Annotated in this window: 229 protein-coding genes, 7 tRNA genes and 4 pseudogenes (1 of these 240 only partly in view); 124 read left to right on the forward strand and 116 right to left on the reverse strand. The window is 65.1% G+C overall.

Annotation, left to right across the window (positions count from 1 at the left end; translation table 11 throughout):
* Positions 1-1,025 precede the first annotated feature (1,025 nt).
* Complete coding sequence (locus FHT02_RS07935; RefSeq protein ID WP_184086330.1) at positions 1,026-1,664, reverse strand: carbonic anhydrase; 639 nt, start codon at positions 1,662-1,664, stop codon at positions 1,026-1,028.
* A gap of 229 nt (positions 1,665-1,893) precedes the next feature.
* Positions 1,894-2,769, reverse strand: a complete 876-nt coding sequence (gene serB, locus FHT02_RS07940; RefSeq protein ID WP_184087022.1) for a phosphoserine phosphatase SerB — start codon at positions 2,767-2,769, stop codon at positions 1,894-1,896.
* Positions 2,770-2,901: 132 nt separating this feature from the next.
* Here serB and miaA point away from each other — a divergent pair, with 132 nt between their 5' ends.
* The 10 genes and pseudogenes from miaA (at position 2,902) to FHT02_RS07985 (ending at position 10,935) form a co-directional block, all read left to right on the forward strand.
* Positions 2,902-3,822 carry a tRNA (adenosine(37)-N6)-dimethylallyltransferase MiaA gene (gene miaA / locus FHT02_RS07945; RefSeq protein ID WP_184086332.1) on the forward strand — a complete coding sequence of 307 codons (921 nt, stop codon included), beginning with the start codon at positions 2,902-2,904 and terminating at the stop codon, positions 3,820-3,822.
* 69 nt (positions 3,823-3,891) lie between these two features.
* Positions 3,892-5,646 (forward strand): annotated as a pseudogene (gene ilvB, locus FHT02_RS07950) (biosynthetic-type acetolactate synthase large subunit); the annotation flags it as partial.
* Between the two features lie 3 nt (positions 5,647-5,649).
* On the forward strand, positions 5,650-6,165 hold the full coding sequence (gene ilvN / locus FHT02_RS07955) for an acetolactate synthase small subunit (protein ID WP_184086342.1): 516 nt from the start codon (positions 5,650-5,652) through the stop codon (positions 6,163-6,165).
* Between the two features lie 33 nt (positions 6,166-6,198).
* Positions 6,199-7,218: a ketol-acid reductoisomerase gene (gene ilvC / locus FHT02_RS07960; protein ID WP_184086344.1), complete on the forward strand. Its 1,020-nt coding sequence runs from the start codon at positions 6,199-6,201 to the stop codon at positions 7,216-7,218.
* A gap of 128 nt (positions 7,219-7,346) precedes the next feature.
* Positions 7,347-8,006 (forward strand): YceI family protein, encoded by a 660-nt coding sequence (locus FHT02_RS07965; RefSeq protein ID WP_184086345.1) that lies wholly within the window; start codon positions 7,347-7,349, stop codon positions 8,004-8,006.
* Between the two features lie 136 nt (positions 8,007-8,142).
* Entirely contained in the window at positions 8,143-8,763 is a 621-nt protein-coding gene (gene folE / locus FHT02_RS07970; protein ID WP_184086347.1) for a GTP cyclohydrolase I FolE, read from the forward strand.
* Positions 8,763-9,527, forward strand: a complete 765-nt coding sequence (locus FHT02_RS07975) for an SDR family oxidoreductase (RefSeq protein ID WP_184086349.1) — start codon at positions 8,763-8,765, stop codon at positions 9,525-9,527. The genes folE and FHT02_RS07975 overlap by 1 nt, the downstream gene beginning before the upstream one ends.
* On the forward strand, positions 9,520-9,870 hold the full coding sequence (locus FHT02_RS07980) for a dihydroneopterin aldolase (RefSeq protein WP_184086351.1): 351 nt from the start codon (positions 9,520-9,522) through the stop codon (positions 9,868-9,870). The genes FHT02_RS07975 and FHT02_RS07980 overlap by 8 nt, the downstream gene beginning before the upstream one ends.
* Before the next feature lie 75 nt (positions 9,871-9,945).
* Positions 9,946-10,080 (forward strand): hypothetical protein, encoded by a 135-nt coding sequence (locus FHT02_RS22215; protein ID WP_281393078.1) that lies wholly within the window; start codon positions 9,946-9,948, stop codon positions 10,078-10,080.
* Between the two features lie 57 nt (positions 10,081-10,137).
* Complete coding sequence (locus FHT02_RS07985) at positions 10,138-10,935, forward strand: SDR family oxidoreductase (protein ID WP_221239373.1); 798 nt, start codon at positions 10,138-10,140, stop codon at positions 10,933-10,935.
* A 44-nt stretch (positions 10,936-10,979) separates the two neighbouring features.
* On the opposite strand, the gene leuA is transcribed toward FHT02_RS07985, so the two are convergent.
* The gene (gene leuA / locus FHT02_RS07990) at positions 10,980-12,638 is read right to left on the reverse strand and encodes a 2-isopropylmalate synthase (RefSeq protein ID WP_184086353.1); all 1,659 of its coding nucleotides are present in this window, start codon (positions 12,636-12,638) and stop codon (positions 10,980-10,982) included.
* Positions 12,639-12,896: 258 nt separating this feature from the next.
* On the opposite strand from leuA, the gene FHT02_RS07995 reads away from it, so the two are divergent.
* Positions 12,897-13,295, forward strand: coding sequence for a BLUF domain-containing protein (locus FHT02_RS07995; protein ID WP_184086355.1), 399 nt, complete (start codon positions 12,897-12,899; stop codon positions 13,293-13,295).
* Positions 13,296-13,314: 19 nt separating this feature from the next.
* Here FHT02_RS07995 and FHT02_RS08000 read toward each other — a convergent pair whose 3' ends face one another.
* Together FHT02_RS08000 and FHT02_RS08005 are read right to left on the reverse strand one after the other, a co-directional pair.
* Positions 13,315-14,298, reverse strand: a complete 984-nt coding sequence (locus tag FHT02_RS08000) for a Gfo/Idh/MocA family protein (RefSeq protein WP_184086357.1) — start codon at positions 14,296-14,298, stop codon at positions 13,315-13,317.
* Complete coding sequence (locus tag FHT02_RS08005; RefSeq protein ID WP_184087024.1) at positions 14,295-15,263, reverse strand: MDR/zinc-dependent alcohol dehydrogenase-like family protein; 969 nt, start codon at positions 15,261-15,263, stop codon at positions 14,295-14,297. The genes FHT02_RS08000 and FHT02_RS08005 overlap by 4 nt, the downstream gene beginning before the upstream one ends.
* Positions 15,264-15,379: 116 nt before the next feature.
* Between FHT02_RS08005 and FHT02_RS08010 the strand changes: the two genes are divergently transcribed.
* The 3 genes from FHT02_RS08010 to FHT02_RS08020 all read left to right on the forward strand — a co-directional run bounded on the left by FHT02_RS08010 (position 15,380) and on the right by FHT02_RS08020 (position 17,468).
* Positions 15,380-15,586 (forward strand): hypervirulence associated TUDOR domain-containing protein, encoded by a 207-nt coding sequence (locus tag FHT02_RS08010; RefSeq protein WP_184086359.1) that lies wholly within the window; start codon positions 15,380-15,382, stop codon positions 15,584-15,586.
* 32 nt (positions 15,587-15,618) lie between these two features.
* Entirely contained in the window at positions 15,619-15,888 is a 270-nt protein-coding gene (locus FHT02_RS08015; RefSeq protein WP_184086361.1) for an SWIB/MDM2 domain-containing protein, read from the forward strand.
* Between the two features lie 536 nt (positions 15,889-16,424).
* A complete protein-coding gene (locus tag FHT02_RS08020) occupies positions 16,425-17,468 on the forward strand; it encodes a rod shape-determining protein (RefSeq protein WP_184086363.1) in 1,044 nt (347 codons plus the stop codon).
* A 310-nt stretch (positions 17,469-17,778) separates the two neighbouring features.
* Here FHT02_RS08020 and FHT02_RS08025 read toward each other — a convergent pair whose 3' ends face one another.
* Genes FHT02_RS08025 through FHT02_RS08035 form a run of 3 tightly spaced genes read right to left on the reverse strand, consistent with a single transcriptional unit; the run spans position 17,779 to position 20,200 of the window.
* Positions 17,779-18,792, reverse strand: coding sequence for a glycosyl hydrolase (locus tag FHT02_RS08025; RefSeq protein ID WP_184086365.1), 1,014 nt, complete (start codon positions 18,790-18,792; stop codon positions 17,779-17,781).
* Positions 18,792-19,607 (reverse strand): TIGR04290 family methyltransferase, encoded by an 816-nt coding sequence (locus FHT02_RS08030; RefSeq protein ID WP_246352265.1) that lies wholly within the window; start codon positions 19,605-19,607, stop codon positions 18,792-18,794. Before FHT02_RS08030 ends, FHT02_RS08025 begins: the two co-directional genes overlap by 1 nt.
* The gene (locus FHT02_RS08035) at positions 19,604-20,200 is read right to left on the reverse strand and encodes a histidine phosphatase family protein (protein ID WP_184086367.1); all 597 of its coding nucleotides are present in this window, start codon (positions 20,198-20,200) and stop codon (positions 19,604-19,606) included. Before FHT02_RS08035 ends, FHT02_RS08030 begins: the two co-directional genes overlap by 4 nt.
* 262 nt (positions 20,201-20,462) lie before the next feature.
* Between FHT02_RS08035 and FHT02_RS08040 the strand changes: the two genes are divergently transcribed.
* The 10 genes from FHT02_RS08040 (at position 20,463) to FHT02_RS08085 (ending at position 30,925) form a co-directional block, all read left to right on the forward strand.
* Positions 20,463-21,581, forward strand: a complete 1,119-nt coding sequence (locus FHT02_RS08040) for an NAD-dependent epimerase/dehydratase family protein (RefSeq protein WP_184086369.1) — start codon at positions 20,463-20,465, stop codon at positions 21,579-21,581.
* Between the two features lie 8 nt (positions 21,582-21,589).
* Positions 21,590-22,654, forward strand: coding sequence for an NAD-dependent epimerase/dehydratase family protein (locus FHT02_RS08045; RefSeq protein ID WP_343056866.1), 1,065 nt, complete (start codon positions 21,590-21,592; stop codon positions 22,652-22,654).
* Positions 22,651-23,763, forward strand: coding sequence for a glycosyltransferase family 4 protein (locus tag FHT02_RS08050; protein WP_221239374.1), 1,113 nt, complete (start codon positions 22,651-22,653; stop codon positions 23,761-23,763). Before FHT02_RS08045 ends, FHT02_RS08050 begins: the two co-directional genes overlap by 4 nt.
* The gene (locus FHT02_RS08055; RefSeq protein WP_184086373.1) at positions 23,760-24,902 is read left to right on the forward strand and encodes a CgeB family protein; all 1,143 of its coding nucleotides are present in this window, start codon (positions 23,760-23,762) and stop codon (positions 24,900-24,902) included. Before FHT02_RS08050 ends, FHT02_RS08055 begins: the two co-directional genes overlap by 4 nt.
* Positions 24,899-25,981, forward strand: a complete 1,083-nt coding sequence (locus tag FHT02_RS08060; RefSeq protein ID WP_184086375.1) for a glycosyltransferase family protein — start codon at positions 24,899-24,901, stop codon at positions 25,979-25,981. The genes FHT02_RS08055 and FHT02_RS08060 overlap by 4 nt, the downstream gene beginning before the upstream one ends.
* Positions 25,978-27,045: a CgeB family protein gene (locus FHT02_RS08065; RefSeq protein WP_184086377.1), complete on the forward strand. Its 1,068-nt coding sequence runs from the start codon at positions 25,978-25,980 to the stop codon at positions 27,043-27,045. The genes FHT02_RS08060 and FHT02_RS08065 overlap by 4 nt, the downstream gene beginning before the upstream one ends.
* A 52-nt stretch (positions 27,046-27,097) precedes the next feature.
* A complete protein-coding gene (locus FHT02_RS08070) occupies positions 27,098-27,277 on the forward strand; it encodes a hypothetical protein (protein ID WP_184086379.1) in 180 nt (59 codons plus the stop codon).
* 12 nt (positions 27,278-27,289) lie between these two features.
* Positions 27,290-28,450 (forward strand): BaiN/RdsA family NAD(P)/FAD-dependent oxidoreductase, encoded by a 1,161-nt coding sequence (locus FHT02_RS08075; protein ID WP_184086381.1) that lies wholly within the window; start codon positions 27,290-27,292, stop codon positions 28,448-28,450.
* Positions 28,451-28,589: 139 nt separating this feature from the next.
* A complete protein-coding gene (locus FHT02_RS08080) occupies positions 28,590-30,329 on the forward strand; it encodes a DEAD/DEAH box helicase (protein WP_184086383.1) in 1,740 nt (579 codons plus the stop codon).
* A 140-nt stretch (positions 30,330-30,469) separates the two neighbouring features.
* The gene (locus FHT02_RS08085; protein WP_184086385.1) at positions 30,470-30,925 is read left to right on the forward strand and encodes a YaiI/YqxD family protein; all 456 of its coding nucleotides are present in this window, start codon (positions 30,470-30,472) and stop codon (positions 30,923-30,925) included.
* A gap of 68 nt (positions 30,926-30,993) precedes the next feature.
* Here FHT02_RS08085 and arsH read toward each other — a convergent pair whose 3' ends face one another.
* From arsH to FHT02_RS08105, 4 genes are read right to left on the reverse strand one after another with little or no spacing between them, the layout of a single operon-like run.
* Positions 30,994-31,746, reverse strand: coding sequence for an arsenical resistance protein ArsH (gene arsH / locus FHT02_RS08090; protein ID WP_184086387.1), 753 nt, complete (start codon positions 31,744-31,746; stop codon positions 30,994-30,996).
* Positions 31,747-31,785: 39 nt separating this feature from the next.
* On the reverse strand, positions 31,786-33,072 hold the full coding sequence (locus FHT02_RS08095; RefSeq protein WP_184086389.1) for an arsenic transporter: 1,287 nt from the start codon (positions 33,070-33,072) through the stop codon (positions 31,786-31,788).
* Complete coding sequence (arsC, locus tag FHT02_RS08100) at positions 33,072-33,512, reverse strand: arsenate reductase (glutaredoxin) (protein ID WP_184086391.1); 441 nt, start codon at positions 33,510-33,512, stop codon at positions 33,072-33,074. The genes FHT02_RS08095 and arsC overlap by 1 nt, the downstream gene beginning before the upstream one ends.
* 10 nt (positions 33,513-33,522) lie before the next feature.
* Positions 33,523-33,855, reverse strand: a complete 333-nt coding sequence (locus FHT02_RS08105) for an ArsR/SmtB family transcription factor (RefSeq protein ID WP_184086393.1) — start codon at positions 33,853-33,855, stop codon at positions 33,523-33,525.
* A gap of 140 nt (positions 33,856-33,995) precedes the next feature.
* On the opposite strand from FHT02_RS08105, the gene FHT02_RS08110 reads away from it, so the two are divergent.
* The 4 genes from FHT02_RS08110 to FHT02_RS08125 all read left to right on the forward strand — a co-directional run bounded on the left by FHT02_RS08110 (position 33,996) and on the right by FHT02_RS08125 (position 39,522).
* Positions 33,996-35,345 carry a M28 family metallopeptidase gene (locus FHT02_RS08110; RefSeq protein ID WP_184086395.1) on the forward strand — a complete coding sequence of 450 codons (1,350 nt, stop codon included), beginning with the start codon at positions 33,996-33,998 and terminating at the stop codon, positions 35,343-35,345.
* Positions 35,346-35,573: 228 nt separating this feature from the next.
* Positions 35,574-36,323 (forward strand): trehalose-phosphatase, encoded by a 750-nt coding sequence (gene otsB / locus FHT02_RS08115; RefSeq protein ID WP_184086397.1) that lies wholly within the window; start codon positions 35,574-35,576, stop codon positions 36,321-36,323.
* Positions 36,320-38,116 carry a glycoside hydrolase family 15 protein gene (locus FHT02_RS08120; RefSeq protein WP_184086399.1) on the forward strand — a complete coding sequence of 599 codons (1,797 nt, stop codon included), beginning with the start codon at positions 36,320-36,322 and terminating at the stop codon, positions 38,114-38,116. Before otsB ends, FHT02_RS08120 begins: the two co-directional genes overlap by 4 nt.
* Entirely contained in the window at positions 38,113-39,522 is a 1,410-nt protein-coding gene (locus FHT02_RS08125; protein ID WP_184086400.1) for an alpha,alpha-trehalose-phosphate synthase (UDP-forming), read from the forward strand. Before FHT02_RS08120 ends, FHT02_RS08125 begins: the two co-directional genes overlap by 4 nt.
* A 133-nt stretch (positions 39,523-39,655) precedes the next feature.
* On the opposite strand, the gene FHT02_RS08130 is transcribed toward FHT02_RS08125, so the two are convergent.
* The 9 genes from FHT02_RS08130 to FHT02_RS08170 form a co-directional block, all read right to left on the reverse strand.
* Positions 39,656-39,967 carry a hypothetical protein gene (locus FHT02_RS08130; RefSeq protein ID WP_246352267.1) on the reverse strand — a complete coding sequence of 104 codons (312 nt, stop codon included), beginning with the start codon at positions 39,965-39,967 and terminating at the stop codon, positions 39,656-39,658.
* Between the two features lie 158 nt (positions 39,968-40,125).
* Entirely contained in the window at positions 40,126-40,398 is a 273-nt protein-coding gene (locus FHT02_RS08135; protein ID WP_221239375.1) for a hypothetical protein, read from the reverse strand.
* Between the two features lie 174 nt (positions 40,399-40,572).
* Positions 40,573-40,884 (reverse strand): hypothetical protein, encoded by a 312-nt coding sequence (locus FHT02_RS08140; RefSeq protein ID WP_184086402.1) that lies wholly within the window; start codon positions 40,882-40,884, stop codon positions 40,573-40,575.
* Positions 40,881-41,513 (reverse strand): hypothetical protein, encoded by a 633-nt coding sequence (locus FHT02_RS08145; RefSeq protein ID WP_184086405.1) that lies wholly within the window; start codon positions 41,511-41,513, stop codon positions 40,881-40,883. The genes FHT02_RS08140 and FHT02_RS08145 overlap by 4 nt, the downstream gene beginning before the upstream one ends.
* Before the next feature lie 555 nt (positions 41,514-42,068).
* Positions 42,069-42,145 (reverse strand) — tRNA-Arg (locus FHT02_RS08150).
* 34 nt (positions 42,146-42,179) lie between these two features.
* Positions 42,180-42,647, reverse strand: coding sequence for a DUF1178 family protein (locus FHT02_RS08155; RefSeq protein WP_184086407.1), 468 nt, complete (start codon positions 42,645-42,647; stop codon positions 42,180-42,182).
* The gene (locus tag FHT02_RS08160; RefSeq protein WP_184086409.1) at positions 42,644-43,465 is read right to left on the reverse strand and encodes a carbon-nitrogen hydrolase family protein; all 822 of its coding nucleotides are present in this window, start codon (positions 43,463-43,465) and stop codon (positions 42,644-42,646) included. The genes FHT02_RS08155 and FHT02_RS08160 overlap by 4 nt, the downstream gene beginning before the upstream one ends.
* A complete protein-coding gene (gene grxC / locus FHT02_RS08165; protein WP_184086411.1) occupies positions 43,462-43,719 on the reverse strand; it encodes a glutaredoxin 3 in 258 nt (85 codons plus the stop codon). Before grxC ends, FHT02_RS08160 begins: the two co-directional genes overlap by 4 nt.
* Positions 43,720-43,753: 34 nt before the next feature.
* Positions 43,754-44,485 (reverse strand): ComF family protein, encoded by a 732-nt coding sequence (locus FHT02_RS08170; protein ID WP_246352268.1) that lies wholly within the window; start codon positions 44,483-44,485, stop codon positions 43,754-43,756.
* Positions 44,486-44,528: 43 nt separating this feature from the next.
* Between FHT02_RS08170 and FHT02_RS08175 the strand changes: the two genes are divergently transcribed.
* Complete coding sequence (locus FHT02_RS08175) at positions 44,529-45,368, forward strand: class I SAM-dependent methyltransferase (protein ID WP_343056867.1); 840 nt, start codon at positions 44,529-44,531, stop codon at positions 45,366-45,368.
* Here FHT02_RS08175 and FHT02_RS08180 read toward each other — a convergent pair.
* Positions 45,365-45,757 (reverse strand): (deoxy)nucleoside triphosphate pyrophosphohydrolase, encoded by a 393-nt coding sequence (locus tag FHT02_RS08180; protein WP_425506430.1) that lies wholly within the window; start codon positions 45,755-45,757, stop codon positions 45,365-45,367. The genes FHT02_RS08175 and FHT02_RS08180 overlap by 4 nt on opposite strands.
* A 73-nt stretch (positions 45,758-45,830) precedes the next feature.
* Here FHT02_RS08180 and FHT02_RS08185 point away from each other — a divergent pair, with 73 nt between their 5' ends.
* Positions 45,831-46,013 carry a Flp family type IVb pilin gene (locus FHT02_RS08185; protein WP_184086415.1) on the forward strand — a complete coding sequence of 61 codons (183 nt, stop codon included), beginning with the start codon at positions 45,831-45,833 and terminating at the stop codon, positions 46,011-46,013.
* A gap of 130 nt (positions 46,014-46,143) precedes the next feature.
* Positions 46,144-46,326, forward strand: coding sequence for a Flp family type IVb pilin (locus FHT02_RS08190; RefSeq protein ID WP_184086417.1), 183 nt, complete (start codon positions 46,144-46,146; stop codon positions 46,324-46,326).
* A 108-nt stretch (positions 46,327-46,434) separates the two neighbouring features.
* On the opposite strand, the gene FHT02_RS08195 is transcribed toward FHT02_RS08190, so the two are convergent.
* From FHT02_RS08195 to FHT02_RS08210, 4 genes are all read right to left on the reverse strand, one after another.
* Entirely contained in the window at positions 46,435-47,382 is a 948-nt protein-coding gene (locus FHT02_RS08195) for an acetyl-CoA carboxylase carboxyltransferase subunit alpha (RefSeq protein ID WP_184086419.1), read from the reverse strand.
* Between the two features lie 102 nt (positions 47,383-47,484).
* Entirely contained in the window at positions 47,485-48,402 is a 918-nt protein-coding gene (locus tag FHT02_RS08200; protein WP_184086421.1) for a tyrosine-type recombinase/integrase, read from the reverse strand.
* Positions 48,399-50,207 (reverse strand): hypothetical protein, encoded by a 1,809-nt coding sequence (locus tag FHT02_RS08205; protein ID WP_246352270.1) that lies wholly within the window; start codon positions 50,205-50,207, stop codon positions 48,399-48,401. Before FHT02_RS08205 ends, FHT02_RS08200 begins: the two co-directional genes overlap by 4 nt.
* Positions 50,188-50,325, reverse strand: coding sequence for a hypothetical protein (locus FHT02_RS08210; protein ID WP_184086422.1), 138 nt, complete (start codon positions 50,323-50,325; stop codon positions 50,188-50,190). Before FHT02_RS08210 ends, FHT02_RS08205 begins: the two co-directional genes overlap by 20 nt.
* 76 nt (positions 50,326-50,401) lie before the next feature.
* Here FHT02_RS08210 and FHT02_RS08215 point away from each other — a divergent pair, with 76 nt between their 5' ends.
* Both FHT02_RS08215 and aroB read left to right on the forward strand, forming a co-directional pair.
* Entirely contained in the window at positions 50,402-50,941 is a 540-nt protein-coding gene (locus FHT02_RS08215) for a shikimate kinase (RefSeq protein ID WP_184086424.1), read from the forward strand.
* On the forward strand, positions 50,938-52,038 hold the full coding sequence (gene aroB, locus FHT02_RS08220; protein ID WP_184086426.1) for a 3-dehydroquinate synthase: 1,101 nt from the start codon (positions 50,938-50,940) through the stop codon (positions 52,036-52,038). The genes FHT02_RS08215 and aroB overlap by 4 nt, the downstream gene beginning before the upstream one ends.
* A gap of 29 nt (positions 52,039-52,067) precedes the next feature.
* Here aroB and FHT02_RS08225 read toward each other — a convergent pair whose 3' ends face one another.
* Positions 52,068-52,238, reverse strand: coding sequence for a hypothetical protein (locus FHT02_RS08225; RefSeq protein WP_184086428.1), 171 nt, complete (start codon positions 52,236-52,238; stop codon positions 52,068-52,070).
* 122 nt (positions 52,239-52,360) lie between these two features.
* On the opposite strand from FHT02_RS08225, the gene FHT02_RS08230 reads away from it, so the two are divergent.
* Positions 52,361-52,735: a hypothetical protein gene (locus FHT02_RS08230; protein ID WP_184086429.1), complete on the forward strand. Its 375-nt coding sequence runs from the start codon at positions 52,361-52,363 to the stop codon at positions 52,733-52,735.
* A 78-nt stretch (positions 52,736-52,813) separates the two neighbouring features.
* Complete coding sequence (locus FHT02_RS08235) at positions 52,814-54,694, forward strand: M1 family metallopeptidase (RefSeq protein WP_184086431.1); 1,881 nt, start codon at positions 52,814-52,816, stop codon at positions 54,692-54,694.
* A gap of 117 nt (positions 54,695-54,811) precedes the next feature.
* Here the strand turns inward: FHT02_RS08235 and FHT02_RS08240 are convergent, their stop codons facing one another.
* Positions 54,812-56,065 carry a sulfotransferase gene (locus tag FHT02_RS08240; protein WP_246352296.1) on the reverse strand — a complete coding sequence of 418 codons (1,254 nt, stop codon included), beginning with the start codon at positions 56,063-56,065 and terminating at the stop codon, positions 54,812-54,814.
* Positions 56,066-56,468: 403 nt separating this feature from the next.
* Here FHT02_RS08240 and FHT02_RS08245 point away from each other — a divergent pair, with 403 nt between their 5' ends.
* Together FHT02_RS08245 and FHT02_RS08250 are read left to right on the forward strand one after the other, a co-directional pair.
* The gene (locus tag FHT02_RS08245; protein ID WP_184086435.1) at positions 56,469-58,118 is read left to right on the forward strand and encodes a hypothetical protein; all 1,650 of its coding nucleotides are present in this window, start codon (positions 56,469-56,471) and stop codon (positions 58,116-58,118) included.
* A gap of 86 nt (positions 58,119-58,204) precedes the next feature.
* Positions 58,205-60,877 (forward strand): TonB-dependent receptor domain-containing protein, encoded by a 2,673-nt coding sequence (locus FHT02_RS08250; RefSeq protein ID WP_184086437.1) that lies wholly within the window; start codon positions 58,205-58,207, stop codon positions 60,875-60,877.
* 59 nt (positions 60,878-60,936) lie between these two features.
* Here FHT02_RS08250 and FHT02_RS08255 read toward each other — a convergent pair whose 3' ends face one another.
* Positions 60,937-61,611 (reverse strand): prolyl hydroxylase family protein, encoded by a 675-nt coding sequence (locus FHT02_RS08255; RefSeq protein WP_184087038.1) that lies wholly within the window; start codon positions 61,609-61,611, stop codon positions 60,937-60,939.
* A gap of 110 nt (positions 61,612-61,721) precedes the next feature.
* Between FHT02_RS08255 and FHT02_RS08260 the strand changes: the two genes are divergently transcribed.
* From FHT02_RS08260 to FHT02_RS08275, 4 genes are all read left to right on the forward strand, one after another.
* The gene (locus FHT02_RS08260; RefSeq protein ID WP_184086439.1) at positions 61,722-62,423 is read left to right on the forward strand and encodes an ATPase, T2SS/T4P/T4SS family; all 702 of its coding nucleotides are present in this window, start codon (positions 61,722-61,724) and stop codon (positions 62,421-62,423) included.
* A gap of 57 nt (positions 62,424-62,480) precedes the next feature.
* A tRNA-His gene (locus tag FHT02_RS08265) sits at positions 62,481-62,557 on the forward strand.
* Positions 62,558-62,584: 27 nt separating this feature from the next.
* On the forward strand, positions 62,585-63,637 hold the full coding sequence (locus FHT02_RS08270) for a Glu/Leu/Phe/Val dehydrogenase dimerization domain-containing protein (protein WP_184087040.1): 1,053 nt from the start codon (positions 62,585-62,587) through the stop codon (positions 63,635-63,637).
* Positions 63,638-63,725: 88 nt separating this feature from the next.
* Positions 63,726-64,127, forward strand: coding sequence for a hypothetical protein (locus FHT02_RS08275; RefSeq protein ID WP_184086441.1), 402 nt, complete (start codon positions 63,726-63,728; stop codon positions 64,125-64,127).
* A 172-nt stretch (positions 64,128-64,299) separates the two neighbouring features.
* On the opposite strand, the gene FHT02_RS08280 is transcribed toward FHT02_RS08275, so the two are convergent.
* From FHT02_RS08280 to FHT02_RS08315, 8 genes are all read right to left on the reverse strand, one after another.
* The gene (locus tag FHT02_RS08280) at positions 64,300-64,635 is read right to left on the reverse strand and encodes a DUF423 domain-containing protein (RefSeq protein WP_184086443.1); all 336 of its coding nucleotides are present in this window, start codon (positions 64,633-64,635) and stop codon (positions 64,300-64,302) included.
* The gene (locus FHT02_RS08285; protein ID WP_184086445.1) at positions 64,632-66,413 is read right to left on the reverse strand and encodes a cation:proton antiporter domain-containing protein; all 1,782 of its coding nucleotides are present in this window, start codon (positions 66,411-66,413) and stop codon (positions 64,632-64,634) included. Before FHT02_RS08285 ends, FHT02_RS08280 begins: the two co-directional genes overlap by 4 nt.
* 1 nt (position 66,414) lies before the next feature.
* Complete coding sequence (locus FHT02_RS08290; protein ID WP_184086447.1) at positions 66,415-66,840, reverse strand: iron-sulfur cluster assembly scaffold protein; 426 nt, start codon at positions 66,838-66,840, stop codon at positions 66,415-66,417.
* A gap of 54 nt (positions 66,841-66,894) precedes the next feature.
* Positions 66,895-67,458 carry a CvpA family protein gene (locus FHT02_RS08295; protein WP_184086448.1) on the reverse strand — a complete coding sequence of 188 codons (564 nt, stop codon included), beginning with the start codon at positions 67,456-67,458 and terminating at the stop codon, positions 66,895-66,897.
* Positions 67,459-67,944: 486 nt separating this feature from the next.
* Positions 67,945-68,145: a 30S ribosomal protein S21 gene (rpsU, locus tag FHT02_RS08300; protein WP_184086449.1), complete on the reverse strand. Its 201-nt coding sequence runs from the start codon at positions 68,143-68,145 to the stop codon at positions 67,945-67,947.
* Between the two features lie 188 nt (positions 68,146-68,333).
* Entirely contained in the window at positions 68,334-68,828 is a 495-nt protein-coding gene (locus FHT02_RS08305) for a GAF domain-containing protein (protein ID WP_184086450.1), read from the reverse strand.
* Positions 68,829-69,340: 512 nt separating this feature from the next.
* Positions 69,341-69,664, reverse strand: a complete 324-nt coding sequence (locus FHT02_RS08310) for a DUF2218 domain-containing protein (protein WP_184086451.1) — start codon at positions 69,662-69,664, stop codon at positions 69,341-69,343.
* A 68-nt stretch (positions 69,665-69,732) separates the two neighbouring features.
* On the reverse strand, positions 69,733-70,356 hold the full coding sequence (locus tag FHT02_RS08315) for a PadR family transcriptional regulator (protein ID WP_184086452.1): 624 nt from the start codon (positions 70,354-70,356) through the stop codon (positions 69,733-69,735).
* A gap of 114 nt (positions 70,357-70,470) precedes the next feature.
* Between FHT02_RS08315 and FHT02_RS08320 the strand changes: the two genes are divergently transcribed.
* The 3 genes from FHT02_RS08320 (at position 70,471) to FHT02_RS08330 (ending at position 72,858) form a co-directional block, all read left to right on the forward strand.
* A complete protein-coding gene (locus FHT02_RS08320) occupies positions 70,471-71,793 on the forward strand; it encodes a replication-associated recombination protein A (RefSeq protein ID WP_184086453.1) in 1,323 nt (440 codons plus the stop codon).
* Positions 71,794-71,850: 57 nt separating this feature from the next.
* A complete protein-coding gene (locus FHT02_RS08325) occupies positions 71,851-72,765 on the forward strand; it encodes a hypothetical protein (protein WP_184086455.1) in 915 nt (304 codons plus the stop codon).
* Between the two features lie 17 nt (positions 72,766-72,782).
* Positions 72,783-72,858: transfer RNA gene (locus tag FHT02_RS08330), tRNA-Thr, on the forward strand.
* Between the two features lie 3 nt (positions 72,859-72,861).
* Here FHT02_RS08330 and FHT02_RS08335 read toward each other — a convergent pair.
* Positions 72,862-74,844: a putative bifunctional diguanylate cyclase/phosphodiesterase gene (locus FHT02_RS08335; protein ID WP_184086457.1), complete on the reverse strand. Its 1,983-nt coding sequence runs from the start codon at positions 74,842-74,844 to the stop codon at positions 72,862-72,864.
* A 772-nt stretch (positions 74,845-75,616) separates the two neighbouring features.
* On the opposite strand from FHT02_RS08335, the gene FHT02_RS08340 reads away from it, so the two are divergent.
* Positions 75,617-76,336, forward strand: a complete 720-nt coding sequence (locus FHT02_RS08340; protein WP_221239378.1) for a S8 family peptidase — start codon at positions 75,617-75,619, stop codon at positions 76,334-76,336.
* A gap of 67 nt (positions 76,337-76,403) precedes the next feature.
* Here FHT02_RS08340 and FHT02_RS08345 read toward each other — a convergent pair whose 3' ends face one another.
* Complete coding sequence (locus FHT02_RS08345) at positions 76,404-76,598, reverse strand: hypothetical protein (protein ID WP_184086461.1); 195 nt, start codon at positions 76,596-76,598, stop codon at positions 76,404-76,406.
* A 292-nt stretch (positions 76,599-76,890) separates the two neighbouring features.
* On the opposite strand from FHT02_RS08345, the gene FHT02_RS08350 reads away from it, so the two are divergent.
* Both FHT02_RS08350 and map read left to right on the forward strand, forming a co-directional pair.
* The gene (locus FHT02_RS08350; protein ID WP_184086463.1) at positions 76,891-77,115 is read left to right on the forward strand and encodes a ParD-like family protein; all 225 of its coding nucleotides are present in this window, start codon (positions 76,891-76,893) and stop codon (positions 77,113-77,115) included.
* Positions 77,099-77,866 (forward strand): type I methionyl aminopeptidase, encoded by a 768-nt coding sequence (map, locus tag FHT02_RS08355; RefSeq protein WP_184086465.1) that lies wholly within the window; start codon positions 77,099-77,101, stop codon positions 77,864-77,866. The genes FHT02_RS08350 and map overlap by 17 nt, the downstream gene beginning before the upstream one ends.
* Before the next feature lie 180 nt (positions 77,867-78,046).
* On the opposite strand, the gene FHT02_RS08360 is transcribed toward map, so the two are convergent.
* Both FHT02_RS08360 and FHT02_RS08365 read right to left on the reverse strand, forming a co-directional pair.
* Positions 78,047-78,131 (reverse strand) — tRNA-Leu (locus FHT02_RS08360).
* Positions 78,132-78,185: 54 nt separating this feature from the next.
* Positions 78,186-79,694, reverse strand: a complete 1,509-nt coding sequence (locus tag FHT02_RS08365) for a YifB family Mg chelatase-like AAA ATPase (protein WP_184086467.1) — start codon at positions 79,692-79,694, stop codon at positions 78,186-78,188.
* Between the two features lie 282 nt (positions 79,695-79,976).
* Between FHT02_RS08365 and rpmH the strand changes: the two genes are divergently transcribed.
* The 7 genes and pseudogenes from rpmH (at position 79,977) to FHT02_RS08400 (ending at position 84,148) form a co-directional block, all read left to right on the forward strand.
* Complete coding sequence (gene rpmH / locus FHT02_RS08370; RefSeq protein ID WP_066813008.1) at positions 79,977-80,111, forward strand: 50S ribosomal protein L34; 135 nt, start codon at positions 79,977-79,979, stop codon at positions 80,109-80,111.
* Between the two features lie 26 nt (positions 80,112-80,137).
* A pseudogene (rnpA, locus tag FHT02_RS08375) lies at positions 80,138-80,449 on the forward strand (ribonuclease P protein component); the annotation flags it as partial.
* 47 nt (positions 80,450-80,496) lie between these two features.
* Positions 80,497-80,709 carry a membrane protein insertion efficiency factor YidD gene (gene yidD, locus FHT02_RS08380; RefSeq protein ID WP_343056901.1) on the forward strand — a complete coding sequence of 71 codons (213 nt, stop codon included), beginning with the start codon at positions 80,497-80,499 and terminating at the stop codon, positions 80,707-80,709.
* A 22-nt stretch (positions 80,710-80,731) separates the two neighbouring features.
* Complete coding sequence (gene yidC / locus FHT02_RS08385; RefSeq protein WP_184086469.1) at positions 80,732-82,450, forward strand: membrane protein insertase YidC; 1,719 nt, start codon at positions 80,732-80,734, stop codon at positions 82,448-82,450.
* Positions 82,447-83,100 (forward strand): ribosome biogenesis GTP-binding protein YihA/YsxC, encoded by a 654-nt coding sequence (gene yihA, locus FHT02_RS08390; RefSeq protein ID WP_184086471.1) that lies wholly within the window; start codon positions 82,447-82,449, stop codon positions 83,098-83,100. The genes yidC and yihA overlap by 4 nt, the downstream gene beginning before the upstream one ends.
* Positions 83,097-83,441, forward strand: coding sequence for a gamma-glutamylcyclotransferase (locus FHT02_RS08395; protein ID WP_184086473.1), 345 nt, complete (start codon positions 83,097-83,099; stop codon positions 83,439-83,441). The genes yihA and FHT02_RS08395 overlap by 4 nt, the downstream gene beginning before the upstream one ends.
* 41 nt (positions 83,442-83,482) lie before the next feature.
* The gene (locus FHT02_RS08400) at positions 83,483-84,148 is read left to right on the forward strand and encodes a glutathione S-transferase family protein (protein ID WP_184086475.1); all 666 of its coding nucleotides are present in this window, start codon (positions 83,483-83,485) and stop codon (positions 84,146-84,148) included.
* Between the two features lie 6 nt (positions 84,149-84,154).
* On the opposite strand, the gene FHT02_RS08405 is transcribed toward FHT02_RS08400, so the two are convergent.
* The gene (locus tag FHT02_RS08405; RefSeq protein WP_184086477.1) at positions 84,155-84,616 is read right to left on the reverse strand and encodes a cupin domain-containing protein; all 462 of its coding nucleotides are present in this window, start codon (positions 84,614-84,616) and stop codon (positions 84,155-84,157) included.
* On the opposite strand from FHT02_RS08405, the gene dapE reads away from it, so the two are divergent.
* Entirely contained in the window at positions 84,616-85,761 is a 1,146-nt protein-coding gene (gene dapE / locus FHT02_RS08410; RefSeq protein ID WP_425506422.1) for a succinyl-diaminopimelate desuccinylase, read from the forward strand. The two genes, FHT02_RS08405 and dapE, sit on opposite strands and share 1 nt — an antisense overlap.
* 43 nt (positions 85,762-85,804) lie before the next feature.
* Here dapE and FHT02_RS08415 read toward each other — a convergent pair whose 3' ends face one another.
* From FHT02_RS08415 to FHT02_RS08425, 3 genes are all read right to left on the reverse strand, one after another.
* Positions 85,805-86,353 (reverse strand): Smr/MutS family protein, encoded by a 549-nt coding sequence (locus FHT02_RS08415; protein ID WP_343056902.1) that lies wholly within the window; start codon positions 86,351-86,353, stop codon positions 85,805-85,807.
* 275 nt (positions 86,354-86,628) lie between these two features.
* Entirely contained in the window at positions 86,629-87,921 is a 1,293-nt protein-coding gene (gene mltA, locus FHT02_RS08420; RefSeq protein ID WP_184086479.1) for a murein transglycosylase A, read from the reverse strand.
* Between the two features lie 14 nt (positions 87,922-87,935).
* Complete coding sequence (locus tag FHT02_RS08425; RefSeq protein WP_221239379.1) at positions 87,936-88,610, reverse strand: Tim44/TimA family putative adaptor protein; 675 nt, start codon at positions 88,608-88,610, stop codon at positions 87,936-87,938.
* Positions 88,611-88,742: 132 nt separating this feature from the next.
* On the opposite strand from FHT02_RS08425, the gene secB reads away from it, so the two are divergent.
* From secB to FHT02_RS08445, 4 genes are all read left to right on the forward strand, one after another.
* On the forward strand, positions 88,743-89,252 hold the full coding sequence (gene secB / locus FHT02_RS08430; RefSeq protein ID WP_184086483.1) for a protein-export chaperone SecB: 510 nt from the start codon (positions 88,743-88,745) through the stop codon (positions 89,250-89,252).
* A gap of 184 nt (positions 89,253-89,436) precedes the next feature.
* Entirely contained in the window at positions 89,437-91,005 is a 1,569-nt protein-coding gene (murJ, locus tag FHT02_RS08435; protein WP_184086485.1) for a murein biosynthesis integral membrane protein MurJ, read from the forward strand.
* A 14-nt stretch (positions 91,006-91,019) separates the two neighbouring features.
* Positions 91,020-92,024 (forward strand): tryptophan--tRNA ligase, encoded by a 1,005-nt coding sequence (gene trpS, locus FHT02_RS08440; RefSeq protein ID WP_184086487.1) that lies wholly within the window; start codon positions 91,020-91,022, stop codon positions 92,022-92,024.
* A gap of 229 nt (positions 92,025-92,253) precedes the next feature.
* Positions 92,254-93,225 (forward strand): CAP domain-containing protein, encoded by a 972-nt coding sequence (locus tag FHT02_RS08445; RefSeq protein WP_184086489.1) that lies wholly within the window; start codon positions 92,254-92,256, stop codon positions 93,223-93,225.
* Positions 93,226-93,241: 16 nt separating this feature from the next.
* On the opposite strand, the gene dnaA is transcribed toward FHT02_RS08445, so the two are convergent.
* The 3 genes from dnaA to mutM form a co-directional block, all read right to left on the reverse strand.
* Positions 93,242-94,618, reverse strand: coding sequence for a chromosomal replication initiator protein DnaA (gene dnaA / locus FHT02_RS08450; RefSeq protein WP_343056869.1), 1,377 nt, complete (start codon positions 94,616-94,618; stop codon positions 93,242-93,244).
* A 426-nt stretch (positions 94,619-95,044) separates the two neighbouring features.
* Positions 95,045-95,308, reverse strand: a complete 264-nt coding sequence (gene rpsT, locus FHT02_RS08455; protein WP_184086493.1) for a 30S ribosomal protein S20 — start codon at positions 95,306-95,308, stop codon at positions 95,045-95,047.
* 203 nt (positions 95,309-95,511) lie between these two features.
* Positions 95,512-96,321: a bifunctional DNA-formamidopyrimidine glycosylase/DNA-(apurinic or apyrimidinic site) lyase gene (mutM, locus tag FHT02_RS08460; protein WP_184086495.1), complete on the reverse strand. Its 810-nt coding sequence runs from the start codon at positions 96,319-96,321 to the stop codon at positions 95,512-95,514.
* Positions 96,322-96,367: 46 nt separating this feature from the next.
* On the opposite strand from mutM, the gene FHT02_RS08465 reads away from it, so the two are divergent.
* The 3 genes from FHT02_RS08465 (at position 96,368) to FHT02_RS08475 (ending at position 101,139) form a co-directional block, all read left to right on the forward strand.
* The gene (locus tag FHT02_RS08465) at positions 96,368-97,111 is read left to right on the forward strand and encodes a class I SAM-dependent methyltransferase (RefSeq protein WP_184086496.1); all 744 of its coding nucleotides are present in this window, start codon (positions 96,368-96,370) and stop codon (positions 97,109-97,111) included.
* Positions 97,112-97,274: 163 nt separating this feature from the next.
* Positions 97,275-98,813 (forward strand): 2-polyprenylphenol 6-hydroxylase, encoded by a 1,539-nt coding sequence (gene ubiB / locus FHT02_RS08470; RefSeq protein WP_184086498.1) that lies wholly within the window; start codon positions 97,275-97,277, stop codon positions 98,811-98,813.
* A gap of 61 nt (positions 98,814-98,874) precedes the next feature.
* The gene (locus tag FHT02_RS08475; protein ID WP_184086500.1) at positions 98,875-101,139 is read left to right on the forward strand and encodes a CHASE domain-containing protein; all 2,265 of its coding nucleotides are present in this window, start codon (positions 98,875-98,877) and stop codon (positions 101,137-101,139) included.
* On the opposite strand, the gene FHT02_RS08480 is transcribed toward FHT02_RS08475, so the two are convergent.
* The 4 genes from FHT02_RS08480 to FHT02_RS08495 all read right to left on the reverse strand — a co-directional run bounded on the left by FHT02_RS08480 (position 101,039) and on the right by FHT02_RS08495 (position 106,035).
* Positions 101,039-102,346 (reverse strand): PepSY-associated TM helix domain-containing protein, encoded by a 1,308-nt coding sequence (locus tag FHT02_RS08480; RefSeq protein WP_184086502.1) that lies wholly within the window; start codon positions 102,344-102,346, stop codon positions 101,039-101,041. The two genes, FHT02_RS08475 and FHT02_RS08480, sit on opposite strands and share 101 nt — an antisense overlap.
* Positions 102,343-102,918 carry a hypothetical protein gene (locus tag FHT02_RS08485; RefSeq protein WP_184086504.1) on the reverse strand — a complete coding sequence of 192 codons (576 nt, stop codon included), beginning with the start codon at positions 102,916-102,918 and terminating at the stop codon, positions 102,343-102,345. Before FHT02_RS08485 ends, FHT02_RS08480 begins: the two co-directional genes overlap by 4 nt.
* The gene (locus FHT02_RS08490; protein WP_184086506.1) at positions 102,918-105,035 is read right to left on the reverse strand and encodes a TonB-dependent siderophore receptor; all 2,118 of its coding nucleotides are present in this window, start codon (positions 105,033-105,035) and stop codon (positions 102,918-102,920) included. The genes FHT02_RS08485 and FHT02_RS08490 overlap by 1 nt, the downstream gene beginning before the upstream one ends.
* A 226-nt stretch (positions 105,036-105,261) precedes the next feature.
* Positions 105,262-106,035, reverse strand: a complete 774-nt coding sequence (locus FHT02_RS08495; RefSeq protein WP_184086508.1) for a helix-turn-helix domain-containing protein — start codon at positions 106,033-106,035, stop codon at positions 105,262-105,264.
* Positions 106,036-106,221: 186 nt separating this feature from the next.
* Between FHT02_RS08495 and FHT02_RS08500 the strand changes: the two genes are divergently transcribed.
* From FHT02_RS08500 to FHT02_RS08540, 9 genes are all read left to right on the forward strand, one after another.
* A complete protein-coding gene (locus FHT02_RS08500; RefSeq protein ID WP_184086510.1) occupies positions 106,222-107,304 on the forward strand; it encodes an AI-2E family transporter in 1,083 nt (360 codons plus the stop codon).
* A 118-nt stretch (positions 107,305-107,422) separates the two neighbouring features.
* Complete coding sequence (locus FHT02_RS08505) at positions 107,423-108,562, forward strand: hypothetical protein (protein ID WP_184086512.1); 1,140 nt, start codon at positions 107,423-107,425, stop codon at positions 108,560-108,562.
* Positions 108,559-109,728, forward strand: a complete 1,170-nt coding sequence (gene coaBC / locus FHT02_RS08510; protein ID WP_184086514.1) for a bifunctional phosphopantothenoylcysteine decarboxylase/phosphopantothenate--cysteine ligase CoaBC — start codon at positions 108,559-108,561, stop codon at positions 109,726-109,728. Before FHT02_RS08505 ends, coaBC begins: the two co-directional genes overlap by 4 nt.
* Positions 109,718-110,491: an alpha/beta hydrolase family protein gene (locus FHT02_RS08515; protein WP_246352274.1), complete on the forward strand. Its 774-nt coding sequence runs from the start codon at positions 109,718-109,720 to the stop codon at positions 110,489-110,491. Before coaBC ends, FHT02_RS08515 begins: the two co-directional genes overlap by 11 nt.
* A 1-nt stretch (position 110,492) precedes the next feature.
* On the forward strand, positions 110,493-110,939 hold the full coding sequence (gene dut, locus FHT02_RS08520) for a dUTP diphosphatase (protein ID WP_184086516.1): 447 nt from the start codon (positions 110,493-110,495) through the stop codon (positions 110,937-110,939).
* Positions 110,936-111,301 carry a hypothetical protein gene (locus FHT02_RS08525; protein ID WP_184086518.1) on the forward strand — a complete coding sequence of 122 codons (366 nt, stop codon included), beginning with the start codon at positions 110,936-110,938 and terminating at the stop codon, positions 111,299-111,301. Before dut ends, FHT02_RS08525 begins: the two co-directional genes overlap by 4 nt.
* Positions 111,298-112,059 (forward strand): molybdopterin-synthase adenylyltransferase MoeB, encoded by a 762-nt coding sequence (locus FHT02_RS08530; RefSeq protein WP_184086520.1) that lies wholly within the window; start codon positions 111,298-111,300, stop codon positions 112,057-112,059. Before FHT02_RS08525 ends, FHT02_RS08530 begins: the two co-directional genes overlap by 4 nt.
* Positions 112,060-112,093: 34 nt before the next feature.
* Positions 112,094-113,104 (forward strand): NAD-dependent epimerase/dehydratase family protein, encoded by a 1,011-nt coding sequence (locus tag FHT02_RS08535; protein ID WP_184086522.1) that lies wholly within the window; start codon positions 112,094-112,096, stop codon positions 113,102-113,104.
* A gap of 57 nt (positions 113,105-113,161) precedes the next feature.
* Complete coding sequence (locus FHT02_RS08540; protein WP_184086524.1) at positions 113,162-114,508, forward strand: nucleotide sugar dehydrogenase; 1,347 nt, start codon at positions 113,162-113,164, stop codon at positions 114,506-114,508.
* Positions 114,509-114,536: 28 nt separating this feature from the next.
* On the opposite strand, the gene galU is transcribed toward FHT02_RS08540, so the two are convergent.
* Positions 114,537-115,400 (reverse strand): UTP--glucose-1-phosphate uridylyltransferase GalU, encoded by an 864-nt coding sequence (galU, locus tag FHT02_RS08545; RefSeq protein ID WP_184086526.1) that lies wholly within the window; start codon positions 115,398-115,400, stop codon positions 114,537-114,539.
* 167 nt (positions 115,401-115,567) lie between these two features.
* Between galU and FHT02_RS08550 the strand changes: the two genes are divergently transcribed.
* Genes FHT02_RS08550 through wecC form a run of 3 tightly spaced genes read left to right on the forward strand, consistent with a single transcriptional unit; the run spans position 115,568 to position 119,011 of the window.
* On the forward strand, positions 115,568-116,560 hold the full coding sequence (locus FHT02_RS08550; protein ID WP_184086528.1) for a UDP-glucuronic acid decarboxylase family protein: 993 nt from the start codon (positions 115,568-115,570) through the stop codon (positions 116,558-116,560).
* Between the two features lie 41 nt (positions 116,561-116,601).
* Positions 116,602-117,732 (forward strand): non-hydrolyzing UDP-N-acetylglucosamine 2-epimerase, encoded by a 1,131-nt coding sequence (gene wecB / locus FHT02_RS08555; protein ID WP_184086530.1) that lies wholly within the window; start codon positions 116,602-116,604, stop codon positions 117,730-117,732.
* Positions 117,716-119,011, forward strand: coding sequence for a UDP-N-acetyl-D-mannosamine dehydrogenase (wecC, locus tag FHT02_RS08560; protein WP_184086532.1), 1,296 nt, complete (start codon positions 117,716-117,718; stop codon positions 119,009-119,011). The genes wecB and wecC overlap by 17 nt, the downstream gene beginning before the upstream one ends.
* A 7-nt stretch (positions 119,012-119,018) precedes the next feature.
* On the opposite strand, the gene FHT02_RS08565 is transcribed toward wecC, so the two are convergent.
* On the reverse strand, positions 119,019-120,134 hold the full coding sequence (locus FHT02_RS08565; protein ID WP_184086534.1) for a M48 family metallopeptidase: 1,116 nt from the start codon (positions 120,132-120,134) through the stop codon (positions 119,019-119,021).
* 230 nt (positions 120,135-120,364) lie between these two features.
* Here FHT02_RS08565 and FHT02_RS08570 point away from each other — a divergent pair, with 230 nt between their 5' ends.
* Positions 120,365-120,586 (forward strand): hypothetical protein, encoded by a 222-nt coding sequence (locus FHT02_RS08570; protein WP_184086536.1) that lies wholly within the window; start codon positions 120,365-120,367, stop codon positions 120,584-120,586.
* Positions 120,587-120,707: 121 nt separating this feature from the next.
* The gene (locus FHT02_RS08575) at positions 120,708-121,484 is read left to right on the forward strand and encodes a metallophosphoesterase family protein (protein WP_184086538.1); all 777 of its coding nucleotides are present in this window, start codon (positions 120,708-120,710) and stop codon (positions 121,482-121,484) included.
* Between the two features lie 50 nt (positions 121,485-121,534).
* Here the strand turns inward: FHT02_RS08575 and FHT02_RS08580 are convergent, their stop codons facing one another.
* The 6 genes from FHT02_RS08580 to FHT02_RS08605 form a co-directional block, all read right to left on the reverse strand.
* Entirely contained in the window at positions 121,535-122,167 is a 633-nt protein-coding gene (locus FHT02_RS08580; RefSeq protein WP_184086540.1) for an FKBP-type peptidyl-prolyl cis-trans isomerase, read from the reverse strand.
* 88 nt (positions 122,168-122,255) lie between these two features.
* Positions 122,256-122,462 (reverse strand): 30S ribosomal protein S21, encoded by a 207-nt coding sequence (gene rpsU / locus FHT02_RS08585; RefSeq protein WP_184086543.1) that lies wholly within the window; start codon positions 122,460-122,462, stop codon positions 122,256-122,258.
* Between the two features lie 186 nt (positions 122,463-122,648).
* Complete coding sequence (locus FHT02_RS08590; protein WP_184086544.1) at positions 122,649-123,035, reverse strand: response regulator; 387 nt, start codon at positions 123,033-123,035, stop codon at positions 122,649-122,651.
* A gap of 72 nt (positions 123,036-123,107) precedes the next feature.
* Entirely contained in the window at positions 123,108-125,513 is a 2,406-nt protein-coding gene (locus tag FHT02_RS08595) for an ATP-binding response regulator (protein ID WP_246352302.1), read from the reverse strand.
* 26 nt (positions 125,514-125,539) lie between these two features.
* Positions 125,540-126,970: an EAL domain-containing protein gene (locus FHT02_RS08600; RefSeq protein ID WP_246352275.1), complete on the reverse strand. Its 1,431-nt coding sequence runs from the start codon at positions 126,968-126,970 to the stop codon at positions 125,540-125,542.
* Positions 126,971-127,037: 67 nt separating this feature from the next.
* Positions 127,038-127,265, reverse strand: coding sequence for a hypothetical protein (locus tag FHT02_RS08605; protein WP_184086548.1), 228 nt, complete (start codon positions 127,263-127,265; stop codon positions 127,038-127,040).
* Between the two features lie 143 nt (positions 127,266-127,408).
* On the opposite strand from FHT02_RS08605, the gene FHT02_RS08610 reads away from it, so the two are divergent.
* The 5 genes from FHT02_RS08610 (at position 127,409) to FHT02_RS08630 (ending at position 133,327) form a co-directional block, all read left to right on the forward strand.
* Positions 127,409-128,725 carry a UDP-glucose dehydrogenase family protein gene (locus tag FHT02_RS08610; RefSeq protein WP_184086550.1) on the forward strand — a complete coding sequence of 439 codons (1,317 nt, stop codon included), beginning with the start codon at positions 127,409-127,411 and terminating at the stop codon, positions 128,723-128,725.
* Positions 128,726-128,820: 95 nt separating this feature from the next.
* The gene (gene cysD, locus FHT02_RS08615) at positions 128,821-129,762 is read left to right on the forward strand and encodes a sulfate adenylyltransferase subunit CysD (protein ID WP_184086552.1); all 942 of its coding nucleotides are present in this window, start codon (positions 128,821-128,823) and stop codon (positions 129,760-129,762) included.
* Positions 129,762-131,675: a sulfate adenylyltransferase subunit CysN gene (gene cysN / locus FHT02_RS08620; protein WP_184086554.1), complete on the forward strand. Its 1,914-nt coding sequence runs from the start codon at positions 129,762-129,764 to the stop codon at positions 131,673-131,675. The genes cysD and cysN overlap by 1 nt, the downstream gene beginning before the upstream one ends.
* Positions 131,672-132,412, forward strand: a complete 741-nt coding sequence (locus FHT02_RS08625) for a 3'(2'),5'-bisphosphate nucleotidase CysQ (protein ID WP_281393096.1) — start codon at positions 131,672-131,674, stop codon at positions 132,410-132,412. The genes cysN and FHT02_RS08625 overlap by 4 nt, the downstream gene beginning before the upstream one ends.
* A 45-nt stretch (positions 132,413-132,457) precedes the next feature.
* The gene (locus tag FHT02_RS08630) at positions 132,458-133,327 is read left to right on the forward strand and encodes an HpcH/HpaI aldolase/citrate lyase family protein (protein WP_184086558.1); all 870 of its coding nucleotides are present in this window, start codon (positions 132,458-132,460) and stop codon (positions 133,325-133,327) included.
* Positions 133,328-133,482: 155 nt separating this feature from the next.
* Here FHT02_RS08630 and FHT02_RS08635 read toward each other — a convergent pair whose 3' ends face one another.
* A complete protein-coding gene (locus FHT02_RS08635) occupies positions 133,483-133,881 on the reverse strand; it encodes a RidA family protein (RefSeq protein ID WP_184086560.1) in 399 nt (132 codons plus the stop codon).
* 125 nt (positions 133,882-134,006) lie between these two features.
* On the opposite strand from FHT02_RS08635, the gene FHT02_RS08640 reads away from it, so the two are divergent.
* Positions 134,007-134,600 (forward strand): TetR/AcrR family transcriptional regulator, encoded by a 594-nt coding sequence (locus FHT02_RS08640; RefSeq protein ID WP_246352276.1) that lies wholly within the window; start codon positions 134,007-134,009, stop codon positions 134,598-134,600.
* Between the two features lie 330 nt (positions 134,601-134,930).
* Here FHT02_RS08640 and FHT02_RS08645 read toward each other — a convergent pair whose 3' ends face one another.
* The 4 genes and pseudogenes from FHT02_RS08645 to glmU all read right to left on the reverse strand — a co-directional run bounded on the left by FHT02_RS08645 (position 134,931) and on the right by glmU (position 138,824).
* The gene (locus FHT02_RS08645) at positions 134,931-135,167 is read right to left on the reverse strand and encodes a hypothetical protein (protein WP_184086562.1); all 237 of its coding nucleotides are present in this window, start codon (positions 135,165-135,167) and stop codon (positions 134,931-134,933) included.
* 111 nt (positions 135,168-135,278) lie between these two features.
* Positions 135,279-135,457, reverse strand: a pseudogene (locus FHT02_RS08650) (IS110 family transposase); the annotation flags it as partial.
* A gap of 189 nt (positions 135,458-135,646) precedes the next feature.
* Entirely contained in the window at positions 135,647-137,470 is a 1,824-nt protein-coding gene (gene glmS / locus FHT02_RS08655) for a glutamine--fructose-6-phosphate transaminase (isomerizing) (RefSeq protein WP_184086564.1), read from the reverse strand.
* A 1-nt stretch (position 137,471) separates the two neighbouring features.
* Positions 137,472-138,824, reverse strand: a complete 1,353-nt coding sequence (glmU, locus tag FHT02_RS08660) for a bifunctional UDP-N-acetylglucosamine diphosphorylase/glucosamine-1-phosphate N-acetyltransferase GlmU (RefSeq protein ID WP_184086566.1) — start codon at positions 138,822-138,824, stop codon at positions 137,472-137,474.
* A 74-nt stretch (positions 138,825-138,898) separates the two neighbouring features.
* On the opposite strand from glmU, the gene FHT02_RS08665 reads away from it, so the two are divergent.
* On the forward strand, positions 138,899-139,588 hold the full coding sequence (locus FHT02_RS08665) for an HAD-IA family hydrolase (protein ID WP_184086568.1): 690 nt from the start codon (positions 138,899-138,901) through the stop codon (positions 139,586-139,588).
* Positions 139,585-140,376 (forward strand): SDR family NAD(P)-dependent oxidoreductase, encoded by a 792-nt coding sequence (locus FHT02_RS08670; protein ID WP_184086570.1) that lies wholly within the window; start codon positions 139,585-139,587, stop codon positions 140,374-140,376. The genes FHT02_RS08665 and FHT02_RS08670 overlap by 4 nt, the downstream gene beginning before the upstream one ends.
* 3 nt (positions 140,377-140,379) lie before the next feature.
* Here the strand turns inward: FHT02_RS08670 and FHT02_RS08675 are convergent, their stop codons facing one another.
* The 4 genes from FHT02_RS08675 to FHT02_RS08690 all read right to left on the reverse strand — a co-directional run bounded on the left by FHT02_RS08675 (position 140,380) and on the right by FHT02_RS08690 (position 142,910).
* On the reverse strand, positions 140,380-141,399 hold the full coding sequence (locus tag FHT02_RS08675; RefSeq protein ID WP_184086572.1) for a nucleotidyltransferase domain-containing protein: 1,020 nt from the start codon (positions 141,397-141,399) through the stop codon (positions 140,380-140,382).
* Positions 141,384-142,244 (reverse strand): HprK-related kinase A, encoded by an 861-nt coding sequence (locus tag FHT02_RS08680; protein ID WP_184086574.1) that lies wholly within the window; start codon positions 142,242-142,244, stop codon positions 141,384-141,386. Before FHT02_RS08680 ends, FHT02_RS08675 begins: the two co-directional genes overlap by 16 nt.
* A complete protein-coding gene (locus FHT02_RS08685) occupies positions 142,232-142,453 on the reverse strand; it encodes an HPr-rel-A system PqqD family peptide chaperone (RefSeq protein WP_343056872.1) in 222 nt (73 codons plus the stop codon). The genes FHT02_RS08680 and FHT02_RS08685 overlap by 13 nt, the downstream gene beginning before the upstream one ends.
* Positions 142,454-142,520: 67 nt before the next feature.
* Positions 142,521-142,910, reverse strand: a complete 390-nt coding sequence (locus FHT02_RS08690) for a hypothetical protein (protein ID WP_184086576.1) — start codon at positions 142,908-142,910, stop codon at positions 142,521-142,523.
* A gap of 82 nt (positions 142,911-142,992) precedes the next feature.
* Here FHT02_RS08690 and FHT02_RS08695 point away from each other — a divergent pair, with 82 nt between their 5' ends.
* The 8 genes from FHT02_RS08695 to FHT02_RS08730 all read left to right on the forward strand — a co-directional run bounded on the left by FHT02_RS08695 (position 142,993) and on the right by FHT02_RS08730 (position 150,575).
* Positions 142,993-144,198 carry an ATP-binding protein gene (locus FHT02_RS08695; protein ID WP_184087054.1) on the forward strand — a complete coding sequence of 402 codons (1,206 nt, stop codon included), beginning with the start codon at positions 142,993-142,995 and terminating at the stop codon, positions 144,196-144,198.
* 52 nt (positions 144,199-144,250) lie between these two features.
* Entirely contained in the window at positions 144,251-145,303 is a 1,053-nt protein-coding gene (locus tag FHT02_RS08700) for a substrate-binding domain-containing protein (protein WP_425506423.1), read from the forward strand.
* A gap of 10 nt (positions 145,304-145,313) precedes the next feature.
* On the forward strand, positions 145,314-146,690 hold the full coding sequence (gene pstC / locus FHT02_RS08705; RefSeq protein WP_184086578.1) for a phosphate ABC transporter permease subunit PstC: 1,377 nt from the start codon (positions 145,314-145,316) through the stop codon (positions 146,688-146,690).
* Entirely contained in the window at positions 146,683-147,996 is a 1,314-nt protein-coding gene (pstA, locus tag FHT02_RS08710; RefSeq protein ID WP_246352277.1) for a phosphate ABC transporter permease PstA, read from the forward strand. Before pstC ends, pstA begins: the two co-directional genes overlap by 8 nt.
* A complete protein-coding gene (gene pstB / locus FHT02_RS08715; protein WP_184086580.1) occupies positions 147,996-148,763 on the forward strand; it encodes a phosphate ABC transporter ATP-binding protein PstB in 768 nt (255 codons plus the stop codon). Before pstA ends, pstB begins: the two co-directional genes overlap by 1 nt.
* Positions 148,763-149,452 (forward strand): phosphate signaling complex protein PhoU, encoded by a 690-nt coding sequence (phoU, locus tag FHT02_RS08720; RefSeq protein WP_184086582.1) that lies wholly within the window; start codon positions 148,763-148,765, stop codon positions 149,450-149,452. The genes pstB and phoU overlap by 1 nt, the downstream gene beginning before the upstream one ends.
* Positions 149,453-149,462: 10 nt before the next feature.
* Positions 149,463-150,155, forward strand: coding sequence for a phosphate regulon transcriptional regulator PhoB (gene phoB / locus FHT02_RS08725; protein WP_184086584.1), 693 nt, complete (start codon positions 149,463-149,465; stop codon positions 150,153-150,155).
* A 75-nt stretch (positions 150,156-150,230) separates the two neighbouring features.
* Entirely contained in the window at positions 150,231-150,575 is a 345-nt protein-coding gene (locus FHT02_RS08730; RefSeq protein WP_184086586.1) for a hypothetical protein, read from the forward strand.
* Between the two features lie 145 nt (positions 150,576-150,720).
* On the opposite strand, the gene FHT02_RS08735 is transcribed toward FHT02_RS08730, so the two are convergent.
* Together FHT02_RS08735 and epsC are read right to left on the reverse strand one after the other, a co-directional pair.
* Positions 150,721-151,056: a DUF2794 domain-containing protein gene (locus tag FHT02_RS08735; RefSeq protein ID WP_184087060.1), complete on the reverse strand. Its 336-nt coding sequence runs from the start codon at positions 151,054-151,056 to the stop codon at positions 150,721-150,723.
* A 38-nt stretch (positions 151,057-151,094) separates the two neighbouring features.
* On the reverse strand, positions 151,095-151,787 hold the full coding sequence (gene epsC / locus FHT02_RS08740; protein WP_184086588.1) for a serine O-acetyltransferase EpsC: 693 nt from the start codon (positions 151,785-151,787) through the stop codon (positions 151,095-151,097).
* A 152-nt stretch (positions 151,788-151,939) separates the two neighbouring features.
* Here epsC and FHT02_RS08745 point away from each other — a divergent pair, with 152 nt between their 5' ends.
* The 5 genes from FHT02_RS08745 (at position 151,940) to FHT02_RS08765 (ending at position 156,568) form a co-directional block, all read left to right on the forward strand.
* Positions 151,940-152,719 carry a sulfite exporter TauE/SafE family protein gene (locus FHT02_RS08745; RefSeq protein WP_184086591.1) on the forward strand — a complete coding sequence of 260 codons (780 nt, stop codon included), beginning with the start codon at positions 151,940-151,942 and terminating at the stop codon, positions 152,717-152,719.
* Positions 152,720-152,848: 129 nt separating this feature from the next.
* Positions 152,849-153,412, forward strand: coding sequence for an alkyl hydroperoxide reductase subunit C (gene ahpC / locus FHT02_RS08750; protein ID WP_184086593.1), 564 nt, complete (start codon positions 152,849-152,851; stop codon positions 153,410-153,412).
* A 142-nt stretch (positions 153,413-153,554) separates the two neighbouring features.
* Positions 153,555-155,132, forward strand: a complete 1,578-nt coding sequence (ahpF, locus tag FHT02_RS08755; RefSeq protein ID WP_184086595.1) for an alkyl hydroperoxide reductase subunit F — start codon at positions 153,555-153,557, stop codon at positions 155,130-155,132.
* A gap of 146 nt (positions 155,133-155,278) precedes the next feature.
* A complete protein-coding gene (locus FHT02_RS08760) occupies positions 155,279-155,596 on the forward strand; it encodes a hypothetical protein (protein WP_184086597.1) in 318 nt (105 codons plus the stop codon).
* 72 nt (positions 155,597-155,668) lie between these two features.
* Positions 155,669-156,568, forward strand: a complete 900-nt coding sequence (locus FHT02_RS08765; protein ID WP_184086598.1) for a LysR substrate-binding domain-containing protein — start codon at positions 155,669-155,671, stop codon at positions 156,566-156,568.
* A 3-nt stretch (positions 156,569-156,571) separates the two neighbouring features.
* On the opposite strand, the gene FHT02_RS08770 is transcribed toward FHT02_RS08765, so the two are convergent.
* The 3 genes from FHT02_RS08770 to pgsA are packed head-to-tail and all read right to left on the reverse strand — an operon-like array spanning position 156,572 to position 157,814.
* Positions 156,572-157,012, reverse strand: a complete 441-nt coding sequence (locus FHT02_RS08770) for a molybdenum cofactor biosynthesis protein MoaE (protein ID WP_184086599.1) — start codon at positions 157,010-157,012, stop codon at positions 156,572-156,574.
* Complete coding sequence (moaD, locus tag FHT02_RS08775; RefSeq protein WP_343056873.1) at positions 157,009-157,260, reverse strand: molybdopterin converting factor subunit 1; 252 nt, start codon at positions 157,258-157,260, stop codon at positions 157,009-157,011. Before moaD ends, FHT02_RS08770 begins: the two co-directional genes overlap by 4 nt.
* Positions 157,260-157,814 carry a CDP-diacylglycerol--glycerol-3-phosphate 3-phosphatidyltransferase gene (gene pgsA, locus FHT02_RS08780; RefSeq protein ID WP_184086601.1) on the reverse strand — a complete coding sequence of 185 codons (555 nt, stop codon included), beginning with the start codon at positions 157,812-157,814 and terminating at the stop codon, positions 157,260-157,262. The genes moaD and pgsA overlap by 1 nt, the downstream gene beginning before the upstream one ends.
* A gap of 116 nt (positions 157,815-157,930) precedes the next feature.
* Between pgsA and FHT02_RS08785 the strand changes: the two genes are divergently transcribed.
* Positions 157,931-159,223: an MFS transporter gene (locus FHT02_RS08785; protein ID WP_184086602.1), complete on the forward strand. Its 1,293-nt coding sequence runs from the start codon at positions 157,931-157,933 to the stop codon at positions 159,221-159,223.
* A gap of 13 nt (positions 159,224-159,236) precedes the next feature.
* Here FHT02_RS08785 and FHT02_RS08790 read toward each other — a convergent pair whose 3' ends face one another.
* The 5 genes from FHT02_RS08790 to FHT02_RS08810 all read right to left on the reverse strand — a co-directional run bounded on the left by FHT02_RS08790 (position 159,237) and on the right by FHT02_RS08810 (position 162,078).
* Positions 159,237-159,404: a hypothetical protein gene (locus FHT02_RS08790; RefSeq protein ID WP_184086603.1), complete on the reverse strand. Its 168-nt coding sequence runs from the start codon at positions 159,402-159,404 to the stop codon at positions 159,237-159,239.
* 679 nt (positions 159,405-160,083) lie between these two features.
* Positions 160,084-161,130 (reverse strand): LacI family DNA-binding transcriptional regulator, encoded by a 1,047-nt coding sequence (locus FHT02_RS08795; protein ID WP_343056874.1) that lies wholly within the window; start codon positions 161,128-161,130, stop codon positions 160,084-160,086.
* A 76-nt stretch (positions 161,131-161,206) separates the two neighbouring features.
* Complete coding sequence (locus FHT02_RS08800; protein ID WP_343056875.1) at positions 161,207-161,413, reverse strand: hypothetical protein; 207 nt, start codon at positions 161,411-161,413, stop codon at positions 161,207-161,209.
* Between the two features lie 180 nt (positions 161,414-161,593).
* A tRNA-Ala gene (locus FHT02_RS08805) sits at positions 161,594-161,669 on the reverse strand.
* 85 nt (positions 161,670-161,754) lie between these two features.
* Positions 161,755-162,078 carry a TIGR02300 family protein gene (locus FHT02_RS08810; RefSeq protein WP_184086606.1) on the reverse strand — a complete coding sequence of 108 codons (324 nt, stop codon included), beginning with the start codon at positions 162,076-162,078 and terminating at the stop codon, positions 161,755-161,757.
* Positions 162,079-162,179: 101 nt separating this feature from the next.
* Here FHT02_RS08810 and aroA point away from each other — a divergent pair, with 101 nt between their 5' ends.
* From aroA to FHT02_RS08835, 6 genes and pseudogenes are all read left to right on the forward strand, one after another.
* Entirely contained in the window at positions 162,180-163,514 is a 1,335-nt protein-coding gene (aroA, locus tag FHT02_RS08815) for a 3-phosphoshikimate 1-carboxyvinyltransferase (RefSeq protein ID WP_184086608.1), read from the forward strand.
* Positions 163,515-163,519: 5 nt separating this feature from the next.
* Positions 163,520-164,143: a (d)CMP kinase gene (gene cmk / locus FHT02_RS08820; protein ID WP_184087064.1), complete on the forward strand. Its 624-nt coding sequence runs from the start codon at positions 163,520-163,522 to the stop codon at positions 164,141-164,143.
* A 269-nt stretch (positions 164,144-164,412) separates the two neighbouring features.
* Entirely contained in the window at positions 164,413-166,125 is a 1,713-nt protein-coding gene (gene rpsA, locus FHT02_RS08825) for a 30S ribosomal protein S1 (RefSeq protein WP_184086610.1), read from the forward strand.
* Positions 166,126-166,280: 155 nt separating this feature from the next.
* Positions 166,281-166,562: an integration host factor subunit beta gene (gene ihfB, locus FHT02_RS08830; protein ID WP_184086611.1), complete on the forward strand. Its 282-nt coding sequence runs from the start codon at positions 166,281-166,283 to the stop codon at positions 166,560-166,562.
* Between the two features lie 571 nt (positions 166,563-167,133).
* A pseudogene (locus FHT02_RS22220) lies at positions 167,134-167,265 on the forward strand (IS110 family transposase); the annotation flags it as partial.
* Between the two features lie 186 nt (positions 167,266-167,451).
* A tRNA-Leu gene (locus FHT02_RS08835) sits at positions 167,452-167,537 on the forward strand.
* Positions 167,538-167,550: 13 nt separating this feature from the next.
* On the opposite strand, the gene FHT02_RS08840 is transcribed toward FHT02_RS08835, so the two are convergent.
* The gene (locus FHT02_RS08840; RefSeq protein ID WP_184086612.1) at positions 167,551-167,784 is read right to left on the reverse strand and encodes a hypothetical protein; all 234 of its coding nucleotides are present in this window, start codon (positions 167,782-167,784) and stop codon (positions 167,551-167,553) included.
* A gap of 264 nt (positions 167,785-168,048) precedes the next feature.
* Between FHT02_RS08840 and FHT02_RS08845 the strand changes: the two genes are divergently transcribed.
* On the forward strand, positions 168,049-169,419 hold the full coding sequence (locus FHT02_RS08845; RefSeq protein WP_343056876.1) for an ABC transporter substrate-binding protein: 1,371 nt from the start codon (positions 168,049-168,051) through the stop codon (positions 169,417-169,419).
* A gap of 1 nt (position 169,420) precedes the next feature.
* The gene (locus FHT02_RS08850) at positions 169,421-169,846 is read left to right on the forward strand and encodes a DUF4112 domain-containing protein (protein WP_425506424.1); all 426 of its coding nucleotides are present in this window, start codon (positions 169,421-169,423) and stop codon (positions 169,844-169,846) included.
* On the opposite strand, the gene nadC is transcribed toward FHT02_RS08850, so the two are convergent.
* The 10 genes from nadC to FHT02_RS08900 all read right to left on the reverse strand — a co-directional run bounded on the left by nadC (position 169,833) and on the right by FHT02_RS08900 (position 177,441).
* On the reverse strand, positions 169,833-170,678 hold the full coding sequence (gene nadC / locus FHT02_RS08855; RefSeq protein WP_184086613.1) for a carboxylating nicotinate-nucleotide diphosphorylase: 846 nt from the start codon (positions 170,676-170,678) through the stop codon (positions 169,833-169,835). The genes FHT02_RS08850 and nadC overlap by 14 nt on opposite strands.
* Positions 170,679-170,709: 31 nt before the next feature.
* A complete protein-coding gene (locus FHT02_RS08860) occupies positions 170,710-171,264 on the reverse strand; it encodes a DUF1003 domain-containing protein (protein WP_221239383.1) in 555 nt (184 codons plus the stop codon).
* A 68-nt stretch (positions 171,265-171,332) separates the two neighbouring features.
* A complete protein-coding gene (nadA, locus tag FHT02_RS08865) occupies positions 171,333-172,337 on the reverse strand; it encodes a quinolinate synthase NadA (RefSeq protein ID WP_184087070.1) in 1,005 nt (334 codons plus the stop codon).
* A gap of 70 nt (positions 172,338-172,407) precedes the next feature.
* Positions 172,408-173,082 (reverse strand): DUF4230 domain-containing protein, encoded by a 675-nt coding sequence (locus FHT02_RS08870; RefSeq protein ID WP_184086615.1) that lies wholly within the window; start codon positions 173,080-173,082, stop codon positions 172,408-172,410.
* Positions 173,083-173,096: 14 nt separating this feature from the next.
* On the reverse strand, positions 173,097-173,954 hold the full coding sequence (locus tag FHT02_RS08875; protein ID WP_184086616.1) for an MBL fold metallo-hydrolase: 858 nt from the start codon (positions 173,952-173,954) through the stop codon (positions 173,097-173,099).
* Between the two features lie 149 nt (positions 173,955-174,103).
* The gene (locus FHT02_RS08880; RefSeq protein ID WP_184086618.1) at positions 174,104-175,708 is read right to left on the reverse strand and encodes a M56 family metallopeptidase; all 1,605 of its coding nucleotides are present in this window, start codon (positions 175,706-175,708) and stop codon (positions 174,104-174,106) included.
* Positions 175,705-176,073: a BlaI/MecI/CopY family transcriptional regulator gene (locus FHT02_RS08885; RefSeq protein WP_184086620.1), complete on the reverse strand. Its 369-nt coding sequence runs from the start codon at positions 176,071-176,073 to the stop codon at positions 175,705-175,707. Before FHT02_RS08885 ends, FHT02_RS08880 begins: the two co-directional genes overlap by 4 nt.
* Positions 176,074-176,537: 464 nt before the next feature.
* Positions 176,538-176,870, reverse strand: coding sequence for a Grx4 family monothiol glutaredoxin (grxD, locus tag FHT02_RS08890; RefSeq protein ID WP_184086622.1), 333 nt, complete (start codon positions 176,868-176,870; stop codon positions 176,538-176,540).
* Positions 176,871-176,876: 6 nt separating this feature from the next.
* Positions 176,877-177,116 (reverse strand): BolA/IbaG family iron-sulfur metabolism protein, encoded by a 240-nt coding sequence (locus FHT02_RS08895; RefSeq protein WP_184086623.1) that lies wholly within the window; start codon positions 177,114-177,116, stop codon positions 176,877-176,879.
* A gap of 1 nt (position 177,117) precedes the next feature.
* A complete protein-coding gene (locus FHT02_RS08900; RefSeq protein WP_184086625.1) occupies positions 177,118-177,441 on the reverse strand; it encodes a DUF1476 domain-containing protein in 324 nt (107 codons plus the stop codon).
* Positions 177,442-177,615: 174 nt separating this feature from the next.
* On the opposite strand from FHT02_RS08900, the gene FHT02_RS08905 reads away from it, so the two are divergent.
* Positions 177,616-179,385, forward strand: a complete 1,770-nt coding sequence (locus tag FHT02_RS08905; RefSeq protein ID WP_184086628.1) for a putative bifunctional diguanylate cyclase/phosphodiesterase — start codon at positions 177,616-177,618, stop codon at positions 179,383-179,385.
* A 7-nt stretch (positions 179,386-179,392) separates the two neighbouring features.
* Here FHT02_RS08905 and FHT02_RS08910 read toward each other — a convergent pair whose 3' ends face one another.
* Positions 179,393-180,418: an oxidoreductase gene (locus FHT02_RS08910; protein ID WP_184086629.1), complete on the reverse strand. Its 1,026-nt coding sequence runs from the start codon at positions 180,416-180,418 to the stop codon at positions 179,393-179,395.
* Between the two features lie 167 nt (positions 180,419-180,585).
* Between FHT02_RS08910 and FHT02_RS08915 the strand changes: the two genes are divergently transcribed.
* Both FHT02_RS08915 and FHT02_RS08920 read left to right on the forward strand, forming a co-directional pair.
* Complete coding sequence (locus FHT02_RS08915; RefSeq protein WP_184086631.1) at positions 180,586-182,061, forward strand: L,D-transpeptidase family protein; 1,476 nt, start codon at positions 180,586-180,588, stop codon at positions 182,059-182,061.
* Between the two features lie 20 nt (positions 182,062-182,081).
* A complete protein-coding gene (locus FHT02_RS08920; RefSeq protein WP_184086633.1) occupies positions 182,082-182,420 on the forward strand; it encodes a hypothetical protein in 339 nt (112 codons plus the stop codon).
* Between the two features lie 208 nt (positions 182,421-182,628).
* Here FHT02_RS08920 and FHT02_RS08925 read toward each other — a convergent pair whose 3' ends face one another.
* Entirely contained in the window at positions 182,629-182,859 is a 231-nt protein-coding gene (locus tag FHT02_RS08925; protein ID WP_184086635.1) for a hypothetical protein, read from the reverse strand.
* A gap of 132 nt (positions 182,860-182,991) precedes the next feature.
* Between FHT02_RS08925 and FHT02_RS08930 the strand changes: the two genes are divergently transcribed.
* A complete protein-coding gene (locus FHT02_RS08930; RefSeq protein WP_184086637.1) occupies positions 182,992-184,149 on the forward strand; it encodes a GNAT family N-acetyltransferase in 1,158 nt (385 codons plus the stop codon).
* 80 nt (positions 184,150-184,229) lie between these two features.
* On the opposite strand, the gene FHT02_RS08935 is transcribed toward FHT02_RS08930, so the two are convergent.
* From FHT02_RS08935 to FHT02_RS08945, 3 genes are all read right to left on the reverse strand, one after another.
* Positions 184,230-187,076 (reverse strand): M16 family metallopeptidase, encoded by a 2,847-nt coding sequence (locus FHT02_RS08935; protein WP_184086638.1) that lies wholly within the window; start codon positions 187,074-187,076, stop codon positions 184,230-184,232.
* A gap of 67 nt (positions 187,077-187,143) precedes the next feature.
* The gene (locus FHT02_RS08940) at positions 187,144-187,656 is read right to left on the reverse strand and encodes a TspO/MBR family protein (RefSeq protein WP_184086640.1); all 513 of its coding nucleotides are present in this window, start codon (positions 187,654-187,656) and stop codon (positions 187,144-187,146) included.
* 70 nt (positions 187,657-187,726) lie between these two features.
* Positions 187,727-187,816 (reverse strand) — tRNA-Ser (locus tag FHT02_RS08945).
* 135 nt (positions 187,817-187,951) lie between these two features.
* Between FHT02_RS08945 and hspQ the strand changes: the two genes are divergently transcribed.
* A complete protein-coding gene (gene hspQ, locus FHT02_RS08950) occupies positions 187,952-188,332 on the forward strand; it encodes a heat shock protein HspQ (protein WP_246352279.1) in 381 nt (126 codons plus the stop codon).
* 65 nt (positions 188,333-188,397) lie between these two features.
* On the opposite strand, the gene FHT02_RS08955 is transcribed toward hspQ, so the two are convergent.
* Positions 188,398-188,670: a hypothetical protein gene (locus tag FHT02_RS08955; RefSeq protein WP_184086641.1), complete on the reverse strand. Its 273-nt coding sequence runs from the start codon at positions 188,668-188,670 to the stop codon at positions 188,398-188,400.
* A gap of 318 nt (positions 188,671-188,988) precedes the next feature.
* On the opposite strand from FHT02_RS08955, the gene rplU reads away from it, so the two are divergent.
* The 7 genes from rplU to FHT02_RS21330 all read left to right on the forward strand — a co-directional run bounded on the left by rplU (position 188,989) and on the right by FHT02_RS21330 (position 195,320).
* The gene (gene rplU / locus FHT02_RS08960; RefSeq protein ID WP_184086642.1) at positions 188,989-189,285 is read left to right on the forward strand and encodes a 50S ribosomal protein L21; all 297 of its coding nucleotides are present in this window, start codon (positions 188,989-188,991) and stop codon (positions 189,283-189,285) included.
* Between the two features lie 25 nt (positions 189,286-189,310).
* Positions 189,311-189,580, forward strand: coding sequence for a 50S ribosomal protein L27 (gene rpmA / locus FHT02_RS08965; RefSeq protein WP_184086643.1), 270 nt, complete (start codon positions 189,311-189,313; stop codon positions 189,578-189,580).
* Between the two features lie 178 nt (positions 189,581-189,758).
* The gene (locus FHT02_RS08970; RefSeq protein WP_184086644.1) at positions 189,759-190,322 is read left to right on the forward strand and encodes a GNAT family N-acetyltransferase; all 564 of its coding nucleotides are present in this window, start codon (positions 189,759-189,761) and stop codon (positions 190,320-190,322) included.
* A gap of 265 nt (positions 190,323-190,587) precedes the next feature.
* Positions 190,588-191,220, forward strand: coding sequence for a DUF1287 domain-containing protein (locus FHT02_RS08975; RefSeq protein WP_184086645.1), 633 nt, complete (start codon positions 190,588-190,590; stop codon positions 191,218-191,220).
* Between the two features lie 214 nt (positions 191,221-191,434).
* The gene (locus tag FHT02_RS08980) at positions 191,435-192,265 is read left to right on the forward strand and encodes a DUF2243 domain-containing protein (RefSeq protein ID WP_184086647.1); all 831 of its coding nucleotides are present in this window, start codon (positions 191,435-191,437) and stop codon (positions 192,263-192,265) included.
* Between the two features lie 111 nt (positions 192,266-192,376).
* The gene (locus FHT02_RS21325) at positions 192,377-193,954 is read left to right on the forward strand and encodes a DNA methyltransferase (RefSeq protein WP_221239384.1); all 1,578 of its coding nucleotides are present in this window, start codon (positions 192,377-192,379) and stop codon (positions 193,952-193,954) included.
* 61 nt (positions 193,955-194,015) lie between these two features.
* Positions 194,016-195,320 carry a type IIL restriction-modification enzyme MmeI gene (locus tag FHT02_RS21330; RefSeq protein WP_221239385.1) on the forward strand — a complete coding sequence of 435 codons (1,305 nt, stop codon included), beginning with the start codon at positions 194,016-194,018 and terminating at the stop codon, positions 195,318-195,320.
* Positions 195,321-195,344: 24 nt separating this feature from the next.
* Here the strand turns inward: FHT02_RS21330 and FHT02_RS08990 are convergent, their stop codons facing one another.
* Entirely contained in the window at positions 195,345-196,187 is an 843-nt protein-coding gene (locus tag FHT02_RS08990; RefSeq protein ID WP_184086649.1) for a metal-dependent hydrolase, read from the reverse strand.
* Positions 196,188-196,240: 53 nt separating this feature from the next.
* Between FHT02_RS08990 and FHT02_RS08995 the strand changes: the two genes are divergently transcribed.
* Positions 196,241-196,828: a TetR family transcriptional regulator gene (locus FHT02_RS08995; protein WP_184086651.1), complete on the forward strand. Its 588-nt coding sequence runs from the start codon at positions 196,241-196,243 to the stop codon at positions 196,826-196,828.
* Positions 196,829-196,867: 39 nt separating this feature from the next.
* Here the strand turns inward: FHT02_RS08995 and FHT02_RS09000 are convergent, their stop codons facing one another.
* The 7 genes from FHT02_RS09000 to obgE form a co-directional block, all read right to left on the reverse strand.
* Positions 196,868-198,832, reverse strand: coding sequence for an ATP-binding protein (locus FHT02_RS09000; protein WP_184086652.1), 1,965 nt, complete (start codon positions 198,830-198,832; stop codon positions 196,868-196,870).
* A 50-nt stretch (positions 198,833-198,882) separates the two neighbouring features.
* Positions 198,883-200,073, reverse strand: a complete 1,191-nt coding sequence (gene spt / locus FHT02_RS09005) for a serine palmitoyltransferase (RefSeq protein ID WP_246352307.1) — start codon at positions 200,071-200,073, stop codon at positions 198,883-198,885.
* Positions 200,074-200,152: 79 nt separating this feature from the next.
* Positions 200,153-200,395, reverse strand: a complete 243-nt coding sequence (locus FHT02_RS09010; RefSeq protein WP_184086656.1) for an acyl carrier protein — start codon at positions 200,393-200,395, stop codon at positions 200,153-200,155.
* A 199-nt stretch (positions 200,396-200,594) separates the two neighbouring features.
* Positions 200,595-201,500, reverse strand: coding sequence for an NAD-dependent epimerase/dehydratase family protein (locus tag FHT02_RS09015; protein ID WP_184086658.1), 906 nt, complete (start codon positions 201,498-201,500; stop codon positions 200,595-200,597).
* Between the two features lie 79 nt (positions 201,501-201,579).
* A complete protein-coding gene (proB, locus tag FHT02_RS09020; RefSeq protein WP_184086660.1) occupies positions 201,580-202,686 on the reverse strand; it encodes a glutamate 5-kinase in 1,107 nt (368 codons plus the stop codon).
* Positions 202,687-202,812: 126 nt separating this feature from the next.
* Positions 202,813-203,181 (reverse strand): Uma2 family endonuclease, encoded by a 369-nt coding sequence (locus FHT02_RS09025; protein ID WP_343056879.1) that lies wholly within the window; start codon positions 203,179-203,181, stop codon positions 202,813-202,815.
* Positions 203,166-204,215 (reverse strand): GTPase ObgE, encoded by a 1,050-nt coding sequence (obgE, locus tag FHT02_RS09030; RefSeq protein WP_184086662.1) that lies wholly within the window; start codon positions 204,213-204,215, stop codon positions 203,166-203,168. The genes FHT02_RS09025 and obgE overlap by 16 nt, the downstream gene beginning before the upstream one ends.
* A gap of 169 nt (positions 204,216-204,384) precedes the next feature.
* Here obgE and lptF point away from each other — a divergent pair, with 169 nt between their 5' ends.
* Both lptF and lptG read left to right on the forward strand, forming a co-directional pair.
* Positions 204,385-205,587, forward strand: coding sequence for an LPS export ABC transporter permease LptF (gene lptF, locus FHT02_RS09035; RefSeq protein ID WP_184086664.1), 1,203 nt, complete (start codon positions 204,385-204,387; stop codon positions 205,585-205,587).
* Positions 205,584-206,675 (forward strand): LPS export ABC transporter permease LptG, encoded by a 1,092-nt coding sequence (gene lptG, locus FHT02_RS09040; RefSeq protein WP_184086666.1) that lies wholly within the window; start codon positions 205,584-205,586, stop codon positions 206,673-206,675. The genes lptF and lptG overlap by 4 nt, the downstream gene beginning before the upstream one ends.
* Positions 206,676-206,786: 111 nt before the next feature.
* On the opposite strand, the gene FHT02_RS09045 is transcribed toward lptG, so the two are convergent.
* The 11 genes from FHT02_RS09045 to FHT02_RS09095 form a co-directional block, all read right to left on the reverse strand.
* Positions 206,787-207,884, reverse strand: coding sequence for a fatty acid desaturase family protein (locus FHT02_RS09045; RefSeq protein ID WP_184086669.1), 1,098 nt, complete (start codon positions 207,882-207,884; stop codon positions 206,787-206,789).
* 129 nt (positions 207,885-208,013) lie between these two features.
* Positions 208,014-208,289, reverse strand: a complete 276-nt coding sequence (locus FHT02_RS09050) for a hypothetical protein (protein ID WP_184086671.1) — start codon at positions 208,287-208,289, stop codon at positions 208,014-208,016.
* A gap of 186 nt (positions 208,290-208,475) precedes the next feature.
* Positions 208,476-209,249 (reverse strand): exodeoxyribonuclease III, encoded by a 774-nt coding sequence (gene xth / locus FHT02_RS09055; protein WP_184086673.1) that lies wholly within the window; start codon positions 209,247-209,249, stop codon positions 208,476-208,478.
* Between the two features lie 4 nt (positions 209,250-209,253).
* The gene (erpA, locus tag FHT02_RS09060) at positions 209,254-209,595 is read right to left on the reverse strand and encodes an iron-sulfur cluster insertion protein ErpA (protein WP_184086675.1); all 342 of its coding nucleotides are present in this window, start codon (positions 209,593-209,595) and stop codon (positions 209,254-209,256) included.
* A gap of 61 nt (positions 209,596-209,656) precedes the next feature.
* A complete protein-coding gene (locus FHT02_RS09065) occupies positions 209,657-210,424 on the reverse strand; it encodes a M23 family metallopeptidase (protein ID WP_343056880.1) in 768 nt (255 codons plus the stop codon).
* Positions 210,425-210,491: 67 nt separating this feature from the next.
* Entirely contained in the window at positions 210,492-211,286 is a 795-nt protein-coding gene (locus FHT02_RS09070; protein WP_343056903.1) for a ferritin-like domain-containing protein, read from the reverse strand.
* Positions 211,286-211,759, reverse strand: a complete 474-nt coding sequence (locus tag FHT02_RS09075; RefSeq protein ID WP_184086677.1) for a peroxiredoxin — start codon at positions 211,757-211,759, stop codon at positions 211,286-211,288. Before FHT02_RS09075 ends, FHT02_RS09070 begins: the two co-directional genes overlap by 1 nt.
* A complete protein-coding gene (locus FHT02_RS09080; RefSeq protein ID WP_184086679.1) occupies positions 211,740-214,454 on the reverse strand; it encodes a bifunctional [glutamine synthetase] adenylyltransferase/[glutamine synthetase]-adenylyl-L-tyrosine phosphorylase in 2,715 nt (904 codons plus the stop codon). The genes FHT02_RS09075 and FHT02_RS09080 overlap by 20 nt, the downstream gene beginning before the upstream one ends.
* 309 nt (positions 214,455-214,763) lie before the next feature.
* Positions 214,764-215,402, reverse strand: a complete 639-nt coding sequence (locus FHT02_RS09085) for a sigma-70 family RNA polymerase sigma factor (RefSeq protein WP_184086681.1) — start codon at positions 215,400-215,402, stop codon at positions 214,764-214,766.
* Between the two features lie 95 nt (positions 215,403-215,497).
* On the reverse strand, positions 215,498-215,635 hold the full coding sequence (locus FHT02_RS09090; RefSeq protein ID WP_184086683.1) for a hypothetical protein: 138 nt from the start codon (positions 215,633-215,635) through the stop codon (positions 215,498-215,500).
* 75 nt (positions 215,636-215,710) lie between these two features.
* A complete protein-coding gene (locus tag FHT02_RS09095) occupies positions 215,711-216,508 on the reverse strand; it encodes a response regulator (protein WP_184086685.1) in 798 nt (265 codons plus the stop codon).
* Positions 216,509-216,776: 268 nt separating this feature from the next.
* Here FHT02_RS09095 and FHT02_RS09100 point away from each other — a divergent pair, with 268 nt between their 5' ends.
* The 3 genes from FHT02_RS09100 (at position 216,777) to FHT02_RS09110 (ending at position 218,951) form a co-directional block, all read left to right on the forward strand.
* Positions 216,777-216,944 (forward strand): NepR family anti-sigma factor, encoded by a 168-nt coding sequence (locus tag FHT02_RS09100; protein ID WP_343056881.1) that lies wholly within the window; start codon positions 216,777-216,779, stop codon positions 216,942-216,944.
* Between the two features lie 58 nt (positions 216,945-217,002).
* Positions 217,003-218,523: a sensor histidine kinase gene (locus FHT02_RS09105; RefSeq protein WP_343056882.1), complete on the forward strand. Its 1,521-nt coding sequence runs from the start codon at positions 217,003-217,005 to the stop codon at positions 218,521-218,523.
* A gap of 293 nt (positions 218,524-218,816) precedes the next feature.
* Positions 218,817-218,951 (forward strand): entericidin A/B family lipoprotein, encoded by a 135-nt coding sequence (locus FHT02_RS09110; RefSeq protein ID WP_184086687.1) that lies wholly within the window; start codon positions 218,817-218,819, stop codon positions 218,949-218,951.
* Positions 218,952-218,988: 37 nt separating this feature from the next.
* On the opposite strand, the gene tatC is transcribed toward FHT02_RS09110, so the two are convergent.
* Positions 218,989-219,651: the 3' portion of a twin-arginine translocase subunit TatC gene (tatC, locus tag FHT02_RS09115; protein ID WP_184086689.1), read on the reverse strand. The gene runs 102 nt beyond the window's last position; only the last 663 of its 765 coding nucleotides appear in the window; its start codon lies off the right edge, out of view; it ends in the stop codon at positions 218,989-218,991.

Genomic DNA, 219,651 nt, shown 5'->3' on the forward strand with positions numbered 1-219,651 from the left:
CTAGACCTACGAAATGCGCCATCGCTCTCACTCCTTCCCTCGATGCACGAGGTCAGGTTCGACCCCGATCCAGGCATCGTACGTGAAGGGGCTGCCATTCCATCTGCTTTCGAAACGCAGCCGCCGCGATACACCATCTTTGGGCGGCTCCTGCCGGGCAGCTTTGATCCGCTGTCGGGCGGACAGCGGTTCAGCGGCCTTCAGCGTCAAAGTTCCGTTAGCGGTCTCTACCGATCCGCTTCGCAGAGTGTCTCAAGGACACGACGGCTAGAGATTTCATAGACGACATTTACCTGGTCACAGCCTGCCCAGAGGAGTTTAGGTAGGTCGTCAGCCTTATCAAACCATCGCCTAGTGCCTGCGGCGATTTGCTCAATAGGCTCGTCCTCTTCGGCACTGCATGCCCGAGAGGAGTTTCCGGGCATCACGACTGTACATGGTGCGGTCGGCGAATTGATAGGAATGGAATAGGAGCCGATGACTCGATCTTGCCCGGCAAAAGCGTAGCTCCGACCGTAAGCACTCAATGGCTGGGAGCCTTTCGGAAGCACAACAGACCCTTCGATGCTATCCATTAAAGCTTCGTGGTGGCGGTCATTCTCATCCGGCATCGTGCAAGCGGCGAGCGATAAAACAGCAAGTACCTTCGCAGGCCAGATCAATGATTTCACCCCTTCGAATTTGGACGCCAGGGCTGGTACCGTAGCACGTTCGTCTACCCAGATGAACAAATGTCCGCTTCCGGCGCCCACACATGCGGCGCTGAACGGCTAAAATTGGGGCGCTAGCTGCCACTGGTGCTGGGAGAGCGGTGGAAGCTCCACTGCCTCCTTCGAGGCCCCTCGCCGAGTCTTACCCACCGGCCCGGCTGAGAGAACCTCTTCCTTACCTGCTGAGCGGAACGACCGCAAACGGGGGCGGAAGCCGCGTCCACGAGCGACCGACTTTGGGGCGTTTCCAGACACGCCAACCGATGCCTCCCGCCAATGCGGGTCGGAGGGGCCCGCACGAAGCGGGCCCCTTGATCACAGCCAGCGAACCTTTCCGGTGGCCAGTTCATATACCGCACCCACGACCTTGAGTTCGCCGCGGCTTTGCGGTTCGAGCAGCATGGGCTCGGAATAGACTTGAAGCCGTTCGACCATCCGCCGGACATTCTCCTCAACCGCACGCTCGATCAGATCACCGCCGGCGCCCGCACGCTCGGCTGCGATCACAGCAGGCAGGATCGGCTCGATCATTCTGCCGATGCTGCCGGGAAAGCGCGCGTCCTTGGTGACGACGTCGGTGGCAGCGGCAACGGCGCCGCACTTCTCGTGGCCCAGCACGACGATCAGCGGGACGCTGAGGGCCATGACCGAATACTCGATCGATCCCATTCCGGCGGCGTCGACATTGTTGCCGGCGCTCCGGACGATGAACAGGTCGCCAAGGCCTACGCCGAAAAGCTGCTCCGGGCCGACCCGCGAATCCGAACATCCCACCAGCGTGGCAAAAGGCTGCTGCCCCTGTGCCAGCTCCAGGCGCCGCTGGCGCGAGATGTCCGGCTCGTGCGGGGCGTCGGCAACGAAGGCCGCATTACCGGCGATCAGCCGCTGCAAAGCCTCCTCTGGCGTGGGCTGACCTGCGGGCTGCGCAATGGGCTGGGCAGATTCAGCTGGCATGGTGATACTCCTTGGTTGATCAAAGGGTGCCGTTTGGAACGCGCTAGATGTTCGGGCGGCACTGCCGTGTAAACCGCCGGACCCGCTTTGACCCTGCTCAGCAACAAGTCATTACGTTTGGTTCACGCAGCCGGCCCTCAGCTGCCACTGGCCGGCACGGCAATGCGCTCGCATGCGCCTCTCTCCGCCGCATGTGGAGAGAAGCGAACGTCATCTGCCAATCTTCGCCTTACCGCACCCACGCTTCCATGGGCACGCCCTGCGCCCATAACAGCGCGTGCAGCGGCGCATGGTCCAGCCGCACGGCGGCTGCCGCCGCTACGATCGGCTTGGCCCGATATGCCACGCCCAGTCCCGCCCGGCGGATCATCGCCAGGTCGTTGGCGCCGTCGCCCACGGCCATCGTCGCCTCTGCCGCCAGCGTCCGCTCGGCCAACGCCGCCAGCAGCGTCGCCTCCTTGGTGCCGCTGTCGACGATCGGCTTGGTCACCGTCCCGGTCAACATCCCTCCGGCGATCTCCAGCCGGTTGGCGATCACCCGCTCAAAGCCCAACTGCTCGCCCACCGGCTCGGCGAAGCGGGTGAACCCGCCCGACACCAGCACCGTCAGCGCGCCGCGCGTGCGCATCGTCCGCACCAGCGTCATGGCACCTGGCGACAGGCGCACGCGCTCGGCCAGGCAGCGGTCGATCGCGCTTTCCTCCAGCCCCTTGAGCAGCGCCACCCGCGCGTCCAACGCCGCGGCGAAATCGAGTTCGCCGCGCATCGCCCGCTCGGTCACGTCGGCGACTTCGGCCTTGATTCCCGCGTAATCGGCCAGTTCATCGATGCACTCGACGGTGATCATCGTCGAATCCATGTCGGCGATCAGCAGCTCCTTTTCGCGCCCGGCCTCGGGCTGTACGATCACGTCGGTGGCGGCAAACGCCCCCTCAAGGGCCGCTCGCGCCGCCTCCGGATGCGACACGAACAACAGGTCGGCCGCCTGCCCCGCATCGATCCAGCGCCAGGCGCCGGGCGCGCAATCCACGCCCGCCAGCCGGTCGGCGGCTTCGGAAAGCTGCCCAGCGGATAGGCCGTCTGCTACAAGCGTCGCGATGTACAACTCAAACCCCTCAAACTGGCGGGACACATCCTCCCCGTTCGTGCTGAGCTTGTCGAAGCACCGTTCTTCTGCACCCGGGGGCCGAAGCGGAACGGCCCTTCGACAACCGCAGGGCGAACGGAGGCAAGGACAGTGACTGACCTTCCAACGGTCGCGCTCATCGCAGGGCCGACCGCGAGCGGCAAGTCCGCACTCGCGCTCGCGCTGGCGCGCACGCATCGCGGCAGCGTGATCAACGCCGATTCGATGCAGGTCTATGCCGATCTCCGCATCCTCACCGCGCGCCCCACTGCCGAGGAAGAAGCCAGCGTACCCCATCGCCTGTTCGGCCATGTCGACGGCGCCGACGCCTATTCCGCCGCGCGCTGGGCCGCCGAAGCCCGCGCCGCCATTGCCGAGGCGCATGGACTCGGCCGGCTGCCGATCCTAGTTGGCGGCACCGGCCTGTATGTGCGTACCCTGCTCGACGGCATCGCCCCTGTTCCCGAGATCGATGCCGCGCTGCGCGCCGAGGTTCGCGCGCTGCCGGTTGCCGATGCGCATGCGCAATTGCAGGCGCTCGACCCGCAGGCCGCCGCGCGCCTCAACCCTGCCGATACCCTTCGCGTCGCCCGCGCGCTCGAAGTCGTCCGCGGCACCGGCAAGCCGCTTGCCGCCTGGCAGGCCGACCGGCTCGGCGGCATCGCCGATCGGATCCGCCTCGCCCCTCTGATCCTGCTCCCGGACCGCGCCTGGCTGGGGGAGCGGATCGACCGCCGCTTCGCCATCATGGCCGGCACGGGCCGCGACGAAGCCGCCGCGCTGCTCGCCCGCACTGACTTGCCCGCCGACGCGCCGGTCCTCCGCGCCATCGGCGTGCCCGAAATGCGGGCGCTGCTTGCCGGCGAAATGGAAGCAGAGGCGGCGGTGGCCCAGGGTGCATTGGCCAGCCGCCAATATGCCAAGCGGCAATATACCTGGTTCCGGCGCCAGCCACCGGCCAGCTGGCTACGTACCGGAGAGACAGAAACAAACACGTTACAACGTACATTTGAAAGAATATTATATATATAGAGCTTGACGCGTAGTTTTTGTGCGGTTAGCAGGCCGCTTCCGCAGCCTTGCTGCACACGCGAACAACAGGAGGACGCCGTGACCGAGAAAAGCGGAGCAGACATTCTGATCGAGGCGCTGACCGACCTCGGCGTGGAGGTCGTGTTCGGCTATCCCGGCGGCGCAGTGCTTCCGATCTACGATGCGCTCTTTAAACAAGAGCGCATTCGCCACATCCTCGTCCGCCACGAACAGGCCGCGACGCATGCGGCAGAGGGCTATGCCCGCTCCACCGGCAAGCCCGGCGTCGTGCTGGTCACGTCCGGACCCGGCGCGACCAACGCCGTCACCGGCATCACCGACGCGCTGCTCGACTCGATCCCGATGGTCGTCATCACCGGACAGGTGCCGACGGCACTGATCGGCACCGACGCGTTCCAGGAAGCGGACACGGTCGGCATCACCCGCCACTGCACCAAGCATAATTATCTGGTGAAGGATCCGGCCAAGCTGGCCGATACGGTGCGCGAGGCCTTCTACATCGCGACCTCGGGCCGCCCCGGCCCGGTCGTGATCGACATTCCCAAGGACGTCCAGGTCGCCACCGCCGCCTATACGCAGGCCGGGCCGATCCAGCACAAGACCTATCGCCCGCAGACCGAGCCCGATCCCGCGTTGATCGAGCAGGTCGTCGACATGCTCGCCGCGGCCGAGCGTCCGGTGCTGTACACCGGCGGCGGCATCATCAATTCGGGTCCTGAGGCCTCGCAGCTGCTCCGTGAACTGGTCGCGCTGACCGGCGCGCCGGTCACCTCGACGCTGATGGGGCTGGGCGCCCTGCCCGCTTCCGCGCCGCAATGGCTGGGGATGCTGGGCATGCACGGCACCTACGAAGCCAATTGGGCGATGAACAAGGCCGATCTGATCATCGCGGTCGGCTCGCGCTTCGACGATCGCGTCACCGGGCGGCTCGACGCCTTCGCGCCGCATGCGCGCAAGGTCCATATCGATATCGACCGGTCCAGCGTGAACAAGAATGTCCGCGTCGATCTGCCGATCATTGCGGACGCCGGATCGGCGTTGCGCGCGATGGTGTCGCTTTGGAAGACGCGCGGCCATCCAAAGCCCGATCTGTCCGAATGGTGGCGCCGGATCGAGGGTTGGCGCGCGGCCGATTGTCTGGGGTTCGAGGATCGGGGCGAAGTCATCATGCCCCAGCGCGCGATCCGTGCACTGTACGAGGCGACGAAGCACCGCCAGCCGATCATCACCACCGAGGTCGGCCAGCATCAGATGTGGGCCGCGCAGCATTTCGGCTTCGAAGCGCCTAACAAGTGGCTCACCTCGGGCGGTCTGGGCACGATGGGCTATGGCTTGCCCGCCGCGATCGGCGCGCAACTGGGCAATCCAGACGCCTTGGTGATCGACATTGCCGGCGAAGCTTCGATTCAGATGAATATTCAGGAGCTGGCGACCGCGGCCCAATACCGGCTGCCGGTCAAAATCTTCATATTAAACAATGAGTATATGGGCATGGTGCGCCAGTGGCAGGAACTGACCTACCAGTCGCGCTACTCGCAGAGCTACAGTGAGTCGCTTCCAGATTTCGTAATGCTTGCAGAGGCTTACGGGTGGAAAGGCATACGCGTCGACCGCCTGTCGGACCTCGCTGTCAGCGTCGACCAGATGCTGGCCCATGATGGTCCTGTGCTAGTGGATTGCCGCGTCGCCAAACTCGCAAACTGCTTCCCCATGATCCCATCGGGTGCCGCCCATACCGACATGATTCTCCAGGCAAACGAAGTCTCCGGCGAGATGGACGACGAAGCCAAGGCACTGGTCTAAGGCATGCACATCAAGCAAGAAACGCGCGAACGGCACACCCTTGCCGTCATCGTCGACAACGAACCCGGCATTCTCGCACGGATCGCCGGCCTGTTCACCGCGCGCGGCTACAACATCGAAAGCCTCACGGTGACCGACATCACCGAAGACGAGGCAGTGTCGCGGATCACCATCGTCACCTCTGCCTCTGCGCATGTGATGGAACAGATCATCGCCCAGCTCGAAAGGCTGGTGCCGGTGCACAAGGTCACCGATCTGACCGCACTCGGGCCGCATGTCGAACGCGAGCTCGCCTTGGTGAAGGTCGCCGGGACCGGCGACCACCGCATCGAGGCGCTGCGCCTGGCCGAAGTCTACCGCGCCCGCGTGGTGGACGCGACCATCGCCAGCTTCGTCTTCGAAGTCACCGGCGGCTCGGACAAGATCGACAAGTTCGTCGAGCTGATGCGCGAGGTCGGCCTGGTCGAAGTCGCCCGCACCGGCATCGTCGCGATCTCGCGCGGCCGCGAACCCGCTTAACTTTTCACATCGTCCGAAGGGGACCGAACTACCATGCGTGTCTATTACGATCGCGACGCCGATCTGAACCTGATCTCGTCCAAGAACATCGCCATCCTCGGCTATGGCTCGCAGGGACACGCTCACGCCCAGAACCTGCGCGACAGCGGCGTCCAGAACGTCGCCATCGCGCTGCGTCCCGGCTCGCCCTCGGCCAAGAAGGCGCAAGACGCCGGCTTCAAGGTGATGAGCAACCAGGAAGCCGCCGGCTGGGCCGACATCCTGATGATCCTTGCCCCGGACGAACACCAAGCCGCGATCTACGAGGCCGATCTCAAGGGCAACCTGAAGCCCGGCGCCGCGCTCGCCTTCGCCCACGGCCTCAACGTCCATTTCGGCCTGATCGAGCCGCCTGCGGACATCGACGTCATCATGATCGCACCCAAGGGCCCGGGTCACACGGTGCGCAGCGAATATGTCCGCGGCGGCGGCGTGCCCTGCCTGATCGCGATTCACCAGGACGCGTCGGGCAACGCGCATGACGTCGCGCTTGCCTATGCCTCGGGCGTCGGCGGCGGCCGCTCGGGGATCATCGAGACCAACTTCCGCGAGGAATGCGAGACCGACCTGTTCGGCGAGCAGGCGGTGCTGTGCGGCGGCGCCACCGCGCTGGTACAGGCCGGCTTTGAGACGCTGGTCGAGGCCGGCTATGCCCCCGAAATGGCTTATTTCGAGTGCCTGCACGAGTTGAAGCTGATCGTCGACCTGATGTATGAAGGCGGCATCGCCAACATGCGCTACTCGATCTCGAACACCGCCGAGTACGGTGACATCAAGACCGGCCCGCGCATCATCACCGAAGAGACAAAAAAGGAAATGAAGCGCGTGCTCGCCGACATCCAGTCGGGCCGCTTCGTCAAGGACTTCGTGCTCGACAACCGCGCCGGCCAGCCCGAACTTAAGGCCAGCCGCATCGCCGCCAAGCGGCACCCGATCGAGCAGGTCGGCAGCGAACTGCGCGCGATGATGCCTTGGATCGGCGCCAACAAGCTGGTCGACAAGGACAAGAACTGAGCGGCAGGGGCCGTGGCGATTTCGCCACGGCCCCGGTTCGCACCTGCGGAAACTTATGGTTTCCAACTTCCCGTTTGACCTGCGCAACGTTTCCACAGACATTTCAGCCTCCCAACAGGAGGTTTCCCATGCGCGTCCGCTTGATCGCACTCGCCGCCACGCTCGCCATTGCCGCCCCGCTTGCCATTGCCGCCCCGCTTGTCGCCCAGCAGGCAATGCAGACCCCGGGCCAAAAGAACCCAGCGCTCGTCACCGCAGGCAGCTACACCGCCGATCCTGGCCACACCCTGGTCGAGTGGACCGTGGACCATCTCGGCTTCACCCCATATTTCGGCCTCTTCGGCGATGTTTCGGGCACGCTGACGCTCGACCCTAAGAACCTCTCTGCCGCCAAGGTGGACGTGACGATCCCGGTGTCGAAGGTCACCACCGCTAGTGCCGGTCTCACCGCACACCTACTGCACGCGCCCAAGGAAGCCGGGGGCAAGCCGGACTTCTTCGGTGCCAATCCCGCCGACGCGCGCTTCGTATCGACCCGCGTGGTGGCGACCGGCCAAACCGCAAAGGTGACCGGCAACCTCACGCTTAACGGCGTCACCAAGCCGGTGACGCTCGACGCCTCCTTCTACGGCGCGGGTAAGGCGCCGGAACAGATGGGCGGCAAGGAAGCGATCGGCTTCGAAGCCAAGGGCGTGATCAAGCGCAGCGACTTCGGCGTCGCTTATGGCATCCCGATGGTGTCGGACGAGGTCAAGCTCAAGATCGTCGCGGCGTTCAACAAGAACTGATAGCAGCTCCCCGTCCACAGGGTTCTCAGGCGCGGCCTGCCGTTTACCGGCGGGCCGCGCCTTTGCTTTTGGCGGTCGGGCAAACTAACGCTGACGCGATCGACGCCGTCACCGTGACGAGGCACGAGGAACACAGATGACGAACTTCAACGCGGATCCTGAGGATGGCGACATCATCGCGCCGCTGCCCAAGATCCCGGTGCCTGACGCAGTATCCGACGCCATCCGCACGCTGCTGCGCTGGGCGGGCGACGATCCCGAGCGCGAGGGACTGCGCGACACCCCGTTGCGGGTCGCCCGTGCGTGGAAAGAATATTGCGCCGGCTATGGCGAGGACCCAGCCCAGCATCTCGACCGCGTGTTCGAGGAAGTCGGCGGCTATGACGACATCGTGCTACTCACCGGCATCCCGTTCCAGTCGCATTGCGAGCATCACATGGCGCCGATCACTGGCAAGGCCTCGATCGCCTATCTACCCAAGGATCGCGTCGTCGGTATCTCCAAGCTGGCTCGCGTGCTCCACGGCTTCGCACGGAGGCTTCAGGTCCAGGAACGCCTCACCGCCCAGGTCGCAGACTGCATCTGGGAGCGGCTCCAGCCGCAGGGCGTCGCAGTGGTGATCGAGGCGCAGCATGGCTGCATGACCGCGCGCGGCGTGCGCACCCCCGGCGTCGGCATGGTCACCAGCCGGATGATGGGCGTTTTCCGCGAGGACGAGCGCAGCCGCCAGGAAGTGCTGAAGCTGATGGGCTATTGATGCGGGTTCTCGTCACCGGCGGCGCGAAGCGGATCGGCGCGGCGATCGCCCGCCGCCTCGCGCTGCGCGGCCATGCCGTGGCGATCCATCATCATCACGCCCCGGAAGACGCCGAGGCGCTGCGCGTCGCCATCGCTGCGGCGGGCGGCATCGCGTGCATCGTCTCGGGCGAGCTTGCCGATCCGTCGACGGCCTCCGCGCTGGTTGAGGCCGCCCGTGAGGGCCTCGGCGGCACGATCGACGGCCTGGTCAACAACGCCTCGCAATTCGCCTTTGACGCCGTTCCGCTCACCGACTTCAAGCTGCTCGATCAGCATATGCGGATCAATTGCGGCGCCCCCGTCATCCTCGCCTCGGCGCTCGCCCTTCAGGACGATCTCCATCACGGCGCAGTCGTGAACCTGCTCGATCAAAAACTCGCCAACCTCAACCCCGACTTCCTCACCTACACCCTCAGCAAGGCCGCGCTCGCTACGGCCACCGAGTTGCTCGCCCGCGCTCTCGCGCCGCGTATCCGCGTCAACGCCGTGTCGCCAGGCCTGACGCTGCCCAGCCTAGATCAGACGCCTGAGGAATTTGCAGAGCATGCCCGCCAGAACCTGCTGCAGCAGCCCGTCGCGCTCGACGATGTCGCAGCCGCCGTGGAGCATCTCCTTACCAGCCGCTCGATTACCGGGCAGAACCTGTTCGTTGATTGCGGCCAGCGCTTCCTGCCGCGCGACGGCGATGTGATGTTCTCCTCGCGCGAACGCGCCAATGGCTGACTACCGCATCCTGCTCGACGACCTCGAAGTCGCCATGGGCCTTGGCATCCATGCCGCCGAGCGTGCCGCTCCCCAGCGCGTCCAGGTCACCGTCGCGATGGACTGCCGCTACCTCGCAGTGCCCGAGGACCGCATCGACGCCGTGGTCGATTACGACTTCCTCCGCACCGGCATACTGGCGCTCGCCGCCTCCCGTCATTTCGAGCTGCAGGAGGTGTTCTGCGACGCGGTCGCCGCGCTCGCCTTGCGCGATCCGCGCGTCCACCGCGTCGAGGTCCGCTCCATGAAGCTCGACATCTATCCCGACGCCCGCATCGGCTGCGAGATCATTCGCACCCGCTAAAAGCCTGCGCAGGCGCAACTTCCCAACCGCTCTTCCGTTCGAGTCACGTCTGACGACGACTTCCAGGAGAGCATCATGGCGGAACAGGGAACGACGCGGCGCGGCGTGCTGGGCAGTGCGGCAGCGGGATTGGCAGCTGCTAGCGCAGCACCGGCACTCGCCCAGGCGGCTGCCGCGGGGGCGGCGCCGCTGCGCGACCCCCGGACTTAGTTCACCGCAGGCCCGTTCGCCGAGCAGCACCAGGAATGGCCGGGGCTGCAGAGCAAGATGACTCCCCGTCCAGATTGCGGCGAAACCAGCTATCGCGGCTCGGGCCGCCTCCTGGGCCGCAAGGCGCTGATAACCGGCGGCGACAGTGGCATCGGCCGCGCCGCCGCGATCGCTTATGGTCGCGAAGGTGCCGATGTCGCGATCAACTATTATCCGAGCGAGGAGCCCGACGCGCGCGAAGTGGTCGACCTGATCCAGCGCGCGGGCCGCAAAGCCGTGGCGATCCCAATGGATATCCGCACGCGCGCCAATTGCGAAAAGATCATCGCCCACGCGGTCAGTAGCTTGGGCGGGCTCGACATCCTCGTCAACAACGCCGCCTATCAGCAGAGCAAGGCCGACATCTCCGAAATCAGCGACGAGCAGATGGTTCGCACGTTCGAAACCAACATCTTCGCTACTTTCCGCCTCAGCAAGGCGGCGATCCCGCATCTGCGCCCGGGCGCGGTGATCATCAACACCGGCTCGGTGAACAGCTATGATCCCGGAGAGGAACTGCTCGACTATGCCTCAACCAAGGGAGCAATCCTGATCTTCACCAAGGGCCTCGCCAAGCAACTCGCGAAGAAGGGTATCCGCGTCACCATGGTCGCCCCCGGGCCGTTCTGGACCCCGCTCCAGGTCGCCGGCGGCCAGCTGCCCGGCAAGCTCGGCGAGTTCGGCAAGGACACCCCGCTCGGCCGCGCCGGTCAGCCGGTCGAACTGGCAGGCCACTATGTGCTACTCGCCTCTGACGAGTCCAGCTTCACCACTGGCGGCGCGGTTGGCGCCCATGGCGGGAAGGGCAACCCTTAAGCGCGCATGACAGCCTCCCCCGCCAAAGCGGGGGAGGCTTTGGATCAAATCCGATTCGCGGCGCTCAGCACTGCACGCACCGAGGCAGTCGCGACGTCAGCATCAATCCCTGCGCCGAACACGATCTCGCCATCGGCGGTGCGGCATTCCAGATACGCCGCGGCCTGCGCGTCCGATCCGTGCCCGATTGCGTGTTCGTTATAGTCGACCACGTCGAGCACCACCCCGCACGTTTCACGCAGCGCGTCGATCACCGACGAGATCAGCCCGTTGCCCCGCCCGCCTACCGATCGAACCGCCCCATCCACCGACAAGCTACCGGCGAACGTTCGCGCGCCCGCAGCACCGCTCTCGGCATAATCCACGAGTGCGAACCGGTCCCTTTCGCCCGGCAGATACACCGTCTCGAACAGTCCGGAGATGTCTGCGGCGTTCAGCTCGCGGCTAGTTTCGTCGGCCAGCGCCTGCACGTGGCGCGAGAAATCGGCCTGCATCCGCTTGGGCAGCTTCAACCCGCGATCCTGCTCGAGCACCCAGGCGACCCCGCCCTTACCCGATTGCGAATTGACGCGAATCACTGCCTCGTAATCGCGACCCAGGTCGCGCGGGTCGATCGGAAGATAGGGCACGTTCCAAAGCTGGTCGTTGCGCGCTTCCTGCGCCGCAAAGCCCTTCTTGATTGCGTCCTGGTGACTGCCCGAAAACGCCGTGAACACCAGGTCGCCAGCGTAGGGCGTACGCGGATGAACCGGCAGATTGGTGCAATAGTTCACCGTGTTGACGATCTCGTCGATGTCGGACAGGTCGAGCCCCGGATGCACCCCCTGCGTGTACAGGTTGAGCGCAACCGTCACGAGATCGCAGTTACCGGTGCGCTCGCCATTGCCGAGCAGGCAGCCCTCGACGCGGTCGGCGCCGGCCATCAGCCCCAGTTCCGCCGCTGCGACACCGGTGCCGCGGTCATTATGCGTGTGCAGGCTGATCACCACGCTGTCACGATTGCGGATGTTGCGCCCGAACCATTCGATCTGGTCGGCGTAGATGTTGGGCGTCGCCGCCTCCACGGTAGCCGGCAAGTTGAGGATCAACGGGCGTTCGGGAGTCGGGCGCAGGATCTCCATCACCGCTTCGCAGACCTCGACCGAGAAATCGAGCTCGGCGGTCGAGAAGGTTTCGGGGCTATACTCGAAACGCCATTCGGTGTCGGGCTGCTTGGCCGCTTCGTCGCGCAGGACCTTGGCGCCGGCGACTGCAATTTCGCGCACTTCGTCGCGGGTCATCCGGAACACCACTTCGCGCCACGCCGGCGATACCGCGTTGTACAGGTGGACGATCGCCTGGCGGGCACCCTTGACGCTTTGAAACGTCGTCTCGATGAGGTCGCGACGCGATTGGGTGAGTACCTGGACGAATACATCGTCCGGGATCTTTTCCTGCTGCACCAGCCCCGAAATGAAATCGAACTCGGTCGCGCCGGCACTGGGGAATCCGACTTCGATTTCCTTCAACCCCACCTTGCACAGCAATTCGAAGAAGCGCGTCTTCTTCTCGCTGTCCATTGGATCGATCAGCGCCTGGTTCCCGTCGCGCATGTCGGTGGAGAGCCAGCGCGGCGCCCGCGTGATGGTGCGGCTCGGCCATTGCCGGTCGGGCAGATCGACTTGTGGGAAGGGACGGTATTTGACGCTGGGATCACGCAACATGGGACTGGCCTCTGCAAGGATCGCGGCCGCGCACTAGCGCAGGCGCAGGGGTGCTGGGAGCGTTGACGATACCCTTAGAGGCGTGCGCGCGCGGCGGTTCGGCCCCTAAGGGCGGATAAGTCGGAGAGGGAGCGCGATGGGCATGGCCACTATCTGGTCGACGCGGAAAGCTTTGTCCACCGTGGCAAGCATTTGCTTACACTTTCCCGGTAACCCACGAAAACAGCAAGGGAACTTGCGAAAGAGGGAAGACTTGCCATGCTTCAGTTGGTATATGTGAGCAGCGTACGGCCCGGAGCCCAAGCCGTTGATCCCGCAACGATTTTGGCCACGTCGCGAGTGAACAACACGCGCGATTCCATTACCGGATTGCTGTATTCCGACGGAACACGCTTTCTCCAAGCCCTGGAAGGTCCGGCCGACAAGGTCCAAGCCGCCTATACCCGCATCAAGGCCGATCCTCGCCACCGCGCCGTGGTGATGCTGTCCGAGCGCGAGATCGAGACGCGCGAATTCGGCGAATGGGCCATGGCGCACAAGACGCCGGACAGCGACGGGACGGCATTCATCAATCAAGTGAACGCACTGTCGGCCAGCGCCTCGCCCGATGTGCGCGCGACTTTTGAAAGCTTCGCGCAGGTTCGCCGGGGCGCCTGACGTCCCGGACCGTACAACGCTACCGTGCGTAGATGCGGTCGATCACTTCAGCGACGCGCACCAGCCCCTGCGCCTCCGCGTCGAACCGCTCGCCCGCCGCAAGCCGGCACGCCCAGTCCGCCGCCGCGCGCCCGCCCCAAGGCTCGGGCGGCGTGGTCAGGGTTTCGCCGCCGGTCCCGGTGAAGTGCCGGCTTTCGAAGTCGTAGAACGACCCGCCGACATTGCGCTGGGAGGCACCGCCACCGGTGCCGTAGAAATCGGCGGCGATCACGGCCTCCTGACCTGCGTGCAGCTTCCACGAACAGGCGAGCCGCACCGCAGCGCCGCCAGCCAGTTCCAGCTGCGCGACTGCATAATCCTCGACCGTATCCGTCCCGGTCAGCGGCGCGCCACCCGCGAACAGCTGCGAATGCACCGCAGTGACTTCAGGAAAGCCGAGCACCCACAGCGCCAGATCGACCAAGTGCACGCCCAGATCCATGACGCAGCCACCGCCGGCGAACTTGGGATCATAGAACCACGGCTTGTCCGGGCCGTAGGCGTTGTGGAAAACCAGATCGGCGGCAAACACCCGCCCGAGCGAACCGTTGCGGGCAAGCTCGGCGACGCGCTGGGTCCCTTCCTGGTAGCGATAGGAAAAGTCGACGCAGAGCAGCCGGTCGGCGGCGCGGGCCGCCTCCACAACTGCGCGCGCCTCGTCGGCGGTGCGGCCGAGCGGTTTCTGGCAGAACACCGCCAGCCCGGCATTCAGCGCGGCGATCGACTGTTCGGCGTGCAGCGCGCTTGGCGTGGCGATCACCAGCCCGTCGAGGCCGAGCGCGAGCAGCCCGTCGAGCCCGTCGACCACCGGCGCTTCGGGCGCGAGCTTCTGCGCCTCGGCGACCATGTCGGCGGACGGATCGGCAATCCCGGCGACTTCGACGGCGCCCGTTTCGACGACCGCTTCCATGCGGTGCCGGCCGATCCAGCCGGTGCCGAGGAAACCTACCCGTGGCTTGCTCATGCGGGTTCCGCCTCGAAGGTCACCAGCGCCTTCACGAAGCCATCGGGCTTGTCGCGCGTGTCGTTAAGCGCGTCGCCGAGTCGGTCCAGCCCATAGCGATGCGTGTAGAGCGGTCGCGGGTCGAGCCGGCCGCTCGCCACGGCCTCCACCGCATCGCGGAGGCCGTGCATCTGCACCTCGGGATCGCGCTCATGCGCGCTGACGATGTCGATGCCCTTCCAGTTCCACATCTGCATGTTGACCTGGCGCGGACCATCCTGGTGATAACCCGCGATCACGAGCCTGCCGCCCTCGCACACCAGCTCGCCGGCCAAATCGAGCGGCCATTGCTTGCCGACCGCCTCGATCACGCGCTCGCAGCCCTTGCCTCCGGTCAGGGTGCGGACATCCTCCAGAATGCGCCAATGGTCGTCCATGACGATGACCTCGTCGGCGCCATAGCTGCGGGCCAATGCAAGCGAGCTTTCGCGCCGCGAGATTGCGACGACCCGCGCGCCGGCATCCTTGGCAAGGCGAGTGAGTACAGCGCCAAGGAAGCCGATGCCGATGATCGCCACGGTCTGACCCGGACGGATGTCGCTGCGCCGGAAGATGTTGAATGCGCAGCCGAGCGGCTCACCGGGGAATGGCTCGTTCTTCAGGCTCTCGGGAAGCTTCACCACTGCGTCGGCCTTGGCCAGATCAAACTCGGCGAAACTCTTGAACGAGAGCGCCGCGACGCGCTCGCCGACCGTCAGGTTCGCGACATCCGCGCCCACGGCGTCGATCACGCCCCAGCCTTCATGCCCCATGCCGCCGGGCTCGGTGGGGAACTGCATCCATTCAGGGCCTTCCCACGGCGTGATGTTCGAGGCACAAACCCCGCAGCCTTCCAGCCGAATGCGCACTTCGCCCGCCCCTGGTTCCGGCCGCTCCACCTGGTGGACGGCAAACGCACGGGGGCCGGTAAACACGGCCGCAAGCATCTTGTTCAAAGAAGAACCCCTTTCGGTGAGCCGAACGGCGCATGCGGCCAAGCGTTCCACGCACGCAACATTTTCGGAGCGCCGGGCGCTTTACCTGCGTCAGCAGGAGAATCCCGATGTCCGAAGACCTGAAAAAGGGCGACCATGTGAGCTGGAAATCGTACGGTGGCACCGCCCATGGCAAAGTCGTGACTAGACAGACGAGCGATACCAAGATCAAAGGGCATCAGGTCCGTGCCTCCAAGGACGACCCGCAGTTCATCGTGGAGAGCGAGAATGGCGGGAAAGCGGCGCACAAGCCGGGGGCATTGACCAAGGATTAGCCCGGGGGACGGGCGAAACAGGAGAAGAACACATGGCCGAGACTAAAGCAGCTGGCGGCGCCAAGGGTGGTATCGCGAAGCCCGTAACCCCTTCGGCGGAACTGGCCGCGATCGTCGGCAAGGACGATCTGCCCCGCAGCGAGATCGTCAGCAAGATGTGGGAATACATCAAGAAGCACAACCTCCAGAACCCTGAAAACAAGCGGGAAATCCTGGCGGATGACAAGCTTGAGAAGATCTTCGACGCCAAGAAGGTGACGATGTTCGAGATGAACAAGCACATCTCCAAGCACGTCAAGTAAGCGGCTGCCGGCCAGGTGCCGGCGTCGACTAAATCGAACGGGGCGGGTCTTCCACCGAAGGCCCGCCCCGAATGCGTTCGGAACGCATCGCGTCCGCACGGTGCGGGCGTGCGGCAACCCGCCTGGCCGGGCGGCGTGACATGGCGCTTCGGGTGGAGCCGCGATGAGCGAATCGGCGGGCAAGTCGGGTCGTACCGGGTGATTGGACGGTGGAACCCGGAACTTCGCGCGGTGCCGTGCCACCATTTCGCTTACTATCCGGCCTTGTGGCGGCCAAGGGGCAAGCACCGGGCTCGCGGCGTAAGCACCGCAGTCCAGCCCGAAACCGGGGGCCGACTTGCGCCCCAGATGTAGCCATTCGGTTTTATCGTTGCGATGCCTGAAACCTGCTGCCCGGCTCCATTCGCAGGCAGTGCGCGTCTTCGGCTGAATGTGCTTGACCAGCCTCTTGCACAGGCTCAACCGGACTTCTCCACGCGATCGATGGGTTACTCACTTGGTCGTGAGCCGACGGCGACGCCAACAGATCGAGCCTGATGCGCCTTCCCGGCCTGCTATCCCGCGCCCCTGATGATCTCGCGATTGACCTCGGCACCGTGAACACCGTCGTGTACCTGCGCGACAGAGGCGTGGTTCTTAACGAGCCTTCGATCGTCGCCTTGGAACGGGTCGGTGGAACCTTGCGCGTGCGGGCAGTTGGCGCGGAGGCGAAGCTTATGCTGGGCAAGACGCCCGAGAACATCAGCACGATCCGTCCGATGCGGGACGGCGTGATCGCCGACATCGACGTCGCGGAGCAGATGATCAAATACTTCATCGACAAAGCACGGGGCGGCGCAAGCAAGTTCGGCCGGCGGCCTGAGATCGTCATCAGCATTCCCAGCAGCGCGACGATGGTGGAACGGCGGGCGATCCAGCAGGCGGCGACCAGCGCGGGCGCCCGCAAGGTGAATCTGATCGAGGAATCCATGGCCGCGGCGATCGGCGCGGGATTGCCCGTGACCGAACCCCTGGGCGCGATGGTCGTCGACATAGGTGGCGGCACGACGGAGGTCGCGATCCTTTCGCTTCGCGGACTTGCGTACAGCGCGTCGGTTCGCGTGGGCGGCGACCGAATGGACGAGGCGATCGCTTCGGGAATTCGACGCAAGCATAACCTGATGATCGGCGAAGCCACAGCCGAGCGCATAAAGGTTCAAATCGGCGTCGCGCAGATGCCTGCGGACGGCGTCGGCAAGTCGATGAAAGTGCGTGGGCGCGATTTGGTTAAGGGCATGCCGAGCGAGGTCGAAGTGAACCAGGCGGAGATAGCCCAGTACCTCAGCGACCTGACGGCGCAGATCGTGGAGGCAACGCTCTCCGCGCTCGAAAAGACCGGGCCTGAGCTTTCTTCCGACATCTACGACCAAGGTATCGTCATGACGGGCGGAGGCAGCCTGCTCCGAGATCTGGACAAGGTTCTCTCCAAGGCCACCGGACTGCCGGTCATCGTTGCGGAAAACGCCCTGATGTGCGTGGCTGCGGGCGCTGGGCGTGCCTTGGAGGATCCGGTGTATCGCGGTGTGATGTCCGACGGCTAGGCTTCAGGTGCCCGCTACTGTCATCCATGCCGTCGAGAGTTAAGTCAGGCGTCCTTGTTTGAATGCCCGTCCTCGAGCACGCTGGCGGCCTGCTCAATGACAGCTAACGCGACCTGCGTTCCTGCCAGCCACCGATTTGCAACCATCCAAATCTCGCAGATGGCTGTTATGAGCCTGTGATCTAGAACCTATTGAGTCGACCCGCTTGCGCGGGGTGCCGCAAAATGCGGCGAATCGCGAGGCCCCCACCCCTCTTCCCGCTCCCCGGATGGGAGCGGGGCCTTAAGAGGGATGCGAACCCGCGCGGGCCTCAGGCGGCGCTGCGTTCGCCGGCGAGCCGCTCGTCGCGGTTGAAGTTCAGCGTCGCGAGCTCGGCGGCCTGCGCCTCAACCCCTTCGGGCAGCACGGGTGCGGCAACCGGCGGGCGCTCGACACGGCCTGGCGCATAGCGATCGATCATCCACGCGCAGAAATCCGCAAAACCCTGCGGATCGCGCGCCGGGCTGGTGTGATGCGGCGCGACGCCGAGATGCGCGGGGGTGAAGCAGAAGGTGACGGTGACGTCGAAATCCTCGAGCGCGCCCATCATCCGATCGAACCAGTCGATTGCATTCGGGCGGAAGCTGTCGGCCCAGCTGAGGCCGGTGCGCAGCCGCTTGGTGCCCAGCCGCTTCATCCAGGCGACGGCGTCGTCCAGGCGCGGGTCCTCGAAATGGAACCACTGCATCAAGCCGAGATCCTGCGCGTGCTTTGCGTACACCTCGAGCGCGGGCTTGGGCGTGCCGTCTTCGCGGATCAGCCCGAGGTAGAAGTGGCGGTAATAGGACGAACCTTCCGCCTCGCGGTGGCGGGTTTCGGCGCCCCAGCTCATCGGCAGGTCGTAGAGCGAGTACCAGAAGGCGCGCGGGGTGACGCCCTTCAAAAGTTCGGCGGTGCGCTCGAGGCCGAACGCTTGCACTTCCTCGGCGCCGAACGAGCTGACTCCGACTTCGGTGACCCAGACCGGCTTTTCGGTGACGGCCTTGATCTCGGCGATCTTGTCGGGCCAGGCGCTGAGCGGCCAGAGGTTCCAGTCGAGCGGAAAGCCGTGCACCGCAACCGCGTCCACCGCGCCCAGCGCGCCGTGCGCCTCGATTCGGCGCAGCCAGTGCGGATCGATCGGCGACATGCCGCCCAGCACGCGCGTCACCGCGGGGTTGATCGCGTGAATCGCGTTGCCGGCGAGCGTCACATGCTCGGCAAACATGCGCCAATCAGGGTCGATCTGGGGATCCCAATGCGATTTGTTGTTGGGCTCGTTCCATATCATCGCGGCTTCGATCATTACTTCCCCCTTGCCGGATAGACGGCCATGCCGTCGGCCCAGTCCGCATAGGGAATGGGTGCGACACGGCAAAGATAGACTTCGTGTTCGGGCTGCGCTTCGATCGTAAAGCCGGCGGCGCGCAGCATCGCCTGGCTCGCGGCCTTGTTGGGCGCCCACCAATTGGTCCAGTCATTGGCGAACCTGCGCTCGATGAAGTGCATTTTCGGGTAGGACGGGTCGTCGAAATAAGCAGGCGGATTGTTGGTGCCAGGGACGTGGAAGGGATGGTCCTCAGGGACCTCCAGCACGTCCTTGGATCCCTGCTGCATCGTCTGGAACAGCATCATGTCGCCCGTCACATGCTCGCGGATCAGGTCCAGCGCCAAGAGCGGATGCCGCAGATGGTAGAGCACGCCCATGAAGATCACGAGGTCGAACTTTTCGCCCAACGCGCCGACATCATAGACGTCGAGCTTGCGGAACTCGATGTCGTGGAAGCCGAGCGTTTGCGCGACGAAGGCGGCTTGGGCGAGATAATGGTCGTCGCTGTCTACCGCGACGACACGGGCGGCGCCGCGGCGCTTCATTTCCATCGAATAGAAGCCGGCGTTGCAGCCGATGTCGAGCACGGTCTTGCCGGTGAGGGCGGCGGGAATCGCATCGGCGAAACGAGCGAACTTGAAGCGGGGATAGTCGCCCAGGAAATGGTCAGGCGCGGTGGTGACGCCGTGGCCGAGGTCGATATTGTGGAACCAGGGACCCAGCGCCTCGACTTGCGCGCGCAGCTCGGCGGCGCGGTCTTCGCCGGGGTGGATCGGAGCCATGTCGTTCATCGGCAAACCTCGTTGATGCTCATAACACGTGCGCCCCAATCGCCCATCGCGATACGGCTGACCGAGGCGGGGTCCACGTCGAAGCGGTGCACGGCGTCGAGCGAGAGCCCCAGGACGTGCGCCAGCGCCGCGCGGATGATGTCGCAATGGGAAACCACCGCCACGCTTTCCCCGGCGTGGCGTTCGGCAATCGCTTGCAGAAATGCGATCACCCGCCGCTGCGCCGCGGCCATGCTCTCGCCCCCGGGAGCCGAGGCGATGGCGCGATTGGTGTTCCAGCGATGCCAGTCGGGATCGTCGGCGAGCGATTCGAAAGCACGGCCCGTCCAGGCGCCGAAATCGATCTCGTCCAGTGACTCGGCGATCTCCACGTCCAGGCCCCTGCCCTGCGCTACGGCGTCCGCCGTTTCGCGGGCACGCTGCACCGGACTCGACACTAGCGCCGCCAGTTCGTGGAGCCGCAGGTGATCCGCGAGCCGCTCGGCTTCGCCCATCCCAGCCGGCGAAAGGCCAATCCCGGCGAGCCGCCCGGACAGGATCTTCCCAAGATGCGCGTGCGACGCATGGCGAATGAGGAGTATCGTCGCCGTCACTACGCGCTGGGGCTCCCGCTTCCGGTACGGAAGCGCGGCTGCGCTCCCTTCCAAGCTTCTACAAACCTTTCGCCTCGACAAACGGTTCCGTTATCGGAACGATTGCGGCAGGCCGGTGGAACAAAGAAGAAGAAGAAGCATTGAGGGTTGCGAGGGCGAAACGGAAGTTTTGCCCGCTAGTGTTTGTAACCTAAATCGATTTGCTGGCAATCCCGTGCGACGCCGATCCGCACGCGCGCTGCAAGACTGAATGGGGGTATAGTTGTCCGAGACCATCCTGATCACCGGCGGCGCCGGCTTTATCGGCCGCTTCGTATCGCGCGAACTCCTCAATCGCGGCAACAAGGTCCGCGTACTCGACAGCCTGATCGAGCAGGTCCACGGGCCTGACGCGAAGCTGCCCGCCGACATCGCGGGCGACGTCGAGTTCATCCGCGCCGACGTTCGCGACGGCGACAAGGTCGCCCAGGCGCTGAAAGGTGCCGACAGCGTGATCAACCTGGCGGCCGAAGTCGGCGTCGGCCAGTCGATGTACGAAGTCGAGCGCTACACCAGCGCGAACGATGTCGGCACCGCCGTGCTGTTCGAGCGGCTGATCGACAATCCGGTGCGCCGCGTGGTCACCGCCTCCTCCATGTCGATCTATGGCGAGGGTCTGTACCGCGACGCCGACGGCAATCTGGTGGAGAATGCCGAGCGCGGCGTGGTCAAGGACGGCCAGACCAATTGGGAACCGACCGACGCGCAGGGTCGCCCCCTCACCCCGGTCGCCACGCCCGAGTGGAAGCGCCCGAGCCTGTCGTCGATCTACGCGCTCAACAAGTACGTGCAGGAGCGCACCACCCACATCATGGGCCGCCCGTATGGCATCGAGAGCGTCTGCCTGCGCCTGTTCAACGTCTATGGTCCGGGCCAGGCGCTGTCGAACCCCTATACCGGCGTGTTGGCGATCTTCGCCTCGCGGCTCCTGAACGGTCAGCAGCCGATGATCTTCGAGGATGGCGAGCAGCGCCGCGACTTCGTCCATGTCAGCGACGTCGCCCGCGCCTTTGCCGACGCGCTGGTCCATCCCGACGTGGTCGGCGAGACCTTCAACGTCGGGTCGGGCAATGACCGTTCGGTGACGCAGGTCGCGCAGGCGCTCGCGCAGGCGATGGGCAAGAACGACATCCAGCCTGAAATTGTCGGCAAGTCGCGCACCGGCGACATCCGCCATTGCTTCTGCGACACCGGTTTGGCCGCGGAGAAGTTCGGGTTCAAGGCGACCACCGACTTTGTCGAAGGGTTGGCCGAACTGGCCGGCTGGGTCGCCGAGCAGACCGCGGTCGACAATGTCGCCCAGGCACGCGCCGAGCTTGAAAAGCGGGGTCTGGTCGCGTGAACGGATCCGTGCAGGACGACCGCCCGATCCTGATCACGGGCGGGGCGGGCTTTATCGGATCGAACCTCGCCGACCGGCTGGCGGGCGAAGGCCATTCGGTCATCGTTTATGACGCGCTCAGCCGCCCGGGCGTCGAGAGCAACCTGCGCTGGCTCCAGCAGCGTCACCACAACCGCATCGAAGCCATCATCGGCGACATCCGCGACGAACCCGTGGTCGCGGAGACCGCACGGCGTGCCAAGGCGGTGTTCCACCTGGCCGCGCAGGTGGCGGTGACAACCAGCATGGTCGATCCGCGCGACGATTTCGAAATCAACATTCGCGGCACGCTCAACGTGCTCGACGCGCTGCGTGAGACCAAGACGCCGGTCATCTTCGCCTCGACCAACAAGGTCTATGGCGACCTGATCGACCTCGACTTCGCGCTGGAGGACGAGGCTTATGTGCCCACCGATCCGCGCATCCGCGACCATGGCATAGGAGAGGATCGGCCGCTCGACTTTCATACGCCCTATGGGTGTTCGAAGGGGGCGGCCGACCAATATGTGCTCGATTACGCGCGCAGCTTTGGCGTGCCCACCGCGGTGATCCGGATGAGCTGCATCTATGGCCATCGCCAGATGGGCACCGAGGATCAGGGCTGGGTCGCGCACTTCCTGATCCGCGCATTGGAAGGCAAGCCGATCACCCTGTATGGCGACGGCCACCAGGTCCGCGACATCCTGGACGTATCGAACGCAGTCGAGACGTACATCCATGCCTGGGAGCGGATCGAGCAAGTCTCCGGCCGCGCATTCAACCTGGGTGGCGGGCCGCAGAACGCAGTCAGTCTGCGCCAGCTGCTCGCGTATATCGGCGACCTGATCGGGCGCCCGGTCGAGATCGACTATTCGGACTGGCGCGCGGGCGACCAGCGCTATTTCGTCGCCGACACCCGCGCCGCGCAGGCCGCGCTCGACCTGAGCCCCAAGGTGCCATGGCGCGACGGCGTGGCGGCGCTGGCCAGCTGGCTCGCCGAGGAACGCGGCTTCACGCTCTCGCCCGCGCAAGAGCGCGAACGCCTGACTGCATGAGCGGAGCCGCTCCACTGAAGCTCTTGATGACGGCGGATGCGGTGGGCGGGGTCTGGCAATATGCGCTGGATCTCGCCGCCGCGCTCGCACCCCGTGGCGTGCGCACCACGCTCGCGGTGCTTGGCCCCTCGCCCAGCCCCGCGCAGCGCGCCGAGGCCAAGCGCATAAAGGGGCTGACGCTGGTCGACACACGGCTGCCGCTCGACTGGCTGTGCGATGCGCCCGAACCCGTGCTTGCCGCCGGAGAAGCGATCGCAGCACTGGCGCGCAAGACCGGCGCCGACCTCGTCCAGCTCAACATGCCGACATTGGGCGCGCGCGCGCGGTTCGACGTACCTGTGATTGCAGTGACGCATGGCTGTGTCGCCACCTGGTGGGATGCGGCGTTCGGCGGTGATCTTGCGCAGCAATATCGCTGGCACCGTCTTTTGATGCACGAAGGGCTGCATGCCGCCGATCAGGTGGTCGCGCCCAGCGCCGCCTATGCCGCGACGATCGCCCGACACTATGGCCTCGCCAAGACGCCGCACGCGATCCACAATGGGCGCAACCCGCTGGCACCCATGCCTGCTGCAGCGCCACAGGATTTCGCCTTCACCGCGGGCCGCCTGTGGGACCAGGTAAAGGGCATCCGCACGCTCGACCGTGCCGCCGCCTGGTTGTCGGTTCCCTTCTGCGCCGCGGGCGCCGTGCAGGGACCGCATGGCGAGACGATCGCGCTGCAGCACCTTCACGCGCTCGGCCATTTGTCGAGCGAAGCGCTGGCGCGCCGCCTGGCGGCACGACCGGTGTTCGTTTCCGCGGCAAGCTTCGAACCCTTTGGCCTGGCCGTGCTCGAGGCAGCGCATGCCGGCTGCCCGCTGGTGCTGTCGGACATCGACACCTTCCGCGAGCTTTGGGACGATGCCGCACTGTTCGTCGCGCCCGGCGACGAGGCGGGTTATGCCGACGCGGTCGAGGCGATCCTGGTTGATTCCGTGTTGCGCCACCGCCTGGGCGACGCCGCGCGTAGCCGCGCCGCGCGCTACACCCCGCAAGCCAAGGCCACCGCCATGGCCGCCCTGTTCACCGAACTCGCCGCCAAGGCGCCAGCGAAACGAGCCGCATGAAGATCGTCTATTTCACCCATTCGCTGTCGAGCTGCTGGAACCATGGCAACGCGCATTTCCTGCGCGGGGTGCTGCGTGAGCTGATCGCCCGCGGACACGACGTGTCGGTGTGGGAGCCCGAAGGCGCTTGGAGCCTCCAGAACCTGCTCGCCGATCACGGCGAGACCGGGCTGCACGCCTATCGCCAGGCCTATCCAGAGCTGAGCTCGCGCACTTACACCCCGCTCGCCCAGCTGGAGCGGCTGGTCGACGGTGCCGATCTGGTGATCGTTCATGAATGGAACGACCATCATCTGGTTGCCCGGCTTGGCAGCATCCGCCGTAACGGCGCGCCGTTTACCTTGCTGTTTCACGACACCCATCACCGCGCGGTGAGCGAGCCGGCATCGATGCAGGCGTACGACCTGGAGGATTATGACGGGGTGCTCGCATTCGGCGAGACACTTTCGGAGGTGTATCGCGGCTGGGGCTGGCAGGGCCGCGTCTGGACCTGGCATGAGGCCGCCGACACCCTCCACTTCCACCCACCCGCGCAGGAGCAAGACCGCGAAGGGCTGGTGTGGATCGGCAATTGGGGCGATGGCGAGCGCACCGCGGAACTGGAGGACTTCCTGTTCCGCCCCGCGCAGGAAACCGCGCTGCCGCTCGACATCTATGGCGTGCGATACCCAGACGAAGCCAAGGACATGCTCGCGCGCTACGGCGTGCGCTATCATGGCTGGGCGCCGAACGCGCGTGCGCCGGAGATCTTCGCGCGGCACCTGGCAACCGTGCATGTGCCGCGCCGCTTCTACAGCACGATCCTGCCCGGCATTCCCACCATCCGCGTGTTCGAGGCGCTGGCCTGCGGCATTCCGCTGGTCTCGGCGCCCTGGGAAGATGCCGAGCATCTCTTCCGTGCAGGTCAGGATTATCTGGTCGCCCGCAACGGCGCCGAAATGACCCGCCAGCTGCGCGAGATCCAGAATGACGCGGGTCTGCGCGAACATCTGGTCAATAGCGGACTGGAAACCATTCTCGACCGCCATACCTGCGCGCACCGCGTCGACGAACTGCTCGACATCGTCGCCACGCTGCGCCCGCAAACCGCCATTTCCACAAGCCATCTGAGGCCAAGCCATATGAGCATCGTCGCGTGAAGATCGCCTTTTACGGCTCCAGCCTGCTCTCTTCCTATTGGAACGGCGCGGCGACCTATTATCGCGGCATCCTGAAGGCGCTCGCCGCCCATGGCCACGAGATCACCTTCTACGAACCCGACGCGTTCGACCGGCAGCAGCATCGCGATATCGATCCGCCGTCCTATGCCAAGGTGGTGGTGTATCCGGCGACCAGCGACGCGCTCGCCAAGGTGCTAGAGGCCGGCGGTGACGCCGATGTGGTGGTGAAGGCCAGCGGCGTCGGTGTGTTCGATACCGAGCTGCTCCAGGGGATCCTGCGCCATCCCGATGCGATCCGCATCTTCTGGGACGTGGACGCCGCGGCGACGCTGGATGAGATGCGGCACGACGCCAACCACCCGATCCATTCGGCGCTCGGCGATCTCGACATGGTGCTGACCTATGGCGGCGGGCCGCCGGTGATCAACGCCTATCAAGGCTTTGGCGCCAAGCGCTGTATCCCGGTGTACAACGCGCTTGATCCCGAGACGCACCACCCGGCGCCGCGCAACGATCGCTTTGCCGCGGACCTGGGTCTGCTCGCCAACCGCCTGCCCGACCGTGAGGCGCGGATCGAGGAGTTCTTCCTGCGCGCCGCCGCGCTGCTGCCCGACCGGAAATTCATGCTGGGGGGCAATGGCTGGCACGACAAGCCGATGACGGAGAATGTCCGCGCAATCGGCCATGTCGGCACCGCCGATCACAACGCGTTCAACTGCACGCCCAACGCCGTGCTGAACGTCGCGCGGGATTCCATGGCGAATATCGGCTTCTCGCCGGCCACCCGCGTGTTCGAAGCCGCCGGCGCCGCTGCATGCCTGATCACCGATGCGTGGGAAGGTATCGAGCAGTTCCTGAAGCCCGACGAGGAAGTGCTGGTCGCGCGCGATGGCCAGGATGTCGCCGAGCATCTGAAGGCACTCACCCCCGAGCGTGCGCGCGCGATCGGTGACGCCGCGCTGGCGCGCGTGCTGGCCGAGCACACCTATGAACTGCGCGGGCATCAGGTTCACGCGATCCTGACCGAGCAGCGCGCGCGCATGAGCGTGCCGGCATGAAGCTGGTCGTTCTGGGGCTGTCGCTTTCCTCGTCCTGGGGAAATGGCCACGCCACCACGTTCCGCGCGCTGCTGAAGGCGTTCGCGGCGCGCGGGCACGACATCCTGTTCCTGGAGCGCGACGTCCCGTGGTACCGCAACAGCCGCGACATGCCGGAGCCGGGCTTTTGCCGGCTGGAATATTATAGCGACCTCGCCGATCTGGACCGGTTTGAGGCGGATATCGTCGCGGCGGACGCAGTGATGGTCGGCTCCTATGTGCCCGAAGGGGTGGCGGTCGCGCGCTATGTTCAGGATCGTGCGGAGGGGGTGACGAGCTTCTACGACATCGACACGCCCGTGACGCTCGCCAAGCTGGAACGCGGCGATTTCGAGTATCTCTCGCCCGAAGTGATACCGGGCTATGACGTCTATTTCTCGTTCACTGGCGGGCCGACGCTTGACCGTCTTGAGCAGCAATACGGGTCTCCTGCCGCGCGGCCGCTTTATTGCTCGGTCGATGCCACGGCCTATCGCCCGCTGGACGTACCGAAGAAGTGGGACCTTTCCTATCTCGGCACCTACAGCCCCGATCGCCAACCGACGCTCGAACGCCTGCTGATCGAACCGGCACGCGCGCGCCCCGACCTGCGCTTCGTCGTGGCGGGTCCGCAATATCCCGACGACATCGACTGGCCGGCCAATGTCGAGCGGATCGAGCATTGTCCGCCCGCCGACCATGCCGAATTCTACAGCGCGTCGCGTTTCACGCTGAACGTGACCCGCGCCGACATGATCGCCGCGGGCTGGTCGCCCTCGGTGCGCATTTTCGAGGCATGCGCGTGCGGCACGCCGATCATCTCCGACATCTGGAACGGCATCGAGACGGTGCTGGAGCCCGGCCGCGAGATCATCCTGGCGAAGACGGCCGATGATGTGCTGGCCGCGCTGGCGAGCGATGCCGATACGCTTGGACATGCGGCGCGCGAGCGGGTGCTGGCCGAACACACCGCCGAGCACCGCGCCGCCGAGTTGGAAGCGCATCTTCAGGAAGCGCTCACCGAACCGATGCTGGCTACCGCGTAGCGCCGGTGCTAGCGGGCAGGTGGCCGGATTGTCCGGCCACAGGAGTTCCCAAGTGTCCGAGCGTTTCGAGCGCCACCGCCAGCCCTGGCGGCCCGATGAAGTCCAGAAGCTGCACACGCTGGCAAAGAAAGGCATGGCGCTGAAGGCGATAGCCAAGGCGCTGACCCGCAGCGAAGAGTCAGTCAAGGAACGCGCCAAGCTCGACGGGCTGAACATCGCCAAGTTGCACTGAGCGCTTTCCCAAATGGCCGAATATGACGCGATCGTCTTGGGCGCCGGCGCCGCGGGGTTGATGTGCGCGGCCATCGCCGGCCAACGGGGCCGCCGTGTGCTGCTGATCGACCATGCCGACCGCGCGGGGAAGAAGATCCTCATCTCGGGCGGCGGGCGGTGCAACTTCACCAACCTGCACACCGCGCCCGACCGGTATTTGTCGCAGAACCCGCATTTCGCCAAGTCGGCGCTGCGCCGCTACACCGCGCAGGACTTTCTCGATCTGGTCGAGCGGCATCGCATCGCCTGGCATGAGAAGACGCTGGGCCAATTGTTCTGCGACGGCTCGGCGCGGCAGATCGTCGACATGCTGCTCGACGAATGCGACGCGGGCCAGGTGACGCTTCACACCGGCCGCCAGATCGGCGAAGTGGAACATGCCGATGGCCGCTATCGTGTTGGCCAGGACACCGCGCCTGCGCTGGTGATCGCCACCGGCGGGCCGTCGATCCCCAAGATGGGTGCGACCGGCTTCGCCTATGACCTCGCGCGCCGTTTCGGGCTCAAAGTGGTCGAGCCGCGCCCCGCGCTCGTTCCTCTCACCCTGCCCGCCGACCAGGCGCTGTTCCGCGATCTCGCGGGCGTTGCAGCGCCGGTGCGCGCGCGTGCCGGCAAGACCGGCTTCGACGAAGCGGCGCTGTTCACCCATCGGGGCCTCTCCGGCCCGGCGATCCTCCAGGTCAGCTCCTATTGGCGACACGGAGAGGACATCGCGATCGACTTCCTGCCCCACGCCGCCACCGGCTGGCTCGCCGCCGCCAAGCGCAGCCACCCGCGCACCACGCTGCGCAAGCTGCTGTCCGACACCCTGCCCGGCCGCCTTGCGGAAACGCTTGCAGAACAGCTCGCGCTCCCCGGCGAACTCGCCAACCTGGCCGACCGCAAGCTCGCCGAAGCCGAACAGCGCCTCGCCGCCTGGCCGTTCCTGCCGAACGGCACCGAAGGCTATGCCAAAGCCGAAGTCACCGTCGGCGGCATTTCCACCGCCGACCTTTCGTCGCAGACGATGGAAGCCCGCAAGGTGCCCGGCCTCTACGCCATCGGCGAGGCGGTGGACGTCACCGGCTGGCTCGGCGGGTACAATTTCCAATGGGCCTGGGCCAGCGGCTGGGCCGCGGCGCAGGCGCTCTGATGCGCGGGGGTTTGAAACCGCGCCTGTCGCAGCGTTGTCCGGCAATATTGCGCATCCCGCGCGCCAAAGCGCAGCCCGGTTCCGCTGCACTGCATATAAAGCTTGCCCCGAGCGCCTTGCGCCCCCATTTGGCGGGTTCATGCCATTCTCGACTCTCCCCCCGCTTCTCGCCGAAGCGCTTGCCGCGCGTGGTTACGCCGCGCCCACGCCCGTCCAGGCCGCCGTTCTCGAACCCGAGGCCAAGGGGCGCGACCTGATCGTGTCTGCCCAGACCGGGTCGGGCAAGACCGTCGCCTTCGGCATGGCCATGGCGCCCGACCTTCTGGGCGAAGACGGCCGCGTCATCCCCAGCCGCGAGCCGCACGCGCTGATCATCGCTCCCACCCGCGAGCTCGCGCTCCAGGTCAGCCGCGAGCTGATCTGGCTCTATGGCCCGACCGGTGCGCGCATCGCCACCTGCGTGGGCGGGATGGATGCCTCGAAGGAGCGCCGCCAGCTCAGCCACGGCGCGCACATCGTCGTCGGCACCCCGGGCCGCCTTCGCGATCACCTCGAACGTGGCGCGCTCGACCTGTCCGCGCTCAAGGCCGCCGTGCTCGACGAAGCCGACGAGATGCTCGACATGGGCTTTCGCGACGATCTCGAGCACATCCTCGACGCCAGCCCGAACGAGCGCCGCACGCTGCTGTTCTCCGCGACGATGCCCAAGCCCATCGTCCAGCTCGCCAAGCGATACCAGAAGGATGCGCTGCGCATCTCCACGGTGGGCGAGGATCGCGGCCATGGCGACATCGCCTATCAGGCGGTGACCGTCAGCCCGTCGGAGATCGAGCATGCGGTCATCAACCTGCTGCGCTTCCATGAGGCGGAGACGGCGATGCTGTTCTGCGCCACGCGCGACAATGTCCGCCACCTGCATGCCACGCTGACCGAGCGCGGCTTCTCCGCCGTCGCGCTGTCGGGCGAGCACAGCCAGAACGAGCGCAACGCCGCGCTTCAGGCGCTGCGCGACCGCCGCGCCCGCGTCTGCGTCGCCACCGACGTTGCCGCGCGCGGCATCGATCTCCCCACGCTCACGCTGGTCGTCCATGTCGAGCTGCCGCGCGACGCCGAGACGCTGCAGCACCGTTCGGGCCGCACCGGCCGCGCGGGCAAGAAGGGCACCGCCGTCCTCATCGTCCCCTATCCGCGCCGCCGCCGGGTCGAGATGATGCTGCGCGGCGCGCGCATCAACGCCGAGTGGATCGACGCCCCGACGCCCGAGGCGATCCGCGCCCAGGATCATGAGCGCCTGCTCGCCGCCCTGCTCGCCCCTGTCGAGACCGACGAGGAGGACGTAGCGCTTGCCGAGCGCCTGATGGCCGAGAAGTCGCCGCAGGAGATCGCCGCCGCGCTGGTCCACGCGCACCGCGCGTCGATGCCGCAGCCCGAGGAGCTCAACGACCGCTCGCAGGGTGGCGATCGCGACGAGCGCCAGCCCGCGCGTCGCGAAGGCTTTGACGACATCGTGTGGTTCCGCATGGACGTGGGCCGCAACCAGAATGCCGATCCGCGCTGGATCCTCCCGCTGATCTGCCGCCGCGGCCACATCACCAAGAACGAAGTCGGCGCGATCCGCATCGGCCCGAACGAGACCGCGTTCCAGGTGCCCCGCGCGCTCGCCGCCAAGTTCCAGGCGTCGGTCGCCCGCACCGCCAGCGAAGACGACGATGTCCGTTTCGAAGTCTCCGAAGGCCCTGTGCAGCAGGGTGGACGCGCTCCGCGCGGCGGTCCGAATCGTCCGGCCGGCGGCGCCAACCGCCCCACCGGCGGCGCACGCGGCACGCACTCGGCCAAGCCTTACGTGCGCAAGGGCCCGCCCCGCGGTCCGCGCGCCTGAGCGAGCCTGCACTGTTCCCCGGCGAAGGCCGGGCGCAGTCGCAATGCGGGTCGCAAGGATGTGCACCGTCACCTAAGCGCCGAAACTGGGCCCCAGCCTTCGCCGGGGAACAGCCCGCGTATGAACTGGAGTAACGACCAGTGACCCAGCCCCGCATCCTGGTCGACGCCGACGCCTGCCCGGTCAAGGACGAGATCTACAAGGTCGCCTGGCGCCACGAAGTGCCAGTGACGGTGGTCAGCAATCAGCATATCCGCGTGCCCCAGCACCCGCTGGTCAGCCGGATCGTGGTAAGCGACGCCTTCGACGCCGCCGATGATTGGATCGCGGAGCGTTCAGGCCCGGACGCAGTGGTGATCACCGCCGACATCCTGCTCGCCGATCGCGCGCTGAAGGCCGGCGCCCGCGTGCTCAGCCCCACCGGCAAGCCCTTCACCACCAGCTCGATCGGCAGCGCCATCGCCACCCGCGCCATCATGGCCGACCTGCGCGCCGGCGGCGACCAGATCGGCGGCCCCAAGCCGTTCGCAGCGGCGGACCGCTCGCGCTTCCTGCAAGCACTGGATGCGATGCTGGTGGCGTTGAAGCGCACGTAACAAGGGCCGCTTGCGCCCGAAGCTCAACGATTCAGGATGTTCAAGCAAACCTAGAAGCTGCCCTTTGTTCAGCTTGAGGACTGCGGCGCTGTTGCGATGCTCGAAAGGTCGGTTGTGGCGCCCATCGGCTCGCCGGCTTCCTTCCGTTCGGAGTATCGATCGACCAGCTGCGCAGCGTGGGGCCGCAGCAGGATGGTGAAGCGAACCAGCTCCTCCATCACATCGACGATCCGATCATAATAGCTGGATGGCCTCATCCGGCCAGCGTCATCGAACTCCGCGAACGCCTTGGCGACGCTCGACTGGTTCGGGATGGTGACCATCCGCATCCAGCGGCCGAGAACGCGCAGGGTGTTCACACTGTTGAACGACTGCGATCCTGCCGACACCTGCATGACCGCGAGCGTCCGGCCCTGCGTCGGCCGCATTCCACCCATCGAGAGCGGCAGGTGATCGATCTGCGTTTTCATGACGCCGGTGATTTGCCCATGGCGTTCGGGGCTGCACCACACCTGCCCCTCCGACCACATAAATAGTTCGCGCAGTTCGTGGATCGCCGGGTGATCGTCCCCGGGCACCTGGTCGGGGAGCGGCAGGGCCGAGGGATCGAAGATGCGCGTGTCCGCGCCGAAGAACCGCAGCAGGCGCGCCGCCTCCTCAACGCACAGCCGTGAATAGGATCGCTCTCGCAGCGAGCCATAGAGCAGCAGGATCCGCGGGGGTGGGTCTCCTGCGCCCAGCCCGAGGGCCGGTCGGTCGAACGCGAACCGCCGATCAAGCACGGGCAGGTGGTCGGGGTCGGAGAGGGTGCGCAGGGGCATCAGGCGGGTGTCCGGTTGAATTGTTGGAGGTCCACAGGGTCAAACGGCACCAAGCCGCAGCGCCAGCGCGGCGAGCGTTACCAGCAGCACCGGAACGGTCAGCGTCGCACCGACCCTGAAATAATAGCCCCAGCCGATGCGGATGCCCTTCTGCCCAAGCACGTGCAGCCACAACAGCGTCGCGAGCGAGCCGATCGGCGTGATCTTGGGGCCGAGGTCGCAGCCGATGACGTTGGCGTAGATCATCGCTTCCTTGACCGCGCCGGTGGCATGGGTGGCATCGATCGACAGCGCGCCGACGAGGACCGTAGGCATGTTGTTCATCACCGACGACAGCAAAGCGGCGATGATGCCGGTGCCGAACGCCGCGCCCCACACGCCCCCTTGGGCGGCGCGATCGAGGAGACCAGTGAGCTGGCCGGTCAACCCGGCATTCCGCAGGCCGTAGACGACCAGATACATGCCGAGCGAGAAGATCACGACCTGCCATGGCGCGCCGCGCAGCACCTTGCGGGTCTCGATAACGTGACCGCGCGCGGCGATGACGAGCAGCAGTACCGCGCCGGCAGCGGCGACGGCACTGACCGGCACGCCGATGGGTTCGAGGAGGAAGAATCCCGCCAGCAGGGCGGCGAGGACGGTCCAGCCGGCCCTGAACGTGGCGCGATCGCGGATCGCGTCGGCCGGTGCGCGGAGTTGCGTCAGGTCGTACGATGGCGGCACGTCGCGGCGGAAGAACAGCAGCAGCACCACGAGCGTCGCGGCGATGGACGCGAGGTCGACCGGTACCATCACGGACGCATAGTCGGCGAAGCCGATGCGGAAGAAGTCGGCCGACACGATATTGACCAGGTTGGAGACGATCAAAGGCAAGCTTGCCGTGTCGGCGACGAACCCCGCCGCCATGACGAACGCCAGCGTCGCCCTATCGCGATAGCCGAGCGCGCGCAGCATCGCGATCACGATCGGCGTCAGGATCAGCGCCGCGCCATCGTTGGCGAACAGCGCCGAAACCGCGGCGCCAAGCAGTACGATCAGGACGAACAGCCGTCGGCCATGCCCGCCGCCCCAGCGCGCGACGTGGAGCGCCGCCCATTCGAAGAACCCCGCCTCGTCCAACAGCAGGCTGACGATGATGATCGCGACGAAGGTCGCGGTCGCGTTCCAGACGATGCCCCACACGACCGGAATGTCGGAGAGCGAGACGATCCCGACGATCAGCGCCACTGCCGCGCCGCCCATCGCGCTCCACCCGATGCCCAGGCCGCGGGGCTGCCAGATGACGAGCGTGATCGTGACGATGAAGATGGCTAGGGCGAGGAGCATCAGGCGATGCGCTGCCCGGAGGCGTCCACCACCTGCTCCCCATCCTCCTTGACGAACGCGCCCTGCTGCGGCTCGGGCAGCAGATCGAGAACGGCCTCGGACGGACGGCAGAGCCGCACGCCGAGCGGCGAGACGACCAGCGGCCGATTGATGAGAACCGGGTGCGCCATCATGGCGTCGAGCAGCGCGTCGTCGCTCAGCGACGGGTCGCCCAGGCCCAGTTCGGCGTAGGGCGTGCCCTTCTCGCGCAGCAGATCGCGGGGGGTGACGCCGGCGCGGTCGATCAGGTCAGCCAGCAGCGCACGGGACGGCGGGGTCTTCAGATACTCGACGACGTGCGGCTCGATCCCCGCGTTGCGGATCATCGCCAGCGTGTTGCGCGACGTGCCGCAGTCGGGGTTGTGGTAGATCACGATGTCAGCGGCCGTGGGGTTGACCATGGGGCTTCCTTCAGCAGCAGGGGGTGAGTTCGGCGAGGAGCGGTGCGCAAAGCTCCGGCGAGCCGGCACAGCAGTCCTTGACCAGAAACAGCGTAAGCGCCCGCAGGCCGTCCAGGTCGGCACGGTAGATGATGGAGCGGCTGTGCCGCTCAGATCGCACGATGCCGGCGCGTGAGAGGATCCCAAGGTGAGCCGACATGGTGTTCTGTGGCACGTCGAGCTGCCTTGCGATCTCCCCCGCCGGCAGGCCATCCGGCTCATGCCGCACCAGCAGCCGGAACGCGTCCAGCCGCGTACCTTGCGCGAGCGCACCGAAAGCGGCGATAGCCGAATTACTTTCCATATATCCGGCATAAACGATATATGCGAAGTGCAGCTAGTAAATAAGTTGCTGGCCCGCTTTCGCCGATCCGCGCGTCCAGAGCCCCGTTGCCCTCAACCCCGCGCGTTCCTAAGCTCCCTTGAACGCAGATCGAGGCCACCATGCACAAGCTGAACACCTTACTCCTCGCCGCCGCCAGCGCGTCCATCCTCAGCATCCCTGCTCAGGCCCAAACCGTCAGTGAACCCTCCGTCCGCGGCCACGTCTCCTACCTCGCCGGCCCCGCCCTGCGCGGCCGCGGCAGCGCGACGCCGGACGAAGCCGCGGCGGCGGCGTATGTCGCGGCGATGTTCCGCGGCTATGGGCTCCAGCCCGCACCCGGGATGACCGGCTATACGCAAAGCGCCGACGTCACCGCGCTCAAGCTCGACGGCCCGGCACTGCTCACTGCCAATGGCGTGGCGGTCGATGCGCCTTTGCTGTTCTCCTCCACCGGCCGGCCCATCACGGGCACGCTGAGCGTATTCGCCGGCAACGATCCCAAGCAGATTGCCGGCGCTGTGGTGATCCTCTCCGGCACCGGCATCAATCCACTGCGTGTCGCCGGCGCGGTTGATCCTGCAAAGACCAGGCTCGTCATCGTCCGCGCCACCCCCGAAGTGCGTGACTATTATCAGAAGATCGGCGGCGCGCCGCGCCTGCCGCGCACCTTCAAGGGCGAGGCGCCTAGCCCGCGCCCCACCGTGGTCGCGCTGCCCGATGCCGCGTTCGACGCGCTCGCCGCACAGCCGGGCGCCGACATTGCGCTCACCCTGCCCGGGCTGGTCGAGCAGCAGCTGGTCACCACCAATGCGATCGGCTGGCTGCCGGGCACCGATCCCAGCGCTGGCATGCTGCTGGTCTCGGCGCATCTCGACCATCTCGGCGTCCGTCCTGACGGGCAGGTGATGTACGGCGCCAATGACGATGCATCGGGCACCGCGGCGGTGATCGAGTTGGCCAAGGCGCTGGCGCAGGGCAAGAAGCTGCGCCGGAGCGTGCTGTTCGTCGCCTATGGCAGCGAGGAAGCCGGCGGCTTCGGCGCGCGGAAGTTCATTGCGAACCCGCCGGTGCCGCTCGAAACGCTGGTCGCCAATCTGGAGATCGAGATGATCGGCGAGCAGGACCCCAAGCTGCCCGCCGGCACGATGATGATGACCGGCTATGACCGCTCGACCTTTGGCGAGACGCTGAAGGCGCATGGCGCGCTGGTGACCGCCGATCCCTACCCCGAGCAGAACTTCTTCCAGCGATCGGACAATTACGCGCTCGCGCAGAAGGGCATCGTCGCGCACACCGTGTCGGGCTGGGCCGTGGTGCCGACCTATCACACGCCCGAGGATACGGTGGAGCGGCTCGACCTCCCCTTCATGACCCGCGCGATCCAGTCGCTGGTGGCGCCGCTGCGCAGCCTGGCGAACAGCCGCGCCAAGCCTGAATGGAAGCCGGGCGGCAAGCCGGTGGCGGAGTGACGTTGAAAATCCTCTCCCGAAGGGGGAGGAATGACGCTTCCACTTTCCCGGCGAAGGCCGGGCCCAGCCGCCACCCAGGCTGAGATGGCGCCGCGCTTTTGCCAGTGCAACGCGACTGGGCCCCGGCCTCCGCCGGGGAACTGGTTCGGGATAGGGCTTCGTCCTTCAAACTATCGCCGGATTCCCACAGGGGTTCCCATCCGCGCCCCGGTGCGTCAGGAGGCCCGCATGCCCCACGCCACCCTGCCCCCGCCGCCGGCCGACCTTCTCGACGGCGCCAGCCTGTTCCTCGACTTCGACGGCACGCTGGTCGAACTCGCCGACCGCCCCGATGCGGTAGCCGTCGACGACCGCCTTCACGCCCTCATGCGGAGCCTCGCTGCCCGCCTCGATGGCCGTGTGGCCATCGTCAGCGGGCGTCCCGCCGAACAGATCCACGCGCTGTTCGGCAGCGAGGGGATGACCGTCGTCGGCAGCCACGGCATGGAGTTCCGCTGGAACGATGGCCGGGTCCGGGTCGCCGATCGCCCGGAGGGCATGGCGCAAGCGCTCGCCGCGATGCACGCGCTCGCCGACCGCACGCCCGGCATGCTGGTGGAGGACAAGCCGCTGGGCGCCGCGCTGCATTTCCGCATGGCGCCCGATGCGGAGGAAGCCGCCCAGGCACTGGCCAGCGAAATGGCCGCACGCCACAATCTCCACCTCCAGCCCGGCAAGATGATGGTCGAGGTTCGCGCGGGCGGCGGCGACAAGGGCGCGGCGATCCGGACGCTAATGGCGGAACCCGAACTCGCCTCCACGCGTCCCTTGTTCATGGGAGACGATCACACGGACGAGCCCGGCTTCGAAGCCGTCGCGGCTCTGGGTGGCGCCGGCATCCTTGTCGGGGCGTCCCGTCCAACCGACGCGACCTATCGTTTGAATGATGTCCAGGCGACGCTCGCCTGGCTTGAAGCCGCCTGTGGGAGTGCTGCATGACGACCAATCTCGACCTTTGGCCGATCGGCAATTGCCAGGTCAGCGCGCTGATCGACCGCGCCGGCCAGTTCGTGTGGGGCTGCGTGCCGCGCGTCGACGGCGATCCGATCTTCTCGGCATTGGTCGGCGGCCCCGATACCGCGGCTCCAGATGCCACGGGCCTATGGGCGATCGACCTGGAGGACTGCGCGTCCACTGAGCAGCATTACCTGCGCAACACGCCGGTCCTGGTCACCCGGCACACCGATTCCGCGGGAAACGCAATCGAGATCGTCGATTTCTGCCCGTATTTTCGCCGCTCCAACCGCACCTATCGCCCCACCGCCTATGCCCGGATCGTGCGGCCGGTGACCGGCAGTCCGCGCATCCGTGTCCGCCTGCGCCCCTCCTGTGGTTGGGGCGGCGCCTGCAACCAGCGGATCGGCGGATCAAACCATATTCGCTATACGATGGAAGCACTTACCATGCGCCTCACCACCACCGCGCCGGTGGGTCTGGTGCATGAGGAGCGCCTGTTCCGCCTCGAACGCCCCCTCCACTTCTTCCTCGGCCCCGACGAAAGCTTCAGCGGCGAACTCGCAAGCAGCGTCGACGAGATGCTGGCCAACACCACACATGAATGGCAGGAATGGGTCCGAGGATTAGCCATCCCGCTGGAATGGCAGGACGTCGTGATCCGCTCGGCAATCAGCCTGAAACTGTGCCAGCACGAGGAAACCGGCGCGATCGTCGCCGCGCTCACCACCTCCATCCCCGAACATGCCGGCTCCGAGCGGAACTGGGATTACCGCTATTGCTGGATTCGCGATGCCTATTACACCGTTCAGGCGCTCAACCGCCTCGGCGCGCTCGATGTGCTCGAAGGCTATCTGGTCTACCTCCGCAACATCGTCGACAGTGCCAAGGGCGGCCACATCCAGCCGCTCTACGGCGTGCTCGGTGAAGCGACGCTGGAGGAAGGCTTTGCCGAAAAGCTCCCCGGCTATCGCGGCATGGGCCCAGTCCGCGTCGGCAACCAGGCTTATGAGCAGATCCAGCACGACGCCTATGGCCAGATCGTCCTGTCCAACGTCCAGGCGTTCTTCGATCAGCGGCTGTTCCGCATGGCTGGCGTCGAGGACTTCGAGGCGCTGGAGCGTGTCGGCGAGCGCGCGTGGCAGAATTACGACCAGCCTGACGCCGGGCTGTGGGAGCTGCGCACCCGCCAGAGCGTCCACACCTATTCGTCAGCGATGTGTTGGGCCGCGTGCGACCGGCTTGCCAACGCCGCTGAAGTGCTCAAGCTTCAGGATCGCCGCGCCTTCTGGCAAGAGCGCGCCGACCACATCCGCGAGCATATCGAGCGCACGGCCTGGCGCGAGGACACCCGCCGCATGTCGGCCACCTTCTCGGGCGACGATCTCGACGCCAGCTTGATCCAGCTGCTCGACCTGCGCTTTCTCTCCCCGGACGATCAGCGCTTCAAGGACACGCTCACCGCGGTCGAGGCGGGCCTGCGCCGCGGCTCGCACATGCTGCGCTATGACACCGAGGACGATTTTGGCCTGCCCGAGACCGCCTTCAATGTCTGCACCTTCTGGCTGATCGAGGCGCTGCACTTCACCGGCCGCAGCGCCGACGCACGGGCTTTGTTCGAGGAGATGCTCGCCCGCCGCACCGCGGCCGGGCTGCTCTCAGAGGATATCGATCCGGTCACCTCCGAGCTTTGGGGCAATTACCCGCAGACCTATTCGCTGGTCGGTATGATCAACTGCGCGGTCCTGCTCAGCAAGCCCTGGAGTGCGATCCGTTGAGCCGTCTGATCGTCATTTCCAATCGTGTAAGTGCCCCGACCGGCTCGCACTCGGGCGCGCAGGGCGGCCTCGCCGTCGCACTCCAGGCTGCGCTCGCCGAAATGGGCGGCATCTGGTTTGGCTGGTCGGGTGAACAGACCGACGCCTTCACCGGCCAGGTCAACCTGCACCGCGGCGACGGCTACACCACCGCCACCGTCGACCTCGAAGAACAGGACATCGAGGAATATTATAACGGCTACGCCAACCGCACGTTGTGGCCGCTCTTCCACTACCGCATCGACCTGGCCGAATATGAGCGCGGCTTCGCGGGCGGGTACCAGCGCGCCAACGAACGCTTTGCCGAGACTGTCCGCCCGCTGGTCGAGGAAGAAGACGCGGTGTGGATCCAGGATTACCACATGATCCCGCTCGGCCAGGAGCTGCGCAACCGCGGCTGCGCCAACCGGATCGGCTTCTTCCTCCACACCCCTTGGCCGCCGCGCCGCCTGCTCGGCACGCTGCCGGAAGCCGCCGAGCTGGTCGAGACCATGTTCGCCTATGACCTGATCGGCTTCCACACCCAGGAATGGCTCGAATCCTTCTGCGACTTCGCTCAGCGCGACATGGGCGCCGAGATCGAGGACGGCGACGTGATCCGCTACCGCGGCCGCAGCGTGCGGGTGATCGTCTGCCCGATCGGCATCGACGCCGGCGAGTTCCGCACGCTGTCCGACAGCGAGACCGCCCGCGACACGTTCAGGCAAATGAAGCTGAGCGCCACCGGCCGCTCGATGATCGTCGGCGTCGACCGGCTCGATTACTCCAAGGGGCTCGAAGAGCGCTTCCTCGGCTACGAACGCTTTCTCCGCGAGCATCCCGAGACGCGCAAGGAAGTGTTCCTGCTCCAGATCGCGCCGCCCTCGCGCGCCGCGGTGGAAACCTATCAGCGCATTCGTAACGTATTGGAAACGCTATCGGGCAGGATCAACGGCGAGCATGCCGATCTCGACTGGGTACCGATCCGCTACGTTAACCAAGGCTACTCGCGCGACGTCCTCGCCGGCGTGTATCGCGCCAGCAAGATCGGGCTGGTCACGCCCTTGCGCGACGGCATGAACCTGGTCGCCAAAGAATATGTCGCCGCACAAGATCCGGAGGACCCGGGCGTCCTGATCCTCTCCCGCTTCGCTGGCGCCGCGGCGCAGATGGAAGAGGCCGTACTGGTGAACCCCTACAGCGCCGAGGAAATCTCCGACGCCATCCTCCAGGCGCTCCGCATGCCCCGCGCCGAGCGTATCCGCCGCTGGCGCGCAATGATGGACGGCATCGAGCGCGAGGACGTACTGTGGTGGCGCAAGCGCTTCACCGACGCGCTGCTGGAGGTGCCGCTAGCCGGTCCGAAAGCAGGGGCCACTACGATCTAGCTGCGTACGGCGCCTGCGATGCTATCGAGCACCAGACGCTTGCCCCCAACGCATTTGCTGTTGCGGTGCGTAGCTCTACCAATGCGCCGCAAGGCTGTGGTCTGCCACTATTATCGCATAGCCATCGTGGCCTTCAATGGCTTGCAATCGCGCAAGGCGTCCAGCTCCGCCGGTCTCGCCGATCGTCGGATGCGAGTACCTCTTCGAGATAGAAGCTGTGTGCAATGTTGCGTACCACCTCTTGCGCTCCGCCGCTGTACTCCTCAGCGATGACAGCAAAAACGTTGACCAACTCGCGAAGAAACCCCTTATCCAAGGCTTGAAGATCGTTCCCCAACTGCTCCAGCATCTCAACGGCATTGTCAGAATCCAGAATCTCGTCGTCGGTTAGCTCAAGAAATACCATGAAATCGGCAATTATGTGGGCGATCTGAATAGCTATCATGGCCGGACTCCCTTGACATCGACGTTGTCGCCTCTCCAGCAGCAGCTTCTGGGCGTTGAGAGGAAGCGGAGCTGCCCAATCTCTGACAGGCTGGTGCCGCGGCAATCACACTACCTGGGTAAGCAGTTACCCCTCCCCTGGGCTGCTGCGGTAGGCGCTCACTCCTCCTCCGCGTCGCGCACCGCTTCCAGTTCGGCCAGTTTCACCGGATCGTCGGCTGCCAGCGCCTCTTCGAGATAGAAGTCGTGAGCCAGGTTGCGCACCAGCCGCTGCGCCTCGCCGCTATACTCCGGAGCTATCACAGAGAACGCGTTGACAAGCTCGCGGAGAAAAGGCTTATCGAGCGCCTGAAGACCGCCCCCTAGCGCTTCAATCATTTGGACAGCCGTATCGGGATCGAGATTTTCGTCTTCCGTCAGATCAAGAAACAACGATAGGTTTGCGATAATACGCGCGACTTGGAGGGCAATCCTGGCTCTACTACCCTGACCTTGGTGTTGGTACCGCTCACCTTGTTGATCAGCGCTATAGCGCTTGAGCGTTTCTTAAAGTGTCACTGACCGGCGACCTAGACGCAGACCGCGCTCCCGGTATTGTCTCAGCCTTTAGGCTCGCGCATCGCGTAGAGCCTCCAACTCCGCCAGCCTCATCGGATCGTCGGCTGCCAGGACTTCTTCGAGATAGAAGCTGTGCGCGATGTTGCGCACGACCTCTTGTGCTTCGCCACTGTATTCCGGGGTGATCACTGCAAAAGCATCGATCAGCTCTCGAAGGAAGCCCTTGTCCAAGGCTTCCAGGTCGCTTCCTAGCTGCTCCATCATTTGGACGGCTGCATCCGGATCGAGAACGTCGTCATCTGTTAGATCAAGAAATATCATGTAATGCGCGATCATGCGCGCGATCTGTGTAGCAATCATGGCTTTACCACTCTCACATTTATGGTGGTAACTTTCATGTCTTTAAGCAGCTTTAAAGCTTTCGTCTTCTGAGCAGGGTTAGGAACTTCCCAAACCCCAATAAGACGCTTTTGCGCCAGCACCTCTGACTGCCGCAATAACCGGGCTCGCGCGCGTGGGGCAGTCACGACAACCATCTTTCGATCGATCACGTAGTCGCCCTGTACGCCATCGAACTTCACCGGCCGCTTCGATCCGTCCGGCATCGTTCGCATCAATGTCGGCGCTTGGCCGTGCCGCGCGCCCGCTGCAGCGTCGTTATATCGAGTTGCTGGACTAGCCTTGCCGAGGTTCTCTTTAACCCAGCCGATCTCGGGCGGATCAAAGGTTGGGCGGGGTGTCAGCTTTCCAAGACTACGCAACTTAGAAACCCTGGCAACGGCCACTCCCGGCGCGGCTGCCAGCGCGGCGTTGCCGGCGACTGACCCGGTGGCACGACCGATATCGCGCGCCGAGGCGTTGGCTACAGCGTCGGCTGCACGCGCGACCTGGACACGAGCCGGCGTGTCTTCGGCGGCTATCACCCGATCGATCGTCTCGCCGATGCCCCGGCGAGCGTTCCGAACGGTCGTGACCGAGTTCGTCGTCATTACGGAATACGCACCTGCGACCGCCTCTTTCGCAGCACCGTACAACCCTTCGCCCACCCCGCCGACGAACTCAGCGACCGGCTTTGGCTTGTTCCGGGGCCGACTTGGGAGTGGCCGTAGCCCTCCCTCAACCGCGTCGGCATCTGACTGCCCCTTGCTAAGTCTCGGCTTGCTGAGCATGCGACCCCTTCGCATTTGGCGATGTTGCCGCCCGCGGCTTCCGCTGGTCGCCACGCCCGACAGTGCTGGGGCGCGGCTGCTTGCGCCCCGGGCGGAGCCGGTCCCGCCCGCCCATGATACTGACCGATCCCGCAAAGGTGAACCGGCCATCTGCCGGATCGTGCCACGGATTGAACTTGAACTCGATTCCATCCGAATGTCGAGGCGGCAGCTCGCCTGTCCTCAGCCATGTCGAAAAAGCGCTCGCCTGCTCACGCTTCGCCATCTGGGTCATGCCGCCTCCCCCATTGCGTCGAGAACATTTGCGGAACGATTTTCTACAAGTCAAGCCGCGGCAATGCGTAGGGAGGATCGCGAACGGCTGTAAGCAAGTGATGGTGCCCCGAGAGAGACTCGAACTCCCGACCTTTGGTTTAGGAAACCACTGCTCTGTCCTGCTGAGCTATCGGGGCACGTTGCCGCTGGTAAAGAGCCCTGAGGCAGGAATCAATTGCAAGCCTCGGGAGGAACCACGGGCAGCGGCAGCGGCGCAACCGGGATGCCCTCCTCAATCAGTTCCTTCGCCTGCTCGGCAGTGGCTTGACCATGAATGGAGGCAGCTGGCGCGTCCCCCACGTGCATCGCACGCGCCTTATCGGTGAATGCAGACCCCACCCATTGCGACTTTTCGAGCAGCGTTGCCTGTGCTGCGGCCAACTTTGCGATGGCGGCCTTCACCGCTGCTGGAGACCGTGTCTGGTTAGGTGCACTCACACCGGGAGCCGGCATCCTTTCGGCGCGCTGATTGCTCTTGGCAGCGAGGTTTGGAGCCATCACCGCCTTCGTGACGTCCTTGTCACCGCAGATCGGGCATAGGATCAGGCCGGCGTCGCGCTGCTCCTCATAGGTCGTGCTGGATCCGAACCATGCTTCAAAAACATGCGATGCCGTGCACTTCAAGTCGAAGACGATCATGCCAGGGTGACCGCTGGTGTCACGCGGCGATGCTTCAGAACCGGTACGCGCTCACGTGCTTCTCGAACGCGCGCCGGATCGACCTGGACGAAACCCATCCCGGCTTGGTCGTGCATGTCGAGCAACACCTCGCCCCAGGGGCCGACCGCAAGGCTGTGTCCATAGGTGGCGCGGCCGTCTTCATGCTCGCCGGTCTGCGCCGCCGCCAGCACGAACGCGCCGGCTTCGATCGCGCGCGCACGTAGCAACACGTGCCAATGCGCCGCACCGGTGGAACGGGTGAACGCCGCAGGCACTGCGAACAAGGTCGCGCCGGCATCGCTCAGCGTCCGGAACAGATCGGGAAAGCGAAGATCATAGCAGATTGCCAGGCCTAGGATGCCGAGCGGCGTTTCGACCAGCACGGCGCCCTCGCCGGCGGCATAGCGGTCGGATTCACGCCATCGCTCGCCATCGGGCAGATCGACGTCGAACAAGTGCATCTTGTCATAGCGTGCCCGCACATCGCCGCGATCGTCGATGACGAAGCCGCGATTGGCCAGCTTACCGTCGGGTCGGACGACCGCAAGACTGCCAAGGTGCACCCAGATACCGTGGCGTGCCGCGGCTTCCCGCACGCTTGCCAGCACGCGATCATCCTCCTCGCTAGCCAGCGACCCTGCCGCTCGGTCGCGGTCTCTGTCCAGCAGCCCAGACATTTCCGGCGTGAACAGCATGGCCGCACCCTGCCCTGCGGCATGCGCGACTGCTTCAACAAGCGTACGCCCGTTGGCCGCGGGATCGATCCCGCTCGTCATCTGCAGCAAGGCAGCTTTCATGCGGCTAACAGGGGATCCAGTCCGCCTTGCCGATCGAGCGCCGCCAGATCGTCCGATCCGCCGATGTGGCGGTCGTCGATGAATATCTGCGGCACCGTGGTACGACCATTCGCCCGCTGGATCATCTCCTGGCGCTTGGAGCCGCCCATGCCGATATCGACCTCTTCAAAGGCTACGCCCTTGGATTGCAAAAGCCCCTTTGCGCGCGTGCAATAGGGGCAGAAAGTCTTGGTATAGATTTCGATTTTCGCCATGATCTTCCTGACCTGTGTTGCGTGCAGGCGCTTGTCAATCCGCCTCGGCGTCGTGGAGAACGCGCGCCCAGCACAGAAGGATCACCCGCGCCGCGCCGCCGCGCTTCAGCACGCGGGTACACGCGTTCGCCGTCGCGCCGCTGGTGTGCACATCGTCGATCAGCACGATGGTCTTGCCGCGGAGGATGGCCTGGGCATCTGGCGCCAGGGCGAACGCGCCGGAGACTGCCTTTGCGCGCCCTTTTGGACCAAGCCCGCGCAGGATCGGCGTTGCCTTCACCCGTCGCAGCAGCTCGACGTCGCTGGGCGTGCCGGACGCACGCGACAGTGATCGGGCGATCAGCGCCGCCTGATTAAAGCCACGGCTCCAGGTGCGCCAGCGATGCAGCGGCACCGGTATCAGCAGGTCCGCGTCACTGGGCATCAGCCGCATCATTGCGCGCGCCATCGTGTCCGCGCAGCCCAGCCGCCCGCCATATTTCAGCTTCAGCGCAACGCCGCGCGCTACGTCGCCATAGGCCACTGCCGCTCGCACGCCGTCATGCGCTGGCGGCGCTGCCATGCACCCGGCGCACAAGGCGCCCGGTCCTCGATCGAAGTCAAACGGCATGTGGCAGCCGGCGCACCATGGCGGCCCAAGAAAGGTAAGGCTCGACCAGCAGGAGACACAGAAACGATGGTCTTCCCGCGTCACCTCTCCACAGCCGGGACAGCGCGGTGGCAGCGCGATATCGACCAGCCGGAGAAGCGGAGCAAGTAGGGCCATCCAGCACTTGTCGCGAGCGACTGCCCGCTGCACAAGCGCGAGCGTGTCTGACTCGGAAATCTTCTCTCGCGGCGTCCGCCGGCTGCGCCGTGACCGGGCCGCACGGGGGTATGCGGATTTTGCCTTTGTGCGCGAACACATGCTGGGCGGCATTGTCGAGCGCCTAGAGGGGGTGAAGCGCAACTTCCGCGATGTGCTCGATCTGGGGAGCTTTGCCGGCGATCTCACGATCCCCGGCGCCCGCACCGCGCGCTTGGATGCCGGCTCGACCTTCGCCGCGATGGCCGGCGGTGTGCAGGGCGATGAGGATCGCCTGCCGTTCGCCGATGCGAGCTTCGATCTGGTGATATCGGCGGGGGTGCTCGATCAAGTCAACGATGTACCCGGCGCGCTTGCCCTGGCACGCCGGGTCCTGCGGCCCGATGGATTGTTCCTGGGCGCGTTCTTGGGTGCCGGCACGCTAGCCACGCTTCGCGCGACACTGCTGGCGGCAGAGACAGAGCGCCCCGCGGCACGCTTCCATCCGCAGATCGATGTCCGCTCCGCAGGCGATCTGTTGGGAAGAGCAGGCTTCACGCTTCCCGTCGCCGATGTCGAGACGCTGACCGTGCGATATGGCGGTGTCGCCAATCTGCTGCGCGATCTTCGCGGCATGGCCGCAACCAACCTGCTCCACGATATACAGCCGCTTAGCCGGACAACCTTGGGGCGCGCGGCAACCGCATTCGCCGAGCGCGCCGATCCCGACGGCCGCACCGCCGAGCGGTTCGAAATCGTGTACTTGACCGGTTGGGCACCCGATCCGTCCCAACCCAAGCCCGCGCGCCGGGGCAGCGCGACCACCTCGCTAGCCGATGCGCTCAAAGGGGCGCGTCAAAGCTAGACGAGCTTCTCCAACGCCGCGATCAAGGGCACATCGGCCGGCGGCATTTCCAGCGCGTGCAGTTCGCCAGGATACACCCATTGCAGTGCGTCTGCGTGCCGCGCGGCCGGTGTGCCGCTCCAGTTCCTCAGCGTGTACAGCAGCAGCAAGAGATGCTTGGTGCCGAGGGTCTCACTGGCAAAGGCGCAGGGCTTCACCAAGCCGGGATCCAGCGAGATCCCGAGTTCCTCTTCCAATTCTCGCGCCAACGCGAATTCAGGAAGTTCTCCGGCTTCAACCTTGCCGCCTGGAAACTCCCACAGCCCGGCCATGGGCTTACCGGCGGGCCTGCGCTGGACAAGCACGCGTCCATCGCCGTCGACCAGCGCGGCCGCTACCACCAACAATATATCCTGCCCGCTAAGCACTTCGTAACCCCGTTCTTCTAGTCGATGCACGCCCTCTGGAAGAAATTCGAACCCGATGCGAGCCTTGCTTCACACTCTTTCCCTTCTTGCCCGAAACACGAAAGCTGCGACCGCGATCGAATACGGCCTGATCATCGCGCTCGTCGTGATTGCCATGATGGCTGCGCTGGTGGCGTTGGGCACGGTTACGACCGACATTTGGAACAACGTCAGCAACAAGGTCCAGGCGGTCAGCTGATAACGGTTACGTATTCGCAACCTACTGTATTAGCTAAATCTTTACCGCACCCGGCTAGACAGGCTCCGTCGAACCGCGTTTCGCGGGGAGGCCGGGTATATGAAGCTTCTATTGAACGTTGGAGACCGGTATGCAGAAGATCCGCAACTTCGTTAAGAATTCCAAGGGCGCAACCGCAATCGAGTACGGCCTGATCGCCGCACTGATCGCCGTCGCCGCCATCACCGCTATGGGTAACCTTGGCAACAGCCTGACCACTACCTTCAGCAACGTGTCCGGCACGATGAACTCGAAGGTCAAGCAGGGCGCTTAACCTGCTCGAGAGGATCGTAGTATCCTTGCCTGCTGAAATAGAAGAGGCGGCGGACATTCCTGTCCACCGCCTTTTTCTTTGCTCAGTCAATCGTCAGTCAGCGTCTCTTCAAACCCGCCCCATTGCCAGGAACTTGGCACGTCGCGCCTGACGCAAGCCCTCGGGCGACACACCGTCTAGATCTTCCAGCGCCGCTTCGATCGCGTCGCCGAGCGCCATTACCGCCTCGCCTGGAGCGCGATGAGCGCCCCCAAGCGGCTCCGATACGATGTGGTCGATCACGCCCAAACCTTTCAGGTGCTGGGCAGTGATCTTCATCGCTTCCGCCGCATCGGCGGCCTTGTCAGCGGTTCGCCACAGGATCGACGCGCAACCTTCAGGCGAAATCACCGAATATACCGCGTGCTCCATCATCAGCACCTGGTTACCCGCCGCCAACGCCACCGCGCCGCCCGAGCCACCCTCGCCAAGGATCGCCGAGATCAACGGTACGCCCAGGTTCAGGCACTGCTCGGTCGACCGCGCGATCGCCTCAGCCTGGCCGCGCTCCTCGGCCTGCACGCCGGGGAACGCGCCCGACGTGTCCACCAGCGTCACCACCGGTAGCCGGAACTTGTCGGCCAGCCGCATCAGCCGGATCGCCTTGCGATAACCCTCTGGCTTCCCCATGCCGAAATTGTGCTTCAGCCGGGTGGCGGTGTCGTCGCCCTTTTCATGGCCAATGACCATCACGCGCCGCCCGCGAAAACGCCCCAGCCCCCCGATGATCGCATTGTCATCGGCAAAGGCGCGGTCGCCACCCAATGGCATGAAGTCGTCGATCAGCCCGGCGACATAATGCCTGAAATGCGGACGTTCCGGATGCCGCGCGACCTGCGTCTTCTGCCAGGGCGTCAGCGCGGCATAGGTATCTTGCAGCAGCCGATCGGACTTGGCCTGCAGCGGCGCGATCTCCGCGGCGATGTCGACATCGCCACCCTCGGCGGTCCGGCGCAGCTCGTCGATGCGGCTCTGCAGCTCTGCGATCGGTTTCTCGAAATCGAGGAAGGTTGCCATCAGGCGCGCAATTCCAAATTGTTGTGAAGGACCCTTAGCCGCTCGCCTCCGGATTGTCGAAGGGCGGCCGGCCGTTCTTGAGCGGAACAGCGTGGCCAGTCACTATGCCCGCTCTGGCTTTGCGTCAACGAGCGCTTCGCCCAGCGGATGCCGCGCATTCACCAGTTCGACCAGCTTGCGGCTGTCGACATGGGTGTAGATTTCGGTGGTCGCGATGTCGGCGTGGCCCAGCATCGCTTGAAGCGCGCGCAGGTCCGCGCCGCCTTCCAGCAGGTGCGTGGCAAAGGCATGCCGCAGCACGTGCGGGCTGACGCGGTCGGGCGGAATGCCCGCCACACCTGCCAGGGCACGCACGAGCTGAAACAGCCGCACGCGCGACAAATGTCCCTTGCCCGAAGGAAACAGCCACGCACTTGCGCTTGGCACATGCGCCCGCCACGTCGCCACGGCGGCACGAGCCCGATCGGAAATGGGCACCAACCGCTCGCGCCCCCCCTTGCCCTTCAGGATCAGATAGGGTCGGTCGGACGCCACCGCGTTGCGCGGCAAGGAGACGAGCTCGGACGCGCGCAGCCCCGATCCGTAAAGCAGCTCCACCAGCGCCGCGAGCCGAAGGTCCAGCGGGTCGGCAGGCACCCGCGCCATCCGCTCGGCGACTGCGTTGAACATACGGTCGATATCGGCGGTGCTCAGCACCTTGGGCAGCGGCCGCGTCGAACCCGGCCGCGGCAGCACGCGCCCGGGATCATCGGTGCGGAATCCTTCATCGGCCAGAAACGCAAAGAACCGCCGTAGCGCCGCCGACTTGCGGGCCACGGTGGACGACGCCAACGCCTGCCACTCCTCCGCCAACCGCTCGAGCTCGGCCGGACCCGCTACGCTCAGTCCGCCGCCCAGTACCTCCGACGCCAGCCGCAGGTCCGTGCCATATGCCGCTACCGTGTTGCCCGCGGCGCCGGCTTCGGCACGCAGCATCTCCAGGAACCGGTCGATCAGCGCGCGGTCATCCGAACCGCTCAAGCCCGGGTAACCGCCTCGACGGCGATCATCCGCGCATAATTGACCATACCCGCGGCCCGTAATGATGCGACAATATGGAACAGCGCCTCGGGCGTTACCCAGTCCCAGTTGGGCGATTGCATGCCGACCGCAGCCAGCAGCACCACCATGCCGGTATCGCCGCGCTGCCCCGCCTCGTCGATGGCACGCGTCCAGGCGTTGCTACCGCCGATCGCCACGTCCAACTCGGCGGCGGCGCTCTGCGCGTCGCCCGGGCGCATTCGCCCCAGCCCGGCCAGCCCGGCCAGCAGCATCTGCCCCTTGCGCCGCGAAGCCGTGTTGGCGAACCCTTCGACATCGCCCGCCGACACCGCGCCTACGCCGACAGGATCGGCCAGCGTCAGCAAGGCCCAGCCCTCGCCGCCCGGCGTCACTACCGACCGCCACTCCATCGCCGCGCCGTCAAGCCCGGCCGAAAGCATGGAGGCGACCAGCCGGTCAGCCTCGCCCAGCTTCGCGTCCGCCGGCACCCAGGCCGCGGCCCGGGCAGTCAGGATCAGGCGGGCGTAACGGGTGCGCGGCGTTTCCGCTTCGTCCCACAGCGCCCGCAGCGCCTTTACCCGTGCATTCGCGCTAGTGGCGGTATAGGCCACGCGCAGGTTGCGCGCGACGCCCGCGATCTCCTCCGCCCCGTCGCCGCCTTGCTCGATCTCGCTATACAGGTCGACCAGCCCGGCATTGGAGAACACGCCCGCCGTCGCCGCCAGTTCGGCCGCGGGCGCCCGCTGCGCCGCATCGATATTGGGAGCCAGTGCCTGCCAATATCGCACATTCGGCCCCGCACTGCGATACAGCCAGGCGGGCACTTCGACACGCGTTGCTGTCGCCAGACCCCAGCGCCATGCCGTCAGCTGCGGCACCCCGGCCCATTCGATCGTCACGGCCCGTCGCCCCTGCGCCCCGGTGCCGAGCACCTTTTCGGCGAGCAGCGAATCGATGTCGCCCTGGCTGGTGCCCCAGCGCGCCTGGCGCAGCAATTGCCCGGCCTCGGTCGGCTTGCCGGCAAGTCCCGCGCACATCGCCCGCGCCAACGCCCAGCCGCGCTGCGGAATCGCCGCCGCGCCCTTGTCGACCACCGGGCACAACGCCGCAGGATCACCATTGGCCATCGCCGCCTGCATCGCGATTTCGTACAGCGACGCGGTATAGTTGTCGGTATCGACGTCCTCGACCACGCTGCGTGCCGCCACCGCCTCACCCATGCGCAGCAGCACCCATGCCCGCTCCGCCGCGAAATCGGCGCCATTGACGCCGGCAGGCGTGTCAATCGGCGACATCAGCGCGCGCCGCAGCAGGATCGAGGCCCAACGAGAGGCGACCGGCGCGTCGAGCCGCCGCATCAGCGTTTGCAGATATTTGCCGCTGGCTTCGCCGAACGCATTCGCGGGGAACGCCTCGTTCCCTGCCGCGGTCGCACCGATGCGCGCCAGCGAATGCCTGGCGAAATCGGGCAATTCGTATCTGGACCAGTCGATGTCCGCCGCTTCGACCTCGGCAGCCGCGACATTGGCGATCGGCGATTCGCCGGAAGCCGCAGGCTCGGCCGGCAGGGGCTGAACGATTTCGGGCGCACGCGGAGCGCTTGGCGCCGCCGGCGCGGAACTCGGAGAGGGTGCTGGTGCGGGGGTTGGCACCGGCTCGTCGAATCCGGGCGGCAGCAGCGATTCCGGCCGGTCCTGCTGCCCCTGCGCCGGCACTGCCACGCCCGCGAGCAGCACCGCCGCCAGCGTCGCGGCGCGCGTCCGCTTACTTGGTGAGGTTTTCAAGCGGGACCACCTTCTCCATGCGGACCGGCTCCTTCTCGGCGGTACGCCCGGCCAGGAAGAACATGCCCCCGACCAGCACGACCAGGATGACGAGGAGGATGACGATCGAACGCGGCATGAAAACAGTCCGTGCTAGGAAGAATGTGCCGGGCCTTTTGCCCGAGACCCGCCCTCGCTGTATAGCCCCCGCCAGGATGTTACAAACGCAGGCACGAAACCTACCTTGGAAGGGCAAGCCGATCGTGCTGATCGGCCTGATGGGCGCGGGCAAGACGACGGTCGGCCGCCGGCTGGCGCAGCGCATGCGCCTGCCCTTTGTCGACGCCGATGTGGAGATCGAGACCGCGGCCGGCATGACCATCACCGATATCTTCGAGCGCTTCGGTGAACCGCATTTCCGCGACGGCGAACGCCGAGTTATCGCCCGGCTGATCGACGGCACGCCCAAGGTGATCGCCACTGGCGGCGGCGCGTTCCTCAATGAACAGACCCGCCGGCTCATCCTGGAACACGCGACCGCCATCTGGCTCGACGCCGATCCCGAGATACTGGCCGACCGAGTGAAGCGCCGCGACACCCGTCCGCTGCTGCGCGGCAAGGATCCCAAGGTCGTCCTCACCGAACTGGCGCGCGTGCGGAATCCTTTCTACGCGCTCGCGCCGATCCACATCCCCAGCATTGCCGCGCCGCACGAAGCCACCGTCGACGCTATTCTAAAGGCCATCGAATCTTGACCACGATCCCCGTGTCGCTCGGCGACCGCAGCTACGACGTTCGCATCGAAACCGGCTTGCTCGCCCGCGCCGGCGAGGTCCTAAGCCCGCTTGCCAAGGGTCGGCGCATGCCCATCGTCACCGATGCGAATGTCGGCGCGCACCTTCTCACGCTGCAATCGAGCCTGGAGGCTGCCGGCATCGCCAGCGAGGCGATCGTCCTTCCTCCGGGCGAAGCCACCAAGAGCTGGGCGCAGCTCGAGACGCTCACCGACCGCCTCCTCGAACTCGGTGTTGAGCGCAGCGACCATGTCATCGCCCTTGGCGGCGGCGTGATCGGCGACCTGGTCGGCTTCGCTACCGCGATCCTCAAGCGCGGCTGCCGCTTCGTCCAGATCCCCACCACCCTACTCGCCCAGGTTGATTCGTCGGTCGGCGGTAAGACCGCGATCAACAGCCGGGCCGGCAAGAACCTGATCGGAGCCTTCCACCAGCCCGCGCTGGTGCTGATCGACCCACACGTGCTCGACACGCTGCCCTTGCGCGAACTGCGCGCCGGCTATGCCGAGGTCGTGAAATACGGCTTGATCGACGACTTCGCCTTTTTCGAATGGTGCGAGCGGAGCGCCGCAGCGCTGCTCGCCGGCGATCCCCAGGCCCGCGCCTATGCCATAGCCCATTCGGTGACCGCCAAGGCGCGCATCGTCGCGGCCGACGAACGCGAACTGAGCGGCACCCGTGCGCTGCTCAACCTAGGTCATACCTTCGGCCACGCGCTCGAAGCTGAAACCGAGTTCTCGGCCAAGCTCCTCCACGGCGAAGGCGTTGCCGCAGGCACTGCATTGGCCTTCGCCTTCTCTGCTCGCCAGGGTCTCTGCTCGCCCGAGGACGCGCAGCGCGTCGCGGCCCATTTGCGCACGGTCGGCCTTCCCGACGGTCTCAAGGCGGCGGGCATCACCGCCAGCGGGGCGCAGTTGGTCGAACACATGCTCCACGATAAGAAGATGGCGGCCGGCACGCTGCCCTTCCTGCTCGCCTGCGGCATCGGTGAGGTGTTCCTCGACAAGACCGTCGACCTCAAGGACGTCGAAGCGTTCCTCGACGAACAGCCGCGCTAAAGATCCTCTCCTGCAAGGGAGGATCTAAGTCAAAGCGGCTCGGGCAACAGTCGCTCCACCGCGTCCAGCCGTGCACAAGTCAGTTCCGCGTGCACGCGCCGCAGCTGCGCCCGCATCGCCTCGATTTCCGCGGCAAGCTCGGCCAGGTCGAGCGACAATGCCGTCATCGCTGCAGCCCGTTGGGCGTCGGATTCGTTCATCGTGCCTGCCTCCTAGCCGCATCAACGCGCGTTGGGCAAAGTGGATGCCGCGCACCCGCCCTGTCCATCCACATCCGTGGTAAACGCGTGAACCGCCGCGCCACCGGAGCGTTGAACCTGCCATGTCCGAACCCCGCACCATCGGCTGGCTGCTCGACGATCTCGACCGTGCGACGCTGCTGATCCGCTTCCCGCCGATCTGGCCCGACATTGTCGCTCACCATGTGACGCTCGAGTCAAAGGTGACCGATCCGCTTCCCACGGCCGAGGCTGGGGAGGTCGTCGGCGAAGTCGATGACGGCGAAGGTCTCCAGGCGCTGGTGGTCGCCATCAACGGCACCACCGACCGCCCAGACGGCAGCACCTACCACATCACCTGGTCGCTAGACCGCGCCCGCGGCCGCCGCGCCGTTCAAAGCAATGACGTCCTGCGCAAATGCGGCTGGACCCGCATCGCCGATCCTATCCCCATCAAGCTGATTAAAAGCGAGCTCTAAATCCTTCCCAAAACGGGGAGGGTTCTCCTTTCCTCCACTCAGTTGCCGTTCACCCACGATCCGCTTAGGCAATCTGCCATGCGCATCCTCTTCCCCGTTTTCGCCGCCCTGCTGGCCACCACCGCCCCCGCCGCGTTCGCTCAGCAGGCTAGGCCGGCGCCGATCCTCACCACGCCCGAGGCTAAGGACGTCTGGACCCACGCCCAGCCTGAAGTCGCCCGCGTCACGCATGTCGCGCTCGACCTCACCGCCGACTTCACGAAGAAGACCATGCGAGGCACCGCTACGCTCGACATTCTCGCTGCAAAAAGCGCCAAGCAGATCGTCCTTGACGTCGACGATCTCGCTATCGCCGCGGTTACCAGCGCCGCCGGCAAGCCGCTTCCCTATACGGTCGGCCAGGACGATCCCGAACTCGGCCAAGCGCTCACCATCCAGCTGAACGGCGCCAGCCGCGTCGTCGTCCGCTATGAAACGAAGCCCGGCGCGAGCGCACTGCAATGGCTTCCGCCCCAGCTCACCGCCGGCAAGGACAAGCCGTACCTGTTCAGCCAAGGCCAGCCGATCAACAACCGCAGCTGGATCCCGACCCAGGACAGCCCGGGCGTCCGTCAGACCTGGGACGCGAAGATCACCGTTCCCACCGCCTTGGTCGCAGTCATGAGCGGCGAGCGACTGGACGGCGCCAAGGGCCAGCCTGCCGGCAAGGGGATGCACAGCTTCCGCTTCCGCATGGACAAGCCCGTGCCGCCCTATTTGATCGCAATGGCCGTGGGCGATCTCGCCTTCAAGGCCACCGGCCCCCGCTCGGGCGTGTGGACCGAACCGAGCCAGCTCGACGCCGCCGCGTACGAAGTCGGCGACGTCGAAAAGATGATCGACGCGGCCGAGGCGCTGTACGGTCCCTATCGCTGGGGCCGCTACGACATGCTCGTCCTGCCGCCCTCCTTCCCCTTCGGGGGCATGGAGAACCCCACCCTCACCTTCCTCACCCCCACGATCATCACCGGCGATCGCTCCAACACGGACGTCGTCGCCCACGAACTCGCGCACAGCTGGTCGGGCAACCTCGTCACCAACGCCACTTGGTCGGACAGCTGGCTCAACGAAGGCTTCACCACCTATTTCGAGAATCGCATCATGGAGGCGGTGTATGGCCAGGAGCGCGCGGCGATGTATGCCGATCTCGATTGGGACGGTCTCCAGAGCGACATCAAGGATGCCGGCGGAGCCCAAGCCCCTACTACCCGCCTGCACGGTGATCCCGGCGCGACCTTCGGCCAGCTCGATTATTTCAAGGGCTCGACCTTCCTGCGCACCGTCGAGCAGGCGGTCGGCCGTGCGCGCTTCGACGGGTATCTGCGCTCCTATTTCGATCGCCACGCCTTCCAGCCACAAACCACGGCCGGCTTCCTTGCCGATCTGCGCGCCAACCTCATCAAGGGCGACCAGGCGCTCGAGGCCCAGCTACAGCTCGACCGCTGGGCCTATCAGCCCGGGCTCCCCGAGAACGCCGTCCACGTCCAATCCGCCACGCTCGCCCAAGTCGACGCCAGGCTCGCCGCGGTGAAGGTCGGCGGTCCGATCTCCGCGGTCCAGCCCCAGGGCTGGAGCACGCAACAGTGGATGCGCTTCCTCAACGGCCTGCCACGGCAACAGACACCCGCGCGGCTCAAGGAACTTGACGAGAGCTTGGGGCTATCCAAGTTTAACAACGCCTATGTCCGCTCGGCCTGGGCCGAACTGGCCATCGCCAACCGCTACGATCCTGCGCTGCCTTCCATCCGCGCCTTCGTGAACAGCGTCGGCCGCGGCTTGCTCATCCGCCCGATCTACGAAGGGCTGATGAAGCAGGGAGATTGGGGCCAGCCGATCGCCCGCCGCTTCTTCGCCGAAGCGCGCGGCACGTACCACCCGGCCACCGCCGCCGGCGTAGAGAAGATCGTCGCAGGCAACTGACGCGGCCCGGCGCCCGGACGCCGACTCCCAGTCCTGGTCACCCCGGCCTTGTGCCGGGGTCCTTGCCCGCCATCCGAGGCGCAGGGCGCCCGACCACCTCAGCCAGCACAAGCGCCGCTACGCCATGCCCGTCCGTGCATGCGCCGGTTCGGGTGAACGCCCCTGCGGCGTGCCGGCGTCGCTTGCCACCAGCCGCAGACGCTCCGTCCCGCCGGCGCGCATCGCGGCGTCAACCTGCGCCTCGTCCAAGCCGAAATCCGCCAGCGCATAGCGATGCCGCGCCAGCTTGCGGTGCCCCCGCCGCGCGGCATAGCGCGCCATCCGCCGTTCCACGTCGGGCGTCAGAACCATGCCGAGCGCGTGGTACACGCGGTGCATCTCGCCCCGCCAATCCGCATTCATCGCGTCGAACGCGACATCCACCTGCGCCACGTCGGCGTGCGCCCGGGCCGCCGCCAGTCTTCGCTGGCGCAGCGCGATCTTGCGCAGCCACTCGCGCCCGATCCAGTGCCGGTCCACGCTGTCGGACTGCACGCGCATCTGGCTGTGCACCAGCGATGCGGACGAGGCGACCAGCGCCGCCGCCGGCCGGTCCAGGCACACCAGCCGCGCATCGGGGAAAATCTCCAGCACCGCGGCCAGGTCCTGCGTCAGTTGCGGCACCTTCAGGATCCAGGGCCGTTCCCCGCGCTCGCCACGCAACCACGCGATCGTCTGGAGCAATTGCTTGAACTCAGCATAGACCGGCCGCGTGTCCATCGCCTCTCCCGCGGCGGCAAAGCTCGGCACCCGCCACTGCGCCTCGAACGCCGACCCGAAGATCGACACATTGTGCAGCCCGATCTCCTCGTCCGGCTGGCGCGTCCCGGTGGGGTGGATGACGCTGAATTCCGGGTTCAGCCAGTGCGCGCATCGCAGGCCCATCCACCCCCGCAGGAGCCGATCGTCCAGCCGCCCCACCCGCATGCCCGGCAAGGGGTTCCAGCTTTCAAAGAACCGCGTGTGCGCCAGGCGCGGATCGCAAGCGAGCATCCGCTGCATCCGCGTGCTTCCCGACCGCATCTGCCCCAGAACGATCACCGGCGCGGGGACAGGCAGGTCGAGGATCTCGGGGTGGCGCTGCCACAAGGCATGCGCGCGTGCCCGGTTGGCCAGCGCCGACACCAGTTGCCCATAAGCGACGACTTGTCCGACCGGTGTCAGCGCCGCCTCCGCGTGCAACGCATCCACCAGCGATCCCAACCGGTCCCGCCAGCCGGATTCCTCGCCCATCGCCGCCAGCCCCGTCTTTCTGCGCGCCGCCGCGACCAGCCCCTCGGGCGCCAGTTCAGGCCGTGAAAGCCACCCTTTGGACCAGGCGTCTTCTAGCATCCCGTTCAAGCGCGGCGCGGTTGCAATGGGCTGTGTGGGTAAAACGATCTCCGGCATTGCACCCCTAACCCGCCAGATCCGCGATCGTGCCGCAATGCGCCATATCTCTGTGATCGACCTACTTCAGATCATTGCGTAGCGTTGCGAATTGGCAAGCGCAGGCCCGCCACTACGTTGCACCTGCGCCTGTTGAGCCCTTCGCCTGCGATCCTGCCACAGGCCATCGCTCCGTGGGTTTGTCACATATACGCAACGATAGTGTCTTCGAAGTTTCTCCAAAACCCAACCTGACCGTCATGGAAGCGGCCTAGCGCCGGCGTGCGGCCGACAGGGGGATAAGCCGAGTCGATCCCGCAACAGTTTCGAACCCGCGCAACCCGGCGTCCGCCGGAACGGAGAAAATATGGCCAGCTTCAAACGCCTCAGCCTCATCCTACTCACTAGCTGTGCTTCGCTCGGCCTCGCGGCATGCGACGGCGCCAGCAGCGTCGCATCGCCTGGCGAAGGCGGCTTCCCGGCCCCCGCTCCTGCTCCGGCTCCCGCGCCGGCTCCGACCCCGACGCCGACCCCGACCGCCGGCACCCCCGCAGCGGCTTGCCCGACCAACACCGGCCAGGCACTCACCGACACGGGCGTCATCGGCAACTACCGCGTTTGCCGCATCCCCACGCTCGTCAGCAACCTGACTCTGCCGGGCGCCGCGCAGGCACCGGGCGTCGCATATGAGATCAACGGCCGTGTCGACGTGGGCACCGACCGCGGCACACAGGGCCTGGCCGGCTCGGCTGGCTCGCTGACCATCGGCGCCGGCGCGCTGCTGTTCGCCAACACCACCAACACCGAAAACGACTTCCTGATCGTCAATCGCGGTTCGACGATCAACGCACAGGGCACCGCCACCGCACCCATCATTTTCACCGCGCAGGCGAACCTCACTGGCACGCTCCCGGCTGACGACGCGGGTCAGGGTCTGTGGGGCGGCGTGATCCTCGCCGGCCGTGCGCCGGTCGCCAACTGCACCACCGGCGTCAACGACGCGGCTGGCACCAGCACGACCTGCGAGAACGTGGTCGAGGGTACCGGTAACGCGCTGTACGGCGGCAACGCAGCGGGCGACAGCTCGGGCGTGTTCCAGTATGTCCAGATCCGCTACTCGGGCACCATCATCAGCCCGAACAACGAGCTTCAGGGCCTGACCCTCGCCGGCACCGGTTCGGGCACTACGATCAGCAACGTCCAGATCCACAACAGCTCGGACGACGGCATCGAGCTGTTCGGCGGCACTGCCAACCTGCGCAACGTCGTGATCACCGGCGCGGATGACGACAGCCTCGACTTCGATACTGGCTGGCGCGGCATGGTGCAGTTCCTGATCACGGCGCAGAAGCCGAACAATACGACTCCTGACAACTTCTCGATGGAGATCGACTCGAGCTTCAATCCGACCACGGGCGCAAACCCTGAAGACGCCCTGCCGCGCACCTTCGGCCGGATTTCCAACGCAACCTTTATCCACACCAATCCCAGCACCAGCAACCCGCTGGCGGCGATCCGCCTGCGCGGCGGTGCCGATCTGACGCTTGTCAATTCGATCCTGGTCACCCCCGGCGCCTGCCTGCTCACCGAAGCTGGCAACGCTGACCGCAGCACGGTCCGCGCCGCCGACGCAGCGCTGCAGGACCAGGGTCCGCCCCGCTTCAACTCGATATACTTCGCTTGCGGCACGCAGCTGGCGGCGCAGAACGGCGTGAATCAGGTCACCGTCACCACCGCCGAGCAGGCCGCGTTCTTCACGACGGCGCCGAGCACCGGCAACACGACCAACGGCACAGCAGTCGGCGCCGTGCAGAACGGATTCTACCCCACGGCGACCACGCTGGCGGTGGCACCATTCGCGGCAACGGGCCTGAACCCCGCCAATTCAGCGTTCTTCACCAACACCACCTATATCGGCGCGGTCAGCGGCCCGAACGATACTTGGTTCCAGGGTTGGACCTGCAACTCGAACCGGGCGACGTTCGGCACCACCAGCCGAGCCTGCTCCGCCCTCTAAGGCTGAGAATGGGGGCAACGGGGGCGGCGGCTTGGCTGCCGTCCCCGGCCTTTCTTGAAGCCACACCATAAACAGCGGATATCCCGATGAAGAACCAGCTCGCCTTTGCAAGTCTATTGGCCGTCACCTCTTGCCTGGTCGCACCGGCCGCGCTGGCGCAGACGACGGGTGGCGGCTCGCCGCAGGCGTCCAGCCCGCCGCCGGCTGCGCAGACTCCGCCCGAGCAGGCCCCTGATCAGGATGTCGAGATTTCGGCGCCCGGTGCCGGCGGAGACGATGTCGGCGAGATTGTCGTGGTCGGCCGCAACATTCCAAACGTGGTGCGCAGCACCCCGCAGGTCGTCTCGGTCCTGTCGGCCGAAGACATCGCCCGCACGGGCGAAGGCGACATTGCCGGCGCACTCCAGCGCGTCACTGGCCTCAGCGTTGTCGGCAACGGCTTCGTCTATGTCCGTGGCCTGGGCGACCGCTATTCGCTGTCGCTGCTGAACGGCCTGCCGCTGCCGAGCCCTGAGCCGCTGCGCCGCGTCGTGCCGCTCGACATCTTCCCGACCAGCGTGATCGGCTCCGGTCTAGTTCAGAAGACATTCTCCGCCAACTATCCTGGCGAGTTCGGCGGCGGTGTGATCAACCTGACCACCACGGCCGTTCCCAAGGAGTCGTTCTTCTCGATCGGCGCGTCGGCAGGCTTCGACACCGAGACGACCAGCGAGCTCGGCTATACCTATGACGGCGGCTCCCACGACTGGCTCGGCTTTGACTCGGGCGAGCGCAAGGTACCCAACTTCATTCTCGATGCCGGCAACAACCGCACCAACATTCCGACGGGCCAAGTCACGCAACTGACCAATGCCGAGACCACGGTGCTGTTCGAGAATTATCACATCCCGCCCAACTTCTCGGGTGAGATGAGCCTGGGCGGCGCCACCGACGTGGGTGGCGCGCGGCTGGGCATCATCGCCAGCGGCGGTATCAGCAACAGCTGGCGCACGCGCGACACAGTCAGCGGCGTGCGCAGCATCCCCAGCACCGAGTTCCGCCGCGTGGTCACAGACCATCGCGCGCTGGTCAACGGCCTGCTCGGCTTCGGCGCCGAGTTCGGCGAGCACCGTATCCGCTTCACCAATCTGTACATCCACGACACGCTCAAGCAGGGCCGTCTGGGTGCGGGCACCGGCGAAAACTATGAGTCGCCGATCAACGGCAATGCGCCGATCATGGTGCAGAACACCAACTGGTTCGAACGCCAGCTGTTCACCAGCCAGGGCGTGGGCGAGTTCGATTTCGGCGATCTCGACGTCGATGTCCGCGGTGCGTACGCCAACACCAAGCGCAAGTCGCCCTATGAGCGCGAGTTCCGCTATCTCTACGATACGTCGATCAACGATTACCGCAACACGCTAAACGGCGGCACGTATGCGACAATCGCGTTCAGTGAGCTAAACGAGGATTTGTGGTCGGGCGGCATCGACCTGGCCTATGACCTGAACCTTGGACGTCCGTTCAAGATCGAGGCCGGCTATGCCTATCAGGATACCGACCGCACCTCGTATCGCTACACCTTCGACTACATCCTGCCGGGCGGCGCCGCGTTGGCGGACCCGTATTCACAGCTGCGTCCCGACTATCTGCTATCCGACGCGAACATTCAGCTCAACGGCATCATCCTGCGTCCCTCGACCACGACCCAGGGCGCGCGTGCCTATGACGCCGAGCTGACGGTGCACGCCGGTTACGGGCAAGTCGAAGGCGAAATCGCAGACGGCATGCGCGTCACCGCGGGTGTCCGCTACGAAACCGCCGATCAGACCGTGCTGCCGACCGACGGCCAAGCCCTGACGACGCTCAGCAACGACTATTGGCTCCCGGCCGCGACGCTCACCTGGAACTTCGCGCCCGACATGCAGTGGCGCCTCAACGCGTCGAAGACGATCGCGCGTCCGCAGTTCCGCGAGCTCGCGCCGCAGCTGTATCTCGACTATGACTCGGACCGTGTATTCTACGGCAACCCGTTCCTCCAGGACAGCAAACTGACCAACCTGGAGGCCCGCTATGAGTGGTTCTTCGGACGCGATCAGCGCTTCACCGCAGCCGCCTTCTACAAGAAGATCGACAATCCGATCGAGACGGTGAGCTTCCAGGTCGCCGGCAGCAACAACACGCAGATCAACTTCGCCAATGCGCCCGAAGCCGAGCTGTACGGTGCCGAAGTCGAGGTGCAGAAATATGTGCCGCTGTCGTTCATCGACAGTGACCTGTTCGCCACGCGCCGCATGGTGCTCATCGCCAACTACACCTACACTCAGTCGGAAGTGTTCGCTGGCAACCAGCTGATCCGCGATCCGATCAACCCGGGCACGGTGCAGCGTCCCGCGAACGAGCTATTCGTGTCCGGCCAGCCTTTGGTCGGCCAGTCGGACCACCTCGTGAACCTGCAGGTCGGCTTCGAGGATACCGAGCGGCTCTCGCAGCTCACTTTCCTGTTCAATTATGCCAGCGACCGCATCGTCGCACGCGGCCTCCTCTCAAGCGGCGGCCTGCCGCCGATCGTCGAAAGACCCGGTGTTCGCTTCGATTTCGTGCTGCGCCAGGGCTTCCAGGTGCTGGGCGGCGATTGGGAACTCAAGTTCGAGGGCCGCAACCTGACCAAGACTCGGTTTGTCGAGTTCCAGGATTATGGCGGCACCACCGGCATCGCCGACACCAACACCTATGATCTGGGCCGCACATTCTCGCTGGGTCTCAGCACCCGCTTCTAAACCAGCGGTACACAATGAAAGCGGCTCCGGCGGAACACTCGCCGGAGCCGCTTTTCCTTTCACCACCCCCAAGGCCGCTCGCGGAACCACTGGGTGATGACGTACTTCGTCCCTGCCCGGACCTTCATCGCGTGGTGCAGCGTCGACGGATTGGGGGTGCCGTTCGGGCGTAGATTGTTCCAGGCAAGCAGCTTGCCGGCCTCGGGCTGGACGATTTTGTCGACTGCCTTGAACCGCGTCGCCCCGCCCGCTTCGACATCGTTCAGGTACAGCATCACCGTCCAGGTGCGCTGGCCCGACACCGTGCAAAAGCGCGCGAAGTCCTGTCCGCCGGGATCGAAATAATCGGTGTGCGCCTTGAACTCCTGCCCCACGGCATAGCGCTGGCCCTGCATCGGCTCGCCGTGCGCCGGGTCCAGCCCGGTCAGGGCGACGATGCGCTGCTTCAAATCGTCCGCCACCGGGTCCTCCGGCTCCAGATCGCATGTCTCGCTGGTGCGGAACGCGGTGTCGCCATTGGCATCGGCGATGGTCGATGGCCGCCGCTTGCTATCGATCTGCGCCATCAGCAGCTGGCACGTTTCGGGCGTGATGAAGTTCTTGACGATGAACATCGCCACCTTGGCACTCGGCACGCGCTGCACGCCGGAGTGTGCCAGGATGCGCGCGATGACCGGCTCGGAGGGGTGACCCGAACCGAGGTTCGGCGTGGCGGGCGATGCGCTGGTCTGCATCGCGCAACTTTGCCAAATCGCGAAGCGCGGCGCCAGCATTCGCCACGCGGTGCGCCTGCGTCACAAAACTGCAAGCGCTTGGTCACAATCGCGCGGCACCAACGTCACCCATGGCCAGCGTCACCGATCCTGCCACGATCAAGCCCGCGGCGGTGCAGGCCGCGCCGTGCGATCTGCCCGGCATGACCACGCTGCTGCGGCGCTCGCTGGACCGCACCTGCGCCAAACGCTTCGGGCTGATGGTGGTGACCGGCCCCGGGACCGAACGCACGCTCAGCGCGCTGGCCGAACGCGGCGCCGACACCTGGGGCCGCGTGGATAGCCGCGCTTCGCTCGATCAGGCGTTGGACGCTGCCGAACAGGCACTGATCGCCGCCCAGGCCGATGGAGAGGACGCAATCTCCACGCTGCTCACCTTGCGCCGGCTGGCAAGCGACCGTTTTGCCCTCGCCGCGATGCTGCGCCTGGTGCTGGCGCAGCGTACCGCGCCTCGGCTCTGCGCGGCGTGCCGCCACCCCGAACAAGCCTATGGCTCGTCCTCGGCGCTGCTCGGGCTGGATCCCGGCGCGATCCTCTGGTCGGCACCTGGATGCGAGACATGCGCCGGCACCGGCCAGCGCGACGAACTCGCCATTTTCGAAGGGGTGGAGGTCGACCCTGCGATGCGCCGGCTGCTCTATGACGGTGCCGACGCGCCGCTGCTGGCCCGCCACGCCTTCCTGACGCTGCCCAACCTTGCCGCTGCGGCGCGCGGGCTGGCGCGCGACGGCCTGATCGCACCCGAGCACGCGGTGCGGATTTCGCGCGGGTGAAATGCGGCAACTATCTTGCGTTCCCGCAAACGCACCGCTAAGCGGCCAACCTCCACGGCGACCGTAGTTCAATTGGTTAGAGCGCCGGCTTGTGATGCCGGAAGTTGCGGGTTCAAGTCCCGTCGGTCGCCCCACTCCCATCCATAGTCAGGATTATGCTTGTGCTGACCGATTGGGGCTTTCCCGACTTCGACGACCATGAGGGCGTGCACCTCTTCAGCGACCGCGAATCGGGCCTTAGCGCCATCATCGCGGTGCATTCCTCCAAGCTGGGCCCGGCTGCCGGCGGCGTGCGCTTCTGGCATTATGCCAGCTCGGACGCGGCGATCACCGACGCACTGCGCCTGTCGCGCGGCATGAGCTACAAGAACGCCATGGCCAACTTGCCGATGGGCGGTGGCAAGGGCGTCGTGCTGGCGGACAAGCCGGGCGCCGAGATCACCACTGCGCAGCTTGAGGCATTTGGCCGCGCCGTGGAGTCGCTTCAGGGCCGCTATGTCACTGCCGAGGATGTCGGCATGTCCGAAGCCCGCATGAAGGTCGTCGCGACGCAAACCAAGCATGTATCCGGCCTGCCGGTGGCGGCGGGCAGCGCGGGCGGCGATCCGGGTCCGGTCACCGCGCGCGGCGTCTATCTGGGCGTAAAGGCTGCGGCCAAGCGCGGTCTGGGCGCCGAGTCGATGGCGGGCGTGCGTGTCGCGATCCAGGGCGTCGGCTCGGTTGGCGGCGGCCTTGCCCGCCTGCTGGCGAAGGACGGCGCCAAGCTGGTGCTGGCCGATGTTCACGCCGATCGCGCCAAGGCGCTGGCGGCCGAACTGGGTGCGCAGGCCATTGCGGCCGACGATATCCTCGCGCTCGACACCGATGTGCTCAGCCCCTGCGCGCTGGGTGCGATCCTGACTGAACAGTCGATCGAAGCACTCAAGTGCAAGGTGGTCGCCGGCGGCGCGAACAACCAGCTGGCAACGCGCCAGGACGGGCATCGCCTGCACGGCCGCGGCATCCTCTACGCGCCGGATTACGTCATCAACGCCGGCGGCATCATCAATGTCGGCCTGGAATATCTCGGCCAGGGCGACCGGGCCGAGGTCGACGCCCGGGTGGAGAAGATCCCGGTGCGGCTTTCCGAGGTGTGGGACGAAAGCGAACGCACCGGCGACCCGGAAAGCGAAGTGGCCGACCGCATTGCGCAAAGGCTCATCGGCCGCGCCTGATCCCGGCATGTTCCGAAACCACATCCCTGACCCGCGGAGCTTCTGCGGGTCAGCGTGCGTTCAGGGTGCGTGTGGCAAAGGAAGCGTCATGCTGAACATTCTCAAGACCCTTGTGATCGGCGCTGCGGTGATCGCGGCACCCGCCATGGCCGTCGGCCGCGACAGCCCCGACGTTCAGATGCAGAAGCTGCTGGCGAACCGCACGGCCGGAAAGCCCGTCAGCTGCATCAGCCTGACGCGCGCGCGCTCCAGTGAGATCATCCCGGGACGCGCGATCGTGTACCGGGTCGGCGGCACGCTGTACGTCAACCAGCCGCGCTCGGGCGCCGAATCGCTCGACGACGATTCCATCCTCGTCACCAGGACGATCGGAACGCAGCTCTGCCGGGGTGAGGCCGTCAATCTGGTCGACCGCGGCTCGCGCTTCCAACGCGGCTTCGTGCTCCTTGATGATTTCGTGCCGTATACCAAGGCGAAGTCCGCCCGCTGAGGCGAACCATATCGGCCAAGTCTCGGGGTGACCCTCCACTGACCTGAAGGGCGGAGGTCGCCTCTCGACAAGATCACGGTCGGCGCCAACCTGCTTGCCGCCTGTTCCTCGATCATGTTCGACAAACCCGCCGAACAAATCCACTTCAGCCGCCGTTGAGGCGGCGCCGCGCCTAACCCGCCCGGACGGCCGTAAAGGCCAGCCACAGCCACCCCAGGATCAGGCAGCTGCCGCCGACCGGCGTCACCGCACCCAGCCAGCGCGGTTGCCCCAGCGCCATGGCATACAGCGTCCCGGCAAAGATCAGCCCGCCAGCCAGGAACAGCCAGGCCGGGGCCCGAGCCCCCATCTGCAACGCGATCAGCGCCGCCACCACATGCACCATCTGGTACTGCGCACCGGTCTTTAGCCATTCCACGGCCTGCCCCTGCGCGCCATGGGCGCCGAACGCACCCGCGGCCACCGCCAACGCGCCTGAGAGCGCCGCAACCAGGACGGTAATGTTCATTTGTGCTCCAAGTCCGTCTGCATGGCCGCCGCCTGGCCGGCCTGGCTGAACATCGAATCGCGCGCGGCATACAAGTCGCCGGTTTCGCGCTGTACCTTCAACCGCTCATAATCGCGGCGGCGATATTCGCCTTCGGTCTTTTCGATCTCGGCGCCGTCGACGCCGACCGCCTGCATCGCGCGCCGCGCCATCACGATCGCGCTTTCCAGCACCTCGCGTACCGCGCCCGCGATCGGCGCGCCCTTCATCTTCATCACCGATCGCCGGTCATAGGCGCGCACAAAGATCGTCGCTTCGGGGAAGGCATGGTGCAGTCCTTCCAGCTTTTCGGTATCCAGCCCGTCGCCGTCCTGGCAGAACAGCAGCAGCTCGGCATCGGCGGCGCCCGCCTGCCGCAACAGGTCGATGCGGGTTCCGTCGCCATAATAGACCTTCATGCCGAAATTTCCGGCGGTCTGGATCATCTCCACATCGGTATCGATGATGGTCACTGATATCCCCTGGCCGATCAGCATCTGGGCGACGGTCTGGCCGAACCGGCCATAGCCCACCACGACGGCGTTGCTGCCGTCCTGCCGCGGCGCGTCCAGCCCTTCCGAACTCGGCGCCGGCTCGGCGCGCAGCCGCTTGGTCGCCATCATCACGAACGGCGTCGTCGCCATCGACAGCGTGACGATCGCGCCAAACACGCTTGCCGCCTCCGGATCGACCAGCAGCGCGCGCTGCGCCTGGGCGAACAGCACGAAGCCGAACTCGCCGCCCTGGCTCAGCAGCACGCCCAGCGCGAAGGCCTGGCGTGTCTTCATGCCGAACACCATGCCCAGCACCATGATCAGCGCCGCCTTTGCCGCGATCAGCGCCAACGCCATGCCCATCACAAAGAATGGCCGCTCGGCAATGGCGTGGAGGTCCAGCGCCATCCCCACCGCGAGGAAGAACAGCCCCAGCAGGATCGCGCGGAACGGCTCGACGTCCGCTTCGAGTTCATGCCGATACGGCGAATCCGCCAGCATCACCCCGGCGATGAACGCACCCAGCGCGGCCGAAAGCCCCAGCGATTCCATCAGCGCCGCGCTGGCGATCACGGCAAACAGCCCGGCGAACACGAACATCTCGCGCTCACCCAGATTGCCGATCAGCCGGAACAGCGGCCGCAGCAGGAAGCGGCCCGCCAGCACCAGCCCAACGATCGCCGCCACCGTGTACAGCCCCAGCTGCCATCCCGGCGGCCCGCCCTGGTCGGCAGGGTTGCGCGACATCGCCGCGACGATCGTGATCAGCGGCACGATCGACAGGTCCTGGAACAACAGGATCGCAAAGGCGCGCTCGCCGAATTCGGTCCGCATGCGCCCGGCCGATTGCAGCAGCGGCAGCACCTGCGCGGTCGACGACAACGCCAGCGGCAGCCCTAGCGCCAGCGCCGCCCCGGGCGAAAAGCGCGTGGCGATCCAAACGATTCCCGCGAGCACCAGTCCGCACACGGTGACCTGCAACAGCCCCAGCCCAAAGATGTCGCGCCGCATCCGCCACAGCCGCGACGGGCTCAGTTCCAGCCCAACCAGGAACAGCAGCAGCGCGATGCCCAGTTCGGCGATGCCCATCTTGGCTTCGGCATCGCCGACCAGTCCCAGCACCTGCGGCCCCACCACGGCGCCCGCGACCAGGAAGCCGAGCGTGGCACCCAACCCCAGCCGGCGGAACAACAGCACAAACACCAGCGCGAAGCCGAGCAACGGCGCGCCGTCGTGCAGCAAAGACATGCCCCCATGTTCTTCCATGTCAGCGGCCCGCCTGTTCAGCGGCTTCCGCCGCGGCTTCGAACGCCAGGCGGATCGAGGCATGCCGCCCCCGATGCGGCAGCGCGGGTGCGAAGATCTCCATCCCCGGCCAGTCCGGCGGCGCATCCCGCTCGCCCGCCAGCCAAGCGGTTAGCTGGTCGCGCGCCTGCGCCAATTCGGCCGCACTCCGCCCCACGACGTGCGCGCCCATCAACGACGACGACGCCTGTCCCAGCGCGCACGCCCGAACCAGCATGCCCACCTCCGACACTTTCCCGGCCGCGTCGACCACAAGGTCGACCGTCACCCGGCTGCCGCACACCGGCGAACGTTTCTCCACGCTTGCGTCGGGCGCGCTCAGCCGTTCGCCGAACGGAATGGAAGCGGCAAGCCGCAGAATCTCGGTATTGTAGAGCGGCGCATTCATGCCCGCCGACTTAGGCAAGATGACGCGCAAGTGCGAGTGCTTTGCACCCCTGCCCTATTCGTGCGTCTGGCTCGCATTGCCCGCCCCGCCAGGCCCGTCTTCACCGAACACCGGCTCGCCCCGCCGGCGCCGGTCGACGATAACGGCGATGCCCGCGCTGGTGCGGTCGAGCAGCGGGTAGGTTGCCGAGCCGGTGATCCAGGCGGGCCGGCTCGACTTGCCGCCACCCACGGTGTCGAACACCAGCACCACCAGCAGGAACGCGACGCTCACCAGCACCAGCCCTTTCAGCGCGCCGAATCCAAAGCCAAGCGCCCGGTCGATAGCGCCCAGAAAGCTGTCGCGCGTCCGCGATCCGATCGCGCGCGCGATCAGCCGCCCGCCGAAATAGGTCGCGCCCCCCAGCAGCGCAAAGGCCAGCACCGCGCCGCCCTGTACCGTGCCCACCGTATCCGCCAGCACCTGCGAGAACGGCCCGTGGAACAGCTTGAGCGCCAGCACCACCAGCAGCCAGGCGAGCAGCGCCAGCACTTCGGTCACGAACCCGCGGATAAAGCCCAGCACCCCTGCCCCGCCGATGGCGAGCAGCACGATGATATCCAGTCCAGTCAGCGCCATGAAACCCTCCGCCGCGCGCCCTAGCGCAGGTCGCGCCCCGCGCGATAGCGCAGCTTATCCCCCGCGCGATAGCGGAGATCCTTTTGCGGCCCTGGCACGTTCTATGCTCGCAACAGCAAGGAGCGCCCCATGCCGAACGACAAGATCAGCAACGGCCCTAACGAACCCCCCGCGACGAGAACATCGCAGGCACCGCTCCCGGCATCCCCGACGAAGCTCTGGCTCCGGGCGGAGAACTGCCCACGCCACCCAGTGACGAGGAGGTCGCACGGATCGCAAGAAAGCTCGGCGCTCCGATCCCGTACGCGGAGCGATGATCGCCAATTCCGACCGGGAGAATCGCCGACGCCGGCGTCGCAAATCACGACACCGGCAACGGCAATAGCGCGCCATCACCACCGCGCCCCTGCCCGGGGACAGAAGCGGATGGCGAAGCGCGCCCAGATTCAGGGGATCAGCCTTGGCTCATCCCGCCGATTCAGGTGATCAACGGTCCCGTTCGGCCCGCTTACGGTCAGCCTTGCGAGCGCGGCTGATCGCCGCGGCATGCTCACGCGCACGCTTTTCCGACGGCTTCTCATAGTGCTTGCGGAGCTTCATCTCGCGATACACGCCTTCGCGCTGCAGCTTCTTCTTGAGTGCACGAAGCGCTTGATCAACATTGTTGTCGCGAACAATAACTTGCATTCGAACTCGGCCTTCGATTGTCGGGGGTGCTATTCGTATCGGTGCTCCCTATGCGCGTATGCGCGCAATGCCAAGGGCAGATCTTCGAAAATCGTCGTTTGCCCGTCGTTCATGGATGATCGGCGGCGATTGAAGGGGAGGCTCGACGGAGTCCGCGGTGGCGAACCGTGCAGCACCAGCCCCCCACCCTATAGCCGCCGCTGCTCGATCAACTGTACGGTCGTGTCGGCCAGTTCCATCAATCCTTCGCGCTGATCGGCGTTCAGTCCGCCCGGGCGCGGCTTGGTGTCGATCACGCATAGGCTGCCGAGTGCGATCCGCTCCCGCGTGATCAGCGGGAAACCGGCGTAGAAGCGGATGCGCGGCTCACCCACCACCAGCGACATGCGCGCGGTGCGCGGGTCCGCCGCCAGATCGTCGATCTGGAACAGATAGCCCTGCCGAATCGCGATTGCGCACACCGATGTTTCCAGCGCGGTTTCGCCATCATCGATGCCCGCCCGCGCCTTGAACCATTGCCGCTCCGAATCGATCAGGCTCACCAGCGCGATCGGGGTGTCGCAAAGCATGCGCGCCTGCTCGACGATCGCGTCGAATGGGCGCTCGGGCGGTGTATCGAGTATTCCATAGCTGTGAAGCGCCGCCAATCGAGCGGCTTGAACGTCGAATTGCTCCATCGTCATCTTACGCCTCGCACGATACGCTCTGCCGACACGATAGCAGGCGATACACTCGACCCATAAGTGGTTCATTTCATTTACTTGTGGTTACCGGATCGCCGGTTCCGCGAGCGATGGTCCTTCCATCCGTCATGACGCGTAACGACGGCGCCCCTTCGCGCCTGCGAAGGGTCAAGGCACGTGTTCACCGCTTTTCTGCCGGAGGCCGCATGCCCCTTTGATCCCCGCCCGGATCTGATCGGTCATGCAGATGTTCGAGCTTCTGGCATTGCTGTTGTTCGCCGCCGCGGTGCTGCTCGCCGGCTCAAGCCGGCCTGGGCGTGCCTATGCGAGGCCGCGCGAGGCCTAGCCTCCCCGCCCTGCGTGCAGGGAGGGGTCGGGGGTGGGTGCGCGCGCCTGCGCGCCAAAAAAAACTCCAAGCCGCAGACAAGAGCAGAAACCGGGCTTCCAGCCTAAGCGCTGTTCACCACCCTGCTTGCGGGGGTGAAGGATGACCGTCGATCTGCCCCTAGGCCTCACTTCCAGTCATATTGCAGCTCGCCCTGCCGGAAGGCGAAGCGGTCTAGATGGCGCTGAACCACGTCCTTCAGCCCCTCCAGCTGTTCGGGCGAGGATGCGTCGATGCGCAGGTCCAGCCCGTCTTCCACCGCGTTGAAGGTCACCACCGCGTCGCCGGGATAGTCGCTGCCGCGCGCATCCTTGGGGAAAATAACGGTGCCGTTCTCCGGCGTGAATTCGACCTGGAGGTTGTGTTGCCAATGCTTGCACAGCTGCTGAAGGTAGCGGCTGGCGTTCTCGGTCGGCACCAGCGCCGATGCCGTGGCGGTCGCGATGGTCATGGTTCTTATATTCTCCACGATGGCGGCGGGGCTGCCCCCACCGCCTGCGTTGCTGGACGCTGCGGCGTTCACAGCCGCTCGATCTTGCGCGCCGCCTCGTCCAGGATCGCGGCGACATCGTGCAGCATGTCGGGATCGAGTTCCTCGGCGGCAAGGCGCTCGCCCAGCACCGCGCGAAGATTGCCCATCGCCCGCCGCACCGGGCCGCCGCTGGCGCGCGCCGCCATCGATCCCAGTTCGGCCAGCCGGGCGAACAGTGCGTCCACTTCGGCCTGGCGCTCGGTCAGGTGCGCCCGGCCGCCGTCGGTGATGGCGAACTGCTTCTTGGCACCTTCGGCCTTGGCCTCTTCGATAAGCCCCATCTCGTCGAGCAGCGTCAGCGTGGGATAGATTACCCCCGGGCTGGGTGCGTAGGCGCCGCCCGAACGCTGCTCGATCTCGCGGATCAGATCGTATCCGTGGCGCGGCTGTTCCTCGATCAGCTTGAGCAGGATCAGCCGCAGCTCGCCCCCGTCGAACAACCGCCGCCGCCCGCGCCCACCGCTCCCGCCGCGCCCTTCATGCATGCCCCAGCCACCGCCAAAGCCGCGCGGCCCCATGCCGAACCGCGCATGGTGTCCATGGTGGGGATGGCCATGGCCGTGACGCCCATGCCCGTGGTGGCGCTCGCCACCTCCAAATCCAAATCGCATCTAAAATCCTTATCTAGCGAGTCGTGATACTGCTAAGATATATCTTGTCGGCGTCCACACAAGCCCCGCCGCGGCACTTTTGTAAACTTCCAAACAATTCCCTATCTGCACCCAATGGCCGATCTCTTCGCCAGCCAAGAACCACCACAGCCTGCGGCAGACACTCCACGATCGGGTCCGCTAGCCGATCGTCTGCGTCCCCAGCAGCTCGATCAGGTGGTGGGCCAGGAACATCTCACCGGTCCCGACGGCGCGATCGGCCACATGGTCGCCGCGGGACGATTGAGTTCGATCATCCTGTGGGGGCCGCCGGGTACCGGCAAAACCACGATCGCCCGCCTCCTCGCCGATGCAGTGGGGCTCCGCTTCGTCGCGATCTCGGCAGTGTTCTCAGGCGTCGCGGATCTGAAGAAAGTCTTCGCCGAAGCCCGCGAGCATGCTCGCATCGGTCGCAAAACGCTGTTGTTTGTGGACGAGATCCACCGCTTCAACCGCGCCCAGCAGGACGGCTTCCTGCCTTATGTCGAAGACGGCACCGTGACGCTGGTCGGCGCCACCACCGAGAACCCGTCCTTCGAACTGAACGCCGCACTTTTAAGCCGCGCCCAGGTCCTCATCCTCCGCCGGCTCGACCATCGCGCCTTGAGTCACCTGCTCGATCGCGGCGAAGCATTGGAGAGCCGTTCGCTCCCCTTGACCCCCGAAGCGCGCGACGCACTTGTGGCCAGCGCGGACGGCGACGGACGCTTCCTGCTGAACCAGGCGGAAACCTTGTTCTCGGTCGATTTTGCCGCTCCGCTCGACCCTGGGGCGCTCGGAGCGTTTCTGCAGCGCCGGGTCGCTGTCTATGACAAGGATCGCGAGGGACATTACAACCTCATCTCCGCGCTTCACAAATCGATCCGCGGTTCCGATCCCCAGGCTGCGCTCTACTATCTTGCCCGAATGCTCACGGCCGGCGAGGAGCCCCTGTATCTCCTGCGCCGCCTGACCCGCGCCGCAGTCGAGGATATCGGTCTGGCCGACCCGCAGGCGCTGGTGCAGTGCATCGCGGCCAAAGATACCTACGACTTTCTCGGCAGCCCCGAAGGCGAACTCGCCATCGCCCAGGCGTGCCTGTACCTCGCGACCGCTCCTAAATCGAATGCTGCGTACATGGCGCAGAAGGCCGCCTGGCGCACCGCGCGTGAGACCGGTTCGCTGATGCCGCCGCAGAATATCCTGAACGCCCCGACCAAGCTCATGAAGCAGATCGGCTATGGCGAAGGCTATCACTATGACCATGATGCGGAAGATGGTTTTTCGGGCGATAATTACTGGCCCGATGAAATGACGCCGCAGTCGTTCTACAAGCCGACGGACCGGGGCATGGAAAAGCGCATAGCTGAGCGCATGGCGTGGTGGGACGAAATGCGGGAGCAGCGCCGCAGTGAATGACTGGGGCGATACCTGCGCCTTTGCGCTCGCGCTTCCCGACGTGAAGATGGCGTCGTGGTGGGACCGGGCGAAGAAGGCGCAGCGGGTCGCCGGCAATATGGAAGAGCGTCCCTGAGCTTCACCGATTTCATCGCAATCGACTGGTCAGGACAGGCTGTCGAGCGGCCGAAAGGATTGGCCGTTGCCCATGCGCGCGTCGGCACCGCTGCGCCCGAACTGATCGACCGCCCCTGGTCTCGCCGCGACATACTGGAATGGCTCCGGCACCTGGCCGACCGCGGAGTGCGTGCGCTGATCGGGCTGGACCTTTCCCCCGCATTCCCGTTCCGGGATGAAGGCGCTTATTTCCCCGGGTGGAAGCGCTCGCCGCCCGACGGGCCCTCGCTGTGGCGCCTGGTCGACGAGCTTTCTTCCGCTGATCCACATCTGGCGGCGACCAGCTTCGTCTCGCATTCCGTCGCACGCAGGCATTTCCGCCAGCGTGGCGACTGCGGCGACCTCTTTCCCCCCGGCCGCGGACGTTTTCGCGTGTGCGAGCATGGACAGGAGTTGCTGCGGCTGTCGCCCTATAGCTGCTTCAACCTGGTAGGCGCGAGCCAGGTGGGAAAGTCCAGCCTGACGGGCATGCGCGTGCTGCACCAGCTGCGGGGAAAGCTGGGCCTATGGCCGTTCGACTCGGCCCCAGAACAAGGGCCGGTGTTGGTGGAAATCTACACGGCGCTTCCGGCACGCCTCGCCGGCATGCGCAAAGGCACGTCGAAGATTCGCGATCCCCAGGCGCTCGATGCGCTGCTCGACGCGTTCGATTCCAAACCGCATCTGCCGCTGTCACGCTACGACGATCATGCGACTGATGCGATACTCTCGGCAGCTTGGCTGCGGCATGCCGCCGACGATAAGGCTTTGTGGAACCCGCCGGCCCTCACGCCAGAGCTGGCTCGAACGGAGGGCTGGACCTTCGGCGTTCCGTGAGCCATGGAGCCACGAGCGCCGGATTAGCTCAGCTGGTAGAGCAGCGGTTTTGTAAACCGAAGGTCGCGGGTTCGATTCCTGCATCCGGCACCAAGGTCAGGCCGCCTTGGCGGAGACGATCTCTTCTTCCATAGCGAAATGGGCGGGTGCCGCGGTGCGTTCAGCCGCCGGCAGACTTGGAAGCGGTTCCGGCGCCGCACGACCGAAAAGGAATCCCTGCCCCTGATGGCAGCCAAGCTCCTTAAGCTGCTCGGCCTGCGCTTCGGTCTCGATCCCTTCGGCCACGACGATGTTCCCTAGGCCACGTCCCAGTCCGATTATCGCCCGCACGATTGCCAGAGTGCCGCCCCCGGTCTCATCCAGGCCGGCAATGAAAGATCGGTCGATCTTGATCCGATCGACCGGCATCTTGCGCAGATGCACGAGCGAAGCGAAGCCGGTGCCGAAATCGTCCAGCGCTATGCTCACCCCGGCTTTGTGCAGCGTGCGCAGCGTGGCGAGGATATTGTCCGCCGCGCGATCCAGCATCACTCCCTCGGTCACTTCGATGCACAAGGAAGACGGGGGAACGCCATGGTGAGTCAGCCGATCAAGCACGCGGCGCGCCGCCCTGGGGCCGGCGAGCTGTGCCGATGTGAAGTTGACGCTGAGCATCGGGATCTCATCCCTGCGCTCGCGCAGGATACCAAGTGCGAGCTCCAGCACATGCTCCTGGATCCGCATACCGATCTTCTCGGCCACCAGCACCTCGGCGAAACGGTCCGGGAGCATCAGGCCATGCTCAGGATGCTCCCAGCGCAGCAGCGCCTCGTAGCCGCAACAGGTACTCGAAGGCAGGGTGACGATCGGTTGAAGATACAGAGAGAATTCTTGGCGCTTCAGGGCAAGCTCCGCATCGGCGGTAAATTCAACCTGCATGTCACGCAATATGCGCAGCAGCGGATCGTAGCGGTAATGTCGCCCGCGCCCTAGCCGTTTGGCATTGTACAACGCCAGATCGGCGTTGTGGTACAACAGCTCCGGCTGGTTAGCATCCTCGGGAAAGCGCGCCGATCCGACACTTAGCGACAGAACCCGTCCTTGCCCCATGTAATTCCACGGCTCGCCCTGCATGTCGCCGATCTGTTCAACGACAGCGGTTTCCAGCACTTCATCGCTTGGGAAGAGCATGGCGAACTCGTCGCCCCCGATACGCGCCACCCGCGCCTCAGGTACGGATCGCGCGATCTCGGCGAGCCCGCTCGCGATACGCTGGAGCAGCGCATCCCCACCGGCATGTCCCAAACAATCGTTGGCGTCCTTCAGGTAATCGACGTCGATGAGCAGCAGGCTGAACGACGCGTTGAAGCTCACGCGCTCGCGGATCTGTTGCTGAAAACTGCTGCGGTTGCCCAGCCCCGTGAGAAAGTCAGTCTGCGCCGCAATCCGCAAGGCCTTTGCCTCGATCATGTCGATTGCGCGCCGCTGCTGCGCAACGTCGAGTTGCTGACGCACCATGCGAAACCGGTCGGCTATCGCCAGCGACAGGATCAGCGCCTCGAAAGCCAACGCAGCGAAGGTCGCCATGTCGACATTATCGCTCTGCGGCAACAGTCCCAGATTCCGTCCCAGCCGCGCCACGAAAACGCAAATTACCGGTCCCCAGCCGATCATGTAGAACCAGATGACTCTGCTGCCGCGCCGCATTGCCATGGCGCAGGAAAGCGCCACCCATACCGCAGTCGCTGCAACGGCATAGTTGAGCCAGCGGTCGGTGCGCACCGCCGGAAACAGGTCGTCGGCTGCGGCGACGAACCCCAACACCGCACCGGTACATGCGAGAAGATGTCCGCCCTGTATTAGACGGCGAGGCAGCAGCCCTTCTTCCAGCACCGCGAAGAAGAACATGTTGCCGGCCGCGATCATCAGCCCGACCAGCACGTAATCCAATCGGACCGCCTTTGGTCCGACAAGGTCCGGTACGGCGAACGCAGCCGTGTTCGTCCACACCATGCCGTAAGCGAAGGCGAGCAGAACCCATAGCAAGTACCAACGCTGGAACGCATAGCGGCGCCCGGCGTGGATAACGACATTGTACAACAGCGCGAGAGCAACGTCCCGGCGAACAGCCCCATTAGCATCAGCCAGTAGGAATCGGCGTTATTCTGCTGCGCTGCCGGGATCGCCCGCACCTTGCGCATCAGGGACAAATCATCGATTTTGCGAAATCCCAGATGCAAGCTGCGGATGTCTCGTCCCGCACGGCCCATTTCGAACTTCAGCATGCCCCCAGGCGCCCAATGACCCTTCAACTGGTCATAGGCCCTGGTAGTACGGATGAGACCATCTGGCCCCCCCACCACGATCGCGACCTCTTCGAAACGGGTCTGATCAACCAGCAGGTTCCACCCGGCGGGAAGATCGTGGACCCGCGCCGCGTCGAGCCGCAGCCAGATCCATCCCGGGCCGACGGTCGGCGCATGCTTTCCCGCAAATATAGGCGGCACCGGCCACGGCAGCATTGTTCGCGCCGTCCGGAAGTGCCGCGGAGCAAACCGAACGGTGCAGGTCGATCCCGGCCCCAAGCGCCTGCTTCGGCACTGTGCCCGCTGCGAACAGCAAGGCCAGCAGCCATATCACTCTACGTCCCACGCCCCACCCTTGCGGCTTCGCCCCGCCGGGTAGGTAGCCCGTGCTTTCCTAACAAATTGCACGGCTCCGCACGTTGTTACGGACTCGTACCGTTCCTTCGACGCTGTGCTGAAGCACGTCATCTTCCGCAATTCCCCTGATTGCGCGGGTCGCTTCCTTCGGCGTAGCTTCGCGTCATTGGTTTGGCCGGGGGGTCGGATTGTTGAAGCTCTTAAGCGCGGTGATCGCTGCCTTGTCCGCTGCGGTTGCGCCTGCCGATGAACAGCCGTTACGCCCGCGGGTCGCGATCATCGATAGTGGCGTTGCCAGAACGCCCGAGCTCGCTTCGGTGCTCGTGGCCGAATACGACATGGCGTCGAACCCTCCCCGCCCGGCTTTTAAGCCGCACTTTGATCACGGCACCATGGTGGCGACAATACTGGCACGCTCCGCTGGGTATCGCGTGGAGATCGTGTCGCTCCGGATCGACGATCCCGCCGGCTGCCCTGCGGGTTCAACCCCCCCTTGCCAGCCGTCCGGCGAGCCCGTCGCTCGAGCGATACGGCACGCGGCGGATCTAGGCGTGGATGCCATCAACATCTCGCTGGCTCTGGGCAACGATGCCGTGATCACTGACGCGGTGCGGTATGCCGGAGGCAAGGGTATCCCGGTCATCCTCGCGGCCGGCAATCAGGGTCTCAGTCACCCGGCCAACCTGGCGATGGCACGTGCCGCCTATCCCAGTGCCGTTCTCGTCGGAGCCATCGACGGCGCGGGATCTCCCTGGAGCGGCACGAACCGACCGGACGCCGAGCCGGAAGGCTACAACTACGTCTGGCACTTCGGTGTGAACGTACCCACCAGCGCCGCGGACGGCCGGCCGGTGACCGCGACCGGCACTTCCTTCGCCGCGCCGATCGAAACGGCGCGACTGCTCACCGCCCGCGCTTCGGTAGAGTGATATAACTGGCAGCAGACTGGTGGATCACACCTTCTTGATCTGAGCGCAAGGCCAGGTCGGGTTCGCTTCAGTCGTTCGAAGAAGCCTTTGGCACAGGCGAAATTCCGTCCGCGGACTCGTCGGGGCCGCCATAGAAGCGGTCAAGATAATGGCCAGCGAGAAGATAATGGGCGCGGACCGCCGCCGGATGCGCCGCGGTTTGCGCCATCTTCAGTTCGGCTTCTGCACGATCGTAGAAATAGTCGTCCTGTTGCGTTGCCATCGAGGTTCCCCGTTCGGACGATCCCTGTACAACATTCCGCGGCAAATGTCTTTCAACTATGTTGATCCTGCAGCCGCCGAGCCTGAATCCAGCGCCGTTTGCCGCGAGCTAGCGGAGCATCCCCTGCCAAGCTGCTTCCATCCACGCAGGGACCGCGGAGCCGGAAATGGCCCGCGGAGACCGAGCACGCCCCCTCGCCATTGGCGTCATCGCGGTGGAACGCTCCTGCGACGGCTTGTCCCGCTCCACAATTTATGTATGGACCATATATGAAACATATGAGGAAGCCGTGATGGGTATCGTGAATATCGATGATGATCTGCACGATCAGCTCAGACGCGCGAGCAAGGTTTCATGCCGCTCGATCAATGCGCAGGCGGCGTATTGGATCAAGATTGGGCAACTGAGCGAACGCAATCCGACGCTCACTTTTGCCGAGATCATCGAGCGCGAGCTTGCCGCCGCGGGAGTCTCGCCCCCTTTTCTCTGTGCGGTGGATCATGATCAAGCAGCCTGAAGAACTGGTGCTGATGGCCGAATCCGGGCGCCTTCTGGCGTCGGTGTTCACGATGCTAAATCGAACGCAGCTTCTCGGCATGTCGACGCTTGGGATCGACTCGCTGGTTGAGCGCTTCATCGTTGACGACCTTCAGGCACGGCCCGCCAGCAAAGGCCAATATGGCTACGGCTTCGTGCTGAATGCATCGGTGAACGACGTGGTGTGCCACGGTGTCCCGTCCCAATCGGACGTGCTTCGCGACGGTGACATCGTCAATCTCGACATCACGTTGGAAAAGAACGGTTACCTTGCCGACTCGAGCAAGACCTACCTGATCGGCGAAGTGCATCCCGCCGCCAAACGGCTGGTCCAGACCACCTATGATGCTTTATGGACGGGCATTCGCGCAGTCCGGCCCGGCGCTCGTCTCGGCGACATCGGATGGGCGGTCGAGCGGCATGCCAAACGCAGCGGCTATTCGGTGGTGCGGGAATATTGCGGCCATGGCATTGGGCGCGAAATGCACGAAGAGCCGCAGGTGCTGCATTTCGGCAAGCCAGGCACCGGCGCGCCATTGCGCGAAGGAATGACGTTCACGATCGAGCCGATGCTGAACCAGGGCCGCCGTACCGTCGAAACGCGGGACGATGGCTGGACCGTGGTGACGAAAGACGGATTGCTGTCCGCCCAGTTCGAACACACCGTCGCGGTCACAGCTACTGGCGTGTCGGTGTTGACGCTGCGCGCGGACGAAGCCAGCCGGGTCTGATAGCTCGTGAGCAGGCGCCCTAACCCGCTTGTCAACTAACCTACGCGCCTTTATGCAATGAGAACCGTTCGCAACCCATACTCCCATGACGCTATTGATACTCAATAGCGTCATGTGGCGCCGGTAGCCGGGATCCCGTGTCTCCACGAAACCTCTGCCAACCAACGATGTCGCGGAAGATGGTGCCCCTGGCCGGACTCGAACCAGCATGCCTTGCGGCAACCGATTTTGAGTCGGTCGCGTCTACCAATTTCGCCACAGGGGCAGCGAGGGCGTGTCGCTAGACCAAGCGAGCGTCCGCCGCAAGACGGCGATTGCATCAGTTGCTGGGCGGGCGCCGACGATAGCTCAGTGCCTCGGCGACGTGAATGCGCATTACCTGCTCGGCGCCGGCCAAATCGGCGATGGTTCTGCTGGTTCTGAGAACCCGGGTATAGCCGCGTGCCGATAAACGCATGGCTTCGGCCGCCTGCGCCAGCAACGCGCGCCCAGCGTCGTCCGGACTCGCCACCGCCATCAGCGGCTCGCCATCGGCCTCGGCATTGGTCCTGAACGCGGTATCGGCATAGCGCCTACCCTGCACCGCCCGCGCAGCCGCCACCCGCGCCGCCACTTCCGCCGATCCTTCGGCCGGCGGCGGCAACACCAGATCGGCTGCGGTGACCGGGAGCACCTCCACATGCAAGTCGATGCGGTCGAGCAGCGGCCCCGACACCTTGGCCTGATAATCCGCGGCGCATTTGGGCGCGCGTGCGCAGGCAAGCGCCGGATCGCCCAGATGTCCGCAGCGGCACGGGTTCATCGCCGCCATCAACTGCACGCGCGCCGGAAAGGTGACATGAGCATTGGCCCGCGCGACGCTCACCACGCCGCTTTCCAGCGGCTGCCGAAGGGAATCGAGAACGGCGCGCTGGAACTCGGGCAGTTCGTCGAGGAACAGGACCCCCAGATGCGCCAGGCTGACCTCGCCCGGCTTTACCTTCAGCCCGCCGCCCGTCAGCGCGGCCATCGACGCGGAATGGTGCGGGCTTCGAAAGGGCCGCGTCCGCGTCAGCCGTCCGCCCTGCAACGTTCGGGCCACCGAAGCCACCATCGAGACTTCCAGCGCTTCGGCGGCGTCAAGCGGCGGCAATATGCCCGGCAAGCAGGATGCGAGCAGCGACTTCCCCGCTCCTGGCGGACCGCACATCAGCATGTTGTGCCCACCGGCCGCCGCGATCTCCAGCGCGCGCTTGGCTGTCTCCTGACCCTTTACCTGAACAAGATCGGGTCCGCGCCCCGGCGGGTCCGCCTCCCCTGCAACGGGCATCGCCAGCAGCTGCTGGCCCTTGAAATGATTGAGCAGCCCGATCAGGTCGGGGGCCGCGACCACTTCCACTTGCCCGGCCCAAGCGGCCTCGGGTCCTTGCGCCACAGGACACACCAGACCTTTGCCGATTTCGGAAGCGTGGAGCGCCGCCAGCAGCACCCCCGCGCTCGGCGCGATTCGTCCATCGAGTGCCAGTTCGCCCACGACGACATAGCCGGCCAGCGTCTCTGCATCGACCACGCCCATCGCGCCCAGCAGCGCCAGCGCGATCGGCAGATCGAAATGCGATCCTTCCTTGGGCAGATCGGCGGGCGACAGATTCAGCACGATATGCTTGGGCGGCAGTGCCAGCCCGATCGCCGCCATGGCGGCGCGGACCCGCTCCCGGCTCTCCGCGACTGCCTTGTCAGGCAACCCTACGACGACGAACTTCGGCAGCCCGGCGACAAGGTTGCACTGCACCTCCACCGCTCGCGCCTCGAGTCCAAGATACGCAACCGTAGAAACGCTCGCGACCAAGCCGGCCTCCCCCAAATGCAGGCGGACCTTAGCGGCTTTTGCGCAATGTGGAATGCGACTCTGCCGAATGCCTGCGCGCGTCTTGCATCAACAAGACACCGACTCCACATCTTCCTCATGATTCGCGTGCAAACAATCGGGGCAGGCGTTCCGCTCGCCAGTTGCGGCCCTCGCACGGTGCAGGTCGGACGTTGACTCAAGGCGCCGCCACCCTTATGGGCACCCGACACGCGGCCGCCCCAGTGGCGGCCCTTTTACGTTCTAGATACTCGAGGATGAGCGATGAAGCGGACTTTTCAGCCGAGCAACCTGGTGCGTGCGCGCCGGCACGGCTTCCGCAGCCGCATGGCGACCGTGGGCGGCCGCAACGTGATCCGCGCCCGCCGCAACCGCGGCCGCAAGAAGCTGTCGGCGTAACTGCCGTAGCCGTTTCGCGGCTAACGCAGCGCAAGGACTATCTCGCCGCGAACGCGGGCAAGCGGGCGCCTATGCCCGGTTTCGTCCTTCTCGTGCGCGAACGGAACGATGCCGACCCGGCCATCCGGGTCGGCATTACCGTTTCCAAGAAGGTCGGTAATGCGGTGATCCGCAACCGCATGAAGCGTCGCTTTCGCGCGCTCGTAAGCGAAGTGATGCCCATTGCGGGCATCGCCGGTGCCGATCATGTCCTGATCGGCCGCAATAGCGGCATAGAGCGTGACTATGACGCACTGAAGGCTGAGCTTGCCAAGGCGCTCGCCAAGGTGAAGCGGTGAGCGAAAACCGCGAAAGTGAAGCGGTGAGCGATACCCGCAAAGAGGGCGTGGTCACTCGCCTCCTTATTCTTCTCGCCCGCGCCTGGCAGGTCGGGCCTTCCGCCATTCTACCGCCCAGCTGCCGCTATGCGCCTAGCTGTTCGGCCTATGCAATCGAGGCGCTTCGCCGCTATGGCGCTGCCAAGGGCAGCTGGCTTGCGTTGCGGCGTATCGGCCGCTGCCATCCATGGGGCGGGCACGGCTATGATCCCGTGCCATGACGGGTATTCCGGGGACTGATCGGTGAAAGACGACCACAAGAATTTCGTGATCTTTGCATTGCTGGCGGCGGTGATCCTGTTCGGATGGCCGACGATCCAGCACTGGATCTTCCCGCAACAGAACCCCGCGCCTACGGTAGTCGAAGGCGGCAAGACCAAGGTCGTGCCCCAGCCCGGCGCCGATCCGGCGGCCGATTCGCCCCAGGCTCTGCGCGACCGTCAGATCGTGCTCGCCGAAAGCCCGCGCGTTCAGATCGAGACGCCGGCGTTGCGCGGCTCGATCAACCTGAAGGGCGCGCGCCTCGACGATCTCGTGCTCACCAAATATGACGAGACTGTCGCGAAGAACTCGCCGCCGATCCGCCTGCTCTCGCCGGGCGGCGCGGCCGGTGGCTATTTCGCGCAGTTCGGCTGGCAGGGTGCCGGCGTTCAGGCGCCTGGACCTAACACCGTGTGGCAAGCGAGCGGCACCAAGCTGACGCCCACCACCCCGGTTACGCTCACCAGCACCAGCCAGACGGGCCAGATCTTCCGCATCGAGCTTTCGGTCGACCAGAACTATATGTTTGGCATCCGCCAGACGGTCGCCAATGTCGGCACCACGCCGGTGTCGGTGACGCCCTATGCGCTGCTTTCGCGTGCCAACCGCTCGACCGACGCCGATCAGTGGGCCGCGCATGTCGGCCCGGTAGCCGTGGCCAACCGCGCGGCGAACTACATCAACTGGAAGGATATCGAGAGCACGCCCGAGCAGCTCGCCACCACTGGTGGCTGGGTCGGTTATTCGGATCATTACTGGCTGACTGCGCTCGTTCCAGACCAGAAGGTGCCGGTGCAGCTCCAGCACCGCGGCACCGCCGCGCAGGCCTATCAGGCCGATTACCAGCTCGCGCAGCCGCTCAGCCTCGCGCCGGGCAAGAAGGTCACCTATTCCAGCCGCTTCTTTGCGGGCGCGAAGGAAGTGAAGCTGCTCGAGCATTATGAAGATGATGCCGGCATCGTCCAGTTCGATCGCGCGATCGACTGGGGCTGGTTCGGCGTGATCGAACAGCCGATCTTCTACTATCTCGACTGGCTGTTCCGCCTCGTCGGCAATTTTGGCGTCGCGATCATTCTGCTGACGCTCACCATCCGCGCGCTGCTGTTCCCGATCGCGCAGAAGCAGTTCGCATCGATGGCGAGCATGCGGGCGATCCAGCCCAAGATGAAGGCGCTGCAGGAACGTCACAAGGACGACAAGCAGCGCCAGCAGCAAGAAATCATGAAGCTCTACAAGCAGGAAAAGGTGAACCCGCTCGCGGGCTGCCTGCCCATGCTGCTTCAGATCCCGATCATGTTCGCGCTGTACAAGGTGCTGCTGCTGACGATCGAGATGCGGCACCAGCCGTTCGTCGCGTGGATCCGCGACTTGTCCGCGCCCGATCCGCTGACGCCGCTCAACCTGTTCGGCCTGCTGGACTTCGCCCCTCCGTCATTCCTGGCGATCGGCGTGGTGCCGATCCTGCTCGGTGTCTCGATGTTCTTCCAGATGCGCCTCAATCCCGCGCCGATGGACGAGATGCAGAAGCAGATCTTCTCGATCATGCCGTGGATGCTGATGTTCATGATGGCGCCGTTCGCGGTAGGCCTGCAGGTGTACTGGATCACCTCGAACGTCGTCACCATCCTGCAGCAGCAGTGGCTGTATTCAAAGCATCCCGCGCTCAAGGAGCCGGTGAAGAAAGAGGCAAAGGTCAAGTGAGCGAGGAACCCCTCGACACCTTCACGCCCGAACAGATCGAGGCCGCGCGAAAGATCTTCGCCGGCCCGGTCAGTTTCCTGAAGTCGGCACCCGAGCTCAAGCACCTGCCCGATCCGGTGGTGCCTGAGGTTGCGGTCGCGGGGCGCTCCAACGTCGGCAAGTCGTCGCTGCTCAACGCGCTGACCAACCGCAATGGCCTCGCGCGCACATCGAACACACCCGGCCGTACCCAGGAGCTCAACTTCTTCGACGTCGGTGAGCCGCTGCGCTTCCGCCTGGTCGACATGCCCGGTTACGGCTTCGCCAAGGCACCCAAGGACCTGCTGCGCAAGTGGCGCTATCTGGTAAACGACTTCCTGCGCGGCCGTCAGTCGCTCAAGCGCGCCATCGTGCTGATCGACTCGCGCCACGGCATCAAGGATGTCGATCGCGAGATTCTCGACATGCTCGACACCGCCGCAGTCAGCTACCGCATCGTCCTGACCAAGACCGACAAGATCAAGGCGACCGAACTCGCCGAGGTGCGCGCCCAGACCGAAGCCGAAGCCCGCAAGCGCCCCGCCGCGCACCCCGACATCATCGCCACGTCGAGCGAAAAGGGCATGGGCCTCCCCGAACTCCGCGCGGCGGTGTTCGAAGCCGTGACGTGAGCGACGTCCGTCCGGAACTGCTCTTCTCCTACGGCACGTTGCAGCTCGAAAGCGTGCAGCGCGCCACCTTCGGCCGGCTGCTCGACGGCACCGACGATGTACTTCTCGGCTACCGCGTTATCGAAATACGCATTCAGGATCCCGCGGTGCTCGCGGCCAGCGGCGTCGCCACGCACCGCGCGCTGGTGCCGGACGCCAGCGCGCCATCGATCTCCGGCAGGGTGTTCCGCCTCACCCCGAACGAACTCGCCACTGCGGACATTTATGAGAGCGAGAACTACCGCCGCGAACTAGCGCCGCTCGCCTCTGGCATCCACGCCTGGGTCTATGTGAAGGTCTGAGCGCTCGACTCGGCGGCAATGCCCCGGCTATGGCCGCCACCATGAAGCTCATCATCGGCAACAAGGCCTATTCCTCCTGGTCGCTGCGCGGCTGGCTCGCCTGCAAGCAATCGGGGCTTCCATTCGAGGAAGTCGTGGTGCCGCTCTACGACGAAAATTGGGACAAGACCCGCGAAGGCGCCGAGTTCGCGCCCTCTTCGGGCAAGGTGCCGATCCTGTGGGACGACGATGCCGTCGTCTGGGACAGCCTGGCGATCGTCGAATATCTCAACGACAAGACGGGCAACACGCTGTTCTGGCCCGAAGCGCCCTCGGCCCGCGCCATGGCCCGGTCAATGGCGGCGGAGATGCATTCCAGCTTCACCGCGCTGCGCCGCAAGCACAGCATGAACATTCGCCAGGTCTATCCCGCTAGCGCGCCGGACCAGGATGTGCTTCAGGACCTTGCCCGCATCATGGAACTTTGGGCTCAGGCCCGCGCCCGCTTCGGCGGCGAGGGCGAGTTCCTGTTCGGTACGTTCGGCGCCGTCGACATCATGTTCGCCCCGGTGGTCACGCGCCTGGTGACCTACTCGCTTCCCGCTCCGCGCTTCGCCCAGGCCTACATGCTGGCGGTGCTCCAGCATCCCTTCATGCAGGACTGGATCGCGGGCGCGCAGGCGGAGGATTGGGTAATCGAGCAGTTCGAATCGCCCATCACGGCCTAAGCCGGTTCAGCGCAGGCGCTGCGTCGCATAGGGCGCGCCGTCCTTGTGGAAGTACCCGGCGTCGCTAAAGCACATGTCGATGTCCGGGTAATCGCCCGAACCCCGCACTCCCGCGCTGATCGCCACGAACACGCAGTCCGCCTCGCTCCGGTTCTGCAGGTGATGCCCGTTCTCCACCCCCTTCGGGAACGCTGCGACATCGCCCGCGCGCAGCACCGTCTCGCCCCCTTCTTCGACCAGCACCGCTTCGCCAGCGAGCATCACGACCAATTCGTCCTCATCGGCATGCCAGTGCCGCTGCGACGACCATGCGCCGGGCTTAAGCACAACATGGCTCGCGCCCATCTCGCTCAGCCCGCTCGCGGGCGCCAGCCGCCGATACCAGCGCCCCTGCACCGCCGCGTCGAACGGCGCCGGATAGCCGGTCGCATTGGTTTGCGGGATTGTATCGAGATCGAGCTTGGGCAATGCCACCTCCCTTGAAGATGGAGCCCAGCTTGCACGACGTCGTCGAACTCACCAAGGCCTTGATCGCCGCTGAAAGCATCACCCCCGCGCGCGGCCCGGTGTTCGACGTGCTAGAAGCGGCGCTGGTGCCGCTCGGCTTCCACGTGACGCGCTTCGTGGAGGGCGAGGCCCCTGACGGCCCGGTCGAAAACCTGCTCGCCACCCGCGCCGGCACCGGCAGGCATTTGGCCTTTGCCGGCCATCTCGACGTGGTGCCGCCAGGCGAAGGCTGGACCGCAGGCGCCTTCGCGCCCGAGGTTCGTGGAGACTTGCTCTATGGCCGCGGCGCCGTCGACATGAAGGGCGCAGTCGCCGCGTTCGCCGCCGCCGCCGCGCGGGTGCCGGGCGCCACCGCCAGCCTCCTCATCACCGGCGACGAGGAAGGTCCCGCCACCTTCGGCACCCCGCGCCTGATCGAGCGCATGGCAGAGCGCGGGGTAAAGCCGGACCTGTGCCTGGTCGGCGAGCCCACCTCGGCGCACCGCCTTGGGGACACGATCAAGATCGGCCGCCGCGGCTCGGTGGTGATCAGGATCGAGGTTCCAGGCAAGCAGGGCCATGTCGCTTATCCGCACCTTGCCGACAATCCGATTCCCCGCTTCCTGCGCGCGCTCGCCGCGGTGGACGCCATCGAACTCGATCAGGGCAATGCCTGGTTCCAGCCGTCGAATCTCGAAATCATCGACGTGCACACCGGCAACACCGCCAGCAACGTCATCCCTGGCGCAGCCACCGCGCGCGTCAGCATCCGCTTCAACGACCTCCAGCGCGGCCCGGATCTGATCGACCGCGTCCGTGCCGCGGTGCACATGCATGCGCCAGAAGCGGTGGTCGAAGGCCGCGTCTTCGGCGACGCCTTCCTCACCCATCCGGGCCAGCTCTCCACGCTGGTCGCCGATGCCATCGAGGCGCGCCTCGGCATCCGCCCCGAACTTTCCACCAGCGGCGGCACCTCGGACGCCCGGTTCCTGGTGAAGCTCTGCCCCGTGGTCGAGTTCGGCCTACTCAACGCCACCATGCACAAGCTGGACGAGGCGGTCGCGGTCGCCGACCTGCACGCGCTCGCCGACATCTATGCCGGCGTGCTGGAGCGCGTCTCGGTATAAGCGGAGACACGCACCAGCAAAGACAGCAACTCCCCGGCGCAGGCTATGAACCAGCCTCCGCTCCTCGCGCCCGTCGCAGCACGATATACAACGCCCCCGCGCCGCCATGCCTGGGGTGCGCCCCGCGCACCGCGGCGATCTGGTCGGCGTGGCGCGAGGACGCCAGCCAATCGCCCACCGCAGCACGGATCGCGCCGCGCGCATGCGGCCGCTCCGATTCCGGCCGCGGCGGCTTACCCGTCACCAGCAGCAGCACCCGGTCGCCTCGCCGGATCGCCTGGTCGAGCCCGCGGTCGAGCCGGTCATAGGCCGACGCGAGGCTATGCCCGTGCAAGTCGATCGAGGTCTCGGGCGCAACCAGTCCCCGCGACAGCCGCCGGTCCCAGGACGCGTCGAGCGTGTTGGCGCGCGGCTGTTTAGCGGGTGATGGCGGCGGCAGAGCCGCACTGAGGGGCGCAGGCGCCCGCAGCGCCGGTTTCGGCGGCGCACTGACAGGCTGCTCGACTTCGACAGCCTTTGAAACGACCGGCCGCAACGGCGTCACCGAAGCCGCCACCTGCGCCCACAGCCCAGCATCATCGCCAGAAGCGATATCATGTCCCTTCCTGCTTGCAGGGAGGGGTTGGGAGTGGGTGCGCGCGTCTGCGCGCCCAAGAGACTCTTCAATGAAGGGCAGCGCGCGCTTCGCGACCGCCTTGCCAGCCAAAGCGTCGCCGCTCGCCTGACGGCTCGGGCCCACCGCCACTTCCCTCGGAGGAAGGGGAGCCTGAGCGACGGACACCCTGCTCCGCCCTCTCGCCATCGGCGCCACCGAAGCTATCACCCGCTCCCACAGCGCCGCTTCCTCAGACGAAAGCCGCCGCCGGCTCACTGCCCCGTTGCGCTTCCCTGCAACCGGCCAAGCACCCCGCGCGGCAGCAACAGCCAGGCCGTTCCGCGCGCCGACATGCCCCCGGCAATCGCTCGCGCGTCATCGCCCGCGCCCCAAAAGGTGTCGAAGCGGTTTGCGCCCTTGATCGCGCCCCCGGTATCCTGCGCCACCCACAGCCCGGTGGCGTCGGTGCGGTCCATCGACAGGAACGCCGGCGCACCCAGCGGCACGAATTTCGGGTCCACCGCCGCGCTGGTCCAACCGGTCACTGGCAGCCCCAAAGCCCCCAGGGGTCCGGCCCCGGTCAGTTCCTTGAAGAACACGAAGCTCTTATTCTCGCGCATGATCGCGCGGCCTTCTTCCGGGTTCGCGCGCAGATAGGCCATGATCCCCTGCATCGAGGTCTGGCCGGGCCCGAGCAGCCCACGGTCCTTCATCAGCTTGCCGATACCGGTATAATCGCGCCCGTTCTGCCCGGCATAGCCGATCCGCATCACCCCGCCATCGGGCAGCCGCAACCGGCCGGAGCCCTGCACCTGCAGGAAGAAAATCTCGACGGGATCTGCCGCCCAGGCGATCACATCGGCGCTGCGATCCAGCGCACCCTGCTCGATTTGGGTGCGGTCGAAATAAGGCACGAACTTCTGCCCATCGACGCGCCCGCGCACGCGCTTGCCCTTCAGGCTGTCGCTGAACAGGCCAAGATCGGCTTCGATCAGGTCACGCGGCACGCCATAGATCGGCACTTCATATCCCGGCCGCCGCTCGCGCGATCCGCGGATCTCGGGCTCATAATAGCCGGTGGCATAGGCGGCGCCCTCGCCGACCTGTACGGTCTCGAAATGGCGGACGAAGAAGTCGCGGGCGTCGCCTTGCGGCCAGCCCCGCACGGCCTGGCACGATGCGGCCCAATCCGTGCCGCGCGTCAGGCCCGAGCCATCGGTACGCCGCTGGAGCGATCCGCAGCTCAGGCGGAACGCGGCAAGTGCGCGTTCCGCGCTTTGCTGCGTGATCGGCAAGCTCTCGATCGGTGGCCCGGCGACGACGCCGGCAGCTGCCGCGGTAGTGGCGCCGGAAACTGCGCGCGACGGCATCGGCGGCAACGGCGTGGCGCCCACCGGCTGGCGTGCGGGCAAATGCGCCGGGGTTTCGGGCAGTTCGGACTCCCGCGCGGGCCGCTCGCGGAGTGGCGGCGGCGCAGCAGGACGGGTTCCGACCTCTGGCGGCACCAATCCGCCCGAACACGCGCTCAACATCACCGCAAGCGCGGCCGCGCCCCAAACCCGCATTCGTTCGCCCCTTCTCAGGCTTCGTCGGTCTCGACCAGCTTCCAGTTGGGATCGTCGCTGCGCAGACGGCGCGTAAAGGTCCAGACATCGTGCGTCACGACGGCGTCGGTCAGCGATCCCGCAACGACATTGCCTTCGGTGTCGCGGGTCACCGCTGCGATATCGGCGTCGAAACGCACTGCGATCCGCGCGACCTTGCCGTCGACCGATGCATCGACGATCGCCGCCTTTTCGATTGCGATCAGGCGATTTTCCAGAACATGTCCCGCTTCGCCGCGCATGGCGATCGCCTCGGCAAAGCCGCTGCGCACCTCGTCCTCGACCAGCCAGCCCAGCGTCTCCTCGTCGCCCTTCCAAAAGGCTTCCAGGACCATGCGGTAAGCCGACTTTGCGCCCTCCAGGAACTGGGCGACATCAAAGTTCTGATCGGCGGCGATCACGGCACGCAGGCCGTTCTCGGCCTTCGCATCCACCGCCCGGTTCGCGGTTTCGCGCACTTCGGGCTTCATGTCGATCGTGCGCGGCATGCTGGCCGCCGCCACACGCTCTTCGGCAGGCTTGGGCAGCGGCTGCTCATGCCCGGTGCGCTTGCCCAGCACCGAATACAATCGCAGCGCCAGGAAACCGGCAATCATCGCAAATAGGATTACGTAGAACACTGAGCCTCCGAGCCTCCAGGCCCTGTACATAGGGCCGAACGCCGCGGGATTCAAATAGCCGCGGGCGCCACGATTGAACTGCCGTCACGCCCCTGCTAGGCGCGCTCGCACTTTCAACGCGTCAGATACGTGAAACTTTCCGGAAAAAAGAGGAACCCTTCGATGGCCGAGAACGAGACCGGTGCCGACTTCGGCGAGACCCAGACCAATGGCGCCGACACCGCACCCGCTGCGCACGTCCTGTCGCAATATGTGAAGGACTTCTCGTTCGAGAATCCCAATGCGCCCGGCATCTACCAGTCGCAGACCGCGCCGGCGATCGACGTCCAGTTCAACATCGGGTCGGGCCAGGTCGGCGAAGACGTGTACGAAGTCGTCCTCAAGATCGACGTGCGCGCCCAGGCGGAAAGCCAGACCGCGTTCGTGGTCGACCTGTCTTATGGTGGTCTGTTCGCGCTCCGCAACATCCCGGCCGATCAGCTCGATGCCTTCCTTCTCGGCGAAGCGCCGCGCCTTCTGTTCCCCTTCGCCCGCCGCGTGCTGGCCGATGCGGTGCGCGACGGAGGCTTCCCGCCGCTGATGCTCGAACCGATCGATTTCGGCGGCATCTACCTGCAGCAGCGCGCCCAGCAGGACGCACTCGCCTCGACCCCGCAGGCCGGCAACGCCTGACGCGATTTCGGAGGGGTAAGCCGGTGACCTTCTTGATACCTCCCCGAGCTGCGCTCGGGGAGGGGGACCGCCGCAATGCGGTGGTGGGAGGGGCGCTGCAAAAGGCAGCGCAATGCGTCCGCCACCCCTCCACCAGTTCCCGGTTGGTCCCCCTCCCCGAACAAGTTCAGGGAGGCTCTGCCAGATGAAACTCGCCCGCGCCCTCGGCTCGATCGGCGGCCTCACCCTCGCCAGCCGCGTCCTCGCCCTCGTCCGCGACTCCCTCCAGGCGCGCTATGTCGGCGCGAACTTCGCCTCCGACGCGTTTCTGGTGGCGTTCCGCCTGCCCAACATGTTCCGCGCCTTCTTTGCAGAGGGCGCGTTCGCATCGGCGTTCATCCCGATGTTCAACCGCAAGCTCGGCGAACATGGCGATCGCGGTCCGGCCTTCGACTTCGCCGAACGGACGCTGGCGGTGTTGTTCACTTTCCTGGGTGTCATGACGGTGGTGCTGCTGCTCGCGGCATGGCCACTAACGGCATTGCTCTCGGGCGGCTTCGCTAAACAGCATCCGACACCAGACCAATTCGCCTACGCCGTGCATCTCAGCCGGATCACGATCCCGTATCTGATGCTGATCTGCCTGGCCTCACTGCTCGGCGGCATCCTCAATTCGCTCGATAAATTCTGGATCAACGCCGCCGCTCCGATCCTGCTCAATATCGCGATGGTGACCGCGCTGTTCGTCTTCCACGGGACGCCGGAGGAGACCGCGCGCGCTCAGGCGATCGCCGTGCCGCTGGGCGGCGTCCTCCAATTGCTTTGGTTGGCAGTCGCATGCCGCGCCTCGGGCGTGTCGCTGCGCCCGCGCCGCCCGAGGCTCGATCCCGAAGTGAAGCGCCTCCTCAAACTGATCTTGCCTGCCGCGCTCGGCGCCGGAGCGGTGCAGCTCAATCTGGTCATTTCCACTGCGCTCTCGGGCTATTTGCTTGGCGAAGGCTCGATCTCGTACATCTATTATGCCGACCGGCTGAACCAGCTGCCGCTCGGCATGATCGGCATTGGCCTGGGCACCATCCTGCTTCCCACCATCTCGCGCCTGCTCGGCAAGGGCGAAGAAGCGCGGGCGATGGAAACCCAGAACCGCGGCATGGAGCTCGCGCTGTTTCTTACACTGCCCGCCATGGTCGCGCTGATCGTCTCCGCCGAACCGATTGTGCGCGGGCTGTTCCAATATGGTCACTTCACGGCCGCCGATACGCGGGCCTGCGCGCTCGCGCTCGCCGGCTTCTCGATCGGCCTTCCCTCTTATGTGCTGGTAAAGGTCCTGGCTCCCGGGTTCTACGCTCGCCAGGACACGCGCACCCCGGTTCGGTACGCCACCATATCGGTTGCGGTGAACATCGCCGCCAATTTGGCTCTGATCCCGTTGATCGGCCATGTCGGCCCGCCGCTCGCCACTGCGCTCTCGTCCACGGTGAACGTCTTCCTGCTATACAGAATGCTGGCCAAGCGTCGGCATTTCGTCGTGGATGCCCAGCTCAAACGGCGCCTCCCGCGCCTGATGATCGCCGCGGCCCTAATGGGCCTGGCGCTGTTCGCCTCCAACCGGCTGCTCGACCCATGGCTCGGCGGCCCGATCGTCCAGCGCTATCTCGCGCTCGTGGTGCTGGTCGGCGCCGGCTGCGCGATCTATGGCGCGGCCTGTTTCCTAACTGGCGCCTTCCGCCTATCCGACCTCAAGGCGCTGATGCGGCGCCGCCGTACCTCGTGAACCAAGGACCCAAGATGCGCGTCATTTCCGGCATCCAGACCACCGGCAATCTTCACCTCGGCAATTATCTCGGGGCGATCAAGCAGTGGGTGGCGATGCAGGACGCGGCGGAGAAGGACGGCGGTGACTGCCTGTTCTTCCTCGCCGATCTCCACGCGTTGACCGGCAACATCACGCCCGCCGATCTCGCTAACGCCACGATCGAGATGGCCGCGACCCTGCTCGCTGCCGGCATCGACGACCGCTCGATCTTGTTCAACCAGGCCCGCGTCCCCGCGCATGCCGAACTGTGCTGGATCCTTCAGGGTACCGCCCGCATGGGGTGGCTCAACCGCATGACGCAGTGGAAGGACAAGGCCGGCAAGAACCGCGACAGCGCCAGCGTCGGCCTGTTCACCTACCCTGTGCTCCAGGCCGCCGACATCCTCGTTTACCAGGCGACGCACGTCCCTGTCGGCGAGGACCAGAAGCAGCATCTCGAACTCACCCGCGACATCGCCGCCAAGTTCAACACCGACTTCGGCGTCGAGCTGTTCCCGCTGCCCGAGCCGTTGATCTCCAAGGCCGCGCCGCGGATCATGTCCTTGCGCGACGGCACTGCCAAGATGTCCAAGTCCGATCCCTCGGACATGACTCGCATCAACCTGATCGACGATGACGACACGATCGCGCAGAAATTCCGCAAGGCGCGCACTGACGCCGAGCCGCTGCCGGACTCGTTCGACGCGCTCGCCGAGCGTGCCGAGGCCAAGAACCTGGTGACCATCTACGCCGCTTTGTCCGATCGTCCGCCTCAGGCGGTGGTCGAGGAATATGCCGGCCAAGGGTTCGGCGCGTTCAAACCCGCGCTGGCCGATCTCGCCGTGTCGGTGCTCTCTCCGATCCGCCAGCGCCTCACCGAGCTCCTGAACGACCGCGCCGAAGTCGGTGTGCAACTCGCCAAGGGTGCCGAGCGCGCCCAGGCCCTCGCCGCGCCGACGCTCAAGGCCGCCAAGGAAGCCGTCGGCCTCCAGGTCTGATTCCGGCGTCCCTCCCCGATGGCGGGAGGGGCTGGACAAGGATCGGCGCAACACCTGCCAAAGAAAGACCCGGTGACACTGCTTCGGGAATACTTAACCGTGATCTTCTGGGAACTTACTTCCATGCGCGCCGGTTGAGTCCGTCGCTATGCGGAACCTGGCGCCTCTCATCCTCCTCGCCCTCGTCCCGGCTTGCAGCGGAGGAGGAGGCTCCGACGGGGGCGGCACGGTGGTCGCGCCAACGCCCACCCCTACCCCGGCTCCCGGCACCATCGGGGATCCCACGCCAGCTCCAAGCCCCACGCCGGCGCCGACCAGCAACGAGCCCGCAACCGGCTCAGACTTCCTCAACTCCGTCGCGCAGCTTTACACCATCGCCCCTAACATCGCCGCCTGCCAAGCCGGTCAGTTGAAGCCGGAGGTAGGCGCGCGCGTGCTGACGACGCTGAACGATATCCGCGCCCAGCATAATCTACCGCCGGTCACCTATGCCTCCGGCGACGAAGCGGCCGCAATGCAGTCCTCGCTGATGATGGCCGCCAACGGGCAGCTCAGCCACACCCCGCCCACCAACTGGCTGTGCTACACCACTGCGGGCGCAACCGCCGCGGGACAGAGCAACATCTATCTCGGCTATGGCGGCGGGCTGCGCTACGCGCAGGATGCCGACATCATGATCGGCTGGCTGACCGATGTCGACAATCTGGTGGCCAACAATATCGGCCATCGCCGCTGGCTGCTCTACCCGTTCCTGTCGACGGTAGCCTATGGCCGGGTTGCCGGGCCGTATACGACGAACGCGCGCGCCGATGGCGCGACGATCAAGGTGATCAACACCACGCAGAACACGGCTGGCCCGCTGCCGGACTTCATCGCCTACCCGTTCGAGGACTATCCGGCGCGCTATTATGCCAATGGCGCGTTGCTGTCCTTCGGCGTGATCGCGGACAAGAACCGCAATTTCGGCACCAACGCGCAGGTCAGCTACGCCAATGCCACCGTCACCGTCCGCCAGCGCGACGGCGCGGCATTGAACGTGTCCAACATCGCCTTCGACAATGACGGCTATGGCTTGCCCAACAGCCTGCAATGGAACGTCGCCGGTCTGGCCGCCAACACCACCTATGACGTGACGATCGGCAATGTCAGCGTGGCGGGCGCCACCCGCAACTACAGCTATTATTTCCGCCTGACGCCCTGATGCGCGGCGGAGGGCGTCAGCCCTCCAGCGTGCGCATCAGCGCGCGCACCGCGCCGTCGATCTCGACATCCTTGGCGCGCAGGTCCTCGATGCGCCGCACGGCGTGGATCACCGTGGAGTGATCGCGTCCGCCGAACTTGCGGCCGATCTCAGGCAGCGACCGGGTGGTGAGACGCTTGGCCAGATACATGGCGATCTGGCGCGGGCGGGCGATCGCCACCGCGCGGCGTTCGGAGATGAGGTCGAGCTGCTTCAGCTCGAAATGGCTCGATACCGCCCGCTGGATCTCGTCGATGGTGATGCGCCGCTGGGCCGAGCGCAGCACTTCGCCCAGCGTGTTGACGGCGAAGTCGACGGTGATCGTCTCGTTCGACAGATTGGCATAGGCTACCAGCCGATTGAGCGCACCCTCCAGCTCGCGCACGTTCGCCGTGATCCGCGCCGCCAGCAGGTCGACGACCTCGGCCGGCATGTCCACCGCCGGCATGTCCTCCAGCTTGCGGGCGACGATCGCGCGGCGCAGCTCCAGCTCGGCCGGACGGATATCCGCCACCAATCCCGAGCCAAGCCGCCCGGCAAGCCGCGGCTCGAAGCCTTCCAGGGCCTGGGGCGCACGGTCGGCGGCGATCACCAGCCGCTTGCCGGCCGACATGAACTCGTTGACCGTGTGAAAGAACTCTTCCTGCGTCGCGTCCTTGCCGCCGATGAATTGCAGATCGTCGATCATCAGCAGGTCGACCGAGCGCAGCCGCGTTTTGAACGCGTGCGTGTCGCGGCTGCGCAGCGCCTGGACGAACTCGAACATGAACCGCTCGCCGGTGACGTAGATCGCCGTCGCGCCGGGATTGGCGGCCAGGAACGTCTGCCCGATCGCGTGCATCAGGTGCGTCTTGCCCTGGCCGGTGCCGGCATGGAGGTATAGCGGGCTGAACTGCGGCACGCCGGGCATCGCCATCGCCTTGGCGGCATTGAATGCGACTCGATTGGTGCTGTCGACCACGAAACGCTGAAAGCTGAAGCGCGGGTCGAAGGACGGACGTTCGGCCGATGCCGGCGGCGGCACCATCGCAGGCGCCTCCACCTCGGCCTTGAGCACGCGCTGCGGTTCGTCGCTCAACGTCTCGAGCGTGACGCTCACCACTTCGGGCAGCACCGCGCGGAATTCGAGCAGCAGCCGCTCGGAATAATGGTTCTTCACCCACTGGGTCATGAAAGACGACGGCAGGCCGAGGCGGACCGCGCTTTCGGTCGATCCATCAACCAGCACCACCGGCTTCAGCCACTGATCGAACAGGCGCTGGCCCGCCGAACGACGCAGATTGCCCCGGACATGCGTCCAGGCCTTCGCCACTGCGTCCGTTCCGGTCCGGTCCAAAGTCTGCACCTGAGTCACGCCGACGCACCTCTTCCTCGCGAAAAGCCACTGCTTTCCACGCGCTAATCCATCAAAACCAAGTGGCTCCCGCCAGCCGGACATTGCCCCCAGGCTGGCTCACCGAGCACTCACATCCCGGCCAACGAACGCAACCGGAAGTCTGTTTTAGGAACGGGTTCCTGAGTCGAGCAAGGCCTGCCCCCGCAAAGAATCTGAAATAGTTTTGTTGACTCGCCCTAGCCCGCGGAAAACCGTGGGTGCAGCGATTTATTGCAATTACTTCAATGCGTTAAGCAAATCTTCAGCGCATCTCGAGCCCCGAATCGTTGGTTTTCCGCGACTTATCCAGAACGCCTCAAACGAACGCTCCAGCGCCCGGAAAGCGCACGCGAAAAACCCCGCCGGACGAGGTCCGGCGGGGTCATCGTTACGAAAATGTGACGATTAAGCGAGCGCGGTCAGGCGCTTGGTCAGCCGTGCGAACTTCCGCGAAGCGGTGTTCTTGTGGAGCACGCCCTTCGCAACGCCACGCTGCAGCTCCGGCTGCGCTGCGGCGAGTGCGGCGGTAGCCGCTGCCTTGTCGCCGGTATCCAGCGCCGACTCGACCTTCTTGATGAAGGTACGGATGCGGCTCACGCGCACACCGTTGATTTCCGCACGGCGGTCGTTCCGCCGGATACGCTTCTTCGCCTGCGGCGTATTCGCCATGCCGTCTAGTTCCTAGCTCGAATTGAAAGGGCACGGAACATCACGTCCAAGCCCGGAAAGGCGAGCCCCTTACCGTCCCACGCGATTCGGGTCAACGCCTATCTCCCAAACCTCGCTCCCTCTCCCGTTCACGGGAGAGGGCGGGTGAGGGTTAAGCGCCACCACTATCCGTCGAAGCCCGGTAAAGCCCTGCGCCCTCCGGATCACTTCTGACAGCGCGGGCACCAAAAGGTAGACCGGCCACCATCCACCCGCCGCTCCACCAGCCCGCTGCACGAACAAGGCTGGCCCTCGCGCCCATAGACCCGCCACTGCTTGGCGAAGTACCCAAGCTCGCCACTAGGCCGCGCATAATCCTTCAGCGTCGATCCGCCCGCCGCGATCGCCGCCTCCAGCACTTCGCGCACAGCCACGACCAGCTTCGCCAGGCGCGGCTTGGTGACCGTACCCGCCGCCCGCGTTGGCGCGATACCCGACAGGAACAGCGCTTCGCAGACATAGATGTTGCCCAGCCCGGCCACCACGCGCTGGTCGAGCAACAGCGCCTTTACCGGCGCGGTCCGCTCCTTGAATGTCGCGAAAAGGTGCGCGGCGTCGAAATCGGGCCCCAGCGGCTCGGGCCCCAGCGCCGCAAACGCCGGCCAGGAATCCAGTTCCGCGGTCGGCACCATATCCAGCGACCCGAACCGCCGCGCATCGTTGAGCGCCAGTCGGTGCTTGGCGGTCTCCAGCACGAAATGGTCGTGCTTGCCCAGTTCCGCCGGATCGATCCGCCACCGCCCGGACATGCCCAGGTGAAAGATCAGCGTGTCGCCGCGGTCGGTGTCGATCAGCCCGTATTTGGCCCGCCGTCCCAGCCCGGTCACCCGCGCGCCGGTCAGATGCTGCCCCAGCCCTTCGGGAAACGGCCGCCGCAGATCACCGCGCCGCAGCGTCACGCGTTCCAGCACCTGCCCCTCCAGCACGGGCCGCAGGCCTCGCACGGTGGTCTCGACTTCAGGCAATTCAGGCATGCCGACCCCCTAGCCCCACTGCCCCTCGCCCGCTAGAGCAGCCTCCATGCCCGGATCCCCTACCGACACCGTCTCCTTCGGCTACGAAGACGTCGCCCCCGAGGAAAAGACTCGCCGCGTGGGCGAGGTCTTCTCCAATGTCGCCGCCAAATACGACCTGATGAACGACGCCATGTCGGGTGGACTCCACCGGCTCTGGAAGGACCTGTTCGTGCGCCGAGTAAAGCCGCGCGCGGGCGAGCAGATCCTCGACATGGCCGGGGGCACCGGCGACATCGCCTTCCGCATGGCGAAAACCGGGGCGTCGATCACCGTCGCCGACATCAACCCGCAGATGCTCGAAGTCGGCATCGAGCGCGCGACCGAGCGCGGCATTGACGGCCTGGTGTGGAGCGAGGCCAATGCCGAGACGCTGCAATGGCCCGACAAGTTCTTCGATGCTTATACCATCGCCTTCGGCATCCGGAACGTCACCGACATCCCCAAGGCGCTCCGCGAAGCGCACCGCGTGTTGAAGCGCGGCGGCCGCTTCTACGTGCTAGAATTCTCGACCACCCAGTGGCCCGGATTCGGGCAGGTCTATGACGCCTATTCACACCACCTGGTGCCCAAGCTCGGCAAGCTCCTCGCCAATGACGAAGAGAGCTATCGCTATCTGATCGAATCGATCCGCCGCTTTCCCGACATGGCGGCCTTTGAGCGCATGATCGCCGACGCCGGCTTCACCCAGACCAGGGTAGAACCCCTGCTCGGCGGCCTCGTCGCGATCCACAGCGGCTGGAAGATCTGATGGGTCCTCACGGTTTTCCCCTCCCTGCAAGGGAGGGGATCAAGGGGTGGGTTCAGCGGCGGACGGGGCTCGATGCCTCGTTCGGCGCTTCGCCCCGAGCGAGCCGCTGCGCGTCTCGCACCCACCCCGAGCTCCTCCCTTGCAGGAAGGGGAGCGAAATCGCATGACCGCACCCGCAGTCCATCTCTGGCGCCTCCTCAAATGGGGCCGCATCCTCGCGCGCCACGGCGCCTTGCGCGGCATTGAGCGCGACCCGAACACGCCCAAGCCCGTCCGCCGCATCGCTCGCCTCGCCCGCGTCGGCGCGCGCGTTCCAAAGGTGCCCCGCTACGCCGACGCCTTCCAGGCCATCGGCCCCGCCGCAATCAAGCTGGGCCAGACGCTCGCCACCCGCCCCGATCTGGTCGGCGACGAAGCCGCGAACGACTTGCTCCGGCTCCAGGACGCGCTCCCGCCACTACCCTTCGCGATCATCCGCGAGCGGATCGAATCGAGCTTTGGGCGCCCGCTCGAAACGCTGTTCGCCAGCATCGACGAAGTGTCCGTCGGCGCCGCCTCGATCGCTCAGGTCCACCGCGCCGTTACGCCGGATGGCCGCCAGGTCGCGGTCAAGGTGCTGCGTCCCGGCGTCGAGGCCGACTTCACGCGCGCCATCGACACCTATGAATGGGCCGCCGCTCAGGTCGAGGGCATGGGCGGGGAGGCCGCGCGCCTGCGCCCGCGCCTGATCATCGCCCATTTCAAGCGCTGGACCGCGCGTGAGCTCGACCTGCGTCGCGAAGCCGCCTCGGCCTCCGAGCTTGCCGAGGGCATGACCGCCGAGCCGGACTTCACCGTCCCCGCCATCGACTGGCAGCGCACCACCGGCAAGGTGCTGACGCTTGAATGGGTCGACGGCATCAAGCTCAGCAACCGCGACGCGCTGATCGCCGCCGGGCACGACACCACCATGCTCGCCGGCAAGCTGATCCGCGCCTTTCTGCGCCAGGCGATCGCCGAGGGCTTCTTCCACGCCGACATGCATCAGGGAAACCTGTTCGCGCTTGCCGATGGGCGCATCGCCGCCATCGACTTCGGCATCATGGGCCGCATCGATCGCCGCGCGCGTGTCTGGCTAGCCGAAATCCTCTACGGCCTGATCACCGGCAATTATAAGCGCGTTGCCGAGATTCACTTCGAAGCCGGTTATGTCCCCGCGCATCATAACGTCGCGGAGTTCGCCACCGCCCTGCGCGCCGTCGGCGAACCGATGCGCGGCATGCCCGTCAAGGACATGAGTGTCGGTGCGATGCTCGACGGGCTGTTCAACATCACCCGCGACTTCGACATGCAAACCCAGCCGCATCTGCTGCTGCTGCAAAAAACAATGGTGATGGTCGAGGGCGTCGCCCGCGGCCTCGATCCCGAGATCAACCTTTGGGAAACCTCCGCGCCGTTCGTCCGCGAATGGATCCGCACCGAGCTCGGTCCGGAAGCCGCGATCGCCGATCGGCTGATCACTGATCTGCGCACCTTCGCCCGCCTTCCCGAGTTGATCCGCAACATCGAGCTGCGCTACCCAACACCCGGTGGCGCGCCGCCTGCTCTGCCGCTGCGCGAGATCGAAGTTGTGCGCGTCGGCGGTGGATGGCGCTACGCGGCGGTAGCCGCTGGCGCGGCGGCAGCTGGCGTTGCGGGGACGCTGTTCCTCACCATAAGCTGAACAATAGGCGCGCCGGCGGGCGCATAGACGGAACTCGCGGCGCCCGGCTGCGTCCATAACGATGATGGGCTTCTTGATACGCCGTCTTCGCCGTGCCGCGCTCCCGCTGCTGATATTGCTGGGCGGCGTATTGGCATCGGTTTTTGTCGCAACGCAGATCGACCGCACGGAGGATGCCCGCACGCGCGCGCGCTTCGAAAGCATCGCCGCCTCCACGCTGCAGGATCTGGAAAACAAAAGCGCGACGCAGATCACCTTGCTGCGCGGGCTTGCCGGCTTCTTCAACGCGGCTGGCGACGTCGATCGTGACGCTTTCCGCACCTATGTCACGCGGCTGCGCCTTGCCCAGAACTATTCGGGGGTTCTCGGCCTCGGCTTCGCCGAAGCCGCCGAAGGTTCAGCCGGGATTGCCCGGATCGAAGCGCGCGGTCGCGCCGAACACGGCGCGGGGTTCCGGTTGTGGCCGGCCGGTACTCGCGACATCTATTCGGCCATTCTGTTCCTGGAGCCGCTGGGGCGCAGAAACCAGACCGCCTTGGGCTATGACATGGCTTCCGAACCAGTCCGTCACGCGGCGATGCTGCGCGCAAGGACCACAGGGCTCACGGCAATGAGCGGCAAGGTTCAGCTGGTGCAGGAGATAGGCACGGACAAGCAGCCGGGCTTCCTCCTGTACACGCCTTTGTATCGGGATCCCGTGGGCCGAACCGGGTTCTACGGTTGGGTGTACAGTCCGGTACGCGCCCATGACCTGTTCTCCTCGACGTTCCGCAGCGGCGCGGCGGACCATGTGAGCATTGCCGTTTATGATGGCGCGCCAAGCCCGGCCAACCTCCTGTACCAAAGCGCTCCGGACGCCGAACCGGACACCCTGCGCACCACCCGCGCCCTTCAACAGGCCGGCCGCACGCTGACGCTCACCGTCACCGCCACGCCGGATTTTGCCCGCCAATCGTTCCTCCTCTCGCCGCTCTATGTCGGCTTGGGGGGCGTCATCATGACGCTGCTCGTCGCGGCGCTTGCCTGGCAGCAGTCCCGCGCGGCGGGCCGCATCGAACACGAAGTGCGCGAGCGTACTGCCGAGCTTGCCCGCGCGAACCAGCAGCTGCGCGACGCGGCTGCCGCGCGCGAGCATGCCGAAACGCAGCTGCGCCACATGCAGCGGATCGAATCGCTCGGCCGCATGACCGGGGGCATCGCGCATGATTTCAACAACATGCTGGCGGTCATCATCGGCAGCCTTGATCTCGCTAGGCGCCGCATCGCCGATCAGGCGGCGGTCGCCCGGCTGATCGAACAGGCCTCCAGCGGCGCCAGCCGCGCGGCCGAGCTGACGCAGCGCCTCCTCGCCTTTTCGCGCCAGCAGTCGTTGGTGCCCCGCGTGCTCGATCCCAACCGGCTGGTTCAGGACATGACCGATCTGCTCGCCCGCACGCTGGGCGAAACCGTGACGCTGCGCACCAGCCTCGCGCCCGAGCCGCTGCGGCTTCACGCCGATGCCGCCCAGCTTGAAAGCGCGATCGTCAATCTGGCGGTCAATGCCCGCGATGCGATGCCTAGGGGCGGCACGCTGACGATCGGCACCGCCCGGCGCGCCGCGCCGCCGGCCACGCTGGACGTGCCGCCTGCACCGGCTGGTTGGGTGGAGATCTGTGTCACCGATACCGGCTCGGGCATGACCGCCGACGTGCTCGACCGTGCCTTCGACCCCTTCTTCACGACCAAGGGCGTCGGGCGCGGCACTGGCCTGGGGCTCAGCCAGGTGCTGGGCTATGCCCGCCAATCGGGCGGCGACGTGACGATCGACACGCGCGAGGGCGAAGGCACCACGATCTGCATCTTTCTGCCTGCTTATGCCGGCAGCGAGGGGCTGGCCGAAACGGCGGCACGCGGCGAGGTGCCGAGCGGGCGGCCCGAGGACATCCTGCTGGTGGTGGAGGATGACGACCAGGTCCGGATCATGACCGTGCAGCTGCTGCGTGACCTTGGCTATACCGCGCTGCACGCCTCGGGCGGCGCCGACGCGCTCGACATGCTCGATCGCCATCCGGGCGTGAAGCTGGTGTTCAGCGACGTGGTGATGCCCGACATGGACGGCCCCACCCTTGCCGCCGAGGTCCACCGCCGCTGGCCCGAGATCGGCGTGCTCTTCACCACCGGCTACGCGCCCGAGCGGCTGTTCGAAGGCCGGAGTCTCGGCGAGGTTGCGCTGCTGCGAAAGCCGTTCACCGAAGCCGATCTGGCCCATGCGATCCGCGAGGCGCTGGACGCCCCCGCACCACCGACACCAGGATCGCGCCCGCCAGAAAGCTCCAGAAGATCGTAGTGAACGGCGCGGCATTGCCGAGCGCGAACCGGGCGGCCAGCGTCACCAGCAACGCGGCCGGCGCGCCCCAGATCACGCCGTTCCACGCCGCGCGCAGTCGCGGTTCGGAGACGCCGCGCCGCTGCCGCTTGCCCAGCCAGATATACACCCCCGTCGCGCACACGACGGTCAGCGCCAGCCCGAACAGCGCATAGGCGATCTTCACCGGCAGCCCGCCGAAATTGCCGAAATGCAGCTTGTAGTTCGACGCCGCCGCCTGTTGGCCGATCGCGCCGTCCGCCAGTCCGGCACTGCCCTCGAACCGCCCCTCGGCGTCGAAATTGTAATATTCGCCAAAGATCAGCCGCCGCGGATGGTCGCCGGCGATCTGCACATGCTGCCCGGCGGTTCCGGGATCATGCAGCGTGGCATAGGTCACCGCCACCTGGGGATAGTGCGCCTGCATGTACCGCAACGCCGCCGCGACATCGGGCAGCGGCGCCTTGGCCGGGTCGGGCTTGGCCTCCTTGCCGAACACCGTCGCATACACTGCCGCAACGTCGCCGCCATAATAGCGGTCGGCGACCACATAGACGGTGACGCTGCCCAGCCCGATCACCGCGCCTGTCAGCCCGATCGCCAGCCCAAAGGGCAGCGTCCACACGCTCAGCCGGTTGTGCCAGTCCGACAGGCCGACGCCGCCACGGTGCCGCGCGCGCAACCGAAAGGCGTCGCGGAATATCTTGGGATGCGCGATCAGGCCCGACAGGCTCAGCGCCAGCATCAGCATGCCCAGCACCCCCACCACCGTCATCCCGTACAGCCCGGGCAGGTGCAGCGTATAATGGAGCGCATACAGGAACTCGGACCAGCCATTTTCCTCAGGGCTGGCGACATTGCCCGCGGCATCCAGATGCACCGCCTGGCTGTCGGTGGTGATCGTGGTGCGCGGCAGCTTGGCGACCGGCAGGTGGATATACAGATGCGTGGTCGCCGGCTTGCCGCGCTCGCTCGCCATCACTGCCTCGACGCCGCGCTGCACCGCGTCCGGGCTGATCTGCGCCATCTCGGGCGCGTCGCTTTGTTCGGCCCGCTGCCATTCCTGATAGAATACCAGCACCGTCCCGCTCAGGCAGACCAGGTAGAGCAGCGCCCCCGCCAGCAGCCCGATCGCCGCATGCGCGCCCAATGCGTTCTTCACCGTGCTGCTGCTCGGCACCAGTTTCATGCGCCCATTCCACCCACGATAAAGGGTGCCCCGGCCACGCCGCACACCAACAACGTGATTGCCTGGCCACGGCGCGCCTGCATCAGCAAGATGGTACACAGCACGCCCCAGGCGAGCGGCACGGCGAACAGCCCGCCGACATTGGCATTGGCCTCGCCCCAGCCCAGCGCCAAGCCGCTTCCCCGCACCGCCAGCGCGATCGCCAGCGCGGCGAGCAGCCCGCCGGGCATGACCAGCAGGAACGTCACCAGGCGCCGGCCGATGTGCGGCTCACCGGGCTCGGGCAGCATGCCCATCCGGCGGTTCGAGCCCGTGGCCTTGCCGGGCGGCGCGCGCCACCCCGCCACCGCCAGCACGGCGAACGCCGCCGCCATCGTGCACAATGCCGCGACCGACACGCCCCACGCCCCCGCGCTCCACCCGCCGCATAGCACGCACGCAGCCAGCGCCGCCCATCCCGCGCTGTTCCACGCCGCCGAACGGTGCGGCAGCGACCAGGCGAAACGCAGCACGCCGACCGCCGCCACGCCCAACCCACAGGCCAGCCAGAGCAAGGCGGCGCCGCCGTTCATCAGAAGCGCAGGCTCAGCGTGCCGTACACGTTGCGCTCGGCACCGATGAAGCAATCGCCGCGGGCCAGACAGGCCGAGTAGAACTTCTCGCCCAACAGGTTGGTCGCGTTGACCGAGAAGCTCCACTGCTTCCAGCGCAGCTCGGCGAACCCGTCGACCAGCGTATAGTCCGGCGTCACCAGCCCGTCGGTGAAGGCCAACCCATAGGACCGGTTCTCACCCGTATAGCGGACGCCCCCGCCCAAACGCAGGCTCATGTCGTTGCCCAGCGAAAAGCCGCGCAGCGCCCATAGCGACGCGTTGTGCTTCGACACATTGTCCAGCTGCTGGTTGGTGCCGTCGATCTCGGCTTCGTTATAGCTATAATTGGCGATCAGCTGCAGGTCGCCCGGCAGCACCGTGCGCGCCTCCAGCTCGACACCCTTGGAGGTTACCGATTCCGCCTGGATGAAGTCGCCCTGCTGCGGCGAGCCGGCGTCATCGATCGGGCGGTTCTGCTCCTTGATCCGATAGCCTGTAAGCGTGACCATCGTCGCCTGGCTGGGATGGAACTTGATCCCGGCCTCATATTGCGAACCGCGCTTGGGCACCAGCGGGTCCCCCGTGCGGGTGAAGCCAAGCACCGGCTCGAAGCTCTCGGTATAGCTGAAGAAGGGCGACACGCCGGTCACGACTTCGCCGATGATCCCGGCGCGAAAGGTCGTGGCGTTCCATTCGCTTTCCAGACCGTCCCGATGGTTCGTCGACGTCGCATGATCACGCCGCACGCCCAGCACCACCGAAACCCGGTCCCACAGCCGGATCTGGTCCTGCAGATAAAAGCCAAGCTGCTTCTGCTCGGTATCGTCGGACGGTGCGGCGCCTGCCGGTAACCCGCCACCGTGGCCGGAGATCGCGTCGTAATCGATGTCGTACAGGTCGATATATTCCAGCCCGAAGCTCGAAACCTTGCGCACCCGGTTCCAGCTGTAATCGATGCCGCCCAGCAGGACATGCTCGACCTGTGCGCCGGTGTTGAAGTTCAGCTGGACATTGTTGTCGGTGGTGAAGATCTCCATGCCAGCGATGCTGGCATCGGTGTACAGCCCGATGTGCCGCTGCTCGGGATCGGGCCGCTCGGTCTGGGTGACCGGGTCATAGATCACATAGGGGTTGGTCGGGTTGGAATAGCTGTTCGGGTAATGGCTGAAATAGGTCAGGTCGCTGTCGATGTAGCGCGCCTTCAGGCTGATCTTGGCGGCGTCGCTGAAGCGGTGGTTGAACAGCGCGGTGCCCTGGATCAGCCGCCCGTCATAGCGGTCCCAGCCCGGCTTGCCGACAAAGGTGTCGTTGGGCAGCTGTCCGGCGAGGGTGTTGGGCAGCAGCGTGCCGACCAGCGGCAGGAACTGCGACGTCGATCCGCTATCGTCCTCCTGGTACAGCCCCAACACCGTCAGGCTGGTGTCCATGCCCGGCGCCCAGGTCAGCGACGGTGCCACCATCACGCGGTCGTCGGGAACATGATCGACCTGCGTACCCGAATCGCGCACCCGGGCGACGATGCGCCCTGCCAAGCCGTCGGTGATCGTGCCCGTAAGATCGGCCAGCGCTTCCTTGCGATCGAACGAGCCATAGCGCAGCGACACCTCGCCACCGGCCTCGAACTGCGGCAGCTTCGAATTCAGATTGACGATCCCGCCCAGCGATCCCTGCCCGAACAGCACCGACGATGGCCCACGCAACACCTGGACGCTGTCGAAATTATACGGGTCGGAACGGATGCTGGCATAATAGCTGAACACGTCGCGCATGCCGTCGCGGAACTGCAACGCGCTGATCCCACGGATCGTCGCGCCATCGACGCGGCTGTCGGGACCATACGGGTTGGCCTGGACGCCCGCGACATAGTTCAGCGTGTCGGAAATCGACACCGCGCCCTGGGCCTCGAACGTGTCGGCGGAAATGATCGTCACCGGCTGCGGAACCTGCTCGGGCGGCGTATCGGTCTTGGTCGCCGCGCCGCTCGTGCGGTTCTGGCCGGTAACGATCACTTCGTCGGCTTGCGCTCCGCTCTGCGCGAGCGCGGGTGCGCTCGATAGCGCAGTGAAGGCGAGCAACAACGGCTTGGCGATTTTCATCATGGTCCCCTTATGCGGGCGCCCCATAATGATAGTCACTTGCATTAGCAAGGTTGACTGCATCGAAGCGCAGTCCTATGCCGCTTTCTTCGTCACACCCCGGCCTTGCCCGGGCGCCGCTTCTTCTGCCATTTCGATCGAGCGACACCCCGGCTCCAAGCCAACGCGACGAAACTCCAACAGCTTGGAGCCCCCCCAGTAAACTAGGGAAAGCGCCCCCACCCGCTCACCGAATAAAATAGCCGACCACTTTCCACGCCGCACCTTCCCGCGCGACGGTGACGGTCTCCACGGCGTTCGGCCTGGCTGCAAAGCTGGTGCGGAACTCGATCACTTGGTAGCTGCCATCTGCCACCCCGGGCAGCTTCGACGTATTGGTGACCGTCTGGAGCGCCCGGGACGATACCGCGCCCAGCGGCTCCCGAACCGGCCGCACCGCCGCGACCCAGCCGGCTTCGGTGAGCTGCGACGTGAACAGCTGCCCCGCCTGCCGCCAGCTTTCCGCCCAGCGTTGATCGTCGACAAGCCGGATCCAGGCCCGCGCAGCCTTGACGCCCTCGGTCTCGGCCACAGCCTGCGAGGCAGCCGGTGGCGGGGCGACGGCCCTGATCCCGCTGCCGGGGTGCAACAAGGCGGTAAGCGCAATCCCTGCGATGATAAGCGACATGATCAGCATTCCTCCACTGAGCCAGGCAACGGCATCCCTGGTGCGCCGCCGTCCCGGTCGCCCATCCTCTCGGTCTTCGGACGCGGCGTGGACCACCCCCAAATCCTCGTACCCATGCGAATTGGGTGCGGCTTGCTCCTGTTCCCCCAGCAATCTGGCTGCCTCGCGGCTGCTCGACACCCCCAATTTCTTGCGGGCGTCGCGCAGCCGTTCGTTGACCGTGTGGACCGACAGGCCAAGCGCGGCGGACGCGGATTTCGCATCATGCCCGGCCAGAAGTAGGCGCAGCGCTTCCTTTTCACGCGCGCTCAGTGCAGCGACACCATCGTTCATCCGATTGCCCAGCCCCTTGTCCCTGACGTTCAGCGTAAGCAGGGCTTCACGCGCTTTCCACCGATTCCGCGTCGTGCCACCCGCGGACTGCAACCCTCCGCTGGCAGCCCGCTCGATGCGAAACGCACTTTTCCTCGTTACGTGCGTTCAACGATCCGGATCTGCTTGGGAAGGGCATCTCGAACCATGGCCATACGCCGCGACCGTGTTGAAAATGGCGGTTTCATCCTCACGGTGGTGCTGCTCACCATCGGGCTGACGCTGATCGTTTCCAGCTTCATCGGCGCGTTGCTGTGGGCCGCCCTCGCCGCGCTGCTGTTCCAACCGATTTTCCAGCGCCTGCTCGCGCGCTGGCCGGATCACCGCAACCGTGCGGCGGCCGCGACACTGCTGATCATCACCGTTGCCGTGGTGATTCCGGCGGTGATCATCGCCAGCCTGGTGATCGATCAGGCGGCCGGCGTGTACACCCAGATCCGCAGCGGCCAGATCAACTTCGCCGTCTATTTCCAGCAGGTCCACGACGCGCTTCCCCTCCGGCTGCAACGGCTGGTGGACAGTTCGGGCTTCGGCAGCTTTGACCGGGCCCAGGCGCGTATCTCCGACGCGGTGGGCAGCAGCGCCAGCACGCTCGCGCGCCGCGCGGTATCGATCGGCGCCAACGCCGCGGCCTTCATGCTCGCCTTCGGCGTGGGGCTGTACGTCACTTTCTTCCTGCTGCGCGACGGCGACCGGATCGGTCCGGCGGTGGTGCGCGCGCTGCCCTTGCGCGCCGACGTGGCGAACCGCCTGGCGGAAAAGTTCGAAGCGGTTGTCCGCGCCACCGTGAAGGGTTCGGGCCTGGTCGCACTGGCGCAGGGTGCGCTTGGCGCGATCACGTTCTGGATCGTCGGACTTCCCGCCGCGTTGCTTTGGGGCATGCTGATGGTCATCGCCGCGTTACTCCCGGCAATCGGCCCGGCGATCATCTGGGGACCGGTCGCCATCTATCTGCTCGCCACCGGCGCGGCGTGGCAGGGGGTTGTGGTGATCGTCTCGGGCGTGGTGGTGATCGGCCTGGCCGACAACATCCTGCGCCCGATGCTGGTCGGCCGCGATACGGGCATTCCGGACTGGCTGGTGCTCGTCACGACGTTGGGCGGCATCGACCTGATCGGCCTCAGCGGCATCGTCGTTGGCCCGGTTCTCGCCGCGCTGTTCATCACCGCGTGGCAGATCCTGACGGAGGAGCGCACCGGGGCCAAAGCGGAGGCGGTGGCGGAGGGGTGAGTCCTTCGCTTCGTCGCGCGGCTGCACGGATCCGGTCCTAGGTTGGCGCGCCAGGCTGCCGCCGCGCGCGGGCCGCTCTCGACACTCGGTGCGCACCGCGTGTAGTTCCCCGCGTTACATGGCTCGCACTGCACCCCGTTGGCTCGCCGCACCCACGCGTTTCGCGGCGTTGGGGCGGGCGCGCGCGCGGATGGGCATAGCTGTGTTGGCGCTGCTGCTCCTTTTGTTGTGCCTTTCGGCCTCGTTAGCGGTGCAGCCGCCTTCGCTTGCCGCAAGCGCGGATATGGGTGCCGCCGCGGCGGCCCCGATGTCACGCGATGCCGACCTGCTCCTTTTCGAAAAGACCGTTGCCGGGATGCGAAGCGGCGCCGGCGACTATTACACCGTCGCGACCGACGCGATGCGTGCCGGCGGATATCCGCTACGACCCTTCTTCACCGTCCGCCTCCCCGCGCTGGCGACCGTCCAGGCGGCGCTTCCATCCTTGGGGCCGCCATTGCTGCTGCTGTTGCTTGCCGCGGTGACTGCCGCCGCATGGGGCTTGCGCCTGACCGAAGTTCTGACCCGCGCACTGCCGCGCCTTGTTGCCGGCATGCTCCTGCTCGGCTCGATGCTCGCCTTCCTCCGCGCTGGGCTCTGGCCATTGCATGAGCTCTGGGCCGGGCTGCTGGTCGCGCTGTCGCTTGCGTTGCGCCGCCCGGGCCGCTGGGTTGAGCCCGCTGCGCTTGCGCTCGCCGCGATGCTGATCCGCGAAACCGCGGCGCTGTACGCCATTGTCATGGCGGTCATGGCATGGCGTGAAGGGGCGCGTACCGAAGCGCGTGGCTGGGTGGCGGTGCTGCTGCTGTTCGTTGTCGCGCTCGGCGCCCATGCCCATGCCGTCACCGGCGCCACTGGACCGCTCGACGTGGCCGCGCCACGGGGTGGCGGCTGGCTTGGCATCGGCTTCTTCGTGCAGGCTGTCGCCTTGTCCACCGTGCTTCAGCTGCTGCCGCTCTGGGTCGGCGCGCTGCTGGCGGGTCTGGCGCTGTTCGGCTGGGCCAGCTGGGCCGATCCGCTCGCCACCCGCGCTCTCGCGCTGCTGCTGGGATATGGCGCCCTGATCGCGCTGTTCGCGCGTCCCGACCAATTCTATTGGGCATTGATGGTCGCGCCTTTGTTCTTCGTTGGGCTGGTGTTCGTGCCGGATGGGGCGCGCGATCTGGTCATCCGGGCGCTCGACAAACGGCGCATAACGGTGACAAGGGTGTCGCGATGAAGCGTATCCTGCTGATCGTCGGCGGCGGCATCGCGGCCTATAAGGCGTGCGAATTCGTGCGGCTGTGCCGAAAGGCCGGCATTTCGGTGAAATGCGTGCTGACGGAAGGCGCGCAGCATTTCGTCACGCCGATGACGCTGGCCGCTTTGTCCGAGAATCAGGTCTACACCACCTTGTGGGACCTGAAGGACGAAACCGAGATGGGCCATATTCAGCTCAGCCGAGAGGCCGATCTGGTGGTGGTCGCGCCCGCCACCGCCGACTTGCTCGCCAAGATGGCCGCCGGGCTTGCCGACGATCTCGCCACCACCTTGCTGCTCGCCACTGACAAGCCGGTGGTCGCGGCGCCGGCGATGAACGTGCGCATGTGGCAGCACGCGGCGACGCGGCGCAACGTCGCGCAGCTTCGTTCCGATGGCGTAACGGTTATGGATCCTGATGAAGGATCAATGGCTTGCGGCGAATACGGCCCCGGCCGGCTTCCCGAACCCGCCGCGATCCTCGACTTTGTCCAAACGCGTTTCCGCGTCGACCAGATGCTGGCCAACCGCCACATCCTCGTCACCGCCGGCCCCACGCATGAGCCGATCGATCCGGTCCGCTACATCGCCAACCGCTCCTCGGGCAAGCAAGGCTACGCGATCGCCGCCGCCCTCGCCGAAATGGGTGCCAAGGTCACGCTCGTCAGCGGCCCCGTCCTCGCGCAGACCCCGCCAGGCGTCACGCGCATCGACGTGGAGACCGCCCAGGAAATGGCCAACGCCGTCGCCACCGCTCTCCCCGCCGACGCTGCGGTGATGGTCGCCGCCGTCGGCGACTGGCGCGTGGAAACAGCGGATCAAAAACTGAAGAAAGGCGATACCTCCCCTACCCTTCAGTTGTCGGAAAACCCCGACATCCTCGCCCTCCTCGCCGCCAGCCCGCACCGGCCAAAGCTCGTGGTCGGCTTCGCGGCAGAGACCGAGCGCGTCATCGAACACGCCACGGCCAAGCGCCTGCGCAAGGGTGCAGACTGGATCGTCGCCAATGACGTTTCGGGCGACGTGATGGGCGGCGCAGACAATACCGTTCACCTGATCACCCCCGACGGTATCGAGGATTGGGCGCGGATGCCCAAGGATCAGGTCGCCCGAAAGCTGGCGGAACGGATTGCCCATGCGCTTTAGCCCCGCCTTTCTACCGCTGCTGCTGGCAGGCTGCGCGACCACATCCGCGCAACATCCCGCGACGCAGCTTCACGCCGAGACCTATGGTCCCAAACGGAGCGCCGATGTGCGCACCTTGGTCGTCGTGCTGCACGGTGACGACGGGCCGGATCATTACCGCTTTGCCAGCGCCGCCGCGCGCGCGATCCCCGATGCGGCAGCCGTCGCGATCCTTCGCCCCGGCTATGCCGGTCCAGCCAACCGCAGTTCACCCGGCGAGTCCGGCACGACCGGCGACAACTTCACCTCCGATCGTATCGCCGCAGTGGGTGACGCAATCGGAGCATTGCGCAGTCGCTACCCCAATGCGCAGATCATCGTGGTAGGGGACGCAGGCGGAGCGGCGATCGCCGCAAATCTCGCCGGAATTCGTCCTTCGCTGATAGACGGCATGGTGCTGGTGGGCTGCCCCTGCACCCTGGCCGACTGGCACGCCCGCGCGGCACAGCCGACAGGCTCAGCTTCAAGCACGCTTGCGGCAAGTTTCGACCCACTCAAGACGGCAGGCGGCATTCAGCCCAACCTTCGCGCTGCAGTGCTGGTCGGGGCCGATGATAAGATCACGCCGATCGCGTTTTCGCGTGCCTATGCCGAGGCGCTCGCGCTCCGCGGCGTCGCCACCGACTATCGCATTCTCCCCGGCCGCGGGCACCAATTGCTCGACGATCCGGAAGTGCTTGCGGCTACGCAGCGCCTAGCCGCTGCGCTGCCAAGGAAAGGCTGACATGCTCGCGCCCATCCAGATTGCGATCCGACGTCTGCCGCACGGCGAAGGACTACCGCTCCCGGCCTATGCGACCGCAGGCGCGGCCGGAATGGACGTGGTGGCCGCCGAGGATCTGGTGCTCGCGCCGGGCAGCCGCCAGGCAGTCGCAACCGGGTTCGCCATCGCGATTCCCGATGGGTATGAAGTTCAGGTCCGCCCCCGCTCCGGACTGGCGATCAAGCACGGAGTTACTTGCCTCAATACGCCTGGCACGATCGACAGTGATTACCGCGGCGAAGTGAAGATCATCCTGGCCAACCTCGGGAAGCACGACTTCGCAATCGCCCGTGGAGATCGCATCGCGCAACTGGTGCCGGCTCGGGTCCAGCGCGCACACCTGGTGGAAGCCGCGACGCTTGACGAGACTGCGCGCGGAGATGGCGGCTTCGGGTCGACGGGAATATGATCACAGCGCCGTTCATTCTCGCCGTGATGCAAGCGGCCGCGCTGCAGTGGGATGCGCTCGCGCCGCTTCCTTACAGGACCGCGCCCCAGATCACCCATGACATGAACAGCTTTGTCGAGCGGGAAGCGGTCGGACGCAAATGCCCACTGCCCTATGGCAACGCCATCACGGTCGACGTAGCGGTCCTGGTCAATGCCGTCGGCGGCATCCGCACCACCGTGCCCCGCGCCATCGGCTGCGCCACCGTGGAGCAATATGCAGCGGCGCTCGTAGCGGGGTTCGCGCGCAACAATCTCCTCCCACGCAATGGCGCCGACGGGCAATGGTACCGCACCAGGCTTACCTTTACTTGGCCGGCGTGACACTCACCGACGCAGACCTGACGCGCTATGCCCGCCACATCGTGCTTCGGGAAATCGGCGGCGCGGGCCAAACGAAGTTGCGAGACTCGCACGTCGTGGTGATCGGCGCCGGAGGCATCGGCTCACCGGCTATCCAGTACTTGGCCGCGGCGGGGGTCGGCACCTTGACGTTGGTGGACGATGATCGCGTCGACCTCTCCAATCTCCAGCGTCAGACGATTTTCGGGACCTCTGACATCGGTGCGGCAAAGGTCGATGCTGCTGCGAAAGCAGTCGCTGGATTGAACCCGACGGTGCAGGTTCGGGCACTGGATCAGCGGGTCGCCGGAGCGCAAGCGGCTGACATTATCGCCATCGCCGACGCAGTGCTCGACGGCTCGGACAATTTTGCAACGCGTTTGGCCGTAGCCGACGCGGCGCTGACGCGGCGCGTTCCTCTGGTGTCCGCTGCGGTTGCGGAATTCGAGGGTCAGCTGGGCGTATTCCGTGGCTGGGAGAGCGACAAGCCGTGCTATCGATGCTTCGTGGGCACCGACCCTGAGCGCGCAGAGGCAACCTGCGCCGAACAGGGCGTACTCGGGGCGCTGACCGGCGTGATGGGCAGCTTGGCCGCGCTTGAGGCAATTCGGGCCTGCTACCCCTTTGGTGAAGACAGCGCGGGAAAGCTCCTGCTGGTGGATGCGCTCGCGTTGCGCTTCCGCACCTTGAGCTTACCCAAAGATACAGGATGCCCCGCCTGCGGCATACGCCGACCCTAGACTTGGCTTTGCGGTTCAGCCACGAGAATAGGCCATGACTGTCTCCGCTCCGCGCATTCTGGTGACCGGCTCGGCCGGCTTCATCGGCTTTCACACCTGCTCTCGTCTGCTCGACCAGGGATCGACGGTGCTGGGGATCGACAACTTTAGCAGCTATTACGACGTCACGCTGAAGGAGAAGCGCACGGCGCTGCTTGCCGAGAAGTCAGGCTTTTCGCTGGCCCGCATTTCGATCGAGGATCAGGCAGCGCTGGAAAAAGCGTGGATCGACTTCAAGCCTGATGTCGTCATCCATCTCGCAGCACAGGCCGGCGTGCGATATTCCATCGAAGCCCCGCGCAGCTATGTCGGCGCAAACATCGTCGGCACCTTCAACTTGCTTGAGCTAGCGCGCCATCATCCCGTGCGCCACTTCTTGGCAGCCTCAACCAGCTCGGTTTACGGCGCGAACACGCACATGCCGTTCGAAGAGACGCAGCGGACGCAAACGCCGCTCAGCCTTTATGCGGCCACCAAGGGCGCAACCGAACTCATCGGGCATAGCTACAGCCATCTGTACGGCACGCCGATGACGTTTTTCCGCTTCTTCACGGTCTATGGCCCATGGGGGCGCCCCGATATGGCGCTCTTCAAGTTCACTCGTGCGATCCTCGCGGGCGAAGCTATCGACGTGTACAACAACGGTGCCATGGTCCGCGACTTCACGTACGTGGAGGATCTCGCCGATGCCATTGTCCGGTTGATTCAAGCAGTTCCTGGGAGAGTTGCGGTAGAAGGCGACAGCCTTTCGCCCGTAGCCCCCTTCCGCAGCGTCAATATCGGTGCCGGCACCCCAACTCAGCTGATGGATTATATCGGCGAACTCGAGCGGGCGCTGGACAAGACGGCAATCAAGAACTTCATGCCGATGCAACAGGGCGATGTGCCTGCGACCGAGGCGTCTTCCGCCCTGCTGAAGCATTTGACGGGAGCGGTTCCTGAAACGCCGCCAAGCGTCGGCGTGCCTGCGTTCGTCAAATGGTATCTGGATCATTATCGATCTTGAAACCCTGCTCGGATGAGAATGCAGCCTGCGCTGCGATTCACACCGACGGGGACTTAGATGAGCATCGAATTGCCGGCTCACGGGCTGAAGCTTCAAGCCCGGATCCAAACGGCATCGGCGAAGATCGGCATTATCGGCATGGGCTATGTCGGCCTGCCGCTCGCCGTTGCCTTTGGCGAAGCGGGTTGCCCAGTGCTGGCACTCGACTCCGATGCCGAGAAGGTCGAGGCGCTGAATGCGGGGCGCAGCTACATCAAGCATGTCCAGAACGACCGCATCGCACCGCTTGTGGAAGCAGGCCGGCTCGGCGCCACTGCGGATCTGGAGAGGCTGGCCGAAGCCGATGTCATCCTGATCTGCGTGCCGACACCGCTAACACGCCACCTTGAGCCCGACCTGGAATATGTGGAGGCGACGACCAAGGCGATCGCGAAAACATTGCGCAAAGGCCAGTTGGTCATTCTGGAGTCGACCACTTATCCGGGTACGACGCGTGAAGTGATGCAGCCGATTTTAGAATCGACCGGTCTGACAGCTGGATCGGACTTCTTCCTCGCCTACTCTCCGGAACGCGAAGATCCCGGCAATCCCAGCTTTTCGACCACTCAGATCCCCAAGGTGGTCGGCGCGGACGATCTCGTCTCAGCGGATCTGGCTCTGGCCGTGTACCGCCACATCGTGCCCCAGACGGTTGCCGTCTCCTCCGCCGCGACAGCGGAAGCCGTGAAGATCACCGAGAACGTTTTCCGCGCCGTCAACATCGCGCTCGTCAACGAGCTGAAGTTGATCTTCACTGCGATGGATATCGATGTCTGGGAGGTGATCGATGCGGCCAAATCGAAGCCGTTCGGCTTCATGCCCTTTTATCCTGGCCCAGGCTTAGGCGGCCACTGCATTCCGATCGATCCCTTCTACCTTACTTGGAAGGCGCGCGAGTATAATCAGCACACGCGCTTCATCGAGCTGGCTGGGCAGATCAACGCCGACATGCCCGCGCACGTCGTCCGAGTGCTCGCCGACACGCTCGACGCCCGTTCCGGGCGAGGCTTGCGCGGTGCGCGGGTGTTGATGATGGGCGTAGCTTACAAAAAGAATGTCGACGACATCCGCGAGAGTCCGGCGCTTCGCCTGATGGAGATGATCGAAGCGCGTGGAGCCACCGCCGACTTCTTCGATCCACACGTGACGCAGATCAACGGCACTCGCGAGCATCCGACGCTGAACTATCGCTCGACGGTTCCTTGGGAGGCCGTCAAGGACGGTCGGTATGATGCCGTCCTGATCGCCACCGACCATGACGGCATCGACTATGCAGAACTGGTCGCGTCGGCCGCACTGGTTGTCGATACCCGCAATGCCTGCGGGCGGGCGGGCGTGGTCAGCGACAAGATCGTACGGGCGTAGCGCCCGCTTCCGCGCGTTACGCGCGCGTTCAGCGGATCGTGGCGAGGAACGATCGGACTGCGGGAGCGATTTCCTCCCGCTCCAGCGCGACGGCGACATTCGCCTGGATGAACCCTGCCTTGTCCCCACAATCGAAGCGGGTCCCCTGGAAGGTCACGCCGTGGAAAGGTTGATCGCCGATCATCCGCGCCATCGCGTCGGTGAGCTGGATTTCCCCGCCCGCTCCGGCTTCCTGTCCCTCAAGCACGCGCATAACTTCGGGCTGAAGGATGTAGCGGCCAATCACCGACAGGTTGGAAGGGGCCGTTCCGGGCTTGGGTTTCTCAACCAGACCATTCACCCGGGCGAGCGCGCCATCCTGCGCGCCCGGCGTGATGATGCCATAGCGGTGCGTCTGGTCGTCGGGAACCACTTCCGCGCAAAGCAGATTGCCGCCAACCTTGTTGTACGCTTCCACCATCTGCTTGAGGCAGCCGGGCCGGCCCAACATGAAGTCGTCCGCCAGCAACACCGCAAAGGGTTCGTCGCCAACGATGTCGCGTGCGCACCAAACCGCATGGCCGAGCCCCATCGGCTCCTGCTGCCGGACATAAGCGATGGCGCCAGGCTTCAGCCGAGTCGCATCGAGCACCTCGAGCGACTTGCCGCGCTCGTTCATTGTCGCTTCCAATTCGAAAGCGATGTCGAAATGATCCTCGATCGCGTGCTTGCCGCGGCCCGTCACGAAGATCATCTGCTCGATCCCCGCCTCCATCGCCTCTTCCACTGCATATTGGATCAGCGGGCGGTCCACCAACGGCAACATCTCCTTCGGCATCGCCTTGGTCGCGGGAAGGAACCGGGTGCCCAGGCCGCCCACGGGGAACACGGCCTTACGCAAGGGCTTGATCATCGACGTCTCCGAAACTCGGGTTAACCCACTGATGTATGGGGACGCCTCAGCAAAGCGCCCCGTCATCAACGCGCGGGATCAGCTTCATCAGGAATGTAGAAGCCGATGGAGCAAATACGCATGTGTAACGTTACGGCTCCAACACATTGAAAAAAAGGGGGGTGGCCATGAGCCTGACGGAGCCTAACCGTATTCTAGTGACCGGCGGGGCCGGTTTCATCGGTTCGCACCTGTGCAGCCGATTGCTGATGCGCGGGTGCGAAGTGCTGTGCGTCGACAACTTCTACACTGGCCGACGCGAGAATATCGAGCATCTGCTGGGTTCGCCGAAATTCGAACTGCTGCGCCACGACGTCAACTTCCCGCTCTATGTGGAAGTAGACCGCATCTTCAATCTCGCCTGCCCTGCCTCGCCGGTCCATTATCAGGCCGATCCCGTGCAGACGACAAAGACCAGCGTGATGGGCGCGATCAACATGCTCGGCCTGGCGAAGCGCGTGAAGGCACCGATCCTCCAAGCATCGACCAGCGAAGTCTATGGCGACCCCGCCGTGCATCCCCAGCCCGAAAGCTATTGGGGCAACGTGAATCCGATCGGCCCGCGCTCCTGCTATGACGAAGGAAAGCGCTGCGCCGAAACCCTGTTCTTCGACTATAATCGGCAGCACAACCTGCAAACCAAGGTCATCCGGATCTTCAACACCTATGGCCCGCGCATGCACCCTGGCGACGGGCGCGTGGTGTCGAACTTCATCGTCCAGGCGCTCACGGGCGAGCCGATCACCATCTATGGCGACGGCAGCCAGACGCGCTCCTTCTGTTATGTGGACGATCTGGTAGACGGCATCATCGCCATGATGGACACGCCCGCGGATGTGATCGGGCCGGTCAATCTCGGCAATCCGGGCGAGTTCACCATGCTGGAACTGGCCGAGCTCGTCCGCGAACTCGTCGGCTCCAGCGTCGAGATCATCCACAAGCCGCTGCCCGCCGACGACCCCAAACAGCGTAAGCCGATCATCGACCAGGCCAAGCAACTGCTCGGCTGGGAACCGAAGGTCCAGCTTCGCGAAGGCCTGACCCGCACCATCGAATATTTCGACGGCACGTTGCAGACCCGATCGCTGAACTTCGCCCGCAATATGCGCATGGCCGGCTGAACTTCTTACCCCGTCTTAAGCTTGATCGGTTAGGACGGGGTATGGCTGAACCCAAGGTCCTTCTCGTCTTCGGCACGCGTCCTGAGGCGATCAAGCTGTTCCCTGTGGTCCGCGCGCTTCAAGCCCATGGCGGGATGGCGGTTCGGACCTGTGTCACCGCGCAACATCGCAGCCTGCTCGATCAGGTGCTCGCGGTCGCTGGACTGAAGCCGGACGTCGACTTGAACGTGATGACACCCGGGCAGTCGCTGGACCAACTCACGGCCCGGCTCCTGACCGGCATTGGCGACGTCCTTGACCGCGAAAAGCCCGACCGGGTGATCGTGCAAGGCGATACAGCCACGGCGATGACTGGCGCTCTGGCTGCCTATTACCGCAAGATTCCGGTCGGGCATGTCGAGGCGGGGCTGCGATCGGGCAACATCTACCAGCCCTGGCCCGAGGAAGTGAATCGGCGCATCGTTGCGCCGATCGCCGATCAACATTTCGCGCCGACGCAAACTGCTGCCGACGCGTTGCTGGCCGAGAACATCGCTCCCGGCACGGTGCATGTGACCGGCAATACCGTGATCGATGCCCTTCACCTTACGCGCAAACGGATCGAAGCGGACCCGTCTTTGGTAGCCGGTCTGGACCGCATCGCGGCGCGCTTCACCGGCAAGCGGATCATCCTGGTCACAACGCATCGGCGCGAGAACTTCGGTGGTGGCATGACCGACATCGCACGGGCGCTTCGTCGGATCGCGGAACGGCCCGACGTGGCAATTCTCTTTCCCGTCCATCCCAACCCCAATGTCGTCGCAGTGATGGACGAAGTGCTGGGGCATCCGGCCAACATCGCCCGCATTGATCCCTTGGATTACCCGCACTTCATCCGCGCGCTGGAACTGGCGCATTTGGTGCTGTCGGATTCGGGAGGAGTGCAGGAGGAAGCGCCTGCGCTCGGAAAGCCAGTGCTGGTGATGCGAGAAACCACCGAGCGGCCCGAGGGCGTGGCCGCGGGCACCGCCAGGCTGGTCGGCACCGATCCCGACCGCATTGTTACCGAAATCTCAACCCTCCTGGACGTACCCCAGCGTTATTCGGCCATGGCCCGCGCCCACAATCCCTTTGGCGACGGCCAGGCCGCTCAGCGGATCGCGGGGATCGTCGCACATGGTTTCGGACTCTGAACTAAAGGTCTGCGTTTTGGGACTGGGCTATATCGGCCTGCCCACTGCCGCAGTGATTGCCCGCACCGGTGCCAGGGTGGTGGGGGTCGATGTGCATCCGCACGTCGTCGACACGGTCAACTCCGGCAAGGTTCATATCGAAGAGATCGACCTCGACGGACTGGTCTCGGGCGTCGTCGCCCGCGGCAACCTTCGTGCTGCGCTCAATATCGAGCCAGCGGAAGTATTCGTCATCGCCGTGCCCACGCCGTTCGCCGGTGATCATGCGCCCGATATTGGTTACGTGCTGAAGGCCGCGGCCAGCGTGGCCATCGTGTTGAAGGCGGGTGACGTGGTCATTCTGGAATCGACCTCGCCAGTCGGCACTACAGAGAAGGTCGCCGAACTCCTTGCGGCCTTGCGGCCCGATCTCAAGATCCCGGGGCACTGCGTCGGCGGCGCGGACGTCGCAATCGCGTACTGCCCGGAACGCGTATTGCCCGGCCGCATCCTGGTGGAACTGATCGACAATGATCGCGTGATCGGCGGCGTCACGCCACGGTGCGCGCGCAAGGCGCTGCAATTCTACCGCCGCTTCGTGCGCGGCGCTTGCGTCACCACTACGGCCAAGGTCGCCGAGATGACCAAGCTCAGCGAAAACGCCTTTCGCGACGTCAACATCGCATTCGCCAACGAACTCTCGTTGGTGGCGGACAAGATGGGCGTTGACGTGTGGGAGGTTATCCGCCTGGCCAATCGTCACCCCCGTGTGAATATCCTTTCCCCTGGCCCAGGCGTGGGTGGCCACTGCATCGCTGTCGATCCGTGGTTCCTCGTCAGCGCTGCTCCAGACAAGACCCCGCTCATCCGCACAGCGCGGGAAGTGAACGACGGCAAGATCCAGCACGTCATCGACGCCGCCTCGCACCTGATCGCTGCGGATCCCACCGCTCGCGTCGGCTGTCTGGGTCTGGCGTTCAAGGCTAACATCGACGACTTCCGAGAAAGTCCGGCCCTGAAAGTCGCATCCGCATTGGCGCACCGCTACGCTGAGCGCATCGCGATCGTGGAGCCTTATGCACAAGCGCTGCCAGACGCCTTCGCGGGCACCGGAGCCAAATTGATCGACATCGACTCCGCGCTGGAAGCATGCAGCATCCTGATCGTGCTGGTCGATCACGACGTGTTCCGCTCAATCCCGGTCGACGAGCGCGCCGACAAGCAGGTCTATGACACGCGCGGTATTTGGCAGGATCAGCCGCGCATATCCTTTTCTGAACCACTACGGCTCGCGAGCTGATCCTGGATTAGTCCCGGATCAACAAGGACTGCCAATCGCCGTCGAGTGGCTGGTCCCGCTGCGCCACAAGCGCGGGGATGATAGGCCGCTCGGGACGTGCCGCGATCTTCCCGATTTCCGCATTCAACGTTGCAATCCGATCGCGCCAGTGCGGATGCGAGCGGGTACGGAAGATCCCGCCTGCCTTGCTGGGTCCGAAATGCTTCCAGAAGGCGATTGAAACTTGAGGATCATATCCCGCGTTCGCGAGCAGATAGGCAGAAAGCAGATCGGCCTGGATCTCGGTCTGGCGGAAATATTTCACATTCGCGCCGAATCCCGAAAGCAACCCGAACTCTACGCCCCGAGCTTCCAGGCGGTCACGGTGGCGCAGGATATTGTGCGAAAACTCATGCGCTACAACAGCAGCGACTTGCTGCTTTGGATAATTGTCCAAAAATGCCGAGCTGATCTGCACCATCGAACCATCGGCGGAAGCACGGAAATCGCTCGCCAGCCGAAGTTCGAACCGCGATTTGCAGACTGGCACCGGATGAACCGTGAAGTGGACCGGCACCCCTTTGCGAACTGCGTCAATCTCGATCGGTGCGTCCACCGGCAATGATGCGACCGCCAGCTGCGCAGCCACCAATCGGTCCGTACTGCCAGCACTTCCGCTCAGCTGATCCGGCCTGATCGCGCCTATCCGCAAGATCGAATCATCGGCCTGTATGCCCGCCCGCGCCGCCGGGCTTTCAGGGAGGACGCCCTCAACGGCGACCTCACTGGCAAAACCGAAGTGCAGCTTCGCCTGCTCCCGAACCTCCCCTTGAAACTGGTCGAGGCTGTGGAGTTGCAGCCCTGTACCGGCCTCTCGCCTTTCGCAGAGTGCGACATTGGCAATCGCCAGTCGCCAGCCGATGCCGGCAAGCTCCATGTCCGCTTTCCTGGCATCTTCCAGGGCTTCGGCGATCTGCTGCGTCGGAGCGGATTCACCAGTGGCGGCTTTCGATGCCGCCGGGTTGCCTGCTAGCGAAGCATAAAGGAGGAAGAAAAGCATGAAGGCCACTCTACTAGTGCGCCACCCCACTTTTGCTACGATAAACGTGGATCGGATCGGCAGCGGCGGGGGCGCCGACGACATCTTTCATCAACGGCCTTGGCGGTAATGCTGCACGGCGTTATGGACGTAACGCTCGCGGCACGGGTCAATGATTGTGAGCGTAGTGTTCGGGATCAACCGAACCGGTGTTGCGCCTAAGTCACGCAAGTAGAATCTTGTGGGGGCTGGGATTACGGGTGTTGTCGTACCGAAGGGTCTATGTCATAGGCGCTGCGAACGAGAGCACCGGAGCTCGAAGAGGGAGTAGATTTATGTTCACCAAGATTCTCGCGGCAGCCGCTGTCGCCACCCTGGCAACTGCACCTGTCATGGCAGCTCCGGCTGCTAAGCTTTCGCTTTCGCGCGCGTCGACCGCGGGTGAGAACGAGAGCGAAGTCGCTTCTGCGGCCATCATCGGCGTGATCGCCACTGTCGCTATCGTCGGCGGTGCGGTTGTTCTGGCTGACAACGACGACGACTCCGACAGCAACTAAGCTTTCGGACAACTTCCGAGTTGTGAGTGGCGGCCTAACGGCCGCCACTTTTCGTTTAAGCACCCTGCGCCCATCACTTAGATCGTCGTGACGCATCGGTAGATTGCGGTTCCTGTTTTAGATGCTCAAGAAACTGTTCTCGAAGCGGCCGCGCCCGGGCAAAACGCCCTCGGCATCTCTTCCTGAAGGTCAGCGCGTATACGCGATCGGCGACATCCATGGTCGGCTGGATCTGCTGAAACAGCTGGTCGTCACCATTGAGCAGGATGACGCGGCACGTCCCGCAACGCAGACCACCATCCTGTTTCTTGGAGATTTGGTCGACCGGGGCCCCGAGTCAGCGCAGGTCGTTTCCTATCTGATGGACCTTCAACGCCGAAGCCCGGTCGGGCGGGTGCGTCTTCTGCTAGGCAACCATGAAGAGGTGTTCCTCTCGGCAGCGACTGGCGATGAGAAGGCGCTCCGCTTTTTCACCAAAATCGGCGGCCGCGAGACGATCCTGAGCTATGGCATCTCCGAGGAGCGCTATGATGCGCTCGACTATGCCGAGCTTCTGACCGAGTTCCAGGCACGGGTTCCAGCCGAGCATACCGACTTCATTTCCTCCTTCGAGGACATGCTGGTGCTGGGCGACTATGTCTTCGTACATGCCGGCATCCGTCCGACCGAACCGCTTGCAGCACAGAAGCCGAAGGACCTGCGATGGATTCGCGAAGGCTTCCTCGACGTGACCACTCCCTTTGAGAAAGTCGTGGTGCACGGCCACACGATCGTTGCCGATGTCGAGGAGCTTCCCAATCGCATCGCGCTGGATACCGGGGCGTACCGCTCGGGCAAGTTGACCGCGATGGGCTTCGAGGCCGATCAGCGGTGGGTCCTGAGCGCAATCCAAAAATAAAGCCGCCGCTTTGCAGCGGCGGCTCTACAGGCCTTACTCTAATGGGAAGCTTACTCGGCCCCTGGGACGGCTCCCGCGCCAGGGGCCGCACCCGCGCCGGGAGCTGCTCCGCCAGGCGCGCGCTGCTGCTGCATCATCTGCTGCATCATCATTTGCTGGATGACGGCGGCCGGCACCAGATCGCTCATCTGGACATCGAAGATCAGGATCTTGTCGGCCAGCTCGCTGCCAGGACCCTGCGCGCCCGCTTCCGCGCCATAGCCGAGGCTTGGCGGCAACCAAAAGCGATAGTGCGATCCCTTGCGCATCAGCTTCACGCCCTCCGTGAATCCGGGGATCATCGGCTGACCGACTTGGAAGCGCATCGGTGCAGTCGGCTGGAACTCGCTGCCGTCGCGCAGATTGCCGCGGATAGTGAGCGAAACGCCGTCCTGATCGGCAGGCGTAGCTCCCGTGCCGGGCTTCAGCACCTGATACTGAAGGCCCGACGCGGTCGTGTGGACGCCGGCCTGCCCCTTGTTCCAGGCGAGGAACTGCTCATTGCTGCCCCGCGCCACGACTTGGGCGCGGGTTCCAACCCAAGCCAACCCGGCCGCGAGCAGGACGGCAGCGAGCACGCCGATCCACAACCAAACCTTGTAAGCACGCTTGACGGGCTGGAGCGGAACAGCGGTCACTGACATGAGTCATTTCCTCAACACGGCGTTCGCCGCTAAAAATTCTTACTATCCCGCTGACCCCATCTTGAGATCGCGAGAACGTGCAACGATTTTATCGGGCGCTGTCGCGCTCGACGCGCTTGCGCTCGAGCTTGCTGGCGCGGCGCACGGCTGCCGCGCGCTCACGTGCCCGCTTCTCGCTTGGCTTCTCATAATGACGGCGCAGCTTCATCTCGCGATAGACGCCCTCACGCTGCAGCTTCTTCTTGAGCGCCCGCAGCGCTTGGTCGACATTGTTGTCGCGAACAATGATTTGCATGTGGCCGTACAGCTCCAATCTTTTACCAATAGCAAGAGTCGCCGGAACCATGGTTACGGCGTCATGGCGCGGCAACTAACATTCTCGCCCTTTATTTTCAAGGTGGGAGTGCCGCGCCCAATCAAGCAGGAGAGCGGTCTGCTCGAAGCCGCAGGATGTAATCTATACCCCGAGAAGCCCAGGGTATCAGGCGATTACGCCGCCACCTCGGATCGCGAGCACACGCCCGATCGAGTCGAACAGCGCGTCCATTGCCACCGGCTTGAACAAGATATCGTCAGCGCCCAACGCAAGGCACCGCTCGCGCAGATCGAGCGCGGTATCGGCCGTGATGACGATGATCGGCAGTTCCGCCTTCGCATCCCGTCGTTTGCGGATGCGCCGGATTGTCTCGAAGCCGTCAATGCCCGGCATTCGCAGATCAACCAGCACCACATCATAAGTATCGGCATCGATCATCGCGAGCCCCTCTTCGGCCCAGCTCGCTTCGGCCATGGTCGCACCGGCCACGTCGAGCATGTCCTTCACCACGCGACGGTTCATGGAATCATCCTCGATGAAAAGGATGTTCATCTGGAGCAGGCGGCAGGTGAGGCGTTCAAGACGGCGACCTTATCGTTATTTATTTGGGCGAGCGCTATTGCGCTATGCCGCACGTGAGACAAGCGTACTCGCTCGATCGTTGCCGCTTCCGCCCCGGGTTTGCAATACCGGCAATAGATCGCTTGCGGAGAATGGTTTTTCAAGGACTTGAAACACCCCGCCCCCAAGCAGCGGATCTTGCTCCCGAGACCTATCTTTACGAGAAAGCACGATCACCCGCGCGTCTTTTGCCGCGGACACGAGACGCTCCAACGCACTAGCACCACCTTCAGCGGCCTTGTTCAGCGTCGCCTCGTCCAATAGCAGAGTGAGCACATCGCCTTCTTCTAATTTCGTCAACGCTTCCTTGGGGTCGGAAGCGAACTGCACCGTAATGCCGTGCGGCTGCAACAGGGCACGCACGGTGCTGCGCGCGATAGGGTTGCCCTCGACCAACAGGATCGAAGGCCCCGCCACCGGCCGCTCTTCCTCCGGCGCCTCCGCCAGGACCAGCGGCAGCGTCAGGGTGAAGGCGGTGCCCGTCCCTTCGCTGCTCTCAACGCGAATGCTTCCGGCAAGGGCGTGCGCAATGTTTCGGCAGATGGCGAGTCCAAGCCCGGTGCCGCCGAACCTGCGCGTTGTGCTCGCATCCACCTGGTGAAACGACTGAAAGATTTCCTCAAATTTGTCTTGCGGAATACCAATCCCGCTATCCGCCACGATCAGAGACAATTCCCGCTGCTCGTCGGTGCCCTGTTGAAGAGCGCGGACGGTGATCCCGCCGGCCAAAGTGAACTTCACGGCGTTGGACAAGAGGTTGAATACGATCTGACGCAGACGTCCCGCATCGCACACGATCCAGTCCGGGGCATGGGCAAGGTCGAGCCGGAAGGCCAGACCTTTCGCGTGCGCCTGCTCTTCCCACAATTTGGTGACCTCGCCAAGCATCGTGCGGAGATCCATCGGCTGCGGATCCACAGTAAGGTTGCCGGTCTCCATCTTGGCGAGATCGAGGATGTCGTCCACCAAACTGCGCATGGTCAAGCCCGCGCCATGAACCAATCCGATGCGTTCCCGAACATCCGCGTCCAACCGGTTGGCCGACAGCATGACCTGCGTCATGCCGAGGATGCCGTTCAGCGGCGTGCGAATCTCGTGGCTGGTGGTGGCGAGAAACTCGGTCTTGGCTGCAAGCGCCTTTTCCAGCGCGGTGTTGGTGTGATGGAGTACGATGTTCGCATCGCGCACTCGATTGCGGCTCCGTCTTATGGTGATGAGGCCCCAGCTGAGCATCGCGATCACCGCCAGGGTGGCCCCGCCGAGGCTGAAGAACAAGGTGCGCTGGAATTCGGCTGCTTTGCGCAGTTGCTCGCTCGTCAGCCGCGCAATGGTGAGCTGCTGTCCCTGGTAATCGAACTTGGCTCCCATCAGCGCTGCACTCGTCGTGGTGGCCACTTTAGCGGCTTCGTCGTTCAACCGCTTGAGCGCTTCTAGATGGACCAGGGCGAGCTTGGCCTCCCCGGTTTCGCCGTACACCTTATAGGCGATTCCATGGGCCCCGCTAAATTCCGCACCGGTAGCGCTTAGATCGAGCGCGTCGAACGCAAGGGCTACCAAACGTGTCGCGTTCGCCAGATCACCACGGTCAGCTGACAACCTCGCCGCAGTCGCAAGCAACTGACGGCGGGTCGTCGTGTTGTTGTCCGGCTTCAGAAGCGAAAATGCATGATCGAGTGTGGCTGCTGCCTCGTCGAATTTGCGTAGATCTATCTGTGCTCGAGCCAAGTTGCTCAGGATGCGGGCCTCTAGAGCCGGGTCTCGCATCGCGCGAGCAGAAGCGAGCGCACGACCGAACTGCACTTCGGCGTCGGCATACCGGTCTGCACGCAAGAACAGGCCACCAAGATTGTTCCTGAGCGATAATGACAACAGCACATCGCCCCCAAAGGTGTTAGCTGCCCGGACATAATAGCGCTCCGCCCGCTCCAGGTCGTTCGCCGCCGAATAGAGCATCGCGATGTTCTGAAGCGCGATCGCAGCACTGCGATCTTCGTCGGCACTGGAGAAGATTCGATGTGCCGCCTGGTAATTTGCCAATGCTTGCGCGGCCTTGCCAGTGGCAGCAAGAAAGGCTCCCTGGCTCATCAGCAGGTCGCCGCGCAACTTCGATGAAGCGTCAGCACCTTCCAGCAATCGGATTCCATCGGCCAGCAGCGGGCCGGCACGCTGGACTTCGTTCAGCCGGAGATCGGCTTCCCCCGCGAGCCAGCGCGCCGTGGCAAGCGCGGCTTTGCGCCTACGCGGATCGGGCAGTTTGCGGGCCAGAATGTCGATCCTACCGGCATAAACCAACGCCTGCTCGGGATCGGCAACCATGCTCGCCTTTGCAGCGGCGGCCGCCGCCGCAATGGCCGGCGCCGTCTCTGAGGCAGGTGCCGCATGCCCGGGCTGCGCAGCAAGCAGCATCATTGCCACAAAGGCCCAAGATGGGCGCTTCACGCCCGCTTCCAGATGCTCTCGGGCCGAACGAAAAGCGACTTGCCACCAAAGCCGCTGGTCAGATGGCCGTCGTCGCGCAGGAACGCGATCAGCGCGTCGACGGCGACAGGCCGCGAGATCAGAAATCCCTGCACCATGTCACAGCCCATGACGCTGAGCAGTGCGAGCGCGGACGGCGTCTCGACGCCTTCAGCGGTAACTTCCATCTCCAGGGCATGCGCCAGATCGATGGTCGATCGTACAATCAGCGGGTCGCGGTTGCTCGACGTCAGCTGCATGACAAACATCTTGTCGATTTTCAGCTCACGCGCCGGCAACTGCTTGAGATACGCCAGCGATGAAAGCCCGGCGCCGTAATCATCGATCGCAAGCTGAACCCCGATCGCCGCGAAGTTCTGCAAATGCCGGATGGCGCTTTGCGGATCACGGATCACGGCGGTTTCAGTGATCTCGAAACCCAGTTTCGCGTTGCTGTTCGACACAATGTCGCACGCCTCCGCGACGAACGCGGTATCGGCTAGCAGCATGCCCGAAATGTTGAGGAAAAGCGGGATATCGTACCCGGCTGCACGTAGCCGCTTCTGATCGTCGATGACGCGGCGCAGCGTCCAAAGCGTCAGCGCAGCAATCTCGCCGGCTTCTTCCGCAACGCTGATGAAATCTGCTGGCGCGATCAGCCCGTGAACGGGATGCTGCCAGCGGAGCAGAGCCTCGGCACTAGCGACCTGCTGCCGCCGGACATGCACCTTCGGCTGATACTGCACGAACATTTGTTCCCCCGCGATGGCGAGCGGCAGTTCGTGCATCATGTTCAGCCGATCGAAGCTCAGATCCGCATGTGTAAGGTCTCGCACGACGACGGGATCTTCGACGCGCGCTTCGTCGAGCGCTCCTTCCGCAGCCTCGATCAGACGCAATTCGTCGTAACAATGGGTGGGCACCACGGCGAAGCCGAAGCGAAATTTCAGCCGGGGCTCCACGCTGGCAGCCGCGCACGCGATGGCGGCGCGCATCGTTTCGATGGCATTCGGTACGGATACGGGCGCGTTCCGCTCCACGACGATTTCAGCCATCGCCCTTCCTGCGGGCCTGACCACGCCGTCGGACATCGTATCGCCGATGGCCGAGAAAGCGCTTTTAACAAGTTGTTCTGTTGCGGTCGGACCCAGCTGCCGACGAAGCGCGATGAAGTTCGCAACCTCGCACAGGCACAATACCCTGTAGTCCTGCGCGTCCGGATTATTTGGAGCGGCATGTCCCTGTTCGGGACAAACAGATGCGCGGCCCTGCGCCTCGGCCTCAGCCGCTTCCGTGCTGGCAGCAGACTGACGATCAGCGGAGTGCGGAACAACAGATTCAACAGCTTGGATCGCGATTGCTCGTCCCCGCTGTTCCAGATCTGACGTTGTGCGCGGCCCGCGAGACATGGTTCACCTCTAACGGCAAGCGTTGAAGGAAGCGTTAAACAACGCGTTGGGCACCCCTCCTCCGGACCTACCTACGCATTAACACTGATTGATATGCGGTTAATAATCCATTAACGATGTTGTTGCGCAACGTTTGGCGCTCGATGGGAGAAATTCGATGTTCGCTTTCCTTCTGTTTTTCCGTGACGGCATCGGCGGCGACGACATTCGTCCGTTCTGAAGCGAGGAATTTTGCAAGGGCCGGCAGCGTCAAGGCGCGCGACGTCGTCGCAAATGCCGGCCCTTTCTGATTCACGAAAAAGCGGCCGAAAGGCCGCTTTTTTGTTGCGCGGGTGAGACGAACCAGGATGTGGCAGGGTGCTTTTCGAGCACCTGCACTTGCTCTCGCGCGGGGCTTCGTTAAGGGCGCTGAGGTCCTTCACCCCAAGGGGAACTGCGTTGCGTATTGCGATGATCGGCACAGGCTATGTGGGTCTGGTTTCCGGCGCCTGCTTCTCCGACTTTGGCCACGAAGTTGTTTGCGTCGACAAGGACGCCCGCAAGATTGAGCTCCTGCACCAGAACATCATGCCGATCTATGAGCCCGGCTTGGCCGAGTTGGTGGCGAGCAACGTAAAGGCTAGGCGCCTGTCCTTTACCACCGATTTGGCCGCGGGCATCAAGGATGCCGACGCGATCTTCATCGCAGTCGGCACGCCCAGCCGGCGCGGCGATGGCCATGCCGACCTATCCTATGTCTTCGCAGCTGCGCGCGAGATCGCCGAGAACCTGACCGGCTCCAGCGTCATCGTCACCAAATCGACAGTGCCGGTCGGCACTGGCGACGAGGTCGAGCGTATTCTCGCCGAAGTTGCGCCGAACAGCGGCGCTAAGGTGGTATCCAATCCTGAATTCCTACGCGAAGGCGCGGCGATCGAGGACTTCAAGCGCCCTGACCGCGTCGTGGTCGGCACGAATGACGAAGGCGCGCGCGAGGTGATGCGCGCCATCTACCGCCCGCTCTCGCTCAATCAAAATGCCCCGGTGCTGTTCACGGGCCGCCGCACGTCCGAGCTGATCAAGTACGCGGCAAACGCCTTCCTTGCGGTGAAGATCACCTTTATCAACGAGATCGCCGATCTTTGCGAAGCCGTCGGCGCGGACGTGCAGGAAGTGTCGCGTGGCATTGGCATGGACAACCGCATCGGCGGCAAGTTCCTGCACGCCGGCCCGGGCTATGGTGGCTCGTGCTTCCCCAAGGATACGTTGGCGCTGCTTAAAACTGCGGCCGATCACGAGACCCCGCAGCGGATCGTCGAAGCCACGGTCCAGGTGAACGACACCCGCAAGCGCGCAATGGGCCGCAAGGTGATCAAGGCTATGGGTGGGGACGCGCATGGCAAGACGGTCGCGGTGCTTGGCCTGACCTTCAAGCCCAATACCGACGATATGCGCGATGCGCCCAGCCTATCGGTGATAGCCGCGCTTCAGGACGCAGGCGCGACGGTGCGCGCTTATGATCCCGAAGGCGTCGAACAAGCCAAGCCGATGCTGAGCGGCGTCGCGTTCTGCGACAGTCCCTATGTCGCCGCGCAAGATGCCGACGCGCTGGTGATCGTGACCGAGTGGGATGAGTTCCGTGCGCTGGATCTCAAGCGCATGGCGGCCACGCTCAAGACGCCGCTGCTCGTGGATCTGCGCAACATCTATCCACCCGCTGAGGCCAAGCGCGCCGGTCTGACTTTGGTGGGCGTGGGAAAGCCCAAGCACGATTAGGTGCTTGAAGCGCCGTGACCGGAACGGTCGGCGAGTATTGTGGGCTAAACATAAACTAGATCGCCGCCATTCGAAGCAGTTCCTAGATCGGCGACATGCTGCAATCTCCGGCCGTTCCAGCGCATAGCGCGTCTTCCCTACCCGCGCTCACCCATCTCGAGCGGCTTGAGGCCGAGAGTATTCATATCCTGCGCGAGGTGGTGGCCGAAGCCGAGCGCCCGGTGATGCTCTATTCGGTCGGCAAGGACAGCGCGGTCATGCTGCACCTGGCGCGCAAGGCCTTCTACCCCGCGCCGCCGCCCTTCCCGCTGCTCCACGTCGACACGACCTGGAAGTTTCAGGCGATGTACGCGCTACGCGACCGTGCCGCGCAGGCGGCAGGCATGGACCTGATCGTCCACCAGAACCCCGATGCGCTCGCTAAGGGGATCAACCCGTTCGATCACGGCGGCCTGCATACCGATCTGTGGAAGACCGAGGGGCTCAAGCAGGCGCTGGACCAATATGGCTTCGACGCGGCGTTCGGCGGCGCGCGGCGCGATGAGGAGAAGAGCCGCGCGAAGGAACGCGTTTTCTCGTTCCGCACCGCCAGCCACCGCTGGGACCCCAAGAACCAGCGCCCGGAGCTCTGGCGCGTCTACAACGCCCGAAAGAACAAGGGCGAGAGCATCCGCGTCTTCCCTTTGTCTAATTGGACCGAACTGGACATCTGGCAGTACATCCTGGCCGAGCAGATCGAGATCGTGCCGCTCTATTTCGCCGCCCCGCGCCCGACGGTGGAGCGCGACGGCATGCTGCTCATGGTCGACGACGCTCGCTTCCGCCTGCGCCCCGGAGAAGCCCCCGTGGAACGCTCGGTGCGCTTTCGCACGCTCGGCTGTTACCCGCTTACCGGCGCGGTGGAGAGCGAGGCCGCGACGCTGGAGCAGGTCATCCAGGAGATGCTGCTCACCACCACCTCCGAACGCCAGGGCCGCGCTATCGATCACGATCAGGCCGCCAGCATGGAAAAGAAGAAGCAGGAGGGCTATTTCTGATGACCTCCTACCGCCCCGACGCGCTGATCGCGTCCGACATTTCCAGCTACCTCCGCCAGCACCAGAACAAGTCGCTGCTGCGCTTCATCACCTGCGGGTCGGTGGACGACGGCAAGTCCACGCTGATCGGGCGGCTGCTGTACGATTCCAAGATGATCTTCGAGGATCAGCTCGCTAGCCTGGAGGCGGACAGCAGACGGCTCGGAACGCAGGGGCAGGAGATCGACTTCGCCCTCCTGGTCGACGGTCTCGCCGCCGAGCGCGAGCAAGGCATCACCATCGACGTCGCCTACCGCTTCTTCGCGACGGAAAAGCGCAAGTTCATCGTCGCCGACACGCCCGGCCACGAGCAGTACACCCGCAACATGGTCACCGGCGCGTCCACCGCCGATCTGGCGGTGATCCTGATCGACGCGCGTAAGGGCGTTCTCACGCAGACCCGCCGCCACTCCTATCTCTGCCACCTGCTCGGCATCCGCCACATCGTGCTGGCGGTGAACAAGATGGACCTGATCGGCTATGATCAGCAGGCCTATGCCAACATCGTCGCCGACTATGCCGCCTTCGCCCAGTCGATCGGCATCGCGGCGTTCACGCCCATCCCAATTTCGGGCTTCAAGGGCGACAACATCGCCGCGCGCTCGGGCGCCATGCCTTGGTTCGATGGCCCCGCGCTGCTTGATCATCTCGAAAGCGTCGAGGTTGAGGTGGAAGCCGCCCGCACGCAGCCCTTCCGCATGCCGGTGCAGTGGGTCAACCGCCCCGATCTCGACTTTCGCGGCTTTGCCGGCCTGATCGCCAGCGGCAGCGTGCGCCCCGGCGACGCCGTCCGCATTCTCCCCTCCGGCCGCACCACCCACGTCGCTCGCCTCGTCGCGCTCGGCGGCGACCGTGAGGCAGCCGGCGCGGGCGAGTCCGTAACCCTAACCCTCGTCGACGAAATTGATTGCTCGCGCGGCGACGTCATCGCCGCCGCCGACGCGCCGCCCCAGGCCGCCGACCAGTTCAAGGCGACGTTGGTGTGGATGGACGGTGAAGACCTCCTTCCTGGCCGCGCCTATTGGCTCAAGCTCGCTACCCAGACGGTCAGCGCCGTCGTCCGCGTCCCCGAACATGTCGTCGACATCAACACGTTGGCGAAGACCTCGGCCAAGACGCTCAGCCTCAATGACATCGGCGTCACGGAGATCGCAACCGACCGCCCGCTCGTCTTCGCACCCTATGCCGACAGCCAGGATCTCGGCGGCTTCATCCTGATCGACAAGGCCACCAACGCCACCGTTGCCGCCGGCATGCTCAGCTTCGCGCTCCGCCGCGCCCAGAACGTCCACTGGCAGGCGACCGAGATCACCCGTGAGGCTCATGCCGCGCAAAAAGGCCAGCAACCGCGCCTGCTCTGGTTCACCGGCCTGTCGGGATCGGGCAAGTCGACCATCGCCAACCTGGTCGAAAAGAAGCTGCACGCGCTTGGCAAGCATAGCTTCCTGCTCGACGGCGACAATGTCCGCCACGGCCTCAACCGCGATCTCGGCTTCACCGACGCCGACCGCATCGAGAATATCCGCCGCGTGGGTGAAGTCGCCAAGCTGATGACCGACGCCGGCCTCATCGTCCTCACTGCCTTCATCTCGCCCTTCCGGGCCGAGCGCGACCTCGCCCGCTCGATGGTGCCCAACGGCGAGTTCTTCGAGATCTTCATCGACACGCCGTTGGAGCAGGCCGAGTCGCGCGACGTCAAAGGCCTCTACAAAAAGGCCCGCGCCGGCGAGATCGCGCACTTCACCGGCATCTCCAGCCCCTATGAGCCGCCGCTGAACCCAGAGATCCGTATCGACACGACGCGCTGCACGCCCGAAGAAGCAGCGGAGCGGATCGTGGAGGAAATCATGGGCATATGGTCGCCGGTGCTATGACGGACCTGCACGACGACGCCGAACTCGCTACCGCGCTCGCCACCGAGGCCGGCAAGCTGCTGCTCGCCATCCAGGCTGACTGCGCGAGCGGCGACCGCGGCGACCGCGAGGCGAACCATTGCATCCTTGAGCAACTGCGTGCCGCCCGGCCCGACGACGCCATCCTCTCCGAAGAATCCGCGGACGATCCCGAGAGGCTCGGGCGCTCGCGCGTCTGGATCATCGACCCGCTCGACGGCACCAAGGAGTTCGCGGAGCGGCGCGGCGACTGGGCGGTGCACGTCGCCCTTGCGATCGACGGCGTGGCCATGGTCGGTGCAGTCGCGCTCCCCCGGCTCGGCATTACGCTGTCGAGCGCCAACCCGCCCGCGCTCCTGCCCGCGCACCAGCCGCCACGCATGCTCGTCAGCCGCAGCCGCGCCGTCCCGCTTTGCGTCGATGTCGGCCAGGCGATCGGCGCGCGATCCGTTCCGATGGGCTCGGCCGGCGCCAAGGCAATGGCGGTGGTGCGCGGCGAGGCTGAAATCTATCTCCACGCCGGCGGCCAGCATCAATGGGACAATTGCGCCCCGGCCGCAGTGGCACTTGCCGCGGGCCTGCACGTGTCGCGGATCGACGGATCGCCCATCGTCTATAACCAGGCGGACACCAGCATCCCTGACCTGCTGATCTGCCGCAGGGAATGGGCAGCGCCGGTTCTGGACGCCGTGCGCGCCTGCGGCGAAACGCAGGGGTAGCGGCGCACGGTTTACGCGCCCGCGCCCGCGCTTTACGTCTGGCGCATGACCCAGCCCCTGTCCGCCCGCTCGCTGCTGTTCGTCCCCGGCGACTCCGAACGCAAGCTGGTCCGCGCCGCCTCCAGCGCTGCCGACCTGCTGCTGCTCGACCTCGAAGACGCCGTCGCCTGGGAGAAAAAGGCCGAAGCGCGCGCGCTGGTCGCCGATCGGCTGGCCAATGCCGAACGGCCGCAGCCCTCGTGGGTCCGCATCAACCCGCTCGAGAGCGAACACGGCATCCATGATCTCGCCGCGATCGTGCAGGCCAGGCCCGACGGCATCATGCTGCCCAAGGCGACTCGCGCCGAAGCCGATCGGCTGCACCATTATCTGACCGCGCTTGAAGCCGCCGCCGGCCTGCCGCTCGGCGCCATCCCGACCATCGCCATCGCCACCGAAACCGCCCCGGCGTTGTTCGGCCTGGGCGACTATGCCGGCTGCCCTCGCCTGTCGGCGCTCACCTGGGGTGCCGAAGACAGCGCCGCCGCGCTCGGCGCCAGCGACAACCGCGATGAAGCGGGCGAATACGAGTTCCCCTACCAGTTGTTCCGCTCGCTCTGCCTGGCCGGCGCGGCGGCGGCACGCGTGACGGCCATCGAAACCATCCATGGCGACTTCCGCGATCTGGAGGGTCTGGAAAAGGTCGCCACCCGGGCCCGGCGCGCGGGTTTCAAAGGGATGATGGCGATCCACCCCGATCAGGTCCCGGTGATCAACCAGGCCTTCTCGCCGTCATCGGAGGAACTGGTGCATGCCGAGCGCATCGTCGCCGCCTTCGCCGCAAACCCCGGTGCCGGCACGATCGGCCTGGATGGCGCGATGCTCGACATGCCCCACCTCAAGCGCGCCCAGGCAGTGCTGGCGCTGCGCCGCTGACCCTCCATCGTCATCCAGGTCTCAAGCCGGGATCCCGCTTCTTCTACTTTTTGCAAGGCAGCGGGACCCAGCTCAAGGCAGGTCACGAAGGGATGGCGGCTTCCGGGAGGCAGATGACGATCCTTGCCGTCCCGAAAAATAGGAAAGGTGCCGGATCAAGCGGGTGTAGGGATTCGGGCAACCACCTTGATTTCAAAGTCGAAACCGGCAAGCCAGTTCACACCGACCGCAGTCCAGCTGGGGTACGGTGGTTCACCGAAAATCTCGGCCTTGACGGCCATCATTGTGCCGAATTGCTGTTCAGGATCGGTGTGGAAGGTCGTGACGTCAATCACGTCGTCCCAGCCACATCCACCCGCCTGCAGGACACTTTGAAGGTTCGCGAATGCGCGGCGGACCTGTGCCTCGAAGTCGGGTTCCGGCGAACCGTCGGCGCGGCTGCCGACCTGGCCTGACACGAACAATAGGGTGTCTGCCTTTACGGCAGCGGAATAGCCATGCGCCTCGTAAAGGGCGTGGCGGTCGGCGGGAAATACCACGTCACGTTGAGCCATCTTGATCTCTCCTTGCAACACGCTTCGCTGGACATGATCGACCACCGGGTGCACATTGCATACGGAGCGTATGTGAGCTGCTGGCAACACTGTCAATCCACATACGGCACGTATGTGGAACAGTTATGATGCCAAGAAAGAGCCGCGCCGAAACGATGGAAGCCAATCGGCAGAAGCTGATCTCGGCCGCTCGCGAAGCGTTCGCTACAGCCGGGTTTGCGTCCGCCTCGATGGACGAACTTACCGCAAGCGTCGGTCTGACCCGCGGCGCGCTGTACCATGGCTTTGGCGACAAAAAGGGGTTGCTCGCGGCTGTCATCGCGCAGGTCGATGGTGAAATGGCCACTCGTGCAAAGGAGGCGGGGGCGCAGGTCAACGACCCTTGGGAGAGCCTCCTGGCGGAGGCCACGGCCTATATCGAGATGGCGCTCGATCCACAGATACGCCGCATCGTTCTGCTCGATGGCCCTGCAATTCTGGGTGATCCATCCCAATGGCCCAGCCAGAACGCCTGCCTGGCCACCACCGAGCAAGCCGTAGCTGACCTGGTCGCGCGCGGCGTCATGAAGCCTGTTGACGTCGAGGCGGCATCGCGCCTGCTAAGCGGCGCGGCCTTTGACGCCGCTCTCTGGGTCGGCGCGAGCGACGCCCCAGACATTGCCCTTCCAAAGGCCGTGCACGCCTATCGTACCATGGCCGAAGGTTTTCTGGCGAAGTGACCAAGTTGGCCGGCATAGCTCCATGCCAGACTCGTGCGGGGGAAAGGGCGGCTGCCTAAGCGGCCGGTTTGAGGGCGCCACGTTGATCTATGGAATAACCGAGATTTAGGCGGAAGCCATCGTTGCCGGTCATGAGTGTACCACTGCTTTGGCGCCTGTTCCTCGAGCTTCCGAGCGGCCCGCCGCGAGGATGCCCTCGTTGGAGGAATTCGCATTGCTCAGGCCATCGCATGGTTGAGGAGTGGCGCGCAGTGCTGGAACCTCACTAGCAAGGAAAGGCCAGCGACGTCGCGAGACGCCGCTGGCCAGCCTGCTCTTTATAGGAAGCGCTTAGTTGCTATCGGGCTCATCGTCATCATCATCTGAAGCGACCACTATTGCCCCTCCGATGATAGCAGCGGCGCCGATCGCCATTATGATGACGCCTCCGTTCGCGGCTCCGCTGGAGGCCTCGCCGACGGCCGCCTCGCCTTGTAGCGACAGAAGGGATGCGGAGGCCTGGGCCGCGGGCACTGAAGTCACGCCAAGCAACATAGCAGATGCAGTCAAGAGCTTAAGATGGCGCATAGTCAATTCTCCTTGCAGATCCCGCTCGAACAAGAGCTTTCACCTGCAAGTAACATCGTCCAGCAGTGCGCGATCAAATGCCCTAATCGCGCGATCAGGTACGACCTTTCGATGCACACTCGCACACGCCTCCATCGTCACCACGCATCGCAGCAGTGGCGAGAAGAACGCCAAGACCTGATCTCGCCGCAGCTTCTTGCGGAAGATCACCGTGCCGCGCAGATGCGACCCATGAACCTGAAAAAAACCGACTTCGCCAGATCAATGCCGACTGTGCTAACCTCACCCACGGACGCCTCCTACAGTGGCGTTTCAACACCTCCACTCTGGCACATCCATGCCGTCAGGGGGGCGTCCACCCCACGCTTTCGGGTGTGCGGTTAGCCGAACTGAACGGCCGACTTTAGAACGAAAGCTGCCCGGCGGCTAATAAGTCTCCATCCTGGTAAGACCTTGCCGCCACCTGCCCGCGTAGCCCGCTATTCCACCGTGACCGACTTCGCCAGATTCCGCGGCTGATCCACATCCGTGCCCTTGGCCACCGCGACATGGTACGCCAGCAACTGCACCGGCACGGCGTACACCAGCGGCGCGATCAGCGGATGCACCTGCGGCATCTCGATCGTCGCAACGGCATCCTCGCCGGCCTGCGCCAGCCCTGCCGCATCGGAAATCAGCACCACCCGCGCGCCGCGCGCCTTGGCTTCCTGCATGTTCGACACCGTCTTGTCGAACAGTGGGCCGGAGGGCGCCAGCACGATCAGCGGCACCGAATCGTCGATAAGCGCGATCGGCCCATGCTTCATCTCGCCCGAGGCATAGCCTTCGGCGTGGATGTAGCTGATCTCCTTGAGCTTCAGCGCGCCTTCCAGCGCCAGCGGGTAATCCGGCCCGCGCCCCAGATACAGCACGTCGCGCGCCGCCGCGATGGTGTGCGCCATCGCCTCGATATCGGCGTCGTGCGTCAGCGCGGCATTGATCCCTGCCGGCGCCTCGATCAGGTGCCGCACGATCTCACGCTCCGCTTCCTCGCTCAGCTTGCCCTTCGCCCGGGCAAGGTTGACCGCCAGCGCGGCCATCACCGCCAGCTGGCAGGTGAACGCCTTGGTCGACGCGACGCCGATCTCCGGACCCGCATGCGTCGACAGCAACAGGTCGACTTCGCGCGCCATCGAGCTGGTCGGGACGTTGATGATGCCGGCGGTGGTGACGCCGTTGGCCTTCATGTGGCGCAGCGCGGCCAACGTGTCGGCGGTCTCGCCCGACTGGCTCACCACCACGCCCAGCGTATTGGGCAGCAGCACCGGATCGCGATAGCGGAACTCGGACGCGACATCGACTTCGACCGGCAACCGCGCGAACTGCTCGATCCAGTATTTGCCGATCATGCCGACATAGCTGGCGGTGCCACACGCCACGATGGCGACGCGCTCGATCTTGGACAGGTCGAAGCTCATGTCGGGCAGCGCGACCTTCTGCTCCACCGGGCGCAGATAGGATTGCAGCGTCTGGGCGACCACGACCGGCTGTTCGTAGATCTCCTTCTGCATGAAGTGACGGTGATTGCCCTTGTCGATCAGCGCCGCCGACGCGCCGGACTGGACCACCGGGCGCTCCACTGCGGCATTGCCCTTGTCGAAGATCTCGATCCGGTCGCGGGTCAGCACCGCCCAATCGCCTTCTTCCAGATAGACGATGCGCTGGGTGAGCGACGCGAGCGCGTGCGCGTCGGACCCAAGATAGTTCTCACCCTCACCATAGCCTACCGTCAGCGGGGCACCCAGGCGCGCGCAGATCAGCATGTCGGGTTCGTTCTTGAACAGGAACGCGACCGCGAAGGCTCCGTGCAACTGCGGCAGCACCGCCGCCACGGCTTCGCGCGGACTCTTGCCCCCTTCCAGTTCGCGGCTGACCAGATGCGCCACAACTTCGGTGTCGGTCTGGCTGCGGAAGGTCCGCCCTTCCGCCATCAACGCGTCGCGCAGCGGCTTGAAATTCTCGATGATGCCGTTGTGCACGATCGACACGTCGCCGACGATGTGCGGATGGGCATTGTCCTCGGTCGGCGCGCCATGCGTCGCCCACCGGGTATGGGCGATGCCGATCACGCCGGGCAGCGGCGCTTCCGCCAGCCGCTTGCCCAGATTGACCAGCTTGCCCTCCGCGCGGCGGCGATCGATCGCGCCATCATGGATGGTGGCAATACCTGCGGAGTCATAGCCGCGATATTCCAGCCGCTTCAGCCCGTCGAACAGGCGATCGGCGACGTCTTCCTTGCCCAGGATCCCGACGATTCCACACATGTTACTTTGCTGCCTTTCTGGCTTGCATCACTTCACGGAATTTCCTGGCCCAGCCGGGCTTGGCCGTTTGCGGCGCGCGCGTCAGGCTGAGCGCGTCGGCCTCGACATCCTGCGTCACCACGGTGCCCGCCGCGACGATGGCGCCGTCGCCGATCCGCACCGGCGCCACCAGCGCGCTGTTCGACCCGATGAACGCGCCTGCGCCGATCTCGGTGCGCTGCTTCAGGTACCCATTGTAATTGCAGGTGATCGTGCCTGCGCCAATGTTCGCCCGTGCGCCGATCCGCGCATCGCCCAGATAGGTCAGGTGATTGGCCTTGGCGCCTGCCTCCAGCACTGCATTCTTTGTCTCGACGAAATTGCCGACACGAGCGCCCTCCCCGATCACCGTGCCGGGACGCAGCCGGGCATAGGGACCGATATCGGCGCCGGTGGAAACCTTGGCACCCTGAAGATGGCTGAAGGCGTGGATGGTGACGCGGTCGCCCACTTCTACCTTCGGGCCGAACACCACGTTCGGCTCGATGGTCACGTCGCGGCCCAGCACCGTGTCATGCGCGAACCAGACGGTGTCCGGCGCGACCAGGCTGACGCCCTCCGCCATCGCGCGGGCACGCCGGGCGCGCTGCCACTCGGCCTCCAGTGCCGCCAGCTCGCCACGGCTGTTGACGCCGCTGACTTCTCCGGCGTCGGTTTCCACCACCGCCGACGTGCGGCCATCCTCAGCCGCCAGCTGAACGAGGTCGACCAGATAATATTCGCCCGCTGCATTGGTGTTAGTCACGCGCGCCAGCAGCCTGAACAGATCGGCGGAGCGCACCGCCATCAGCCCGGAATTGCACAGCGTCTCGGCGCGCTCCTGGGGTGTGGCGTCCTTGAACTCGACGATCCTGCGCAGGCTTCCATCCGCATCGACCATCAGCCTGCCATAGGCGCCAGGATCGGCGGGCCGGAAGCCCAGAACCACGGTCGCCGGCATGTCGGGCATGTGCAACCGGTCGAGCATCCGGCGCAGCGTTTCGGCGGTGACCAGTGGCACGTCGCCATAAAGGATCAGCACGTCACCGGTGAAATCGGCCAGCGCCGCCTCGGCCTGCAACACTGCGTGGCCGGTGCCCAACTGCTCGGCCTGTTCCACGGTCTCGGCACCAAGCGGCCGCACGGCCGCTTCGACCTGCTCGCGTCCGGCGCCCACCACCACCACGGTGCGCGCGGGATCGAGTGCGGCGACACTGTCGATCAGGTGCAGCAGCATCGGCCTGCCCGCGATCGGGTGCAGCACCTTGTGCGTGTCGGATTTCATCCGCGTGCCCTTGCCCGCGGCAAGAATGATGGCGGCGATCGGCGATGTCATTGGATACCCCTCCGGGCGCCCTCCTGCCACGCCGCGCTTGCCATTTCCATAGGGTAGCTGCCACGCCTGCCGCCATGGCAGCTTTCCCCCACGACATCGTCGGCTTCGATCTAGACGGCACCTTGTTCGACACCAGCGCGGACCTGGCGGCGGCGCTTAACCATGTCCTGCACGGGCTCGAACGGCCGCCGCTTTCGCGCGCGCAGGTGACTTCGATGGTCGGCGAAGGCACGCGGCGCATGCTTGCCAAGGGACTGGAAGCAAGCGGCGACTGCACCCCCGAGCTCGTCGACCGGAGCTATCCCCAGCTAATGGGCTTCTACGAAGCCCATCTCACGGCCGGTACCCGGCCCTATCCCGGGCTCGTGGCGGCGCTCGACGGCTTGGCAGAGGCGGGCGCGACGCTGGCGGTGGTCACCAACAAGGTCGAGCATCTCGCGGTCAGGCTGCTTGCGGACATGGGGCTGGCGGACCGCTTCGCCACCGTGATCGGCGGCGACACGGTGGGCGAAGGTAAGCCCTCCCCGCTGCCCATTCTCGAAATGATCCGCCGCTGCGGCGGCGGCCGGGCCGCGTTCGTCGGCGACTCCCGCTTCGACGTGGAGGCCGCGCGCAACGCCGGGGTGCCGGTGGTCGCCGTCAGCTTCGGTTTTCTGGGACACGGCGTACACGATCTGAACCCGGACGCAGTGATCGATCATTTCGTTGAGCTTGTGCCCGCGCTCACGCGTTTGGGCCAGCCGAACCACAGGAGCACCGCATGAGCAATGGACGTCCCCGCGCGCTGGTAACCGGCGCTTCCGCCGGCATCGGCAAGAGCTATGCCGAGCACCTTGCCCGCACCGGCCACGATCTGGTCCTCGTCGCCCGCCGCGCCGACCGCCTCGAGGCACTTGCCGCCGAGCTGCGCGACACCACCCAGGCGGAGGCCGAAGTTCTTGCCGCCGACCTTGGCGCCGACGCTGGGGTGGACATGGTCGTGGGGCGGATCGACAAAGGTGACATCGCCTTTCTCGTCAACAATGCCGGCTTCGCCGCCCGCGGAAAGGTCGCCGAACTCGACACGCAAGCCCTCGACGCGATGCTGCGTGTCAACATAATCGCGCTTTCCAGGCTTTCCGCCTCGGCGATGCGGTCCATGACAGCCCTCCGCCGCGGCACTATCGTCAACTTATGTTCGGGCACCGTCTTCATGCAAATGCCCGGCAATGCCGGTTACGGCGCTTCGAAAAACTACGTGATGGCCTTCACCCGCCACATGCAGGCCGAAGCTCAAGGAACCGGCGTCCGCGTGCAATTGCTGGTGCCGGGCGTGATCGCCACCGACTTTCACGAAATCGCCGGCAACGCGCTGGAAAACTTTCCTCCCGAACGCGTGATGCAACCCGACGACCTCGTCGTCGCCTCGCTTCGCGCGCTGGAAATGAACGAGCCTGTCTGCATCCCTTCGCTCCCTGACATTCGCAATTGGGACAATTACGTCGCCGCCGAGGCCCTGGTCGCGAAGGATGCCTCACGCGACAAGCCCGCACCACGCTATCACGGAGCGTAACCGTCAGCGCGGCACATGTCCCTTGCGCCACTTGGTCCACAAGTGGCGCAACAGCATCGTCGGCGGCATCCGGATTGCGTGGCTACGCACGTAAAATCCAAACCGCGTCAGCCGCCGCGTCGGTCTACCCCAGCCATCCCGCGCAGTCAGGCGGCGCAGGTACAGCGGGTCAGCCCCGCGAAGCCTTTGCCAACCTTCGGGCACCTGTGTTCCATACAGCGCGTGCGACAGCCGCGCCGCCCGCGCTACCGCGCTCCCAAGGCCATGCAGATCAGCGCGCGTCACAAGACCCTCACTTCCGAACTCGTCGAGCAGGCAGTGCATGTCCCACAGGTTGCGCAACCCACCCGCCAAGTCTCCATCGGCGAACAAGTGCGCGGCCGCGTGGCACATCACATCTTGCGGTGAAAGCATGCGCAACCCACTGCCAAATTCGACACTGTCAGCGATCAGCGCCGCCGCATTGGGCCTGACGCGCGCGGTCAGCGGCAAGATCGTGTGGTGGACATCAATCATGCGGTCACGCTCACGATGGATCAGAGGTGGGAGCTCGTGCATCCAGCGGCGGTAATAGACATCGTCATAGGCGTCGGATTTCACCCATTCCCATCCTGCCGCCAGTAGCGCCGCTTCTGCAGCATCGATCCGCTCGTGCGGAACCAGGATATCGAGATCACCGATCGACCTGCCGACTCCTGCAGCAAGGCCAGCTGCAACGAAGGCGGTGCCTTTCAGCAAGATCACCGGAATATCCGCCGCACCAAACGCCCGCCGAGTCATCTCGGCTTCCCACAACGCGGCGACGCGACACTGCTCGGCGGATCGGCGCGCGTCCTCCAATATCCTCGTCACGGGCACCGGCACCTCGACGCCATGCAGCCTCCAAGCCAAACTGCCGATCAGTTGCTCCGCACGCGCGATCGCGAGCAGCGCATTCCAATCCTTGCTGTCGAGGATGGTGGTGGACATCGGGTCCCGCAACGCGCCGGCGAGAAGCAGGCCGTCGCTCACAATGCGTCCCATAGCCGCTCAACCTGAGCTAGCGCAGTCGTGGTGTCCGGATAGTCGATCGCCTGCGCAGGCACGCTGCGTACCAAGTCTGTCAGTGCTGTGAAGCCATGCTCACCCATGGCGACGTAATTGGTCGAAGCTTGAGTCAATCGGACGAACACTTCACTTGGAAGCACCTTACGCTCATCGGCATCGAACCCAAAGCTGGGGAACAGCAAAAGCGCCGGGACGGCAGCTTCCCCCATTGCCGCAATGGATCGCGCGTCCGGCACCAGATGCCGTATCGTGCCCTTCGGCGTTCCCTTTAGAACGGGCCCAAACCGTGCCTTGGGCAGTGCACGCATGACTTCATCGATCGCGGCATTCTTTAGGCTAACCAATCTGGGAAAGCCGTGCACACGTCCGGTGGCGGGGTCGATCAGTGCAAATTCGTCGCCCATCAACCGCCAGCCGCGCGACATCATCAGCGCAGCGAGGGTGGACTTTCCCGCGCCCGAGAGCCCGGTCATGAGCACCGCCTTGCCGTCGCGCTCCACGGCAGAGGCATGAAGCAGCAGATACCGGCGCTGGCCCAGTGCCATTTGCAGGTTCATCGCCATTTCGGCAGCCAGCAATCCTTGCGACAGTGGCAAGGGCGCCGCATCCGGGATGACGAAGTCGCCGCCTATATGAACCGCGGGACGCAGAAAGCGCCGCCATGGACGCGCGGCGAACAGGTGGACGTTGAAGTCCGCGATTTGGTCATCAGGCGCAGGATAATCCCGGTACAAATCGCGGATGGACTCGATTGGCTCTTGCCAGTCGCTGCCGATCCGAAAACCGACCGGCCCGATCCGCAGCTCAGTCAGGTGCCGCATCGGCGATCAACCAACCCGCAGGCACCGAGTTCATCCAACCTGGCCTCAAGCGCGGAAAGGTCTGCATCGGGTATTGCGAAACGATCTGAAAGCCGCGCCAGCAGAACCACCGAGGTCAGCGCTTCGTCGCCCAGCATCTCGAGAATCTCGGGGACCGGCGAGTCAACCACGTGGGTGGCGCCCGACGTGCGATGATAGATAAGCGTCAAAGCATCGAGCGGGACGATTCGCAGCGTCGCACCGGGAGCCGCGCGGTAAGTAATAGGCTCCACGGCCTCAGCCGCGCGGCATCTGCAACGACGCAAAGCAGGTGAAGCCGCTAGTGCCCGATTGAAGCCGACGGATGTAGTTGGTGTAGGCGCGGCTGCTGTTGTAATCCGCACCCGGCAAGTTGCCACCGGCTAGCGCGCGACGAACATCTTCCGCTTTGAACGCGCCACTGGGCGGCGGAAACGCGCCTGGGGTACCCGTGGGAACTAGTGAGCCGTCCGCCGCGATATAGCTCCCGGCGCGGCTGGCATCGGGTACCGGAATCTCACAATTAGCGATCGAGGCGCTGGTCTGCGCCAGAGCTGGACGAATGGACACAATTGCTGATGCGCCGGCCGCACCCAGCATGAGCGCACGGCGTCGGGTCGCCTCGGGTCCTTGTTGATCGTCGGCCATAGATCCTTGTTCTGCAACAAGGCCTCTTTCGCAATCGTAAATCGGCCCTCGCTTGAGCGTTCAGTTACGGTAGAACATGGCCATGCCAGTGTTTCTCGGACTACGCACTCTGCTCGCTATTGCCCTAATCGCCGTCGGGACGCTCGCCAGCCTGTTGATCAACGGCGACGTTCAGACGGCGTTGATCGTGCTCGTATCGGGCGTGGCCGCGGTTCTGGTCGCGTCGGGCGGCGCCGAGGAGGTTCACCCAGCCTCGCCTGCGGCCGTTCCGGTTGGCCCGAAACTCGATTCGACAATCGCAGCGGTGATCGAGGCGATTGCCGAACCGTTGCTGGTCATTGCGGATAACCATGTCGAAGCGGCGAACCTCGGTGCGCGTGAGTTGCTCGGGCAGCATATCCTAGGCGAGGATGTGCGAGTCGCCATCCGGCACCCAGCTGCGGCCGAACGGCTGATGGACCCCCAGGACGGGATCGATGCCGGCCCAATCTATTTGGTTGGCCTGGGGACACGCGAGCAGCGGTGGGAGATGCGGATTCGCAATCTCGACGGAGGCCGGCGCGTCGTCCACCTGATCGACCGTACCGGAAACTATGCCGCGGAGCGCATGCGCGTCGATTTCGTCGCAAACGCCAGCCACGAACTCCGCACGCCGCTCGCGTCGCTGCTGGGCTATGTGGAGACACTGAGCGACGAGGCTGGGGAAGATCCCGATATCCGTGGACGCTTCCTGAAGATCATGTTCGGTGAGGCACGGCGGATGCAGCGCCTCATCGACGACCTGATCTCGCTGAGCCGGATCGAGGCGGAGAAGTATCGCGCGCCTAGCCAATCGGTGGCGTTGGGGGAACTGATCGGACAAGTGTGCCAAGAGCTCTCCGGCAGTCCGCGTGCCGCCGACCTGGTGACGCAAGTCGCCGACGTGCCGCCGGTTCGCGGCGACACGTCGCAATTGAGCCAGTTGCTCCACAACATCATCGGCAACGCGATGAAATATGGGCGTGAGCATACGCCGGTCACGATCAGCCTCGTACCCGAAGGCACCTCAATGGTGCGCCTCACCGTCTCGGACGAGGGCGAAGGCGTCCCACAGCAACACCTGCCACGGCTTACCGAGCGTTTCTATCGCGTCGATTCAGGCCGGAGCCGCTCTTTAGGGGGAACGGGCCTGGGTCTGGCGATCGTCAAACATGTCGTCGAGCGTCATCGCGGCCGGCTGGACATCTCCAGCGTGGTGGGCAAGGGCACGACCGTGAACATCCTCCTCCCGCTCCAGACCGTGTCATAAAGGCGTAACCGTGTTGCAAGACAGCGCCCCTCGCGTGCCGTTTGCACGACTCGTGCTGCGAAATGGGGGAACGGCAATTATTGGCAAGCTGGCACTGGTAGCGGGCGCGCTTGCGCTGACCGCTTGTGGCAGCAACACGGCGCGGGAAATCCGTGTCGTTGGCTCCTCGACCGTTTATCCCTTCACCACCGCTGTAGCCGAAGCCTTTGTAAACCAGGACGGCGGGCGCAAAGCGCCGGTCGTGGAGTCCATCGGCACCGGCGGGGGCATTGCCCGCTTCTGTGCTGGCGTGGGTTGGGAGTATCCCGACATCGCCAACGCATCGAGGCAGATGAAGAAATCCGAATATGCGCTGTGCCAGCGCAATGGCGTCGGCGAGATCCTGCAAGTGCAGATCGGTATCGACGGGGTGGCAATCGCCGAGGCGAAGAAGGGCCCTGGCCTCCACCTGTCAAAGCGCGATCTTTATCTGGCGCTCGCAGCCAGTCCATATGGGCGGCCCAACCGCGCCCGCATGTGGCGCGACGTGAACCCAGCCCTTCCAGCGCTTCCCATCCAAATCATGGGCCCACCCTCGACCAGCGGCACACGCGACGCGTTGGTCGAACTGATCCTGGCGCCGGGTTGCACAGCCGTGGACCCGGAGGCTAAGGCACTCAAGGCCCAGACCAGCCAGGCCGCGTTCGACGAACGCTGTAAGCGCATCCGCGACGACGGCGTTTATATCGACAAAGGCGAGAACGATAACCTGATCGTCCAAGGATTGTCCGCCAACCCGAACGCGCTGGGCGTGTTCGGCTATTCCTATCTGGAAGAGAATGCCGACCGGCTGGAGGGCGCGCCTATCGATGGCGTCGTACCCAGTGCGCAAACCATTGCATCGGGACAATATCCAGGCGCACGCCCGCTGTATCTTTACGTGAAGAAGCGGCACTTGCGAGCAGTCCCCGGCCTTGCAGATTTTCTTGCGCTCTACAGCACGATGTGGAGCCCCAATGGCAGGCTGGCTTCGCGCGGGCTGATTGCCGCGCCCGAGGATGTCCGTGCGCAGGCTGCCCAGGTGATCGCGCAGCGGCGGGCGCTGAAGCCCGCAGAATTGCATTGAGGCTGCTGTCGTGAACGCCTTCGCCCTCATGTTCCTGGTCGCTGGGCTCGGCCTGATTGGCTGGCTAACCGCACGCAGCCGCGCCGCACGTTTCGATCGTGGCGGCGCCAAGCGGCTCCATTCCCTGCCCGCTCAGCATGGCTTTTTCGTTGCCATGTGGGTCGTGCTTCCAGCGTTATTGTTCGTGGCGGCGTGGGGCGCCATATCGCCGGCGTTGGTGAAGCAAACTGTGCTGGAACACCCTGCCGCATCGCAATTGCCTCAATTCGACTTCGAGCGCGACGCGCTCCTCGCCGAAGCTAGCCGCGTGGCGGAGCAGCCGGGCGTCGCCGCCTTCGATCCCGTGGCGCAGCAGCTGGTCGCTCCCACCCGGGCCGCCAAGGTACGGTACGACTGGATCGGCACCGCCGGGGCCATTCTCCTCGCCTTTGCCGGCGGTGCCTACGCCTTCACTCGCATCCGTGCGAGCTTCCCCGCGCGCAGCAGCGTGGAGCGCGGCATGATGCTGATGCTGTTGGTGGCATCGCTGATCGCGATCCTGACGACGGTCGGCATTTTTCTCTCGCTCTTGTGGGAATCGGTCCGCTTCTTTGGACAGGTGTCGATCACCGACTTCCTGTTTGGTACGCATTGGAGCCCGCAAGTCATTGATCCCGCGCGTCCGGGCCGTTCTCTGGGGGCAGTGCCACTATTCTGGGGAACGTTCTTCATCGGCGCAGTGATCGCCATGATCGTCGCTATTCCTTTTGGGTTGATGAGCGCGATCTATCTCACGCAATATGCGGCGCCGCAGGTCCGGCGTTGGATGAAACCGATCCTGGAGATTCTCGCCGGCGTTCCAACCGTCGTTTATGGCTATTTCGCTGCGCTGACCGTCGCCCCCGCGGTTCGCGACCTGGCCGTGGCGTTCGGATACCCCTATGCAAGCTCGGAAAGCGCGCTCGCTGCCGGGCTGGTGATGGGCGTGATGATCATCCCGTTTGTATCGTCAATGGCGGATGACTCGATCGCAGCAGTGCCAACGGCGATGCGTGACGGCAGCTTGGCGATGGGTGCCACCAAAAGCGAAACGATTTCCCGCGTCTTGATCCCCGCCGCGCTTCCGGGGGTGGTCGCCGGCATTCTACTCGCAGTAAGCCGCGCGATCGGTGAGACGATGATCGTGGTGATGGCGGCCAGCGGCGCCGCGAACATCACGCTCAATCCTTTCGAAAGCGCGACCACGGTTACCAAACAGATCGTCGATCTGCTTACCGGCGAATCTGAATTCGACAGCCCCAAGACGCTCGCCGCGTTCGCGCTGGGCCTGACGCTGTTCGTCATCACGCTGCTGCTCAACATCGTCGCTTTGCGCGTCGTGAAACGGTACCGCGAAGCTTATGAATAACGCTCGCGCCACTCAGTCCACGCAGGCACAGGAGCGGGCACCGACCGATTGGAAGACGGTTGCGATGCAGCGCCGTATCCGCAAACGTTATCGGGCCGAGCGTCGCTTCCGCTTCTTCGGCATCGCCGCCGTCGTGCTTTCAGCCGCATTTCTCGCCTTTTTGCTCGTGACGATGGTGGCGCAGGGTTGGCGAGGCTTCACGCGTACCGAGATCATGCTGCCCATCGACTTCCCCGCGAGCGGGATGATGGTGGAACGCGCGCAACTTGACACCGCGGGAGCCGACCTCGCCCTTGCCGGCGCTGGGCTGGAAAACGCAGTGAAGTCTGCAGCCGCAGCGGCCTTCGGGCCGGGCGGCGAAAGCTATATCTCTGACAACGCTTGGGTAAGCGTTCGCAAGGCGATCAAGCACGACGCCTCGGTTCTGGACCGCAAGACGCAAATGCGCGTGCCGGCCTCTAGCGAGGTCGATCAAGCTATGGCTGGGCGCGGCACGTCGGAGATCCTCGCCGCTGTAGCCAAGCTTAAAAATGCGGGTTTGGTGTCGCGGCATCTAAATCTGGACTTCCTGAAGGTCTCGGACTCCACCGATCCGGTGGCGGTGGGCATCTGGGGCGCGCTTAAGGGGTCGCTGCTCACGATGTTCGTAACGTTCCTGATCGCCTTCCCCGTCGGCGTCCTGTCCGCGATCTACCTTGAGGAATATGCGCCGCGGAACCGCTGGACCGACCTGATCGAAGTGTCGATCAACAATCTGGCTGCGGTCCCCTCCATCATCTTCGGCTTGCTGGGACTTGCCGTGTTTCTCGGCAGCTGGTCGCTGTTTGGCTATCGCGTGGGCCCGCTCCTGCCGCGTTCGGCGGCGCTGGTGGGTGGCCTGACACTGGCGTTGATGATCATGCCGGTGATCGTGATTGCCAGCCGTAACGCGATCAAGGCGGTGCCACCTTCGATTCGCGACGCTGCGCTGGGAATCGGCGCCAGCCCGATTCAGGTCGTGTTCCACCACGTCCTTCCGCTCGCGATGCCCGGTATTCTGACCGGCACGATCATCGGCATGGCGCGCGCACTCGGCGAGACCGCACCGCTGCTGCTGATCGGCATGCGCGCCTTTATCGTCACGCCGCCCGGTGGCCTGACCGATCCTGCCACGGTGCTGCCGGTGCAGATCTTCCTGTGGTCCGACGAAGTCAGCCGCGGCTTTGTCGAGAAAACCAGCGCCGCGATTATCGTGCTCCTGGTGTTCCTGCTCGCCATGAACGGGCTCGCCATCTATCTTCGTAACAAGTTCGAGACCCGCTGGTGATGACCGACGCTCCGCACAAGATGACCGCACGAGACGTGAGCGTCTTCTACGGCGAAAAGCAGGCCGTGAAGAACGTTTCGATCGACATCGACATGGACCGGGTGACGGCGTTCATCGGGCCCTCGGGATGTGGCAAGTCGACGTTCCTGCGGACCCTCAACCGCATGAACGACACCATCGGCAACGCGCGAGTCGAAGGGCAGATTACGCTGGATGGTGAGGATATCTATTCCTCGGGGATGGATGTGGTGCAGCTGCGTGCGCGCGTCGGCATGGTGTTCCAGAAGCCGAACCCTTTTCCGAAGTCGATCTTCGAGAACGTCGCCTACGGCCCGCGAATCCACGGCCTGGCGAACTCCAAAGCCGACTTGGAGGAAATCGTCGCCCGGTCGCTGCGTCGCGCCGGGCTGTGGGAAGAAGTGAAGGACCGCCTCAACGACAGCGGCACGGCTCTGTCTGGCGGCCAGCAGCAGCGGCTTTGCATTGCGCGCGCCATCGCCGTCGATCCCGAGGTAATCCTGATGGACGAGCCGGCGTCGGCGCTAGACCCGATTGCCACCGCCAAGATCGAGGAACTGATTCACGAACTTCGCGGCCGCTACGCCATCGTGATCGTTACGCACAACATGCAGCAGGCGGCCCGCGTCAGCCAGCGCACCGCATTCTTCCACTTGGGTAATCTGGTGGAATATGGCGACACCGACAACATCTTCACCGCACCTCGCGAGGAACGGACGAAGGACTATATCACCGGAAGGTACGGCTAATGGCAACCGGCCACGAACACACCGTCAAGGCGTTCGATCAGGACATCAGCCAGCTTCGCGCCCTGATCTCCCAAATGGGCGGCCTCGCCGAGCAGGCGATCCACGACGCGATGAAAGCGCTGTCACGCGGTGATACTGCCCTCGCCAAGGAGGTCCGTAAAAAGGACAAGCAGATCGATGCGATCGAGGCGGAGCTGGAGAAGCTCATCGTGCGAGTGATCGCACTGCGTGCGCCGATGGCTGACGACCTGCGCGAAGTGATAGCCGCGCTGAAGATAGCTGCGGTGATTGAGCGTATCGGCGACTACGCCAAGAACATCGCCAAGCGCGTGCCGATGATCCATACCGAGGGTGAGGACCGCATCGAGGCAATCTCAATTCTGCCGGCCATGGCGCAGCTGGCCAGCGACATGGTGCACGATGTGCTGGACGCGTTTTCGGCGCGCGATGCGGAGGCCGCTGCCCGGATCTGCGAGCGCGACAATGCTCTGGATGATTTCTACGACTCGATCTTCCGCACGCTGGTCACCTTCATGGTCGAAAATCCGCGTACGGTGAGCCAGGTCGCGCATCTTTTGTTCGTCGCGAAGAACCTCGAGCGGATTGGCGACCACGCCACCAATGTCGCAGAAATGGTCTATTTCGCTGCAACCGGCCGCTATCTTGCGGACGAGACGGCTACAGGCTGAGGAGTTCGCAATGGCCCGAGTCAATATGCTGCTGGTCGAGGACGACGCAGCCATCGCCGAACTGGTCTCCTGGCACTTCAAACGCGAGGACTACGAAGTCAAGCACACGCCCGATGGTGAGGAGGCGCTGCTCCTCGCCAAGGAGGCGACACCCGACATTGTCCTGCTCGACTGGATGGTAGAGGGTCTTTCCGGGATCGAAGTATGCCGCCGCCTGCGCCGCATGCCCGAGACGGCGAACATTCCGATCATCATGCTTACTGCACGCGGCGAGGAAGAGGATCGGGTCCGCGGACTGGAGACCGGCGCCGACGATTACGTCACCAAGCCGTTCAGCCCGCGCGAACTCGTGGCACGGGTGGGCGCAGTCCTACGACGCGTCCGGCCCGCACTTGCCGGGGAGGCGCTGACCTATGCCGATATTGAAATGGACACGGTGGGCCACAAGGTGCGCCGCGGCGGCGAAGTCATATCGCTGGGCCCGACTGAATTCCGGCTGCTCAAGCATTTCTTGGAGCATCCCGGCTGGGTGTTTTCGCGGGAACGCTTGCTCGACGCCGTCTGGGGGCACGATTCGGATATCGAGTCGCGCACGGTTGACGTGCATATCCGCAGACTGCGCAAGGCGATCAACAATGGTGATCGTCCCGACATCATTCGCACCGTCCGGTCGGCAGGCTACTCCCTGGACGCGGGGAACTGAGGGAGCCATCTCGCTACTTCTGAGTTTCCTTCATGGGCGCGCAAGCGTTCCGACAACAAATTCAGGAGAAGCTTGATGAAGCTTATCGCACTCGCAGCTGCTCTTGCCATGGGTGGTGTGGCCGTTGCTCAGGAAGCGCCGCAGACTACCGCTACCACGGCAACACAGGGTCAGACCCCGCAGTCGACAACAACCGCGCCTGACACGGCCGTCACCCAGACTACCACCGGCGCTGGCACGGCAAGCGACGCTGCCACTTCGAGCGATGCGACTACTGCGCCTGCAACTGACCCAGCAGGAACGACGGCGGCGCCAACCATGGGCGCCACAGCGAGCACGCCAGCGCCTGCCGCACAGGCATCTTACCCGCTTTGCTCGCGCACCGTGACTGATCAGTGGCGTCAGCGCGGCGGCCGGTGATTGAGCGCACGCAATAGGGCGTTCACCGTCAATAGCTTAGGAGGCGCCCTACCATGTGGGGCGCCTCTTTTCGTTCCAGCTCCCAGCAAGCACGCAAGTTTGCGATAATCACGGCAGCGCTACACGCCAGCCAATCCAATCAAGCTCAGTCGACGAGTTTCATCAACCGGCGCTCAACGGGCGCCAGAACCGGGCCAAGCTCATGACCGCGCTTCAGGATGGCCCCCGCCTCGCCAATCAGCGCCCACATTCCCTGACGGTTGCGTAGCGCCGGCCGCTTCTCGATCCGAAACTCCGGACGCTCGGCTGCCCGGCGGAAAGCAGCGAAAATGGCGCTGTCGACGTCCAGCTGAATGGCATAATCCTTCCAATGCCCGGCTGCGACCATGCGGCCATAGAGATCGAGAATGCGGGTAAGTTCGATGCGGTCGAAGCCGACCTGCGACGGCCGGCCGAGTGGCAGCGGGGTGACAGTTCCCATGAGCATCAAAGTAGGAAGGCGCTAAGCGCCAAACAACCTTAGCCGATATTACGTCGACCGGCCGCGTCAGCTTCACCCGCTTCGATCATCGCGTCCAAGCGTTTGCGGAGCGTTTCAATCTCGCACCGCATCAATTCGAGCTTCTGCGTAGCCGGATCGAACACTTCGCTGCACGGCGTGCCATAGGGCACGAAGTCCTTCTGCCAGGCCGCTGCTTCTACCAAGGTGGGCTTGGCGGGAATGCCCACCATTACCGCGCCTTCAGCGACGTCTTTAGTAACCACGGCATTCGCGCCGATACGGGCGCGGGCCCCCACATCGATTGGCCCCAGCACCTGCGCGCCCGAACCGATGATCACGCCGTCGCGAAGCGTCGGGTGGCGCTTGCCTCCCACACCATTGTCAGGGCTGGTTCCACCCAAGGTGACACATTGATAGATCGTAACGTTATCCCCGATCTCGGCCGTTTCCCCAATCACGACGAAACCATGGTCGATAAAGAAGTTTCGGCCGATCCGCGCGCCTGGGTGGATGTCGATCGCCGTGGTCCAGCGCGACCAATGATTGACCAGCCGGGCAAGGAAAAACCGGCGCGCACGGAACAGGCGATGCGCAAGCCGGTGATAGCCGAGTGCCCACACGCCCGGATACAGTAGTATCTCGGCGCGGCTGCGCGGGGCCGGGTCACGCGCCCGGATCGAATCGATGTACGTCGCCAGACGCTGGAACATGGCCGGTCCCCTTTGGTTGCGGCTATCTAGTGGGTCCGGACGGCGAATTCCAGAAGCACCGATCCGGGGCTTGCATGCGCTAAACACTATCTGTCTTGTAGGAGATGGGGGCGCCGGCCATCCCAGGCGCCTGAACCATCGCGAGGCGCTGAATGTTTGCAGGCGTAACCATTTCCGAGCTTCTTCCCTATGTCGCCGCAGGCTTTGCCGCCCAGCTGGTCGACGGCGCGCTGGGCATGGCGTTCGGGGTGATCTCCAGCACCTTGCTGGTGAGCGTGCTGGGAGTGGCACCAGCCACTGCATCGGCAGGCGTGCATGTCGTGGAGACCTTCACCACCGGCGTTTCTGGAATCAGCCACGTGCTGCACCGCAACGTCAACTGGAAGCTGTTCGGGCGGCTGCTGATCCCCGGCATCATCGGCGGCGTGATCGGCGCCTATGTGCTGACCTCGCTCGATGCGTCGGTGACGCGCCCGTTCGTGATGGGCTATCTCGCCTGTATCGGGCTCTACCTGCTGTTTCGCGCCGCACGCTTTCCCCCGACGCAGCGCGAGCCCAAGATCGTCGAGCCGCTGGGGCTGGTCGGCGGATTCTTGGACGCAGCCGGCGGCGGCGGCTGGGGACCGGTGGTGACGAGCAACCTGCTGGTCCAGGGCGCGCAGCCGCGCACCACGATAGGCACGGTGAACACCACCGAATTCTTCCTGACGCTGACGATTTCAGCGACCTTCCTCTTCCATATCGGCACGCAGGGATTCACGCCGGAATTCTGGCACCCAGTGCTTGGGCTGCTGATCGGCGGCGTAATTGCAGCGCCGTTCGGTGCCTTCTTCGCTAAGCGGGTGCCGACGCGCGTCCTGCTGTTGTTGGTGGGCATCGTGCTGACGCTGACCAGCTTGTACAGTCTGACCCGGGCGATCGGCTGGATCTGACAACGCGCAACTCTGCCGATCATTGAGTGACAAAATCGATCAGTCCGAGCGGACCAATCGGTTTCGCATTGCAGCAAAGTCTGCCTATATCCTGCTTCGAACCAAACACCTGTCTCGGAGAATTATTGCATGGCGCTTATTGGAAGCACGCTGAAGCCCTTCACCACCACGGCATACAAGCAGGGCAAGTTCGTCGACGTCAGCGACGCGGACGTGCGCGGCAAATGGGCTGTCTTCTTCTTCTACCCCGCCGACTTCACCTTCGTGTGCCCGACCGAGCTGGAAGACCTGGCCGACATCTATCCGCAGCTGCAGAAGATGGGCGTGGAAGTGTATTCGGTGTCGACCGACACCCACTTCAGCCACAAGGCTTGGCACGACACCTCGCCGGCCATCGGCAAGATCGACTATTTCATGCTGGGCGACCAGAACCACGTCCTCGCCACCAACTTCGACGTTCTGCGTGAGGGCCAGGGCCTGGCCGATCGCGGCACCTTCGTCGTCGATCCCGAAGGCGTGATTCAGCTGGTCGAGATCACGTCGGAAGGCGTCGGCCGCAACGCGACCGAGTTGCTCCGCAAGATCAAGGCCGCACAGTACATCGCTGCGCATCCGGGCGAAGTCTGCCCCGCGAAGTGGGAAGAGGGTGAAGATACCCTGGCCCCGTCGCTGGACCTGGTCGGCAAGATCTAAGGCGCCCCTCCCCTCCCCCTTGTGGGGGCGCCCAATGGCGGGCCGGGGTGGAGAGTCCCTCCCACCCCGGCCCGTTTTTTTTCGAGTGGACCCCACCGGCGACGCCGGGCCTATTCGACTGAGTACACAGGAGTTTTCTCGCATGCTCGACGCAAATCTGACGCAGCAGCTCAAGGCCTATCTCGTGAACATCCGCGAGCCCATCAAGCTCGTCGCCAGCATCGGCGACGATGCAAAGTCGCGCGAGATGGAGAAGCTACTGAACGACATCGCCGCGCTGTCCGACAAGATCGCCGTCGTGACCGGCACCGACAAGCGCGTGCCCAGCTTCATGATCCGCCGGGCGGGCACCGACATCGGCGTGCGCTTTGCCGGGCTTCCGATGGGGCATGAGTTCACCTCGCTGGTGCTGGCACTGCTCCAGGTGGGCGGTCACCCGTCCAAGGCGGCGCAGGATGTCATCGACCAGGTCAAGAACCTGGATGGCGACTATGAGTTCGAGACCTATTTCTCGCTCAGCTGCCAGAACTGCCCGGACGTGGTGCAGGCGCTGAACCTGATGGCCGTGCTCAATCCGCGCATCCAGCACACCGCTATCGAGGGGTCGCTGTTCCAGCCCGAAATCGAGGCGCGGCAGATCATGTCGGTGCCAACGGTGTACCTGAACGGCGAGCCGTTCGCCTCTGGCCGGATGGAGCTGGAGCAGATCGTCGCCAAGATCGACACCGGCGCCACCGCGCGCGCGGCCGAGAAGATCAAGAACAAGGACCCCTTCGAGGTTCTGGTGATCGGCGGCGGCCCTGCCGGCGCGGCGGCCGCGATCTATTCGGCGCGCAAGGGCATCCGCACGGGCATCGCCGCCGAGCGTTTCGGCGGGCAGGTGCTCGACACCATGTCGATCGAGAACTTCATCTCCGTGCCGCACACCGAGGGTCCTAAGCTCGCGGCGCATCTGGAGCAGCACGTCAAGGACTACGATGTCGACATCATGAACCTGCAAGCGGCGGCCAAGCTGGTCCCCGCGAAGCGCGAAGGCGGGCTGCATGAAGTGGTGCTGGCCAACGGCGCGACCTTGAAGGCGCGCACCGTGATCCTGTCGACCGGCGCGCGCTGGCGCCAGATGAACGTGCCGGGGGAGGACGCGTATCGCAACAAGGGCGTGACCTATTGCCCGCATTGCGATGGCCCGTTGTTCAAGGGCAAGCGCGTTGCCGTGATCGGCGGCGGCAATTCGGGCGTCGAGGCGGCGATCGACCTCGCCGGGATCGTCGCGCATGTCACGCTGATCGAATATGATAGCCAGCTTCGCGCCGACGCGGTGCTTCAGCGCAAGCTGGGCTCGCTGCCCAACGTGAAGATCATCACTTCGGCGCTCACCACCGAAGTGAAGGGCGACGGATCGAAGCTGACCAGCCTGACCTACAAGGACCGCAATCATGGCACGAGCCACGAGGTCGAGCTGGAAGGCATCTTCGTCCAGATCGGACTGGTGCCGAACACCGAATGGCTGAAGGGCGCGATCGGCCTTACCCAGCGGGGCGAGATCGAAATCGACGATCGCGGCGAGACCTCGCAAAAGGGCGTCTTCGCGGCGGGCGACTGCACCACCGTGCCGTACAAGCAGATCGTTATCGCGATGGGTGCCGGCTCGACGGCGGCGTTGTCGGCGTTCGATTACCTGATACGGCTGCCGGCGGAGATCGAGGCAGAGGCAGCCTGACGCCTGGAAATACGGGAACAAACGGGCCGGGGAGGGATCTCCGGTCCGTTTTCGTTTGCGTTCTTGCGGCAAGATTCCGCTGCCGATCATCACCTATGCCCATCGTGCCTCTATGAAGAGGGGGTTAAGCAGGGGGATCGGTTAGCATGGGCATCAGCGATTTAGCCGGTATCGGCGCGAGGAAAGCCATTTCCGGCAAGTCCTTTATGTGTCGCAACCCGCATCCATCCAAGGCCGAGCAGGTGATCGCCGAGTTTCGCAAGGAGGCGAAGAAGACTCCGATGGAGCGACTGCGCGACAATATCCTCAAGCGTCACAATATGACGCAGGAACAGTTCGACGCGCTGTCGCCGGAGCTGAAGGCTCCAATCCAACGCGAGATAGAGGAAGCGATGCGGCGCGCCGTTAAAGGCGGACGGGACGGCAGCGCGCACGCCGGGACCAATGCCAACGTCCTCGCCTGAGATGCCCCGGCAAACCCTCGCCTAATCGCTCCAACCGTTCTATGTCGCACCTGCAATCGACAGGGGCGATCAGTGGCACAGACCTACCTACCAACGCTGAAGCAACTCCAATATCTGGTGGCGCTGCATGATTCGGGGCATTTTGGGCGCGCCGCAGAGGCTTCGTTCGTCACGCAATCGACGCTGTCGGCTGGCATCCGCGAACTCGAGACGCTGATCGGCGTGGTGCTGGTCGAACGCACGCGCCGCGTGGTGCGCTTCACGCCGCTGGGCGAGCAGATCGTCGACAAGGCCCGCCGCGTGCTGCGCGAGGCCGAGGAGCTGGGCGACCTCGCCCGGGCTGCCGGACGGCCGCTCTCGGGCGAGATGCGGATGAGCGTCATCCCAACCATCGCCCCCTTCCTCCTGCCTCGCATCCTCCCGCGGCTCCGCAAGGATTATCCTGAGCTGAAACTCTATCTTCGTGAGGAAACCAGCGGTCAGGCCTGCGAGCAGCTTCACCAGGGCCGCACCGACTGCGTGCTGCTCGCGCTGCCCTTCTCGTGTGGCGACGTGGAGGCGGCGCCCTTGTTCGACGACCGGTTGTTCGTCGCCTTTCATGAAGGCGAGATGGACCCCACTCCGGTGATCAAGCCCGCCGACATCGACGAGACTCGGCTGCTCATGCTCGAGGACGGACATTGCCTGAAGGACCATGCCCTGGCGGCATGTAACCGGCCCGAGCTACGCGCCGAGGCGACGATGCTTGGTACCTCGCTTCACACCATGGTGCAGATGGTCGACAATAGCCTCGGCGTGACGATGCTGCCCGAAATGGCGATCTCGGCGGGCATTCTCGAGCACACCTCGGTCACCGCACGCCCGCTAGAAGCGGAGAACGCCACGCGGCGTATCGCGCTGGTATGGCGCAAGGCTTCCCCGCGCGAGCGCGACTTCCGCCTGATGGCCGAAGTGCTGAAGCAGACGGCGTAAGGGTCAGGCGCCCCAGCGGCCCGCCGCTGCGTCGTCGGACACCTTCGCCTCTACCCACGCCGCATCCTCGCCGCGCCGTTCGCGCTTCCAGAAGGGCGCACCCGTCTTGAGACGGTCGATCAGGAACGCACACGCGTCGAGCGCCTCGCGCCGATGCAGCGCCGCCGTCGCGACGAACACGATGCGCTCACCCGGACGCATGCGCCCGACCCGGTGAATGATGGTGGCGCCGAGCAGCGACCACCGCTGCGTGGCGCTCTCGGCCAGCTCGGTGAGCGCCGCCTCGGTCATGCCCGGATAATGTTCGAGTTCGAGTTCGGTCACGCCATCGTCGGCGCGAACCAAGCCAGTGAAGCTGGCGATGCCCCCTGCCCCGCCCGCCTCGATCGCCGCGAGCTCGGCGGCCAGGTCGATCGGTTCGGGGGCTACGGCGATTCTAATCATCCGCCGGTAACCGGCGGAAAAAGCGCGACTTCACGAGCCCGGCCGAGCGGCGCATCAAGCGGCACGAACTTCTGGTCGATCGCGGCTCGGAGTCGCTCGGGTTCGGCGAACGCTGCAGCATGGCCCGAACTGCGGCCCGCCAGCCAGCCGATCAGATCGGCGACGGTTGTGATGCCGGCAGGCGGATCGACGTGCTCGTGCCCGGCTCCCACGCGTTCGCGCACCCAGGCGAAGTACAACACGTCCACTAGCTGTCCATGTGCTTCAGGCCGACGCGCAGATAGTCCCAGCCGGTGATCACCGTAAGGACGGCCGCCCCCCACAAGGCGAGCAGCGCGGCGGGTTCCACCCAGGTCCATTCGGGCACGGCGCTGGTAAAGATCAGCGCCCCCAGCGCGCCGAGCTGAAGCGCGGTCTTCCACTTAGCCAAACGCGAGACGGGGACCGACACTTGAATGCCGCCCAGAAACTCGCGCAGTCCCGACACTGCGATCTCACGCGCGAGGATGATCGTCGCGGCGATCACATGCCAATCGGCGATGATGCCCTTGGCCGCGAGCACCAGGATGACCGCGGCGACCATGATCTTGTCAGCGATCGGATCGAGGAACACGCCGAGCTTGGACACGGTGCCCTGCGCGCGGGCGAGATAGCCGTCGAAATAATCGGTCACCCCCATCGCGACATACAGCGCGAACGCGATGGCATAGCCCGCCGGCCAATCGGGCCACCACAGGAACGCCACCAGCAGCGGCAGTGCCAGGATGCGCGAAAGCGTGAGGATGTTGGGCAGCGTCCACATGGCGCTGCTCTAACACCGCCAGGCTCCAAGCGGAATAAGGCGTTGCTGCCGCGGCGCCCCCCCGGTATGCCACGGGCACATCGGGCGGAACACCGCCGCTGGGGAGCAGATACGGCATGATCGGTGCGCTCGGGTTGATGAAGGAGCGCCGTTTTCTCCCCCTATTCGTGACGCAGTTCCTGGGGGCGTTTAACGACAATCTATTCAAGAACGCGATGATCTTCTTCGCGACCTACCAAATCTTCAATTCAGTGGAGGAAGAAACGCGCTTCAGCGCGATCGCCACCGGCATCTTTATTCTTCCCTTCTTCTTGTTCTCCGCCCTCGCTGGACAGCTGGCCGACAGCTATGACAAGGCGAAGATCATGCGGATCATCAAGGCGGCCGAGGTCGGCATCATGCTGGTCGGTGCGGCAGGCATTTTCCTCAAGAGCTTGCCGCTGATGCTGGTCGCGCTGGTCGGCATGGGGATCCATTCGACCTTCTTCGGCCCTATCAAATACGCCGTGCTGCCCCAACACCTGAACGAAGGCGAAGTGCTCGGCGGCACCGGCATGGTCGAAGCCGGGACGTATATCGCCATCCTGTGCGGCACGATCGCAGGCGGCCTGATCAGCCCCGCCGTCGCGGCAATCGCAGTCGTTGGCGTGGCGATTGCTGGCTGGCTGACGTCGCTAAAGATCCCGCCAGCGCCGCCGCTCACGACACTCAAGCTCGACTTCAACATTTTCCGCTCGTCCTACCGGCTGATCGCCGCGACGATGCACATCCGCCGGCTGTATCTGGCGATCATCGCGATCAGCGTGTTCTGGACGATCGCCGCGGTGCTGGGCGTGCTGTTCCCGCCGCTCGTCAAGAACGTTTTCCACGCCCAAAAGGATGTGGCGAGCGTGTTCCTGGGAGTCTTCTCGGTGGGCATCGCGATCGGTTCGGTGATCATCAACCGGCTGCTAAAAGGCGAAGTGTCGGCGAAGTACGCAGTCGCGTCGGTACTGGCGATGGCGGTGTTCGTGGTCGACTTTCACTTCGCCGCGCGCTTCTGGCCAGTAAGCGAAGGCCCCCTGCTCAAGACCGCCGATTTCATCGCCCACCCGGCGGCGTGGCACGTCCTTGCCGATCTCGCGATGATCGCGATCACCGGCGGGATGTTCGTAGTGCCGCTCTACGCCTTCCTGACGACCACCGTCGAAAAGTCTCAGACCGCACGCACCGTGGCCGCAAACAACATCGTCAATTCGGGCGCGATGGTGATCGGCTCCGTCGGCATCTTTGGCATCACTAACGTCCCCGGTGTCAGCGTCGCAGACTGTATGTGGGTGGTGGTGGCGCTATGCCTGGCCTCGGCTTGGTGCGCGTGGCGGCTCCGCCAGGCAGAGCATGCCCCGCACGACCCGGATCTCATCCCTTGAAGCAGTAAGACCCTTACAGCAGGAATGTGTAGAAGCAGACGAAGAAGGCACTGAAGCTCAAGGCAAAGAGCTTCACATCGCTGTCGTCACGGGTTTGTCGATCCCGCACAATCGCCCGACGCACATGGCTGCGGAACGGGTGGCGGCGGGCATGGCTGTCGATAACGAGAGGGCGCTGCATGATCCGCAGTTAACGCATTGTTTACCAATTCGCCCAGCAAGAGATTACGGTGCTGCGTCCAGCTTCGAAACAGGTGCGCCGCGATGGAACGGGTGCCTGCTTGTGCCGGACGTGATCACCCTCAGACACCACCGCCTGCCGGTCGCCATTAGAAGCAAGGCGCGGCATACCCGAACGTCGGGCGAGCTTGGCAGGCAGCCTGCGCGATGCGCTGGCCGGGCGCGCCGACATGCTCCATCGGACAGTTCATCAGGCGCGGCTCTCAGTCCAGCCGATGAAGCAACGAGCACGCCTTATTGCCCATCGGCTTCCACCTGATCCATGACTAGGACTCGAAAGAGCCAACCTTCTGGTCATTAGACTGTCAGCGACTCACTGCGAAAATCAGTGCTGTCCCGAGGGAGGGCTGAAGCCAGCATAGTCGCAAGACAGGATCAGAGCGCTGCTCAGCGCGTAGCGTGCGGTTCGCCAAAGGCAGTCTTGCAACGCCAGCCGCCGAGCCTGTTCGGCCCGACGGCTGTCTGCGGAGACATCCTCCCGAACGTCCACATGTTTGGACTTGGACGAAGCGTTAAGCATGCCTCAGATAACCGTCAATGAGCCTCATTTTGTTGGATGGCTCACCGCAGCGCTTTGTTTTCCGCTGTGACCGCCACACTACAGACCAATAGCATACATTCTAGGTAATTGGTTTTACGCGCGCGGGTCCAGTGCTCATTCGAACTTTGAGTTCGTGGTTCAGAACCAGTTGGGAGCCGAGGGTATGTTCCCCCAGCATCAGATCCGCCGCCGCCCATGCAAGCTCGCGCACCGGCTGGCGCAGCGTCGTCAGCGGCGGCCAGACCGCCTTGGCCAGGTCGCTATCGTCGAAACCCGCAATAGAAAGCTGGTCGGGCACGGCGATGTCACGCTCGTGCGCCATAGCGAGCGCGCCGGCCGCCATGTCGTCATTGCCAGCGAAGATCGCCGTCGGTTTGGGGCTCCCGTCCAGCAGCTTGCGCGCAGCTTCTGAGCCTGACGTAAAACTGTAATCGCCCGCGACGATCAGCCCAGGATCGAAGGCGATCCCATGTCCCTCCAACTCTTCGCGATAGCCACGAAGACGATTAGCCGATGAGACGTGACTTTCTGGTCCGGGAATGAAGGCGATGGCGCGATGGCCAAGGCCGATCAGGTGGCGTGTCACTTCGCGCGCAGCGGCGACATCATCCATCGTCGTCGCCAACCCCGCTCCTGCGCGAATACCCGGGGCGATCCGCACGTAAGGCAACCCCCGCGCGTCCAGCGCATCGAGCAACGAAGCGATCTCCGTAACCGGCGGCGACAGAATCAATCCATCAAGATGCGCTTCGTCGACCAGCGCCATGACGTCGGCCACTAAACCTGCCGCCTGACTGTCTACCGGCTGAAGCAGCAAGCGATAGCCCAATTCGGTACAGCGCTGCTGCGCGCCCGCCTGAATATGATAGACGTAATAAGGGCTTGGATTGTCGTAGAGCAGCGCGACTTGAAACGAGCGCCTGCCGGCCAGCATACGCGCAGCCTGGCTCGGACGAAAGTTCAGCCGGGCGACTACCTCTTCCACGCGGCGACGGGTTTCTTCGCTGACATGCTTTTCGTTGTTGAGCACGCGCGACACGGTCTTGAATGAGACCCCCGCAATCTTCGAGACTTCCTTGATCGTGGGACGCCCGGTCATGTGTTCCCCTCCGCGGATCGCGTCCACCTTGGCACCGGCATATTGGAGTGGCAGGGGCAGGCGCAACCCCGCGCTCGACTGCCATCCGACTCGTCGCCTGACATCACGGCTGCGGCAACGCGGCATACCACTCGGCATAAGGTGTGTTGCGGGCGAAGCGGCGGTTATAATCGGGCGCACCGTCATGCCACCAGGGCGGTCCGCGCTCGCCCAGCGCGGTCTTTGCCCAATCGACCTCCGCGCGCGCTTGTGCTTCAGCGCTGGCGTCTTGCGCCCTCAACGCCAACCCGACATCGCGTCTGGCCTGCATCAGCGCTGCAACAAGACGTTCCCGGCGTTCGGAAGGTAGCGAAGGATCGGACATCCGCCACAATCGACCGCGAACGACAAAGTAGCGGCCATCCGGGGTGACTGGATGAAATGCGGTAGCCACCCCTCAGTGGCCTGCCACAGTGTTCGATTGGGTCGCGCAATTCTGCACGACAGGGGATGGTGGAGCCGAGGGGGATCGAACCCCTGACCTCTGCAATGCCATTGCAGCGCTCTCCCAGCTGAGCTACGGCCCCACACCCCGGGAAGGCGGCCCCTCTAAAAGGGGTGCGCCGGGTTGGCAAGGGCAGTTTTGCATTTTCTGCCCTTGCCGGAAAACTTTTACTGCTCGTCTTCATCCTTGACGGTCTCGACGCCCAGATCGTCGTCGCCGCCCAGATCGACGTCGTCGTCGGCCGAGGGCTCCTCGTCATCAGCGCCGATGCCCAGATCCTCATCGCCAAGATCGGAATCCTCTGCCTTGTTCTTGGCGGCATCCGACTTCGCAGCCTCGAATGGCAGCGGCTGCTTGGACTTCAGGATCGGCTCGGGCTCCCACGCGAAAGAGCAGTTAATGCAGGTGACGGGCTCGTCCTTCTGCAGATCGTAGAACCGCGTCCCGCATTTCGGGCACGCGCGCTTGGTGCCCCATTCCGGCTTCACCATGTGTTGCCTCTTGCCTTTCAAGATATCAGGATTTTCGGGTGTGACCCGGAAAAGTGGGGGGCGCCTTGCCACGGCGCAAGCCGACTGTCAAAGCCGCCGCGATGTCGCACGCCGCTCCCCGCCCCCTCTCCGTCTCTGCCCGTGGCCCACTTCGGGGCACGCTTACCGTTCCTGGCGACAAGTCGATCAGCCACCGCGCGCTGATGTTCTGCGCCTTGGCGGTAGGCGAAAGCCGCATCCGCGGGCTGCTGGAGGGTGAGGACGTAATGGCGACCGCAGCGGCGATGCGGGCGATGGGTGCCCGGATCGATCGCGACGCGGACGGCACCTGGCGCGTGCATGGCGTAGGCGTAGGCGGGCTGCTCCAGCCCGAACAGGCGCTCGACATGGGTAATTCGGGTACGTCCACGCGGCTGCTGATGGGGCTGGTCTCAAGCCACGCGATCACTGCGACCTTCACCGGCGACGCCTCGCTCTCGAAGCGGCCGATGGGCCGCGTGACCGAGCCGCTGTCGCAAATGGGTGCAGACGTCCGGTCTAGCCCAGGCGGAAGACTGCCGTTGATGGTGCGCGGGCTCTGCCCGGCGGTGCCGATCACCTACACGCTGCCGATTGCGTCGGCGCAGGTGAAGTCGGCGGTGCTGTTGGCCGGGTTGAACACGCCGGGGATCACGCGGGTGATCGAGCCGGTGCCCACGCGCGATCATAGCGAGCGGATGCTGCGCGGTTTCGGTGCGGAGGTGACGGTCGAGGACAGTCCCGAGGGCAAGATCATTTCGATCCATGGCGAGGCCGAGTTGAAGCCGCAGACGATCGAGGTTCCCGGCGACCCCTCGTCCGCAGGGTTCTGGATGGTCGCGGCCTCCATCGTGCCCGGGTCCGAAATCGTTATCCACAACGTCTGCATGAACCCGACACGCACCGGCCTCATCACTGCGCTCAAGCTGATGGGCGCCGACATCGTCGAGATCGACGCGCGCGAGGTCGGTGGCGAGCCGGTCGCGGACCTGCGCGTGCGCCACGCCCATCTCAAAGCTATTGAAGTACCCGCCGATCTCGCGCCGAGTATGATTGACGAATATCCGATCCTGTTCGTGGCCGCGGCGGTGGCGCAGGGTCGGACGGTCGCGCGCGGCGCGCACGAATTGCGCGTCAAGGAATCCGACAGGATCGCGGCGATGCGGGCGGCACTGGAAGCGGCAGGCGTACAGTGTGAGGAGTTCGAGGACGGCCTGGCGATTCAGGGCTCGGCCGGCGCGCCGCTGGCCGGCGGCGGCTCGGTCGCGAGCTTACTCGACCACCGCATTGCAATGAGCATGACAGTCGCCGGGCTCGCCGCAGCGGCACCGATCGCCATCGACGATGTCAGCCCGGTCGCGACCAGCTATCCCGATTTCTTCGAAACGCTCCACGCGCTGACCGGAGCCGCACAATGAGCGGCATGATCATCGCAGTCGACGGCCCCGCCGCGTCGGGCAAGGGCACCATCGCCCGCGCGCTCGCCCGTCATTACGGGCTGCCGCACCTCGACACGGGCCTGCTGTATCGCGCGGTGGCGGCAACGGTGCTGCGCGACGGGCTCGACCCGGCGGTAGAGGCCGATGCGGCTGCCGCATGCGCGTTCAACGATGGGCTGCTCGCGGATCCTTGGCTGCGCACCGACGATGTCGGCAAGATCGCCTCCGTGGTTTCGGCGCACCCCCAAGTACGCGCGGCGCTGCTTGAACGACAAAAGCGGTTCGCCGGCCAGCCCGGCGGCGCGGTGCTCGACGGGCGCGACATCGGGACGGTGATCGCGCCAGACGCCGACGCCAAGTTGTTCGTCCAGGCGACGCCGGAAGTCCGCGCCGAGCGCCGCCACCTGGAGCTGCAAAAGGCAGGGCTGACTGCGAGCCTCGAAAAAGTGCTGGCCGACATCCGCGCCCGGGACGAGCGCGACTCGCAGCGTGCCGATGCGCCGATGGTCGCCGCCGCCGACGCCGCTCTCCTGGACACGAGCGTCCTGTCGATCGAAGCGGCCGTGCAGAAGGCCATCGAACTGGTCGAGGCACGGCGCAACGCCTAAAGGCTGCGCCACATCCAGCCCGCTTTTTCTTGCGAGCGCCGCCCGATCGGAGTAAGGGCCGCGCGTCCAGCGAGTATATGCTCGCGGAGGAAGGCGCGGAGAGGTGACTCTCACGCGCCATTTTCGCATTAGACCTGCGTCTGTGTCCTCCGCTTGCAAGCGCCCGATGGATGCCGCGAACGGCATGAGGCTGCCGCGGCAATTCTGGCCTCCAAGACCGCCGGATACAACCGGCCGGCCGGAAAAACGTAAGACAGGAACTCTAATTCATGGCCACTGCGGCAAACCCAACCCGCGATGATTTCGCGGCAATGCTGGATGAGACCTTCGGTTCGGCGGACGGCTTTGAAGGCCGCGTCGTGATCGGTACGGTCACCGGCATCGAGAACGACCTCGCCGTCATTGACGTTGGTCTGAAGTCCGAAGGCCGCGTGCCGCTGCGCGAATTCGCAGCGCCGGGCCAGAAGGCAGAGCTGAAGGTCGGCGACGAAGTTGAAGTCTATGTCGACCGCGTCGAGAACGCGAACGGCGAAGCGATGCTCAGCCGTGACCGCGCGCGCCGCGAAGCCGCCTGGGACAAGCTTGAAACCGAGTTCGCCAGCACCGCCCGCGTCGAAGGCGTGATCTTCGGCCGCGTGAAGGGCGGCTTTACCGTCGATCTGTCGGGCGCCGTGGCGTTCCTGCCGGGTTCGCAGGTCGATATCCGTCCGGTGCGCGACGTCACCCCGCTGATGGACATCCCCCAGCCCTTCCAGATCCTGAAGATGGACCGCAAGCGCGGCAACATCGTCGTTTCGCGTCGCGCGATCCTGGAAGAAACCCGCGCCGAGCAGCGTTCGGGCCTGATCCAGTCGCTGGCCGAGGGCCAGGTGATCGACGGCGTCGTCAAGAACATCACCGATTACGGTGCGTTCGTTGATCTCGGCGGCATCGACGGCCTGCTGCACGTCACGGATCTCAGCTACAAGCGCGTCAACCATCCGAGCGAAGTGCTCGAGATCGGCCAGACGGTGAAGGTGCAGATCATCCGCATCAACCGCGACACGCAGCGCATCTCGCTCGGCATGAAGCAGCTCGAGAGCGATCCGTGGGAGGGCGCCGGCGCCAAGTATCCGGTGGGCGCACGCGTCTCGGGCCGCGTCACCAACATCACCGAATATGGTGCGTTCGTGGAACTGGAAGCCGGCATCGAAGGCCTGGTCCACGTTTCGGAAATGTCCTGGACAAAGAAGAACGTCCATCCCGGCAAGATCGTGTCGACGTCGCAGGAAGTGGACGTGGTCATCCTCGAGGTCGATCAGGAAAAGCGCCGCATCTCGCTCGGCCTCAAGCAGGCGCAGTCCAACCCGTGGGATGCCTTCGCAGCAGCCCATCCGGTCGGCTCGACTGTCGAAGGCGAAGTCAAGAACGCCACCGAGTTCGGCCTGTTCATCGGCCTGGACAACGACGTCGACGGCATGGTCCACATGTCCGACATCGCATGGGGCATCTCTGGCGAGGACGCGCTCAACCTGCACCGCAAGGGCGAGACCGTTCAGGCCGTCGTTCTGGCGATCGAAGCCGACAAGGAGCGCATCAGCCTTGGCATGAAGCAGCTGGAGCGCGGCGGTCCGTCGGCAGCCACCTCGGCGGGTGCTGGTGACCGTCTGAACAAGAACCAGGTCGTGACCGTGACCGTGCTCGAAGTCCGCGATGCGGGCCTTGAAGTTCAGGTCGGCGACGATGGCGCCACCGGCTTCATCAAGCGCACCGATCTCGGCCGCGACCGCGACGAGCAGCGTCCGGAGCGTTTCCAGGTCGCGCAGAAGTTCGACGCTATGGTTACCGGCTTCGACCGTTCGAAGAAGCCGACCTTCTCGGTCAAGGCGATGCAGATTGCCGAAGAGAAGCAGGCCGTTCAGCAATACGGTTCTTCCGACTCGGGCGCATCGCTGGGCGACATTCTCGGCGAGGCCCTCAAGGCCCGCAACGAGAAGGCGTAAGCTGTTGGGGGAGCGGTACGCCGCTCCCCTTTTCGCTTGAATATTCACGACTTCACACATGTTCGGGTTGCTGACGCAGCGCTGCTGGGTCTAAAAGCTAACCGGGGAATGTGTTGCGCAGGAAAGATTTCCGGCGCGCCATGGGAGGAATGCGGATGATCCGTTCGGAACTGGTCCGGATGCTTGTCGAAGAAAATCCTGGCCTCTCGGTCCGGGAAGTCGAGAAGGTCGTGACGGTGTTTTTCGATGAGATCGTGCGCCGCCTGAGCGAGGATGGCCGCGTAGAGCTTCGCGGCTTCGGCGCCTTCTCCACCCGCGCCCGCGACGCTCGCACCGGCCGAAATCCGCGCACTGGCGAATCGGTCGATGTCGACGCCAAGCGCGTACCCTATTTCAAGCCTGGCAAGGAAATGCGCGTTCGCCTGAACGTGTCGTAAGCGTCCTGCGTAAGCGGTCTCAAATATAAGCCCGGCAGGACATCCTGTCGGGCTTTGTTATGTGCGCTGCTGGGAACTGGGTGATGGGGCGCGCGCCCCAACGGCATCGATTCGTCACAGTGGAGGTGTTGAACTCCACTTGAGGAGGCTTCCATGTCGGCAGTTAGTGTTTCATGCCGGATGCGCGTGGGCGAGCGTTGTTCAGCGGCAAGATCAGCCGCACAAACTGCTTGAGCTCTTTGCCCAGCAGGCGCGGTGCACGGTGGTTCTAAAGGCTTGCCGAAGTGCCCATCACGGAGAGCACGAGCTCGCGCACCCTGGCTTTGACGTGAAGCTGACCACGCCTGCTTACGTGAAGCCATTCGTGAAGCGGCATAAGAATGACGCGGGGGATGCCGAGAGGATCTGGGAGGCAGTGCAGCGCCCAAACATGCGGGTCGTGGCGATCAGGAGCGAGCAGCAACTGGCCTCGACCATGAATAGGCAAGCGAACACTCCACCGTTCGCCGATCATCGGCAGCAGCGCTGTGGTGCTACGGGCGAGCAAGCTGGCGCTCCGGCAGGAGGATGACTTGAGCAAATGCTGGCCAGGAAGCCGCGCATGCTGGGCAGTGTAGCGCTCGCCAACAAGACGGTGCGGATCATCTGGGCGCTGCTCATGAGCAAAGAGGATTTCAGAGCTCCGGCCACGGCTATGGCGTAAGCCAACGCGGGCCAGGGTCGTTGGAAGACGTAGTCAAACGCATCCGCGCTTCTGAAGGCGCCCTCACCCGGTAGTCCCAAGTACCGGCACGCCTCGATACAAAAAGCCCGGCAAGGACGTCCTCGCCGGGCTTTCCTATTAACTGACTTGACGGCGGCCCCGCCATCCGCTTGTCCGTACGCGCGTGCGGACGTGGCGGAATGGTAGACGCCGGGGACTTAAAATCCCCTGCCCTTCGGGGCGTGCGGGTTCGAGTCCCGCCGTCCGTACCAGCCGAGCCGCAGCTTAGTTGCTGTCCGGCTCGTCGTCGTTCTCGGTCGCCACAACGACGACACCTGCCACGACGGCAGCAACGCCCAGAACGGCAATGATCGGAGCGCCTGCAACCAGGTCTTCCGACTCTTCCGACGAGGTCGAGCTGCGAAGCGACAGCTTCGAAGCGTTGCCGGCAGCGACGGCAGGCGCCGCGGCGAGCGTGAGTGCTGCAACAGCAGCGGCAGTCTTTGCAATCATACGCATGGGGTAACTCCCTAGGGCTTTGGCCATGGCGCACAACCGATTAGCCGAATAACAGTTCCGGCAAATTTGGTGCGCCGCAGTAATTATCGGCTGATTCACTAGCATTCGTCAACCTAGCTCAGGGGTTGGCATGCTAATCACAGCATCATAAACGGCCAAGGGTTAGCCGCCGGAGCGTACATCATCCGTAATCTCCTGATACTTTTGCTGGGGCTGTCGCTGGCGGGCTGCGGCGGACAGCCGCGGCGTCAGGGCAATGCGCCGGTGGTCGCGAGTGCAATCGGCGGAGCAGCGACAATCGCCGATCCGAGTGCCAGCAAGCTCGATTTTGCGCAGCGCGTGCTGGTCGGGGCCACCGCTCAGGGGCTGGTGCGATTCGACTCGGCTGGTGGCATTGAGCCCGGACTGGCCGAGCGCTGGATCGTGATTGACGATGGGCGCAGCTATATCTTCCGCTTGCGCGAGGCGCATTGGGGCGATGGCACGGAGGTTACCGCGGGTCAGGTCGTGCGCTCGATCCGCAGGAGCGCGGCCGAGCGCAGCCGCAACGCGCTGGCGCCCTATCTCGCCGTGATCGATCAGGTAGTGGAAATGACGCCGCAGATCATCGAGGTCCGGCTTAAGCAGCCCCGTCCCGATCTGTTGAAGCTGTTCGCGCAGCCCGAACTCGCCGTGCTGCGGCCTCGAGGACGTGATGGTAGCGGCCCATTTCGTGCGCAACCGTCGGGCGGCGGCGTCCTGCTGCATGCCGTAGACCAGACTTATGCAAGTGAAGATGCTTCGACACCTGCCTCGCGCAGCCTGCGCCTGTTCGGTGAACGCGCGGCGGTGGCGATCGCCCGCTTCCGCGCAGGCCAGTCAGACCTGATCCTCGGCGGCCGGTTCACCGACTGGCCGATCGCCACGAGCGTCGGGCTGAACCCCGCCAATCTTCGCATCGATCCGGCACAAGGCCTGTTCGGCCTCGCGGTCGTGCGGCGCGAGGGATTTCTGGCGGATGCGGGAAACCGCGCCGCCGTATCGATGGCGATCGACCGCGCCCGGCTCACGCAGGCGCTGATGCCCAATTGGACGCCCAGTGAGACCTTGCTGCCCGCGCAGCTCGATTCAGCAGTGCCGCCCGCGCTGTCGACCTGGAGCATCATGACGCAGGGTGACCGGCGCGCGGCGGCGCGCGCGCGCGTGGCGCTCTGGCGGCGGACGCATCCCGGCCCGATGGAGGTCCGCATCGCGCTGCCTACCGGCCCGGGCGCCACGCTGCTCTGGGGACATCTGGCCGAGGCCATGCTGCGGATCGGGCTGACGCCGGTCCGAGTCGCGATCGACGCCCCGGCGGAACTGCGGCTGCTCGACGAAGTGGCACCCTATGATAGCGGACGCTGGTATGTGAACACCGCCTGCGTCGCCTGTTCGCCGGAAGCGGCGGCACTGATCGCAGCAGGGCGCGAAGCCCCCAGTCTGACGGAACGGGCACAACGCATAGCCGAAGCCGACGCGGCACTGACCCGCGACGCAGCCTTTATCCCGCTTGCTCAGCCGCTGCGCTGGTCGGCGGTGGCACTGCGGCTTGACGCGTGGCAGCGGAACACGCGCGCATGGCACCCGTTGAACCATCTGCGTAACGACAGGGAGTAGCATGGTGGCAAAGACGACGCGGATGGGTTCGGGCGGCATGGGCCGCATGCCGATCGGCAAAGATCCCGCCGCCGTGCGTGCCCGCGTCGAAGCGATGGAAAAGGTGCTGGAGCGCGGCTTCACCATTCCCGGCACCAAGCAGACGTTCGGCTTGGACGTGATGCTCGACCTTATCCCCGGCATCGGCACTACCGTTGCCGCCGGTATGGGGCTCTACATGACTTGGGAAGCGCGCAACCTAGGCATGTCCAAGACCGCAATCGCGCGCATGGCTGGCAATGTTGGCGTCGACTGGGCGCTGGGGCTGATTCCCTGGGTCGGCGCGATCCCCGACTTCTTCTTCCGTTCGAACACGCGCAACCTGAAGATCATCAAGCGGCATCTCGACAAGCATCACCCCTCGACGGTGACAATCACCCCGCGCTGAAGTCCAGCCCGATATCGGCGGCCGGCGCCGACTGCGTTAGCCGGCCCACGCTGACATACGTCACGCCGCTCTCCGCGATAGCGCGGATCGTGTCGAGCCGAACGCCGCCCGAAGCCTCGGTCGGTACGCGTCCCGCGACCAGCGCCACGGCCTCCCGCAGCGTCGCCGGGTCCATATTGTCGAGCAGCAGATGCGTCGCGCCCGCGTCGAGCGCCGACGTAATCTGGTCGAGCCGGTCGACTTCGACGATGATGGAGGCGATCCCGGCTGATGCCGCGCGCCGCACCGCTTCTCCCACCGATCCGGCAACGGCGACATGGTTGTCCTTGATCATCGCCGCGTCCCACAGCCCCAGGCGGTGGTTCTTCGCCCCACCCATACGCGTGGCGTACTTCTCCAGCATCCGTAGTCCCGGCAACGTCTTGCGGGTATCCAGCAAAGTAGCGCCGGTGCCCGCGATCGCATCGACATAGCTGCGCGTCAGCGTCGCGATGCCCGAAAGGTGCTGCACAGTGTTGAGCGCCGACCGCTCGGCGGTCAGCATGGCCCGGGCGCGGCCGTGAAGGCGCAGCAACTCGGTTCCAGCCGGCACCTGAACGCCGTCCTCCACCAAACGCTCCAGACGCACCCCGGGATCGAGCATGCGGAAGAACGCCTCGGCGATCGGCAGCCCCGCCACGGTGATCGCGTCCCGGCTGTCCATCACGCCGGCGAACACCGCGTCGTGGGGGATTACGGCGACAGAGGTGATGTCGCCGACGTCCCCCAGATCCTCCGCCAGGGTGGCACGAAGAAAAGCGTCGAGATCGAAGCGGTCGAGCTGGAAGGTCATGGCGCCCTCCTAATCGGCGGACGTGCGATTGTCAGCCCGGCGGGGCCTCTTCCTTCCCGTCCATCACGTCGAGCACTGCCTCAGGCGCCACGTCACGTTCGATCTCGCGAACTTCGTGATCCTGCGCTTGGGCGACGTCGAGTTTCTCGGCGATGGCGCGGACCATGCCTGCAAGCTTGGTAACCTCATGCTCAGTCAGCAGGTTTATCTGGAGGTCGAGATCGGCTCGGCGGTCGGCGGCGGACATCATCCGGTTCTGGCTGATGAGCACAAAGGTGGAGAGAAAGATCGCCTCGACCGACGCCTCCATCGCGAGCACCACGAAGCTGGGATCCCATTGCGGCACCCCCGGTATCCAGCCGAGATTGGCCGTGATCCAAAAGCCGAAAGCCACGAGGTGCAGGTACACGAACGCCATCGATCCGGTGAAGCCGGTGATCTTGTCGGCGATCCGCTCTTGCAGCCCGGCCTGCGCCGCCTCGGCGTGGCGGCGCTCGGTCAGCACTTCGATGTTGCGCAGTAGCGCGCTGTTGAGCGTGCCAGACTCAAGGCGAGTCGGGCTGTATGGATCGTCTTCCTGCTGCAACCGCTTGTTCCTCAAGAATAAGCGGCAGCAACGCACGAGCAGGCCGGGTGTTCAGATCGTCATGATACTCAATCGCCGGTGACGCGCACCGGCCCCAGATCGCCATAGCCGACGCTCGAACTCGCCATCTCCAGCATGCGGTCGAGGCTCTTCTTGGCCTTCAGCCGCATGTCCTCCTCGATCTCGATGCGCGGGTTCAAGTCGCGCAGCGCGAGGTACAGCTTTTCCATGTCGTTCAGCGCCATGTACGGGCAGATGTTGCAGTTGCAGTTCCCGTCCGCGCCCGGCGCGCCGATAAAGGTCTTGCCCGGCAGCGCCTTTTCCATCTGGTGGATGATGTGCGGCTCGGTCGCGACGATCAGCGTGTCGCCCGGAAAGCTTTGCGCGAACTCCAGGATGCCGCGGGTCGACCCGACATAATCGGCATGGTCCAGGATGTGCGGCGGGCATTCGGGATGTGCCGCGATCGGCGCGCCGGGATGCTGCGCCTTGAGCTTGAGCAGTTCGGTCTCGCTGAACGCCTCGTGCACGATGCACACTCCCGGCCACAGCAGCATCTCGCGCTCAGTCACCCGGGTCAGATAGCCGCCCAGATTGCGGTCCGGGCCGAAGATGATCTTCTGCTCGGGCGGGATCTGCGCCAGGATGCGCTCGGCCGAGGAGCTGGTGACGATGATGTCGCTCAGCGCTTTCACTTCCACCGAACAGTTGATGTAGGTGAGCGCGATATGATCGGGATGCTGCGCGCGGAACGCGGCGAACTGCTCGGGCGGGCAGCTGTCCTCCAGGCTGCACCCGGCGTTCATGTCGGGCAGCACGACGATCTTGTCGGGCGACAGGATCTTGGCGGTCTCGGCCATGAAGCGCACGCCGCAAAAGGCGATCACCTCGGCATCGGTCTCTGCGGCCTTGCGGCTCAGGTCCAGGCTGTCGCCCACGAAGTCGGCCAGGTCCTGAAGCTCGGGCTTCTGGTAATAATGCGCCAGGATGACCGCGTTGCGCTCCTTGCGCAGCCGCTCGATCTCCGCGCGCAGGTCCAAGCCTGCCGTTCCCTGCCCCAGCCGTGCGTCCATGTTCTCGTTCAATCCCGTGATAGTCGCCGCCGACATGGCCCTGTCCATCGCGGCGATCAAGTATGGGTTGCTACCAGCGGTTCTCGATCACCTCGCGCGCGCTGCGCGACGCATCCCAGATCTCACGGCTGCCGCCCGGCCGCTCGTCGGGGAAATAGACCTGCACCGTCGCATTCAGGCCCGCTGCCTTGAGCGGCATCGCGAAGCTGCGCTCCACCGCCCGCCGCGTCGCATCCTTGGCCAGCTTCATCGGGGTCGCCTCGCGCGCCTGGCGCACCAGCTCGGCCTGTCCTGCCTTGCGGTTGGCCGCATCCAGCCGGTCCTCGACGTCGGTGAAGCGCATCAACAAGCCCCCTTCGTCATATTCGCGCATGGCGTTCAGGTCGATCTCGGGCCCGACGATCTCTACCGGGGGCAGCGTGACCGTCAGCCGCTTGGCGTTCGCGTCCCAGCTGACGTTCTTCTGCTGAAGCTTGGCCATGTCGACTTCGTAGCGGACCATGCCCGGCATGATCAGCGTCTTCTGCGCGCTCATCCCCAGCCGGCTCTGCTTGGACGTGACCACCGCGACATAACGCGCAGCAAAGGTCGACAGCCGGTTCTGCTCGCGCAGCCCCTGCAGGCTCGCCTGAGCGATCGTCACCGGATCGGGACCGGTGAACTGCTGCTTGACGCTCTGGCCGAGGAACCAGAACCCGGCACCCACGGTGAGCAACAGCGCCAGCAGCAGCGCGACGAACTTCACGCAGCCCCAGTTCCTTACGCTGCGCTCTTCCACTGACCGGCCTCCTCGTGCACGAGGCCGCGGCCCCGCAGGTCGATCAGATGCGCCAGCACCGACCCCGCCGCCGCGCGCGCCAGTCGGGGGTCGAGCCCAACATACATGCGCGCCACCATCGCCGGGATCGCCAGCGGGTCCGCGCGCAGCAGGCGCAGGATCTGGCCTTCGCGCTGCTTGCGGTGCCCCAGCATCCCGCGGACCAGCCGCTGCGGGTTCTCCACCGCATCCCCATGCCCCGGAAAGTAGATGCGGTCGTCGCGGCCTATCAGCTTTTCCAGACTCGCCATATACGCGCCCATATCGCCGTCCGGCGGCGCCACCACACTGGTCGACCAGCCCATTACATGGTCGCCGCTGAACAGCGCCCGCGCCTCGGGCAGCGCGAACGCCACGTGATTGGAGGTATGCCCCGGGGTCGCCACCGCCACCAGCGTCCACCCCTGCCCGGCCACGCTGTCGCCGTCCTGCAGGATCCGGTCGGGCGCATAATCGGGATCGAACGCCGCGTCGGCGCCCGGCCCGGCGCCGTTCACCCTCAGCGGAGCGCACCCCATCACCGGGGCACCGGTCGCAGCCTTGAGCGCCGCGGCGGCTGGGCTGTGATCGCGGTGCGTGTGTGTGCACAGGATGGCCACCACCGGCCGCCGGTCGATCGCATCGAGCAGCGCCTGGACATGGGCGGGATCGTCGGGCCCTGGGTCGATCACCGCCAGATCGGTGGTCCCGACCAGATAGCTTTGTGTGCCGGTGTGCGTGTAAGGCGATGGGTTCGGCGCCAGGACGCGCGTGACGAGCGGGTCGACCGCCATCGCGACCCCGGTGGTTGCGTCGTTCATTGCCGCGATGTGGCGGGCGGGCGCCGCGAACGCAAGGGCGGGCACTTGCGCAGGCAAAAGGGGCCGGCCGCGAAGGAGTAAGCGGCCGGCCCCAATGAAGGGCGATGCACGACGAACGCAGGCAAGCCGCGCACCGCCCCTCCCCCAACTCAATCGTCGTTGGCGAGCTCCGTGGCGATCTCGGCCATCGCTTCGTCGAGCTCCTTCAGGGCGTTGGCGCGGTCGGCTTCGCCGATGTTGCGGTCAGCCTGGATGGCGCGGCGGGCGGATTCGATGCCCATGCGCCCGGCTTCCAGGCCCATGCGCTTGCCGTGCATCGCCATGCGGGTGGCGTTCTCGGTCATGGCCTCGATGCGATCGGTGCAGATGATCATGACCTTCTTGTCACCATTCTGGCGGTGCATCACCGTTTCGCCGTTCGGGCCGGCCTTGCCGCACTTGCCGTCGCGAATCTCGGGGATGTTGACGTGGAGCGGTGGGATGTTCGGCACCACTGCGACATGCCGCGTGCCGTCCGCCTGCGTCACGACGACCTTCTCGATCCGCTTGCCATCCTTGTTGCTGCCATGGTGATAGACATCTCGGTGCGACGGCGCGGCGCCGGGTTCGGGCGCAAGGGGTGGCGTCGGCGGCTCGGGCGCCTCAGGCGCTTCCGGGGCGGAAGGGGGAGCCGGGGGCGTGGGTGGAGCCGGCATGTCCTGGTCTAGCGTAATGCCGGTCATCGAAGTCACCTCTTCGGTGATGCGCGTGGCGGCAGCCGTGCCCGACGCCGTCAGGCCAAGGGCACCAAGGCCGATCAGGGTCATGGCCGCAACGCCGCTCGCGATACGGCGGGAAGAATATTCGTTCGTCTTTGCAAGCATTCTGAGCCTCCCTTTGACTTCGTTGATCGTGTGCAAGTGACAAGCTGCCGAGACCGCGCCCCCATGCGCGGACTTGACGATCGCACGGCCATAGGCATGGCGCAGTGCCTGGGCACGGCCGGCGAGCACCAGCGCGTCACACGCCATTTCCTGGTCTGCGCGGAAGGCGCGAAAGGCCCTCCAGGCGACCGGATTGAACCAGTGGAGAGCAAGGACGACCAGCGCCACCCAATTGGCGAGCAGGTCGCCGCGGGCGTGGTGGCCAAGCTCATGGGCAAGCGCCAGGTCGCGCTCCTGCTCGTCATAGCGTTCGGCGAAGTCGCGCGGGAAGGCGACGTACTTACGGAACACGCCGAAGGCGAGCGGCCCGTGCGCGGCGTCGGTTTCGACGACGCGTACCGTGCCCTGCGCCACGGTACGGTCGACCCGCGCGCGGGCGAGTAGATGGCGGCAATAGCGGCGATGCGCGACCAAGTGATAGGCCAGGAAGGCCAAGGCGCCGAGCGCCCAAAGTCCCAGCAGCAGCAGAAGCGGGCTTGGCCCGCCTTCCACCATGGTGGGCGGCACGAGCGCCAGCGTAGCGTGATGGCTGCCCACCTCGATTGTCGCCCGCGTGACGTGCGAGACGAGCTCGGGAGGCAGCGTTTCCGGATTCATGATGCCAACCGTCACCCCCCGCGCCTCTTCGACCCGGTGCATGAGCGGCGCGAAAAGGCGGGTCAGCTGCCAATCGCCGGGCAGCGGCGGCAGCACCAGCCGCGCGACCGGCAGAGCCCACAAGGCGTAGGCCATGTGAGGTCCGAAATGCCGCCGCACGGGACCGCGCAGGCCAAGCACCAGCAGCATCAGCAGGGTCGTGGCGACGAACGTCTCAACTGCCCAGGCGATCATGACTTCAGCTCCTTCAACAGGGCTTCGATCTCGGCGATGTCTTCGTCGGTGATCTGGTCGCGCTCGGCCAGATGTGCGACCAGCGGCGTCAGCCTGCCTCCGAACAGGCGATCCATCAAGCGGCGCGATTCGCCGGCGACATAGTCGCCACGCGCGACGAGCGGGCGATAACGATAGCGACGGCCGTCTTCCTCATGCGCGATGATGCTCTTGGCAAGCAGCCGCCCGAGCAGGGTCTTGACCGTGTTGGCGCTCCAGCCCCGCGTTTCGGGCACCCGCTCGGCCACCTCCTGGGCAGTGAGCGGGGCCTCATCCCACAGCACCTCCATCACGGCATGTTCGGCTTCGCTGATACGCTCGGTCATGACTTCCTCTCCCGACTACGTATGTAATCGCTCACGATTACAGCTGTAGTCAAGGGGGATTTTACGTGTCCCTGTGCGGCAAGGTGTCGGGGCTGTTTACAGGCGCCACCCCCAGTAAGCAGTCGTTAACCGCTAGGCGGCTAGGAAATGCGTCAGTTGTGCAAGTTGGCACGGCGAGTGCAGAGCGAAAGGCACCCGAGCGTTCAACGCTTCATAAGGGTGGGTCGGCCAGCTCTCCGGTCTCGCGTCGACCCACCCGCCCCGGGTTTTACACCAGTAACAGGCGCGACTCGGCAGACAGGCAGCCGGATCCAGAGGCGCGCCACCCCACAAAAACACGTCACCCCGCGCTCGAGGCCGGGTCCATCCGTCCGCCCGCGAGAAGCTGATGGTTCAGCCACGGCCCGCCGGTGAAATGGACCCCGGCACGAGCCCGGGGTGACAGAAAACGATCGAAGAAGAGATCAGGCCTGCGCGGCTAACCCCTTCTCGGTCAGCAGCTGCTGAAGCTCGCCGCTTTCGTACATTTCCATCATGATGTCCGATCCGCCGACGAACTCGCCCTTCACATAAAGCTGGGGGATGGTCGGCCAGTCGGAGAACGCCTTGATCCCCTGCCGGACGCCCTGGTCCTGCAGCACGTCGACGCTCTCGAACTCGACGCCAATATGGTTGAGGATCGCGATTGCGCGGCTGGAAAAGCCGCATTGCGGAAACAGCGGGCTGCCCTTCATGAACAGCAGCACGTCGTTGCTGTCGACCAGCGTCTGCAGCCGGGCCTGAACGTCATCGGTCACTTGGTATCACTCCTCGACAGGCGCTTCGGTGGTCAATTGGAGCGCGTGCAGCACGCCGCCCATGCGCCCGCCTAGCGCCGCATAAACCGCCTGGTGCTGGCGCACCCGCGGCATCCCCTTGAACATGGGGGCGACGACCCGCGCTGCATAGTGGTCGCCGTCACCGGCAAGATCGGTGATCTCGACGCGCGCATCCGGAATGCCGGACTTGATCAGCGCCTCGATCTCGGCTGCGGCCATGCCCATCTTACTGCGCTTCCATCAGCTGGCGCCGCGCCTCGACCGCCTGCTCTTCCAGTGCGCGGCGAACTTCGGCCTCGTCCACATCCACCCCGGCGGCGAGCAGGTCGCTGATCAGCTTGCGGATCACGTCCTCATCGCCCGCCTCCTCGAAATCGGCCTGGACGACAGCCTTGGCATAGGCGTCGGTTTCTTCCGGGGTCAGCTTCATCTTGGCGGCGGCCCATTGGCCAATCAGCCGGTTGCGCCGGGCAATGACACGGAAAGCCATCTCCTCGTCGCGCGCGAACTTCGCCTCAAACGCGCGTTCGCGATCGTCGAAACTGGTCATGTGAGTGTCCTGGCCCTTTGCGGTTGTTTGGTTCGAGATAGGAGGGGTGCGAAGGCAAGGCAACTGGCCTTCGCCGGCCGCCTCGCCGGTGGCGCAGCCGACAGCCGGGCTGGAGCGCAGTTTAGGTTTTGGTCACTTCCAGCCGATAGGTACGGCGAACAAGGACAAGATCCCATGTCGCCTTTCAATGAAGAAGCGCGGTTAGACGCGCTGTACCGGTTGTCACTACTCGACACCTCGTCCAGCGAGAGTTTCGACCGTATCACGCGGATGGCGAGCCAGATCTTTGGCTTGCCCATCGCCGCGATCTCGCTGACCGACCGGGACCGTCAATGGTTCAAGTCGCGGGTCGGCATCGATCATCGGTCGATCCCGCGCGAAAAGGCGCCGTGCGGTGAGGTAGCCGAAACATCGAGCGTTCTCCTGATCCCCGATCTTCACGCATGCCCTAATTACGGCGACAGCCTGCTCGCGGAGCAGGGCGTCCGCTATTATGCCGGCGCGCCGCTCGTGACGCGCGAGGGACACAGCCTGGGTGCGCTATGCGTGCTCGGCACCGAGCCGCGCGAAACCTCCCACGAGGAGATCAGCGCCCTGACCGATCTTGCCCGCATGGTCATGGACCAGATCGAGCTGCAGCACGCCTTTGGCCGCATCGATCCGTTGAGCGGGCTGCCCAACCGCAACCAGTTTCTCGAGGATCTGAACGATTTGGGCCGGGACCATCCGGGCGAGCAACGCCTCGCAGTCCTGCTCGATCTCGCCCGCAATGACCAGCTGTCGAACGGCATGCGCGTGATGGGCTCGGGCTTTATGGACGATATCGTCCGGGACACGGCCTGCACCATCACCAAGGTGATCGGCCCGGGCCGCACCGCCTACCACGTCGCCGCCACCCAGTTCGCATTTCTCGCGCCGCCGGACGTGGAACAACCAAGCTATTGCGAACTTCTCGCCAACCTCCTGGCACATCACAGCGGCACCTCCCGCGCCCGCTTCGTGATGACCAGCACCATCGGCATTGCACCCTTTGTCGTTGGGCGTGCCAGCCCTTCGTCGGTGCTCCGCCGCGCGCACAGCGCTGCACAGGATGCGCGCCTCTCCTCCTCGCTCGTATCCGCCTATTCGCCCAACATGGACGAAACGCATCGCCGGCGCTTCCGGCTGCTCAACGATTTCGGAACGGCGCTAGACTCCGGCACGCAGCTGTCGCTGGAATACCAGCCTCGGATCAATCTCCGCTCGGGCGCGTGCGTCGGGGTCGAGGCGCTGCTGCGCTGGAACCACCCTGCGCTCGGCCCGATCTCCCCTGCCGAATTCATCCCGATCATCGAACAAACTGCCTTGGCCGGCCCCACCACCAGCTGGGTCCTGAACACCGCGCTCCACCAGCTTCACGCCTGGCACGCGGGGGGTATTGACATCCAGATGGCCGTCAACGTCTCCGCGCATAACCTGCAACAGGCCGATTTTGCCGCCCAGGTGCAGCGTCAGTTGCTCAAGCATCGCGTGCCCGCCTCCGCGTTGGAACTGGAAGTGACCGAAAGCGCGATGATGGACAATGTAGACGCCGCGCTGTCGCAAATTTCAATGCTGAACGCGGCCGGCATCGTCATTGCGATCGACGATTTCGGGACGGGATATAGCAGCCTGACCTATCTTCAGCGCCTTCCCGCGCGCGTTCTCAAGATTGACCGGTCGTTCGTTCAGGACATGTTGGCCAGCCCGCGCGAACGCGCGCTGGTCGCGTCGATGCTGTCGCTCGCGCATGACCTTGAATACCGCGTCGTCGCCGAAGGGATCGAAACCGAGGAAGTACGCCAGGCGCTCTCCGATTTGAATTGCGACGAGGGTCAGGGCTATCTGTTCGCCCGCCCGATGCGCGCCGACGCGTTCCTCGCCTGGCACCTCGCGCGGAACGGCGCGCTGTCACAGGCGGCCTAAGCCGGCCTCAGACCAGCGCGATCCGCCGGCCCTCGGCCGCGCTCTCCCGTGCGGCGTCGATGATGCGCAGCCCCAGGATCGCGTCGGATGCCGCCACCGGCGGCGGCGCGCCTCGCGCGATTGCCGAGACAATCCCGGCATAGAAGCACCGGTAGTCACCGCGCTGCGACGGGATCGTCTCGCGGCCTCCCTCCGGGAGCGTCAGCACGCCGTACAGGGAGGGATCTTCGGCCCCGTGGCTGGCATCCTCGACACTGGCACCGGCCCGCATCGCCGCTTCCTGCGGGTCCAACCCGAATTTCACGAAGCTGCCGGTCCGCCCGTAGATCCCGAAGCGCGGGCGCGGCGCCGCGATCATCCGCGAAGAGGCGAGCACCACCCGGCGCGCGCCATAATGAAGCGTCACGCTGAAATAATCGTCGATGACGCCCTGTGCCCGCTGCACGGCCAGGTCGCCGCTCACCGCTTCGGGGCCACCGAACAGCAACAGCGCCTGATCGATCAGGTGCGGTCCCAGGTCCAGGAGTTGCCCCGCGCCCGCTGCGGGCGTTTCCTTCCATTGCTGCGACGGCTCGGGCCGGAAACGGTCCCAATGCGCTTCGTACAACAGCACTTCGCCCAGCCGCCCCGCCTCGACCAGGCTGCGCACCGTCAGGAAGTCGCTGTCCCAGCGCCGATTGTGGAAGGGAACGGCAAGGCGCCCATTGGCGCGGGCCAGATCCACCAGCGCGCGCGCTTCTTCGGCGCAGCCGGCGAACGGCTTGTCGATCACCACATGCTTGCCCGCCTCCAGCGCCGCGCGGGCAAGCGGATAGTGCGTCGCATTGGGTGTGGAGATCACGACCAGGTCGATTGCGGGATCGGCGATGACATCGTCGGGCGTGGCGACCCGCGTCTGCGGATAGGCGGCATGGACCGCCTCTGCCCGTGATGTCGTCACCGCGGACAAGACCAACCCGTCCACCGCCGCAATCAGCGGCGCGTGAAATGCCGTTCCCCCCAGGCCGAAGCCGATAAGTCCCGTGCGGATCATCGCATTCTCTTCCCAGTCACGCCGCGGCCTGTAAACCGCCGGCACAGCGATGTCATCGCCGGCGAGTCGGAATGGCCGGCACGCATGCATTCCCCGCTCGCACTTGCGCGCCCAAGGCCCTATGTGGTCCTCAGTTCGGCCGGGTTAGCAACAGGAACCGCGCAGGAATGTATTCAGTATCTAAGCGTAACCACCTTTCTTCTCTCTTCCACCGCGGGGTTGCGGCTGCGGCAATCGCGGGCCTTGCGGCAGGACCCGGGCTCGCGCAGCAGCAGGCGCCCGCGCCTACGGTTCAGCCGGTTGTGCCGCCCGCGCCCGTGCAGCTTCCGGCCCTGTCGCCCAAGCAGAGCGCCGAACTCGCGCGGCTGCTGACCGATGCCGGCTATGAACAGGGGTTGCGCCACGACGGTGCTTCCGGCCCGCGCCTGGGCAGCGATGAAGCGCTGGTGCGCGCCACGCTCGATTATGCGCGCGCGGTACATTCCGGACGTTTGGACCAGAGCGACTTCCAGCAGGATTGGGGCTTGCGCCCGCAGCCGTTCGATCCGTTGCCCGGCTTTGCCGACGCCGTGAAGCGCGACCGCATCGCTGCCTGGTTGCGTTCGCTGCCCCCGCCTTATGCCGGCTATGACGGCTTGCAAAAGGGGCTCGCCAAGTATCGCGATATCGAGGCCAAGGGCGGCTGGGCCACTCTGCCGGCCGGCCCGGACCTGTCGGTCGGCGCCACCGGCGCCCGCGTCACGGCGCTGCGCAAGCGGCTGGCGGTCGAAGACAGCCAGGTCGCGGCGACCGGCGCCACCTTCGACGCCGCGCTGAAGGAAGCAGTGATCCGCGCCCAGCGCCGCTATGGCCTGCGCCCGACCGGCACCGTGTCCACCGGCACGCTCGGCGCGCTGAACGTGCCCGTGGGCGACCGTGTGCGCCAGATCATGGCGAACATGGAGCGCTGGCGCTGGCTGCCGGCGGAAATGCCCGCCAAGCGTATTCAGGTGAACATCGCCGCAGCCGTGCTCACCGTGTTCGAAGGCGATGAAGCCATTGCCTCGATGAAGGCGGTTACCGGGCGCCCGGGCAACGAAACGCCGATGCTCCAGTCGCGCATCCATTCGGTGGTGCTCAATCCGCCCTGGAACGTGCCCACCAGCATCGCCACGAAGGAGCTGTTCCCCAAGGGGGCGGCGTATCTCGCGCGCAACAATTACAAGGTGATCGGCACCGGCCCCAATCGCCGGCTCCAACAGCAGCCCGGCCCCAAGACCGCCCTCGGCCGCTACAAGTTCGACTTCCAGAATCCTTACGCCGTGTATCTGCACGACACGCCCGCCCAGGCGGCATTCTCGGGCTTCAGCCGGTTGGAAAGCCATGGCTGCGTCCGTCTGGAAAAGCCGGGTGAATTGGCCGAACTGCTGTTCCGCAACGATCAGAACTGGCAGCCCGAGCAGATCAATGCCGCCCTCGCCACGGAAAAAACTCAGCGCGTCCAGCTTCAGCCGCAGGACCAGGTGTCGGTCTATCTGCTCTACTGGACCGCGTTCGCGGGCGGCAACGGCATGAACTTCCGCGCCGACCCGTATAGCTGGGACAAGAAGCTGGCTTCGAAGATCGAAAATCGCTCGGCGGCCACCGCTGTGGCGTCACGCTAAGGAAAGAGGGGACCTTTCTCATGAAGACCAATCGCATCGCTCTCGCCACCGTCATCGCCGCCGGCCTGTCGCTCGCTGCCTGCAATGGCGGGGAGAATGGCTCGGATGACAGCACTGCCAACACCGAAATGACGACCGAGAACCTGTCGGTGCCGGAGCCCGAGAATCTGACCGAAGTGCAAGACGAAGCGCCTGCCGCGCCGCGCATCGACAACGCCAACACCGAAGCACAGCCCGACGCCGCACCGGCCCTGTCGGACGACCAGCAGACCCGCGACGATGCCGATGCCACCGGCATGACCGCCCGCATCTCGCGCGACGAAGGCGCCACCAACGAGAGCGCCGAAACCGAACAGTAAGCTCGGCCACCGCCCCCTCCCCTTCCTGCATGGGAGGGGGCGGGGGCGGGTGCCCGCGATCGCCAACGACGTGCTCCGGCATTTCGGCAACAAGCCCGGCACCATCGCGCCCCGATTGGCGGCCGACGCGCGCGGGGTGGGATAAACCCCGATCCTCCCCTGCAAGGGGTGGATCGCAGACAGCCACTATGCTCGATAAGGGCTAGCCTCAGCCTTCGCTTACAATCGGATGCTCTCCGCGCACCCGGTCCAGCAGCGCCTCGATCGCCGCCACTTCGGCAACGCTCCCCGACGGCGCGACCGACCAGTTGCAATGGGGGTGCGTCGCCGGGTCATAGACCCGCATCGCCCCCAGCACGGTTTTCCACCGCCGCCGGCTCCCGCCATATTGGCGCAGCAGCGTGGCGGTCAGCAGATCCTGTAGGTCGCTCGCGGTCATGCGCCTGCACCTAGGATCGCCGCGACGTTCCCGCAACGCTCCCCCCTCTTCCACCCCGCTTGTGCGCCGGATATGTAGCGCGTCGACCGCCGCTCCGCGCGGCCCGCATTCCCAAGCAAAGGATCGTCCGCCTTGGCCACCGCCGCCCCCACGGTTCGCCCCGTCCGCACCAAGCGCGATACCAAGGCGTTCATTGACCTAGCCTATCGCCTGAATGCGAACGACCCGCACTGGGTGCCGCCGCTCAAGCAGGAAGTCGCCGGCACGATCGATCCGAAGAAGAATGGCTGGTTCAGCCATGCCGAGGCGCAGCTGTTTCTCGCCGAACGCGGCGGTCAGGTCGTAGGCCGCATTTCCGCGCATATCGATCGCCTGGCGCTCGAACAGCCTGCCGAACAGGGCTTCGGCCCCGGTACCGGCTTTTGGGGCCTGTTCGAGGCCGAGGATGAAGGCGTCGCCAGCGTGCTGATCGCCCAGGCCGAGCAATGGCTTCGCGAGCAGGGCATGACTCGGGCGATCGGCCCGGTCAGCCTTTCGATCTGGGAAGATCCGGGCCTGCTGGTAAAGGGGCACGACCATTCTCCAACCGTGCTGATGGGCCACAATTCGCCCGCTTATCAGGGCTGGATCGAAGCACTCGGCTACACGCAGGCCAAAAAGCTGGTCACTTACGAAGTCGATATCACCCAGGACTTTCCACCTCTCATCCAGCGCATCGTGGCCAATGGTGAAAAGAACGGCCGCATCCGCATCCGCGGCGTCGACAAGTCGCGCTTCGATGAAGAAGCGGCGATCATCCTCGCGATTCTCAACGATGCCTGGGCGGAAAATTGGGGCTTTGTGCCCCTCACGCCGCCCGAAATCGCCGACGTGGGCAAGAAGTTGAAGCCGCTGGTGTTCGAAGATCTGATCATGATCGCCGAGCTTGATGATGAGCCTGTCGCCTTCATGGTCACCCTGCCCGACATGAACGAAGCCGTGAAGCCGCTGGGCGGCTCGCTGCTGCCGTTCGGCTGGGCCAAGCTGCTGCTGTGGCTCCGCAAGCCACGGGCACGCACGGTACGCGTGCCGCTAATGGGCGTGGTCAAGCGCCTTCAGGCGTCGCGCATGGCCAGCCAGCTCGCCTTCATGATGATCGAATATATCCGTCGCGCCTCGGTCGCCAATTACGGCGCCACCCGCGGGGAGATCGGCTGGATCCTCGACGACAATCAAGGAATGCTCGCCATCGCCGACGCGATCGAAAGCCGCATCAACCGCGAATATCTGATCTACCACAAGCCGCTTTGACGCCGGCGCCTTCTCCCTTGCGGGGAGAAGGTGGCGAGCGAAGCGAGGCAGGAGAGGGGCAAGCACCGCCCCTCTTCCCCTCACCGCCCCCGCAACTGCGGCGTATCCAGATCAAGCGCCGAAGCCGGAATCACCTCGGCCTGGGGATGCGTTTGCCGCAATTTCTCCACGAACAGCTTGGCGTCGCCCACCACGACGATCGTCGCCCCTTCCGGCGTAATCGTCCGCCGCGCGGCCGCGGCAGCTGCCTGCGGCGTCACTGCGCCGATCCGCGTGCGCAGCGTCGCCGCCTCGCTCGGCTCGACGCCCTGTAACATCAGGCTGGCGAGCGTGCGGGCAAAGCCCGCACTGGTCTCCGCCTGCCGCGCCACGCCGCCCTGCATGAACGCCACGCGCTGCCCAACCGTCTCAGCGTCGAGCGGCTCGCCGGCAAGCCGCTTCAGCTCCGTTTCGAAGATCCCGACCACGTCGGGCGCACTCTCGTTCTTGGTCTGCGCCACCGCGCTCATCAGGCCCTGCCCCGCCCGCGGGGAAAGCGCGCTGTAGGCGCCATAGGACAGCGCCCGCTTGACCCGCACTTCCTGGAACAGTCGCCCATTCGATCCGGCGCCCAGCACGGCGTTGGCGATCATCAGGTCGGGATAGGCCGGGTCGCCGCGTCCTGGGATGCGAAGCCCGGCCGCCACTGCGGCCTGGCCGGCGCCCGGCATGTCGACCACGATCACCCGCGGCTTGCCGGCTTGTCCTGCGCCCGTCACAGGAGCCGGCGTCACAGGCCCGCTTGCCCGCCAGTCCGCGAACAGGCGGTCGGCGATGCCGCGCACGTCTGCCGGCGTGATCCCGCCGGTCACGATCAAGGCTGCGTTGTCGGGCCGCCACCAGCGATCGCGCTGCGCCACGAGTTCATCGCGCCCGATCGCCGCCAGCGACCGCGGCGTCGGAACGCCTCCATAGGGCGCGGCGCCATACACCGCGCGCTGCATCACCATCCCCGCCAGCGGCCCAGGCGTCTTTAGCGCCACCTGCAACTGGTCGACGCTGCGGCGGCGCTCCTGCTCGAACTCGGCGGCCGGAAACGATGCATTGCGCGCGACATCGGCCAGCACCCGTCCCGCCGCCTCCAGCGCACTTACCGGCGCCGTAACGCTCAGTTCGGTGCCGTCGGGTCCTGCATCGGCGCGGATCGAAGCACCCAGCGCTTCCAGCTCGGCGGCGATCTGGTGCGCCGTCCGCGTCGGCGTTCCCTTGGTCGCAATCAGCGCCGCCATCTCGGCCACGCCCGCGCGGCCCTGCGGATCGGTCGCGCTTCCGCCCTTGAACACCAGCGACATCGTCGCGATCGGCACCTGGCCGGTGCGCGCCGTCACCAGCCGGATGCCATTGGCCAGCCGCGCCTCCGCGATCGCTGGATCGCTCACCGCCACCGCAGCGGAGGGCGCCGGCGGCTGCTCGCGCTCAGCTTCGGGCGCCAGTGTCAGCGGCGTACCCGTCGCCGCGGGCACAGTGGCCCAGCGCGGCATCGGCACCGGGTTCCGCCAATTGTCCTTTTCTCCCGCCGGACGCTTGCTCTCATCCAGATAGCGGAAATCCACGCGCGCCTCGGGCTTCAGGTACAGCCGCGCGACGCGCTGAACATCGGCCAGCGTCACGCGGTTGATCGCTGCCAGCCGCTTGTCGTCCGCCTTGGGGTCGCCGGTCCGCACCAATGCCTCGCCCAGTGCAAAGGCGCGGCCCGACGCCGTTTCGCGGGAGGCGAGTGCATCGGCCATCAACTCGTTGCGCGCTTCGGCCAGTTCCGCCGCGCTCACGGGCGCATCGCGCACCCGCGCGATCTCCGCGGCCAGCGCAGCCTCCGCCTGCTCCACGGCCGTCCCGCTGGCCAGCGTGACCATCGGCGCCAGGAAACCGTTGCCCTCGACATCGTTGAGGTTGGTCGCCGCATTGCTCGCGATCGGCCGGTCGAACACCAGCGCGCGCTTCAGCCTTGAATTGTCGCCAGTGGCAAGGATGGCGTCGAGTACTACCAGCGCGGGCAGGTCCGGATGCGCCGAACCTGGAATGCGCCAACTGCTGGCGATCATCGGGAGCGGTACATTGGGGGCATAGACCGTCACCGTTCGCGGCTGGGTGCGCGGCTTTTCGCTCGCGCGGATCGCCAGCGGCAGCGCCGACTTGCGCCGCGGCACCGCGCCGAAATAGCGGTCCACATGCCGCTCCAGCGTAGCCGGATCGAAATTGCCCGCGACGATCAGCGTCGCGGTGTCCGGCCCGTAATAGGCCTGGTGGAATGCCAGTGCATCCTCCAGCGTCGCCGCGTCCAGCTGCTCCAGGCTGCCGATGCCGGAGCGCCGCTCGGGCACGGTATCGTGGCTGTTCTCGTCCAGCGCGATCCGCAGCCGCCCATAAGCTGGCGCGAGCACGCGCTGGCGATACTCCTCCTTCACGACGTTGCGCTCGGTGTTGAACACTTCGGCGTCGATCACCGGCCGCGCCATGCGCTCGGCATGGGTCCACAGCATCGTTTCCAGATACTGCGCCGGCACCGTTTCATAATAATTGGTCCGGTCGAACCAAGTCGACGCATTGCGTACCCCGCCGACATTTTCGGTCAGGCGGTTGATCATGTTGTAGGGCATGTTGCGCGTCTTGCGCGACAGGATGTGCTCGAACAGGTGCGCGAAACCGGAGCGGCCTTCGGGGTCGTGCTTCGACCCGACATCATACCAGACCTGCACGCTCACTGTCGGCGTCGTGGTGTCGCGAATCGCGATCACGCGCAGCCCGTTGGGCAACGTGCGCTCGGTGAAGCCGATCGGCGGCACCGCGATACGCGGTGGCGGTGCCGCCTGCTGCGCCTGGGCGTAGCCCGATGCAACACCGGCCAGCAGGAGTGCCGCGATCAGGCGGCGGGCATGTACAGCGCGCAAGGACCATCCCCTTAAAAGCAAAGGGGAAGCTAATCCGAACCGCCGCCAAACCGCAATGCGCGTCTTGTCAGCGGTTACGCCGCCGCACGCCCTCTGCAAGCACCGTGGCGAAGACCAGCCACCCGGTCAGCGGCACGCCCGCCAGCGCAGCCGGGCGATCCACCCGCGCTGCGGTTGCGACATAGGCGGCGCTCGCCCCGGTCATGGCCGCAGCCGCGGCGCTGCTCGACGCCAGTTCGTGGCGGCGGAAGAACAGCTCGGTCCATCCACCGATCATCGCGCTGGTTCCCAGCCACAGCGCCAGCGCGACGTTGCGCTCGGGTGAAGGGGCGCTGCGCAGCAGCCGGTATCCGCCGGCCGCCATTCCCGTCTCCAGCACCGGCCATACGGCGCCGAACACCTTGTCGGGCGGCGTGAAGCCTGGCTTGTCGAGCCGGTGGTACCAGCGGTCGATGGCAGGGTGGCCGGGCTCCGGCGCGTTGCGCCGTCCGAGCAAGGCGCTCGCGCCCAGCACGCCGCCGATGATCGCCAGCGCGGCCCAGGGGCGCAAGCCCGATGGTGCTGAAGAAGAATGCTGCATGCCCGCTCAACCACCGGACAGGCGCGAAGGTCCCGCTGCGTAAGATGCTCGATGCTGCGGGGGAGCCCCATGGCGGAGAGGGAGGGATTCGAACCCTCGGAACCCTTGCGGGCTCAACGGTTTTCGAGACCGCCCCGATCGACCACTCCGGCACCTCTCCGCAAGGGGAAAGCGGCGTATCGGGCTCCCTGGGGAGCGACACACCGGTCGAATTGAGCGGCGGCCTCTAACGCAAGCTTTGCCGGTCCGCAAGCGGGTCCTTGTACAAACATGCCCAGCCATTAAATTGGGCGATATGCCGCGTACCCCCGTCTCCACGCTTTCTTCTCAATCCGCTGTTCCGATGCCTCCCGTCTCCTCCGCGCGCTTTGCGATCGGGGATGTGGTGCGGCACCGCCTGTTCGATTTCCGCGGCGTGATCTTCGACGTCGATCCGGTCTTCGCCAATTCCGAAGAATGGTACGATTCGATCCCCGAGGACGTTCGTCCGGCCAAGGACCAGCCCTTCTACCATCTGCTCGCGGAGAATTCCGACTCGAGCTACATCGCTTATGTCAGCCAGCAGAACCTGGTGACGGACGACAGTGACGAACCCGTCGACCATCCCGCCATTGCCGGCCTGTTCGATGGCCGAAGCCAAGGCAGGTACAATCTCAAGGCCGAGCACCGCCATTAAGCGTCGCGTGTAAGGCGAAGTGCGGACCGGGACCTCCCTGCCCGGCCCGCACCCAGCCAGCGGGCTCAGCGCGGCTTCTTGCGCTTCCGCTCCCGGCTGGAGGACGTGTCCGATTCGCCGGGCGCCAGTGCCGAGGCATCGGGCTGTGCCACAGGGTCGGCGCTGGCGTCGGTTTCGGACGTGGTGGTGGTGGTCGCGTCGGGCGCAGGCGCGGCGGGATCGGTGTCCGGGCTTGGATTCGCCGGCGCGGTCTCTGGAACCTGCGCCTGCGGAGTCGTCTGCTGCGGCGCGGTCTGCGCGGGAGCCGCCATCAGGGCGGCAAGGCTGATCAACAACATAAGGGTTATCCTTTGATCGGTTTGAACACCCCTGTTCGCCTCCGACCCTAGGCCTCTGCCCCGCCTTGAACAGGTTGCAGCGGCGAAACGACCCGCTGGCGAGGCGCAATTCCGCCCCTCCCGACGAGCCGAGCCGATCCGCCCGGCGAGCCGAGCAGCCTCCCTGCCGCGACTCGCAAAGCCCTCGCCACGCGCACGCCAAGCCATTAAATGGTCCCAACCCGGTTGACTTGGCGGGGGCGATCCCTTAGCTGCGCCGTTCCTCCTGCCGGGCTTTGCCATGGCGGGCACAAGCATTTGATGTAGAGAAGAGACCCGATGTTCGCTATCGTGCGCACGGGCGGCAAGCAGTATCGCGTTGCCGCAGGAGACAAGATCGTTGTCGAGAAGCTCGACGGCGAAGCCGGCTCGACCATCACGCTCGGGGATGTCCTCCTCGCCGGCGAGGGTGGCGACTTCAAGTCGACGGACGGCCTGACCGTCTCCGCAGAGATCGTCGCACAGGCGAAGGCCGAAAAGGTCATCGTCTTCAAGAAGCGTCGTCGCCACAATTATCGCCGCAAGAACGGCCATCGTCAGAATCACACGATTCTGAAGATCACGGCCATCGGCTGAGCGCAGGCACGAGGAGTTTTAGCAAATGGCACATAAGAAAGCAGGCGGCTCTTCGCGCAACGGTCGCGATTCGGCTGGCCGTCGTCTCGGCGTCAAGAAGTTCGGCAGCGAAGCCGTGATCGCGGGCAACATCATCGTGCGCCAGCGCGGCACCAAGATTTATCCGGGCGTGAACGTCGGCATGGGCAAGGATCACACCTTGTTTGCGCTGATCGACGGCCGCGTCTCGTTCAAGGAAGGCCGTCTCGGCCGTAAATTCTGTTCGGTAGACGCGATTGCGGAAGCAGCCGAATAACATCGGGTAACCAGCCGGGTTGCCCACCAGGGTGACCCGGGTCCGAGCAAGACGGACCAGCTGATAAAGGGAGACGGGTCGCCCCGGCTCCCTTTTTTCATGCTCCCTCGACAAAGCGGCTGCAAACGGCGTGTCACAGTGATGCGCCAGGGGCACCGCAGGACCGAGGAGTTTGGTCATGTTCGTGCGTACGCAAAGACTGACGCTGCGGCCCGGCTGGCCGGAGGATGCCCGCGATCTCGCCCAGGCGATCGGGCATGAAGCGGTGTGCCGCAATCTGCGCCGCGCGCCCTGGCCCTATGGCGAGGATGCCGCCGCGCGCTTCATGGCCGAATTCAGCGATCCGCTCAGCCCCAAATTCCTGGTCTTCGAGCATGTCGGGTCGGGCGTCCGCCTGATCGGTGCCGCCGCGGTGCAAAGCGTCGGCGAGGAGCCCCATGAACTCGGCTATTGGCTCACCCCGTCGGCATGGGGGCGCGGCTACGCGACCGAGGCCGCCGCCGCCGTCCTCGCCGCCGCTCGTGCCCGGGGCATCCGCCGCGTGACCTCGGGCCATTTCGTCGACAACCCCGCCTCGGGCAAGGTGCTCCGCAAGCTCGGCTTCAAGCCCAGCGGCCCGCTCGTCCAGCTCTACGCCCCGGCCCGGGGCGCCGAGGCCCCCTGCGCCCGCTATGCGCTGGATCTGGACGGCGGCGCCGGCGGAGACTGCGACGCCGACCCGGACGCGCGAATGGCCGCCTGACTGCCGCTCGCCGCCCCTGTCACGGCGCGGCGGCAGTCAGCTGGGGCGATTACGAGATTTGCCGGACGCGCTCGCTGATCCGTCCATCGGCGCCCCCGGACGGATGGACGCACTGCGCGCGCCCTTGCCAAGCATGCGGCGGCAGCGCGCCACCTGCGCTGAGCCCCACGTACGCGCCCTCGCGCGCGGCCCATGACAGCCGCGCCGCGCCCGTCTATCGTGCCGCCCGCCGGCGCACCCACGCGCCAGGCAGCGTGAGAAGCCCATGTCAGCACCCTCCGGCCCCCGCCCCGGCATTCCCGTCACGCGCCGCGCCGTGGTCGCCGGGCTCGCGGCCCTGTGCGCCGCGCCCGCCGCCGCCGATCCGGGCATCCGCCATGCCAGCAGCCTGATCGTGGCCGCGCGCTGCCAGGTCGGCCAGACGCTGCGCTACGACCCGGCCTATACCGCGCTGCCCTTTCCCGGCGGCGACGTGCCGCGCGGCAAGGGCGTGTGCACCGATGTCCTGATCCGCGCCTATCGCGACGCCTTCGGCCTCGATCTTCAGGCGCTGGTGAACGCCGACATGCGCCGCGCCTTCGCCGCTTATCCGCGCAACTGGGGCCTCAAGGGACCAGACCGCAACATCGATCATCGCCGCGTGCCCAATCTTCAGGCGTTCTTCCTGCGCCAGCATGCCCGCCTGCCGGTGCCGCGCGATCCCGCCGGCTGGCAGCCCGGAGACATCTTCACCAGCCTGATCGGCGGCCGACTTCCCCATACCGGCATCGTCTCGGACCGGGGCGGCGGCAGCCGCGCCGGCTATGTCATCCACAACATCGGCAACGGCACGCGCGAGGAAGCGGCGCTGTTCGATCACCCGCTGACCGGCCGCTATCGCTGGGCACTGAGCGGCTAGAGCCGCACCGGCGCCACGCGCGATCCGCCTCGCTCCCGCCCGGCACCCGAACCGCTCCCGCCAGCCGCGAGCCCCCGCCATCCAGCCGCCGCCCGCCCGCGCACCGGGCAGGCACCGCGGCACCCACACCCGCACTAACCAGCATCAACATCCGGAACCGCCGCGACCGCACCCGGTTACCCGCAGGGCCAGAGGCACCAGCGGAGCCGCGCCCATGACGAACGCCCCCAGCCCGACCAGCCCCAGCCGCGCCACCAACCCCACCAAAGCCGCCTTTGTGATCGGCCTGGCGCTCAGCGGCTTTTTCGACGGCATCCTGCTGCACCAGGTGCTGCAATGGCACCATTTCCTCAGTCTGGTCCCCGGCGAGCGCTTCCAGGACCTGCGTACTCAGGTTCTCGCCGACGGCCTGTTCCACGTCTTCGTCTACGCGCTGACCGCACTCGGCCTCTGGCTGCTCTGGCGCGCCCGCGCCGGGCTCGACCGCCCCGGCGCGGCGCGAAGGGTCGCCGGCGGCGTCCTGCTCGGCTTCGGCGTCTGGAACCTCCTCGATGTCGGCGTCTTCCACTGGGTGCTCGGCATCCACCGCATCCGCGTGAACGTGGAGAACCCGCTGCTCTACGATCTCGCCTGGTTCATCCTGCTCGGGCTCGTCGTCGCCGCGATCGGCTGGGCAGTCCTCCGCCGCGCGTCCGGCAACGGACCCGACAGCACCGCCACCGGCTCCACCAGCACCACCCCATCCGGCCGCACCGCAGCCCTCGCCGCCACCGCCGCCCTGCTGCTCAGCGCACCGCTGGCCAGCCTCCCCTCCGACACCGGCAGCACCCTGGTGGTCTTCCGCCCCGGCACCAGCACAGGCACCGCGATCAACACCGTCCTGGCTTCAGGAAGCAGCCTGGTGGCGCTGGACCCCAGCGGGCGGTTCGCGGTGGTCAAACTCCCCCAGCGCAGCGCCACCCTGGCGCTCTACCGCAGCGGCGCGCTCTTCGTGACAAGCTCGGCGGCGCTGGCGGGGTGCCTGGCGTTTGTGGAGCGGGGGTAAACGGACGAGTTTCGGAACGATCGCTCTCCGATTGCCACTCCTTCATAAGCGGCTACTATCTTCGCCCAGCGTCCGGCGACCGCCGCATCCGACGCTGTTCAAAGGCGCCTGATGACCCCACACGAATTCCTGACCAAATGGCGCGCCAGCGAACTGAAAGAGCGCTCAGCGTCCCAGAGCCACTTCAACGACCTGTGCGCATTGCTCGGCGTGGTAGATCCGGTCTCGGCCGATCCCACCGGCGACTGGTTCACCTTTGAAAAGGGCGCAAGCAAGACCAGCGGCGGCGAAGGCTGGGCAGACGTCTGGCGCAAGGGGCACTTCGCTTGGGAATATAAGGGCCGCCACGCCAATTTGGACAAAGCCAATGCCCAGCTGCTGCAATATGCCGTCGCGCTGGAAAATCCGCCGCTGCTGATCGTATCCGACATGGCCCGGATCGTGATCCGGACCAACTGGACCAACAGCGTGCAGGAAAAGCACGAATTCGTGCTGGACGACTTGGTCGACGGCGCGGTGCGCGACCGGATCAAGGCGGCCTTCACCAATCCCGAGGCGTTCCGCCCCAGCAAATCGCGGCAGGAGCTGACCGAGGAAACCGCCGCCGAATTCGCCGGGCTGGCCCAGCGGCTGCGCAATCGCGGCCACGAAGCGCATCAGGTGGCGCATTTCGTCAACCGGCTGGTGTTCTGCATGTTCGCCGAGGATGTCGGGCTACTGCCCGACCATCTATTCACCAAGATGCTCGACGTCAGCCGACGCAACCCGACCGAGTTCGCGGCAAATGCCGCCACACTGTTCGGCGCAATGGCGCGGCCCGGCGGCAAGGTGGGCTTCACTGCGATCGAATGGTTCAACGGCGGACTGTTCGAGGATGATCACGTCCTTCCGGTGGACGGCGACGACATCGACCAGTTGCTGCGCGCGGCGCGGCGCGATTGGGGCCAGATCGACCCCTCGATTCTGGGCACCCTGTTCGAACGCGGGCTGGATCCCGCCAAGCGCAGCCAGTTGGGCGCGCATTATACCGACCGGGACAAGATCATGATGATCGTGCGGCCGGTGATCATCGCACCGCTGGAGGCCGAATGGGCCGAAGCGCTGGCCCGCATGACCACGCTGGTGGAAAATGCGCCGGTCCAGACCAAGGAAAAGCTGCTGCGCGGCGCCGAGCTGGGCAAGCGCACCCGCGCGCTGGCCGAAGCCAACGCAATCCATGAGGCCTTCGTAGAGCGCCTCGCGAAGTTCCGGGTGCTCGATCCCGCCTGCGGATCGGGCAACTTCCTCTATGTCGCGCTGCGTTCGCTTAAGGACATCGAGCATCGCGCCAATCTGGATGCCGAGGCTTTGGGCCTGCCGCGCGGCTTCCCGCGGGTCGGGCCGGAAAGCGTTATGGGAATCGAGCTGAACCCCTATGCCGCCGAGCTGGCGAGGGTTTCGGTGTGGATCGGCGAGATCCAGTGGATGCGGCGCAACGGCTTCGACGCGGCGAAGAACCCGATCCTGCGACCGCTGAAGACGATCGAGTGCCGCAATGCGTTGGTTCAGTACGACGATACCCAACAGAAATGGCGAGAGGCAACATGGCCTGACGCGCACGTAGTGATCGGCAATCCGCCGTTTCTTGGCGGGAAAAGTATGAAGCGCGCCTTGGGTGAGGAGGATACCGAGATCCTACGGCGGGTCTAATGCAGGTCGCATCACGCCTTTCTCTGACCTCGTTTGTTATTGGTTCGAGAAATCGCGGGCGATGATTGCTGCAGGGCAGGCTCGGCGAAGTGGGTTCGTCTCAACGAAGGCGATTGCGAAGAACGTTAATCTTCCGGTCCTGCAAAGGCTTTCGGCTGATGCTCGTATATACAACGCTTGGCAGAACGAGCCGTGGGTTGTCGATGGCGCAGCCGTTCGAGTGTCCCTCGTGTGCTTCGCTGCTCCGGAGGAGCGGACAAATCGGCTGTGGCTGGACGGTCAGCCGGCCACGCAAATCAACCCGAACCTGACGTCCGGACAGGATACGAGCACTGTTGCTAAGCTTCGAGAAAATGCCAACTCAGTGTTCATCGGTGTTCAGCAGAGTGGACCATTATCGATACCTCGTGAATTAGCCATCGACTGGTTGTCCCTGCCGCTCAATCCAAATGGTCGATCGAACAAAGATGTGCTTTCGGCTTACGCTTCGACCGACAACATCGTGGGCCGACCGCCCGAGGAGTTCTTAATCGACTTCCCGCAAGGGCTGGATGAAAGCTCAGCCAGCGAATTCGAGGAACCATTCGAGTATCTCAACCGCGCGGTTTATGATCCCCATCGCGAGGGAACATCTGTACCCTTCCCCACCTATCGGAGGTCGACGGCCGGCCAAAATCCTAAGTGGTGGGAAGCCCATCGATGTCGGCCCAGTATGCGAGCCGCTCTGGAGCCCGTCGATAGCTATTTAGCTACAGGTGAGACCACTGAGCATCGAGTGTTCCGATTCCTTCCGTCGTACTTGATTCCAGACAAAAGCTTGTACGCCTTCCCCTACGCAGGGATGATTGGTTTTGGGGTTCTGCAAAGCACCCTTCACGAGGTGTGGTGTACCTACTTCGGCAACCGGATCGGCGCAGGAAACCAGCGGCGGTATAATGCGTCCTTTGTATACCTGACCTTTCCTTTTCCCGAAGGCCTGACCCCCGACATCCCCGCCGCGGACTATGCCGACGATCCGCGTGCGCAGGCGATCGCGACAGCGGCGGCGCGACTCAACGAATTGCGCGAGAACTGGCTCAACCCCGCCGACCTGGTGGTGCGCGTGCCCGAAGTAGTGCCCGGCTATCCCGATCGCATCCTGCCCAAGGACGAGGAGGCGGCGAAGGAGCTGAAAAAGCGGACGCTCACCAACCTATACAATGCCCGCCCGCAATGGCTCGCCAACGCCCATGCCGCGCTCGATGCCGCAGTGGCCGATGCCTATGGCTGGGGCGACGACTGGCGCGCCGGGCTACTGACCGACGACGAGATACTGGCGCGGCTGTTCCGCCTCAACCAGCAGCGCGCCGCCGGAAGCGCCGGCTGAGCGGGGCTCGAAAGCCGCCCGTTGTCACACCATCACGGCAGCCGCAAACTCGCTATCCGCCTTGTTGATCAGCGCGCGGTCGTCATGGTTCCACGGGTGGAAGCCCGGCAGGAAGAACGCGAACCAGTGCCCCATCACCTTGCGCACCAGCCCGGGATTGCCGAACGCGTACCAGATCAGCTTCGCCCACACGCGCGGGCCGGTCAGCCCGTCCTGGCGCAGCAGCTCCAATATGCCGCGGCGGCGGCCGTCATAGAATCGCCAGGTGGTGATCAGCATCACTGTCGATTTCACGCGCCAGCGCTGCCACCGGCTCCAGTCCTTCGTGGCGTGCATCCAGGTGTCGAACGCGACGCCCTTATGCTCGATCTCCTCGATCGCGTGCCAGCGCCACATCGCCGCCGCCTCGGGCTCGGCGCCGTCCAGGTTGCGCGGATCGGCCAGCAGCGCGTGCGCCAGGATCGCGGTGAAATGCTCCAGGCACAAAGTCGCGGCCAGGCTGCCGATCGGCGGGCGGTTCTTGGTCAGCGCCAGCTGCGCGTCCACGTCCGCCTCCAGCGTGCTGATATCATATCCCTGGTCGGTCACATGGCGGTTGAACGCCACATGCTCGCGGGTGTGGATCACTTCCTGCTTGATGAAGGCGTTGATCTCGGCCTGGAGCCGCGGCGGGGTGCCCTCGCGGAATTTCCGCACGCTGTCGATGAAGAAGCCCTCGCCCTTGGGAAAGGTGACCGACAGCGCGTTGTAGAACGCCGTGGCGATGGGGTCGCCGTTCAGCCACCAGCGCGCGCGGTCGACCCCGCGTCCGAAGCGCCGGTCGCGCGGGGTGATCGCCAGGTCCGCGGGAGTCTTTGCTTTCGGCACGGCTTTGCTCCAGAGACATGGGGGAAACAAACAAGATAGTTCTACTTACATCGATGTCAATAACTCCGCGCCGGCGGCTTTCTCCCGAAGAATCGCGCGACGCCGCGCTTGAGGCTGCCCGCGCGCTGTTGCTGGCCGCGGGTCCGCAGGCGGTGACGCTCAAGGCGGTGTCCGCGGCGATCGGGCGGACGCATGCCAATCTGCTTCACCATTTCGGCTCGGCCGCGGGGCTGCAAAAGTCGCTGGCGGCGTGCATTGCCGAGCGGGTTACCGCTAAAATCGGTGCCGCGGTGCTGCGCGCGCGCACCGAAACGCATGATCCGCGTGAGGTTGTGGACCTTACCTTCGATGCGTTCGACACCGAAGGCGCGGGCGCTTTGGCCAGTTGGATGATCCTGAATGGCAATCAGGACGCGCTCGATCCGATCCTTGAGGCGATCCACCGGCTGGTCGATCACATCGCCGAAGGTCCTGATTTGCAAGCGGTTTCCCTGCATGAAGAGACGTTGCAGCTGGTCCTGATGGCGTTGGGCGACGCGCTGCTCGGCGCGGCGATGGCGCGCGCGCTGGGGCTTGACCGCGATACTGCCCGCAAAATGGCTACGCGACGCCTAACCTATTCAATGCAAAAGAAAAGTTGATCGCTGGCCACATCGTTTTCCGCGTCGACCAGATAGTGGCTATTCCGCCGCCACTCGAGTCCCCCTACCCCCTTCCAGCTCCACCGCCTCATCCACCGCGCGGGCAAGTCCAGCCATCGTGAATGGCTTCCTAAGTACCGACCGCCCCGCGAAAATCTCCGCATCCACCTCTCCGGCAAATCCGGTAACGAACAGCACCGCCACCCCCTTGATCCGCTCGCCCAGCGCCGCGATCATCTCGGGTCCCGTCTGTGTCGGCATCAGCACGTCGGACAAGATCAGGTCCAGCGCAGCCATTCCATCCACCGCTTCAGGCGCCTGTAACGGATCCGGACACGCCGTCACTCGGTGCCCCAATTCCTCCAGCGCACCCACGGTCGCGTTCAGCACCCGCGGATCGTCCTCCACCACCAGAATGTCATAAGCCCGGTCGGACGTCGCCATCTGGCTGACCGCCACCTCCGGCGCCGCAGCCGCTACGCCGGCATGACGCGGCAGATAGAGCGTGACCGTGGTTCCCTCACCCTCGCGCGAGTCCAGCGAGATCTCGCCCCCGGATTGGCGCGCGAAGCCGAAGATCTGGCTAAGCCCCAGTCCAGTGCCCTTGCCCACGGGCTTGGTAGTGAAGAATGGTTCGAACACGCGCTCCATCACACCGGGCGCCATCCCGCAGCCGGTATCGCTCACCGCAAGCGTGACGAACTCTCCTGCCACCCGCTCGCCGCCCTGCCCGATGGCATGGTCAGCTTGGCCCGTCGCGATCGTCAGCCGCCCCCGCCCGTTCATTGCGTCGCGGGCGTTCACCGCCAAATTGAGAACTGCGTTCTCCAGTTGATGCTTGTCGACGAACACGCACCAGCCATGGCTGGTGTCCTGCGTCTCCACTGCGATGGTGTCGCCCAACGTGCGGTCGAGCAGGTCGGACATGCCGGCAATGAGCGAGGCGGCCTCCACCGCTTCGGGCAGCAACGGCTCGGACCGCGAAAAGGCCAGCAGGCGCCGAGTCAGCGCCGCCGCGCGCCCGGCTCCGTCCATGGCATTGTCGATATGGCGCCGCGCGTCGGAGGGAGAGGTGTTCAGCTGCCGCTTCGCCATCTCAAGCCCACCAAGCACCACGGCGAGCATGTTGTTGAAGTCGTGCGCGATGCCGCCGGTCAGCTGTCCCACGGCTTCCATCTTCTGGATCTGCCGTAGCTGCGCTTCGGCCTGCTCGCGCTCGCGCGCTTCCTCGCGCAGCTGCTTGGTCGCAGCGGATACCGCTTCCTGAAGCGCAATCGCACGCTCGCGCTCGGCATGCGCTTCGGCGTCAGCCGCTGCCTTCTCGCCTTGCGCCTGGATTGCCAGCCATCCCAGCAGGATGGCCCCCAGCACGATCAGCACGCCAAAGAGCGTCAGGATACGCGACGCATAGGTGGAACTTTGCAGCAGGTCTGCCGCCGCTTCGGTCCGGTCGCGCAGCAATAGGCGCTCGGAGTCGACCACCTGCGCCAGCAGCGCCTCCAGCCTGGTTCGTGCGGGGCTCTGGCGGACGCGGTAATAGCTGCCCCACGCATCGTTGTGGCGCTTGTACGTGGAATAGAGCGCGGTCTCGTCCAGTTCCTTGCCGCGCGCCGCGAACGCCGCCTGAAGCGCGCGGATGCGGCTCTGCTGGCCGCGATTGTCGCCAGTGAGCTGGCGCAGGCGGAGCAGCTGCTCGCCAGCCCTGGCCCAATAGCTCACATATTGCTGGCCTAGCCTCTTGTCCGCGCTAACCACATAGCGGCCCAACGCGGCCTCCGCCGAAGAAATCGCGCCGGACAGCTGGTTGGTCCGGATAATGACTTCGAAGGTATGCTGCTGAAGCCGGATTGCCTCGTCGCGTTGCGCTTCGGTGCGGTACTGGAGGAAGATCAGCGCGCCCAGCACGCCGATACCGAGCAACGCAAGCGCGCCCAGCAGCTTAAGCCGCCAGTTCGTATCCCTGAGCCTCTGCTCGGTATCCATGGCCACCGCAGTGTCCGTCATGGTAACAGCTTAGGCCAGCGTGCGCGGCGTGAAAAGCTTAGGGCCGTCCCTTACCTTATCACCCCGATCGCCTGCCCAGCGGCACGGAACATGCCGATCACCCGCTCGATCTGCTCGGGCGTATGTTCCGCGCAGAGCGAGCAGCGCAGCAGGAAGGTTCCTGCTGGCGTCGCGGGCGGACGCGCCATGTTCACGTAAAGGCCATTGTCGAGCAGCGCCTGCCACATCACCACCGCCTGCTCCTGATCCTCCAAAATCACCGCGACGATCGCGCTGTCCGGCTTCTCGGTGCCGAGGCGGAAGCCCATGGCCTTGAGGCCGCCATGCACGCGGCGCGCATTGTCCCACAGCCGTGCGCGCTTCTCATGCGCAGTCATCAGCTTGCGGATCGACGCCGTTGCGGTCGCGACCACCGACGGCGGCAGCGAGGCCGTGAAGATGTACGGGCGGCAGGCCAGCCGGATGGCCTCAAACTTGGGATGGCTGGAAATGCAGAAGCCGCCGACGGTGCCGACGGACTTGGAGAAGGTGCCGACCACGAAATCGACTTGATCCTCCAGCCCTTGATCCTCATACACGCCGCGCCCATTGGGCCCGAAAAACCCCATGGAATGCGCCTCATCGACCAGCACCATGCAGCCATGCTTCTTGGCTACCGCAACCATTTCCTTGAGCGGCGCGATGTCGCCGAGCATTGAGTACACGCCTTCGAGCACCACCAGCTTGCCGGCTTCGGCAGGCAAACGGCCCAGGCGCTTGTCGAGGTCGGTCACGTCGTTGTGGCGGAAGCGGACGATCTCGGCATTGCCCTGCTTGCAGCCATCATAGATCGACGCATGGCTGTCGGCGTCGAGGATGACATACTCGCCCTTGCCGGCAAGCGTGGAGATCATGCCAAGATTGGCCATATAGCCGGTCGAGAAAACGATAGCGCCAGACACCCCGTAGAAGTCGCGCAGCGCCTGTTCGACTTCGATGTGATCCTGGAAGGTGCCGTTCAGCATACGGCTGCCATTGGTGCCCGAACCGAACTGATCGAGCGCGGCATGGCCTGCGGCGATCACATCGGGATCGAAGGTCATGCCCATATAATTGTAGGTGCCGAGCAGGATCGTGTCGCGGCCCGCGATCACCGCCTCGGTGGGCGACTTCACCTGCTCCATGACAATCGCGAACGGATCGGTGACGCCACTGTCGAGCAGCGCCTGCCGCTCGGTAATGAGGCCGTCGAACTTACTCATCAAGTCGCGCCCGGGTGCGACGGGTGCGGGGTTCTCGGGCAGCTTCTCTGGCGTATCGATCGCGTCGGTCACGGCGTGCTCAGCCCTTCAGCTTCTGGACGGCGTCAACCAACTGGCCGACGGTCTCAATCTCGGCCTGCATGTTCATCGTGATGATGATGTCGAATTCATCTTCGATCGCGGCCACGAAGTCCATGACGGTGAGGCTGTCCCATTCGAGGTCGCCGGCGAAGGTGGTGCTGTCGGTCAGGCCGACACCCTTCTTGTTGAAGGGCTCGATCTGGGTTTTGACGGTCTCGAAGACGGAGGCGCGGTCGGTCATGGGCGGGTCCTTAAAGCGATGGCCTGCGCGTGCCAAGCGAATGCGGCGAACGCAGGGCGGCGCGGCGACAAGCCTGGTACCTATACCTGCCGCTGATGAAGTTGAGGAAGTTGCGGTCTGACATCCCTCTTGATCGGTCCCAGCTAGGCGGCAGCGCGTGCAACCGGACCGGAGCAGAGCAAATCCTATCTTGCAAGGCTCAGAGCAGGCCGCGCTCCCGGTACCAGGCAGCCGTCCTCGCTAACCCGGCGAACGTTTCCACGCGCGGTACCCACAAGCTGCTTGGCGGGCGGCGATCGGGGTCGCTGACCCAATCGGGATGAAAGAAATAGTCGACTCGGTCTGGAGTAAGCTTGGCGCCCTTGCCACGGGCGAGCTGGTCTAGCCACGCACCCGCGAGCAGCGCTGGGCGCGGCAGGTTAATGGCCACGATCCGCCTGCCGGTTGCGGCGCCGATCGCATGCGCGAACTCGCGGTGGGTCCAGCCGCCGTCCCGCCCGTCGTCGGGGTCGAGGATATGAGGGCACGTACCGGTCGTGGCGAGCGCCAGCAACAGGTGACCAAGATCACTCACTTCGATGAGCGAGATGCGCCCGTTGCCCGGCAGCAAGGCCAGTCCGCGATTGGCGAGCTTGAAGAGTTCGAGCATCTCCAGGTCGCCGGGGCCATAAATCGCCGGCGGCCGGACGATGGTCCAGTCGAGTCCGGAAGCCTGAACAAGCGCGTCGCCCTGCGCCTTCGACCAGCCATAGGCGGACAACTCCGGCTCGCGCGCAGCCAGCGAGGAGACATGGACAAAGCGCCGCCCGCCGACGTGCTTCGCAGCATCGAGCATGTTGCGGGTGCCTTCGATATTACCAGCAGCAAAGCCGGCGCGATCGGGCGCGTTTACCACCCCGGCAACGTGGATTACTGCGTCGGCGCCAGCACACAGTTCGGCCAGTGCTTGTGGGGTTTCCAAGTCGCCGCCGATCCAGGTTACGCCTTGCCGCGCCGGCTGCGCTCGCCGGGTGAGCGCTCGGACCTGATGGCCTGCGTACAAGGCGAGTTCAATCAGCCGCGTGCCGACAAAGCCGGTACCGCCGGTAATCGCGATCTTAGTCATCTGATGATCTCACGCGAAGGCGCAGAGGCGCGAAGAATGCACGAGAGAAGTGCACGCAAGGCGGCCGCCTCCCCTCGAATCACAGCAGGGCCATGTGATTGCGGTGAACGAGCGCCGAACGCGGCGCGTAGCCCAGCAGTTCGGCCTGCTCCTCGTTGCGGCGACCCAGGATATTCGCGGCATCCTCAGCCGCATACTCGCTCAAGCCGCGGGCAAGCGGCTTCCCGTCCGCACCAACGATCACGATCAAATCGCCGCGCGCGAAGCTGCCCTCGATCCGGGTGACGCCGGCGGCGAGCAGGCTTCGGCCTTGCCCCAATGCCGCCGCCGCACCGGCATCGACATGAAGCTTCCCACGCGCGGTAAGTCCGCCGGCCAGCCACGCTTTTCGCGCGGGCGCCGTACGCTCGGCCACGAACAAGCTGTGCCTTGCTTCGGCCGAGAGCGGTTGGTCGGCCGTGCCCGACGCGATGGCCAGGTGCGCGCCCGCGCCATTGGCAATACGCGCTGCGGCGATCTTCGACACCATCCCACCCGATCCCATGCCTGAAGCCGAACCACCATCCGCCATTGCCTCGATCGCGCCGTCGATCCGTTCGATCCGGGGGATATGCTGCGCGCCCGGCTGCGCCGGGTTGCGATCGTAAAGCCCATCGACATCGGAAAGCAGCACCACACCCTGCGCGCCCGCCGCCTGCGCCACGCGGGCGGCCAGACGGTCATTGTCGCCGAACCGGATTTCCTCGGTCGCGACGCTGTCATTCTCGTTGAGGATGGGGACCACGCGGAGGTTCAACAACCGGTCGAGAGTCGCGGCGGCGTTGAGATAGCGCCGGCGATCCTCAAGGTCGCCGAGCGTCACCAGCATCTGCGCAGCCGTGAGGCCTTGTGCATGCAGCACCTCTGCCCAGACTTGGCTGAGTGCGATCTGGCCGGTGGCGGCGGCAGCCTGCGCATCCTCAAGGCTGGCGCGCCCGCCCTTTGGAAGCTTCAGCCGCCGCGCCCCAAGCGCGATGGCGCCCGACGACACGATGGCGAGTTGCTGCCCTTCGGCATGGCGCCGCGCAATCGCGGCGGCGACTTGCTCCAGCCAGACGCGCCGCACCTGCCCGTCGGCATCGACGAGCAGCGCGGAGCCGATCTTCACAACCAGGCGCGAACAGGAAGCGGGCGGGAATAACGGCATGGGGCGGACTTAGCGCGCGCAGCCCGGCACGCCAACTCAGTCGCGCGCGAAGATCTCGTCATGCGGGACGGTTATCGCGAGGGACGGCAAAGAAAGGTCAAGGGGCTTGTCATGCGCCTGCGCGTTCTAGTCGCCAGGACCGGTCCTTTGCACGACCCGCAGTCTCTCTGAAGCGATGTCGACAAACACGATCGTGTCAACGCTCGCGAGCAGCTGGTACTCCGGCAGCTTCACACGAAGGTCGGTCCGAGCGGTGCCTGCGGACAGAATCTCGAACACCACGCGAGGATCGTCGAAAGCCTTCTGCTCATCGTCGGCTTCTCCGCGCCCACCATATACCGCGACGTCAGGATAGCGGATTGAACCGTCATGCGTCCGAACCGCGATGTCAGAATTGAACGGCGCGCACCCCGTGCCGCGAAGCCGCTGACGGAGCGCGAAGAAGATATTGCCCTGCACCTGGGCATAGGAAGTACTGCTTAAAGCGGCGACCACTCGATCGCGTCTTCGCCTTCATCGTCGGCACTGACTTTGGCGGCCTCCGGACCGATCGCCTCCAACAATTGGTCGAGCACCCAGTCCACGCCGACGCCGCTGGCGCCTGATATCGGGATCACGGGCGAGCCGCTGGCTTCTTCGAGTTCAGCCGACAGCGCGGCAATGAGTTCTTCGTCGAGTGTGTCGATCTTGTTCAGCGCGACGATGACCTTCTTGTCGAGCAACCCGCCGCCGTAATTCTCGAGCTCATCACGAACGACGCGGTAGCTTTCCGCGACATCGGCATCATTCGCGTCGACGAGATGGAGCAGGACCTGACACCGCTCGATATGCCCCAAGAACCGGTCGCCGATGCCGGCACCTTCCGCCGCGCCAGCGATCAAGCCCGGGATGTCGGCGACCACGAACTCGCGTTGCTTGTGCCGCACGACGCCCAGCTGCGGGCGCGTGGTGGTGAAGGCATATTCGCCGACCTTGGCCTGGGCGTTGGTTACCTGATTGATGAAGGTCGACTTGCCGGCGTTGGGCAGCCCGACCAGGCCGGCATCGGCGAGCAGCTTCAGGCGAAGCCACACCCAGGCTTCGTCGCTGGGCCAGCCGGTGCCGTGCTGCCGCGGGGCGCGGTTGGTCGATGTCTTGTAACTGGCATTGCCGCGGCCGCCATCGCCGCCGCGCAGGAACACGACGCGTTCGCCCACCTTTGTCAGATCGGCAAGCAACGTGCGCTCTTCGTCATCGGCCAGCACCTGGGTGCCTACCGGAACCTTGATCACCAGATCGTCGCCGCCCGCACCGGTGCGGTTCGACCCCGATCCTCCATGGCCGCGCGGTGCGCGGAAATGCTGCGTGTAGCGGAAATCGATGAGCGTGTTCAGGCCGGCGACTGCTTCGAAGATGATGTCCCCGCCCTTGCCACCATTGCCGCCATCGGGGCCGCCATATTCGATGAACTTTTCGCGCCGAAAGCTGACGGCGCCAGGGCCGCCCGAACCGGAGCGGACGAAGATCTTGGCCTGATCGAGAAAATGCATGGTGCGTCATATAGAGGCTGTCGCAAATCCGTCACCCCATGGCGTGGATCGCCCGCGTTTTGGGTGTTTTCTGGCTGGCGCGGCGTGGAACCACGGCTATAGGCTCTTGCATTAGTGAAGCAGGCGGCGCGCCGGCGCCGAAACCAGAAGCAAGGCAGCCGCGAACCGCATGAATTCGATCGATCGCTACATGGCGCGGCTGATCGCGATGCCGCTGATCGGGACCCTGCTCATCTCCGCGATGCTGTTGGTGCTCGACCGTATTCGCCGGCTGTTCGATTTCGTCGCGACCGAGGGTGGCCCGGTAAGCGTGGTGTGGCGGATGCTTGCCAACCTGCTCCCCGAATATCTCGGGCTCGGCATTCCCATTGGGCTGATGCTCGGCGTGCTGCTCGCCTTTCGCCGCCTGGCCACGTCGTCCGAACTCGACGTGCTCCGCGCAGTGGGTATCAGCTATACCCGGCTGCTGCGCGTCCCCTACATGTACGCCATCGCCCTGGCGCTGCTGAACCTGGCGATCGTCGGCTATGTCCAGCCCTGGGCGCGCTACAACTATGAGCAGCTTCGCTTCGAGCTGCGCTCGGGCGCCTTGGGCGCGTCGATCAAGGTGGGTGAGTTCACCAACTTTGGCGACAAGATGACCCTGCGCATCGAAAGCAGCCAGGAGGGAGGACGCGACCTTTCGGGTATCTTCGTGCAGATGACCACGCCCGATGGCCCGCTGGCAGTGACCGCCGAAAAAGGCCAGTTCTTCCGATCGGACGATCCCGACACGATCATCTTCGCGCTCACCAACGGCACGCTGGTCCATCGGGACAAGACCTCTCAAAAGCCTCGCGTGCTGACCTTCAGCACGCACAGCCTACCGATCCCGCTGCCCAAATACGAAGCGTTCCGTGCGCGTGGCGGCAAGAACCTGGAACAGACGCTGCCCGAGCTCGTGAGGATCGGCAAAGACCATGACCGGTCCGAGCAGGAGCGAGACACCAGCCGTGCGGCCTTTCACTTCCGCCTAGCCGAAGTCATATCGATGTTCCTGTTGCCGATGCTGGCGGCGGCGCTGGGAATCCCACCCAAGCGGTCGACATCGGCGCTCGGCGTTTTCCTGTCGATCGTCGCCATTGTGACCTATCACAAGGTCAACGAATATGGGCAGGCGATCGGCAGCCTGGGGCGGATCGATCCGATCATCGCATTGTGGGTGCCGTTCACGATCTTCGCTGGATTGACGATCTGGATGTATTACACCGTCGCCTATGTGCCCGGCGGCCAGCCCATCGGCGCGTTGGAGAAGGGGCTGTCCAAGGCTTGGGGTGCGCTTAAGCGGCGGCTGCCCGGCAGGCGGCGCAAGACGCTGGAGATCCCGGCATGAGCGGCTTTTTCCCGTCACGCACCATGTCGATCTACATGGGCCGCATGTTCCTGACGCGCACCTTTGCCATTCTGGCGGCGTTGGTGATCATCCTTCAGGCGCTCGACCTGTTGAGCGAATCGGGCAAGATCCTGGCGGTGCAGGGTAATGGCAGCGACCAGGTATGGCGCTATGTCGGGCTGCGCATTCCGCAGATCGTCTCGACCTTTCTTCCCTTTTCCGTGCTGCTCGGCACTATCCTGACGTTGATCACGATGAACGCAAACAGCGAAGTGGTCGCACTCAAGGCATCGGGGCTTTCGACACATCAGGTGCTGGCGCCGCTGATGGTCACCGCTCTGGGCGTGGCGATCGTATCCTTCGCCTTCAACGAACGCATCGTCGCGCGCGCCACCGGTACGCTGGAGCAGTGGAAGAAGGTCGAATATGGTCCGCTGCCGATCGACCGCGGCGACCGGTCGAACGTGTGGGTTCGCGACGGCGATAACCTGATGCAAGTCACGCAGGTCAGGGGCAAGGGCGACGCCGTCCAACTGCACGGTATCAAGATTTATGAGCGGACGGGGCGCCGGCTCCGCTCGGTCGTGATCGCTGATCATGGCGTTCGCGACGGCGAAGGCTGGCGCATCGGGAACGCCAGGCGCTTCGACGTGAACACCGGTCAAACCGCCACTGTCGGCAGCCTGCACGTCGCCAACGATATTCGCCCCGATCAGTTCACCCTGCAGCAGGTCGATGCGGAAAGCCTGCCCTTCACTCAATTGAAGGAAGCGATTGACGATCTGAAGCTGGCGGGCCGTCCGACCAAAGCGCTGGAAGGTTCGCTGTGGCACAAATTGTCGGGGCCTTTGTCGGCAATCCTGATGCCGCTGCTGGGTGCCGTTGCCGCGTTCGGCATTGCGCGCTCGGGCAAGCTGTTCGTGCGCGCAGTGATCGGCATGGCGCTGGGCTTTTTGTATTTCGTCGCCGATAATTTCGCGCTGTCGATGGGCAACCTGGGCGCCTATCCGCCCTTCCTTGCCGCCTGGGCGCCATTCCTGCTGTTCGCGATGATCGGCGAACTGGTGCTGCTACGTACCGAGGAGTGATGCAGTGCTGAGGCGCCGGCGCAGCTAACGGCCCAGCCTACTCGGCAAAGCGCAACAAAAAGGGCCGACCCATGAGGACCGGCCCTTTTTCTTCGCCGAGCGAGGAAAGGCTTAGCGCCGGATGCCCATGGTGCTCGCAGCTAGGCGGCTCACCAGCCCCGGCAAGCCCACATAGCTCGCCTTGTGATAGGGCGAGTTGGCCTCAAGAATCGCCGTCAGCCGCGCATGCGCCGCACCTAGATTGTGATACGGTACGCTCGGCAGCAGATGGTGCAAGGCGTGATAGCGAAGGCCCACGGGCGCCCATAGAGCGGGCAGCATCGCGGGGGGCGGCACGTTGACGCTGTCGAGATATTGCGCGGTGACGGTCATCGCCTCGCCCTCATTCTCCCACAGATGCGCGACCAGCGTGCGGATCTGGTTGATCAGCGTGATGCCCGCGACGACGCCAAGGTACACGGCAAAGGCGTGCAGCGGGATAATGCCGGTAGCCGCCATCGTCAGCAGCGCGATCGCCCAGGCGCTGGTCGCAGCCTCCTGGATCAGCATGTGCGTACGCGCATCGCCTTCGGGCGCGCGCCGTCGAAACGCCGGATTGATGACGAGGCCCGAATAGCGCTCGATAAGCACCGTGCGCAAACCAGGGACCAGGAAGGACAGCGGCGTCAACACTGCGTAACGCAGCAGCAATCCAACCGGCGCCAGCAGCGCAACCAGCACGAACAGCGGCAGCGTGTACGGCTTCATGAGCGCAAGCGGCAGATATTCGGGATCATCAACCGTGCCATAGCGGGTGCGCGCGTGGTGCAGGTTGTGCACGCCTTCATACATGAAGGACGGCACCATCAGCGGCACGCCGACGGCCATGTTCCAGCCCAGGCGGAAACCGGGCACCGACGAATGCTTCATGTGGCTGATTTCGTGAATGAACATCGCCGCGCGATAGAGCGCGAGCATCGACACCACGCCCGCGACGATCGCAAGACCGGTCCAGGACGACGTTGCCGCGACGGCCAGCGCGCCATAGCCGATCAGCGCGGACGCCAGCATGTCCGCCCAGAAGATCGTCGGGTTGGGCCGATGCAGGTCGCGCGCGACCTCCGCAGCGGCGCGCAACAGCGCCTTGTCGTCAGCTACCCGCTGCGATCCCGGGCGGGGCGCCGAAGCGGCCGCCGTGTCGCGCAGATTCAAAGCGATAGAACTGTTCATAGCCGTGTCCATTGCACGGAGATAGTGGCTAGATGTTGGCAGTTTAAGGGGTTGCTGAAGGCGCCGCTTTGCACGTCCTACCTGCCACGCGGCGCCTGCGTTGTGAGCAAGCGCCGCCGGAGGCCCAACTCACTTCTTGGCGGCGACCGGATCGATGCCGGTGAGTGCGATCCATTCGTCGCGGGTACGACAATCCTTGCGAGGGATCCGCGATCCGGTGGTAGCGTCGACGACGCAGTACTTCGTCTTGGTAGAAGCCTTGAACGGAGCGGCAGCAGCCGCGCTGCTCTTCGCCGCGCCCTTGCTGGGATCCTCAGGAGTGGCCAACGCCGCGGTAGCGCCGACGGTCAACGCTGCAGCAAAAAGAGCTGCGCCGCTGCGAACGATGATGTGCTTGCTGATCATGCCGACTTCCTCACTTAGCGATACCGGCAGGCGCCCTCGCCTGCCGGTATCGCTAGTGCATCAGGCGTGCCAAACACGTCGCCCGCATGATTTCAGACACTTAGTCAAACGGCACTGCAGCATTGGCGCCATGCCCCAGCAATACACGCCATTTGTTGGCGTGGTTCACGACCGCTTCTCGCGCTGCTAGCGCAGGGTCACCCATGTCGGTGCATGGTCGCTTGCCCGTTCACGCCCGCGATACGCCTTGTCGACCCCGGCCCCGGTGAGGCGGTCCGCCGCCTGCGGGCTCAGCAGCAAATGGTCGATGCGGAACCCGGCATCCCGCTGCCAGCAGCCCGCCTGATAGTCCCAAAAGGTCCACACGCCACCCCGCGGATTGCGGGTACGCAACGCGTCGGTCCACCCCTGCGCCAACAGCGCGCGATAGCGCTGCCGCGATTCCGGCTGCATCAACGCGTCGCTGGCCATCGCGGGTACCGAGAAGCTGTCATCGTCATTGGGAATGACGTTGTAGTCGCCGGCAAGCACCACCGGCCGCTCTTCTGCCAGCAGCGCGCGCGCACGGTCGGCGAGGCGGTCCATCCAGCGCAATTTATACTCGAATTTGGGCCCGGGCTGGGGATTGCCGTTGGGAAGGTAGATCGATGCGACGACCAGGTCGCCAACCTCGGCCTCCAGATAACGGCTGTGCGCGTCCTCAGGATCGCCGGCCAGGCCGCGCTGTCGCTCCACCGGCTGCGCATCGCGCGCGAGCACGGCGACGCCGTTGAACCCCTTCTGCCCATGCCACACCGCACCATAGCCAGCGGCTTCGATGTCCTTCACCGGCAGTGTTTCGTCGGCACCTTTCAGCTCTTGAAGGCAGACGATATCGGGCTTCTGCTCAACCAGATACTCGACCAGCCGTTCCAGGCGCGCCTTGATCCCGTTGACGTTGTAGGTGACGATCCTGGGCACGCAGTCAGACCGAGAAGCTGGTGCCGCAGCCGCAGCCCGACGCTGCGTTGGGATTGGTCACGGCAAAATGCGCGCCGCCAAGATTGTCGATGAAATCCACCTGCGCGCCGCGCACCAGATCTAGGCTGATCGAGTCCACCACCAGCTTTACGCCATCAGTTTCGGCGACCCTGTCGTCGCTTTCCACCGTATCGGCCAGCCCAAACCGGTACTGAAAGCCGGAACAACCGCCGCCTTCGACCGACAGTCGGAGGATCGCGGGCTTCGACTGCTTGCCGGCGATCGCCGCAACGCGCGCAGCGGCGGCGGCGGACAAGGAAACTTCAGGTTGAAGGAGCGTGGCCATGCAGCCGAGATAGGGAAGCGCGCCGGTACAGGCAATGGACCGCAGCGGAGCGCCGCAGCCGTTACTTGGCGGGACCGCCTACGCCGCCCAGCGGCTGAACCGCCGCAGCGACATATTCGCCGCTCTGGAGGAACGGTACCGGATTCAGCGCACGGCCGTCCATGCGGACCTCATAGTGCAGGTGGCTTCCGGTGGAACGGCCGGTGGAACCCATCAGCCCGATCAGCTGCCCGCGATGCACCTTCGTATTGTCGGCAACCAGGATCTTCGAAAGATGACCATAGCGGGTCTCGAGCCCGCGGCCGTGGTTGATCTGGATCAGATTGCCGTAACCGCCCTGACGGCCGGCATGCGACACCACGCCATCAGCGGTCGCATAGATCGGGGTGCCGATCGCACCGGGGATATCCACGCCGGCGTGCATCGTGGCGGTGCCGCGGAACGGATCGGAGCGGACGCCGAAGTGCGAAGTGAACACCACCTTGTCGACCGGCTGCATCGAAGGAACCGCGATCACCGTCGGCTCGCTGCCGTCCATCTTCTTCCAGCTGTCGAACAGGGTGCGGAACTGCGCGTCGGCGCCTTCGGCGCTGCTTGCTGCGTCAGCTGCGACCGCCGCGGCCGTCGTGGCGGGCACGTCAGCCGCTTCGGCGGCACCGGCGGCAGCGATCACAAAGCTTGCCGCGGCAATGCCGGCTAGTGCTCTCTGGCTGGTCTTGGAAAACAATGCACGGAACCGATTAGCGAGATCCGCATTGATGCTGTTCGACGCGTAAGCCATGAATCCCCGGTCGTCATAGAAACGCGCACCGATGTTGTCCGGCGTCACGCTTCAGCCAATCAGATGTCCTTGCAAACCCCTCCGCTCGGACGTTGAGTTTGATTGCGCAGAGGAGTCATTGATCGGCAAGAGGCGCGTAATAATCCCGCGTCAAACCGGCTGAGTCGCGCGCCGAAGCGTTAAACGGACCTTTGATCAGACCGCGAAAGTGCGTCCGCACAAGGTCTTGCCAGGTCGTTTCGGCGGCGAGCCCTTCTTCCCGACATGCTGATTCGAACCAAGTCGTGCCTGCGCGGACATGGCGGACTTCATCGTGCAGGATGCGCTGGAGAATGCGGCGCGTCGGCAGGTCGCCGGCGTCCGAAAACCGGTCGATCGTCGCTGGGGTAACGTCCAGGCCGCGTGCCTCCAGCACCATGGGCACTACCGCCAACCGGGCCTTGCGGTCGCGCGCCGTCGCAGCCGCGGCGTCCCACAACCCGTCATGCGCGGGCAGCGCTCCATAGTGGCTGCCAAGCTGACGCAGACGGCGGTCGAGCAGTGCGAAGTGCATCGCCTCGTCGGCACCCACCGCCATCCAATCGTCGGTAAAACCGCGCGGGAATTGCCTGCCGAACCGGCCCACTGCGTCGAACGCCAGATCAATCGCCGCAAATTCGATATGCGCCAGCGCATGGATCAGCGCGACCCGGCCGCGCTGCGAACCGCCCTTGCCGCGTTTGGGCATGCGATTGGGCGGCAGCAGTTCGGGCTGCGCCGGACGCCCCGGGCGATCGGGCATTTCCACATCGAAGTCGAAAGCGAGCCGACCCAGCCGCCAGTCGCGCGCCGCCTGCCGCGCGGCCATAACCTTTTCACGCGGGTCGCTGGCATTAAGCACCTGCCGCACCGCCCGGGCGACGCTGGTGATCACTGAGGCCCCAACGCCTTTACTGCCTCAAGCACCTGTTCGGCGTGACCCGGCACCTTCACCTTGCGCCAAGCACGGTGGAGCGTGCCGTCGGCAGCGAACAGAAAGGTGGAGCGGTCCACGCCCATGTACCGCCGGCCGTAGAGCTGCTTTTCGCCCCATATGCCGAACGCCTCCATCACCGCGCCTTCGGGATCGGTCGCCAGTGGCACCGATAGGCCGTGCTTCGCCGTGAACTTGCGGTGCTTCTCCGCGCTGTCGCGCGACACACCGAGCACGCGCGCGCCGGCGGCTTCGAACGCCGGCAACAACGCCGAGAAATCCTGCGCTTCACGCGTGCAGCCGGCAGTATCGTCCTTGGGATAGAAATACAGGACGAACGTGGCGCCCGCACAATCGGCAAGTGCGATGGTCCCACCGTCTGCGTCTTCCAGCGTCAAGGCCGGCAGCGGCTCACCCTGTTCGATTGCCATTATCGGCCTCCTTCGCCCCTGGGCGGACATACGCCCAGCAGGCGGCGACCTCCTGGCGCGTGCGTTCGAACGATTCAACCACTTCGTTCCAGTCCCGCAGGCCCAGCGCCCGGGCAATCAGCGCCTGCGTGGCGGAACCCGGGGGCTGCGCATCGGGCGCTACGAGGCGCAGGACCACCAGCAGCCGCGCGAGCAGGTCATAGGCCGCGAGCATCGTCGGAGGCAGCAATTCCGCGTCGATCAGCTGTTCGATGGCTGGGCGAAGCTGCGGCGCGAAAGCAGTGCGATGTTCGAGCTGAAGCACATGTACTGCGAACTCCAGGTCGACCAGACCGCCATCGAGAAGCTTGGCGTCCAGCGGCCCCGCGGGCCGCTTGTGCGCCGCCATGTCGGCGCGCATTTTCGTCGCGTCCTCGGCGATGGCGCGTCGCGGCCGGGCGCCACTCAACACCGCGTCGACGCTGGCCTGCACTGCTGCGCGGGCCGCATCCGATCCGAACACCGGCCGGGCGCGGGTAAGCGCCATATGCTCCCAGGTCCAGGCATCTTCGCGCTGATAGCGCGCAAAGCCATCGAGCGACACGGCAAGCGGACCCTGCGCGCCGGAAGGGCGGAGCCGGGTATCGACCTCGTAAAGTGGTCCGGCGGCGGTTGGTACCGAGAGCGCGGCGGTTACGCGCTGGGCCAACCGGTTGTAATACGTCACGGCACCCAGCGGCTTGGCGCCGTCGGACTCGGCGGCATGATCGCCGGTGAAGAGATAAATCAGATCGAGGTCGGAGGCGTGGGTGAGTGCCTGCCCACCCATTCGCCCCAGCGCCAGGATCACCAATTCGCTCCCAGGCACGCCGCCATGCGCACGGACGAACTCGTCAACGGCTGCGCGGGCCAGCACCTGGATCGCAGCCTCGGCGACGCGCGCATAGCCGCCGGATACCTCCAGTGGATCGCTGGCGCCCGCAATAATCTGCGCGCCGAGCGCGAAGCGCTTTTCGTTCACCAGCCGGCGCACATGCTCGAGTTGCCATTGGTAATCGGCGCCGCGCTCCCGCGCCGACATTTGCACGACCAGCGTCGGAATGTCGGGCATCGGCTCCAGCGCACTGGCGTCGATCAGCCCGTCGAGCAGTTCCGCGCGGCGGGCCAGTTGCTCGGCCAGCGTGGGGGCGTGACACAGGATGCTGCTGAGCAGCCGCGTCAGCGCCGGCTGCGCTTCGAGCAGGCGGAAAAAGTTGATCGCACTTGGCAACCGCGACAGCATCGCGTCGAAACGGGTGATCGCATGGATGCTGTCGGGCGCCTGGGCGAACGCGTCGAGCAGACCGGGGAGCAGCGCTTCCAACGCGTCGCGCGCCTGGCCGCTGCGCAGCGCAGGATAGGTGCCGGCGCGCCAACCTTCGATGAAGCGGGTGGCGCGCTCGGGCTGGTGGAAACCCGATTGAGTTAGCCAGCCGCCCAGTGTCTCGGCAGTGGTGGGAAGATGCGCCTCCTCCTCACCGGCAAGCGCGTCATAGATGCCGCCTACCCGCACGACCTGCGGATGCAGCAAGTCCAGCAGCGCGCCGCCGCTGCCAAGCCCGTGGAGCGCCGCGACATTGTCGAGTGCGGGTCCAGTGGCGGGCAATGCATGGGTCTGAAGATCATTCACCATCTGCAGCCGGTGCTCGATCGTGCGGAAGGTCACATAGGCTTGGTTGAGCAACATCGCCTCCTGCGCGTCGATGCGGCCCGCATCGGCAAGCGCCATCAACGCGTCGCGCGTCGCAGGCACCCGCAGTTTGGGTTCGCGGCCGCCATAGATGAGCTGATGGATCTGTGCGAAGAACTCGACCTCCCGGATGCCCCCGCGCCCACGCTTCAGGTCATATCCGGGCCCGAATGCCTGAGCCTGCGAATAATGGTCGCGGATGCGGCGAGAGATGTCGCGAATTTCGCGAATAGTCCCGTAGTCCAGCGCGCGCCGCCACACAAAGGGGCGGATCGCCTCGAGGAAACGGCCACCTAGCGCCAAGTCACCGGAACAGGCGCGTGCGCGGATGAACGCCGCGCGTTCCCAGGGCAGCGCCTGCGACTCATAGTAGGAAATTGCCGCATCGACCGGCAGCACGATCGGTGTGACTTCAGGCGAAGGGCGCAGTCGCAGGTCGACGCGGAGCACATAGCCATCGGCGTCTCGCGCTTGAAGGAGTTCCACCACGCGTCGGCCGATCCGCACCGCCGCTTCACCCGGCTCTTCGCGCGGTTTGCGCGGCAATGTCTCGGGATCGAACACCAGCAACGGATCGATATCCGACGAGTAATTGAGTTCGCGGCTCCCTTGCTTGCCCAGCGCGATCGCCGCGAAGCCGCACGGCGCCTGATCCGGCGTGCGTTCAAGTATGGCGAACCGGATGGCGCGATCGAGCGCTTGATCGGCAAAGGCGGTCAGATAGCCGGTAACCTGGGTTAGATCATAGCGCCCGCTGAGGTCACCGACCGCCACCAGCAGCGCCAGTCTACGTCGTTCGACCCGGAGCCGCCGCCGCTCGCCTGACACTTCGTCGAACTGCCGTGCCGCGCCCAGTGGATCGGCGAGTGCTTGCTCGACAGCCTCAGCAGTCCACGGCTCGCGATCGAGCAATGTGGCCAGAAATGGCGAATGCTGCCGGGCGCGAAAAAGAACCTGTGCGATATCGGAAGAAGTGCTCGGATGCATCGCAGGATGGCGATAGAAGTTTCCGAGGATGTCAAGAAACAAATTCGATCTGAAGATGTTTTATCGGAATGGTCACGCCGCCAAGCAATAACGCCTCGGACGCGCAAGGCACCGCCTATCGGGTTAGGCGCCCTCGCTTGAGCGATGCGGTAGGATCGGCGTTGAAGCGCGCCTATGCCGGCGACGTTGATCTACCTGACGACATGGTCCAGATTCTCCGGCGAATGGGCCGGCCCCGCAGGGCGCACCGACGTTGATCTCATGAAACCGCTTGGGTGAGCGCGCCAAATTTGAACGCGCAGTCGGGCCTCAGCGATCGCGGCTGAGGTCGTCCACTTCGCCCATGATGGTGTCGAGCGCGCTCTTGCCGTCGGGGTTCGCAAGCTGCTCGCGGCGCGAGGGCAGCTGACCTTCGCTCAGCAGCGATTCCAGCGCGACGCGGCCACGCGCAACCCGGCTCTTGATCGTGCCGACGGCCACGTTGCAGATCTCGGCGGCTTCTTCATACGCGAAGCCACCCGCGCCCACCAGGATCAGCGCCTCGCGCTGCGGCTGCGGCAAGTGAAGCAGTGCGCGCTGCATGTCCGACAGTTCCACATGCCGGTCTTGGCTAGCCGGCGCGGCCAGCAGCCGGTCGGCGACCAGATCGTCCCATTCCCCCTTGAAGCGCGCGCGGCGCATCTGGGACAGATACAGGTTGCGCAGGATAATGAAGGTCCAGGCCCGCATATTGGTTCCGGCCTGGAAGCGCTTGCGGGCCGCCCATGCCTTTAACAGTGTTTCCTGAACCAGGTCGTCCGCCAAGTCGCGACTGCCCGAAAGCGAGCGACCGAACGCGCGCAGATGCGGGATAACCGTGGCAAGCTGCTTCTTGAACTCGGGATCTGACAGGGACACGTGCTCCCGCGGCGCTTCCGCGTGATCACCGGAAAGTTCGGTCTGAGTCATTCGGTCCCGTTCAAGTACGCGGGCCGGGGATCGGCCTTCGATGGAGATAGGCTTCGTGTTTGCGATTGCCAGCATTTTCCGGCCGCCTCCGCCGGTCAGGACCAGATAATGACCGCGAACGCGGCGATTACCAGCACCAAGCCGATGCCCAGTACATAGCGCGTCATGTGGGGCGTGGACCCGGCGCGGGCCCGGTCGGTGGTCACATGGATGGGGTCTTCGTTCTCAGCCATGCCACATGAAACCACCGACAACCGTTTTGGGTCCGTATCATATGGAACCCAACTCGATTTTTCGAACCTGCCGGCTCAAGCCGGAACGGTCGCCTCGTCGAAGAACAGCGCCTGGCTGATCGTCGTCTTCACCGTCTCGCGCTGGAATGGCTTGGTGATGAGGAAGGTCGGTTCTGGGCGCTCGCCGGTAAGCAGGCGCTCGGGGAATGCAGTGATGAAGATCACCGGCACGTTGAACTCGCTCAGGATGTCCTTGACCGCGTCAATCCCCGAGCTGTCGTCGGCCAGTTGGATGTCCGCGAGCACGAGGCCCGGACGGTCCTCCATCGCCAACGCCACTGCCTCGTCGCGAGTGACAGCAACGCCGGTGACGTCATGGCCCAGATCGCGCACGATCTGCTCCAGATCCATGGCGATCAGCGGCTCGTCTTCGATGATCATCACGCGCGTGCGCGTCTGGCGCTCGATCTCGGCAACCGCCTCGGATACCAATTTCGATACTGCGTCGGCATCTTCTTCGATCAGATAGCCGGCGTCCTCGATGCTGAAGCCTTCGACGGTGGTCAGCAGCAGCGCCTGGCGCGACAACGGCGTCAGGCGGGCGAGCCGCTTGCGGGCAATCGCCTCGGCCTCGTTCGACTGGTCGTCGTACAATTCATCTTCTTCGAGGTGCGTCGACTGCCAGATCGCCTGAAAGGTGCGATACAGGCCCAGGCGCGGATGCACGTCACGCGGGAACTGATCGGGCGCGGCGACGATTGCTTCCAACGCGGCGCGGACGTACCGGTCGCCCTCCACCTGCGTTCCGGTCAGGGCGCGGGCATAGCGCCGCAACAGGGGAAGATGGGGCGCGAGTTGCTGTCCAAGCGACATAAGCGACGAATTCTCCTTCGAGTGCGCGGGGCTCACTCGTCCCCAAACGCAACTATTGCAACAGATACTGCAGTCCGAAGGAGCCCCTCCCCGGATTTCGCATCGGGTGTGGAACAATCGATCCGCTATTTAGTTTCATCGCCCAAGCCGGGTGGTGCTTAAACACCGCACGTGCGCTCGCGCCCTGCCTCCTTGGCTCAGCGGCGCTTGCGTTTTTGGTCAGTGGTTCATAGTCCGAGCCCGAATTCGGGCCCGCAGGGGGAAGTTGGTGCGTTCCGCGAAAGACGAAACGAAAATGGCGCCCGAGGGTACAGGCGGAACGGATAGCGGCAAACCCAGCCGTAACGTCGGCGACGCGTTGCGGCAGGCATATGATGATGCCGTGGGCGAAGCAGTGCCGGACGATCTTCTCGACCTGCTTAAAAAGCTCGATTAGTTAAACACCCATGGCAACAATGGATCAGGAGTCGCGACCCCGGGGCGTCGCGGCCGCGATGACGCGCATGCCTACCGGCGCCAAAGTCTTCCTGATTCTGCTCGGGGCGCTGTTTCCCCTTGCGCTGATCGCCGCACTCACCACGGTACAAACCACGCGCGACGCGGGCAGCGAGGCACGCCGCCGGCTGGAGGCGCTGGCGCAGGAAAGCTCGGGCGTCCTGGAAAACGTGCTGGCCAATCATGTGAGCCAGATGAGCCAGGCGCTCGCCGCGCTTGAGGAAAACCCGCAGGACGCGCCCAGCTGCATGCGGCTGGTCGGCACCTTCGCCTCGCAATCGGGCGCCCGCTTCAACATCGCCGGCAATCGCGGGCAAGTGCTCTGCGGACAGCGCCTCTCCGCGCCTGGCGGCGCTCCGCTCGCGCCGTTCGAAGTACGCGCATCCTTCACCGACAAGGGCCTGGTACTGCGCATCGGCGGCAGCGACGGGGCGTCGGCAACGGCGATCTATCCTGCCACGACGCTGGGCGGGCTGGTGCGCCCGTCCGGCTTCGTGCCCGAATATGGCGCATGGCTGATCCATGGCAAAGACCGGCTCGAATTGCGCAAGCTCGATTGGCGCGGCGCGCTGGGCCAGAGCAACAAAGTCGACACGTCATTGTCGGTCGACGAATTGGCGCTGGAAATGGCGACGCCGGCGGCACCGATCACGTGGCCGCTGATCCTTGCCACCGCGCTGGTGTTCGTGATGTGGGTCGCGGCCGCAGCCATCGCTTGGTTCGTCGTCGACCGTTTGCTCATCCGCCCCCTTAGGCGCTTGCGCACTGGCGTCGGCAACTACAAGCCCGGGGAGTCGATGGATACCAAGCGGCTGGGCAGCCTGCCGGCGCAGGAAATCCGCGAACTGAGCGAAACCTTCCGCCAGATCATCCAGACCGTCCAGGTGCACGAAGCCGATCTTGCCGAAGGGCTGGTGCGCCAGACCCGGCTCACCCGCGAAGTGCATCACCGAGTGAAGAACAACCTTCAGGTCATCGCCAGCCTGATAAATTTCCACGCGCGCGGCGCCAAAAGCGCCGAGGCCACCGAGGCCTATGCCTCGATCCAGCGGCGCGTGGATGCGCTGGCCGTCGTCCATCGGCATCATTATGCCGAAATGGAGGAAAATCGCGGGCTCGATCTGCGCGCAGTGGTCGGCGAGCTCGCCGCCAACATCCGCGCGACCGCGCCCGAACGCGCGATGAGCATGGGCATCACGCTCGATATCGAGCCGCTGCTGGTCAATCAGGATGTCGCGATCGCCGTCGCCTTCCTGATCACCGAACTGGTCGAACTGGCGATGAGCTGCAACCAGGCGGCCCAAATCAGGATCACGATGAAAGGCAATGACGCCGCCGACCGCGCCACCATGCGCGTCAGCTCTCCTGCGTTGGTGGAGAGCCCGGCTTTGGATAGCATGACCGAGGGGCGTTATGGCCGCATCATCGCCGGTCTCGCGCGGCAGCTGCGTACCAAGCTGCATCACGACCCGCTGATCGGCGCCTACGAGGCCGACATTGCGATCACGGGCCGCCCGTAGAAAAAGCGGGAAAAGTTGCAGCGGGTTCGGAACCCCTTGGCCTCAGCCTCGTTTCTACATTCGGATAGCGACCTTTGCCCCCCCGCTCTCGCTATCCAAGACATGGGCCCGGAAGCGTCAACCCTCCCCCCCCGGTGACGCTTCCGGGCCTAACACTTTCCCAAATGCATCGTTGATCCACACAGCCGCTGACAGCGGCTTTTCGTGCGTCCGCAGATCGTCTCCCATGCGGAACGATCTATGGCATCCGTGCATTTCTCCCCCGCCACTCTGGGCGAGTTTGGAGAATTCGAATGCGTAAGATCATTGCATGTGCAGCGCTTGCTGGCGCGATGCTGGTTTCGGCTTGCAACACCATCGAAGGTGCTGGCCGCGACGTATCGTCAGCCGGTGACGCCGTTGCCGGCGCTGCCGACAACAACAAGTAAGGCTTCGGCCCCTCTCCTCGCGGAGAGGGGCTTTTCTTTAGGATGCGGCAGTCTCGTTCCCTGCCCGCTCGCGCCGGGACCGCGTGAAGCGAATCGCCACCAGCGCGAGGAAGTACAGCAGCACCAGCGGCACCGCGAGCAGCAGTTGCGACCCCACATCCGGCGGGGTAAGCACCGCGGACAGGGCGAACGCCCCCACCACTGCATAGCGCCAGGCGCCCTTCAGCTGCTCGTAGGTGACGATGCCGGCATGCTCCAGCAGCATCAACAAGATCGGTAGCAGGAACGACAATCCGAAGCCGAAAATGAACTGCATCACGAACTTCAGGTAATCGTTCACATCGGGCAGCGACTGCTGCTGGACCCCGCCCAACTGGCCCTGAAAGCTCAGCAGGAATTTCAACGCGACCGGGATCGCCACGAAATATGCCATGCTCGCGCCGGCGATGAACAGCACCGGCGTAGCCAGGATAAAGGGCAGCAACGCTTGCTTTTCCTTGCGGTAAAGACCGGGCGCCACGAACTGCCACAACTGATTGGCGATCACCGGAAAGGCAATCATCATTGCCGCGAAGAACGCTATCTTGATCTCGACCAGAAATCCGCCGAACACCTGCGTGTTGATGATCGTCACCTGGCCCGCAGCTTTAAGCGGCGCGACCAGCAGCACAAAGATGGGCCGGGCGAAGTACAGGCAGCC

It is taken from the genome of Sphingomonas xinjiangensis, from assembly GCF_014199255.1.
Taxonomy (GTDB): domain Bacteria; phylum Pseudomonadota; class Alphaproteobacteria; order Sphingomonadales; family Sphingomonadaceae; genus Sphingomonas; species Sphingomonas xinjiangensis.

What these genes read in the sequence shown, in the direction of transcription:
- FHT02_RS08310 (WP_184086451.1), bottom strand. Translation starts at nt 69,664, where the DNA reads ATGACCATCGCGACCGCCACGGCATCGGCGCTGGTGCCGACCGAGAAC.
- pgsA (WP_184086601.1), bottom strand. Translation starts at nt 157,814, where the DNA reads ATGTGGACGCTGCCCAACATCCTCACGCTTTCGCGCATCCTGGCACTG.
- FHT02_RS08185 (WP_184086415.1), top strand. Translation starts at nt 45,831, where the DNA reads ATGCGAGCCTTGCTTCACACTCTTTCCCTTCTTGCCCGAAACACGAAA.
- galU (WP_184086526.1), bottom strand. Translation starts at nt 115,400, where the DNA reads ATGATCAAGCCCTTGCGTAAGGCCGTGTTCCCCGTGGGCGGCCTGGGC.
- FHT02_RS08630 (WP_184086558.1), top strand. Translation starts at nt 132,458, where the DNA reads ATGACCCAGCCCCTGTCCGCCCGCTCGCTGCTGTTCGTCCCCGGCGAC.
- FHT02_RS08940 (WP_184086640.1), bottom strand. Translation starts at nt 187,656, where the DNA reads ATGCAGCATTCTTCTTCAGCACCATCGGGCTTGCGCCCCTGGGCCGCG.
- FHT02_RS08000 (WP_184086357.1), bottom strand. Translation starts at nt 14,298, where the DNA reads ATGAGCAAGCCACGGGTAGGTTTCCTCGGCACCGGCTGGATCGGCCGG.
- ilvC (WP_184086344.1), top strand. Translation starts at nt 6,199, where the DNA reads ATGCGTGTCTATTACGATCGCGACGCCGATCTGAACCTGATCTCGTCC.
- FHT02_RS07980 (WP_184086351.1), top strand. Translation starts at nt 9,520, where the DNA reads ATGGCTGACTACCGCATCCTGCTCGACGACCTCGAAGTCGCCATGGGC.
- FHT02_RS07985 (WP_221239373.1), top strand. Translation starts at nt 10,138, where the DNA reads ATGACTCCCCGTCCAGATTGCGGCGAAACCAGCTATCGCGGCTCGGGC.
- FHT02_RS08315 (WP_184086452.1), bottom strand. Translation starts at nt 70,356, where the DNA reads ATGCGATTTGGATTTGGAGGTGGCGAGCGCCACCACGGGCATGGGCGT.
- FHT02_RS08670 (WP_184086570.1), top strand. Translation starts at nt 139,585, where the DNA reads ATGAGCAATGGACGTCCCCGCGCGCTGGTAACCGGCGCTTCCGCCGGC.
- FHT02_RS08015 (WP_184086361.1), top strand. Translation starts at nt 15,619, where the DNA reads ATGGCCGAGACTAAAGCAGCTGGCGGCGCCAAGGGTGGTATCGCGAAG.
- FHT02_RS08225 (WP_184086428.1), bottom strand. Translation starts at nt 52,238, where the DNA reads ATGAACGAATCCGACGCCCAACGGGCTGCAGCGATGACGGCATTGTCG.
- FHT02_RS08565 (WP_184086534.1), bottom strand. Translation starts at nt 120,134, where the DNA reads ATGTCGTCGGCGCCCCCGCCGCTGCCGATCCGATCCACGTTTATCGTA.
- FHT02_RS08500 (WP_184086510.1), top strand. Translation starts at nt 106,222, where the DNA reads ATGGCCATACGCCGCGACCGTGTTGAAAATGGCGGTTTCATCCTCACG.
- FHT02_RS08525 (WP_184086518.1), top strand. Translation starts at nt 110,936, where the DNA reads ATGATCACAGCGCCGTTCATTCTCGCCGTGATGCAAGCGGCCGCGCTG.
- FHT02_RS09010 (WP_184086656.1), bottom strand. Translation starts at nt 200,395, where the DNA reads ATGACCGACCGCGCCTCCGTCTTCGAGACCGTCAAAACCCAGATCGAG.
- dapE (WP_425506422.1), top strand. Translation starts at nt 84,616, where the DNA reads ATGCCACCTCCCTTGAAGATGGAGCCCAGCTTGCACGACGTCGTCGAA.
- rplU (WP_184086642.1), top strand. Translation starts at nt 188,989, where the DNA reads ATGTTCGCTATCGTGCGCACGGGCGGCAAGCAGTATCGCGTTGCCGCA.
- cysN (WP_184086554.1), top strand. Translation starts at nt 129,762, where the DNA reads ATGACCTCCTACCGCCCCGACGCGCTGATCGCGTCCGACATTTCCAGC.
- FHT02_RS09075 (WP_184086677.1), bottom strand. Translation starts at nt 211,759, where the DNA reads ATGGCAATCGAACAGGGTGAGCCGCTGCCGGCCTTGACGCTGGAAGAC.
- glmU (WP_184086566.1), bottom strand. Translation starts at nt 138,824, where the DNA reads ATGACATCGCCGATCGCCGCCATCATTCTTGCCGCGGGCAAGGGCACG.
- FHT02_RS08590 (WP_184086544.1), bottom strand. Translation starts at nt 123,035, where the DNA reads ATGAACATCCTTTTCATCGAGGATGATTCCATGAACCGTCGCGTGGTG.
- proB (WP_184086660.1), bottom strand. Translation starts at nt 202,686, where the DNA reads ATGCCGTTATTCCCGCCCGCTTCCTGTTCGCGCCTGGTTGTGAAGATC.
- rpmH (WP_066813008.1), top strand. Translation starts at nt 79,977, where the DNA reads ATGAAGCGGACTTTTCAGCCGAGCAACCTGGTGCGTGCGCGCCGGCAC.
- FHT02_RS08640 (WP_246352276.1), top strand. Translation starts at nt 134,007, where the DNA reads ATGATGCCAAGAAAGAGCCGCGCCGAAACGATGGAAGCCAATCGGCAG.
- FHT02_RS08280 (WP_184086443.1), bottom strand. Translation starts at nt 64,635, where the DNA reads ATGAACATTACCGTCCTGGTTGCGGCGCTCTCAGGCGCGTTGGCGGTG.
- phoU (WP_184086582.1), top strand. Translation starts at nt 148,763, where the DNA reads ATGGCAACCGGCCACGAACACACCGTCAAGGCGTTCGATCAGGACATC.
- FHT02_RS08915 (WP_184086631.1), top strand. Translation starts at nt 180,586, where the DNA reads ATGTATTCAGTATCTAAGCGTAACCACCTTTCTTCTCTCTTCCACCGC.
- glmS (WP_184086564.1), bottom strand. Translation starts at nt 137,470, where the DNA reads ATGTGTGGAATCGTCGGGATCCTGGGCAAGGAAGACGTCGCCGATCGC.
- FHT02_RS08140 (WP_184086402.1), bottom strand. Translation starts at nt 40,884, where the DNA reads ATGATTGCTACACAGATCGCGCGCATGATCGCGCATTACATGATATTT.
- FHT02_RS08495 (WP_184086508.1), bottom strand. Translation starts at nt 106,035, where the DNA reads ATGAACGATGGTGTCGCTGCACTGAGCGCGCGTGAAAAGGAAGCGCTG.
- FHT02_RS09095 (WP_184086685.1), bottom strand. Translation starts at nt 216,508, where the DNA reads ATGTCGCTTGGACAGCAACTCGCGCCCCATCTTCCCCTGTTGCGGCGC.
- FHT02_RS08305 (WP_184086450.1), bottom strand. Translation starts at nt 68,828, where the DNA reads ATGACGATGGAGCAATTCGACGTTCAAGCCGCTCGATTGGCGGCGCTT.
- FHT02_RS08255 (WP_184087038.1), bottom strand. Translation starts at nt 61,611, where the DNA reads ATGCAGACCAGCGCATCGCCCGCCACGCCGAACCTCGGTTCGGGTCAC.
- rpsA (WP_184086610.1), top strand. Translation starts at nt 164,413, where the DNA reads ATGGCCACTGCGGCAAACCCAACCCGCGATGATTTCGCGGCAATGCTG.
- epsC (WP_184086588.1), bottom strand. Translation starts at nt 151,787, where the DNA reads ATGTTCCAGCGTCTGGCGACGTACATCGATTCGATCCGGGCGCGTGAC.
- FHT02_RS08675 (WP_184086572.1), bottom strand. Translation starts at nt 141,399, where the DNA reads ATGGGACGCATTGTGAGCGACGGCCTGCTTCTCGCCGGCGCGTTGCGG.
- FHT02_RS08345 (WP_184086461.1), bottom strand. Translation starts at nt 76,598, where the DNA reads ATGGCAACGCAACAGGACGACTATTTCTACGATCGTGCAGAAGCCGAA.
- FHT02_RS08235 (WP_184086431.1), top strand. Translation starts at nt 52,814, where the DNA reads ATGCGCATCCTCTTCCCCGTTTTCGCCGCCCTGCTGGCCACCACCGCC.
- arsC (WP_184086391.1), bottom strand. Translation starts at nt 33,512, where the DNA reads ATGGTCAACCCCACGGCCGCTGACATCGTGATCTACCACAACCCCGAC.
- FHT02_RS09000 (WP_184086652.1), bottom strand. Translation starts at nt 198,832, where the DNA reads ATGACGGACACTGCGGTGGCCATGGATACCGAGCAGAGGCTCAGGGAT.
- ihfB (WP_184086611.1), top strand. Translation starts at nt 166,281, where the DNA reads ATGATCCGTTCGGAACTGGTCCGGATGCTTGTCGAAGAAAATCCTGGC.
- FHT02_RS08690 (WP_184086576.1), bottom strand. Translation starts at nt 142,910, where the DNA reads ATGGCCGACGATCAACAAGGACCCGAGGCGACCCGACGCCGTGCGCTC.
- FHT02_RS09090 (WP_184086683.1), bottom strand. Translation starts at nt 215,635, where the DNA reads ATGGCTGAGAACGAAGACCCCATCCATGTGACCACCGACCGGGCCCGC.
- FHT02_RS08475 (WP_184086500.1), top strand. Translation starts at nt 98,875, where the DNA reads ATGATGGGCTTCTTGATACGCCGTCTTCGCCGTGCCGCGCTCCCGCTG.
- FHT02_RS08695 (WP_184087054.1), top strand. Translation starts at nt 142,993, where the DNA reads ATGCCAGTGTTTCTCGGACTACGCACTCTGCTCGCTATTGCCCTAATC.
- FHT02_RS21325 (WP_221239384.1), top strand. Translation starts at nt 192,377, where the DNA reads ATGACCCCACACGAATTCCTGACCAAATGGCGCGCCAGCGAACTGAAA.
- map (WP_184086465.1), top strand. Translation starts at nt 77,099, where the DNA reads ATGATCAAGCAGCCTGAAGAACTGGTGCTGATGGCCGAATCCGGGCGC.
- rpsU (WP_184086543.1), bottom strand. Translation starts at nt 122,462, where the DNA reads ATGCAAATCATTGTTCGCGACAACAATGTCGACCAAGCGCTGCGGGCG.
- FHT02_RS08790 (WP_184086603.1), bottom strand. Translation starts at nt 159,404, where the DNA reads ATGCAGCGCCCTCTCGTTATCGACAGCCATGCCCGCCGCCACCCGTTC.
- wecB (WP_184086530.1), top strand. Translation starts at nt 116,602, where the DNA reads ATGGCTGAACCCAAGGTCCTTCTCGTCTTCGGCACGCGTCCTGAGGCG.
- FHT02_RS08995 (WP_184086651.1), top strand. Translation starts at nt 196,241, where the DNA reads ATGTCAATAACTCCGCGCCGGCGGCTTTCTCCCGAAGAATCGCGCGAC.
- pstA (WP_246352277.1), top strand. Translation starts at nt 146,683, where the DNA reads ATGAATAACGCTCGCGCCACTCAGTCCACGCAGGCACAGGAGCGGGCA.
- cmk (WP_184087064.1), top strand. Translation starts at nt 163,520, where the DNA reads ATGATCATCGCAGTCGACGGCCCCGCCGCGTCGGGCAAGGGCACCATC.
- FHT02_RS08425 (WP_221239379.1), bottom strand. Translation starts at nt 88,610, where the DNA reads ATGTACAGGGCCTGGAGGCTCGGAGGCTCAGTGTTCTACGTAATCCTA.
- FHT02_RS08230 (WP_184086429.1), top strand. Translation starts at nt 52,361, where the DNA reads ATGTCCGAACCCCGCACCATCGGCTGGCTGCTCGACGATCTCGACCGT.
- FHT02_RS08910 (WP_184086629.1), bottom strand. Translation starts at nt 180,418, where the DNA reads ATGATCCGCACGGGACTTATCGGCTTCGGCCTGGGGGGAACGGCATTT.
- FHT02_RS22215 (WP_281393078.1), top strand. Translation starts at nt 9,946, where the DNA reads ATGGCGGAACAGGGAACGACGCGGCGCGGCGTGCTGGGCAGTGCGGCA.
- FHT02_RS08030 (WP_246352265.1), bottom strand. Translation starts at nt 19,607, where the DNA reads ATGAACGACATGGCTCCGATCCACCCCGGCGAAGACCGCGCCGCCGAG.
- FHT02_RS08665 (WP_184086568.1), top strand. Translation starts at nt 138,899, where the DNA reads ATGGCAGCTTTCCCCCACGACATCGTCGGCTTCGATCTAGACGGCACC.
- FHT02_RS08680 (WP_184086574.1), bottom strand. Translation starts at nt 142,244, where the DNA reads ATGCGGCACCTGACTGAGCTGCGGATCGGGCCGGTCGGTTTTCGGATC.
- FHT02_RS08250 (WP_184086437.1), top strand. Translation starts at nt 58,205, where the DNA reads ATGAAGAACCAGCTCGCCTTTGCAAGTCTATTGGCCGTCACCTCTTGC.
- FHT02_RS09085 (WP_184086681.1), bottom strand. Translation starts at nt 215,402, where the DNA reads ATGACTCAGACCGAACTTTCCGGTGATCACGCGGAAGCGCCGCGGGAG.
- FHT02_RS09110 (WP_184086687.1), top strand. Translation starts at nt 218,817, where the DNA reads ATGCGTAAGATCATTGCATGTGCAGCGCTTGCTGGCGCGATGCTGGTT.
- lptG (WP_184086666.1), top strand. Translation starts at nt 205,584, where the DNA reads ATGAGCGGCTTTTTCCCGTCACGCACCATGTCGATCTACATGGGCCGC.
- murJ (WP_184086485.1), top strand. Translation starts at nt 89,437, where the DNA reads ATGAAACTCGCCCGCGCCCTCGGCTCGATCGGCGGCCTCACCCTCGCC.
- FHT02_RS08595 (WP_246352302.1), bottom strand. Translation starts at nt 125,513, where the DNA reads ATGATGCTGCTTGCTGCGCAGCCCGGGCATGCGGCACCTGCCTCAGAG.
- FHT02_RS08575 (WP_184086538.1), top strand. Translation starts at nt 120,708, where the DNA reads ATGCTCAAGAAACTGTTCTCGAAGCGGCCGCGCCCGGGCAAAACGCCC.
- FHT02_RS08025 (WP_184086365.1), bottom strand. Translation starts at nt 18,792, where the DNA reads ATGATCGAAGCCGCGATGATATGGAACGAGCCCAACAACAAATCGCAT.
- arsH (WP_184086387.1), bottom strand. Translation starts at nt 31,746, where the DNA reads ATGCCCCTGCGCACCCTCTCCGACCCCGACCACCTGCCCGTGCTTGAT.
- FHT02_RS08260 (WP_184086439.1), top strand. Translation starts at nt 61,722, where the DNA reads ATGGCCAGCGTCACCGATCCTGCCACGATCAAGCCCGCGGCGGTGCAG.
- FHT02_RS09045 (WP_184086669.1), bottom strand. Translation starts at nt 207,884, where the DNA reads ATGAACAGTTCTATCGCTTTGAATCTGCGCGACACGGCGGCCGCTTCG.
- FHT02_RS08050 (WP_221239374.1), top strand. Translation starts at nt 22,651, where the DNA reads ATGAGCGGAGCCGCTCCACTGAAGCTCTTGATGACGGCGGATGCGGTG.
- FHT02_RS08505 (WP_184086512.1), top strand. Translation starts at nt 107,423, where the DNA reads ATGGCTCGCACTGCACCCCGTTGGCTCGCCGCACCCACGCGTTTCGCG.
- aroA (WP_184086608.1), top strand. Translation starts at nt 162,180, where the DNA reads ATGTCGCACGCCGCTCCCCGCCCCCTCTCCGTCTCTGCCCGTGGCCCA.
- FHT02_RS08110 (WP_184086395.1), top strand. Translation starts at nt 33,996, where the DNA reads ATGCACAAGCTGAACACCTTACTCCTCGCCGCCGCCAGCGCGTCCATC.
- hspQ (WP_246352279.1), top strand. Translation starts at nt 187,952, where the DNA reads ATGCCGCGTACCCCCGTCTCCACGCTTTCTTCTCAATCCGCTGTTCCG.
- FHT02_RS08055 (WP_184086373.1), top strand. Translation starts at nt 23,760, where the DNA reads ATGAAGATCGTCTATTTCACCCATTCGCTGTCGAGCTGCTGGAACCAT.
- FHT02_RS08730 (WP_184086586.1), top strand. Translation starts at nt 150,231, where the DNA reads ATGAAGCTTATCGCACTCGCAGCTGCTCTTGCCATGGGTGGTGTGGCC.
- lptF (WP_184086664.1), top strand. Translation starts at nt 204,385, where the DNA reads ATGAATTCGATCGATCGCTACATGGCGCGGCTGATCGCGATGCCGCTG.
- FHT02_RS08515 (WP_246352274.1), top strand. Translation starts at nt 109,718, where the DNA reads ATGCGCTTTAGCCCCGCCTTTCTACCGCTGCTGCTGGCAGGCTGCGCG.
- FHT02_RS08210 (WP_184086422.1), bottom strand. Translation starts at nt 50,325, where the DNA reads ATGCCGCGTTCGATCGTCATCCTCCTCGTCATCCTGGTCGTGCTGGTC.
- FHT02_RS21330 (WP_221239385.1), top strand. Translation starts at nt 194,016, where the DNA reads ATGATTGCTGCAGGGCAGGCTCGGCGAAGTGGGTTCGTCTCAACGAAG.
- nadC (WP_184086613.1), bottom strand. Translation starts at nt 170,678, where the DNA reads ATGACCTTCCAGCTCGACCGCTTCGATCTCGACGCTTTTCTTCGTGCC.
- FHT02_RS07975 (WP_184086349.1), top strand. Translation starts at nt 8,763, where the DNA reads ATGCGGGTTCTCGTCACCGGCGGCGCGAAGCGGATCGGCGCGGCGATC.
- FHT02_RS08075 (WP_184086381.1), top strand. Translation starts at nt 27,290, where the DNA reads ATGGCCGAATATGACGCGATCGTCTTGGGCGCCGGCGCCGCGGGGTTG.
- FHT02_RS09105 (WP_343056882.1), top strand. Translation starts at nt 217,003, where the DNA reads ATGACGCGCATGCCTACCGGCGCCAAAGTCTTCCTGATTCTGCTCGGG.
- FHT02_RS08800 (WP_343056875.1), bottom strand. Translation starts at nt 161,413, where the DNA reads ATGCAGGCCAGACGCGATGTCGGGTTGGCGTTGAGGGCGCAAGACGCC.
- FHT02_RS08190 (WP_184086417.1), top strand. Translation starts at nt 46,144, where the DNA reads ATGCAGAAGATCCGCAACTTCGTTAAGAATTCCAAGGGCGCAACCGCA.
- FHT02_RS09080 (WP_184086679.1), bottom strand. Translation starts at nt 214,454, where the DNA reads ATGCATCCGAGCACTTCTTCCGATATCGCACAGGTTCTTTTTCGCGCC.
- coaBC (WP_184086514.1), top strand. Translation starts at nt 108,559, where the DNA reads ATGAAGCGTATCCTGCTGATCGTCGGCGGCGGCATCGCGGCCTATAAG.
- FHT02_RS08570 (WP_184086536.1), top strand. Translation starts at nt 120,365, where the DNA reads ATGTTCACCAAGATTCTCGCGGCAGCCGCTGTCGCCACCCTGGCAACT.
- FHT02_RS08465 (WP_184086496.1), top strand. Translation starts at nt 96,368, where the DNA reads ATGCCCGGATCCCCTACCGACACCGTCTCCTTCGGCTACGAAGACGTC.
- FHT02_RS08600 (WP_246352275.1), bottom strand. Translation starts at nt 126,970, where the DNA reads ATGTCTCGCGGGCCGCGCACAACGTCAGATCTGGAACAGCGGGGACGA.
- mltA (WP_184086479.1), bottom strand. Translation starts at nt 87,921, where the DNA reads ATGCGGGTTTGGGGCGCGGCCGCGCTTGCGGTGATGTTGAGCGCGTGT.
- FHT02_RS08295 (WP_184086448.1), bottom strand. Translation starts at nt 67,458, where the DNA reads ATGGCGCTGACTGGACTGGATATCATCGTGCTGCTCGCCATCGGCGGG.
- FHT02_RS08735 (WP_184087060.1), bottom strand. Translation starts at nt 151,056, where the DNA reads ATGGGAACTGTCACCCCGCTGCCACTCGGCCGGCCGTCGCAGGTCGGC.
- FHT02_RS08885 (WP_184086620.1), bottom strand. Translation starts at nt 176,073, where the DNA reads ATGACCGAGCGTATCAGCGAAGCCGAACATGCCGTGATGGAGGTGCTG.
- FHT02_RS08130 (WP_246352267.1), bottom strand. Translation starts at nt 39,967, where the DNA reads ATGATAGCTATTCAGATCGCCCACATAATTGCCGATTTCATGGTATTT.
- trpS (WP_184086487.1), top strand. Translation starts at nt 91,020, where the DNA reads ATGCGCGTCATTTCCGGCATCCAGACCACCGGCAATCTTCACCTCGGC.
- FHT02_RS08275 (WP_184086441.1), top strand. Translation starts at nt 63,726, where the DNA reads ATGCTGAACATTCTCAAGACCCTTGTGATCGGCGCTGCGGTGATCGCG.
- FHT02_RS08285 (WP_184086445.1), bottom strand. Translation starts at nt 66,413, where the DNA reads ATGGAAGAACATGGGGGCATGTCTTTGCTGCACGACGGCGCGCCGTTG.
- FHT02_RS08480 (WP_184086502.1), bottom strand. Translation starts at nt 102,346, where the DNA reads ATGAAACTGGTGCCGAGCAGCAGCACGGTGAAGAACGCATTGGGCGCG.
- FHT02_RS08900 (WP_184086625.1), bottom strand. Translation starts at nt 177,441, where the DNA reads ATGACCAGTTTCGACGATCGCGAACGCGCGTTTGAGGCGAAGTTCGCG.
- FHT02_RS08540 (WP_184086524.1), top strand. Translation starts at nt 113,162, where the DNA reads ATGAGCATCGAATTGCCGGCTCACGGGCTGAAGCTTCAAGCCCGGATC.
- ahpC (WP_184086593.1), top strand. Translation starts at nt 152,849, where the DNA reads ATGGCGCTTATTGGAAGCACGCTGAAGCCCTTCACCACCACGGCATAC.
- FHT02_RS08195 (WP_184086419.1), bottom strand. Translation starts at nt 47,382, where the DNA reads ATGGCAACCTTCCTCGATTTCGAGAAACCGATCGCAGAGCTGCAGAGC.
- rpsT (WP_184086493.1), bottom strand. Translation starts at nt 95,308, where the DNA reads ATGGCGAATACGCCGCAGGCGAAGAAGCGTATCCGGCGGAACGACCGC.
- ilvN (WP_184086342.1), top strand. Translation starts at nt 5,650, where the DNA reads ATGCACATCAAGCAAGAAACGCGCGAACGGCACACCCTTGCCGTCATC.
- FHT02_RS08785 (WP_184086602.1), top strand. Translation starts at nt 157,931, where the DNA reads ATGATCGGTGCGCTCGGGTTGATGAAGGAGCGCCGTTTTCTCCCCCTA.
- FHT02_RS08120 (WP_184086399.1), top strand. Translation starts at nt 36,320, where the DNA reads ATGACGACCAATCTCGACCTTTGGCCGATCGGCAATTGCCAGGTCAGC.
- obgE (WP_184086662.1), bottom strand. Translation starts at nt 204,215, where the DNA reads ATGCATTTTCTCGATCAGGCCAAGATCTTCGTCCGCTCCGGTTCGGGC.
- FHT02_RS08580 (WP_184086540.1), bottom strand. Translation starts at nt 122,167, where the DNA reads ATGTCAGTGACCGCTGTTCCGCTCCAGCCCGTCAAGCGTGCTTACAAG.
- FHT02_RS08975 (WP_184086645.1), top strand. Translation starts at nt 190,588, where the DNA reads ATGTCAGCACCCTCCGGCCCCCGCCCCGGCATTCCCGTCACGCGCCGC.
- FHT02_RS08145 (WP_184086405.1), bottom strand. Translation starts at nt 41,513, where the DNA reads ATGACGACGAACTCGGTCACGACCGTTCGGAACGCTCGCCGGGGCATC.
- ahpF (WP_184086595.1), top strand. Translation starts at nt 153,555, where the DNA reads ATGCTCGACGCAAATCTGACGCAGCAGCTCAAGGCCTATCTCGTGAAC.
- FHT02_RS08170 (WP_246352268.1), bottom strand. Translation starts at nt 44,485, where the DNA reads ATGGCCCTACTTGCTCCGCTTCTCCGGCTGGTCGATATCGCGCTGCCA.
- FHT02_RS08625 (WP_281393096.1), top strand. Translation starts at nt 131,672, where the DNA reads ATGACGGACCTGCACGACGACGCCGAACTCGCTACCGCGCTCGCCACC.
- FHT02_RS08240 (WP_246352296.1), bottom strand. Translation starts at nt 56,065, where the DNA reads ATGCTAGAAGACGCCTGGTCCAAAGGGTGGCTTTCACGGCCTGAACTG.
- FHT02_RS08160 (WP_184086409.1), bottom strand. Translation starts at nt 43,465, where the DNA reads ATGAAAGCTGCCTTGCTGCAGATGACGAGCGGGATCGATCCCGCGGCC.
- mutM (WP_184086495.1), bottom strand. Translation starts at nt 96,321, where the DNA reads ATGCCTGAATTGCCTGAAGTCGAGACCACCGTGCGAGGCCTGCGGCCC.
- FHT02_RS08290 (WP_184086447.1), bottom strand. Translation starts at nt 66,840, where the DNA reads ATGAATGCGCCGCTCTACAATACCGAGATTCTGCGGCTTGCCGCTTCC.
- FHT02_RS08770 (WP_184086599.1), bottom strand. Translation starts at nt 157,012, where the DNA reads ATGATTAGAATCGCCGTAGCCCCCGAACCGATCGACCTGGCCGCCGAG.
- FHT02_RS08920 (WP_184086633.1), top strand. Translation starts at nt 182,082, where the DNA reads ATGAAGACCAATCGCATCGCTCTCGCCACCGTCATCGCCGCCGGCCTG.
- FHT02_RS08095 (WP_184086389.1), bottom strand. Translation starts at nt 33,072, where the DNA reads ATGCTCCTCGCCCTAGCCATCTTCATCGTCACGATCACGCTCGTCATC.
- erpA (WP_184086675.1), bottom strand. Translation starts at nt 209,595, where the DNA reads ATGGCCACGCTCCTTCAACCTGAAGTTTCCTTGTCCGCCGCCGCCGCT.
- FHT02_RS08645 (WP_184086562.1), bottom strand. Translation starts at nt 135,167, where the DNA reads ATGCGCCATCTTAAGCTCTTGACTGCATCTGCTATGTTGCTTGGCGTG.
- FHT02_RS08400 (WP_184086475.1), top strand. Translation starts at nt 83,483, where the DNA reads ATGAAGCTCATCATCGGCAACAAGGCCTATTCCTCCTGGTCGCTGCGC.
- FHT02_RS09050 (WP_184086671.1), bottom strand. Translation starts at nt 208,289, where the DNA reads ATGATCAGCAAGCACATCATCGTTCGCAGCGGCGCAGCTCTTTTTGCT.
- FHT02_RS09015 (WP_184086658.1), bottom strand. Translation starts at nt 201,500, where the DNA reads ATGACTAAGATCGCGATTACCGGCGGTACCGGCTTTGTCGGCACGCGG.
- FHT02_RS08245 (WP_184086435.1), top strand. Translation starts at nt 56,469, where the DNA reads ATGGCCAGCTTCAAACGCCTCAGCCTCATCCTACTCACTAGCTGTGCT.
- FHT02_RS08010 (WP_184086359.1), top strand. Translation starts at nt 15,380, where the DNA reads ATGTCCGAAGACCTGAAAAAGGGCGACCATGTGAGCTGGAAATCGTAC.
- FHT02_RS08350 (WP_184086463.1), top strand. Translation starts at nt 76,891, where the DNA reads ATGGGTATCGTGAATATCGATGATGATCTGCACGATCAGCTCAGACGC.
- FHT02_RS08810 (WP_184086606.1), bottom strand. Translation starts at nt 162,078, where the DNA reads ATGGTGAAGCCGGAATGGGGCACCAAGCGCGCGTGCCCGAAATGCGGG.
- rpmA (WP_184086643.1), top strand. Translation starts at nt 189,311, where the DNA reads ATGGCACATAAGAAAGCAGGCGGCTCTTCGCGCAACGGTCGCGATTCG.
- FHT02_RS08880 (WP_184086618.1), bottom strand. Translation starts at nt 175,708, where the DNA reads ATGATCGCCTGGGCAGTTGAGACGTTCGTCGCCACGACCCTGCTGATG.
- FHT02_RS08105 (WP_184086393.1), bottom strand. Translation starts at nt 33,855, where the DNA reads ATGGAAAGTAATTCGGCTATCGCCGCTTTCGGTGCGCTCGCGCAAGGT.
- cysD (WP_184086552.1), top strand. Translation starts at nt 128,821, where the DNA reads ATGCTGCAATCTCCGGCCGTTCCAGCGCATAGCGCGTCTTCCCTACCC.
- nadA (WP_184087070.1), bottom strand. Translation starts at nt 172,337, where the DNA reads ATGGACGCACGGCTGGGGCAGGGAACGGCAGGCTTGGACCTGCGCGCG.
- FHT02_RS08970 (WP_184086644.1), top strand. Translation starts at nt 189,759, where the DNA reads ATGTTCGTGCGTACGCAAAGACTGACGCTGCGGCCCGGCTGGCCGGAG.
- FHT02_RS08850 (WP_425506424.1), top strand. Translation starts at nt 169,421, where the DNA reads ATGGTGGCAAAGACGACGCGGATGGGTTCGGGCGGCATGGGCCGCATG.
- grxC (WP_184086411.1), bottom strand. Translation starts at nt 43,719, where the DNA reads ATGGCGAAAATCGAAATCTATACCAAGACTTTCTGCCCCTATTGCACG.
- FHT02_RS07965 (WP_184086345.1), top strand. Translation starts at nt 7,347, where the DNA reads ATGCGCGTCCGCTTGATCGCACTCGCCGCCACGCTCGCCATTGCCGCC.
- leuA (WP_184086353.1), bottom strand. Translation starts at nt 12,638, where the DNA reads ATGTTGCGTGATCCCAGCGTCAAATACCGTCCCTTCCCACAAGTCGAT.
- dut (WP_184086516.1), top strand. Translation starts at nt 110,493, where the DNA reads ATGCTCGCGCCCATCCAGATTGCGATCCGACGTCTGCCGCACGGCGAA.
- phoB (WP_184086584.1), top strand. Translation starts at nt 149,463, where the DNA reads ATGGCCCGAGTCAATATGCTGCTGGTCGAGGACGACGCAGCCATCGCC.
- FHT02_RS07995 (WP_184086355.1), top strand. Translation starts at nt 12,897, where the DNA reads ATGCTTCAGTTGGTATATGTGAGCAGCGTACGGCCCGGAGCCCAAGCC.
- FHT02_RS08005 (WP_184087024.1), bottom strand. Translation starts at nt 15,263, where the DNA reads ATGCTTGCGGCCGTGTTTACCGGCCCCCGTGCGTTTGCCGTCCACCAG.
- FHT02_RS08215 (WP_184086424.1), top strand. Translation starts at nt 50,402, where the DNA reads ATGTTACAAACGCAGGCACGAAACCTACCTTGGAAGGGCAAGCCGATC.
- FHT02_RS08745 (WP_184086591.1), top strand. Translation starts at nt 151,940, where the DNA reads ATGTTTGCAGGCGTAACCATTTCCGAGCTTCTTCCCTATGTCGCCGCA.
- FHT02_RS08155 (WP_184086407.1), bottom strand. Translation starts at nt 42,647, where the DNA reads ATGATCGTCTTCGACTTGAAGTGCACGGCATCGCATGTTTTTGAAGCA.
- rpsU (WP_184086449.1), bottom strand. Translation starts at nt 68,145, where the DNA reads ATGCAAGTTATTGTTCGCGACAACAATGTTGATCAAGCGCTTCGTGCA.
- FHT02_RS08485 (WP_184086504.1), bottom strand. Translation starts at nt 102,918, where the DNA reads ATGAACGGCGGCGCCGCCTTGCTCTGGCTGGCCTGTGGGTTGGGCGTG.
- secB (WP_184086483.1), top strand. Translation starts at nt 88,743, where the DNA reads ATGGCCGAGAACGAGACCGGTGCCGACTTCGGCGAGACCCAGACCAAT.
- folE (WP_184086347.1), top strand. Translation starts at nt 8,143, where the DNA reads ATGACGAACTTCAACGCGGATCCTGAGGATGGCGACATCATCGCGCCG.
- FHT02_RS08925 (WP_184086635.1), bottom strand. Translation starts at nt 182,859, where the DNA reads ATGACCGCGAGCGACCTACAGGATCTGCTGACCGCCACGCTGCTGCGC.
- otsB (WP_184086397.1), top strand. Translation starts at nt 35,574, where the DNA reads ATGCCCCACGCCACCCTGCCCCCGCCGCCGGCCGACCTTCTCGACGGC.
- FHT02_RS08955 (WP_184086641.1), bottom strand. Translation starts at nt 188,670, where the DNA reads ATGTTGTTGATCAGCCTTGCCGCCCTGATGGCGGCTCCCGCGCAGACC.
- FHT02_RS08320 (WP_184086453.1), top strand. Translation starts at nt 70,471, where the DNA reads ATGGCCGATCTCTTCGCCAGCCAAGAACCACCACAGCCTGCGGCAGAC.
- spt (WP_246352307.1), bottom strand. Translation starts at nt 200,073, where the DNA reads ATGAGTAAGTTCGACGGCCTCATTACCGAGCGGCAGGCGCTGCTCGAC.
- ubiB (WP_184086498.1), top strand. Translation starts at nt 97,275, where the DNA reads ATGACCGCACCCGCAGTCCATCTCTGGCGCCTCCTCAAATGGGGCCGC.
- FHT02_RS08065 (WP_184086377.1), top strand. Translation starts at nt 25,978, where the DNA reads ATGAAGCTGGTCGTTCTGGGGCTGTCGCTTTCCTCGTCCTGGGGAAAT.
- FHT02_RS08020 (WP_184086363.1), top strand. Translation starts at nt 16,425, where the DNA reads ATGCGCCTTCCCGGCCTGCTATCCCGCGCCCCTGATGATCTCGCGATT.
- FHT02_RS07935 (WP_184086330.1), bottom strand. Translation starts at nt 1,664, where the DNA reads ATGCCAGCTGAATCTGCCCAGCCCATTGCGCAGCCCGCAGGTCAGCCC.
- FHT02_RS08875 (WP_184086616.1), bottom strand. Translation starts at nt 173,954, where the DNA reads ATGAACGACGCAACCACCGGGGTCGCGATGGCGGTCGACCCGCTCGTC.
- FHT02_RS08490 (WP_184086506.1), bottom strand. Translation starts at nt 105,035, where the DNA reads ATGAAAATCGCCAAGCCGTTGTTGCTCGCCTTCACTGCGCTATCGAGC.
- FHT02_RS08840 (WP_184086612.1), bottom strand. Translation starts at nt 167,784, where the DNA reads ATGCGTATGATTGCAAAGACTGCCGCTGCTGTTGCAGCACTCACGCTC.
- pstB (WP_184086580.1), top strand. Translation starts at nt 147,996, where the DNA reads ATGACCGACGCTCCGCACAAGATGACCGCACGAGACGTGAGCGTCTTC.
- FHT02_RS08895 (WP_184086623.1), bottom strand. Translation starts at nt 177,116, where the DNA reads ATGGGCATGGCCGCAGCCGAGATCGAGGCGCTGATCAAGTCCGGCATT.
- FHT02_RS08635 (WP_184086560.1), bottom strand. Translation starts at nt 133,881, where the DNA reads ATGGCTCAACGTGACGTGGTATTTCCCGCCGACCGCCACGCCCTTTAC.
- FHT02_RS08535 (WP_184086522.1), top strand. Translation starts at nt 112,094, where the DNA reads ATGACTGTCTCCGCTCCGCGCATTCTGGTGACCGGCTCGGCCGGCTTC.
- FHT02_RS08905 (WP_184086628.1), top strand. Translation starts at nt 177,616, where the DNA reads ATGTCGCCTTTCAATGAAGAAGCGCGGTTAGACGCGCTGTACCGGTTG.
- FHT02_RS08550 (WP_184086528.1), top strand. Translation starts at nt 115,568, where the DNA reads ATGAGCCTGACGGAGCCTAACCGTATTCTAGTGACCGGCGGGGCCGGT.
- wecC (WP_184086532.1), top strand. Translation starts at nt 117,716, where the DNA reads ATGGTTTCGGACTCTGAACTAAAGGTCTGCGTTTTGGGACTGGGCTAT.
- FHT02_RS08980 (WP_184086647.1), top strand. Translation starts at nt 191,435, where the DNA reads ATGACGAACGCCCCCAGCCCGACCAGCCCCAGCCGCGCCACCAACCCC.
- FHT02_RS08080 (WP_184086383.1), top strand. Translation starts at nt 28,590, where the DNA reads ATGCCATTCTCGACTCTCCCCCCGCTTCTCGCCGAAGCGCTTGCCGCG.
- FHT02_RS08760 (WP_184086597.1), top strand. Translation starts at nt 155,279, where the DNA reads ATGGGCATCAGCGATTTAGCCGGTATCGGCGCGAGGAAAGCCATTTCC.